Consider the following 222,609-nt stretch of genomic DNA (forward strand, 5'->3'; position numbering starts at 1 on the left):
CTCCGAGCGCAAGCTTGGCGACGAGCGGCAACGGCTGCTGCTGCGCGAACTCAACCACCGCGTCAAGAACACGCTGGCGACCGTCCAGGCACTGGCGACGCAGACTGTGCGCCATGCCCGCCAGCCCAGCGAGTTCCTCGAAGCCTTTGGTGCCCGGCTTCAGGCCCTGGGCATCGCCCACAATTTGTTGTCCGACCGCGAGTGGCGCGGCATCGGCATCCGTGAACTCGTCCAGATCGAGGTCAGGCCTTTCGACACCGCCGACCAGCCGCGCATGACGATCTCCGGCGACGATTTGTTGCTGTCGCCAGACCAGGCTGTCGGGCTTGGCCTGATCCTGCATGAACTGGCAAGCAATGCGCTGCAATATGGCTCGCTGTCGGTGGCGTCAGGCAAGGTTGATCTCGGCTGGAGGACGAAAGGCAGAAAGGGGACCCGACGCCTCGTGCTGACCTGGCGCGAAAGCGGCGGCCCGCAAGTCGCCCCGCCGGAGCGACACGGCTTCGGCTCGATCCTCATCCGACGCAGCCTTGCCAAGGTCATTTCAAGCGAAGTGACCCATGAGTTCCGGCCGGAAGGCGTGTTTGCCGAAATATCGATGCCGCTGGAAGATCTGCCTAGTGACAAGCCATGATGCCGAACCAAAAGGCCGCGACGCAAAGTTGAAGCCGGTTTTCGGAAGAGATCATGGTCAAAGAGAGAACCGACCTTACTTCCGCTCGTCTTCTTCCGGATCGTCTGGTTTCACGTTTTCGCGGTAGATGGCGTAGGCAGCCAGCGCCACGGCAGGACCCAGAATGACGCCGAGACCGCCCTTGCCCTTGAGCAGCGCCGGCAGCACGGCAAGCGCCGCGGTGATGCCGATCGCTTTCATGTCGGCATTGCGCTGTTGTGCGCGGCGCCGGGCACGTGAGCCTGCGGATATCTGGAAAATCAGCAGGATCAGCCCGGCCAGCAACATGAAACCGGCGCCAAAGCCCAGCGCGGCGGCAAGCGATCCGTAGCGACTTGCCGTCCAGATATAGGCTGCCCCGACCAGAAAGCCGAGGCCGCAGAGCGCCACGGATATGGCGAGCCCATAGACGATTGCCGCCGTGCGCGCCCGGCGTATGGCGGCGGCGGTTTCGCCCGATGCCAGACCTGCAATCAGGGATGCGAGCATTCCCATCTGGAATGCGACTAGCGACGCGCGAGGAGCGCGAAGAGGAAGCCGACGCCGGCGGCGATCGCCAGTGACGTCACCGGCTTTTCGCGCACGCTCGCCATCAACTGCGCTTCGATATCCTTGGCATTGCCGCGCAGGCTGTCAAAGGCTGCTTCGCCCTGCGCACGCAATTGCTCGACCCCTTCCGTAGCCGCACGGCGCGCGGTGCCGTAGCCATGCTCTCCGGTCTTGGCCAACTGCTTGGTGAGCTTGTCGATATCGGCCTTCAATTGCCTGATATCGGCTTCGAGATCTGAATTCGACGGGCCTTCGGTTGCGGTCTTTCCTGCGGCAGTTGCCATTGCTTAACTCCTTGTGATTGCTTGATTTCAAACGCGCCGCATGTCTCAAGGTTCCGGCATTAGGGACAAAGTAGCCGAAAACGCGTGCGTGTGCACCCGATCCGCTGGCGCTGACAAAAAGGCACTTCGTCAGATCAGCGGCCGGCGCGCCTCGCCCAGCCCTTCCCAGCCGGCGAGTTGCTTGAGCCCTTCATTATCGGTGACCTCGCAACCGCCGTCGCGCCAGACAATCAGCTTGCGGTCCATCAGCTTGCGGATCGTCTTGTTGGTGTGGACCAGCGACAGGCCGAGCGTGTCGGCGATGTGCTGTTGGGTAATCGGTATCTGAACGGATTGCTTGCCATTCAGCCCAACGACCTTTGCCCGGCTGCCGATGAAGGCGATAAGATAGGCTGCGCGCTCGATGGCGCTGCGCCGCCCGAGGCTGAGCAGATTCTCGTCCAGCATGCGCTCTTCGCGCGACGCGATCCAGGTGATGTCGTAGGCGAGCCCAGGATGATTGCGGTAGAGCTCGTGGAGAGACTCGCGTTCGAAAACGCACAGCAGCATCGGCGACAAGGCCTCGACGGAATGCTGCATTTCGCCCATCACGCTGCCCTGCAGGCCGATCAGATCGCCGGGCATCAGATAGTTGAGGATCTGGCGGCGGCCGTCCTGCAACAGCTTGTAGCGGAACGCCCAGCCGGAGAGCACGGTGTAGAGATGGGCGCTGTGGCTTCCCTCCACCAGGACCGTGGCGCCCTTGTCGACGGCGAGTTCGCCCTTCTTGAATTTGCTGATGAAGGCCAGTTCCTGTTTTTCGAAGTCGCGGAAGACCGGTAACGGCCGCAACGGGCAGTTCTCGCAAGGATACTGGCGACTTGAGAAAGCACGACCGCTCTGGCCCGACATTTCGACCCCTCTTCGAAAGCCCGCACAAGGCTGCGTCCCAACGCGTCGCGCGGATCGAGGTTCCGCACGGGCACATGTCTTTTTTAAATGACAGCTTGCCAAATAGCGATCATGACTCCATCCGTTACAAGGAGCCCTTGCCTGTGTCCCCTTTGCTTGATGGATTGCGGATTCTGGTCCTGGAGGATGAGTTTCTCATCGCCATGGATGTCGAGCAGCTTTGCCGCGATCATGGTGCGGGCGAGGTGGTGATCGCCCGCGATCTGGCCGAGATCGACGATCGACAAATCGCCACGCACTTCGACGCCGCCATTGTCGACCTTATGCTGGGTGGCGCCTCGACACTCGATTTCGCGTCGGGCCTACGCGCGGCGGGCGTGCCGTTCGTGTTTGCCTCGGGCTATTCGGATCCCGATGAAATCAAGACATCGTTTCCGGGCGTCAGGCTGGTCGGCAAGCCCTATTCGGGTGAGGACCTCATGCAAGCGGTGGCGGCGGCCTGCGGGCGGGGTTCTCCCGGCTGAGACGCGATCCAACTTCTGCGGATCGCACCTTGCGATCGCAGCTCAGTTGGCCGGCGAGCCCGTGACCTGAGTCGAAATCGCATCCGGACCATACTCGTCTTCGCCGGATATCTTCAGGATCTCCTGCAAGCGCGTGCGGGCCCGGCTGACCCGGCTCTTGATCGTCCCGACCGCGCAACCGCAGATTTCGGCCGCCTCCTCGTAGGAGAAGCCCGACGCACCGATGAGGATGATGGCTTCGCGCTGATCTTCCGGCAATTGCTCGAGGGCGCCGCGAAAATCCTTCAGGTCGAGCTGGCCATGCTGGGCCGGATGAACGGCAAGCCTGGCCGTCATGATACCGTCGCTGTCTTGCACCTCGCGCCCGCGCTTGCGCATCTGCGAATAGAATTCATTGCGCAGGATGGTGAACAGCCACGCCTTGAGATTGGTGCCGGGCTGGAAGCTCTCATGCTTGTCCCAGGCCTTGACCAGTGTTTCCTGGACGAGATCGTCCGCCTTGTCGGCATTTTGCGTCAGCGACACGGCAAAGGCGCGCAAGCTCGGGATTGCCCCAAGCAGATCGGTCTTGAAGCCTTGGGAGACCGCTGCCATGCTTCAGTCCTTCTTCTGTGCGGGTTCGGCCTGCTCCAGTTGACTGAGCAACTGTGCAAAGCGATCCGGCACATCGTCAGAGACCAGCTCATCGTAATATTGTTTGAGTTTGCGTCCGATTTCGGAATTCGGCCCGAGTGCGTCACTGGACCCGTTCCGGCGCCTGCCCGCGACGCCAGCCAGAATATCTTTCGTCATATCCTTCATTTTGCCCTTGTATTCCCAGCGCCCAAGCCGCTCATCACACTACTCAACACAACGCAAGCGGCCCCCTCGTCTGGTTGCCCGTCCGAACTTCAAACGCCGTCCCGGCGCGTTAGTTCCATCAAGGTCGGAACTTTTTCTCAAGACCGGCGTTGTTTGACCGGGGCTTGCAATCAGCTTGACCTGCACTCTATGCAACCACGTCATTCTGAGGGAGACGTCTTACCATGAGCTTATCAGCCACCATCGCACCACATCTGCCGTTCCTGCGCCGCTTCTCCCGGGCCGTTTCCGGATCGCAGGAAAGTGGCGACGCGCTGGTCGCCGCGATGCTGGAAGCCATCATCGCCGATATCGATATCTTTCCCGAGGCCTCGAGCGACCGCATCGCGCTTTACAAGGTGTTCGCCAAGCTGTTTACGTCGGTCGCTATCCGCGTCCCGCAGGAGCAGGCGCAGTCGCCATGGGAACAGCGCGCCGCCGCCAATCTGAACGCGATTGCGCCGCGTCCCCGCCAGGCCTTCCTGCTGGTCGCCGTCGAAGGTTTCAGTGAAGACGAGGCGGCCGAGATCCTCGATGCCGGCGACCAGGAGTTTTCAGAGCTGCTTGCCCAGGCAAGCAACGAAATATCCCGCCAGGTGGCAACGGACGTGCTGATCATCGAGGATGAACCGCTGATCGCTATGGACATAGAGGAAATGGTCGAGAGCCTCGGTCACCGCGTCGTCGGAACGGCGCGCACGCATGCCGAGGCGGTGACGATGTTCGGCAAGACGCGGCCCAAGATGGTGCTTGCCGACATCCAGCTTGCCGACGGCAGCTCGGGCATCGAGGCCGTGAACGAGATCCTGTCGTCGACGTCGGTGCCGGTCATCTTCATCACCGCCTTCCCCGAGCGTCTTTTGACCGGCGAACGCCCCGAGCCGGCATTCCTGGTCACCAAGCCGTTCAACCCCGACATGGTTAAGGCTCTTATCAGCCAGGCGCTGTTCTTCGATCGCCAGGCGAAAGCCGCCGCCTAGGGGCAGCGGCAGGCACGACGCGATATCAAAAGGCCGTCTGATGCGATGCATCAGGCGGCCTTTGACATGCCGGGACCCCGTCATCAGCGAATTCCCGGCGCCACCCTTGTCTGGAACGATTGGCAAGCATCGTCTTTTTCGGCAAATGGTGGAACAAACCGCATCTACCCACGTTTTCATCACACCATTCGAAGGAGATGGATCATGCTTTACTGGGCGCTCGTATTTCTCGTCGTGGCAATCATAGCCGGCGCGCTTGGTTTCGGCGGCATCGCCGGCACGTCTGCCGGCATAGCGCAGATATTGTTTTTCATCTTTCTCGCTTTCCTGGTCATTTCGCTTCTTGCCGGCCTGTTCAAACGGGCGTGAGGACCGAACGATCATCCGAGCGAACACTGGAAGCCGCACCCCTCAAACGGTTTCCAGCCACCGCCGGGCGGCATCCTTCAACGGATACCGCTCGGCGGACCGCTTTTGGAGGCGGGTTTTCGGGAAGCCCTCTGGAACCCATTCCGCGGTGAGCCGTTCAGCCTGAGTTGGGTGGACAGATTGGCGATGCGTTCCAGGGCCGGAGATAGGAAAGACGACGTGCCAAGCGATGAAGTCATCGCCCTGCATCCCGCCGAAAGTGGCATGCAACTTGGCCGGGCTCTTCTCCACGCGCTGCACAATGCCGGCATTTCCGTTCTCTATCAGGATCGCGAGCTGAAAACGGTATGGGCGCGCAATATGCGTGCGCCGTGGGTTTCCGACACCGCGGACGGCAACGGCATCCTGCCCGCGGCGCAGATCGACCGCATCGGCGCGGCAAAGCGTGACGTCATCGCATCCGGCAATCCGCAACGCCTTGAAATCAGCGTCCCCGCCGAGGACGGCTTTCGCTGGTTTCAGGTCTGGGTCGACGCCGACCATGGCGATGGTGGAACGGTGCAAGGTGTCGTCACCACCATGGTCGAAACGACCGATCAGAAGCGCCGCGAGCAGACCCTGACGACGCTGTTGCGCGAAGTCAGTCATCGCTCGAAGAACCTCCTGGCGATCATTCAAAGCATAGCCACCCAGACCGGGCGCTATTCCGATGGCATCGCTGATTTCCTGACGCGCTTTCGCGGCCGGCTGCAGTCGCTGGCCTCGTCCCAGGATCTGGTGACCTCCTCAAATTGGCGCGGCGCCGCACTTCGCGAGCTGGTGTCGGGCCAGGTCAGTCGCAACGGGGTGAATCCGTCGCACGGCCTGCGCTTCCGCGGCGCAAATCCCTATCTCAATCCCAACGCCGCGCTGCACATCGGCCTTGCCATGCATGAACTCGCCGTCAACTCGGTCAGCTATGGCGCTCTCTCACGTCCAGATGGCTTCGTTGACGTTACGGCCGATCTCAATGCTGCTGCCGGCGGCCTGGCGCTGTCGCTGACATGGTCCGAAGCGATACCGGCGAGCGACGTCGAGCACAGTGAGAAGCGCTTCGGCAGTGTCGCGCTCGAGCGGGTCGTGCCCGCCTCCCTGAACGGAACGGCGACGCTGGAGCTGATGCCCGGTCGCCTTGAATACCGCCTTGTCGTTCCGCACGGCAATTTCGAGACCGAGTGAGCGGCCGCGCCTCTCGTCTGATCATCCATCCTTAACCGGCTATTCACCATAAAAGCGGATTCTGTTTTTCCCAGGTACCGCTGGAACCTGCTGGACCGTCGAACATTGCCGCGTTGAAGTTGGTCTCCGGACGTCCGCCGACTGCGTCTGCTGTCGCGGTCGGCGCCGGAATTGCCCGTTGCGCCGCGTTATTTCGCTGGTCGCCCTGCGGCCGAGGAACTTTGGCGGCTATGGACCGTTAGTGTGGCGAGAGGACATGTCGCCATGGAACACATTGCTGCATTGTTGCTGGTCATCGGTTGCTCGAACACGATGGCCGACTGCCATGAATTGCAGGTACCGGTAAGCGTTTTCGAAACCGCCGACCAATGCGTCGCCGAACGGCCATTCGCGCTGGGCGACGTGCAGGGGCAGGCTCAGCACATCGTCGCCAAGTGCCTTGCCGTCGATCCGGCGCTGGAAGACGACTACGACCAGATCGTCTGGAACGTTCGCCCGGACGGCACGCTCGACGCTTCCCTGGCAATCTCCAACGTCGTCATGGCATCGAGCGCCCCGCGCCCAGAAAAAGACTATCTTCGCCAACAATAGATTGCAGCAGCAAAGGCGGCCATTTCATGCTAAATGGCTGCTGGAGCTTACCAAAGTGTGGACACAAAGCGAGGAGTGACTCTATGCGGAAGATGATTATTGCCATGATTGCGGTGGCTGCCCTCAGCGGCTGCACCAGCACCGAGAAGGACGTGGTCGGCGGCGGCTTGATTGGCGCCGGCGTCGGCGGCTTGGTCGGTGGCGGCAAGGGCGCGCTGATCGGCGCGGCTGTGGGCGCCGGTTCCGGCCTGCTGGTGCGCAACCTGCGCAACGGCTATTGCCAGTATCGCGATCATCGCGGCCGGATCTACACGGCTCGCTGCAACTAGTTCGGCGATAATCGAAACGTCGATCCGGAGACCGGTCCGCCGGCCTCCGGATTTTCGACGTCTGGACGCACCATTTCTGTTCGCTTGATGAAACGGTTTTCCGTCCGGAATTTTGCGTCAAAACAAGAAGATAGAGCGGCTCTACGTTTCAGTGAAACTGATCTAGCCCGTCAGCGGAATCCTGATCTCCACATTCAACCCATCATCGCGATAATCGCGGTTGATCGTGCCACGCAATTCGCGCGTGACGTTGAGATCGATCAGCTTGGTGCCGAATCCTGTCTTGGCCGGCGCTTCGAGTTTCTTCTGTCCGGTTTCGCGCCAGTTGAGAACCAGCACCCTGTCGCGCCCGCGTCCTTCGAGCGACCAGTCGACCTTGAGCGCCCAATCTCCCTTGAGCGAATTGGCTGAATTGCCGGTTTCGCCATATTTCAATGCATTCGTCGCCAGTTCGTGGAACGTCAGGCCGAGCGCCTGCGTCGTGGTTTCGTCGAGCAGCACCTCCGGCCCCGACAGAAGCTCTTCCGGCAGCTCCTTGCCGAACACCTGACCGAGCTCGATGCGCAGGAGATCGCCAAGGTCTGCCTTCTGCCAGCGCGAGCGCGTCAGCATGTCCTGAGACGCCGCCATCGCCTGCAGCCTGGCCGAGAAGGACGAGGAAAATTCGTTGACGTCAGTGGCCCGCGAAGCCGTCTGGCGCGCGATCGCCAGCACTCGGGTGATCGAATTCTTGATGCGATGCTTCATCTCCTGCAGCATCAGGTCTTTTTCGAGCAGGCTCTTTTCCGTCGTCTCATGCAAGCGCGACGCCGCCTCATAGGCCCGCTCCTGATAGCGCGCCACCAGAGCGATGGCGCCCGCCAGCAGCAAGCCGAACAGCCCCAGCATCACCGGAATTGCCCGCGACGACGGCTGCGTGAAGGCGCTTGTCGGTCGAAACAGGACCGTCCATGGTTGGCCGGCCACCATGATCTTGCGGGTGACCAGCAGCCTGTCCCCGAAGGATGACACTGGCGGCGTCTCCGACCGGAACAAGAGATTGTCGCCACTCACAGCGCCGTCATAGATTTCGGTGTTGACCGGCAGCAGCGGCGACCGGCTGAGCGCTATCTGGAACAGGTCCCGTGCCCGAAAAGCCGCGTAGAGGAAGCCGGCCGTGGAGGACCTGGACGCATTGATGACATCGGGAGCGGTTTCGACATTGAGCCGCACGAAGACCAGGAAGCCCGGGAACGTCTGCGCGGCACCCGTGCTCTGGCCGAGCTGCACCAGCGCGCTGGCGTGCTGCTCATCGTCGGACATTGCCTTTTCGATGGCCACGCGTCGCACCGGTTCGCTGAACATGTCGTAGCCGATGGCGGCCTGGTTGGATGGATCCAGCGGCTCGAACATCGCGATGGGCGCGCGCCAGGGTTGCGTGGTGTCCGGATAGATCGGATGGCTGACACCAAGGTCGTGCAGCATGTCGCGTTCGACCGCCGCCTCGTCCCCCGTCTTCACCAGCCTGAGAAAGCCGATACCGCGCAAGCCGGCGAAATTGTTGTCGACATCGAGCGCGTTGAAGAACGCCTTGAACTCGTTCTGCGAGATATCGCCGTTGCGGGCATCGAACAGGGCCTGCGTCGACCGCAGCAGCGACAGATGCAAGTCGATGCGGCTCTCGATCCGGTTGAGCGCATCGTCGGCCGTCGCTTCGAATTTGATGCGGGCGGCTTCCTGCGTCGCGAAATAGGCAAAGCCCGCCATCGTCATGCTGATCAGTGCAACGGCGACGAACGCGACGATTGGAAAAAGCTTCTTCAACGGATGATGCGGTCCATGGGCAATGTCGGACCTTTATGGGCAAGTCGATGTGCCAACACAATGGCAAGGCCAAGCCATCATGACGGCTGGCACATCACATGACCGGCAACCAGCGGCCAGGCACGGTTCGTCCGGCCAGGGTGGTACCGTAGACACTAGTCCAACCGCACCCAATCTGTGGCTTCGAGCACATAGGGAGCGAACAAGAAATCGCGGATCTCGATGATCCGGCTTTCCGACCAGTCGATCAGGACAAAATGCGCAGGTCTTTCCATCCGGCCGGTGCTGTCGAAGACCAGCATAGCCGGCTTCCCTTCGACAGCGCCGAGGGCGAACCGCCATTTCGTCTCTTGCGCATAGCGCGTGAAATAGATGCCGATTTTGTCGCGCCCCTCCAGTTGGATCCGGTTCACCAGATCAAGCTTCACGTCGTCGGCAAGCATGACCCGGATTGCGTCGAAATCGCCGCTCCGGAACAGATGGACATAAGCGGCGATCTTGCGCCGGTCCGAATCGGACATCAGCGGCAGCCTTGTGTCTTCGGGCGCCTGTGCGAAAAGCCGCAGCGCAGCGCGCCCGCGCTGAAGCGCCGATTTTGCGGCTGTCGGAGAGCACCCTGCTATGCTTGCGATCTCGTCGACCGAATGACCCAGAACATCCTTGAGGATCACCGCGCAGCGCTGAAGTTCGGGTAGCCGCAGAAACGTCTGAAAGCTGATCGCGACGATGTCCGCCTCAGGTATGGGCGCCGCTTCGACGTCTTCGGTAAGCGGGACGACCGTGTTCCGGGATTTGGCGCGCAGGAAATCGAGGCTCGCATTGTGGGCGATGCGGAACAGCCAGCCCTCGAGGTTATCCACTCCAGCGCCCTGGGCTCGCGCGTGAAGGGCCTTGACGAGGGTGTCCTGCAATACGTCCTCGCCATTGACCGCCGATCCCGTCATGCGCGCGCAGTAGCGGTGAAGGCGTGGCCGCAGCGCTTTCAGACGATCCTCGAATTCATTCCCGTTCATGTATCGAGACCTACCGCGCCTGCGCGCTCTTTCGTCGTCATTTTACCCGAGACGAACAAGGAAGAGGGTTCAAACTTCCCTGTTGTCGAAAAGGAACATTTGAACGCCCGAGTCATCAGGCGCAAAAAGGCGGCGATCCGCCCCGGCCGCCTGCCCCTCCGGGCTTGCAAACGCCTTTTCGATCGCCGCAAGGTCGTCGAAATACAGCGTTCCGATCCGGTGAACATTGGAGGGTCCTACCGGCGTTGCGATAGGGCCATTGCTGACTTCGTATTTCCTGAGGCCCGGAAGCTTCTTGGCGAGAGGCACGTGGATTTCGAAGTAATGCCGGTCAAACGCCTCGACGTTCTCCGGTGTCGGGTAAATCACAACCATCCGAGCCATTGTGGTTCTCCTTTGTTGCTTGTGTGAGGCATTCTTACTTGTGTGTTTCGCTCAACACCGCCGAGCCCATGATCGAGTCCAGGCTCGCCAGCTCCAATATCTTCGGGAAATAGGCTTTCATACGCGGATCGCTGCGCATCGCCTCGACGGCTGCGGGGGTCTCCCACTCGGAGTAGATGACGACGCCGGCGCCGTCTTGCGCCGCGATCAGCCGGGTCGTCTTCCAGCCGCGGAGCGTGCGGACCACCGTATCGGTGTTCTGCTTCAAGAGCGCGATCAGCGCATCCTGCTTCCCGGGTTCGACCTTAAGCAGATTGATCAAGATGACGGACTCGTCGGACATGGCATGTCTCCTTCTGTTTGGACACACCAAGGACGATCCGACGGGCAGAAACGGATCGAGACGTAGCAAGATTTTTTTGGAAGATCCGCTGGAGTTCTAGGCGGCGATCTTCAGGGCGCCTGGCCCGGGAATGGCGCCAGGCGGGCATTTGCCCAGAATGATCATGCCGAGCACCTCGTCCTGGGTCACATCGGTGGTGCGCGCGGTGCCGACGACCTGGCCGTTCTTCATGACACAGACCCGATCGGCTAGCTCGAACACGTCGTGGATGTCGTGGCTGATCAGGAAGATGCCGATGCCGTCGGACTTGAGCTGCTTGACCAGTTCGCCGACCTGCGCCGTTTCCTGCGGACCAAGTGCCGCCGTCGGCTCGTCCATGATCAGGATGCGCGCATTGAACAGGATCGCGCGCGCGATCGCCACCGACTGCCGCTGACCGCCAGACAGCTTGATCACCGGCTCCTTGAACCGCTGGAAGCGCGGATTGAGCCGGCCCATCACCTTGCGCGCCTCGGCCTCCATGGCAACGTCGTCGAGTGTGCCCCAGGCGGTCATCAGTTCCCGGCCGAGGAACAAATTGGCGGCGGCATCGACATTGTCGGCCAAAGCCAGCGTCTGGTAGATCGTCTCGATGCCGTATTTCTTGGCGTCGCGCGGGTTGGAGATCGATGCCTCCTCGCCGTTGACGAAGATATGGCCCGCGTCGCGCTTGTAGGCGCCGGACAGGATCTTGATCAGCGTCGACTTGCCGGCGCCGTTGTGTCCCAGCAGCGCCACGACCTCACCGGGGAAAAGGTCGATCGAGGCGTCGTCGACGGCGCGGATGCCGCCAAAGGCGATCGAGATGTTGCGCATGTCGATCAGCGCAGTGCTGGTAGGAGCGGTCTTGTCTGCCATGATCCTTGTCCTCCCCTAGACGCGCTTGCGATAGACGGTATCGAGCCAGACCGCGACGACCAGCACGGCGCCGACGACGATGCTCTGCAGCGGCGAGTCGATGCCGAGCAGCACCATGCCGGACTGCAGCGACTGCATCAGCAACGCGCCGAGCATGGCGCCGAGCACCGTTCCCGAGCCGCCGGCAAGCGAGGTGCCGCCGATGACGGCGGCGGCGATCACCAGCAGCTCGTCCAACGTGCCCAGCGCATTGGTCGACGCGTTGAGGCGGGCCGACGAGATCGCCGCGCTGATCGCGGCCAGTACACCCATGATCATGAACACCTTCATGGTCACCCAGCGGGTGTTGATGCCGGCGAGATTGGCGGCCTCTGGATTGCCGCCGATGGCAAAGACATAGCGGCCGAAACGGGTGCGCTTGGTGATGAAGGTCATGACGATACCGACCGCGACAGCCATCAGCACCGGTATGGCGATGCCGTGGGCGATGAACAGCCCGCCTTCGGGAATGGTGATGCCGTTCTGCTGTGCATACTGGCGCACGATGCCGATTGGCCACGGATAGGAATTGGCGATCCAGACGGCCCCAAGGATGGCAGCGCAACTGACCACACCGAGAAAGGTTTCCGCCCACACGGGGCGCAGTGGAAAGTTGAACCGTTTGCGCTGCGACCGGCCGTTGAGCAACGCGAAAGCCACAGCCACGCAAGCGACGATGCCGATGATCCAGCTGGCGGTGGCGCCGACCGAGCCTCGCGGTCCGCCGCCCATCAACTGGAATGTAGCGTCGAGTGGCGCGACCGTGCGCCCGTTGGTGATCAGCCATGCCATGCCGCGCCAGACCAACAGACCGCCCAGCGTCACGATGAAGGCAGGAACTTCGAGATAGGCGATGATGAAGCCCTGGAAGGCGCCGATCACAAGACCGAGCACTACGCCGACGGCCAGTGCGATGATCCAGAGCCAGGGATTTCCAAGCTGGAAGCCGATGACGCGAATGAGGAATTCGGCTTGCGCCACACCCATGATCATACCGATCACGCCTTCGACGGAACCAACCGAAAGGTCGATGTTGCGCATGACGATGACAAGCACCATGCCGGTCGCCATGATCGCGACCGAGGAAGTCTGCACCGACAGGTTCCAGAGATTGCGCGGCGTCAGGAAAAGTCCGCCCGACAGGATATGAATGCCGACCCAGATGACCAGCAACGCACCGACCATGCCAAGCATGCGCGTATCGAGTTCGGTCGCCTTGAGGAAGCGTCCGACGGCGCTCAATTCGGACGCACGCGCCCGGTCTGCGGGCGTATTCGCGGCAGGCGTGTTAGAGGCCGTGTCGGTCATGAAGTCCTCCCACCGGTTTGCCGTCTGGCGCGGATGCCGGAAACACGATGCTATTTGCTTTCCGCGATCATTTGAAGCGGAATGCCCCTTGAGAAACGCCGCGGCCCAGGGGCCGCGGCGCTGAGATCGAACCGGGATCCCGTTCGGTTTTAGTTGCAGGCCGCGACGGTGCCGGCGGCGACGCCTGCACAGACTTCGTCCTTCTTGATCCAGCCGGCGTCGATGACGACGTTGAGATTGTCCTTGGTGATCGCGATCGGGGTCAGGAACAGCGAGTTGGTCTCGTTGCCGCCGGGCGTGGTGAACTTCACGGCGTTCGGGATCTTGTCCAGGGCAGTGCCAGCGGCCAGCTGCGAGGCGATCTCGGCGGCGTTCTTGCCGAGTTCGCGTGCGTCCTTCCACACCGACACGGTCTGTGTGCCGAGTGCGACGCGGTTCAGTGCGGCATGGTCGCCGTCCTGGCCGGACACCGGAACCGATCCTGCCAGCCCTTGCGCCGTCAGCGCGGCGACGACGCCGCCGGCGGTGCCGTCATTGGCTGCCACCACGGCATCGACCTTGTTGTCGTTGGCGGTGAGGAACTGTTCCATGTTCTTCTGGGCATTGGCGGGCAGCCAGCCATCCGTATAGGCTTCGCCGACATTCTTGATCTTGCCGCTGTCGATGGCTGCCTTGAGCACTTCCATGGAGCCGGCGAACAGGAAATCGGCATTCGGATCGGCGCCCGAGCCCTTGATGAAGACGTAGTTGCCTTCCGGCTTGACCTTGAACACTTCGCGGGCCTGCATGCGGCCGACTTCCTTGTTGTCGAAGGTCAGGTAGAACACGTTCTTGTTCTCGATCAGCCGGTCATAGCCGACGACCGGAATGCCTTCGTCCAATGCCTTCTGCACCGCCGGGCCGATGGCCGAGGCATCCTGCGCCAGGATGATCAGCGCGTTGGCGCCCTGCGAAATCAGGCTCTCGACGTCGGTGAGCTGCTTGCCCGGATTGGACTGCGCATCAGCGGAAATGTATTTGTCACCAGCCGCCTCGATGGCCTTCTTCATCGCCGCTTCGTCGGTCTTCCAGCGCTCTTCCTGGAAGTTGGACCACGAAACGCCGATGACCTTGTCCTTCGCCTGCGCGACCGACACCAGCGTCAGCGACATGGCGACACCCGCCAGGATGGCGGCTGTGAATTTTTTCATAATATCCTCCCTGCGCCGCGTATGGCGCGACCAAACTGACCCGTAGGCCGGCACAGAGGCTCTATTTTTTCGAGCCTCGAAAAAATAGTGATCCAACGCCCGAACGCTGTCAACATCGATTCTGATGGATTTTGACGTCTCTTCGAGTTTTTTTCGAGCTCCGGAATAAATAATGACATGATGGTGGGGTTCTGCCAGAATTTGGCTTGGCGCATGTCGCCCCAAAAGTGCGCAGCGGTTTTGGGGCAACGACACGCGCAGAAACAAGTGCCTGAAGCGCGTCGCGCTTTCAGGCTTCGCTGATGGCCTTCGGGAGGCACGAAAGGCTGCAGCGACCGGGAGGATGTGAAAAAGCATGTCGGTCGGAATCCGCCACGACGATCTGCGCCGCCGCAACCGGGCGATGGTGATTGCGGCCGTGCGCCGCGCCGGACAGCCGTCCCGCACCGAGATCGCCGCGACCACGGGCCTCAGCCATTCGACCATATCGGCGATCTCCTCCGACCTCATCGGCGAAGGCATCCTGACTGAGAGCAAGCCGAGCGAGGCCGGCTCGCTCAAACGCGGCCGGCCGCAGGTCGGCCTCGGCCTCAATCCGGAAGCGGCGGCGGTGATGACCGTGGTGCTGTCACTGAACTTCCTCTCGGTCGCCGTCATCGACTATGCCGGCCAGGTGATCGCCGAGGAACAGCGCCGGCTGGACACGCTGACCATGTCGCGCGACGCGCTGGTCGGTGAATGCGTTGCCATCGTACGGCGTCGTCTCGAAGACCCCGACCTCGACGTCCGCAGTGTCGCCCGCATCGCGCTGGCGATCCAGGGCATCACCGACACACGTGCCCGCGCCATGCTGTGGTCGCCGATCACGCCGCACACCGATATCGCCTTCGCCGACATACTCGAGGACGAGTTCGGCATCCCTGCCACCATGGAGAACGACTGCAATATGATGGCGATAGCGTTGCGCTGGCGCGACCCTGATCGCTACCGCGACGACTTCATCGCCATCCTGTTGTCGCACGGCATCGGCATGGGTCTGGTGCTGAAGGGCGAGCTGTTCACCGGCACTCATTCCTCGGGCGGCGAGTTCGGCCATATGATCCATCGGCCACACGGCGCGCTGTGCCGCTGCGGGCGGCGCGGTTGCGTCGAGGCCTATGCCGGCAACTACGCCATCTGGCGCAACGCAAGGCAGATGAGTGAGGACGCGGAACCGGTCGCCGATGTCAGTGATGCCGACATGCGCGCGCTGGCGACCGCGGCCCGCGAGAGGGATGGACCCGAGCGCGAGGCCTATCGCAAGGCCGGCGAGGCACTCGGCTACGGTCTCGGCAGCCTGTTCGCGCTGATCGACCCGGCGCCCGTCGCCATGGTCGGCGTCAGCGCCGCCGCCTTCGACCTGATCGAGCCGGCATTGCGCGAGGCGATTGCCCAGACCGCCGGCGGCCAGCATTCGCAATCGATTTCTTTCGACACCGAACCGAACGAACTTCCACTGATCCGCGAAGGCTGCGCCACGCGGGCATTGACCTTTGTCGACCAGGAGATTTTCGCGCCCGGCACGCAGGCGAGGTCCGGCCTCGGCGGCAAGAACGTCGCGTGAATGGCGCGCCTGGATGTGTTGAGATTCAGGTTAGGCCGAGTCGAGAATGGCGGGTTCCAAGAACCGGAGCGGAGCGGACATTTGGATCCGTGAGTACCGGAAGCGCAGGAAACTGCCGTTCGCAGGCCCGGCATCACCTGAATATCAGCATATCCCTAATCTTCCCGGATTGCGTAACCAGCCCCGCGGATGGTGCGGATGACATCGGGCATGCGGCCATTGTTGACCGCCTTGCGCAGCCGGCCGACATGCACGTCGACCGTGCGTTCGTCGATGTAGATCGTCTCGCCCCAGACATTGTCGAGCAGTTGGCTGCGCGAGAACACACGGCCGGGATGGCGCATCATGAATTCGAGCAGGCGGAATTCGGTCGGTCCGAGCCGGATCTCGCTCTTCTTGCGATAGACCCTGTGCGATTCACGATCGAGCACGATGTCGCCGACCTTGAGCACGCTGGACAGCACTTCCGGCTTGGCGCGGCGCAGCAGCGCCTTGACCCTGGCCATGAACTCCGGCGTCGAGAACGGCTTGACCAGATAATCGTCGGCGCCTGTCGAGAGGCCCCGCACACGATCGCTTTCCTCGCCACGCGCGGTCAGCATGATGATCGGCAGCCGCTCGGTCTCGGGACGCATCCTTAGCCGGCGGCAGAGTTCGATTCCGGACACTGCTGGCACCATCCAGTCCAGCACCAGAAGGTCGGGGACGTTCTCCTGCAGGCGGATCTCGGCCTCGTCGCCGCGCGTCACCACCTCGACCTGGTAACCCTCGGACTCCAGATTGTAACGGAGCAGCACACCTAGCGGCTCCTCGTCCTCCACCACCATGATGCGTGGCGCGATCATCGACTGGTCACCCCTGCCGTCATGCCGCCGGCGCGGACATTGCCGTCTCGTCCTGCTTCGGACGATTGGCGGGCAGCTGCGTGCCGGTCAAAACATAGTACGCATTTTCCGCGATGTTGGTGACGTGATCGCCGATGCGTTCGAGGTTCTTGGCGCAGAACAAAAGATGCGTGCAGGCGGTGATGTTGCGCGGGTCTTCCATCATGTAGGTCAGGAGTTCGCGGAACACGGAGGTGTATTTGACGTCGATGCGCTCGTCGTCGGCGCGCAGCTTCGCCAGCGCCGCCGCGTCGCGCGCCGTATATTCCTCGATGACGCCCTGTACCTGGATCAGCACCAGCTGCGCCATTGCGTCGATGGAGTGCGACAGGTCGCGCGGGGTGACACTGAGGCCGACGGTGCCGACGCGCTTGGCGATGTTCTTGGCAAGGTCGCCAATACGCTCGAGGTCGCCGGCCATGCGGATCGAACCGACGACATGACGCAGATCGTCGGCCATCGGCTGACGCTTGGCGATCAGTGTGATGGCGCGGTCGTCGAGCTCGCGCTGGCGCGCGTCCATGATCGCATCGTCGGAGACGACGCGCTGCGCCAGGGCGTTGTCGGAATTCAGCAGCGCCTTGGTGGCGCCGCCGACCATCGAGCCGGCGAGGTCGCCCATGTCGCGGATCAGCCTGCTGATCTGTCCGAGATCCTCGTCGAAAGAAGCGACTGTGTGTTCGCCCATGATCTTAGTCCTCGTATGCCTGAGCTCAGCCGAAGCGGCCGGTGATGTAGTCCTGCGTGCGCTTCTCGCGGGGCGACGTGAAGATCTTCTCGGTGCGGTCGAACTCGACCAGTTCGCCCAGATACATGAAGGCGGTCTGCTTCGACACGCGCGCCGCCTGCTGCATGTTGTGGGTGACGATGACGATCGTGTAGTCGGCTTGCAACTCGTCGATCAGCTCTTCGATCTTGGCGGTCGACAGCGGGTCAAGCGCCGAGGCCGGCTCGTCGAGCAGGATGACTTCCGGCTTCACCGCCACGGTGCGGGCGATGCAGAGTCGCTGCTGCTGGCCGCCGGAGAGGCTGAGGCCGCTGGCGTTGAGCTTGTCCTTGACCTCGGTCCACAGTGCGGCGCGCTTCAGCGCCTGCTCGACACGGCCATCCATCTCGGACTTGCTGATCTTCTCGTAGAGCCTGACGCCGAAGGCGATGTTCTCATAGATCGACATCGGGAACGGAGTCGGCTTCTGGAACACCATGCCGATCTTGGTCCGCAGCAGGTTGAGGTCCTGCGAGCGGTCGAGAACGTTCTGGCCGTCGAGCAGCACCTGGCCCTCGGCCGTCTGCTTGGGATAGAGCTCGTAGATGCGGTTGAAGACGCGCAGCAGCGTCGACTTCCCGCAGCCCGAAGGTCCGATGAAGGCGGTGACGCTGCGCTCGGGCAGCGACAACGTGATGTCCTTCAGCGCCTTGCTCTGGCCGTAGTAGAAGTTGAGGTTCTTGACCTCGATCTTGGCCTTGCCGGCAATTGCCTCGGCGGCGATCGTCATGTCTGGAGACAACATCTGGCTCATTTGTCCTCTCTGCGTCCGGTCAGGCTGCGAGCAAAGATGCTGAGCGCGAGAACCGTCAATGTGATGATGAGTGCACCGGTCCAGGCCAGTTGCTGCCATTCCTCGTAAGGGCTGAGAGCGAACTGGAAGATGGTCACAGGCAGGCTGGCCATCGGCGCGTTGAGATTGCTCGACCAGAACTGATTGTTGAGCGCCGTAAAGAGCAGTGGCGCCGTCTCGCCGGAGATACGGGCGATCGACAGCAATATGCCGGTAACGATGCCGGAAAGGGCGGCGCGGTAAGCGACCGACTTGATGACCACCCAGCGCGGCGCGCCGATCGCGGTGCCGGCCTCGCGCAACGCGTTCGGCACCAGGTTGAGCATGTCCTCGGTGGTGCGCACGACGACCGGGATGACCAGGATGGCAAGCGCGACGGCGCCGGCGATCGCCGAGAAATGCCCCATCGGCCGGACCATCAGTTCATAGACGAACAGGCCGATGATGATCGAGGGCGCCGACAAAAGGATGTCGTTGATGAAGCGCACCACGGTGGTGAGCTTCGAAAAGCGTCCGTATTCGGCCATGTAGGTGCCGGCCAGCACGCCGATCGGTGTACCGACGACGACGCCGATGATGGTCATCATGATGCTGCCGTAGATGGCGTTGAGCAGGCCACCGGCATCGCCGGGCGGCGGCGTCATTTCGGTGAACACCGCGAGATTGACGCCGGACAGGCCCTTGTACAGCAGCGCGCCGAGGATGAGCGCCAGCCAGGCAAGTCCGATGCCCGCGGCGGCGACGCACAGCGTCATCATCACGGAATTCTTCCTCTTGCGGCTCTGATGAAGCGATGTGGCTGTCGACATCGGTCAGGCTCCCGTGCGGGCGTCAATGCGCATCAGCATGTAGCGTGCGATGGCGAGGATCAGGAAGGTGATGACGAACAGGATCAGGCCGAGCGCCACCAGCGAAGAGGTATAGAGATCGCCGACGGCTTCGGTGAATTCATTGGCGATGGTCGCGGAGATCGTCGTTGCCGGCGCGAACAGCGAGGTGCTGATGCGGTGCGCGTTGCCGATCACGAAGGTCACCGCCATGGTTTCGCCGAGCGCGCGGCCAAGGCCGAGCATGACGCCGCCCATGATGCCGATCCTTGTGTAGGGAATGACCACGCGGCGGGTCACTTCCCAGGTCGTGCAGCCGATGCCGTAGGCGGACTCTTTCAGCACCGGCGGCACCGTGTCGAAGACGTCCTTGGTGATCGAGGTGATGAAAGGCAGCACCATGATGGCAAGGATCAGCGACGACGTCAAAAGGCCGATGCCGTAGGGCGGACCGGCAAACAGGCTGTTGAGGCCGGGAATGCCGTGGAACGCGCTGATGATGAAGGGCTGCACGGTCGTCTGCAGGAAGGGCGCCAGCACGAACAGGCCCCAGATGCCGTAGATGATCGAAGGGATGCCGGCGAGCAGTTCAACCGCCATGCCGATCGGACGCCGCAGCGGGCGCGGACAAAGCTCTGTGAGGAAGATGGCGATGCCGATGCCAAGCGGCACGGCAATCAGGATGGCGATGGCGGAGGTGATGATGGTGCCGTAGATCGGCGCCAGCGCACCGAATTTCTCCGTCACCGGATTCCAGCTTTCGCTGGTCAGGAAGGAGAAGCCAAAGGTCGACAGGGCTTGCCAGGAGCCGGCAAACAGCGAGATCGCAACACCGCCGAGCAAGACCAGCACCAGTATGGCGGCGGCACGGGTCATTCCGTGGAAGATCGCGTCGGTCAGCGCGAAACGTCTGACAGTCGCGTCGCGCGAACCTCGAATGGCTGGCAAGGCTTCCTGGACAGCACTCATGTGAAGCTCGGCTCTTTGAATTGAGGGAAAAGGAGCGCCGCGGCGCGGCGCTCCTTCAAAGGGATGTTATTCGCCGACGTAGACGGGCTTGCCGTCAGCCTGGATGTCGGCCTTCCACGAAGCCTTGATCAGGTCGACGACGCTGTCGGGGATCGAGACGTAGTCGAGACCCTTGGCGGTTTCTTTGCCGTCCTTGTAGGCCCAGGCAAAGAACTTCAGCGCTTCGCCGGTCGCGGCGGCGTCATCGGGGGTCTTGTGGATCAGCACCCAGGTCGAAGCAGCGATCGGCCAGGTGGCATCACCGGGTTCGTTGGTGATGATGACGTTGAAGTTCTTCGCGCCCTTGAAGTCGGCATTCGAAGCAGCCGAGCCGAAGGATTCGAGCGACGGCTCGACGACCTTGCCGGCGGCATTCAACATCTTGGAGTACGACAGGTTGTTCTGCTTGGCGTAGGCATACTCGACGTAGCCGATGCCGCCGTCGGTCTGCTTGACGGTGTTGGCAACGCCTTCGCTGCCCTTAGCGCCGACGCCGGTCGGCCATTCGACCGCGGTGTCCGAACCAACCTTGTCCTTCCAGTCGGGCGACAGCTTGACCAGATAGTCGGTGAAGTTGAAGGTCGTGCCCGAGCCGTCCGAACGGTGGACGACGGCGATCGCCGTCGACGGCAGGGTCAGGGTCGGGTTCAGCGCCTTGATCGCGGCGTCGTCCCAGGTGGTGATGGCGCCAAGGTAGATCTGCGCAATCGTCTTGCCGTCAAGGATGAGTTCGCCCGGCTTGACGCCCGTCAGGTTGACGATCGGCACGATGCCGCCCATCACCATCGGGAACTGCACGAGGCCGTTCTTTTCCAGATCGGCATCGGACATCGGCTTGTCGGTGGCGCCGAAGGTCACGGTCTTGGCGATGACCTGCTTGATGCCGCCGCCCGAACCGATCGACTGGTAGTTGAGGCCGACGCCGGTGTCTTTCTTATAGGTGTCGGCCCACTTGGCGAACACCGGATAGATGAAGGTCGAGCCGGCGCCGGAAAGGTCCGCGGCCATGGCTGCAGAAAGGGTGACGGTAGACGCTGTGGCCATTGCAATCGCAACGACCGCTGAGCGGATGAAATGTCTCATGTGGCCTGCTCCTGTTCGGAAGATGGTCTCTCGGCGCCATCCTCTCGGCGCCCGCTGAGGCCAATAGCCTTCGATTATAACAGTCGCATGACAGTTTCATGTCACCCCGGTAACGCGTCATCGGGGCGGGGAAAATGCCGGCAGGCAGGCGCTTGCGGCGGAAACCGGCTTTGTGCCCGGAATCAGGCACTTGCGCCGTTTCTGACCGAGAGCGACCTGCGGTTTCGCGATCAACGCCTCGGCAAAGAAAATCCGGACGGGAACGCGTTGCTCTCAGCCATTTGTCGTGGCCGGGCCATCGCCGAAAACAGGTCCGTTGGGGTAGGTTGACGCTGTCTCATGCCGGCGGTCGCTGCTCCCGCCCGTAACTGGAAGAGCGGAATTCGAATGTGGCCATTGTCTCGGCTGGGCGCCGCCTTGGATATGGTGCGATCGCGCCATAGTCTTGCCTCAGCGGGGGGTCGCGAATCTCCGCCGAGTCCTCTCGGGCAAGCCGGATGCAACGCCGGCCTTACCCGGCGTTGCGCTGAGCCTGGCGGCTGGCGCCGACCCAGCGCTCGACCTTCTCGAGCAAGGCCCTTGGGCTGATCGGCTTGGGCAGGTAGTCGTCCATGCCGGCCTCCAGGCAGCGTTCGCGATCGCCCTTCAGCGCATGCGCGGTGACGCCCACGATCGGCACACGCGTGCCGGTTTCTTCCTCCAGCCGGCGAATGGCGGCGGTGGCTTCGAGCCCGTTCATCTCCGGCATCGAGACATCCATAAGGATCATGGACGGATTGAGCCGGCCGAAGGCGTCGAGCGCCTTGCGGCCATTGCCGACGATCTCGAAACCATAGCCGGTCTCGCCGAGAATCTGGGTGAACACCATCTGGTTCACCTCATTGTCCTCGGCCACCAGGATATCCAGCCTGTCGCCACCGGCCGTCGCGGGTGGCCGGGGGCGGACCAAGGGCGGCTGCAACAGCGCCCGTTGTTCCGACGCCGGCGGCGGTGGCCGCACAACCTTGCCTGGAGGGATGTCGGCTGCCGGCGGCTGGGTGTCGGCCGTGTTGTGGCGATGCCGCTGGATCGTCGCAACCAGCGTTTCCAGCAGCACCGATGACCGCGCCGGCTTGATCAGCTGCGCATCGATGCCGAGATCGCGATAGCTGGTGTTGGCGAGCGACTGGTCGACCGAGGTCAGCATGATGATCGGCGTGCCGGCAAGGCCGGCGGTGTTGCGCACGATCCGCGCCATTTCGGCGCCGCTCATGCCCGGCATCTGGTAGTCGAGCACGACGCAGTCGACCGGCACGCCATAGGCGGCGGCCGCGATCAGCACCTTGAGACCCTCGGCGCCGCTTTCGGCCGCGCAGGAATCGAACGTCCACGATGTCATCTGTTCCGTGAGGATGGCCCGGTTGACGGCATTGTCGTCGACGATCAACACGCGCGCGCCGGTCACGTCGACAGGCGTGATGCGTTGCCCGTTCTGCTGTCCGGCCCTCGGCAGCGTGACCGTAAACCAGAAGGTCGAGCCCTTGCCTTCGGCGCTCTCGACACCGATGTCGCCGCCCATCAGTTCGACGAGCCGCGAAGTGATGGCAAGACCAAGGCCGGTTCCCTCGTGCCGCCTCGTCGACGAGGTGTCGACCTGGCTGAATTTCTCGAACACGAGTTTCAGCTTTTCCTCGGGGATACCTATGCCGGTATCGGTGACCGAGATCGTCAGTTTCGTCCCGGTCGGAACTCTTTCGCCGGTGACATCGACCAGCACATGGCCTTCATCGGTGAACTTCACCGCGTTGCCGAGCAGGTTGGTGACGATCTGCCTGATGCGGCCGACATCGCCCACGAACAGGCTCTCGAGACGAGGCTCGATGCGCACGATGAGCTCGAGATCCTTCTCCTTGGCGCGTGTCGACACCAGTGTCGCCACATCCTCGATCGCCTCGGCAAGGTTGAAGGGCGCCGGATCGAGCACCAGCTGGCCGGCGTCGATCTTGGAGAAATCCAGGATGTCGTTGATGATGGTGAGCAGCGCATTGCCCGATTTGACGATGATGTCGGTGAACGTCTTCTGTTTCGAGTTGAGGTCCGATTTGGCCAGCAGTTCGGCCATGCCGAGCACGCCGTTCATCGGCGTGCGGATCTCGTGGCTCATATTGGCGAGGAATTCCGACTTGGCGCGGTCGGCGAGCACGGCACGCTGCCGTGCCTCGCGCAGCTCGGCCTCGCGCGTCTTCAATTCGGTGATGTCGGTGGTCGATCCGATCAGGTACAGCGAACCGTCGGAGGCGATCATCGCGCCCTTGCGGGCGAACTGATGCCTGACGCTGCCGTCGGCCAACGTCACCGTCTCTTCGACCTCCTGGGTTTCACCGGTGCGCAGCACCGCAAGGTCGCTGCCGACAAAGGCTTCGCCGTCCGGCCCGAATATCTCGATGTCGGTCTTGCCGATCGCCTCTTCCTTGGCGAAGCCGGTCAGGTCGCACCAGCCCTTGTTGACATAGAACTGCCTGAGATCGGAGCGCTTGGCGTAGATCGACACCGGTACGTTGTCGATCAGGCTGCGGAACACCTCGTTCTCGCGCATGCTTTCTTCCAGCGCGCGCTCGCGCGCCTTGACCTCGGTGATGTCGGTGCTCGAACCGACCAGATGCACCGACCCGTCCAGCGCCACCAGGCGGCTCTTGCGCGTCATCAATTGCCGAACCGTGCCGTCGCGATGGGTGACGGGTTCCTCGACCTCCTTGACGGCGCCGGTCACGGCGACCTCGGTGTCGTCATGGCTGTAGCTATCGCCATCCTGCCCACCGAACAGCTGGCGGTCGGTGCGGCCGATGACCTCCTCCTTGGCGAGACCTGTTATCGCGCACCAGGCCTTGTTGACGAACTCGATGCTCAGGTCCTGCGCCTTGATGAAGGCAGCCACCGGTAGCTCGTCCAGCACGTGGCGGAACAGATCGATCTGGCGCATCGAGTCGCGCAACGCCTTCTCGCGGCTCTTGATCTCGGAGATGTCAACGCGAACGCCGATGAACGTGCCATCGTCGGTCCGCATGTCGTAGACCTGATACCAGCGGCCATCGGGGTTGTGACGTTCGAACGAGGAACTGGACAGGCGGTAGCGGGCAAGGATCGCATCCAGCCAGCGATCGGGGTCGCCGTCGTAGAGCGTGTCGACTTGCGGGTCTCCGCTGTTGCGGAAATATCCGTTCGAATGACCGAGGACGAGCGCTTCGCGAAGTGTACAGCCGGGCTGCCATGCCGGCCTCAAAGCCGGCAGCGTGTCCTGGATCTTGCGGTTGGCGAAAACGAACTTGTCGTCGCGGTCGTAAATGATGACGGCCGCCGGCAGGGATTCCAGCACGCTGGCGAGATGCTTGCGCGCATCTTCGGCCTCGGTCTCGCGGCGCTTCATGTCGGAAATGTCGAACAGGAAGCCGGCGACGTAGTTGCGGCCGCTGGCCATGCCGACGCGGCTCTTCCTGACGATCCGCGAGCGGCTGGCGCCATCGGCCTCGAAATTTTCTTCGACTTCGTAGGCACGCCCGCTGGCAAGCACGTCCCGTTCGCTCTGTTCGAAAAGCGCGACATTGCTGCCTGAGACGAAATCACCGCCGGGCTTGCCAAGCATGGCTTGCGGCGTCTGGCCAAACAAGGCGGCGAACGCCTCGTTGACGAACACAAACCGCAACTGGTCGTCCTTGACGAAGATCGGATCCTTGACGGCGTTGATCACCGCTTCCGCCAGCCGCGCTTTCTCCAGCGCGTCGGCAAGTTCGGCCTCGCGATCCTTCATGTCGGTGACGTCGACATAGGAGATCAGCCGCTTGCCGCCGGCCAGCGGCGCCATCGACGAGATCAGCGTGCGGCCGTCATTGCGCGGGAACTGTCGCGATCCGGCGGTGCCGGCCCTGATTTCCGCCTCGCGATCGGCGATGTGCCGCTGCCATGTCGCCTCGTCGGTACCATACGGGTCGACGTCGCGGCTGGCGTCCATCAGCTCGCGGAAGCTGCAGCCGATCTCGGCGCGCCGGGCGTCGATCTGCCAGAAATCGTAGAAGGCACGGTTGATGACTTCGGCGCGCAAATCGGCATCGAGGACGAGGACACCGATCGGCATCTGGTCGACCATGGCGCGAAGGTTGGCGAAGGTCTCCGCGGTCCTGGCATTGGCGTTCTCGACTTCGGCGTCGCGAAGCTTCAGATCGGTTATGTCGTAGTAGGTCAGCAGGCGCTTGCCGCCGGACAGGGCAGTGACCGAGAACATCATGGTCCTGCCGTCGGCATGGGGGAACTCGCGTGGCGCAACGGAGCCGGCGCGGATCTCCTCGATGCGGGTGGCGAGGTAGCGCTGCCATTGCTGTTCGTCGATATCGCCATAGATGCCGTTGCGGCGGTTGAGTTCCATCAACAGGCTGAACGGGGCGCCGACGGTCACGGCACCGTCCGGGATCCTGGAGAGGTCGCGATAGGCCTTGTTGACGATCAGCGTATCGAGCCTCGCGTCCAGAAGCACGACGCCCATGTGCATGGCGTCCATCGTCCGCTCTAGATCGGCAAGATGCTGGACGGGTTCGCTATCCGCCGCAGGCTTCTGCTCCAGAGCCCCGAAGGCGCCGGCCAGCGCCGTGACGTTGCGGCCAATGCCGCGATAGCCGGCAAATCCTCCCTCGCCATCGAACCTTGGAAAGCCCGACGTCAAGATCCAGCGGCAATCGGAGCGGCCGCCTTTCAGCTCATGCACGAAGTCGCGAAACGGCCGATGCGCCTGCAGATCCGCCAGATGCGCGGCACCGCTGCGGTCGTCGTTCAGGACCTGGTCGAGGAAGTCGAAGCGGAACCGGCCAAGCACATCAGCCGGATCGATGCCGGTGGCTGCCTGGTAGTTTTGCGAGAGCCAGGAGAAGCGCAGTTCGGCGTCGGTCTCCCAGACCCAGTCCGAACCGGCTTCGACCAGCTGGCGAAGCGCGTCGGTCGAATCCCTGCCCGCAGGGGACGGTAATGCAGCGTCGCCATGCGCTGCCGATTTGCGAGGCTCGCGCTTGCCGCGCGCGCCGATTGTGTCGTCCGCTTCCGCCATGCCGTCCCACCCGAAAACCAAGGCCGAACCCTCCCCCGCGGTTCGTCGCCGGAATGTGCCCGACAAGCATTAACGATCCGCTAACCTTAATGGGCGGTTAGATATTTCGGTCGACACGGCCTGCGTTATTCCGCCGGCTTGCCGGCAGGATTGAAGCCGCTATATAAGCTTCAAGGGATATTGCGGATGGTTGGACGGATCTCGCCTTGCTTCATGGGGCTGATGCTGCTTTTCGGGAGCGGCTGCTCGCGCACCTATGATGGCACCGTGGTCATCCCGAGGCCGCTCGATGTCAGGCGTTTCTGGGATCGTCCGCCACCACGTGTCGAATACGAGCAGGTTGAAGACGGCGCCTTTCCGGTGGCGCCGCAGCCGCCACAGCGACTTTCCGAGCGCAGGGTGGTGACCCATGCCCCGCCAAGACGGCACCGGACGAGGGTCTCGACCGCGCCGGCCTCCGCGTCTGAACCGGCGAAGCTGCTGACGTGCAGAAACGTCACCGAGCCCGGCAAGAGAGCTCGCATGGTCTGCGAATAGCGATCGATTGGCAAATGCCTGTCATCAAGCTCTGCGTTCAGAGCGAGGCAGCGCCCTTTTTGGGTTCTCTCGCACCGAGCTTGTCGAGTGCGAGACGTACCTGACGCAAATCGTCCTGCCAGCCATCATCGTCGCCCATCGGGCTCTCCGACGCAGCCCGCTGCAGCCCACGAGCCTCGGATTCGATCTCGCGCAGTTCAGCGATTTTCTGTTCGGTGGTCAGGGAGCCGTCTTCGACGATCTCCAGCACCCTCATTTCCCTGAACGTTGCCATGGCGTTTCTCCTGGCTGATGTCTATCACAACGCCGTGAGCGTCCCTCTGTTCCAACTGTCCTTGTGTTCCAGACCATCCTTTATTTGTGTTTGAGCTTGAAACCTTTGCCTGGGCTTCAGCGTTGAATGGGCCAGGAGAGAGGAGAACGCAGATGTCGATCCACTTCACGGTTTCGGACCTGACAAGGAACCTGTTTCACTCGCTGGGGCTGGATCACGAGCGTGCACCAAGGCCCCTCAATGCCGAGCAAAGCCTGTTGCTGGAATGTTATCTGGCCGGCCAGGTTCCGGAATCGGCCTGGAACGATTATGTCTTCGAGACGCCTGACCTTGCCCGGCATGCCGAGGCGAGGCGCAGTCACCACTGAACCAGCATACGCCAAGAGCTGAGTGCACCGCCGTGGCAAGGCGGTTCCGGCTTCCCTGTCGCCTTACTTGGGAGACGTGAATTGCAACGTGAACACGTTGCCGGCGACGCCTTGGGCCAACTTCGACGAGAAGGTCAGGGGCAGGCAATTCTGCAAGGCCGTCGTCGCCGCGTCGACAAAAAATTTTTTCGCCTTGGCGTCGCCGTTCACATGGATGGCTGTCGGCCTCGGGGGGCCGATCAGCGTGCCGTCCCGCTTGAAGCTGAAGCTCAAGGTAACGCTGGCAATTCCGGCATCCGCCGGCGGCGTCCAGCATGCCTGGATCGCAGCCCCGACATCGCTCATGGTGTTGAGTTCAGCGGCATTTGAAGGATGAACGGCGCCTGCCAGCATCATCCCCGCAACCACAGCCTGCCTCGCAACGCTTTTCATCGCCAGCCCTCGTCTCACTCCTGACCGGCAGTCCATGCCGACTGCCGAAATGGATGGTAAGGCCAATGCCGGCAATGACAATATCTCTGGGCAAAAAGTTGACGCCGAAAATGCGACACCGGAGCAATTCCAGGAAAGGTGTGAAACGAGTTTTCCGTCTGGAATTGCGTTAAAACAAGAAGATAGGACGTCACGTCGACAGTGAGCGAAAGCAAAAAGGCCGGCATTGCGCCGACCTTTCCTTCCACCTCGGCGCCAGTACATCCGTGGTCGCGGGGTGAATTATCGGCAGTAGACAGGGCTTTGGTTAACGAATCCTTAACCTGGGACCCTTTAACCTCAGGCCTTGGCTTGCGATCTCACATAGGCGATGTAGCCGCGCACGTCGCCGGCAGGCTCGGCGTACGCCTTGCCGAGCTTCTTCTCGATCGCCGCCATATACTCCTTGGCCCATTTGGGCAGAGGATAATCGACGACCGCCAGGAACTCGAGCGTCGCCGCCAGGCGGATGTCGGCGATCGACGGGTTCTTGCCGCCGATGAACGGCTTGCCGTCCCTGAAGAAACTGTGGAAGACCTCCAGCGGCTCGGCAATCGCGGCCATCGCGGCCTTCTGGGCTTCGGACTTCTTGTCGGGGTGCGCGTCGCTATGGCCGACCTCGCCGGCATATTGCGGGAAGCCAAGGAACGGATAGGTGGCGCGCGCCACATAGGGGTAGAGCGTACCGACCAGATAGAACATGGCACTATCGATCATAGCCCGCTTGGCCGGCGCCTTGGGATAGAATTTCTCCAGCCCGTGCTTGTTCGCCAGATACTGCATGATGGCGCAGCTTTCCCACAACACGCCCCTGGGAAGGCCTTTGTCCTCGATCATCGGCGTCAAATGCGAGGGGTTTCGCGCCGTGAATTCGGGCGAGCGGGTGTGGCCCCACGCATCGGTCTCGTCGGCGCCCAGCCCGGCCGCGCGCGCGAACACCCGAACGGTCATGTTGTTGACGCTGGGCTTCAGCATGCTCAGCTTCACGGCAGGTTTCTTAGCCGGCTTCGCCTTGGCCTTCGCGGCGGGCTTGGCAGCAGCCTTCACCGCTGGTTTTGCCGCCGCTTTCGCCACCGGTTTTGCGGCCACCTTGGCCGCCGGTTTTTTCGCGCTCTTCGTAGCTGTCTTGGCCATTTGTTCCTCCCTCTGGCTTGTTCAGTATGGGTTCTTCGGTGCCCGGTCGTCCGACAAGGTTGCGCGGGAACGCTCGACGAGCGCCTGGATCGCATCGGCGAGATGCACTTCCGCAATGTTGTAGTCGCCGCGCGCGACACGCAGCCTATGCGCTTCCATCAACACATCGGCATGGGTGAAACCCGCCGGCGGTTCGAAGCGGTAGGAGGCAAGTTCGATCAGCAGGCCGAGCGGATCCTCGAAATAAATCGAATCCATGAAGCCGCGATCCTTGACGCCGCTGTGCTTGATGCCGCGCTCGTCGAGCCGGCCAACCGCCTGCAGGAAGGTAACGCGCGACACCGAAAAGGCGATGTGGTGGACGCAACCTGGATCGGTCGGCGTGCGTCGCTTCTCGGGCGTGCGGGTCTCATCGGTGAAGATGGTGATCAGCCGGCCGTCGCCCGGATCGAAATAGAGGTGGCTCTCTTTTGCCTTGTCGAGGTTGGGTTGCTCGAAAATGAACGGCATGCCGAGCACGCCTTCCCAAAAATCGATCGAGGTCTGGCGCCCGGCGCCGACCAGCGTGATGTGATGCACGCCCTGCGATTGCAGTTTCTGCATTAGCCTTCCTCCCCGCGTGGCATCAACTGCCAGTCTGGATCCCCGGCGTTCTGCGCGCCGCTCGAGCCGTGCCTCAGGATCCAAGCCGCAATGCTAATGCAATCGGCCCCGCTGCGCCAGAAGCGACGAGAGCAGCCAAGGGCGGACGATGGTGGAGACGGCGCGACGGAGAACAGGGAAACGACGCGCGCCAAAGGCGGGGCCAAGCTAGGTCACGTGCTAGGGGGGCCGCGTCTTAAAAAATCACATTATTAATTCGTCAAATCTGTCCTTCAACATCGTCAATTCGAAGAAGTCTAGATTGCCTTGAATATCGGCTACCAGTTCCGCAAGGTCTGCGTCATCCAAAGCTAATATATAGCCTCTTCCATCCTGAGCCGTATCCTTGCAGCGCTGGGAAAACTTAGCCTTGTCGTGAAATTCTCTACACACAATAATTCCAAATTGACCCCTGCTGGGCGAGAACCGACCTGCTATCTGATCAAGTTCAGGATTGGCCAAGTCCTTTCCATAATTTTTGCATTCAAAAAATACGTGAGCCGCGGGGTAATGAGCGGAGAGCCACTTGAAGAAGCCTTGTGACGCCATATTCGTGTAGGTTATATCTATCCTCTTTCTCCCATCGTGAAGTTCAGTCTGCACACGTGGATGGGCCAAAACGGGATACATCATCGCCGAGAGTAGCGCTTCGACGGCAGACTCATATTTGTACGCGCCTTCCTTTCCGGGAAGAACGGAAGTTACATCCCTCAGCAATAAACTCCAATTTGGCAGCGGCGATTCCTCAGCCTCTGATATCTGCCTGTGCGTTAATGGATTGCTTGGAAAAAGATTGTCGTTCTTATAGTCTTGGAGAAGATGTGGGTTCTCTAAAGTTTGTTCAATAACTGTTGGTTTACCAACGCCATATTTCTTTTTTAGGTCTTTCTGGTATACCTTCCTTTTCCCTTTGTTCTTTTTAGATTTTAAAACGTAAACCAGGTTGGAGTTGGCTTTCAGCTCCACCTGCCGCAAGTGCTCCAATATATAATGCCGATAATATTTATCAACATCGTAGTCCATATCTTGTCGAACTATGATTTTGGGCACCAACAGTAGCTTATCACCCTTCGCCATAGGCAATTCGACAAAATCGCTTGCCCATTTGCCTGTTATCGGGTTCCACAGCGGACCCGAGACGACATTTGGGGTCAATGGTATGCCATACTGCTTGCACGCCTCTTGAGTGTAAGCAATCAACGGTCCTCGGATGATATTGGTCACGACATCGGAAACGATATCGACCGAAATCCCTTCAATCATCAGCACGGTATCTTCGAGATCCGTCAACAGTCCAGATCGAGCGGCCTTGCTTTTCGACAGAGCGTCCCAAACGTTTTCTGCCGAGCCCGAGCCCAAAACCCGCCCCCGAGAAGGCCCTTTAGATAGCCCAAGATGCGTTTCATTTGGCTCACGAAGCATCTCCAACAAGCTGACAGCTTCAACATGTTGGCCAGCCCTAATTAGGGATAGGACCTTTGAGAAAAAACTCTGAACCAAAGAAACACATTCGTCTCCCCACTCGGTGGTCAAAAGCCTGATGGCTCTTGGGCTTACGAAAAGCCGGACGTCCGCTTCAATATCAACGTCAACAAAAGACAAAGTTGGCTGGGTTCTGCCGAGCTTAAAATATTTTGATACGCGCATGCTTTAATTCTCGATGGAGTCGCAGAACATTACAATATTCTACGCGCTGTATCCGCAATTATTTTAATCAATGAGAAATCGATCGATGGCAAGGTCAGTCTAAACCGGCTGCGCAGAACGAGCGCGGACGATCCGACACACCCCAACGCCTTGGGGGGCAAGCGACACAGACCCTAGGCCCTTGCAAGCGCCTTTAGAAAGGCTTGGTATTCGGCCACGCTCTTGATTTTCGCATCTACCAACGCAACTATATCAGCGCGGCCTCTTTTCTCGAAGGACGATTTACCAGAAAAGCCGTCATACCCAAATCGGGCCTGAGCGCCATCTGCCAAATTTTTACACCAAATTCGTATATCGTCCTCTAGAGCCAGAAGGTCGCCGGTTGTAAGTCGGTCATTCGTCAGCTGTCCGTGAAATATCTTCTGTCTGTATTTCCAAGCTTCATCCATTCTTCCATCTAGCCGCGCATAGTCGGTGACTAAATTTGCAATTTGAACTGCAACGAGCTCTTGGAATGAGGCTTTGAAGTGCCTAAAATAGATATACGGCCTGCTCTTGGCGAGAGCTTCCATCAATTGTGGGACATCCGCTTGATCAAAGCTTGAGGACTGAAACACCAAGCTGGTTAGCAACCGCCGGATTTGTCGCTCCGCCCTGATCCACGCAAGAGAGAATGCGTCTACTCCTCTTGTTTTCGAGCTAACGTCGTTGCGAATTGTATCGATGACCACAAACGTGTCATCACACTCTTTGGTCACAGCTCCCTCCTGCAGCAAACATCAAGGTCAGGGTATCATAGGAGGTTAAGTCGGTACGATTCCAGTGAAAATTCGGCGATGGTACGGACTTATATTTGATGGGATATTTGTTTCATCGAAACGGTTCGTGACCGTTCGGAAAACATGCAACAATTTCGATAATTTACTTGGTACGCCCAAGGGGAATCGAACCCCTGTTCCCGCCGTGAGAGGGCGGTGTCCTGACCGCTAGACGATGGGCGCGTTCAAGAACCGGCGATATAGGCTGACGGCTGGGAAAAAGCAACTGGGGTTCGCGGGCTTTGTCGTATCGAGGAAAAGCCGGCCGCGAGCCTACCGTTTCGGCTCGATCAGATCCCAGAGATTGCCATGCAGATCGGCGAAAACCGCCACCGTGCCATAGGGCTCGAAGCGCGGCGCCTCAAGGAATTCGACGCCCTTCTCCAGCATCGCCGCATGGTCGCGGGCAAAGTCGTCGGTTTCGAGGAACAGGAAGACACGCCCGCCGGTCTGGTTGCCGATGCTTTTCTCTTGTGCCTCGTCGGAAGCCTCGGCCAGCAACAGCTTCGCGCCGTGCCCGTCAGCCGGCGCCACCGTGACCCAGCGCTTGCCGCCACCGAGATCGACATCCTCGACCAGCAGGAAACCCAGCCGCTCGACATACCAGGCAATCGCCTCGTTATAGTTGGCGACGACCAGGGCGACGGTCGCGACGCGACGATGCTCGGCGAACCCGGTCATCCCTTAAGCCTTGCTCATTGTTGCCGACCGCTCTTTTGTCGCGGCCCGCTCATTTGTTGCGAATTGCAAAACGGCCGATCACACGGCGCTCTGTCATGTCGTAGACGAAGATCGTGCGGCTGCCGTCGCCAAGCTCGGCGTCGATGGAGACGCGGTTGCCGGACAGCGACTGGCTGATCACCTTGGCCCCGACCGGCAGCACGATGTCGCCGCTGACCGGCTCGCCGGCCGGCATCTGGATGTCGCCGGCCAGCGGCGGGTTCGCCGGCGGTGCGTTGCGCGCTTTGTAGACAAGGGCGCCGATAACCACCATAAGGGCAAGGAACAGCAGGCCGAGATTGATCCCGACGAAGCGGACGAGTTTCCTGCGCACCATTTCGACCTCGGGGTCGAGCGGTTTCTCCTGATCTTCCTCGGCAATTGGGCTGGCCATGGCAAATAGTCCGGAACGGTTCTTCAATGAGCGCTCATAGCGAAGAGGCCCCTGAATTGATAGAGGACCAATTCATAGCGGCGGCGCCCACCGTGCTGGTCGCGGGCGCGGATGCGGCCGGTCAGCGCCTTGACCAATGGCTGGCTGCTAGCCTCGGCCCGGACATGTCGCGCAGCCGCGTGCAGATGCTGATCAGGCAGGGCGCGGTTTCGATTGACGGCAAGCCGGTCGACGAGACCAAACGCAAGATGACGCCGGGCGAAAGCGTCTCGGTCGCCATGCCGGAGCCGGAACCAGCGGAGCCACAGGGCGAGAACATCGCGCTCGATGTGCTCTATGAGGACGACGAACTGATCGTCATCAACAAGCCGGCTGGCCTTGTCGTGCATCCCGGCGCCGGCAATTGGACCGGCACGCTGGTCAACGCGCTGATCCATCATTGCGGCGACAGCCTTTCCGGCATCGGCGGCGTGCGCCGTCCGGGCATCGTTCACCGCCTCGACAAGGAGACCAGCGGCGTCATGGTGGTCGCCAAGACCGATCGCGCCCACAAGTCGCTGTCCGAAGCCTTCGCCGATCACGGCCTGACCGGCGATCTCGAACGCGCCTATCTGGCTTTGGTCTGGGGCATACCGCAGCGGCCGACGGGCACGGTCGACGCGCCGCTCGGCCGCGCCGCCGACCGCGTGCGCCGCGCCGTGGTGCCGGAAGGACGCGACGACGCCCGCCACGCCGTCACCCACTTTACCGTGCGGGAGCGCTTCGGCGTCGATCAGCAGGAATTCGCCACGGCCAGCCTGGTCGAATGCCGGCTCGAGACCGGCCGCACCCACCAGATCCGCGTCCACATGGCGCATATCGGCCATCCGGTGATCGGCGACCCCGACTATGGCCAGGCCTTCTGCACCAAAGCCAACCGGCTGCCCGAACCGCTGAAAAGCCAGGTCAAGGCATTTTCCCGGCAAGCTTTGCATGCCTGGCTGCTTGCATTTCGCCACCCGACTACCCATTTAACGATGAGGTTCGAGGCGCCGATACCGAGGGACATGGAGGAACTCGTCGGCGGTTTCCGCAAGCTCTGAATCGGTCACCAACAAGCTTCAAGCTAGCCATCAAAAAACCTGACTGGCATTGTTCACTTCAGCGTGACACACTGTTTCGTGTTGAACAAACGCCTGTCTTTTCTGGTTTTGTTCCTGTATATATCTGATGTCGCGGGCGAGCCTTTTGGTGCTCGCGTCACATGCCCGCCGCGTTTCGGGGGCATCACTCCAATAGAGAGGGGGCGCTATCATGGCCCAGTCACTACCCAGTATTGTTTCCGGCGAAGGCGGCCTCAGCCGCTACCTGGAAGAAATCCGCCGCTTTCCCATGCTGCAGCCGCAGGAAGAGTACATGCTCGCCAAGCGTTATGCCGAGCATGAGGACACCACGGCCGCACACAAGCTCGTCACCAGCCACCTTCGGCTCGTCGCCAAGATCGCCATGGGCTATCGCGGCTACGGCCTGCCGATCGGCGAGGTGATCTCGGAAGGCAATGTCGGCCTGATGCAGGCCGTCAAGAAATTCGAACCGGAGCGCGGCTTCCGCCTCGCGACTTATGCCATGTGGTGGATCAAGGCCTCGATCCAGGAGTACATCCTGCGCTCGTGGAGCCTGGTCAAGATGGGCACGACCGCCAACCAGAAGCGCCTGTTCTTCAACCTGCGCAAGGTGAAGGGCAAGATCCAGGCGCTGGATGACGGCGACCTCAAGCCTGACCAGATCGCCGAGATCGCCACAAGGCTGAACGTTTCCGAAGCCGAAGTGGTGTCGATGAACCGCCGCCTGTCGGGCGACGCCTCGCTCAACGCCCCGATCCGGGCGAGCGAAGGCGAATCCGGCGAATGGCAGGACTGGCTGGTCGACGACCATGAAAGCCAGGAAGAGATGCTGATCGAGCAGGACGAGCTGGAAAACCGGCGCGGCATGCTGTCGGGCGCTCTTGCCGTGCTCAACGAGCGCGAGCGGCGCATCTTCGAGGCTCGTCGCCTCGCCGAGGAGCCGCTGACCCTGGAAGAGCTGTCGGCCGAGTTCGACATCAGCCGCGAGCGCGTGCGCCAGATCGAGGTGCGCGCCTTCGAGAAGGTGCAGGACGCGGTCAAGGCCGCCGCCAAGCGCCAGACCCAGGCGCTGCGCACCATCGAGGCGCAGCCGGCGGCTTAAGGCTAGCTTGGCAACAAAAATACAAAGGCGGCGTCAGGAAACTGACGCCGCCTTTTTTGTAGCGCTGTCTAGAGCAATTCCAGGAAAAGTGTGAAGCGGTTTTCCCGGGAAAAGCGCGTAGCGCTTTCCCTCAGGGAATTGCGTCAAATCAAAGAGATAGAGCGGTTCGGCGTTTCTGTTAAACGGTGAACCGCTCTGGCGCCGTCAGGTCAAAGTGAGTCCAGCGGAAATTTCAGATAACGCCGGCCATTGGCTTCCGGGTCAGGAAGCCGTCCGCCATTCATGTTGACCTGCAGCGCATGCAGGATCAGCCTCGGCATCGGCAGTGTCCTGTCGCGGGTTTCACGCAGGGCGACGAAATCAGCCTCGGTGCGCGCGGCAACAAGATGGATATTGCTGGCCTTCTGCATCGCGACCGTGCTTTCCCATAACGGCTCTCGTCCGCCGGGCTGATAGTCATGGCCGACGAAAACGCGCGTCTCGTCCGGCAACGCCAGGATGTCCTGGATCGAGTGCCACAGCCGCGCTGCACTGCCGCCGGGAAAGTCCGCCCTCGCGGTGCCGCTGTCGGGCACGAACAGCGTATCGTGGACGAAGGCGGCATCGCCGATCACATAGGTGATCGAGGCCAGCGTGTGCCCGGGTGAGAACAGCACCGTGACCGGAAGGGTGCCGATCCGGAAGGTTTCGCCTTCCCCGAAAAGCTTGTCCCATTGCGAACCGTCGGCGGGAAAAGCCGGCCAGTTGTAGATCGCCTTCCACAGTTTCTGGACGTCGACGACCCTCTCGCCGATCGCCGTAGGCGCGCCTGTCTTCTGCTTCAGATAGTGTGCCGCCGAGAAATGGTCGGCATGCGGATGGGTATCGAGGATCCACTCGACGCCGAGCCCCTGCTCGCTGACGAAGTCGAGCAGGGCATCGGCGCTCTTCGTCGCCGTGGCGCCGGACCTCTCGTCGAAGTCGAGGATCGGATCGATGATGGCGCATCGTTTCGTCGCCGGGTCGGCGACGACATATTGGATGGCCCCGGTCGGTTTGTCATAGAAGCCGCTGACCTGCGGCCTGGCCAAAGCTAGGTCCAATTTCAGCTCCCCCAACCCTTGCTGCATGTCGCCCAAAAGTGGCCCCGGCTTTGGGAGAACGACATGCACAAAAACAAAGACCTAAGACGCGTCGTCTGAGTTCATTCAGAAGCGACGCGCTTTGGTCGGCAGGAATGATTTTCTCTGCCGGCACCCAAGGGGAGCATGGTTGCCCCCTCGCTGGACCCAGTCAAGTATCATTTCGCTCGCTGCGGCGAGAAAGCCAAAAACTGTTCCGAAGTGGTCAGGCGGATGGCTGCTTGGTCTTCCTGAGATAGGGCAGGATGGTCTCGTAGGCGCCGAAACGCTTGATTGCATCCTCGTTGGAGACGGCGGCGGTGATGATGACATCCTCGCCCTGCTTCCAGTTCGCCGGCGTCGCCACCTGGTGTTTGGCGGTCAGCTGCATGGAATCGACCGCGCGCAGGATCTCGTCGAAGTTACGGCCCGTGGTCATCGGATAGGTGAGCACCAGCTTGATCTTCTTGTCCGGCCCGATGACATAGACCGAGCGCACCGTGGCGTTGTCGGCGGGCGTGCGGCCCTCCGACGTCTCGCCGGCGCCGCCCGGCAGCATGTCGTAAAGCTTGGCGACCTTGAGGTCCCTGTCGCCGATCAGCGGATACTTCACCGAATGGCCGGTCGCCGTCTTGATGTCGTCCTGCCATTTGCCGTGGCTTTCGACCGGATCGACCGAAATGCCGATGATCTTGACATTGCGCTTCTTGAACTCGCCCTCCAGCCCGGCCATCGTGCCAAGCTCGGTCGTGCAGACCGGGGTGAAATTCTTCGGGTGGCTGAACAGGATCGCCCAGCCGTCACCGATCCATTCATGGAACTTGATCGTCCCTTGCGTGGTCTCGGCGGTGAAGTCCGGCGCGATGTCGTTGATACGAAGGCTCATGGCACATCTCCCCTGAAACAAATCCTGCCAGCAGAGAGGGCTACGGGCGGCAAACCATGCCGCCATTAAGGCGTCCCCACGCTCCGGCATTGCTGCATCTTAGCGCAAAAATCGCGGCCGCGAGATAATATGAAACTCTTGTCGGCGGCAGAACGAGTATTTTTGTGCCGCTGGCGGCAACGCCAGCGCATGCGAGCCATGTGGACAGGAAGGCTCCGTGCGCCTCAGGCCTTGTTGACCGCCAGCGTCTCCGTCAGATCTTCCATGCGCTGCGCCAGTGCACCAAGCGCGTTGGTCAGCACGCTGTCGTTCTTGTCGGCCTTGGTCAGCGCATCGTCGCGCGTCTTGCGCAAGGTCAGCACTTCGCTTTCCATGCCCTTGACGCGCTTCTGCAACTCCGAGAGCTCGTCCATCACCATGATGCCGGCCATGACGGTCAGCCGCTGGTCGCCGATCTCGCCAAATGAGTCCTTCAGATGCAAGACATAGCGGTCGAAGCGTTCCGCAAGATCGATCAGATGCTCTTCCTGGCCTTCGTCGCAGGCCATCCGATACTGCTTGCCATCGATGGAAACCGTGACCTGTGCCATGAGCCTACCTATCCAGCCCTATCTGTCCAACACAGCGCGGATGGTTTCCATGGCGGTCACCAGCCGTCGCGACACTTCCTTGTTGGCGTCTTCCAGCCTTTCGGCGCGCGCTTCGGAATTGTCGAGTTCTTGCGCCAGCCGGGATCTGTCGGCATTCATCCGCTGCACCTCGGCCTCGGCTTCCGAGTAATCGCGTTCATGCTCGAGCTTGGCCGCGACGGCATTTTCCAGCCCCTCGATGGCCTTACCCAGCCTGGAGATGACTTCCTTGAGCGTGGTTTCCCCGGTCATGGCCTTCGTCCTGTGCCCTGCCCATCACCGAATCGTTCGCGTTCAGAACGCGTTATCCGCGAAACATTAGGCACCGGGTGAAGGCAACGTCAACAAAGCTCTCGCGACTGTCCCCTGCTAACGCTAATGTAGGCCCGCCATCGGCATCATAAGACCGGCAAATACGCACCGATTTGTTGACTAAAAGCCCGCGCCTGCTATGTGTCGCGCACCCTTTTCCAGGGCTCTCCCCAGCCCCCAAACCCCCATTTCTGGAGGAACCATGACGTCGCGTGAACAACATGACCGGATGGCCAATGCGATCCGTTTTCTCTCCATGGACGCCGTCGAGAAGGCTCAGTCCGGCCATCCCGGCCTGCCCATGGGCTGCGCCGACATCGCCACGGTGCTGTTCACACGCTTCCTGAAATATGATCCCAAGGCCCCGCACTGGCCCGATCGCGACCGCTTCATCCTCTCGGCCGGTCACGGCTCGATGCTGCTCTATTCGCTGCTGCATCTGACCGGCTATGAAGACATGACCATCGACCAGATCAAGCATTTCCGCCAGTTGGGCTCGAAGACCGCCGGCCACCCTGAATATGGTCACGCCACCGGCATCGAGACGACGACCGGCCCGCTCGGCCAGGGTCTCGCCAATTCGGTCGGCTTCGCGCTCGGCGAGCGCATCATGAACGCCGCCTTCGGCAACGACCTCGTCAATCACTACACCTATGTGCTGGCCGGCGACGGCTGCCTGATGGAAGGCGTCAGCCAGGAGGCCATCGCGCTTGCCGGGCACCTCAAGCTCAATAAGCTGATCGTCTTCTGGGACAACAACAACATCTCGATCGATGGCCCGGTGTCGCTCGCCGACAACACCGACCAGGTCGCCCGCTTCCAGGCGTCCGGCTGGAACGCCAGCCACATCGACGGCACGGATCCGGAAGCGATCGCCTATGCCATCGAAGCCGCCCGCCATTCCGACAAGCCGACGATGATCGCCTGCAAGACGACCATCGGCTTCGGCGCGCCGACCAAGGCCGGCACCAACAAGGCACACGGCTCGCCGCTCGGCGCCGACGAGATTGCCGGCGCACGGAAGTTCTTCAACTGGGATTCGCCGCCCTTCGAGATTCCGGCCGACATCCTCGACGCATGGCGCACCGCCGGCAAGGCCGGCGTCAACGCACGCACCGACTGGGAAGGCCGCCTCGCCAAAGCCGAAGCGAAGCTGAAGGCTGAGTTCGAACGCCGCATCGCCGGCAAGCTGCCGTCCAACTTCGACGCCGTCATTGCCGACTACAAGAAGAAGCTCTCGGTCGACAAGCCGAAGGTCGCCACCCGCAAATCGTCCGAGATGGCGCTGGAAGTCATCAACGGCGCCGTGCCTGAGACCATCGGCGGCTCCGCCGACCTGACCGGCTCCAACAACACCAAGACCAGCCAGACCAAGAACATCACGCCGGACGATTATGGCCAGCGCTACGTCCACTATGGCATTCGCGAGCATGGCATGGCCGCCGCACTCAATGGGCTGACGCTGCATGGCGGCCTGATCGCCTATGGCGGCACCTTCATGTGCTTCTCCGACTATGCCCGTCCGTCGATGCGGCTGGCCTCGCTGATGGGCATCCGTTCGATCTTCGTCATGACCCATGATTCCATCGGCCTGGGCGAAGACGGCCCGACCCACCAGCCGGTCGAGCATCTGGCGGCACTGCGCGCCATTCCCAACCACAATGTCTTCCGTCCGGCCGATGCGGTGGAAACCGCCGAATGCTGGCAGATCGCTCTCGAGTCGGAAAAGACGCCTTCGACTTTGGCGCTGACCCGCCAGAACCTGCCGACGGTGCGCACCGAATTCTCGGCCAAGAACCTGAGTAGCCAGGGCGGCTACGAACTGGCCGCAGCCAGCGGGGAGGCCGCAGTGACGATCTTCGCCAGCGGCTCCGAGGTCGAGATTGCGCTTGCCGCCCGCGAGTTGCTGGAAAAGCATGGTCATCCGACCCGCGTCGTGTCGATGCCTTGCTTCGAATTGTTCGACAAGCAGAGCGACGACTACCGCAAGAAGACGATCGGCAACGCGCCAATCAAGATGGCGATCGAAGCCGGCATCCGCCAGGGCTGGGATCATCTCATCGGCTCCGACGGCATCTTCATCGGCATGACCGGCTTCGGCGCCAGCGGCACCATCGAACAGCTCTATCCGCATTTCGGCATCACCGCCGATGCTGCCGCCAAGGCAGCGGAAGCCCGCTTGCACGGCAAGTAAGGTCTTGCATGTCGCCCAAAAGCGTATCTCGGTTTTGGACAACGACAGGCTGAAGCAAAAAATGCCCCGGCGAAACCGCACAAAGCGATTTCGCCGGACTGGCCCAACCTAATCGATTTAAATCCATGTCGCTGCGGCTGGATTCTTTCCGCTTCCGCCGCTATGAAGCTGCGGACCCATCGTCTGCCCTCCAGCTCCCCGGGAGAGAAAAATGACCGTCAGAGTTGCCATCAACGGATTCGGCCGCATCGGCCGTAACATCCTGCGCGCCATCCATGAATCAGGCCGCAAGGACATCGACGTCGTCGCCGTCAACGATCTCGGCCCGATCGAGACCAATGCCCATCTCCTGCGCTTCGACAGCGTGCATGGCCGCTTCCCGCACGAGGTTTCGGTCTCCGGCGACCAGATCACCGTCGGCAAGGAAAAGTTCAAGGTCACCGCGATCAAGGATCCGACGCAACTGCCGTGGAAGGAACTCGGCGTCGACATCGCGCTCGAATGCACCGGCATCTTCACCGCCCGTGACAAGGCCGCTGCGCACCTGACCGCCGGCGCCAAGCGCGTGCTGGTCTCGGCGCCGGCCGAAGGCGCCGACCTCACCGTCGTCTACGGCATCAACCACGACAAGCTGACCAAGGACCACATCGTCATCTCGAACGCGTCGTGCACCACCAACTGCCTGGCGCCGCTGGCCGCCGTGCTGCACGAGACGGTCGGCATCGAAAAGGGCATGATGACGACGATCCATTCCTATACCGGCGACCAGCCGACGCTGGACACCATGCACAAGGATCTCTACCGCGCCCGCGCCGCCGCCTTGTCGCAGATCCCGACCTCGACCGGTGCCGCCAAGGCGATCGGCCTCGTCCTGCCCGACCTCAAGGGCAAGCTCGACGGCATCTCGATCCGCGTGCCGACCCCGAACGTCTCGGTCGTCGATTTCAAGTTCATCGCCAAGCGGCCGACCACCGTCCAGGAGATCAACGATGCGGTCATCGCTGCGTCCAACGGCAAGCTGAAGGGCATTCTCGGCGTCACCCATCACCCGAACGTCTCGATCGACTTCAACCACGATCCGCGCTCCTCGATCATGGCGCTCGACCAGACCAAGGTCATGGACGGCAACTTCGTTTCGGTGCTGTCCTGGTACGACAATGAATGGGGCTTCTCCAACCGCATGGCCGACACGGCGGTCGCCTTCAGCAAGACCATCGCCTGATCGCAACGCCTTCCTTCGAGACCTGAAACGCCCGGCTTGTCCGGGCGTTTTTCATGCGAGCGCCGTGCGCCTTCTCAAATCGTGCCCTGAGCGCCAAAGCGTTCGAAAATCAGCGGCATAGGGCAAAAAACCACCCCGCCGCCTTGCACTGGTCACGTCTTCGCCCCACTCTGCCGTAAACCAGGAGACAGACGAATTTGAGGGGCTGATTTCAGGATGGAGCATGCGATCTATCTCGTCACGCTGGTCGGCACAGCACTTGTCGTCGCCGCCGCGTTTTCGAGCCTGATCGCCTTCCGCTTCGGCGCCCCGCTTCTGCTTCTCTTTCTCTGCATCGGACTGGCCACCGGCACCGACGGCCTCGGCATCGAGTTCGACAACGCCCGCATCGCCTATTTTGCCGGCTCACTGGCGCTGGCCGTCATCCTGTTCGATTCCGGTTTCGGCACCCCGCTCAACGCCTTGCGGCAGGCGGCGGGACCGGCGCTGTCGCTGGCGACCTTCGGCGTGCTTCTCACCACCGGCCTGTTTGGCGCCGCCGCCCACTACCTGCTCGACCTCACCTGGCTCGAATCTTTCCTGCTCGGCGCCGCCGTCGCCTCCACCGATGCCGCGGCGGTGTTCTTCCTGCTGCGCGCCGGCGAGATCAATCTGCGCGAGCGCGTGCGTTCCACGCTCGAGGTGGAATCCGGCACCAACGACCCGATCGCCATCTTCCTCACCATCACGCTGGTCGAAATCATCGCCGCCCACGCCAACCCCGAGGCCAATGTGCTGGTCACCAGCCTGGTCTTAGGCTTCCTGCTCAACATGGGCCTCGGCGCCGTCGTCGGCGCGCTTGGCGGCCTTGCCATCGTGCGCCTCGTCGACCGGCTCAATCTCGATCACGGCTTGCTGCCGATCTTCGTGCTGACCCTGTCGCTGATGATCTTTGCCGCCGCCGGCGCCATCGGCGGCTCGGGCTTCCTGGCGGTCTATATTGCCGGCCTGATCGCCGGTAATTCCGACATCCGCGCCGTCACCATTCTGAAACGCTTCCAGGACGGTATGTCGTGGCTGGCGCAGATCATCATGTTCCTGATCCTCGGCCTGTTCGCGACGCCGTCGCAATTTCCGGCGATCATGGTGCCGGCGATAGCGCTCGGCCTGTTCCTGATGTTTGTCGCCCGCCCGATCGCTGTCTGGCTCTGCCTGATCCCGTTCCGCTTGCCGCGCCCCGAAGTCGCCTTCGTCTCCTGGGTCGGCCTGCGTGGCGCGGTGTCGATCCTGCTCGCCATCACCCCGCTGCTCGGCGGGTTGGAAAACGGTCGTGTCATCTTCAACACTGCCTTCATCATCGTGCTGGTGTCGCTGGTCATCCAGGGCTGGACGGTCGGGCCGCTGGCGCGCCGTCTCGGCCTGATCGTGCCGGCGCGGCTCGGCCCGCTGGACAAGGTCGAGCTGGAACTGCCGGGCTCGGCCCATCACGAGCTTCTTGCCTATCGCGTGGCACACGGCAGTCCCGTGGCGCGCGGCGAGCGCATTCCGCGCTGGGCGCGGCCCTCGCTGGTGCTGCGCGACGGGCGCTCGATGCGCTTCCAGGACATGGGCAGGCTCGCCGCCGGCGACCAGGTCTATATCTTCGTGCCGGATCGCTATCCGCGCCTGCTCGACAAGCTGTTCGCCAGCCGCGCCGTTGTCGATCCCGAGGATGCGGATTTCTTCGGCGCCTTCGCCGTGGACCCGGCGCGCTCCGCCGCCGAACTGGAGGCCGCCTATGCGCCCGGTCTGACCGAAGCGGAGCAAAAGCTCACCGTCGGCGCGCTGGTCACCGCGCGGCTCGGCGGCCATGCCGAATATGCCGACCGCGTGCTGCTCGGTCCGATCGAGCTGATCGTCCGCGACGTTGACGACAAGGGCAAGATCATGGGCCTCGGCCTTTCCTTCGAGCCGACCGCACCGGTGGCGCGGGTGCCGGTTTTCCTGAGCGCCGGCGAAATCGGCGACCGGCTCTCTGCCTTTATCCGCAACTGGCGCAAACCGACCGAGACGCAATTGGCCGAGGCGCGGGCGGACGAGAAGCCGGCGCCGGAACCGGCAGCGGAGAAGGCTGCGACCGAGAGCTGACACGGCGATCGCTGCGCTGCCCCTCACCCGCTGCCGGCACGGCCCTGGTACCGTCTTCAAAATTTCGTATCGAACCCAGCCTAAGCCTTGCATCATCGTTGGCGCGGGGTATGGTCCCCCGATTTTTTTGCGAAAGGAACCTGCATGGCCGCCTTCAAGACCCTCGACGACATCGGCAACATCAGCGGCAAGCGCGTGCTGGTGCGCGTCGACCTCAACGTGCCTGTCGCCGACGGCAAGGTCACCGACGCCACCCGCATCGAACGCATCGCGCCGACCATCGCCGAACTGTCCGGCAAGGGCGCCAAGGTTATCCTGCTCGCCCATTTCGGTCGGCCCAAGGATGGCCCCTCGCCCGAATTCTCGCTGGAGCCGATCGCCAGGGCGACAGCCGATGTGCTTGGCCGGCCCGTCGGCTTCGCCAGCGATTGCGTCGGCGACACGGCGGGAAGCGCCATCGCCGCCATGGACAAGGGCGACGTGCTGCTGCTCGAAAACACCCGTTTCTACAAGGCCGAGGAGAAGAACGATCCGGCTTTCACCGAAAGGCTCGCCGCCTGCGGCGACATCTTCGTCAACGACGCCTTTTCCGCGGCGCACCGCGCCCACGCCTCGACCGAGGGGCTGGCGCGTCTGTTGCCGGCCTTCGCCGGCCGCACCATGCAGGCTGAGCTCGAGGCGCTGGAGAGGGGTCTCGGAAATCCGGTCCGTCCGGTGGTTGCCATTGTCGGCGGTGCCAAGGTCTCGACCAAGATCGACCTGTTGATGAATCTGGTGAAGAAGGTCGACGCGCTGGTCATCGGTGGGGGCATGGCCAACACGTTCCTTGCCGCGCGCGGCACCGATGTCGGCAAATCGCTGTGCGAGCATGATCTCGCCAGCACTGCCAAGCAGATCATGATCGAAGCGGCCGAGGCCGGCTGCGCCATCATCCTGCCGGTCGACGGCGTCGTCGCGAAGGAATTCAAGGCCGGTGCGGCCTGCGAGACCGTCGCCATCTCGGAGGTGCCGGCCGACGGCATGATCCTCGATGTCGGCGCCAAAACGGTGGCGACCATTGGTGAATGGATCGACCGCGCCGCAACGCTGGTCTGGAATGGCCCGCTCGGCGCTTTCGAGATCGCGCCCTTCGACCATGCGACGGTAGCGGCGGCGAAGCACGCGGCGGCGCGCACCAAGGCCGGCAAGCTGGTCTCGGTCGCCGGCGGCGGCGACACGGTGGCGGCGCTCAACCGTGCCGGCGTCGCCGACGACTTCACCTATGTCTCGACCGCCGGCGGCGCTTTCCTGGAATGGATGGAAGGCAAGCCGCTGCCCGGCGTCGACGTGCTGAAGCACTAATGCATTCTTCAGCCAGGCGGAAACGCCTGGCGCCGCGGAAATGCGGCTGAACCGAACGCCTCGATCAACACAAAGAGAGCGGGCAAGGGCTCTCAAGACTTTCAATCGATTCGAGCTTTCCGATGCCATTCCTTTGGCGGTAGACTTCCGTTAAGCGCGGAAGACAACCGTTTCAGGAGAAGCAGAATGAGCGAACGTCTCGAATACATTGCCGCCGCGATCGTGGCCGATGGCAAGGGCCTGCTGGCCGCCGACGAAAGTTCCGGCACCATCAAGAAGCGCTTCGACGTCATCGGCGTCGAATCGACCGCCGACAGCCGCCGCGACTACCGAGAGATGATGTTCCGCGCCAGGGAGGCAATGACCCGGTATATTTCCGGCGTCATCCTCTACGACGAGACGATCCGCCAGAAGGCCGCCGACGGCACGCCGCTGGTCGATATCATCAAGGCGGCCGGCGCGATCCCCGGCATCAAGGTCGATGCCGGCGCCAAGCCTCTGGCCGGTTTTCCCGGCGACACCGTCACTGAGGGCCTCGACGGCCTGCGCGAGCGCCTTGCCGACTACTACAAGCTCGGTGCCCGCTTCGCCAAATGGCGCGCGGTGATCGACATCGACACCGGCAAGGGCGTGCCCTCGGCCAATTCGATCAGCTCGAACGCCCATGCACTCGCCCGCTATGCAGCACTTTGCCAGGAAGCCGGCATCGTGCCGATCGTGGAGCCGGAAGTGCTGATGGACGGCGCCCACGACATCGACACCTGCTACGCGATTTCGAAGGCGACGCTGATCAAGCTCTATGACGAGCTCCACGCGGCACGCGTCGTGTTGGAGGGCACCATCCTGAAGCCCAACATGGTGCTGGCCGGCAGGAAATCGGGCAAGGTGAGCAGCCCGGAAGAAGTCGCGGAAATGACGATAAAACTGTTCCGCGAGACCGTGCCGGCAGCGGTGCCTGGCATCGCCTTCCTCTCCGGCGGCCAGGAAGACGAGGAAGCGACCGCCAACCTCAACGCCATCAACGCCATCGGGCCGCACCCGTGGAAGCTGACCTTCTCCTATGGCCGCGCCCTGCAGGCCGCGCCACAGAAAGCGTGGAGCGGCAAGGCCTCGAACGTCGCCGCCGGCCAGGCCGCCTTCACCCACCGTGCCCACATGAACCATCTGGCCGCGCTTGGGAAATGGAAGGCGAGCCTGGAACAGGCCGCCTGATCGGGGCTTTTTCCGTCTTCCTTCGAACCCGGGCCGCTGCGCCCGGGTTTTTTGTTTGTGGCTTGCCTGGGCTTGGGACGGCGCGCCTGCATCCCTACTTCCTCTCCGGCGCTGGAGCGTGATCCCGAACCCGGAATCCGGTTTCGCAAGATCATGCTCAAAAACAAACAACCGGCGATGTCGGATTTCGCCCGTCCCGAACGTCCTTGGGATGACAGACAGGGAGAGGTTCATGAACCGCAACAAGGTCGTTTCGCGCGAAGACTGGTTCCAGGCGCACAAGGCGCATCTGGCGCGCGAGAAACAACTCACCAAGCTTCGCGAGCGCATTGCCGCCGAACGGCGTGAACTGCCCTGGCTGAAGATCCGCAAGGACTATGTCTTCGAGACCGGGCAAGGGCCGAAGAAACTGGCGGACTTGTTTGCCGGCAACAGCCAGTTGATCGTCTACCACTTCATGTTCGGGCCGGGGTGCAACCATCATTGCGAGGGTTGCTCGTTCCTTGCCGACCATATCGACGGCGCCAACCAGCACCTGAGACATCACGACGTGTCGCTGGTCGTGATCTCGCGGGCGCCGCTGGCCGAATTGCTGCCCTACAAGCAGCGCATGGGCTGGAAGTTCGACTGGGTGTCGTCCTATGCCTCGGATTTCAACTTCGACATGCAGGTCTCCTTCACCGACAAGCAGATCGCAGCAGGCGACACCACTTACAATTTCGAGACAATTCCCCGGACGTCGAAGGAACTTCCCGGCACCAGCGTTTTCTACCGAGACGAGAACGGCGACATCTTTCTCACCTTCATGTCGCGCGCCCGCGGCGGCGAGGCGCTGATCGGCACGTATGATTATCTCGACCTGACGCCGAAGGGCCGCAACGAGACCGGCCCCTATCATGGCCTGATGGACTGGGTGCGGCTGCATGATGAATATGGCGACCGGTCTGGAGAGCAGGAGACCTGTTGCGATCAACGTGTCGGCGAGCCGGCCGTTCACCTCGAGCGCAACATGCGCTAAAGGGTGCGCATGCAGCGCCCTCTCACCCTTCTCACCTGGCTCGCCTACCCGGTCTATGTCTGGCAAGGCCTCGGGGTGCGCCGCCGCACCACGCGCATGCTGCCGGCGCAGGGTCCGGTCATGCACGATATCCAGGGCAAGGCGCCGCCAATCTCGCTTCTGGTGCTGGGGGATTCCTCGGCCGCTTCGGTTGGCATCGGCAATTCGGAGAACGGGCTTGCCGCGCAACTCGCCGTGCTGATTGCGCAGAACACCGGCCGCGCCGTGCGCTGGCGGGCGGCCGGCTTCAATTCGGCAACGTCGGGCCAGATCCGCGACCATGTCCTGCCCAATCTGTCGGCCGATCCGTGGACGCATATCGTGCTCGCCATCGGCACCAACGACACCAAGAATTTTCACTCGGTGCCGCGCTTCAAGAAGGAGTTCGGCGGCCTGCTCTATGCGCTGCGCGCCAAATGGCCGGAAGCGCGCGTGGTGTGGTCGCCGGTGCTGGAGTTCACGCGGGCACCTGCCATGCCGTCGTTGCTCGGCAAGATCCTGGAGATCCGCGCCACCGAGATGAACCGGATGGGCGAACGCCTTTGCCTGGAACGCGGCGCGGTGCCGGCGCCGCGCCTGCCGATCACAAATCCTGAAGAGGGTTTTGCCTCCGACGGATTTCATGCCTCGGAAGCCGGCTACCGGGCATGGGCTGAGCATCTCACCGGCCTGGTGCTTGCCAGCTGAACTGGAGCCGGGCTTGGTTGGCGCAGGCTTATGTCCAGTGTCCGAGCACGGCTGTTATGGAAATCGCCGCCATCGCCAGCAGCGCCAGCTTCCAGAAGTCGCTGCGCCGTTTCAGCCCCGGCCAGCCGAGCGGCTTGATCAGCTGGATGACCATGATGCCAACAATGACGAGCGCGAGGAGTTTCGACATGCCGCCTTTGACCAGCAACACGGCCGGCTGTCAAAGCACGTCGTCGTTGCCCGAGAAGAATGGGCGCCGCGATCTCGAGCCGGAACGCGGCGCCCGCCTTGACTGAGGAACGATCTACTTCAGCGGCTTGAGGCCGGCCTCGATCGAGGCGCGCTTCGGTTCGAGGAACGGCGGCAAGGCCAGCTTTTCACCCAGCGTCTCCAGCGGCTCGTCGGCGGTGAACCCCGGCCCATCGGTGGCGATCTCGAACAGGATGCCGTTCGGCTCGCGGAAATAGAGCGAACGGAAGTAATAGCGCTCGACCTCGCCGCTCGATGGCAGCCGGAATTCGGCCAGCCGCGCCGTCCATTGATGCAGCGTCTCCTGGTCCGGCGCCCTGAAGGCGACGTGATGCACCGCACCGGCGCCTTGCCTTGCCGGCGCCAGTCCGGGCTGCACCAGGACATGAAGCTCCGCCGCCGGTCCGCCCTCGCCCATTTCGAAGACGTGAACCTGGCCTTCGGGCGAGGCATAGTCGCGGGCCTTGCGCATGTTCATCACTTGCGTCACCACCGCCTCGGTGTTGGTGATGTCGGGAACGCTGATGACGATCGGCCCGAGCCCGCGAATCTGATGCTCAGCCGGCACCGGGCTGTGCGCCCAGAGGTGGCTGTCGCCCTTGCCGCCATCGCTGATGAGGCGCAGACGCTGGCCCTCGGGATCTTCGAAATCCAGGCTGGGGTAGCCGCCGAAGTCGACGATCTCGCTCGTCGCGATGTTTTCGCTGGTCAGGTGCTGCTTCCACCAGGCAAGGCTTTCCTGGCTGCCGACCCTGAGGCTGGTCCGCACGATGCTATGGGTGCCGCGCCGCTCCTGGCCAACTGGCCAGTCGAAGAAGGTAAGATCGGTGCCCGGTGTCGCTTCGCCGTCGGCATAGAAGAGGTGGTAAGCCGAGGTGTCGTCCTGGTTCACCGTCTTCTTGACCAGCCGCAAGCCCAGCACCTTTGTGTAGAAATGAAGATTTCCAGGCGCATTGGCGGTGATTGCCGTCAGATGGTGGATTCCTGTCAGTTGCAGGCTCATGGTCGTCTCCCTGTTTTTGGGGAATAATTTTCTCCCTCCATATCAGAACTTCGGCCACGTCGCTGAAGACCGCGTATCCTGACAGTCCGTCGCTCAGGATTGAACAATGGACCCTCGATCGATATTCGCTCGGTGAACAATCCCGACCGGCAAGCGTGCTGCATGGCCTCGACTCGATGCAGAAAAAACGATGTCTTCTCTCGGGGTACACTGCGATCACAACTATCGTCCGCGCCCTGCCACCCTCCTGACAGACTGCTGTCAGGAGGGGTATGCGATACTGCCTCCAGTTAAAGAGAGGAGACTAGCTATGAACGGTTCCACCCTTCTGCGCGGCGTGCAGCACTATGTCGGCAAGATACGGACGATGCGCAACGAGATCCGCACCCAGCGGTTCATGAACTCGCTGCCGGCGGACATTCGCAAGGATATCGGCTGGCCGGACATGTATGCCGAACGTCGCTACCGCGGCAATTGAGACGAATTTTTCGACACAGCGGTTGGATGTGGGCGCCCCAAGGCCCAGATAATAGGTCCGGCGCGCAAGGGAGGAGCGAGCTCATGCCCAAACAGAAGCAGATCGGCTTTCTTTTCATCGAGGGCTTTGCCGACTGGGAATATGGGCTGCTGGCGGCCTCGGCGGTCGAATGGTTCGGTGCGCGCGCCGTATCGCTGACGCCCGGTGGCAAGCCAGTGACCGGGATCAGCGGTTTTCAGTTGACACCAGATCGCTCTGCTGAAGCTGGGGAGAATGCCGATCTCGACGCCATCGTCGTCATCGGCTCCGACCAGTGGACAGGCAAGGCGCCACCGGATGCGGCAGACCTGCTCACCGCTGTTGCGTCGCGCGGCGGCGTCGTTGGCGGTGTCTGCGCCGGCACGTTGGCGCTGGCCCGAGCCGGCCTGTTCGAGAAGGCCAGGCACACCAGCAATGGCCGCGATTGGATCAACAGTCATGAAGCCGGCTATCCCGGCAACGGCAACTATCAGGACGTGCCGCATGCCGTTGCCGACGGCGCTGTGGTTTCCGCGCCGGGCTCGGCGCCGGGCACATTCGCGCTCGCCTTTCTGAAGACGCTCTATCCGGAAAGAAGCAGCGATCTCGCGCAGATGCGGACGCTGTTCGCCAAGGAGTATGCTGAAGCCTCCTGACAGTATGCTGTCAGGATAGACGTGCAATAGGTGTCGCGAGCAAACTCACTTCGGGAGAAACGCATGGCTTCCATTGCTGCAAAAGCTTCGGCCTGGTTCCAGATTCCCGTCACTGACATGGACAGGACAGGAGCCTTCTACGGGAAGGGCCTCGCGGAATGGTGAAGAGCTGGAACGACAGGCTGAATACGCCCGGTATCAACGGCGTGAAGCCGACGCCGCGCACGATGGCCGATGTCATCGAGGGCCAGCCGATGCTGGTGCCGACTGCACGCCAGGTCGATGATTTCATCCGCTCGATCCCGGAAGGCGTGGAGATGGATGTCCGCGCCCTGCGCACGGCGCTTGCCATCGAGCACGGCGCCGAAGTGACATGCCCGGTCACCATCGGCTATCATCTGCGCACTGTTGCCGAGGCCGCCAACGAGGATCTCGAGCGCGGCATGACACTGAGCGATATTGCGCCGTTCTGGCGCGTGCTCGACTCGAACACGCCGACCACGAGAAAACTGTCCTTCGGCGCGGCATTCGTCGCCGCGCAGCGCAAGCGCGAAGGGCTGAAACCATGATGCATGCCGCCCCAAAACTGTTCTGCGGTTTTGGGCGGCATGCATAGAAACAACGCCGAGGGACCAAACGATGCGCCGCGCCGACAGGCTCTTCCAGATCGTGCAGCATCTGCGCGGTGGCCGTCTGGTCACCGCCCAGAAGCTCGGCACATGGCTCGAGGTTTCCGAGCGAACCATCTACCGCGATATCGCCGACCTGCAGTCGACCGGAGTGCCTATCGACGGCGAGGCCGGGGTTGGCTACATGATGAGGGAGGGTTTCGACCTTCCGCCGCTGATGTTCACGCGTGACGAGATCGTCGCGCTGGTTGCCGGCGCCCGCATGGTGCGCGCCTTTGGCGGCGCCGCCATGGCGCGCGCTGCCGACGAGGCGCTGGTCAAGATCGGTGCGGTGCTGCCGGATGCCGAGAAGGACCGCATCGCCCGCACCGAGATCCACACGCCGATGTGGGTGGTCAGCGACGCCGCCCGCGAAGCGATCGACCTGATCGAGCGCGCGGTCGAAAAGCGCCAGGTTCTGACCATCGACTATAGCGACGAGGCCGGCCGCGGCACCGCACGCGATATCCGTCCGCTCGGCCTGTGGTTCTGGGGCAAGGTGTGGACGCTGGTCGCCTGGTGCGAGATGCGTGACGACTTTCGCGCCTTCCGCATCGATCGCATCGCTTCGGTGGTCATCGCCGGCCGCATCTTCAAGCCGGAGCGAGGCAAGCAGCTTGCCGACTTCTATCGGGCAGTGGAGCGCAGCGAGGATTACGGCATGGCGCCGGACCGTGCGGCGCGGACCTAGAGCAACTCCAGGAAATGGGTGAACGGCGTCAAAGTAAAAAGGGACTGCCGGACCGCACAAAAAAAGCCCGCTCGAAGCGGGCTTTTTGTTGGGTGTCGGAAATATCACTCGTCGTCGTTGTCCGTGTTCTTCGACTTCAGGGCCGAGAGCTTGGCGAAAACGGCGTTGGCGTCGAGCTCGGCGTCCTCGTCCTTCGGCTTCTCCGGAGCCGGCACCAGCCGCTCGGTCAAGGCCGCTGGCAAAAGCGTGTCGCCGACCGGCTGCGCCTGTTCGCGGCCACGCGAAGCGCGGTTGACTTCCATGTCGAGGTCGATCTGCGAGGCGAGACCCAGCGTCACCGGGTCCATCGGCTGCAGATTGGCCGAGTTCCAGTGCTTGCGCTCGCGGATCTGCTCGATCGTCGACTTGGTGGTGCCGACGAGGCGGGAGATCTGCGCATCTTTCAGTTCGGGATGGTTGCGCACCAGCCACAGAATGGCATTCGGCCGGTCCTGGCGCTTAGACAGAGGCGTGTAGCGCGGACCCTTGCGCTTGGATTCCGGCACCCGCACCTTGGGGTCCGAAAGCTTCAGGCGCTGGTTCGGATCCTTTTCGGCGCGCGCAATCTCGTCGCGGGTCAACTGGCCGGTCATGATCGGATCCATGCCCTTGATGCCTTGCGCCGATTCGCCGTCGGCGATCGCCTTGACCTCGAGCGGATGCAGCCCACAGAACTGCGCGATCTGCTCGAAAGAAAGCGCGGTGTTGTCGACCAGCCAGACGGCAGTCGCCTTGGGCATCAGCAGCGTATTGGCCATTCTAAAAATCCTTCTCGTTCGCCCGCGTTCCCGCGCGGGCGGTGGTTTAGAGCCACCAAAATGGGAAATTCGCGGCCTGTATAGCCGCTCCGTCGCCGCTTCGCAATGTTTTTGGATGTCATCGGCCAGAAACCGTGGCCCGCGACCACTGGAACGGCTCCGCGCTCTTGAGCAGCGACAAACTGGCTTTGCCGACGGAGGCCGCGGTCGACCGGCTCTGGTCGTCCGACCCCCAGAACGACAAAACCCGCCGGACTGGGTCCAGCGGGCTCGGAACCGCGACGGGATCCGTCTGATGCGGCTCTGGCTTCTACGGCACCGTCCGCCTGCGCGGACCGTGCTCGGCTTTAGATGGCCTTGCGGGCGATCTTTTCGATGTCGGCGCGGTTGATGCCGAGATCGTTGAGCTGACGTGCGTTGAGACTGTTCAGTTCGCGCACAGTCTCGGTGTACCTACGCCAGTTACGGAAAGCGCGGATCGGGTTCATGGTAGTCCTCCAAATGGGTTGTTCGTTTCGGTGATGCTCAAATAGTCATCATCGATCAGGACTTGAACGGCCGTTTTTGCATAGCAATGATGCAAATGCTGCATTGCACCATTAAGCCTCTGTTCATCTTGTAGGCAGGGAGGCGCACGACCAGGATGTGTCGAGATTCAGGTCAGTCCCGCAGCAGCTGAAACTCGATGCGGCCTAGCCGACGTCGAGCACGATCTTGCCGATGTGCTCGCCCTCCTCCATCCGCTCATGCGCCCGCCAGGCCTCGCTGAGCGGGAAGATCATGTCCATCACGGGAGCGACCTTGCGCGTGCCGAGCAACGGCCACACCTGCGCCTCCAGCGCTGCCGCGATCGCCGCCTTGAATTCGACGGTGCGCGGCCTCAGCGTCGACCCCGTATGGGTCAGCCGCTTGACCATGATCTTCGAGAAGTCGGCGCTCGCCACGGCGCCGCCCTGCACGGCAATCTGCACAATGCGACCCTCAATCGCCGCGGCCTCGTAGTTGCGCGCCACATAGTCACCGCCGACCATGTCGAGGATGACATTGGCGCCTTTGCCAGCGGTCGCCTCCTTGACCGCAGCGACGAAATCCTCCTCGCGATAGTTGATCGCCCGGTCGGCGCCGAGCTTCAGGCAGGCGTCGCACTTCTCCTTGCTGCCGGCGGTGGTGATGACATTAGCGCCGAAAGCCGAGCCAAGCTGGATCGCCGTGGTGCCGATGCCGGACGAGCCGCCATGGACGAGCAGTGTCTCGCCGCTCTTCAGGCCGCCGCGCTCGAACACGTTGTGCCAGACGGTGAAGTAGTTTTCCGGCACCGCTGCGGCTTCGGTGTGGGTAAAGCCGGCCGGCAGCGGCAGCACACTGCCGGCGTGAACCTTGACATATTCGGCATAGCCTCCGCCGGGTGTGAGCGCGCAGACGCGGTCGCCGATGCGCCAGCGCGATATGTCATCGCCAAGGGCGGCCACTTCGCCCGACACCTCGAGGCCGGGCAGGTCGGACGCGCCGGCCGGCGGCGGGTAGGCGCCTTTGCGCTGCTGGATGTCGGGCCGGTTCACGCCGGCGGCGTGCACCTTGATCAGGATCTCGCCGGGGCCCGGCTGCGGCACGTCGCGCGTTTCGGGTTTCAGCACCCGGGGGCCGCCCGGCACCGAGATCGCGATGGCCGTCATTCTTGCCGGAATTTTCTGTCCGCTCGCCATGTGATTTCCCGTCTTTCCTCGCCGTTATCCGACCGGCTGTTTGCATCGACGCCCCTGCCCTATGTATGCTGATTGCCAAATCAGGCAAATGGCCAATGTGGGAGGAGCGACGATGGCGATCTTCGACGACGAACCCAAGAAGAAGGCGCGCCCGCACGAGATCGGGCAGGAGCTGTCGCTACTTTCGGTCGGTGAATTGACCGAGCGGATCGGTATCCTGCGCGATGAGATCACCCGCCTGGAAAACGAGCTCAAGGCCAAGGACAGCACCAAATCGGCCGCCGAAGCACTGTTCCGTCGCGGATAGAGGCTGGCGCAGGGCCCGCCGCCGAAAAGCCCGAATGCGACTGTCTTCAGACCCAGCGTCCCCGCCAACCCGAGCCGGATCAAACAATGTTCGCAACCTACCGACCGATCCTCTCGCTGCTTCGCGGCACCGCCTTCCTGCTCGCGGCGTCTGGATTGCACGGGCTGCTGTTGCCGCTCCGCGGTCAGTTGGAAGGCTTCTCGACCGCATCGCTTGGCCTGATGGGCACGGCCTGGGCCGGCGGCTTCGTCACCGGCTGTTTCTTTGCACCGCGCATCGTGCGCCGTGCCGGGCACGTGCGCGCCTTCGGCGCCTTTGCCGCATCGGGCGCCATCGTGGCGCTGCTCACCGGACTGATCATCGACGAGTATGTCTGGATCCTGCTGCGCGCCTTCACCGGCTTCACCATGGCCGGCGCCTTCATGGTCATTGAAAGCTGGCTGAACGAAAAGGCCACCAACGAGAACCGCGGCACCATCTTCGGCCTCTATATGATGGTCACCTATGCCTCGATCATGGGCGGACAGATGATCGTCGCTGGCGGCGACGTGAAATCGGCCTCCCTGTTCATGATCACCGGCATCCTGTTTTGCCTGTCACTGCTCCCGACCGCGGTTTCGACCGCTTCCCACCCCAAGCCGCTGCAGGATGTCTCGCTCGACCTCAAAGGCCTTTATGTCAATTCGCCGGTGTCGGCTGTCGCTTGCGTCCTGATCGGCATCGCCAACGGCGCCTGGGGCACCCTTGGCGCCGTCTATGGCGCCCGCATCCGCATTCCCACGGCCGAGATCGCCCTGATGATGAGCCTGGTGGTCGTTGCCGGTGCCGCCATGCAGCTTCCTGCAGGGCGCCTCTCGGACAAGACCGACCGGCGTTTCGTGCTGGCAGGTGCTGCCTTCGGCGCGGCCTTGGTTGCGCTTGCCATCTTCGTGTTCGAGCCACGCTCCAGCGTCTTCGTCATCGTCTTCACGGCGGCCTATGGCGGCTTCGCCTATACGCTCTATTCGATCGCGGTGGCGCATGCCAACGACCACGCCCGCGCCGAGGATTTCGTCAAGGTGTCGGGCGGCCTGCTTCTGCTCTACGGCTTCGGCACGATGATCGGACCTCTGCTGGCAGCCGCCTTGATGGGCTGGACGCGCCCGGAAGGCCTGTTCTTGGCGACCGCTTTCGCGCATGTCTGCCTGGCGGCCTATACGTTGCTGCGCATCAGCCGCCGTGCTCCGGTGCCGATCGAAGATCGTGACGCCTTCAAGACGCAACCGGCCGACCGGTCGGTCACGCCGGAAGCATTGCGGCTTGATCCCAGAAGAAAAGCAGAAGCAGACAGTTGAGATTCGAAAGGCTTTGCCTCACTAATAAAGGCATGATGTTTTCCGACGCCTTCATGGCGATTGCCGATCCCAACCGGCGCCATCTTCTGGAAGAACTTCGCCGCGGCCCGAAAACCGTCAACGAGTTGGCTGCGGGTTTGCCTGTATCGCGCCCGGCCGTTTCGCAACATTTGAAAGTGCTGCTCGATGCAGGGCTGGTCAACGCCAAGGCCGAAGGCACCAGGCGCGTCTATACGGTGAGCAATCCCGGCTTCCTCAAACTCAACATCTGGCTCGATCAGTTCTGGGAAGCCTGACGGCTCCGCCGTATCGGCAACGCAGTTCAAGCTTCCTCGCGCAAGAAAGCGCCGAGCGCATCAAGCAGTTCTCCTGTGCCATGCTCGCGTGTGGCCGACGTATCGTGGCCGTCGAGGAAGGCGCCCTGTTCCGTCATCACAAGCCGCGTGCCATCGCCCTCGGCAAGCAGCTCGATCGTGGCCAGTGACACCGAGACACGGGTTTCGCCGAACAACAACTCATAGCTGTAGACGATGCGCTGGTCCGGCACGATGTCTTGATAGACAGCATTGAAAAAATGCATCTGGCCATCGCTCGGACAGCCGGCATTGACCTCCTTGCCGCCGATACGGAAATCCATTTCATGCCTGCTGGGCACCGGATCGTGCGGATCCGCGAACCAGCGCCGTTTGGCCGCCGGATTGCTTAGCGCGAAGTAGACTTTTGCGGGCGACGCTGGGTAGCTGCGCTCGATGACGAAGGTGGAATGGACGACGGAACGTTCGGTCATGGGATTCTCCTCGATGGATGGATTGAATTCAGAGCATGATCCTCATCGATGGATCGTCAGGCACCGGCGGTCTCGGGCACGAATTCGGCAGCCAGATTGTCCAGCGCCGCGCTGAATCCGGCCTCGCTGCCGGCGATCATGTCCTTGTCGCCGAAGGCAGCGATCTGGTCGGTCAGCACCAGCCGCGTGGACGCACCGAGCGGCTGAAGCTCTATCGTGATCAGCGAGGCGGACAGCCGGTCCCACCCTTCGCAGACGAGTTCGGTCGAGACGATGCGCTGCTCAGGCACGATATCGACGTAGCGGTTTTCGACCCGGTAGATCAGACTGCCACGCGGACCGCAGCGGCTGACATCCAGCCCGCCGACGCGGAAATCGGCCTTGTCGTAGACCAGTTCGGCAGTCTTTGAAGGCGCGCCCCAGCGCATGCGGGCCTCCGGGTCGGCAAAGGCCTGGAACACGCGCGCCGGCACAGCGTCGTAGGTGCGCTCCAGCACGATGGTCGAATGAATCACGGAACGTTCCGTCATAATTGCCTCCTTCAGCTTTTGTCCTTGGTCTCAGCCAGAAAATCGCCGAGCCGGTCCAGCCGGCGCTCCCAGACGAGACGCCGTTCATTGATCCAGTGTTCGGCTGCCCTCAGTGCCTTGGGTTCGATCTGGCAGGTGCGCACCCGACCGACCTTCTGCGTGCGCACGAGGCCGCTTGCCTCCAAAAGGTTCAGATGCTGGACGACGGCCGACAGCGACATCGCCAGCGGCTCGGCCAACTGGCTGACCGAAGCCGGGCCGCGCGACAGCCGGTCGACCATCTGCCGCCGCGCCGGATCGGCGAGCGCCTGGAACATCAGATCGAGCTGGGCAGGATCGTGCAGCATTGCGATCAGCCGTTGTTGTAGGGAAAGAACTTGAAGTAGGGCTGCGCCTCCTCGATCACGCGGGCGAAAGCCGCGCGCTGCACCAGGCGGTCATGGTATCGCTTGACGGCCGGGTATTTGTCGCCGAACGGCTCGACCTTGTTGGCGTAGAAGAGTGCGGGAGACGCCGAACAATCGGCCATGCTGAAGGCGTCGCCCACAGCCCAGGTCTTCGTCTGCATCTCCTCTTCGACAATGGCGTAGGAATTGCGCAACTGGGCGCGGGCCTGCTCGACGCCGAACGGATCGGTCTTGTCCTGCGGCCGCAACCGGTCGCCGACGATCTTCTGCATCGGTTCCTGCACATAGAAATCATAGAAGCGATCGGACTGCCGGACCGCCAGCGCCAGGTCGATGTCGGCCGGAACGAGGTCGACCGGCCCCGGATAATGGGCGGCCAGGTACTCGACGACGATGGTCGATTCCAGCACCGTGCCGTCGCGCGCATCGTCGCGCAGGGCCGGCATCTTGCCGGTCGGCGAAATCTTCAGGAAGGCCGCGCGCGACTCGGTGTCGCCGAGATCGACGACAACCGGCGCGAACGGTATGCCGTTCTCATAGAGCGCGATCAGCGGTTTCCAGCAGAAGGAGGCCAGCGGATGGAAATGAAGCGTCAGGGACATTTTTTGCTCGTCTGTTTCGAGATGCGCCGGTGGTCGGTGCCATGCTGCTTGCCAAGCTTAACACTGAAGCATTTACTTAACTATTGCGGCGCGCTTTGCTCGTCAAGGCCCGCGCAGGATGGCTCAATCGGCTTGAGTGTGATCGACGACGGCGGCGACCATCACCGTCCAGTCGTCCGGGTGCAATTCGTGGCCGCCACCTTCGATCCGAAGAATTTTCGCACCGGCGACGGTCTCGGTCAGTGCGTCGCCGTGCTCGACCGGAAAGATCGGATCGGTGGTGCCATGGATGACCAGCAGCGGCGCCGTCATCTCGCGTAGGCGCCCCTTCCATGCGTCGCCGCCCTTGACCATGAAGTGGTTGGTCGCGCTCAGCAAACCGCCGGATCGATCGTAATCCTGTTCGATGAAGGCCCGCATCCCGGCCTCGTCGAACGGATGTACGGTGCTTGCGATCGCCCGCGTATCCTTGACCATGAAATCGACCACCTGGCCACGGTCCGACCAATCGACTTTCGCGCCGTCGGCCGAATGCTTGATATAGGCATCGCTCGTTTGTGGCAGATGCGATGTGTCGATCCCCAGGGGCGAGCTGCTGATCACGGTCAGCGAAGCGACACGGGACGGGTGCTTGAGCGCCACAAGCTGGACGATCATGCCGCCCATCGACATGCCGACGATATGCGCCTTGCCGACGCCGTGGTCGTCGAGAACACGCATCGCGTCGTCGGCCATGTCGTCGAATGTGTAGGGTGGCTCGCCCGGCGGATATTTGGTCGAACGGCCGGTATCGCGATTGTCATAGCGGATGACGAACAGGCCGCCATCGGCCAGTTTCCGACACAGCGCCTCCGGCCACCAGAGCATCGAGGCCATCGATCCCATGATCAGCAACAGCGGCGGGTTTGCCGGATCGCCAAAGGCCTCGGATACGATCTCGGGGCGCTCGATGGTTGTCATGGCTCGGTCTCCTCCTCAGCAATACTGATTGCGTTTTGCAATCGGTTGCACTATAATAAAACTGATATGATAATGCAACCGGTTTTGCGGAGAAAATCTCATGAGCATGGATCGCCGGTCCGGATGCCCGATCAACCTGTCGCTCGAAGTGTTCGGCGACCGCTGGAGCCTGATCATCCTTCGCGACATGATTTTTGGCGGCAGGCGCCACTTTCGCGAACTGCTCAACGGATCGATGGAAGGCATTGCCTCCAACATCCTCGCTGACCGGCTGAAGCGGCTGATGGGACTGGGCATGCTGACCAAGGCCGACGACCCCAGCCACAAGCAGAAGGCGATCTACAGCCTGACCGAGATGGCGATCACCCTGGTGCCGATCCTGGCCCACCTCGGCGCCTGGGGCCGCGTCTGGTTGCCGGTCAGCGCGGAACTCTCGATCCGCGCCGAGCTTCTGGAGAAGGGCGGGCCGCCGATGTGGGACAAGTTCATGGACGAGTTGCGCCACGAGCATCTCGGCATGCCGCTCGATACATCGGCTGGCCCTTCTGTCCGTGCGACCTTGCAGGCCGCCTATGAAGCCGTGGTCGCCAGCAAGGCCCCCGGCGCCAGCCCGGCCGCTTGACCAACATATTTTCCCGTTTGAGGCCCGGCTCTGCTAGAAGGGGCGGAAAATCACAATTCACGGGATTGGATAAGGTCTTGGTTGAGAACTCTCGGGATGCTGCCCGCGCGCGTGCTGACCTGCGTTTCAAGAAGCAGGAAGAGGCGGCAACCGTCCGCCAGAAGCCGATGGCCGAATACGTCGCCGAGAGCGACGCCCGCCAGGCCAAGACCAACAAGCTGCGGGCGCTGCGTCTCGCCAAGGAAGCGGAAGACCTTGCCAACGCACCGGTGGCACCCGCCAAGAAGCCTGCCCGCGCCAAAAAAAAATAGCGCTGCCGGCCGGCACGATCGACTGCCGGTCTGGAAGCTGCAAAATGGCAACGCCATATCCGGATCGTTCCATTCCACCACTTAACGCGAAGCAATTTCAACCGAAACCGGGATTTTGCCGTGCCCGCCGACGGTTGATGATCGGCGCGTTTTCAAACAGGAGACTGCCATGACCGCGCTGCCGCTCGAAAAAGCCAGGCAAATCATCGATGCCGCCTTTGCCAGGGGCGCCGAACTCAAGCTCAAGCCGCTGGGCGTCTCGGTGCTTGATGCCGGCGGACATCTGGTCGCCTTCCAACGCCAGGACGGCGCCTCGTTCCTGCGCCCGCAAATGTCGGCCGGCAAGGCCTATGGCGCGCTCGCCATCGGCATGGGCTCGCGCCGTGTCGAGGCCTTCGCCAAGGAGCGCCCGCATCTCGTCGCCGGCATCTCGGACGTGTCCGGCGGCCGCGTGCTGCCGGTCGTCGGCGGCGTGCTGATCCGCGACAAGGCCGGCGCCATCATCGGCGCCGTCGGCATTTCCGGCGATACGTCGGACAATGACGAAGCGGCCGCCATCGCCGGCATCGAAGCGGCCGGCTTCACTGCCGACCCGGGCTGAGCTTTAATATCACGGCCAAGGCTGCGTTGAGATTCAGGTCAGGCCGAGTCGAAAATGGTGGGTTCCGAGAACCGGAGCGGAGCGTACTTTTGGGTACGTGAGCACCGGAAGCGCAGGAGGCCGCCGTTTGCGGGCCGGCATCACCTGAAGATCAATGCAGCCTTAATTCAGATTGATGTCTCTGCTCGCCGACCGCATCGACACCGCAAACCCCGCCAGCACGTCGAACAGCGCGATGACCATCAGCGTGAAGAAGATGGAATGTGCCGCGCCCTTCACCAGCAGGAACTCGACCAGGAACGCGACGAAGACCAGCGTCGACAACAGATGGTCCATGATCGAGGCGCTGGTCGTGCGCGCCGACTTCACCATTTCGGCGAAAAGAGAGATCAGCCCGATCAGCACTATCAGGTCGCCGAGAGTCATCGCGAACACCCCGCCCGACATCATGCGGAAGGAGAAGATTTCGCTCGCCCACGGATCGTCGCCGCCGCCGAATATTCCGAGCAGGCCGAGATTGTAGAGCACGAATGGCACGATCAAAAGCGGGACGGCACCGAACATCTGGCGTCTCCATATGGGGGCAATCTCTGTAGAATGCGCCACAGGCACGCCGTCAAGAATTTTCGTAAAATGCCACGAACACGGTCGAAGACCGGATGCAACAACGATGTCAGCCCCCGGCGCAACGATCCTGATGAACATCGCCCACGCCAGGCATTTGGCGTTTGGCATAGGGTGAGCGGCCAAGCGACAATGCGGGCTGCCCGGTTATCGGCCCGCCCAACGCAAAAGACCGGCCACCGGGCCGGTCTTTCGAATGCTCAATAGTCGAAAAGCTGGTCTCAGCTTTCCTTGGGCGTCAACACCTGGCGACCGCGATACATGCCGGTCTTCAGGTCGATGTGGTGCGGACGGCGCATTTCGCCGGAATTCTTGTCCTCGACATAGGTCGGGGCCTTGAGGGCGTCGGCCGAGCGGCGCATGCCGCGCTTGGACGGAGAGGTTTTTCGTTTCGGAACGGCCATGGATATGCTCCATTACATGGTCAAAAAGCCCCGCCCGCCCTCGTGAAAGGGCCGTGTCGGGGCCGGAATCTGAGAAAGTCGGGTGCCTATACACGCCCTACGCCGTTTTGGCCAGCACTGCCGCGAATTTTTTTGAGCTGGCTACTGCAGACAGCCGACATACGCGCCGGAGCGGCCGGCCCGCCGCTCGATCAGGTTGGCAAGCCGTCTCAGGCCGGGCCCGGGCTTTGCCGGATTGCGGGCGATCGGATTTGGCAGGGAGACGGCGAGCAGGGCGGCCTGCCGTCGCGACAATTGTTTTGCCGAAACGCCGAAATGGTGCTGTGCGGCGGCTTCGATGCCATAGATGCCCGGCCCCCACTCGGCGATGTTGAGATAGATCTCCATGATGCGCCGTTTCGACATCACCGCGTCGAAATAGACTGCCAGCGGCAATTCGACCACCTTGCGCACCGAGCCCAGCGGTCGTGACCAGAGAAAGAGGTTCTTGACCGTCTGCATGGTGATGGTCGAGGCGCCGCGCGTTGCTTCGCCGGCCAGCGCATCGTCGACGACGCCCCTCAGTTCGCCGAGATCGACGCCGCGATGAAAGCAGAACTGCCCGTCCTCCGACATGATGACCGAATTGGCCAGCACAGGTGCGACGTCGTCGATCGACACCCAGCGGCGGTCATAACCCGAGAATGCCGCCAGGTCCTTCAGCATCAGCGTCGAGACCGGATGCACGAAGGACGGCAGATAGAGGAACGTCAGCACCGTTGGTATGAGCGCCAGTACCGCGGCCACGACGATCCCGCGCCGGACCCAGCGCTTGAGACCGCGGCGGTTCACGCTCCGCGATCTGGTCGCCATGTCCAGCTTTTCGGTTTCATGATCGACGATCGGTTCCGCCAAGCCGCCCAACCCGTACTTCTCCCTGCTCCGGCATAATGGCGCTTGGCTTCTTGCGCAACGTCTGAGTGTCGGCTACCGGTCCCGACCATGACGAATGAGGACGAAATGGCGTTCGAAATGGCGCTCATCCGACGGGCAGCCGCCGTCGAGGTGCTGCTGCGGCGGTTGCTCGACGACCGCGCGCTTTCGGGCGAGATCACGCGACCCGACCGCCTGATCGCGGCGATGCGCCACGGCGTGCTCAACGGCGGCAAGCGCCTGCGCCCTTTCCTGGTCATGGAAAGCGCCGCCCTTTTTTCCGCCGATGGCGAGGCAGCACTGCGCGTCGCGGCCGCTCTTGAATGCGTGCATTGCTATTCGCTGATCCACGATGATCTGCCCGCCATGGACGACGATGACCTACGGCGCGGCCAGCCGACGGTGCACAAGGCCTTCGACGAGGCGACAGCCATCCTGGCCGGCGACGCCCTGCTGACGCTGGCCTTCGACATCATTGCCGATGAGGCGACCATGCTGCCGGCGGAGCGGCGGGCAGCCCTGGTGCTGGCGCTGGCCCGCGCGGCCGGAGCAGGCGGCATGGTCGGCGGCCAGAAGCTTGACCTCGAGGCCGAACAGGCGCCGCCGGACGAGGCCGGCATCATCCGGCTGCAGGCGATGAAGACCGGCGCGCTGATCCGCTTCGCCTGCGAGGCGGGGGCGCTGGTCGCCGGCGCCCCCGCCGAGGACCGCGAGCGGCTGGCCGAATTCGGCTCGGCGATCGGCCTTGCCTTCCAGCTTGCCGACGACCTGCTCGACCTGACCGCCGATGCCAGCCAGATGGGCAAGGCAACCGGCAAGGATGCAGCCGCCGGCAAGGCGACGCTGGTGGCGCTGCACGGCGCGAACTGGGCGCGCAGCCAGCTTCACGGCCTCGTCGACCAGGCGCATGAATTGCTCGCGCCATACGGGGAGCAGGCGGCGCTGCTGAAAGAAGCGGCGACATTCGTGGCGACCCGTAACAACTGACGCTGGGCCAACCAAGACGTCGGCGCGATCGGATTGCGAAATCCGTCGCCACCGCTTCCAGACAATGGTGACCCGCGGCGCACAAGGAGGCGGCACCCTCGCCACTGCTTTCAACTTTGCAAACAACCGCTCGGTTTGCCGATTGCACGGGCCGCCCAGCGGCGATCCCTTAAATGTGATCCAACCGATCCTACCTGCGGAGCTCCGGCCCCCTACAATTTGCAGAGGCGCTTATGCGACGGCTTCATGGTCAGGCAGGTATGGACTTATGGTTACCCTCACGGTCAACGGACAATTGCGCACGGTCGATGTACCGGAAGACATGCCGCTTCTGTGGGTGCTGCGCGACCATCTCAATCTGGTCGGCACCAAATATGGTTGCGGCATCGCCCAATGCGGCGTTTGCACGGTGCATGTGGCCGGCAAGCCTGTGCGTTCCTGCCAACTGACAATTGGCGATGTCGGCACCCGCGCCGTCGTCACCATTGAAGGGATCGGCAACACGCCCAACGGCGCCAAGGTCCAGCAGGCCTGGATGGAAGCCGAAGTGCCGCAATGCGGCTATTGCCAGGCCGGCCAGATCATGTCGGCCACGGCGCTGCTGGACAGCAACCCGCAACCCGACGATTCCGACATTGACGCGGCCATGGCGGGCAATCTCTGCCGCTGCGGGACCTATATCCGCATCCGCCGAGCAATCAAGAACGCCGCTGCCAAGCCGGCCTGACCATGCAGAAAATCATCGGCACTGTCTTTGCTGTCATTGTCATCGCAGCGCTTGGTTTCGCCGGCTGGCTGTTTCTCGGCCGCGATCCGATGTCCTTTGCCGGCGGCTCGACCGTTGCGCTGGCGGATTACCATGGCGCCGATATCACCGGTGTTCCGGCCCAGCTCGCCAGTGCCGATCTGGTCAAGCGCGGCGAATACCTCGCCCATGCCGCAGACTGCCAAGCCTGCCATACCGCGCCGGGCGGCGCGCCCTTCTCGGGAGGTTTCGCCTTCAACATGCCGTTCGGCACGATCTATTCCACCAACATCACCCCGGACAAGCAAACCGGCATCGGCAACTACACCGATGCGCAGTTCCTGGCCGCTGTGCACAAGGGCATTCGCGCCGACGGCGAAAAGCTCTATCCCGCCATGCCCTACAGCTCCTACACCTACATGACCGACGCCGACGCGCTGGCCATCAAGGCGTACCTCTTCTCGCTGGCGCCGGTGCACGCCCCAACAAGGCAAGACCAGCTTTCCTGGCCCTTCAGCCAGCGCAGCCTGCTGGTGCTCTGGGATGTCATGTTCAATCCCGACAATCGTTTCCGCCCCAACGCCGGCCAGAGCCCGCAATGGAACAGAGGCGCCTATCTTGCCGAGGCATTGGGCCATTGCGGCGAATGCCATACACCGCGCAACCTGGCATATGGGCTGGACAATCACGGCAAATTCGCCGGCGCGCTGACCGCGGGCTGGCGCGCCTACAACGTCACCGGCGACAAGGCTTCAGGCATCGGCGACTGGAGCGACCAGGATCTCTATTCCTATCTTTCCACCGGTCATGCCAACGGTCATGGCGGCGCTGCTGGGCCGATGGGTGAGGCCACCGATGACAGCCTGAGCTATCTGTTGCCCGACGACACCCATGCCTTGATGGCGTACCTGCGCAGCATACCCGCCCATGCGAGTGACCTGCCCCGCACGGTCACGACCGCAGCCCCGGCGTCGTACAAGGAGGGCGTGGCGGCGGATGTCAATTCGCGTGGTGAAAAGATCTTCGCCGGCGCCTGCGCCAGCTGCCACGACTGGACCGGCGTGAGCCCGGTCACCGGCTATGCCACCCTGACCGGCGTGCGCGCGGTAAACGACCCCAGTGCCACGAATGTAGCGCAGACGATCATCAATGGCGTCAACCGCAAGACCGCCGAAGGCACGATCTTCATGCCGGCCTTTGGTGAGGGCTATTCGGACGACGACATCGCGGCCGTGGCCAACTATGTCACCGCCCGGTTTGGTGCCGAAGGCGCACATTTGGCAGGCAAGGATGTGGCCGGTCTGCGAAAGCAGGCGTCCCAGCAATCTAAGGAGGCACCCAATGGCTGACATTCAGTCCAACTTTGCCCAGTCCGATGCCTACCTCTCGGCGCTGATACGCGAGGTCCGTTCGGTCCCGCCGACCAGTGCGTCGGTGACAATGGGACGACGCACCTTCTTCAAGTTGGCCGGCGCGGGCGTAGCGGGGCTGGTGCTGGGCTTTCACCTTGGAGACGCAGCGTTCGCGGCGGATGGTGCGAACGTCGATACGGCAAGCACCAAGGACCAGGCGATGAACGCTTTCATCCGTATCGCCCCGGACAACACGATCACAATTTATTCCAAATGCCCGGAGATCGGCCAGGGCATCAAGACCTCCTTCGGCGTCATCATTGCCGATGAACTCGACGCCGATTGGAACCACGTCGTGATGGAGCAGGCGGACATCAATCCCAAGGTCTATGGCAGTCAAGGCGCGGGCGGTTCGACATCCATCCCGCATGCCTGGGACCAGCTGCGTCAGGCCGGTGCCGGCGCCAAGGCGATGCTCATCGCCGCAGCGGCCGGGCAATGGAAGGTGGACCCGTCGCAGATCACCGCCAGGGACTCGATCTTGACCCATGCCGCCAGCGGTCGGTCCGCAACCTATGGGTCACTTGCCGCCGCGGCGTCGAAAATGCCAGTGCCCGATCCCAAGAGCTTGACGCTGAAGGTTCGCGCCGAGTATCGCTTGATAGGCAAGCGCTATCGCGGTGTTGACGATCCCAAGGTCGTCAGTGGCCAGCCGCTGTTCGGCATCGATGTTCAACTCCCCGGCATGGTCTATGCGACCTACACCAAATGTCCGGCGGCGGGCGGCAAGGTCAAATCCTTCAACATCGACGAGATCAAGGCGCAACGCGGCGTGCTCGACGCCTTCGCCGTGGACGGCACGGGCATGGCGGTCGAAGTGATGCCGGGCGTGGCTATCGTCGCCAGGGACACCTGGAGCGCTTTCCAGGCCAAGAACAAGCTTCAGGTGGATTGGGACCTGAGCATGGCCTCGAAAGACTCCACGTCGCAATTCTCAGCCCAGGCCAGGAAGCTGGCGACAAATTTCCCGGAAAAGCCCGACGACAATGTCGGCGACGTGGACAGGGCCTTGGGCAATGCCGCCAAGACCGTGGAGGCCTATTACGAGTATCCTTTCGCCGCCCATGTGCCGCTTGAACCGATGAACACCACGGCGCACTACCATGACGGGGTGATGGAGATGTGGGTGCCTACCCAACAGCCCGATCGTGGCTTGCCGCTGATTGCAAAGGCTGCAGACATTCCGCCGGAGAAAGTCGTGATGCACCAGACCCGCGTCGGCGGCGGCTTCGGACGGCGGCTGGTCAATGACTATGCCTGCGAGGCGGCGGCTATCGCCAAGAAGGTCAGTGCCCCGGTCAAGCTGCAATGGACCCGCGAAGACGATTTCGCCCACGATTTCTACCGGCCCGCCGGCTACCATCAGTTCAAGGGCGCGATCGACAGAGGCGGCAGGCTCGACGCCTGGCAGGAACATTTCATCACCTTCACCGCCGACGGCAAGAAGGAAGCCACGGGCGCCAACCTCACCGACAATCTGAGATATTCGATCAAGGCGCCCAATCTGCGCCGCGCCAAGACAATGTTCCCCTTGAAGATTCCCACCGGAGCGTGGCGCGCGCCGGGCGACAATGCCCAGGTCTTCGCTGCCCAGAGCTTCATGCACGAACTGTCGCTCGCTTCCGGCCGCGATCATGTCGATTTCCTTATCGACGCCGTGAACCGCGACGTGCCTGATCTGGCGCCCAAGGACAAAAGCGTCAACTTCAGCCCCAAGCGGGCCACCGACGTGATCAGGATGTGCTCCGAGAAGGCCGGGTGGGGCAAGAAGTTGGCGAATGGGAGCGGTTTGGGCCTGGCCTGGTGCTATTCCCACGCCGGCCATGTCGCACAGTCGATTGAGATCAGCGTGGACACCGACAAGCGGATCAAGATCGCGCGCATCGTGGTGGTGCTCGACGTCGGCCCCATCATTGACATGGCAGGGTCCGAAGCCCAGGCGCAGGGAGCGTCGACCGACGCACTCTCAACGGCCATGGGTCTCAAGATCAACATCGAAAACGGCCGCGTGCAGGAGCAGAATTACAATGCCTATCCGATCCTGCGCATGCCTTTCGCACCAATGACGATCGATGCCTATTTCATCCAGTCGGACAATCCACCGACCGGCATGGGCGAACCTGCTTTCCCGGCGCTTGCGCCCGCGCTGGGCAACGCCATCTTCGCCGCCACCGGAGAGCGCGTGCGCCGACTGCCATTGCGCGATCTGGGCTACTCGCTGGCGGTCTGAAAGATCAATCGATGTTCAAGCGCTTCCAGCCACCTTGATCTTCATCTCTTCTTCGCCGCGCACCATTTTGGTCACAGCGGCGAAGTCGAGCTTGCCGGAACCGAGGACCGGCACTTTTGCAACGGCGCGGACTTCGGCCGGCACCATCAGGTCCATGGCGCCGTTCGCCTTGGCGAAGGTCAGGAATTCGGCGCGCGTGGCGTTGGCGGCCTCGGTGATCAGGATCAGCTTTTCGCCCTTGCGCGCATCCGGTACAGTGGCGACCGCTGAGAGCGAGCCTTTCCACAATTCGCCAGCCAGCGCCTCGATAGCAGCCAGCGATATCATCTCGCCGCCGATCTTGGCAAAGCGCTTGGCCCGGCCGCGAATGGTGATGAAGCCGACGTCGTCGACGGCGACGACGTCTCCGGTGTCATGCCAGCCGTCTTCGAGTGGTTCGAGCACACCGGGCTTCTCGGCCCTGAGATAGCCGGCCATGACATTGGGCCCACGCACGAAAAGCCGTCCGCCATCGTCGACACCGGGTACCGGATCGAGGCGATATTCCATGCCGGGCATGATTTTGCCGACGGTTCCGGAGCGGTTGTACATCGGCGTGTTGATCGAGATCACAGGTGCTGTTTCGGTGACGCCGTAACCCTCGAGGATGCGCACGCCGAACTTCTCCATATAGGTCATGCGCGTCGCTGCCTTGACCGGCTCCGCGCCAGCAAAGCAATAACGTATCGAGCGGAAGTCATAGGGGTGCGCGGTGCGCGCATAGCCGGCGAGGAACGTGTCGGTGCCGAAGATGATCGTCGCGTTCGAGGCGTAGATCAGTTCCGGCACGATGCGGTAGTGCAGCGGCGAGGGGTAGAAATAGACCGGCACGCCGGAGATCAGCGGCAGCACCGTGCCCGCCGTCATGCCGAACGAATGGAAGATCGGCAACACGTTGAACACCTTGTCGCCCGAATGGAAGTCGATGCGCGAGGCGGCCTGGGCGGCATTGGCCAGGATGTTGCGGTGGGTGAGCACGACGCCCTTCGGCGTGCCTTCCGAACCCGAGGTGAACAGGATCACCGCGGCATCGCCGGGCTTGCGCGGCGCGCGTGGCGTGCTCTTGCGCAGCAAGCCGAGCAGCTTGTCCTTGAGGCCGACGGTCCCGCGCAAATCGTCGAGCCAGACGATGTCGACCGAGCGGCCGATTTCCTCGACCACCGCACCGAGCTTTGCCTGTTCGACAAAGGCGCGAGAGGTGAGCACGGTGCGCACTTCGGCGGCCTTGCAGGCGGACAGGATGTTGGCCGCACCGGCGGTGAAGTTCATCATCGCCGGAACCTTGCCGGCCGACATGACGCCGAGCAGCGTCGCGCAGGAGCCGTTGGCGTTCGGCAGCATGATGCCGAGCGTCTGCTGACCGGCATAGAGGTTCTGGAATTTCTCGCCGAGCACCGCAGCGGCCGTGAGCAGTTTTCCGTAGCTCAGCGAACCGGTGACCGGATCCTGCACGGCGAGCTCTCTCATGCCGCGTTCGTTCGCCGTCTGGATGATCTTTTCCAGCACCGTCTTGTCGATGTCCTGGGTACGGAAGACGAGGTCCGACATCACCTGATAGAGGGCAGCGCCCGCAGCGGCGCGGCGCTTGCGGCCCTTTAGGTCTTGCAGCACTTCCAGCTTTACCGGCTCAAGGATGGTCACCTTGACCTTTGGGAACAGCCGGCGGCGCACATGCTGCGAGGTCAGCCGTGAAAAATAGCTTTTCTCCAGCCCGTCGATGCGCACCGGTACGACCATCGAACCGGTCTTGTCGGCGACCATGGCGGCGCCGTCATAAACCTTCATCAGGCCGCCGGTGACGGTGATGCGGCCTTCCGGGAAGATGACAAGCGGATCGCCGCCCTGAACGATCTTGATCAGCGTGCGGGTCGACATCGGCTTGGATGGGTTGAGCGGCAGGGCGCGGGCGAGTTTCATGAACGGCTTCATCCACCAGGCCTGGGCGATGGTGTGGTCGATGGCGAAGACCGGCTCCTCATCGGTCAGGGTCAAGGCCAGGGGACCGTCGAGGAAGCTGACATGGTTGAGCGCCAGGATAGGTGCCGGGCCGGCGGCCTTGAGGTTTTCCATGCCCTCGACTTCCAGCCGATGGAAGGCACGGAACAGGATGGAGACGAAATCGCGGAAAGCGTTGGTCGGCAGGTATTTCAACATCAGCCAGGCGGCGATGGCGTTGGCCGCAGCAAGGCCGAACAGGATGGCTCCGGTGGAGACGCCGGCTGACTGGATCGCGGCGACGAGTATGCCTCCTACTGTCATGAAGCCTGCGTTGACGATGCTCACGGCGGCGACGACGCGGGCACGACTCGCTTCGGGCGACCATGCCTGTACGGCAGCAAAGGTCGGCACCACGAGGAAGGCGCTGGCAATCGCCATGCCGGCGAGGTCGATCGCAACATGGATCGTGTTTGGCCCGGCGAAGAACAGGGCAAGGGTCTCGGCCCTGGGCGAAGGCTGCATGCTCCAGATGGTCCAGGCCAGGTCCAATCCAAACAGCGCCAGCAGCGCCGTGCCGACCGGTGCAGGCAACAGCACGATGCGTCCCTGCGACATCCACGCGGCAATGGCCGAGCCAATGGCGATCGAAACGGCGAACACCGCGAGATAGGCAGTCACGGCGATCTCGTTGCCGCCGAGCGAATCCTTGATCAAGGTCGGCAGGATCGAAAGAACGATGGCGCCGATCAGCCAGAACCAGGACGTCATCAGCCCGGCGCGCCAGATCCGCTTGTCGCCACGCAATCGGTTGACCTGCCGCCAGGTCGAGCGAAAGACGTTTTTGTCGATGACGAGGTCGGGGGCGGCAGAACCGGTGGACGGGATGTAGCGGCTGACGATCCAGCAACTCACGGCGAGGATCATCATGATCGGCCCGAAGACCGAGACGCCTATGCCATCGGCCGAGACGATGCCGCCGGCGATAGTGCCACCGAGGATGGCGGCGAAGGTCGCCGATTCGATCCATGCGTTGGCGCCGGGCAATTCCCTGCGCTCGAGGTGATCCGGCAAGATGCCGTACTTGATCGGTCCGAACAGCGCCGAGATGATGCCGAACATCAACAACGCCACCATCAGCACCGGTATCGACGACAGCGCGATGCCGACGACCGCGACGCCAGCAGCGGCGATCTCAGTGAATTTCAGCCGACGGGCGATGAGGGCCTTGTCGAAGCGGTCGGCGATCTCGCCGCCAAGGGCTGACAAGAGCAGGAAGGGAGCCATGAAGACGGCACCGGCCAGGGTGACCAGTGATGCCGCCTTGTCCGCCGCCAGCGTGAACAGAATAAGGAACACCAGCGTGTTCTTCAGGAAATTGTCGTTGAAGGCAGACAGGAACTGCGTCCAGAAGAGAGGCGCAAAGCGCCGTGTCATCATCAGATGACTGTTCGTATGATTGTTCGGAGCGATGTCCATGGCGGCGACTTCCATTGGGCAAGGCCGTTGAAGTCCTGGTCCGATCGATCAACGGTCTTACGCGGTTTGAGCGTAGTGGTAGCGGAAACCCGGTTACACTTCGTTACTGCGGTTGACGTCCATCAGCAGTGTCTCGGTCTTGGCGTCCTCCAGCCGGTTGATGAAGCGTCTTGCGCGTCAGGCAGCACCCTGGCGATCAAGGTATGCACGAGGCCGCGATGGCGAAACTAGCTGTGGTGAACGCTTCCCGGGTGCTTGAGTTCTTGGCGCTTAGTTGTTGGTGGCCATCGATATGATCCTTTCGTTTCAGCCTTAAGCCGGGTCGCTGGTGGTCTGTTTCAGGCCGGATACAATCAAGCCGACTTGCCGACAGCGTTTCCGTCAACCGTTCGAGCTTCGCGCCGGCGCATGGTTCGCCCGACGAACGAAATTTTAATGTAAATGAAGCGTAATCCCGGTCATTAAAATGATGCGTATGTGTTGGGGTTGCGCATGCCGGAATATTCGTCCTTCATCCGTTCGGTCCGGGCCCGCTATATTTCAGGGTTGCTGATCTTTGCGCTGGCTTCCGCCGCCATCGTGATCGCGCTCGATCGGGTCAATTCCTTTCGTCATGACATCGATGCGCTAAGCAGCAACCTCGTCGTTTTCACCCGCGACCTGCGCAACGCGACCAGCTTTGCCGAGACGACCGGTACCGCCTGGCGGGCGGAGACGCGCGATGCCCTCACCTCATCGGCGCGCGGTCATTCGGAGCGCCTGACCGGCGAGATCGAAACGCTGACCGCGCAGCTTGCCGCGATCAAGCCGCGCTTGTCGGTGAAGACAATCAACGAGCTCGAAACCGCTTCCGTCAACGGCGACCTGTTCTGGTCGCCACGCGATATGGTGCGCAACTTCAACCTGATGTCGATGGCGCAGAAGGTCGATGAATGGAGCTATCGCGAAATCCGCAACCAGAATGACCTGTTCGCCCAACCCATGCTGGTCCGCGTCCGCACCGCGATGGACGACGAGCGCCATCTGGCCGATGTCTCCAGCGACAGGCTGCTGCTGTGGGCGAGCGGCATCCTGTTCGCCGCCCTTGCCATCGTCGCCTTCTGGATCTTCCGCCCGATGGAAGTGGCCATCCGCCGCGCCTTTGCCGAATCCGCCGAATCCCTGTTCAAGGCCGAGGCCGCCGACCGCGCCAAGTCTGAATTCCTGGCCAATATGAGCCACGAAATCCGCACGCCGATGAACGGCGTGCTCGGCATGGCCGAGCTGCTGGCCAAGACCGACCTGACCGCGCGCCAAAAAACCTTCACCGACGTCATCGTCAAATCCGGCAATGCGTTGCTCACCATCATCAACGACATCCTCGATTTCTCCAAGATCAATGCCGGCCAGCTGACCCTCGATCCGGCTCCCTTCCGTCTCTCCGAGGCGGTCGAGGACGTGGCAACGCTGGTTTCGGCGCGCGTCGCCGAGAAGAACCTCGAACTGATCGTGCGTGTCGACCCGCGGCTGCCGGCCTATGTCGTCGGCGATGCCGGACGGTTCCGGCAGATCGTCACCAACCTGCTCGGCAATGCGGTGAAGTTCACCGAAAAGGGTCACGTGCTGATCGATGTCGGCGGCGAGATCGTCAACGACGTGGTCCAGCTCAAGGTCCGCGTCGAGGACACCGGCATCGGCATACCGGCCGAAAAACTGCAGAACGTTTTCGAGAAATTCGCCCAGGTCGACGGGTCGTCGACCCGCCGCCACGAGGGCACTGGCCTTGGCCTAGCCATCGCCGCGCGCCTCGTCGATCTGATGGCGGGCAAGATCGGCGTCGAGAGCGAGATCGGGCGCGGCTCGGTGTTCTGGTTCGCGGTGCCGCTGCCGGCGCACCATGCCGTGGCGCGCGACGAAATCGTGCCGGTCGACGTCACCGGCGCGCGCGTACTTGTCATCGACGACAATCCGGTCAACCGCGAGATCCTGCTCGAGCAGCTGAGAAGCTGGAGCTTCGACTGTGCCGCCGCCGAAAGCGGCGCCGTGGGCCTGGCCTTCCTCGATCGCGCCTTCCAGCTGGGCGCCGCCGTCGACTGCATCATCCTCGACTACCAGATGCCGGGCATGAACGGCGCCGATGTTGCCAGGGCCATTGCGTCCGACAGCCGGCTGGCTTCCATTCCGGTGGTGCTGCTGACCTCGGTCGACCAGGTCGATTTCGGCAAGATGATCATCGACTTCGGCATCGCCGCGCACCTGACCAAGCCGGCGCGTTCCGCTGTCCTGCTCGGCACCGTCATCTCGGTCATCCAGAGGGCCCGCTCGCAGGTCGGCAAGGCCCAGTTCGTCCGCGAACCGATCGTGCCGGCTCCCCCTGCTGCGCCACCCGCTTTCACCGTTATCCGCGGCCCGGCGATACCCGTTGCCGCGGCACCAGAATCGACGGCTACGCTGAACGGTCCGATCGACATCCTCATTGCCGAGGACAACGACGTGAACCAGTTGGTTTTCGGCCAGATCCTGAACGGCCTTGGCCTCAGCTATCGCATCGCCGGCAACGGCCGGACGGCGGTCGAGATGTACCGGGCGCTGCGCCCCAGGCTGATCCTGATGGACGTCTCGATGCCGGAGATGAACGGCTACGAAGCGACCCGCGCCATCCGTGCGATGGAGACCTCGTCGGGCACTCACATCCCGATCATCGGCGTCACCGCGCACGCGCTGAAGGGCGATCGCGACAAGTGCATTGAGGCCGGCATGGACGACTATCTGCCCAAGCCGGTTTCACCCGACCGCCTCGGCACCAAGATCGGCACCTGGCTCAGCGAGACGGTGGTGGCGAAGACGGCCTAGCCCGCAACCATCGGCATATCAGGCGGCGGCGTCCAGATGATAGCGGCGCATCCAGTCAAGGCTCGTCTCGTCAGCGAGCTTTGCAACACCTGGCTTTATGTCATCGGCGATCGGCGCTTGAACGCCCAAGGCTCCGCAGATGTCTAGCAATGTCGCGGCCGGGTTGGCGGCAAGACGCTCGTAGCCAAGCCGCCGCGGGATTATGCCTTGTTCTACGAACCAGATGTTCCAGGCGGCATCATAGGCCTCGAGCTCCGTGACCTCACGTTTGAGCCGCTCGAAATCATATTGCGGTTCTTTCGCGGGTGCGACCCTTTCGATCTCGGTTCCGTCGGGAGCAATATGCCAGAGACCGGTTTGCTCTGCCTTGACCAGGGAGACAGCCTGCGCAAGCTTGTTCTCACGCGAGAGATGCATGTAGAGAACACGGCCGAATGCTTTCTCGAACCGCGCTCTGTCCGATGGAAGTCTTGGGAAAACCTGGTCGAGGATCGCTGAAAGCTCATCTAGGTTTTCCCGCATCAGACGAAGACCGAAAATGCCTGTCCCACCCCTGCCATTGACGATCGCCGCCTTGAGATAGGCGGCATTGAAGTCGAGCTCGCTCATCGTGTCGCGACCGGGCAGGCCCCACTCTTCGGCCCACTCCGACACATCCTGCCGCCGATAGAATGAGTGAGGATCGCCAGCCGTCTTCGTGGACGCCAGAAGCTTGCACAGCAAAGTGCTTCCGGTCCTCGGGGTGCCGCAGATGATGTATCCGTCAAACATGTCACGGCTCTCGCGGTTCGTCGGTGGCAAGGCTGTCGCCCCTGGCAAGGAATGGTCGCGCTATAGCTGAAATCTTTGCTGGATGCGACGGGCGCACTCCAGCGGAGTAAGCACGCTTGTGTCGACTTCGAGGTCGTAGCGAATGTTCTCGTGCACGCGCCCATATTGCCAGCGCGCCAGGCCCGGCAGCCGATCGGCACGCTGGGCTTCGCGCGCCTCCAGCACCTCCAGCGGCGCCAGGACAGCAACCACATGGAGGTCGAAGGCCGACAGCAGTTCGAGATATTCGGACATTTCGCCGTTGCAAAGCACCTCGTCGACGATGAGGTTGTTGCCTTGCCCAGCCATGGCGGCGATGGCGTGGCGCATGCCGCGCAGGGTCCGCGCTCCCACCGGTCCGGTCCTGATCACGACCGCAGGCTTGCCGTCCTGCCGGATGGTCTCATAGGAAAAGCCATCCGCATGGTCCTGCAAGGCGTCGGGCAGCATCTCGATGAAAGTGTCCATCTGGACATGCAGGAAGGGCGCGGTAGTGATCTGTTGCAACGCCTTTGCGATGGAGCTCTTGCCGGCACTGCCGACGCCATTGAGCAGGATGATGCTGGCTTTCACGTCATCGCCCCCTTTTCGGCCAGAACATCTTGCCCGCCACGGGTCAGACTACCGGTTGCGCACCACCACGCACGCTCCGCCGACGCTTTGCAATTTCTGGCAGATGACATTGGCGGCGGCGCGGTCGTCGACACCGATCCTGACCGCGTAGATGCCGCGCCGGCCGATTGGCGTGCGCACCCGGCTGACCACCGGATCATGGCCGCTGAGCAAGGCCGGGAAGCGGCCCCTCACCCGCAGCCACTGACTGATCGCGGCGCTGCGGCGGAAGTTGCCGGCCACCTGGATGCCCCATGGTTTTATGTTGATCGAGGCCATCGCCACGGTCTGCGACATGATCACCGGCAGCCTGCGGCAAGCGACTGCAAAATCCGCCTTCTGATCGAGCGGCTCGACCTTTCCGGCATAGGCCGGATCGGTGAACTTATCGACCGGCTCGCCCATGATGTCGAATACGTAGCTCTCGGTCTCCATCGGCAGGAAGCCGCCGGAACCGAGCCAGCGCGACACCCGGCTTTCGCCGGCATTGTAGGCGGCAGCCGCCAGGCCGAGATTGCCGTAGGCACCCTTCATCTCGGCGAGATATCTCGCCGAGGCAGGGATCGCCTGGTTGATGTCGAAGGAGTTGGCAAGGCCGCGCATCTTGGCGGTGCCCGGCATGAACTGGGCGATGCCTTCGGCGCCGACCGGACTGACGGCGTTGGGATCGAAGCGGCTTTCCTTCCAGATCAGCCGGGCGAAGAAATCCCTGGGCAAGCCGTTCTGGTCGGCATGGGCCTGGATCAGGGTGCAGACCTTGTCGATGAGCCGCTGTTTGGCGGATTGCGGTGGGTCTGCCTGAACCAGCGTCGACCAGCCCACTCCGCACAGCAAGATCAGCGCCACCCACAGGAAACGCTGCATGGCGCCTACTCGGCCGCAGCCTTGCCGCGACCAAACCGTTGCTCGATATAGTCTGCGACCATTTTCTCGAAATCCGCCGCGATCGATGGCCCGCGCAGCGTCGCTGCCTTCTTGCCGTCGACGAAGACAGGCGCCGTCGGCGTCTCGCCGGTGCCGGGCAGCGAAATGCCGATATCGGCATGCTTGGACTCACCCGGGCCGTTGACGATGCAACCCATCACCGCGACCTTGAGGTTCTCGACGCCGGGATATTTTTCGCGCCACACCGGCATGTTCTTCCTGAGATCCGCCTGGATGTTCTGGGCAAGTTCCTGGAAAACCGTGGAGGTGGTGCGTCCGCAGCCGGGGCAAGCGGCGACGATCGGCACGAACTGCCTGAACCCCATCGTCTGCAGCAGTTCCTGCGACACCTGCACCTCACGTGTACGGTCGCCGTTCGGCTCCGGCGTCAGCGAGATGCGGATGGTGTCGCCGATGCCTTGCTGGAGAAGGATGCCCATGGCGGCGGACGAGGCCACGATACCTTTCGAGCCCATACCGGCCTCGGTCAGGCCAAGATGCAGCGCGTGGTTGGAGCGGGTAGCGAGTTCGGTATAGACGGCGATCAGGTCCTGCACGCCGCTGACCTTGGCCGACAGGATGATTTTTTCACGGCCAAGGCCGATCTCTTCCGCCATTTCGGCCGACAGGATCGCCGACTGCACGATCGCCTCGCGCGTCACTTCCTGCGCCGTCAGCGGAAAGCCCTTGGCCTGGTTATCGTCCATCAGCCGGGTCAAAAGCTCCTGGTCGAGCGAACCCCAGTTGACGCCGATGCGCACCGGCTTGTCATATTTGATCGCCATCTCGACGATGGCAGCGAACTGCCGATCCTTCTTGTCCTTGAAGCCGACATTGCCCGGGTTGATGCGGTATTTGGCCAGCACCTCGGCGCAGGCCGGATGGTCGGCCAAAAGCTTGTGGCCGATATAGTGGAAATCGCCGACCAGCGGAACGTCGACGCCGAGCCGCGCCAGCCTTTCGTGGATGCGCGGCACGGCCGCAGCGCTCTCGTCGCGATCGACGGTGATGCGCACGATCTCGGAGCCGGCGCGGTGCAGCGCCGCAACTTGCGCAACCGTCTGGTCGACATCGGCCGTATCGGTGTTGGTCATCGACTGCACGACAACCGGCGCGCCGCCGCCGACGACCACGCCGCCGACATAGACGCCGACCGAGGTGCGGCGGGGGAAGGGAGAGGAAAAATATCCGGTCATGCCCGGCAGCCTTTTGTCTCTGGAGCGCCATGCGTCCGCTAGGACGCACAAACGCCCCGGGCCGATGCGCTAAAGTCCGGGCATGAGGTGGAGGAGCAAAGATGGCTTGTCAATGGCGACAGGTCGCCACTGGCCGCATTTGGCTCGCCGCCGGGATCAAAAACAATCGGTGATCCGGCGACGGCCGAAGCGACAATTGACCTGAACGGAAGTCCAGCCTGGGCGATCGCCGCGCTGGAAATCAAAATCCACCACACCGGCGACAGCTGCCGCCGGCAAAAAGGCCGTGGATCGTGATCGTCTATATCAGGAGGGCATCAATGCGTGGTCGGTTGTGCTCTCAGTTTTTCAATCTCGTCCTTGAGTGCCAGCTTGCGTCGCTTCAGATTCACGATTTCGAGGTCGTCCACCGACGGATGGTTCATCGCGTCATCGATCTCGCGTTCGATGTCGCCGTGTTTCCGCTGCAACTCATCAAGATGGGAAGCAAGAGACATGATTGGTTCTCCCTTTCATGGTTTTCCTCGATTGCAACCGTCACGGCGCGTCCACCGCAGGTTCGCTTCTGTGACGGCACAATGACACTGTGCCACCATCCGGCCGCGATGTCGAATGATCCGTGGTAGCATTCCACGACAATGTGAAATGTGATATGGGCTGCGCGCCAGCGGCAGAAGTTGCCGGTTCCGCCCAATCAGGCCCAGTTTTTGGGCGCCGCAGACGTGCAGACGGTAGAGAATGTCCGATCAGGAACAGGCCGATATTCGCCTCGAATTTTCCCGGCTGAAGCAGGAACACGCCGATTTCGATGCGGCGATCAACGCAATGATCGCCACGAACTGCGACCCGCTGCAGATCCAGCGCATGAAAAAGAAGAAGCTGTTCCTCAAGGACCGGCTGATGGCGCTGGAAGACAAGATCATCCCCGACATCATTGCGTGAGACGGCGAGCCGGGGTCGATCCCGATCGCTTGCGCCTATCCGGCGATCGAAAGCCTGGCGGCGCGGTCGCGCAGCAGACCGATGAGACTGCCGGTCCGCTCCTCGGACGTGTCGATGGGAACCACCAGGCACATCGTCGCCTCGACCTTGCCAGGTCCTGAAAAGACGGGCGCGGCGAGGCATTTCGTATAGGCATCGACAAGGCCCGAGGTGACGCAATAGCCTGTGGCTTCGGCCTTCGCTATGTCGGCGATGAAGTCGTTGAGAAGCAATCTGCGACCGTCCGGCAGGACGAGATCGTCTTCGGACACCATGTCTTCGATCTGGGCCTGTTGGAAGCCCGCCAGCAGCAGCCGTCCCGAAGCGGTCCAGGGCAGCGGTATCTGCAGGCCGGTGGCGGAGCTGATGCGGAACGGCCTGGTGCCCGGGCTTGAATGGACGATCGTATAGCGGCCACTCTGCAGCATACACAGTTCCGAGGTCTCGCCCGTTTCGCGCGACAGATTGTCGACCTCCTGGCGCCCGCGCCTCAAGAGGTCGTTGCCCCGCACATAATCCATTCCGTAGAGATAGAGCTTCTTGCCGAAATAGACGCGATTGCCGTCGCCGGCCATTTCCAGCAGGCCGGCATCCACCAGCGACCGCACAAGCGTGTAGGTCGTCGAGCGGGGTGCGTTCACCCCCTTGGCAAGATCGCCAATGCCGATCGCGCGCTGCGTCGTGTGCAGAAATTCCAGGATCTCGAGCACCCGGTTGAGGCCTTTTTCGCGGGAGCCCGAAATCTTCTCGTCGGCTGAAACTGCTGGGGCATTGCCGTCTTGCATTGTCGATTCCTGATGCTAGTATCTGTCTTGTACAGGATACATACGTCTCTTGTAAGAGACAATCGCTGTGAAAATCGACGATGCGTGAATTTCCTGTGCATAGGGGAACACAACACGAAAGGAGGTCGCCGTGAACGACACATCCGGAAGACGTGATTTTCTGAAATTTGGAATGGCGGGACTGGCCACGGCTGGCGTGCTTGCAACCGTCGATGCCCAGAAGGCTGCCGCTCAGGCAGCATCCGACAGCCTGCTGCGCACCGTGCTCGACCGCGGCAAGCTGATTGTCGGCACTGGCAGCACCAATGCGCCCTGGCACTTCGAAAACGATGCCGGCGAACTGGTCGGCATGGACATCACCATGGGACGTATCCTTGCCAAGGGCCTTTTCGACGATCCGACCAAGGTCGAGTTCGTCATGCAGGATCCGGCGCAGCGCATTCCGAACGTCACTACCAACAAGGTCGACATCACCATCCAGTTCATGACGATGAGCGCCCAGCGCTCGCAGCTCATCAACTTTTCCCGGCCTTACTATGTCGAAGGCGTCGCGCTGCTGACCCTTCCCACCGCCGAGAACAAGACTTTCGACAAATTGCTTGCCGCTGGTTCGGCGACACGCGTCTCCATCTTGCAGAACGTCGATGCCGAAGCATCGGTGCACATAGCTCTGCCGCAGTCGCAAGTGATGCAGATCGACACCCAGGCCAACGTGTTGCAAGCACTGGAAGCCAAGCGCGTCGACGCTGCCGCGGTCGATCTTTCGACCGTGCGTTGGCTTGCCTCGCGCAATCCGGACAAATACTTCGACGCCGGCAAGAGCTGGTTCTCGATGCTGTACGGTGCGGCACTCCGGCAAGGCGATCTCGACTGGCTGACCTTCGTCAATCAGACTTTCACCATCGCCATGTTCGGTCACGAAACGGCGCTCTACGACGCAGCGTTCAAGGATTACTTCGGACAGGAGCCGCCGGCTCGCCATCCCGGTTTTCCGGTTATCTGATCCATTTGGCGGAAGGGCGGCATTCAGCGCCCTTCCGCCAGCTTCTCCTCGACGGCCCTTCGCACTGAGGCTGACGCATGGGCTATGCCCTGAATTTCAACCTGATCTGGCGGCATTTCGACAAGCTGTGGGGCGGACTGCTGCTCAGCCTCGAACTGGCCATCATCTCGATTGCCATCGGCATCGTCATCGGCCTGGTTCTGGCGGTCTGGTACGTTTCGGCCGGGCGCGTGGTGCGTACAATCATCGCCGCCTACGTCGAATTCATCCGCAATGTGCCGCTGATCCTGCTCGTCTATCTGGTGTTCTACGGCCTGCCGACGGTGGTCGATCTTGCCTACAGCGCCCCGACCTCGTTCATCTTGACGCTGTCGGTGTATAGCGGCGCGTATCTGGTCGAGGTGTTCCGCTCCGGGCTCGAAGCCGTCCCACGTGGGCAGCTTGACGCCGGCAAGGCGATTGGCCTGACGCCATGGCAGCGACTGGTCCATGTGCGCCTGCCGACCATGCTGCGCATCACCTTGCCGGCGCTGTCCAACACCTTCATCTCGCTGTTCAAGGACACTTCGATAGCCTCGGTCATTTCGGTGCCGGAGCTCACCTACGGCGCCCAGTGGATCAATTTCAACACCTTCCGCATCGTCGAGGTCTACCTGGTGACGACGGCGATGTACCTGTTGACCGGCTATGCGCTGCTTTTCGGGTTACGACTCGTCGAGCGCCGATTCCGGGCGGCGCGCTGACATGCTCACCCAGATCGCCTATGCCTTACCGTTCCTCGCCCAGGGCTTCGCCTTGACCTTGTGGGTGTCGCTGCTGGTCGTGGTCCTGTCGCTCATCGCCGGCGTCCTGCTCGGCGTCGGCCTGGTTTATGGTCCCGCGCCGCTGCGCTTGGCGGTGCGCATCTTCAGCGACACGATCCGCGGCATTCCAATCCTGGTGCTGATGTTCTTCGTCTATTACGGCCTGCCCGCGATCGGGCTTCATCTGCCGTCGTTCTGGGCCGCCGTGCTTGCTCTCACTTTGTTCAAAACGGCGCAGGTCATCGAGTATCTCAGGGGTGCGGTCGGCTCGATCCCGAAAGGGCAGTCGGAAGCGGCGATGGCGATCGGGCTGACCTTTCGCCAGCGCTTGGCTTACGTCATCTTCCCGCAGGCGTTCAGGCGCTTTCTGCCACCCTGGATCAACGGCGTCACCGATGCGGTCAAGGGCAGCGCACTGGTGTCGCTGCTCGGCATCACCGACCTGATGCAGGCCATCAACCAGGTCATCGGCCGCACCTACGAGGCCATGCCGCTCTACATCCTCGGTGCGCTCATCTACTTCGCGGTCAACTATGCCCTTTCGCTCGCCAGCCGGCGGCTCGAACGGCGTTTCTCCTTCATCCGGGAATAGCAATGTCCACAAGTTCGAACGACACCCCGGCCCTTCTCGACGTCCGCGACGTTTCCAAATCCTTTGGCGCCGTCCAGGTCCTGCGTTCGGTCAGCCTGGAGGTGGCGCGCGGCGAGGTGGTGACGGTCATCGGCCCCTCGGGCAGCGGCAAGACGACGCTGCTGCGTTGCGTCAACTTCCTGGAAAGCTACGACAGCGGCTCGATCCGCATCGACGGCAAGGAGGTGGGCTTTCGCGACCCGGGAACCCGTGAGCGCCGCAGCGAACGCGATCTCGCCGCGATGCGTGCCGAAACCGGGATGGTGTTCCAGAGCTTCAACCTGTTTCCGCACCTGACGGCGGCCGGCAACATCATGCTCGGGCTGCGCAAGGTGCGTGGAAAAAGCGAAGCCGAGGCGCGCTCGATCGCCGAGCACTGGCTCGGCCGCGTCGGCCTCGCCCACAAGGCCGACAGCCTCCCCGCCGAACTGTCAGGCGGCCAGCAGCAGCGCGTCGGTATTGCGCGCGCCGTGGCTATGGAGCCGAAGATCCTGCTGCTTGACGAGATTACCTCGGCGCTCGATCCCGAACTCGTCGGCGAAGTGCTGGCCGTCGTGCGCAGCCTCGCTGAGGACGGCATGACCATGCTGATGGTGACACATGAGATGGCCTTCGCCCGCGATGCTTCGAGCCGCATCGTCTTCATGGCCGATGGTGGCGTCAGCGCCGTCGGCCCACCGAAGGAGATTCTCGCGGCAGAGACCACCAACGAGCGCCTCCGCACTTTCCTGGCGCGCTTCCGCGCCTCGCATTTCTGACACTGGACAGCGAAAGCTGTTCGCAAGGAGCATTTGATGACGCCCTACATCCGGCTCGCCGAACTCGGCTTGACGCTGCCCGAGCCGCCGACCCCGATCGCCAACTTCGTCACCCATGCCGAAAGCGGGCGGTTGATTTTCCTGTCCGGTCAAGGACCGCTGCGGGCCGACGGCACGCTGTTCACCGGCAAGGTGGGAGACGATGTCACCGTCGAGGAGGCCTATCAGCATGCCCGCCTCACCGGCCTCAATCTCCTCGCCGTCATGCACGCAGCCGCCGGCGACCTCGGTCGCATCGTGCGCATCGTCAAGCTGCTCGGCTTCGTCAACGCGATACCGACCTTCAGTGATCACCCAAAGGTGGTCAACGGTTGTTCCGACCTGTTCGCCGATGTCTTCGACAATATCGGCGGTCATGCCCGCTCGGCGATCGGGGTCGGCTCCTTGCCCGGAAATATCACAGTTGAAATCGAGGCGGTTGTCGAGATCGCCGCCTGACCTTTAGAAATGGAATCCGAGAGATGAACACCTATTCCGCCGACGGCTCCAACACCACCATCCGCGAACGGCTCGGCCTTCGCCCGATCATCAATGTTTCCGGCACTATGACTGCGCTTGGCGCATCGATCATCGTCCCGGAAGCGATCAGCGCCATGGCTGAAATGGCCTCGCAATGGGTGGAGATGGACGATCTGCAGCGCGCCGCAAGCACGGTCGTGGCTCGCCTCACCGGCGGCGAGGCCGGTTTCATCACCGCTTGCTGTGCCAGCGGCATCACCATGGCGATCGCCGGCGCGATGACCGGAACCAACCTGCTCGCCATCGAGCGCCTGCCGGACGACACAGAGGATCTCAAGTCGGAAGTCATCGTCCAGCTCGGTCACATCGTCAATTACGGCGCGCCGATCGACCAGTCGATCCGGCTGGCCGGAGCAAGGACCATTCCCGCCGGGACGGTCAGCGTGACCCAGGACTATCATGTGCGCGACGCGATCCGCGACCGCACGGCGGCGGGCCTCTATGTCGTCGCGCACCACACCGTGCAGTACGGCATGCTGTCGCTGGAGGAATTCTGCGAAATCTGCCACGCCAAGGGCATCCCGGTGATTGTCGACGCGGCTTCCGAATATGATCTGCGCGGCTTCCTGGAGCGCGGCGCCGACATAGTCATCTACAGCGGACACAAATTCCTCAGCGGGCCGACCAGCGGCATCGTCACCGGGCGCAAGGATCTGGTGCGCGCCGCCTATCTGCAGAACCGTGGCGTCGCACGCGCCATGAAGGTCGGCAAGGAAAGCATCGCCGGCACCATGGCGGCACTGGAAGCCTGGGAAAAGCGGGACCATGCCGGCATCCGCCGGCGTGAAGAAGCAGCCCTCAACCTGTGGAAGGACACGTTGCAGGGCCTGCCGGGCATCGTCGCGCAGATAATCCCTGATCCGACCGCCAATCCGCTCGACCGGCTGCAGATCTTCGTGTCGCCCGAGAGCCGGTTCACCGCCGCCGGCCTCGCCTCGGCTCTGGCCGCAGGCCCGCCGCCCATCATTGTGCGCAACCACGAGGTGGAACGCGGCCATTTCTTCCTCGACCCGTGCAATCTGCATCCCGGCGAAGCGGAGATCGTTGCCGAACGGCTGCGAGCCGTATTGACCGCGGCCGACCGGCCCGTCGACGCCATGAAGCCAGCCCGCAAGGATTCGTCCGGCTCTTTGCGCTGGCCGGATTGAGCGCCAAACCGACATACATCCAAAAATGCACCGGCTACGACCGGCTGATCACGCGACTGTGAACAGCCGCATTTGCACCCGGCGGGAATAAACCGTCACTGGAACAAGTCTCCTCGACATACGCCGTTGCAGGCGTTGAGGAGCCTGACATGCCCCATCATTGCGAGGATGACAGCGACCATGGCACCAGCTGTCGTCTCGCGCCGGAGCGCATGATCGTCGTCAGACCCTCCCCCAAGGCGCTTGACACCGGTGACACATATGAATTCACCTTCACCAAAGCAGGCGACTTTGCCTATTTCTGCGGGCTCCACCCGCACATGCAGGGCAAGATCACCGTCGCGCCTTGAGGGCGCATGGCAGAACCTTCCCGGAGTGCCGGATCATGCTGCGGTGTTGAGCGAGAAGGCCCTGGCCGAGCGCTTCGGTGAGGTGGTGCTGCCCCATCTCGGCGATGCGCTTGCGCTCGCCCGCTGGCTGACCGGCAATGCCGCCGATGCCGAGGATGTTGTGCAGGAAGCCTGCGTGAAAGCACATGCCGGCATTGCCGGTTATGCCGGCGGCAATGCCCGCGCCTGGCTGCTGACCATCGTGCGCAACACCGCCTACACCTGGATGTCGCGCAACCGGCCGCGCGCCATGCTGGCCGTCGGCGACCTCGGCGATCTCGACGAGATGGCAGCGGCGCACGGTACCAGGCTGCCGGACGAAGACGGTCCGGAGGCGAGCCTGATCGCCAGGGCCGACACGGCGGCACTGGAAGCGGCGATCGCGGCACTGCCGCAGCCGTTTCGCGAGACGCTGGTGCTGCGCGATATCAACGGCCTCAGCTATCGCGAGATAGCGGCGATGCTCGGCGTGCCGATGGGCACCGTCATGTCGCGGCTGGCCCGTGCCCGCGGCCTGCTTGTGTCTGAACTGGGGAGAGCGCCATGACCAACCATGACGACGGACTGCCCAACGATCCCGAAGGTATCAGGCTGATGATCCATGCCCTCATTGATGGCGAGCTCGACGCGGCCGCGGCGCTGGCGGTGGAGCGGCGCATCGCCGCCGACCCGCAGCTTGCCGCCGAACACGCTCGCATCGTCGCCTTGCATGCGGCGGTGAACCGCTTGCCGCGCCCCGATGTCAGCGATGCCTTTCAGGCCCGCATCGCGGCGATCGGCGTTGCAGCCACGGCACAACAGACGCAAGACGAGCCGGCGGAGCCGCAGCAGGGCGCGCCGCCGGCGCAACCGGGGTTGATTATCCCGACCGGCGGAGGCCAGAGGCGAAACGCCGAGACACGCCCGTCGCAGACGCGGGTCCTGCCTAGGGCACGCCGCTTCGGCTCGTTCGACTGGCGTGCCATGGCAGCGTCGATCATGATCAGCGCCGTGCTGGCAAGCGGCGCGACACAATGGGTGATGGTCAACAGCGCGTCCGACAGCTTTGCCGCGGCGGTCGCCAGCGGCCATCGCCGCAGCCTGCTTGCGGCGAGCCCGATCGACATCGTCTCGTCCGACCGCCACACGGTGAAGCCGTGGCTAGATGCTCGGATCGGCGTGTCGCCGCCGGCGCCGGACCTCGCCCAGGATGGCTACGCATTGATCGGCGGTCGGGTCGAGGTGATCGCCGGCCGGCCGGTACCGGCGCTGGTCTACCGCCACCGCGAGCATCTGATCACGCTGGTCGCCGAACCGCAGCAAGGCGGCGGCACCACAGCACCTGACGATCTCTCGTCAGGCGGCTTCTCGCTGGTGCACTGGAGCGACGGCGCGTTCTCCTACTGGGCGATCTCCGACATGGAGCGCCCCGAACTCGACGACTTCGTCGCCCGCTTCCGCAAGGCGGCGGTGTGAGGAGGTCCAGCCTCGTCACTGATCCCGCCGTCGCCCTGACAGGTTCTCCAACCCACGGCGCCAGTCAAGAAATCGCCGCTTACCGGCGCGCGCTTGTGCGGCTCGGCCGGGCCGGGATTGCGGCCTGACCGTTTTCGCACCAATAACTTTACAAATATCTTTACTTGTGTGAAGTTATGAGTGTTGAAGGGTCGATCATGACAGCCAATCGTTTCGCCACGCGCCTGAATTCCTTTGCCTCACGGCCACAGGCCGAATGGCCTCACCTCACCGGCAAGCCGTCGCTGATGCAGATGGCCGCGCGCGCCGCGAAGGTTGCCGGGTTGACCGACCTCGATTTGAATTTCCCCGACCATGTCAGCGGAGGGCCCGCTGGAATCGCGCGAAACCTGGGCAATCTTGGCCTTTCCATTAATGGCTTCGCCATGCGCTATTACTCCAACCCGGCCTTCAAGCTCGGCGCCTTCACCAATCCGGATCCGGCGGTACGCCGCGAAGCCATCGACCTGACCAAGGCCGGCATCGACGCCGTGCGCGAGGCCGGCGCCAGCCTGATGACGCTGTGGCTCGGACAGGATGGCTTCGATTACGCCTTCCAGGCCGACTATGCGACACTCTGGAAACACGAAATTGACGGAATTCGTGAAGTAGCCGCGCATGACCCCGGCTGCCAGATCAGCCTGGAGTACAAGCCAAACGAGCCGCGCTCCTACAGCCTGATGCCGGATGCGGCGACGACCTTGCTGGCAATCCGCGATGTCGGACTGCCCAATCTCGGCGTCACGCTCGATTTCGCCCATGTGCTCTACGCCGACGAGCAGCCGGCCTTCGCCGCCGCCCTGGTGGCGCGCCACAGCAAGCTGCTCGGCGTGCATCTCAATGACGGCTACGCCAAACGCGACGACGGCCTGATGGTCGGCGCCGTGCATACGCTGCAGACCATCGAACTGCTCCGGCAAATCCGCAGAGACGGCTACGCCGGCGCTATCTATTTCGACACCTTCCCCGACATGACGGGTCTCGATCCGGTGCATGAGTGCGAGGTCAATATTGCCACCGTCAAGCGCATGCTGCGGGTCGTCGACCGGATCGACCAGGACAACCGGCTGTCCGCCGCCATCGAGTGCCAGGACGCGGTGACCTCGCAGGCCATCATCCAGGAAATCATGCTCGGGCCTGACGTATGACGAGGGGGCGTGGATGACCTTGAGCGGGCTGGACCTAAAAGCGGTGGGACCGCGCATCCGCATGATGATGCCGCATCTCACACCGCTGGAGGCGAAGGTGGTGGAAACGGTCTTTGGCCGACGCGGCTTCGACGAGAGCATTCCGCTGAAGCGGATCGCCGAGGAATCCGGCGTGTCGGAAGCGATGGTCGTCAAGATCGCCAAGAAGCTTGGCTTCTCCGGCTATCGCGACTTCCGCACCGCCGTTTATGAATACAGCCGCCTGCCGACCGCAGAGATGCACCAGGAACTGTCGTCGGACGACAGTTCGGCCGAGATCGTGCAGAAGGTGTTCCGCACCTCCATCCAGGCGCTGGAGGAGACGTTGGCCATCCTCGACATCGAGGATTTCGACCGCGCCGCCGATCTGCTCTACCGCGCCGGAAATCGTGACTTCTACGGCGTCGGCGGTTCGGCGCAGATCGCGCGCGACGTCTCGCACAAATTCCTGCGCGTCGGCATCCGCACGAATGTCTTTGATGACTCGCACATGATGCTGATGTCGGCCTCACTGCTCGGCCCCGACGACATCGCCGTCGGGTTCTCGCACTCCGGCAAAACTTCGGCTGTCATCGACGCCATCCAGCTTGCCCGCAGGAACGGCGCACGCACGCTCGCCATCACCAACTACAACAATTCGCCTTTGGCCGAAGTCGCCGACCTCGTGCTGTGCTCGACCGCGCAAGGCTCGCCGCTGATGGGGGAGAACGCGGCGGCGCGCATTGCCCAGCTCAACATCCTCGACGCGTTGTTCGTGGCGGTGGCGCAGCGCGACTACCAGGCGGCGGAACGCAATCTCGGCCGCACCATGTCGGCGGTGGCATCGAAAAGAAAAGATCGGGGCTCATGAGGACAACGCCGCTGGTCACCGTGCTCGGCAGCCTGCACTATGACATCATGGTCGACGCCCCCGACCGCCCTCGCAAGGGCGAGACGGTGACCGGCCATGCCTGGCACCCGAAATGCGGTGGCAAGGGCGGCAACCAGGCGGTTTCGGTGGCAAGGGCCGGTATGCGCGCGGCGATGATCGGCGCCGTCGGCGATGATGATTTCGGCACGGCGCTACTGGCCAATCTCGATCGTGCCGGCGTCGACCGTCGCTTCGTTCGGGTGGCGCCGGGCGCCGGGTCCGGCATGAGCGTGGCGATCTTCGACGAAAGCGGCGACTACGGCGCGGTGATCGTTTCGGGCAGCAATCTCACGCTTGGCGACAGGGACATCGCGGCTGCCTCCGAGGTAGTGGCACAAACGTCCGTGCTGCTTTTGCAGAACGAGATACCGGAAGCCGCCAACATTGCCGCCGCGCGCGAGGTGAAGAGACATGGCGGCCGCGTCCTGCTCAACGCCGCCCCCGCGCGCAAACTCTCCAGCGAACTGATCGCGCTCGTCGACATCCTGGTGGTCAACGCCATCGAGGCGGAATTCCTGACCGGCCTGGCGGTGGTCGAAACACTGGAAGGTGCCGCGCAAGCGGCGCGACTTCTGGTCGAACTCTGCCCAACCGCAATTGTGACCGCGGGCGGCGAGGGCGTCGCTTGTTGCGACCGGAGCGGGGCGACCTTCACGTTGCCGGCCATCCCGGTTAAGGTCGTCAGCACGCATGGCGCGGGCGATGAATTCGTTGGTGCGCTGGCCGCCGCACTTGCCCGTGGAGAGGCCATGCGGGCCGCCGTCACCGCCGCCAACGCCGCTTCGGCCTTGCTGGTTTCGAAACCCGAGGCCGAGCGCGGCAGCATCTGACGTCTGGACTCCGGAGAACCCACTTTCCGTCTTGCCAAACGGCAGCGGCGGCCGCCTATCCTTGCGGCTTCGCCCGAATTCCGCTAAGGCGCGCCTTTGTCGCCGGGGAGCAAGGACTTGGACGATCAACGCGCCGATGTCGCCATCATCATGGGCAGCCAGTCCGACTGGGCAACCATGCGCCATGCGGCTGAAACGCTGGAGGCACTCGGCATCCCGCACAAGCGGTTGATCGTCTCCGCGCATCGCACACCCGACCGTCTCTATGATTTCGCCAAGGGCGCCAAGGCTGCCGGCTACAAGGTGATCATCGCCGGCGCCGGCGGTGCGGCGCACCTGCCAGGCATGACCGCGGCGATGACGCCGCTACCGGTGTTCGGCGTACCGGTCGAATCGAAAGCGCTTTCCGGGCAGGATTCCCTGCTCTCGATCGTCCAGATGCCGGCCGGCATTCCCGTCGGGACGCTGGCCATCGGCAAGGCCGGTGCGACCAACGCTGCACTTCTGGCTGCCGCCGTGCTCGCGCTTTACGATGACAAGCTGGCCACACGGCTGGATGCCTGGCGCGCCGCGCAGACCGCCAAGGTCGCGGTCGAACCGACGGATGCAGCGTGAGCCTGCCCGCCGGATCGACCATCGGCATCATTGGCGGCGGCCAACTCGGCCGCATGCTGGCGATGGCGGCCGCTCGCCTTGGCTACCGCACGGTGGTGCTGGAGCCGCAAGCGGATTGCCCGGCAGCACAGGTGGCCAACCGGCAGATAACGGCTGCCTATGACGACTCGGCCGCACTTGCCGAGCTGGCTGCGGCAAGCTCCGTCATCACCTACGAGTTCGAGAACGTGCCGGTTGCGGCTGCCAGCGCACTGGCCACCAAGGTTCCGGTCTATCCGCCGGCACGCGCGCTTGAAGTCGCGCAGGACAGGGTGAGCGAGAAGACATTCCTCAATGGCATCGGCATTGCCACGGCGGATTTCCGCCCCGTCGACAATGACGACGAGCTGACGGCGGCGCTGAAAGCATTTGGCGGCAGCGGCATATTGAAGACACGCCGCATGGGCTACGACGGCAAGGGCCAGCGCGTCTTCCGCAACATGGAAACCGGCGGTTTCGCCGGCACCTGCGAGGCGATGGGCAATGTACCGCTGATCCTGGAGAGCTTCGTGCCGTTCGAGCGCGAGATTTCGGTGATCGCGGCACGAGGGCTGGACGGCGCCGTCACCGCCTACGATCCGGCCGAAAATGTCCACCGCAAAGGCATACTCCACACTTCGACCTTGCCGGCCGCCATTAAGCCCGAGACAGCCGCCGCGGCACAGGCGGCAGCATCGAAGATATTGTCGGCGCTCGACTATGTCGGCGTCATTGGCGTCGAGTTCTTCGTGCTGCCCGACGGTTCGCTGCTGACCAACGAGATCGCTCCGCGGGTGCACAATTCCGGCCATTGGACGGAAGCCGCCTGCATCGCCTCGCAGTTTGAGCAGCATATCCGCGCCGTCGCCGGCTTGCCGCTGGGAGACCCGAAACGCCATTTTGACTGCGTGATGGAAAACCTGATCGGTGACGATGTGCTGCGCGTCGCCGAATTGCTCGCCGAGCCCGATCTGATGCTGCATCTCTATGGCAAGGCCGAGGCCCGGCCCGGCCGCAAGATGGGCCATTTCACCCGGGTCGGCCTTCGCGCCTGACTTCACGAACGGGCGTTATTGTACGTCACCGCTCTCGTCCTCGTCAGGACTGGCGCAACTCGCGTCACCCTCCTCGCAATTGGCCGCGGCAGCGAGCTGCTTGGTGCGGTCATTGGTCAGCCTGGTCAGGCATTGCGAAACTTCCATCGAATGGATCGAGCCGCCCGCGCTGGCCGCGGTGGAGTGAGCGCATTCGGCGTCGCGGAAGGCGATCCAGGCGCGTTGCGCCGCCTGCAGCAATTTCTTGCTGTCGGCATCGTCCGAGCTGATGAGGTCCTGGTAGGCCTTGTTCAGCCTGGCGTCGGCTGCCTGGTAGTCCACGCCGGCACAGATGTTCATCATCTGCTGGCTGTCGTCGCTGCGGTCGCATTCCTGCGCCCGGGCAGCCGAAGCTCCCGCCAGCAAGACAAGGCAGGCGGACAGGAAAATCCGGCGCATAATCATCCCCAAATCACTTCACGGCGACCGCATCATCCCAGCCGGCTGGAGGCCGCGCAATGCCGCCAACCCGACATGGCGGATATTTGATGATATGGCGAGGTAGAGCACGCTTGCGGTTGACACGGACAAGGCTCCTCGTTTATGAGCCACCCACAGTTCAAAGGCGCGTCTTCTGGCGCGCCTTAAAATTTCGACCCGGACCGGGTCCACACCGACAGGCAAGACCATGAAGATCAAGAATTCGCTCAAGGCGCTGAAGGCGCGTCATCGCGACAACCAGCTGGTTCGCCGCAAGGGCCGCGTCTACATCATCAACAAGACTGCCCCGCGCTACAAGGCACGCCAGGGCTGAGCTTTCGGCCGGAGGCTTCGTGCCTCCGCCAATTGATGCTTGTCGTCGGTCCTCCGACCTTCTCACGCTAAAATCACTTTGATGTTCCGCCGCCCGGGATTAGAGTCGGGCGATGTGGATTCTTTTTGCGTTTCTGGCAATCTTTCTCGTTTCCGGTGCCGTCGCCTTACCGGCTCGGGCGGATGATCAGGCGGCGCCGCCGCCGGCCCCGGATGCCCCGCCGCCGGTGATGACGAAACAGGCCCATCTTGACCAGCTGTTCAGCGACCTGAAGCGGGAGCGCAACGAAAAGGCTGCCGAGCGCATTGCCGGCAGCATCTGGAACGAGTGGTTCCAATCCGGCAGCGCCTCGATCGACCTGATGATGATTTGGTCGCAAAAGGCCATCGAAGGCCAGAAATTCGATGTCGCGCTCGATTTCCTCGATCAGGTGGTGACCTTGCAGCCGACCTATGCGGAAGGCTGGAACCGGCGCGCCACCGTGCATTTCATGATGAAGAACTACGGTAAGTCGATGTCCGACATCGACCACACGCTGCAGCTCGAGCCGCGCCATTTCGGAGCGCTGTCCGGCCTGGCGCAGATCATGGCCCTGACCGGCCACAAGCAATCGGCGCTCGAGGCCTGGCAAAAGGTGCTGGCCATCTATCCGATGATGCGCAGCGCCCAGGACCAGGTCGCCTCACTGTCGGAAGAGCTTGCCGGCGAAGGCATTTGATGCCTCTGATCTCCGAGCCGGGGTATGCTGAGATTCAGGTCAGGCCCGGCCGTTTGCAGGCCAGCCCCACCTGAACATCAGCATGCCCCAGAACTAATTCCGCTCCAGCCCGTATTTTCCCCGCATGAACCTGATCTACGCTGCCCTCGCCTTCCTGATGGCGCTTGTCTTCGGCCTTGTCGGCGTCACCCGCGTCGGCTCTTGGCTTATCGAGCGTCGCAATCCGCCGATCGGCGACTTCGCCAACATCAATGGCGCCCGCATCCACTATGTGCATATTCCGGCGCCTGCGAATGCCTCGCTGCCGGCTATCGTCTTCATCCACGGCGCCAGCGCCAATCTCAGGGATCAGATGCTGCCGCTGCGGCCGCTGCTCGAAGGCCGTGCCGAAATGCTGTTCCTCGACCGGCCGGGTTTCGGCTGGTCGGAGCGTGGCCCGGGCAACAACGAAAGCCCGTCGGCCCAGGCCAACACCATCGCCGCGCTGATGGACCGTCTCGGCATGAAGAAAGCTGTCGTCGTCGGCCATTCCTTTGGCGCCGCCGCGACCACCGCGTTTGGCCGCGAGCATGCCGACAAGACGCTTGGGCTGGTCTTTCTTGCGCCGGCGACCCATCCCTGGCCTGGCGGTGCAACCTCCTGGTACTATGATCTGACGACCATTCCGGTGATCGGCCGGCTGTTCACCGAAACGCTGAGCTATCCCGCGGGAACGCTGCAGATGGCTGATGCCACGACCTGCGTCTTCTCGCCCAACAAGGTGCCGGACAATTACCTCGCCACCGCCTCGATCCCGCTGGTGCTGCGGCCACCGGCCTTTCGTGCCAACGCCACCGACGTCGCCGGGCTCTATCGCTATGCCCTTGGTGCCGCCCCCCACTACGCCGAGATCAAGGCGCCGACCGTGGTCATTTCGGGCGATCGCGACAAGGTCGTCTATGCGCAGATTCACTCGGTCGGCCTCGTCCGCGACATTGCCGGCGCCGAGCTGGTCTGGGTGCACAATCTCGGCCACAAACCGGACTGGATTGCCCCCGACCTGGTCGTCGGCGCCATCGAGAAGGCCGCCGGCAAGGATATCGACCTGCAGGCGATGGCCAGGATCGTGGAGGCGCGCATCGCCGGCGACGCCTACGGCGCCGGCAAATGCGCCGACCTCAAGGTGCCGCAGGCCGAACTCGCGCTGACCTGATCACGCTACGTTCAGGCGAACCTCTCTACCGGCTGCTTTGCACGTCCGACCCGACATAGGCGATACGCAGCATGTTGGTCGAACCGGGGGTCCTCAGCGGTACGCCGGCGGTGATGATGACGCGGTCGCCCGGCTTGCCGAAACCTTCGTCGAAGGCGATGCGGCAGGCGCGGTTGACCATGTCGTCGAGGTCGCTGGCATCGGGCGAGACGACGCAATGCGTGCCCCACAGCAGCGACAGCCGCCGCGCCGTGTTGAGGATCGGCGACAGTGCGATGATCGGCACCTGCGGACGCTCGCGGGCGGCGCGCAGGCCGGTGGTGCCGGACGCCGTGTAGGTGATGATCGCCGACAGTTTCAGCGTCTCGGCGATTTCGCGGGCGGCCAGCGAAATGGCGTCGGCACCGGTCGCTTCCGGCTCGGAGCGCTGCGCGTTGATGATCCCGGCATAGGTCGGATCGGTTTCGACCTTGGTGGCGATACGGTCCATCATCGCCACCGCTTCGACCGGATAGGCGCCTGCGGCGGACTCCGCTGATAGCATGATGGCATCGGCGCCTTCGAAGACGGCGATCGAAACATCCGACACCTCGGCGCGGGTCGGCACGGGAGCGGTGATCATCGATTCCAGCATCTGCGTTGCAACCACCACCGGCTTGCCGGCGCGGCGTGCAGCGCGCGTGATCTGCTTCTGGATGCCGGGCACCGCCTCGAGCGGCATTTCGACACCGAGATCGCCGCGGGCGACCATCAGCGCATCGGACAGTTCGATGATCTCGGCCAGCCGCGCAACGGCCTGCGGCTTTTCGATCTTGGCCATGATCAGTGCCCGGCCGCGCGCGATCTTGCGCGCTTCGGCCAGATCCTCCGGCCGCTGCACGAACGACAGCGCGACCCAGTCGACGCCTGTCGACAGAACGGCATCGAGATCCTTGCGGTCCTTCTCGGTCAGCGCGCCGACCGGCAGATCGGTATCTGGCAGGCTGACGCCTTTCTTGTCGGAAATCGTGGTGCCGGCAATGACCGTGCAGACGATCGACTTGCCGTCGCTTCTCACCGCCTTCAATTCGAGCTTGCCGTCATCGATCAGCAAGCGATGACCAGCTTCTACCGAGCTCAGGATTTCGGGATGCGGCAGGTAGACCCTGGTTGATGTGCCCGGCTCGGGATTGTTGTCGAGCGTGAAGGTCTGGCCGACGGTCAGCACTTCCTTGCCATTGGCGAACTTGCCGACGCGCAGCTTGGGGCCTTGCAGGTCGGCCAGAATACCGATCGGCCGGCCGACCGCTTCCTCGACGGTACGGATGCGTCCGACCAGCGTGCGCATCAGCTCGTGATCGGTATGGCTCATATTGATGCGGAACACATCGGCGCCCGCTTCGAACAATTTCTTCAGCATCTCCTCCGACGAGGAGGCCGGACCGATGGTGGCTAGGATCTTGACCTTGCGGCTACGTCTCATTGACTGTTTGTTCCCGGGGTGGCTGGAGCGCCTCCCGTTGCGGGCTCATCGGTCAGCTGGACCATCCAGCTTGCCTGTTCGCCCGTGTCATATTCCTGGAATCCGGCGCGCTGAAAGCCCCGTGCGACGCAATCGGTTACGCCCGCGATCTTGAACTCTTTTTCAGCCACGCACATGTTGATCGGGCCGTCCCAGCGTCCACCGCGTTCGGCGTCTTCTGCATAAAGATAGTAAAACCTTGATGACAGCGGTCCTTCGATCAGCGTCTTGCAGCTCGATCCCTCGATGTGCCACCAGCCCTCGGTGATCCAGCCGGCCTTGGCGCGATAGCCGATGCCGACGCCGACCAGGTTCTGCGTGGCGTTGCAGACACGGAAATCGGCACGCGCCGGCGAGGCCATGACCATCGCCGACAGGCCCACGGCAAGGATCAGGAGCGGCATGGCAAAGGCGGAGCGCATGCGCTGCCTGCCGGCGGAACCCATCCGAAAACCCCTCAAGAACCACATCTGCATCTCTCTGCGCCCCTTTTCGGAAAAGTCCGGGCGCATGTCAACGCGCCGTTTTGTCCAATTCCAATCGATTTAGAAAGGCTCCGGCGCACAATTCGCCGACTTCTGCCAGATTTCCCGGGAAACCTTGGCCAAACAACGGCATTGCACAAGCGTCGTCTTCGTGGAATGACGATAGCACCCTCCCCGGAAGCCAGCGAACAGACCATTTCCCGCCAATGACCCGATCCACAGTTTTCGCGCCTTTCGACATCGTCGAAGGCGACCGCAAGCGAGGCATTGTGCTTCTGGGCGACCATGCCCGCCGCGACCTGCCGGAGGACTATGGCAGCCTCGGCCTGCCGGCGGCGGAGTTTGACCGTCACATCGCCTATGATATCGGCGTCGAGGCGGTGACGCGCGAATTGGCTGCCTTGCTCGGCGTGCCGGCGGTGCTCGCCAATTTCTCGCGGCTGCTGATCGATCCCAATCGCGGAGAAGACGATCCGACGCTCATTCGCCAGCTCTATGACGGCACGGTCGTGCCCGGGAACTACCCGATTGCTGCCGAGGAGCGCGAAAGGCGGCTCGACGCCTTCTACCGGCCCTATCACGACGCCGTCGGCGCCATGATTGCCTCGGTCGCGCAGGCCTCTGCCCAGACGCCCTTCATCTTCTCGGTGCATTCCTTCACCCCGGCCATGCAAGGGATCCAACGTCCCTGGCATGTCGGCATCCTGTGGGATCGGGATGACCGGGTGGCGCGGCCGCTGATCGACATGCTGGCCGCCGACAAGAGCCTCGTGGTTGGCGACAACGAACCCTATGATGGCGCGTTGCGCGGCGACACCATGTACAAGCACGCCATCATCAACGGCTTCGCCCATGCGCTGATCGAGATCCGCCAGGACCTGATATCGGACCAGACGGGCGCGATCGCCTGGGCGCAGCGCCTGGCACCGATCGTTGACGCAATCGACCGCCGTCCCGATATACATGTGGTCAAGCAATTCGGCTCCCGAACCGGGCCATTGTAGAGCCGCAAGGAGGTTTCGATGACCGAACTCAGCGACGAGCAGAAGCGCGATTTCGAGGCTGCGGCCTTTCGCCGGCTGGTCGAGCATCTGCGCGAGCGCAACGACGTGCAGAACATCGACCTGATGAACCTCGCCGGCTTCTGCCGCAACTGCCTGTCGAACTGGTATCGCGAAGCTGCCGAGGCCGAAGGCGTCGACCTGTCCAAGGACCAGTCGCGCGAGATCGTCTACGGCATGCCCTATGCTGAATGGCAGGCGCTCAACCAGACCGAGGCCTCCGATGCCAAGAAGGCTGAATTCGAGGCGCGACGCCCTCGGGACCATTAGGCGCTCCAAAGCCAAGTTTGGCCCAAGCGCTTTCCCCGAAAGACTGCTTGACTGGGAATTGAATCGATCTAATTTGCCGCGCGAAGCCATTTTCTGACCGGATTCGCCTTATGAACGTGTCAACTGCCATGCTGACTGCCATTCGCGGACGATGGGCCGTTGCGGCCATTTTCCTCGCCAACGGCTTCCTGACCGGCAGTTGGGCGCCGCAGATCCCGGTGTTTCTGACACGGCTGGAGATCACTAAGTTCACGCTCGGCCTGCTGATCCTGCTGTTCGGCGCCGGCGCTGTCACCGCGATGACCTGGTGCGGCCACCTGATCTCGAAACATGGTTCGCGCACCGTGCTGCGCTGGTTCGGTCTTTGCGGCAGCCTTGGGCTGCTGGTTGTGGCGCTGGCCCCCAACGTGCCGCTGGCGGCCATCGCCATGTTCATCTTCGGCGGCTCGATCGGCGGCATGGACGTCGCCATGAATGCTAATGCGGTGGTGGTCGAACGGCGGCTCTCGCGCGCCATCATGTCGTCCTCGCACGGCTTCTGGAGCCTTGGCGGTTTCGCCGGCGGCGGCCTTGGCGGCTTTGCCATCCAGCACTACGGCCACCTCGCTCACGCTGCGGTGGTGACGGCGCTCGCCTTCGCGGTGATCGCGGTGGCGGTTCGCCATCTGGTCGCCGAGGACAGGCCGCAGGCGACCGAGCATCACCAATTCGCGCTGCCGGGAAATCCGCTGGTCTACCTCGTCGGCCTGATGGCGCTGCTGACGATGATCTCCGAAGGCGCGGTGCTCGACTGGGCGGCACTCTATCTCAGGCAGGAACTTGGTGCAGACCTTGCCATTGCCGGTCTTGCGTATGCCGCTTTCTCAGGTGTCATGGCGATCATGCGCTTCTTCGGCGACGGCGTTCGCAACCGCCTCGGCGCGGTGATGACGTTGCGCGCGTCGGCGCTCGTCGCTGCCGCCGGCATGCTGATCGCCGGGCTGTCACCTTCGCCCTGGCTTGCCATCGCGGCCTTCGCCTTATGCGGCTTCGGCATCGCCAACATGGTGCCGATCATCTTTTCGGCCGGCGGCAACCAGGAAGGCATGTCGTCGGGCACCGGCATGAGCGTGGTCACCACCATGGGCTATTCCGGCATTTTGGTGGCACCGTCGGCGATCGGTTTCGTTGCCGAGCATTTCAGCTTCGGCCCGATCTTCGTCGCGATGTCGGGACTGCTGGTTGTCGTGCTGCTGATGGCCGGGCTTGCTCACCGCGCCGAATTTGCTCCCGACGCCACGCCGGCCGAATAGCGTTTGAGTTCGTCGTAAAGGAAATCCGCCACGCGGCGGATGCGCACGCTGGTGCGCACGTCGCGATGCATGGCCAGCCATACCGGCAGCACCGGCAGCGGCAGGCCAGGCAGCACCTTTTCCATCAATGGATCGCGGTCGGCCAGCGGCTCCTGGCCGAGACCAATGCCGTTTCCCGCCCGCACAGCTTCCCACAAGACGATCTGGTTGTCGGCCCTGAAGCGGAAGCTGTTGCGGGTGACAGGGATACCATACTGGGTGAAGCCCCTGATCATCTCGTCGCTGCGGTCGAAACCGACCAGAGCGTGCTCGACAAGGTCGGCAGGCTGCAGCGGGCGACCGCGCCTGTCGAGATAGGATTTGGCCGCGCAGGCGCAGAGCCTGATATCGCAGACCTTGCGCGCCAGCAACTCGTTCTGCCCCGGCTTGACCATGCGGATGGCGATGTCGGCATCGCGGCGCAACAGGTTCTCGACCTGGTTCGAGGCAACGATCTCGACCTCGATGCCGGGCTCCTCGATGCCGAGCCGCGCCGTTATCTCCGGCAGCACATAAGCCGCCACCACCTCGCTGGCGGCGATGCGCACCGTGCCTTCGATCGCCTCGACCGACCCCAGCGCCAGCCGGGAAAAGGCGCTCGCCTGCTCGCTCACCGCCTTGCCGCGCTCGAACAGCGTGCTGCCGGCCTCCGTCAATTCATAGCCGCGTCGCCCACGCCGGAACAGCGTAATGTCAAGCGCCTGCTCAAGCTCGGCGATATGGCGGCCAAGCGTCGGCTGGCTGGCAGAGAGCTTCCGAGCGGCGGCCGACAGGCTGCCGGTCTCCGCTACGGTGACAAAGCTCTTGATCAGGTTCCAGTCGATTTCATTCATTCATTTATGAATATCAGAAGCCAAACTATGGTCAATTTCCATTCGTGTGCGAGGGGACCATATTCGAGCTGCAAACATCGACACGGAGTTGAAAAATGACCAAGATCGCAATTCTCGGTGCCAATGGCCGGCTCGGCCGCGTGGTCGCCAAGGCCTTCATCGATGCCGGTTATGATGTCCGCGCCATCAGCCGCAGCGGCAAGGTGCCGGCCGAACTCAAGGGCGCCACGGCCGTTGCCGGCGACGCGCTCGACCGCGAAGCCCTGATCCGCGCCACGCAAGGCGTCGACATCATCTTCAATGGCCTCAACCCGATCTACACCGACTGGGGCAAGTGCCTGCCGATGGCCGAAAACGTCATGGCCGCCTGCCATGCGAACGGCACCCTGCACCTCTTCCCCGGCACCGTCTACAATTACGGCTCGCCGATGCCGGCGGTGATCACCGAGGACACGCCCTTCCACCCGACGACGGAAAAGGGCCGCATCCGTTGCGCCATGGAAGACCTCTTTCGCCGCGAGGCGAAGGCCGGACGTGTCCGCACCATTCTCTTGCGGGCCGGCGACTTCTTTGGCGGCACCGGCAGCGGATCATGGTTCGACCTCGTCGTCGCAGCCAAGATGAACAAGGGCATCTACACCGCGCCCGGTCCGGTCGATCTGGTGCATGAATGGGCTTACCTACCGGACTTCGCCCTAGGCTTCGTCGCGTTGGCGCGCAATCTCGACAAGCTCGGCTTCTACGAGGCGCTGAACTTTCCAGGCCATGCAATCACCGATCTGGAACTCAAGGCTGCGTCAGAGAAGGCGCTTGGCAGAGCACTCAAGATGACTTCGATGCCTTGGTGGGTGCTGCGTGCCGGCAGCCCGTTCGTAGCCATGTGGCGCGAGATCGTCTCGATGTCCTATCTGCGCTTCGAGCCGCATCGGCTGGTCTCGACGCGGCTGGAACACATCATCGGCGAGACTCCGCACAGGCCGTTGGATCAAGCAGTCGCCGAGGCTCTCGGGGACATCGGCATCGCCACCGTAAATGGCGTTGCGAAAGCGGCCTGATAGGCACGTCGGCGGGTGCAGCCACCCCCCGCCCGTCTGTCCACACCGTCTCGCTACCGAATGGGGCGGCTCAGAGCCGCCCCATCAACAGCAGCACCAGAAGCACCACCAGCACGACACCGACAATGCCCGACGGCCCATAGCCCCAGGAGCGCGAATGTGGCCAGGCCGGTATCGCGCCAATGAGGACAAGGATCAGGACGATGATGAGGATGGTGGTGATCGGCATTAAGAACTCCCCGCGCTGACATTTTGCTCAAGGGACAATGCAAAAGGCCGCCCGGTTGTTCCGGGCGGCCTTTGCGTCGGAGGTTCGCAGGCAGGTCTATTCGGCTGCCTTCGGAAAGGCGATAGCCGGCTCGCTGCCCACATCCGTATCCGGCATGGCGGTCGACGAGACCTTTCCCTTGTCGCGCCGGAATAGCCGACGGAAAAACGCGTAGAAGCGGCTGTTCTTGCTGCGGGTGAAGATCATCAGCATCGACGGCGTCACCACCAGCGTCAGCAGGGTGGCAAAGGACAGGCCGAAGACGATCGCCGACGACAGCGAGATCCACCATTGCGTCGACGGCGCGTTGATCGTCGTCTCATGATGGAAGATTTCGAGACCGAGGCCAAAGGCGATCGGCAGCACGCCGAGGATCGCCGACACCGCCGTCAGCACCACGGGACGGGCCCGTTCGCGGCAGGTCTGCAGCACCGCTTCCATCTTGTCCCAGCCCTCTTCACGCAGCCGGTCATAGGTGTCGATCAGCACGATGTTGTTGTTCACCACCACGCCGGCCAGCGCAATGACACCGATGCCCGACATGACGATGCCGAAGGCCTCTCCCGTCAACAGCAGCCCCAGGAACACGCCGATCGTCGCCATGACCACGCAGGACAGCACCATCAGCACGCTGGTGAATTTGTTGAACTGCATCAGCAGCACGAGGAAGATCAGGAAGATCGCCGCGCCGAAGGCTTTGCCGAGGAAGGCGCTGGCCTCCGCACTGTCCTCGTTGGAACCGGCCAGCTTCCAGCGTATGCCGCTGCCGAGATCCATATCGGCGACAGCCTTGGTCACCTCCTGCTGCACGGCCGCGACCTGGGTGCCGGCGGCGACGTTTGCCTGGACGACCACCGTGCGGGCGCCGTCGATGCGGTTGAGGATACCAACGGTCGGTTCGGGCTTGCGCACGACGAAATTCGAGATCGGCACCGAACCTTGCGAGGTCTGCACCCTCAACTCGTCGAGCGTCGACAGTGTGCGCCGGTCTTCGGGCAGGCGCAGCCGGATGTCGACGGCATCGTCGGCGCCGGCCGGCCGGTATTCCGAGAGCTTCAGGCCGTTGGTCACCAGTTGCACCACGGTTCCCACAGAAGTCGGGCTGATGCCGTACTGCGCCGCCTTGGCGCGGTCGACCTCAAGCGCCCAGTCGACGCCGGGCGGCGGCAGGCCGTCGGAAATGTCGATGACGCCGGGCACCTTGGCAATGCGCGCCGCGACGGCGCGCGCCTTGTCGTCGAGCCCCTTGGGATCGATCGCCGAAAGCCTGATCTGGATCGGCTTGCCGGTTGGCGGACCGGCTTCAGGTACACGAACCTCGACATCGACACCGGGAATGCCGGCCATGACGCCGCGCAAATCGCTCAGGATCTGGTTCGCCGACTTGCGCTCGCGCCAGTCGATGAATTCATACTGGATGACGCCGACCACGTCTTCCGGAACATCCTGCCCGCCGCCTTGCGTCTTGCCGACGCGGGTGTAGACCGATTTGATGCCGGGCCAGCCGAGCAGCCTGTTTTCGGCGGTCTTGGTCGCGGTATCCATTTCGGCCAGCGAAAGGTTGCCGCGGGCGTGCACGTAGAGCAGGCCGTAGTCTGGCTCGACACTGGGGAAGAACTCGACACCGGCGCCATATTTCGAATAGGCAAAGCCGACGCCGAACAGCAGCGCCACGGTCAGCACCAGCACGGTGATCGGGAAGCGCACCGCCTGCTTGACGATGGCCATGTACCAGCCGTCGCGATTGTCATCCGCATGGTGCTCGGGTGCCTTGGCGAAGATCGCCCCCAGCGTCGGCGCGAACACTAGCGCGTATAGCATCGACGCCGACAGCGTGACGATCAGCGTGATCGGCATGTACTTCATGAAGTCGCCGATGATGCCCGGCCAGAACAGCAGCGGCGAGAAGGCGGCGATGCGCGTCATCGTCGCGGCGATGACCGGACCGGCCATGCGCTTGGCAGCAAGCGCGAAAGCTTCCGCCTTCGGCATGCCCTCGCCCATCCGCCGCTCGGCGAATTCGGTGACGATGATGGCATCGTCGACAAGCATGCCGACCGCCAGGATCAGGCTGAACAGCACGATCATGTTGATCGTGTAACCCATCATCGCAAGCAACAGGATGCCGATCAGGAACGATGATGGAATGGCCAGGCCGATCAACAGTGAGGCACGGCCGGACAGCGCGTAGAGGATGACGATGAACACCAGGATGACGGCGATCATCACATGGTTCTGCAGATCGCCGAGCAGCTGGTTGACGAAGACCGACTTGTCCTGCGTGTAGGTGACATTCATGCCTTGCGGCATGGTCTTGACGAAGGCGTCGGAGACCTCCCTGACCTTGGCGAGCGTGTCGATCAAATTGGCGCCGATGCGCTTTTTCACTTCGATGGCGATGGCCGGCTTGCCGTTGAGGCGGGTCACCGTCTCGGCATCCTTGAAAGTGGAGCGGATCGTCGCGATGTCCTTGGCCTGAACCACGGCATTGGGGCCGGCGACCACCGGCAGCGCCGCCACATCCTCAGGCGTCTCGATCAGCGACGGTACCTTGACGGCGTATTTGCCCTCCGAGCCCTCGATGTTGCCGGCGGCGACCAGGCTGTTGGAGTTGCCGACCGCACCGATCAGCTGATCGAGTTGCAGCCCGTAGGAAGACAGCTTCATCGGGTCGATGACGACCTCGACGAGGTCGTCGCGCGCGCCCTGCAGCGAGCCTTCGAGAACGCCGGGCACTTCTTCGATGCGGTCGCGCAGTTCGCGCGCGGCAGCGGTCAGCACACGCTCGGGCAATTCGCCTGACAGGGTGACGACGAGGACGGGGAATTCGGAGATATTGACCTCGGTAACAACAGGCTCTTCAGCCGCCTGCGGCAGGTCGGCCTTGCCATCCTGCACCTTGCTGCGCGTGTCCTGCAGTGCCGTCGCCAGGTTGGTCTGCGGCTGGAACTCGACCAGCACGTAGCCGCCGCCCTGGAAGGCGGCCGAGCGCATTTCCTTGAGGCCCTTCAGGCTCTTCAGCTTGCTTTCCATCGGCCGCAGCAGAAGGCGCTCTGAATCTTCGGGCGAAATGCCCTGATAGATCAGGCTGACATACATCATCGGAATCGGAACGTCTGGTTCCGCTTCCTTTGGCGTTGACTGATAAGCAACCCAGCCTGCGAGCAGAAGGAAGACCAGGACCGAGATGGTCAGGCGGGCATTGTTGATTGCGAGTCTGACGATATCCATGGCTAACGCCTGTTTTCGAATTTCAGGAGCTGCGTCGCAGCCGATTCTCCCCGCCCAGGGCCGGTCCGTCGCGACCCCTTCTATTGCGTCCCGGCGGTCGCCTCGCCCAGCAGCTTCCGGAGGGTCGCCTGGTCGGCCTCGACCGGGTTGACCTCATCGCCTTCCTTCACCAGTTCCTGGCCTGCGACGATGATGCGCGCGTCGGCCGGGATGCCGCCGAGAACGAGGCCGGTCGGTGTGTCGTCGACGAGGTCGATCGGGAAGAACGCCACTTTGTTGTCCTTACCGACGGCACGGATGCCGAGGTCGCCCTTGTCGCCCAGCGTCACCACCGAGCGCGGCAGCACGACCGCGTCGGTCGGTTGAGCGTTGAGCGCGATTTCCGCCGTCATGCCGGCGGGCACGGAGCCGTCGCCATTGGGGATCGCCACCTCGACGCGGAAGGTGCGGGTCGCCGCCGAGGCGTCGCGGCTGATGTAGCGCACGGTGCCTTCGACCGTCTGGCCGCTGACCAGCCGGACATTGGCCTTGTCGCCGAGCTTGAGGTAGCCGAGGTCGCGCTCGCTGATTTCGCCGCGGGCGATCACCGGGTCAAGCTTGAGGATGGTTGCCACCTCGCCGCCCTCCATGATGGAACTGCCGAGTTCCACCGGCACCCGGTCGATAACGCCGTCGAAAGGTGCCCTCACCTCATTGCGCTCGAGTAAGGCCTGTGCCGTTTCCAGCATCGACTGCGCAGAAGTCAGGTTCGAGCGCGCTGTATCGAGCTGCAGCTTCGGCAAATTGCCTGACTTCATCAGTCGCAGAGCTGCGTCCAACTCAGCCTGGCGCTGCACTACCAATTGCTTGGCGTTGTCGACCATGGAGATCTTTTCTTCGGCCGCCAGCATCAGCACCAGATCTCCGGTCTTGACGTGCTGGCCCTGCTTGACCGGCAACTTGTCGATGACACCGGCAACGCGCGTCCCCAGCACGGCCCGCTTGTCGGCTTCGGTCAACCCGGAAACGCGGATGGCGCGCGCATAGGTCTTGCGCGGCGGCGTCACCACAGCGACGGTGCGCAGCGGTGCCTTCGGCTCGGCTTCAGCAGCCTTGGGCTTGTTCGCGTCCGGTGCCTTGCCCTGCTCGACTTCGGCAGCCTTGGCCTTGTTGGCGGCGACGCTGCCGACCGACGAAAACTCGCCTGTCGCCATCCAGGCCGCGAAACCAATGAGCACAACAACGGCTGCAAGCTTGTGAAACCTGATTCTCATCGTCGTTTTTTCCACTGCGGATTCGGCCAGCGTCCTCATAACGCGGGCGCGTCGCCGATATGGGTGCGCGCCAGGCCATCTTCAATTTGCCGTGATCGGCGAAGCGCGCTTCTACATCAAAGTTGCACTGCGATATAGCCTTAAAGTTGCAAGACCATTACGGCACAGGGCAAGGTGAACCCACCGCCAACCAGTTTTCGATCGCTTGAAAGGTTGCTTCGGCCGAACCCGGAGCCGGCTCACGGTTCGACCCCGGCGCCCAGCCCCAGCCGACCAACCTGTCGTCGCGAACATGCAGCGCGATATCGTCCAAACTGCGACCGCCATTGCGCGCCGGATCCTTGATCTGGGCGCAGATTTCGGCGGAGGATTTCCCGAACCAGGCCATCTCGGCCGGCGCCAGGCGCCAGTTCTCGGCTCCGGGCGGTCCATGCAATGCATTGGAATTGCTTGCGAAATGGCAAGTCGTGCAGCGCAGACCAGGATTGCCGAAGCCCGATCCGTCGTCACCGCGCTGGACATTGAAGGCGTGCACGCGCGTGCCGCTATAATGCGCACCCGACCAGCGCGGTCGGCCGTCCGCGACATGACAATCGGCGCAGCGCGGGTGTGAGAACACCGCATAAATCTTGTCCCATTCGGACAGGCCCTTGGTCATGTCGACCGCCTGGCTCGGTGATGTTTGGCTCTCCTGTGCGGTTGCGAACGATGCCACAAAGACGAGCATGGCAGCAGGCGTCAGCATGATGAGGAGCCTCTTCATGCGAAGGCCACCGTTTTCGACAAAGGCAGCGTGCGGATGCGCTTGCCGGTGAGCGCGAAGATGGCATTGGCCAGCGCCGGTGCGGCCGGCGGAGTGCCAACCTCGCCGACGCCACCCATCTTGTGGAAATTTTCCAGGATGGCGACTTCGAAGACCGGGCACTGGAAGATCCGCATGGCGTCGAAATCGTGGAAGTTCGACTGTTCGACCATACCGTCGGCGAAGGTGATCTCCTGTCCCATGGCCGCCGAAAGACCGTAGATGGCGGCGGAAATCAGCTGCGCCTCGATGATGCCCGGATCAAGCGCGGTGCCGACATCGGCCGCGATCCATACCTTCTCGATGCGGATGCCGGCCGGCGTATCCGCCACCTGGATGATCTCGCCGACCCAACTGCCGAAGGACAGCGTGAAGGCCATGCCCTTGGCCTTGCCAGCGGACAGCGCCTCACCCCATTTCGCCATCGCTGCGACTTTCTCCACCACCTTCACCGCTGCGGGATAGGCGGCCATCAGCTTCTTGCGCATCTCGACCGGATCGATTTTGCCGGCAGTGGCAATCTCGTCCATGAAGCTCTCATGGAAGAAGCCGTTGATCGAACTGCCGACCGATCGCCAGGAGCCGACGGGAATGGAGACGGGGGCGGCGACACCACTCACCCGATAGTTCGGGATGGTGTAGGGCTGGTCATAGGCGCCGTCGACGATGCTTTTGTCGGGTCCAAGCGGCGAGATCGAGGGAAACAGCCGGCGCAAGGTGCTGGCTATCATGGATGGCGAGGCGATCTTCATGTCGATGGCGATGGGCATGCCGTCGTCGCCGAGCCGCGCCTGGAACTTGCCGACCGCGGCCGGCCGGTAGGCGTCGTGGCGCATGTCTTCTTCACGCGTCCACGTCACCTTGACCGGACGCCCGTCTGTCGCCTTCGCCATCAGTGCGGCGCACAGCGCGTAGTCCATCTCGACGCGGCGGCCGAAACCGCCGCCCATGAAGGTGGTGTGCACGATGACCTTGTCCTGCTCGATGCCGACCGCGTTGGCGCAAAGCTGCCGCACCAGGGTCGGCGCCTGGTTGCCGCACCAGATGTCGAGGGCACCATCCTTGAACCGCGCCGTGGCGTTCATCGGCTCCATCGTCGCATGCGCCAGATAGGGCACCGCATAGTCTGCCTCGACCATCCTTTCGCGTGGCGCGTCGGCAAAGGCGGTATCGACATCGCCATTGTCACGCATCGCCGAACCCTTGGTGCCGAGCGCCTGTTTGAGCACGTCGGAAATGGCGGCGCTGCTGAGCGGATATTCGGGATCCGCCCATTGGGCGTCGATGGCATCGGCCGCCTTGAAGGCAGCCCAGGTATTTTCCGCGATGATGCCGAAGCCATGGCCGTAATTCGTCTCGAGCGCTACGATCTTGATCACGCCGGGCATTTTCTCGGCTTTGGCGAGATCCGCCTTGACCGGCTTGGCCCAGAAGCGCGGGCTCATCTTGACCGTGCCGTAGAGCATGTCTGGCAGCCTGACATCGATGCCGAAGATCGGTGCCCCGGTGACCTTGGCCAGCATGTCGATGCGCTTCTGCGGCTTTCCCAGCAGTTTCCAGTCGGCCCTGTCCTTGAGCCTGACTTCAGCCGGCGGCGCCATGGCGGCGGCAGCCGCGGCAACCGCGCCATAGGTCAGCGACTTGCCAGATGCCTTATGCAGGATCGACCCATTGGCCGTTTCCAGGTCGGTGGCGGCAACGCCGAGTTTCTGCGCCGCCGCGGCGATCAGCAATTGGCGGGCTGCGGCGCCCGCCTGGCGCATCTTGTCGAAACCGTCGCGCACCGAAGCCGAGCCGCCGGTGGCCTGGATAGCAAGGAGCTTGCCGACCACGCCGAGACCTGAGCGCACCGCCTGCGCGGTCATGCTCTCGTCGAAGAAGGCGAACGGGCCGCCCTCTTCGAGGATCGCGGCGTTGTAATAGGCATAGGAGGCCGGGCCGGGCTCGACCTTGACCTGATCGAGACCGACATCGAGCTCTTCGGCGACCATGACGGCCAGCGTCGTCGAAATGCCTTGCCCCATCTCTGCGCGCGGCGCCACGATGGTGATGGTGATGTCGGCGCCGATCTTCACATAGGGGTTGAACGTCGCCTCACCCTTGCCGAGGTCGGCCTCGAGCGGGTTCGGAAACGGTTTGCGATAATAGTAGTAGCCGACGGCCACGCCGCCCGCCACGGCAGCCGCGCCGATCAGGAACGTGCGGCGAGCAATCTTTCCGACACTGGCCATGGTCAGAGCCCCGCCGTCTTGAGCGCGGCGGCCTTCTTGATGGCCGAGCGGATCCTCGGATAGGTGCCGCAGCGGCAGAGATTGCCGCCCATGGCGTTGTCGATGTCGGCGTCGCTGGGATCGGCGACCTCGTCGAGCAGTGCCACCGCGCTCATGATCTGGCCGGCCTGGCAGTAGCCGCATTGCGCGACCTGTTCCTCCAGCCATGCCTGTTGCACTGGATGGAGCTTGTCCGCCGTGCCGATGCCTTCGATGGTGGTGACGGCGCCGCTGACCTCGCCGACCGGGAGCGAGCAGGAGCGCACCGGCTGACCGTCGACATGCACGGTGCAGGCGCCGCAGGCGGCGATGCCGCAGCCGTACTTCGGTCCGGTCTTGCCAATGAGATCGCGCAACGCCCACAGCAGCGGCATGTCGGGATCGGCGTTGATGTCGAATGACTGCCCATCGACGGTGAGGCGCATGGGGATACCCTTTTGTTGTCGTCCACAGCCCAAAGGCGAAGCGTCCCCTTGGGTCGCTTCGTCTCGATACAGATTGACAAATTACGTTATTTTGTCAATTGAGATTTTTACAGGATAATGTTTACCCATGAATCAGATCGAAGACATCGCCACCGCTGACCCCAAACGCGTCCGTATCCTGGATGGCGCAATGAAGGTGTTTTTGGCTTATGGCTTCTCCCGCACCACCATGGACGACATCGCCCGCGCCGCCGACATGTCGCGGCCGGCGCTCTATCTCCTGTTCAAGAACAAGACCGACATTTTCCGCGCCATCGCCATGATGGTGCTGTCGCGCTCGGTCGAGTCGGCGAAAATGGCTCTGGCCGGCGATGGCGCTTTCACTGAGCGCATGACGCGAGCCATCGACGAGGCGTTCATCTCGATGATGAGCGCGGTCGTTGCCTCGCCGCATGGCGCCGAATTGCTGGACATGAAATCGAGCCTTGGCGATCTGGTCGGCTGCTGGCGCGGCGGTCTTGTCGAACATATCGCCGCCGCGATCGGGAGCGAGGCTGCCAGGAACGGCGCCGATCTCACCGCCAAGGGCCTATCGGCGCAACTGCTTGCCGACATGCTGCTCGACGGGCTGGAGGGCATGAAGTCGCGCATCAGCGATCCCGGCGGGCAGCGGCAGGCCGCCGCCGCCCTGATCAGGGTGATTGACGTGACCCTAAAAGCTGGATGAAGCCAAGAAGCCAGGCTGTGCCGGGTTTCGGGTCAGGCGCGACGGCGCTCTGCCTCCGGGTTCTTGCGCACCGCGAGGAACTCCTTGACCCGCCGGCCAGGTGCGGGACCACGCACCGGCTTGAAGCCGTCATCGAGCTCGCCTGACAGATCGAGCGTCGGGCGCTTGCCGACCGCATCGTAATTCTCCTCCAGCCAGTCGCTGGCGGCGGTGCGGCCGAGATCGCGCATATAGCTCAGGAACGCCCATTCGGCATTGACCTTCGACGACGCCGACAGGTCCTTGAACGCCTCGTCGGCATCGATGCGGTGCATGCGGATGTCGCGGTATTCGCCATGCGGCAGGCGGCCGGCGGCGATCAGCTCCTTGACAAAGGCGATCGAACGGAATTCGCGCAACAGCCCGGCGTTGAAGGTGATCTCGTCGATGCGGTTCTGGATCTCGTTGGCGCTCCTTGGCGTTCCTTCCCGCACCACCGGATTGATCTGCACCAGAAGCACGTCCTCGGTCGCCGCCGTCTTGAAGAACGGATAAAGCGCCGGATTGCCGCCATAGCCGCCATCCCAATAGGGCACGCCCTTGATCTCGACGGCGCGGAACAGTTGCGGCAGGCAAGCCGAGGCCATCACCGTGTCGAGATCAATCTCGCCGTCGGAAAAGACGCGCAACTGCCCGGTTTCGACATTGGTCGCCGAAATGAACAGTTCCATCGACTTGCAAGCGCGAACATTGGCGAAATTAATCTCCTTCTGCACGACGTCACGCAGCGGGTTGAGGCCGAGCGGGTTGGCGACATAGGGCGAAAATACCCGCGACATGGTGTCGAAGAAGACATAGCCCGGCGTGTTCTCGATCGACCAATTGCCCCAGGCAACATCCCACGGCATGCGCTGCACCGGGCTGAACCGGCCCTTTGCCGCCACCGCGCGCCAGAAATCATCGAGCTTTTGCCGTGCTCCCTCGACGCCGCCACGCACGAAGCCGTCGGCTAGCGCCACCGCGTTCATGGCGCCGGCGCTGGTCCCGGACACCGCTGCGATCTCCAGCCTGCCATCCTCCAGCAGCCGGTCGAGCACACCCCAGGAAAAGGCCCCGTGCGAGCCGCCGCCCTGAAGCGCGATGTTGATCTTCTTGGTTTCCTCCGCCTTGCCGTTTTTCGTCATGGCGTTCCTGTCGTTTTGGATGCTGCAGGCCTCATCACGCCCGGGGATCGGGACGGTTCGGTTACAGCGGACCTATGTTGCAGTGCAGCATATAAGTCCTGACCAAGGCAAGAACACGAACACGGTCGCGTGATCACATGAAATTTCGGTCATGAAGAACCGCCTCGCCGCTTCGGAGCGGAGGAGGCGGCATCCATCGAAACAGCCAGACAGCCTCAGGCAACGAGGTCCGGCACCGGCCCGACATAGCGCGACTGCGGCCGGATCAACCGTCCGGTCGTCTGCTGTTCGCGGGCGTGCGCAATCCAGCCGGCGACACGCCCGGCGGCGAAGACGTTGCTGAATGCCTCCTTGGGGAAACCCGCCGCCTCCAGCAGCAGCGCGGTGTAGAACTCGACGTTGGTCTGCAGCGAGCGCGACGGCTTGGCAATCCGCAGCACGTCGAGCGCGGCCTGCTCCACTGTCTCCGCGAAGGCCAGCCGGCGACCGGTTTCGCTCTCGCCGCCGAGTTGCCGCACGACCGCCTTCAGCACGTCGGCACGCGGATCGCGCACGCGGTAGATGCGATGGCCGAAGCCCATGATGCGCTGGCCATGCGCGACCTCGTCGCGCAGCCAGCCGGCGGCATCGCCATGCGCCTCGATCGCATCCAGCATCTCGATCACCGGACCGGGCGCGCCGCCATGCAGCGGCCCCTTGAGCGCGCCGAGCCCGGCCAGCACGGACGATGTCAGGCCGGCCTGCGTCGACGCGACCACGCGGGTGGCGAAGGTCGAGGCATTGAGGCCATGATCGCAGACGGTCACCAGATAGGTGTCGAGCGCCTTCGCCAGCGCCGGCGAGGCACGACCGCTGAGCATCCTCAACATGTCGGCGGCATGATCGGACAGGCTGTCCGGCGCGATGGGCGCCTCACCGCGCCGTAGGCGAAGCAGGGCCGGCGTCAGCACCGCGGGCGCCGCAACCAGCCGTAGCGCGTCCGGCAAAGTCTCGCCGTCCGGCAACAGCGCCATGCCGGCGCGCATGGCGCTGTAGACATCGAGCGGAGCCAACAAGGGCAATGAGGGCAAAAGCCGCTCGAACACTTCTGCGCGTGCCTGGCCCAGCGCTCGCGCCAGTTCGGCATCGCCGGGAAGGTCTTCGAAGAAGCCATCGAGCAGCAGGCTGACCACTTGCGCGTAGCTCCAGCGTCCGGCCAGGTCCCGCAGGGAATGGCCGCGGATGGTCAGATGGCCGCCAAGACCATCCACGTCGGAGAGAACGGTTTCAGCCGCCACAACGTCGTCGAGCCCACTCGCCATAGCCTGCCTCCTTGATCCATTTCCGCATCAGAGATAAGGCTAGGCAATCTGCCGATCAATCTTGATCAATATAATCAATATCAGAGTTCGATATGTCCGAGTGGTTGTCGCGGGAAGAGGCGCTGGAAAGGCTCAAGGTGCGGCCCCAGACGCTCTACGCCTATGTCAGCCGCGGCCGCATCGGCATGCAACCGGACCGCGCCGATCCGCGCCGCAGCCAATATCGTGCCGACGACATAGCGGTACTGGCAACGCGAAGGGCGCGTGGACGCAGCCCGTCGGCCATCGCCGAAAGTGCCATTGCCTGGGGCGAACCGTCGATCGTCACCTCGATCTCGACCGTCTTGCACGGTCATCTTGTCTATCGCGGCCAGGACGCCGTTGCGCTTTCAGCGAGTGCCACGCTGGAAGAAACAGCGGCAGTGCTCTGGGCGCTGCCTGAACCGGTGGCCTTCCGAGCGCCGGCGCCGGATGCGGCCCACCAACCCGGCCGGGCCTCGGCCTTTGCGCAACTTGCCGTCCTTGCCGGCCAGGGGCGGCCTTCACTCGGGCGCAGCGCCACCTCGCTGCATGCCGATGCCACGCACGCGGTCGGCGTGTTGGCCAGCGCCTTGGGAGCATCGCCGGGACCGGACCCAGTTCATCGGCGATTGGCGCGGGACTGGTCGGTGGATGCAGCGGGAGCCGATGCGATCCGCCGCGCGCTCGTCCTGCTCGCCGACCACGAACTCAACGCATCGACCTTCGCCGCCCGTGTCGCGGCCTCGACCGGAGCGCCGATGGCCGCCTGCCTGCTCGCTGGGTTGGCGACATTGTCAGGCCCTCGCCATGGCGGCGCCGGCGAAGCGGTGATGCAACTGGCCGAGGATGCGGGGCGGCACGGGGCCGAAGCAGCGATCCGGCGCTGGCTCAGCCATGACCGGCCTCTGCCGAGCTTCGGCCATCCGCTCTATCCCGACGGCGATCCCCGTGCGGCGGCATTGCTGAGCGTGATCGACATCGATGATCTCTCTCAATCGCTGCGTGATGCGGCTCTTGCCGCGACCGGCACGCGCCCGAACATCGACTTCGCGTTGGCCGTGCTGACACGCGGCCTTGGCTTGCCGCGCGATGCACCGTTCCGCCTGTTCGCACTCGCACGCAGCGTCGGCTGGGCCGCGCACACGATCGAACAGGTGACAAGTGGAAGTGTCATCAGGCCACGCGGCCGCTATGAGGGATTGCTGCCGCGATAGCACTATGCGCCGGCTAGCGGATCTTTCGATCCGAACCGCTCACGACATCGTGTCGAGCTTGCGCTGCATGGCGGCGATCTGATCCTTCAGATCCTGAAGGTCGTCGGGCTTTTCCGGTGTTTCCTTCCTGGCCGGCTCGGCCGGGGTCGCGGCTGGCGCGGAACCTGCCGGCGGGAAGGGCGTGAACAGCCGCATCGCATTCTGGAACATTTCCATGTTGCGGCGCGTCTGCTCCTCCAGCGCCTTGATCGGCGTGGTGATCTTCATCATGTCCAGCGGCGACTTGCCGAGCGCACCCTTCATCTGCTCGCGAAAGCGTTCCTGCTCCTTGGAGAAGGCGAGCATGGACTGTTCGAGGAAGCTTGGCACGATCATCTGCATCTGGTCGCCGTAATAGGCGATCAGCTGGCGCAGGAACGGGATCGGCAGCATGTTCTGCCCATCCTTGTTCTCCAGCTCGAAGATGATCTGGGTCAGCACCGGATGGGTGATGTCGTCACCGGTCTTGGCGTCCTGGACGGTGAACTCCTCGCCCTTCTTGACCATCTCGGCGAGGTCCTCGAGCGTCACATAGGTGCTGGTGCCGGTGTTGTAGAGGCGGCGATTGGCGTATTTCTTGATGATGATCGGATCGTCTTTCGCGGCCATCTGCATCCTCCCCGGGACACCGGCGCCCCCGAGTAAGCCGCCGGTAACGATTGTGCCTTTTTTGAGGATATGCGCAAAAGCCTCACAATTCCAAGCAGTTTGTGCACTGCGGCATCATTAAATGCTGCATAGCAGGCAAAATATGCTGCGCAGCAACGGACAGAGTAGCGCCATCGCAAGGTGCGATGTGCTTGCAGCGCATGGGCGCCATGCCCATTTCCGGTTTGACTTGGGTTCTGGAAAGGGCAAGAAAAGTCCTCAACGACAGAACAACACCCTTGAAGTCTGGAGAAGAAAATGTCCGCTTCCATCGTCATTGCCAGTGCGGCGCGCACGCCGGTCGGCTCCTTCAACGGCGCTTTCGCCACCACCCCGGCACATGAGCTCGGTGCTATCGTCATCAAGGAACTGCTGTCGCGTGCCGGTGTCGAACCAGGCGAGGTCGACGAGGTCATCCTCGGCCAGGTGCTGACCGCCGCTCAGGGTCAAAACCCGGCCCGCCAGGCATCGATCAATGCCGGCTTGCCCAAGGAAACCACGGCCTGGGGCCTCAACCAGGTTTGCGGCTCGGGCCTTCGCGCCATTGCGCTCGGCATGCAGCAGATCGCCACCGGCGATGCCAAGGTGGTCATCGCCGGCGGACAGGAATCGATGTCGCTTTCGGCGCATGCCCAGCACCTGCGCGCCGGCGTCAAGATGGGCGATTTTAAGCTGATCGACACCATGATCAAGGACGGACTGTGGGATGCCTTCAACGGCTACCACATGGGCAACACCGCCGAAAACGTCGCTCGTCAGTTCCAGATCACCCGCGACGATCAGGACCAGTTCGCGCTCGCCTCGCAGAACAAGGCCGAGGCGGCGCAGAAGGCCGGCAAGTTCAAGGACGAGATCGTCGCCGTCACCATCAAGGGCAGGAAGGGCGACACCATTGTCGACCAGGACGAGTACATCCGCCACGGCGCCACGCTCGACGCCATGACCAAGCTGAAGCCGGCTTTCGACAAGGACGGTACGGTGACCGCCGCCAACGCCTCCGGCATCAATGACGGCGCCGCCGGTGCGGTGCTGATGAGCGAAGCTGAAGCGGTGAGGCGCGGCATCAACCCGCTGGCGCGCATCGTGTCCTGGGCAACCGCCGGCGTCGACCCGCAGATCATGGGCACCGGCCCGATACCGGCCTCGCGCAAGGCATTGGAGAAGGCCGGCTGGTCGGTCGGCGATCTCGACCTGATCGAGGCCAACGAGGCCTTTGCCGCCCAGGCTTGCGCCGTCAACAAGGACATGGGCTGGGACCCCTCGATCGTCAACGTCAATGGCGGCGCCATTGCCATCGGCCATCCGATCGGTGCTTCGGGTGCCCGCATCTTCAACACGTTGGTCTTCGAGATGCGCCGGCGCGGCGCCAAAAAAGGCCTCGCCACCCTGTGCATCGGCGGCGGCATGGGCGTCGCCATGTGCGTGGAAGCGCTCTAAGGATATCACCTGAACGGGCGGCGCGAGCCGCCCGGTCGGTATGCAGTGCCTGCCAAGCCCGACAACAGGGCGATATCAAAATAGGGGAAACGCATGACCAAGGTAGCAATCGTCACAGGCGGATCGCGCGGCATCGGAGCGGCGATCTCGATCGCATTGAAGAACGCCGGCTATTCGGTTGCCGCCAACTACGCCGGCAACGACGACGCGGCGGCGAAATTCAAGGCCGAGACCGGCATCCCGGTCTACAAATGGTCGGTCGCCGACTACGATTCCTGCGCCGCCGGCATCAAGCAGGTCGAGGCTGATCTCGGTCCGGTCTCGGTGCTGGTCAACAATGCCGGCATCACCCGCGACGCCATGTTCCACAAGATCACGCGCGAACAGTGGAAAGAGGTCATCGACACCAATTTGTCCGGCGTCTTCAACATGACGCATCCGCTGTGGAGCGGCATGCGGGACCGCAAGTTCGGCCGCGTCATCACCATCTCCTCGATCAACGGCCAGAAGGGCCAGGCCGGACAGGTGAATTATTCCGCCGCCAAGGCCGGCGACATCGGTTTTTCGAAGGCGCTCGCCCAGGAAGGGGCCCGCGCCGGCATCACCGTCAATGTCATCTGCCCCGGCTATATCGCCACCGAAATGGTCAAGGCGATCGACGAGAAGGTGCTCAACGAGCGCATCATCCCGCAGATCCCGATCGGTCGCCTCGGCGAGCCGGAAGAGATCGCGCGCTGCGTCGTCTTCCTCGCATCCGAAGATGCAGGCTTCATCACTGGCTCGACCATCACAGCCAATGGCGGCCAATACTTCGCCTGAAGCAATTCACTTCGCCTGAAGCATCCCAGGAAAAGTGTGAAGCGATTTTCTGTCCAGACGGCAGGAGCGCCGGTGTGAGTGGCGAGATCGACGGGCCGGCAAACCGGTCCGTCTTTTGCCGGCGGCTTTATGCCTTCGGCCTGCCCCACGCCGGCTGCTGACCCAATCCGGCACGCAGAGGTTAACAGCCACCGGCCGCCTTGTGCAAAAGCGGCTCTGCAACCTGTGGATTCTTGGTGGATAAGCTGTTCGCAACACAAGATATTGGGGTGAACAAAACGGGAAGATTATGGCATCGCCGATTCGTAGCCGATTCGTTCCGGCTTTGAGCGGAGTGTTAACGACGACAGCTGGAATCGCCCGTCAAATCCCTAATGGAGCTTAAGAAAGATCAACAATTTCATAATCTTGGATGAGGTTGGCCAAGGCATTCCAGTCGTTCGCCGGCAAAGGTTAACGACAGAGGTCGCCTTGCATGAAACGGGCCAGTTCGTTGATTCAGCATGTGGTGAGACTCATGGTCACAAAATCCATATGTAGCCGTGAACAAAAGCTGAATCTGGTCGAGTCACTGATTCGTGTCCGATTCGTTCCAGACTCGTTCCAACTGTTAACCCGCAGCCAATCTGGAGCCTGACAGGAGACGACTTCGAGCCGCCGGTGGAACATTCCGCTTTCGCTTCGCGCTCGAAATCCTTATGTGTCGCCTGTCATACGCGCCACTTGAGGCACGCTCCCGACAACGAGAGACCAGAAAGCCTTATTTCCAGGTCGATGAACATCCAGTCGAAACATACCGAGCCGCTGATCCTGTCGGGCCGTGACGTGACCGCCGTGCTTGGGCCGACCAACACCGGCAAGACCCATCTCGCCATCGAGCGCATGGTGGCGCACGAGAGCGGCATCATCGGGCTGCCGCTCAGGCTGCTTGCGCGTGAGGTCTATGGCCGCGTCTGCGAAAAGGTCGGCGCCCACAAGGTCGCGCTGATCACCGGCGAGGAGAAGATCCAGCCGCCCGGCGCCAAATATTCGGTCTGCACCGTCGAGGCCATGCCGCGCGAGACCGACGCCGCCTTCGTCGCCATCGACGAGGTGCAGTTGGCCGGCGATCTCGAGCGCGGCCACATCTTCACCGACCGTATCCTGCACCTGCGCGGCCGCCAGGAAACGCTGCTGCTGGGTGCGGCCACCATGCACGGCATCCTCCAGCGCCTCTTGAAGGGCGTCTCCGTGGTGACGCGGCCGAGGCTGTCGCATCTTGCCTATGCCGGTTCGAAGAAGCTGACGCGGCTGCCGCGGCGCACGGCGATCGTCGCCTTCTCCGCCGACGAGGTCTATGCCATCGCCGAGTTGATCCGTCGCCAGCAGGGCGGCGCCGCCGTCGTGCTCGGCGCGCTGTCGCCTCGCACCCGCAACGCCCAGGTGGCGCTGTTCCAGTCGGGCGACGTCGACTATCTGATCGCCACCGACGCCATCGGAATGGGTCTCAACCTTGATCTCGATCATGTCGCCTTCGCCCAGAATCGCAAGTTCGACGGCTATCAGTATCGCAACCTGACGGCGGCCGAGCTTGGCCAGATCGCCGGCCGCGCCGGCCGGTATCTGCGCGACGGCACGTTTGGCGTCACCGGCCAGGTCGATCCGCTGGACGAGGATCTGGTCAAGAAGATCGAAGGCCACGACTTCGACCCGGTGAAGGTGCTGCAGTGGCGCACCGCGCATTTCGACTTCGCCAGCCTCGACGCGCTGAAACGCTCGATCGAGACCAACGCCCCGGTCGAGGGGCTGACGCGGGCACTGCCTGCCGTTGATGCGCAGGCGCTCGAGCACCTGTCGCGCGACGAGGACATCCGCGCACTCGCCACCAATGCCAAACGCGTGGCACTGCTGTGGGAAGCCTGCGCGCTGCCCGACTACCGCAAGATCGCGCCGGCCCAGCATGCCGACCTCATTGCTTCGATCTATACGGACCTTGCCCGGCATGGCCATGTCGATGAAAATTACATGGCCGAGCAGGTGCGCCGCGCCGACACCACAGAAGGCGACATCGACACGCTGTCGCATCGCATTGCCCAGATCCGCACCTGGACATTCGTGTCGAACCGGCCCGGCTGGCTGGCCGATCAGGCACACTGGCAGGAAAAGACGCGCGAAATCGAAGACAGATTGTCGGATGCGCTGCATGAGCGGTTGACGAAACGCTTCGTAGACCGCAGGACTTCCGTCCTCATGCGGCGCCTTAGAGAAAATACCATGCCTGAAGCCGAAATTAGTCCTACCGGAACCGTCCTTGTCGAAGGCCATCATGTCGGCGAGTTGCAAGGGTTCCGCTTCACCGCCGACCAGACCGCCGGCGGCGAAGACGCCAAGGCTGTGCGCACCGCCGCCCAGAAGGCGCTGGCCGCCGAATTCGAAGCGCGCGCCGAACGCTTCGGTGCTAGCGCCAATGGCGACATCGCACTTGGCTCGGATGGCACGCTGCGCTGGATCGGCGCGCCGATCGGCACGTTGGTTGCCGGCGAAGACACGCTCAAGCCGCGCCTCGTGCTGCTGGCCGACGAACAGTTGACCGGCCCGGCGCGCGACAAGGTCGCGGCGCGTGCCGAACGTTTCGTCAATTTCCAGATCGAGTTGCTGCTGAAGCCGCTGGTCGACCTGAAGAACGCCGATCAGATTGCCGGCATCGGCCGCGGTATCGCCTTCCAGCTGGTCGAGAATTTCGGCCTCATCAACCGCCGCGACATTGCCGAGGAGATGAAGTCGCTCGACCAGGAGGGCCGTGCAGCCCTTCGACGGCTCGGCGTGCGCTTCGGCGCCTACCATGTCTTCGTGCCGGCGCTGATCAAGCCGGCGCCAGCCGGACTGGTGACGCTGCTGTGGGCGCTGAAGAACGACGGCAAGGACAAGCCGGGCTTTGGCGACGTGGTCCATGCACTCGCCTCCGGCCGCACCTCGGTGGTCATCGATCCCACTTTCGACAAGACCTTCTACAAGCTTGCCGGCTACCGCAATCTCGGCCGCCGCGCGGTGCGCATCGACATTCTGGAGCGGCTGGCGGATTTGATCCGCCCGGCGACCAACTGGAAGCCTGGTCTCGGCCAACGGCCGGACGGCGCCTATGACGGCCAGTCCTTCATGGTGACGCCGCCGATGATGTCGATCCTCGGCGCCACCGCCGACGACATGGAAGAGATCCTGAAAGGTCTCGGCTACCGTGCCGAGCCGAAGCCGGCCGTCGAGGTCAAGGCGCGGCTCGAGGCGCAGGACAATGCCGCGCGCGAAGCGGCGGCGGCGAAGGCCGCGGCTGAAGAGGCCACACGGGCCGAGCAGGCCAAGGCAGCGGAAGCCACGGCGGTCGACGCGGCTGCGGAGGCGCCGGTCGAAGGTTCGGAGCCGGCTGCCGCTGTCGAGGCCACCGCCGAAATTCCTGTCGAAACCATAGCGGAAGCGGCGGCCGAGCCGGTCGCGGAAGAACAACCCGAAGCGCCGGCCGAAGCCACGGAAGAAGCAGCAACCGAGGCCGTCGCCGACGCGGTCGCCAAACCCGTGCTGGCTGCCGAGCCAGAGACGGAAGCCGAACCTGTCGCGACTGCATCGGCCGAGCCAGTTTCCGAAGCTGCGCCCGCGGCTGAAGTGACGTCGGACGAGCCTGTCGTGGTAGCCGATGCAGCCGCCAGCGAGCCCGCTCCGGAAGCCGAGGCCCCAAAGCCGATCCTGTTGTGGCGTCAGGGCCGTTTCGAACAGCGCCCCCGCCATCCCGGCCGCAACAATCGCTCGCGCAACGGACAGGCGCGCGGCCGAAACGACGCGCCTGCGGATGCTGCCGGTGCGCCGGCCGCAGCCACGCCTGGAGAACGTCCTGCCCACGAGGGGCGGCGCGACGGCACCGGCAAGCCGCGCTTCGACCGCTCGAAGTTCAAGCCCAAGCCGCAGGGCGAGGGCGAGCAGCGTCGTGAAGGCCGCCCACAAGGCGAGCGCCCCGACCGACGCGAAGGTCGGCCCGACTGGAAGGGCGGCAGGCCGGATGGCAAGGGTGGCGGCCCCGATCGAGGCAAGGGCGGCGGAAAGCCGACCTTCCAGCCGAAGCCGCGCGAGGAGCGCCCGGTGCACTTCGATCCGGACTCGCCCTTCGCCAAGCTCGCGGCTTTGCGCGACCAGCTGAAGAAGTAGACTCAGGGCTCGCGTCGATGGTTGCCCCAACGGCTGCCCGAGACCGCCAGCGCATCGACAAATGGCTGTTCTTCTCGCGCGCCGTGAAATCGCGCTCGCTGGCGGCGAAACTTGTGGTCGCCGGCCGGGTTCGCATCAATCGCGACAAAGCAGCGCAGGCCTCCGATCTGGTCAAGCCTGGAGACGTCCTGACCATCACACTTGATCGTCGGATCTTCGTCTGGAAGGTGCTGACCGCCGGCGTGCGGCGTGGTCCGGCCGAGGAGGCACGCACGCTGTACGAGGATATCTCGCCGCCGCCCGCGCCGACGGGCGAAGCCCCTCCCGATGCAATTCCGGCGCTGCGCGAGGCCGGCAGCGGCCGCCCGACGAAGAAGGAACGCCGCCAGACCGACCGCTTGCTTGGTGATGACTGATGGGTCGGCCAAAAAGTGCGCGACGATTTTGGGGCAACGAGACGCACAAAACGAACCCTGAACCCGGCAAACAAGGCACTTCGCGGGACCTGACCGATCCCTACCGGGCCTGCAGTCTGGAATTCCATTTCGGAAACGCTGATGCCACCAGGCATGGCTGCCCTTGCAAGCGGCGGGCAAAGGCGTTACCTCACGGAAAAAGCCCAACAAAATGGGACGTCCCGGAGCCGACCGATGACCTATGTCGTGACCGACAATTGCATCAAATGCAAATATATGGACTGCATCGAGGTCTGTCCGGTCGATTGTTTCTACGAAGGCGAGAACATGCTCGTCATCCACCCCGACGAGTGCATCGACTGCGGCGTCTGCGAGCCGGAATGCCCGGCCGACGCGATCAAGCCCGACACTGAGTCAGGGCTCGACAAATGGTTGCAGATCAACACCGAATACGCCGAGAAATGGCCCAATATCACCGCCAAGAAGGAACCTCCGGCCGACGCCAAATCCTTCGACGGCGAGGCCGGTAAGTTCGAGAAATACTTCTCGGCCGAGCCCGGCGAAGGCGATTGACAACAGGTCCGCAAAGGCTGGTATTACGTTGGGTAAGAGACAGGTCACATAAAGCGCCTTGACAGGCGGCGCTTAACTGTGGCCTTCGCTTATGCAGCAAAACCTTGATTCTTCCGACTTTTTGTGTTACATCAGCCAAACATGCCGGTGACACAACGTCGATTTATGGCGCAGACGCCCCAAATCACTGAAAGGTGAAAATCTCATTCCGGACCAGAGCAATCTGGGCCAGGCGGTCGCACTATTGCGGTTTGCCGGTCCCGGCTTTTCCGGATGGGTTCATCTGTTGTGCGGCTAACGATCGGTTTCCCCGATCGCGCGAGTTCGGGCCGGCAGGACGCCGGTACCACAACAAGGAGTTCAGGGCGCAATGGCAACGATAACCCCGCAGAAGAAGTCCACCGCTGCGCGTCACGGTTTCAAGACCGGCGAGTACATTGTCTATCCGGCGCATGGCGTCGGCCAGATCGTCTCGATCGACGAGCAGGAAGTCGCTGGGCACAAGCTGGAACTGTTCGTCATCGACTTCCAGAAGGACAAGATGCGTCTGAAGGTGCCGGTCGCCAAGGCGACCTCCATTGGCATGCGCAAGCTGTCGGAAGAGGATTATGTCGAGCGCGCACTGAAAGTCGTGCAGGGCCGCGCCCGCGTCAAGCGCACCATGTGGTCGCGCCGCGCCCAGGAGTATGATGCGAAGATCAATTCCGGCGACCTGATCTCGATCTCGGAAGTTGTGCGCGACCTCTACCGCGCCGACAACCAGCCCGAGCAGTCTTATTCCGAACGCCAGCTCTACGAGGCGGCACTCGACCGCATGGCCCGCGAGATCGCGGCGGTCAACCGGATGTCGGAAACCGAAGCCGTGCGCCTGATCGAGGTCAACCTAAACAAGGGCCCTAAGCGGGGCGCCAAGGCCGACAATGAGGAAGCCGAGCAGGAAGAAGCTGCCTGAACTTTTTCAGCTTTGAATCCATGAAAAACCCGGCCTCGCGCCGGGTTTTTTGTTTCTGGGACAATAGGCTGAAGCGAGGACGGCGCCTACGCCTCACCGCCGCCTTCCCTCTCCGCTTCTTGCTTCAGCGTCGCAATGAAACGCCTGGTCCGCTGGTGTTCCGGATTGCCGAACAGCAGGGCCGCCGGGCCTTTCTCGACGATGACGCCGGCATCGAGGAAGACCACCTCCTGCGCGATCTTGGAGGCGAGGCGCAGATCATGCGTCGCCATCACCATGGTCGTCCCTTCGCTGGCGAGCTTGCCGAGCACGTCGACCACCTCTTGCGCCAGTTCCGGGTCGAGCGCCGAGGTCGGCTCGTCGCATAGCAGCACTTTCGGCGACGGGGCGAGCGCGCGGGCGATCGCCACGCGCTGCTGCTGGCCGCCCGACAGCGTTGCCGGCCAGGCGTCGGCCTTGTGTGCCATGCCGACCTTTTCCAGCAAAGCGAGTGCCCGCTCGCGCGCCCGCTCCGTTGGCCATTTCAGCACCGTCACCAGGCCCTCCATGACATTCTCGATCGCGGTGCGATGCGGAAACAGCTGGAAGTTCTGGAACACCATCCCGGTTTGCAGGCGCAAGCGCTGGATATCCCTGGACGGAACCTTGCCGCCGGGGTGGAACTCGAGCGTCTCGTCACCGATCCGCACCGTGCCGGATGTCGGGATCTCCAGCAGGTTGATGCAGCGCAGCAGCGTGCTCTTGCCGCCACCCGAAGGGCCGACCAGCGCCGTGACGCTGCCTTCGGCGATGGTGACCGTCACGCCCTTCAGCACGAGATTGTCGCCGAAGCGCTTTTCGATGTTGGTGAGGCCGATCATGAGCGCGCCTCCAGGAAGCCGCCATAGCGGTTGAGTCGTTCTTCCAGCCGCGTCTGCAAGGCCGACAGCACCGAGCTCATCGCCAAATACAGGATCGCCGCCTCGACATAGAGGATCAGCGGCTCATAGGTGGTGGCGACGATGCGCTGCGCGGCCTGGAACATTTCCGGCACGGTGATGGCGGCGGCCAGCGACGTATCCTTGACCAGCGAGATGAAGGTGTTGGAGAGCGGCGGCACCGCGACCCGTCCGGCCTGCGGCAGTATGGTGCGCCGCATCGCCTGGCTCCAGGTCATGCCGATCGAATAGGCGGCTTCCCACTGGCCCTTCGGCACCGAGCCTATTGCGGCGCGGATGATTTCCGACGTGTAGGCGCCGATGTTGAGCGTGAAGCCTATCAACGCGGCGGTAAAGGCGTCGAGCAGGATGCCGACCGACGGCAGGCCGTAGAAGATCAGGAACAGCTGCACCAGCAGCGGCGTGCCGCGGAAGATCCAGACATAGAAGCGCACAAGCGCGACCAGCGGCTTCGGGCCGAATAGCCGGGCAAGCGCTGCACCGAGGCCGACCGTCAAGCCCAGAACGAAGGACAGCAGTGTCAACGGCACGGTGAAGATCAGGGCCGCCCACAACAGCGAAGGCAGCGACTCCAGCATCAGTTGCAGCCAGTGCGGCACGTAAGACCCTCCAAATGGTCGAGGCGGCTTGATCAGAGCGCGAATGCGCTCGGCATATCATGACAAAAGCGGCGGACCGTCAAAGACGGCTCGCCGCTTGATATCTCATCAGCCGGAGACCGGCCTCACGCATGAATTACTTCGAAACGTCCTGGCCGAAATAGGTGTCGGCGATCTTCTTATAGGTGCCGTCGGCCTTGATGTCGGCCAGCGCCTTGTTGATCGCCGCAACCAGTTCCGGATCGCCCTTGCGCACGATGACGCCGGAATAGTCGGCGTTTTCCTCTTGCGCGGCGATCTTCACATTGGCGTCGGGCTTGTGCTTCTTGAAGTCGAGGAACGACAGGCTGTCATTGATGGTGGCGTCGGCACGGCCGGTCAGAAGCAGCTGGATCGACTGGTCGAAGCCGTCGGTGCCGACGAGTTCGGCGCCATTTGTTTCTGCGAGCTTGCCAAAATTCGAGGTCAGCGACTGCGCCGACTTCTTGCCCTTGAGATCGGCGAAGGTCTTGATGTCGGTGTTGTCGCCGCGCACGATCAGCACCGCCTTGGAGGCGATGTAGGGATCGGAGAAGTCGTATTTGGCCTTGCGCGCGTCGGTGATGCCGACTTCGTTGATGACGGTATCATAGCGATTGGCGTCGAGACCGGCGATCAGCCCGTCCCACTTGCCTTCGAGGAACTCGGCCTTGACGCCGAGCTTGTCGGCGATGGCCTTGGCGATTTCGACGTCGAAGCCCACCAGAGCGCCCGAAGTGTCATGATAGGTGAACGGCGCATAGGTGCCTTCCGTACCGACCTTGATGACGCCTGCCTGCTTGATCTGGTCGAGATTGGCGCCGGCATGGCCCGACGTGACAGCCAGAGCCTGCAGTGTTCCGGCGATGATAAGCGACTTGAGCCATTTCATTTTTCTGTGATCCCGTCCTTGGCCGGCTGTCCGGCATGTTGTGAGGGTTGGAAACTGGCAGATACAAGTCGAAAAAATAAGGAACAGGATTTCAAAAACAACCAACTTCTGAAATCAGATTCTCGAAATAGTGCTTTCTGGCCGCAATCGACAGGGTCACCGATCATCGCCGAGATCCCTCGGACAACAAATCCAGCCGCCAACGGCTACGGAACCATTTTCCTGCATGGCACGTTCTGGATTTCTAGGGCACGACGCTGCGATTTCAACCCGGGCGCCCTGCCAAGTTTGCAAAGTCATCCGCATCGCCTGAGCCAGGGAGCGCCTCATGATGGAAGACACTGCAGGACGGATCATGGTCCGCGCGGCAATGAGGGCTCCCTACCTCGAACGTGAAGAAGAGCACCGGCTCGCATTGCTCTGGAAAAAAGACAACGACCAGAACGCGCTGCACAGCATCACCGTTGCGCATATGCGGCTGGTCATTTCCATGGCCTCCAAATTCCGCCACTACGGTCTGCCGCTCGGCGATCTGATCCAGGAAGGGCATGTCGGCCTGCTTGAAGCGGCCGCCCGCTTCGAGCCTGAACGCGAGGTGCGGTTTTCGACCTACGCGACGTGGTGGATCCGCGCCTCGATGCAGGACTACATCCTGCGCAACTGGTCTATCGTGCGCGGCGGCACCAGCTCGGCGCAGAAGGCTCTTTTCTTCAACCTGCGCCGCTTGCGCGCACGGCTGGCCAACGGCACCGAACCGCTGTCCAACGCAACGCTCTATCGCGAGGTTTCGCAGGCGCTCGGCGTCTCCGAGGCCGACGTCGCGATGATGGATTCGCGGCTGTCGGCGCCCGACTCCTCGCTCAACATGCCGGTTGCCGATGACGCGGGTTCGAACGAGCGCATGGATTTCCTCGTCTCGGACGATCCTCTGCCCGACGAGGTCGTCGGCGACACGATCGATGTCGAGCGCCGCTCCGTGTGGTTGAAAGCGGCGCTCGCCGCCCTCAACGCCCGCGAGCTCCGGATCATCGAGGAACGCCGGTTGAGCGACGAAGGTGCAACGCTGGAAGCGCTCGGCGAGACGCTTGGCATCTCCAAGGAACGCGTCCGCCAGATCGAGGCGCGCGCCATGGAAAAGCTCAAGGTAGCGCTGGTGAAGCAGAATCCGGAATTTCTGGCGACTGCCGCCTGACCCGCGGCAGGCGTCTTACTTGTCGGTGACGATCTTGACCTTGTCGCCGGCCGAGACCGCGGCACCCGGCGACAGCGCGTTCAGCACGCGGAACAGGTCGAGCTTGCGGTCGACACCAACCATCTGGGCGGAAAGCGAGCCCATCGTCTGCCCGGGTTGAACGGTGACGACGCGGATATGCAGCGGCTTCAGCGCCGCCTTTTCCGCGGCACTGAGGATACGGAACGATCCGCTCACCGAACGCGCCACCGCATCCAGCGACGTGCTGGCCGACGGCGCCGCCGTCAGCAGCCGGTAGACCTGACCGCCGGCGCGGATCACGGCGATATCGAACTGCCAGCCTTCGGCACCGGCATGCGCGGTCGCCGCCTCGTTGCCGTTGATCGTTTCCTGCTTGACGGTGCTGTCGTCTAGCCCAGCCACCCAGCCGCTGCGGATATAGTCGGTGAGCGCCCGGTTCTTGTCGATCGAAACACCGTCGAAGCGGATCGCCATGTCACCAGGCCCTGTTGCCGTCACCGCCGCAGCCGAATTGTCGATGATGAAGCCTTGGGGCACCGAGAAGGACACGCCAAGGCCCGGATGCAGGAAGGTTTCGCCGCGCACATAGCCTTCCTCGGGCGTGTCGCCATAGAGCAGGCCGTCTATGCCGGCGAGGAACGAATCGCGGTCGCGCGTGCCGAAGCCGGGCGCGCCGAACTGGCGGGCATGGCGCTGCGCCAGATCGATGCGCTGCGGCGTGTTGGGGTGGGTGGCCAGGAAGTCGAGGCTGGCGTCGGTGGCGCCGCTGATCGAGCGGAAATCGGTATAGGCCGACATCGACTGCAGGAAGCGGCCGGCGGCGAAAGGATCGTAGCCGGCTTCGCCGATCGACTTGATGCCGATGGCGTCGGCCTCCAGCTCCTGGTTGCGCGAGAATTGCGCCAGTCTGAGCTTGCCTCGGATCAGCGCCGCCTTGGCGGTCGGGCTGTCGCCGAGCACATCCAAAACCACCTTGGTCGCCAGGCCTTCCTCGGCTTCCAGCTGCTGGCGCTGCAAGCCATGGTTGGCGGTGACGTGGCCCATCTCATGCGCGATGACCGCGGCAAGCTCGGCCGAATCATTGGCCAGCGCCAGCAGACCGCGCGTGATGTAGAGATAACCGCCCGGCAGCGCGAAGGCATTGACGTTGGGCGAATTCAAAATGGTGATGCGATAGGTCTGCGTCGGATTGGCCGACACGACGGTCAGGTTGCCGACCACCTTGGCGACCATGCGCTCGAGCTTGGGATCGGAGTATTCGCCGCCATAGGTGGCCAGGATGCGAGGATGCTGCGCCTTGGCCAGTTCGGCGAGCTTGCTGTTGGCAGCGACATTGTCGACAGTGATTGGCCTGTCGGAAGGCTGGAAGCCGGATTCCTGAACCTCGGGAGGCGTGAACATCTGGCAGCTCGCCAGCGCCACGGCAAAGCCGGCCAACGCGAGAAAGCGCGCCAGCGGATTCATTCGTAGTTTGTCAACGCCGATCGCCAGAACGGCTTCCTTTCGGGTCCCGGCGCATGACCACGAAAATCGGGGGCGATCTTCGGAAAATGTCATGCGCTATCTCAAACTGCTGCAGCATCCGTCGCGCGTCCCCTCGGGGGCGAGCGGCGGATGCTGCAGGCAAATCACGGCCTGTGCCGGACCAGTAGGGCGGACCTAGCCACACTCCTCCAGCCATGGCAAGCAAGCGCCGCATCGCCTGGAGCCGGTTTGACCGTAAATTATGTCCGCTTCCGGGCAACATCTCGTGATACGGCATCCCCGGCACCCGTGCCGATATAGCGCCGGAACACTTCCGGGCCAGCCCCGGTGAAGAATTCGTCCGCCTTGCCGGTTGCCGCGACAACGCCATTGTCCAGAAACACCACGTGCTCGCCGATTCGGCGGGCATCCTCGGGCTGGTGGGTGACGAACAGCACCGTCATGCCTCGTTCGACATGCACCGCGGCGACCAGATCCAGCATGTCGTCGCGCAGCGCCGGTCCGAGCGAGGCGAAGGGTTCGTCGAGCAGGAGCACTGGCCGGTCGCGCACCAGGACCCGGGCCAGGGCGACGCGCTGGCGCTCACCGCCGGAGAGTTCGCGTGGCAGGCGCTTTTCCTTGCCGGCAAGGCCAGTGCGTTCGAGCGCCTCGGCGATCGCGGCGCGGTCCGTGTCGGTCAGCAGCAAGGATGGCGAGCGGCCAAGCCCGACATTTTGCTCCACCGAAAGATGCGCAAAGAGATTGTTTTCCTGGAACACCATCGACACAGGCCGCGCCGACGGCGGCTCAGCGCTGACATCGGCCCCACCGATCAGCACGCGGCCCGACTGCGGCGTCTCGAAGCCCGCCACTAGGTTGAGCAGCGTCGACTTGCCAGAACCGCTCGGCCCCATGACGGCGGTGATTTTCGCCGCGGCGAAATCGACATCGAAAACGAGCGGCGCCTCGCCATAGCTGAACCACACCTGGTCCAGCCTCACCGGGGCGCCCTTTTCAGTCCTGCTGGCCACCCCGTCAGGCATCCCGGTCCTTCTCCGTTCCCAGCCAGTGCGTCGCCATGATCAACGCGAGGCAGACCAGGCCGAGCAGCAGCGCCAGGCCGGCAGCGTCCTGCGTGCGGTAGCTGCCCATGCGCGCCAACAGAAGGTAAGGCAAGGTCTGCACGGAATCACTGCCGAACAGCGCGATGACGCCGAGATCGCCGAGCGACAGCGCCATGGCGAAAGCAAAGGCGGTGGCGAGCGGCCGCCGCAGCGACGGCCAGTCGACCAGCATCAACCGGTTCCAGCCCGTGATTCCGAGCTGCGCACAGAGCCGTTCGTGACGCTCGCTCGCCGCATCATAGGCGGGACGGACAGCGCGCAGCGCGAACGGCATTGCCATCACCGCGTTGACGGTGACGACCATGACCGGGGCGATGGCAAAGACATCTCCGACATGGCGCAGCAACAGGAACCAGCCGGCGCCGACGACGATCGGCGGCACGACGAGGACAAAACCGGCGCCGGTATCGGCGGCATGCTCGAGCATCGCCTTTGCGCCGGAGCGGCGGTTCAGCGCCAGCGCCCGGCGCGCCATGGTCAGCGCCAGCGACAGCGTCACGGAAAGCAGGGCCGACAGGAAGGCCAGCACCGCACTGGTCAGCGTCGCCTGCCGCACGACGGCCTCGCCGGCCAGCCGGCCGAGATCGGCGCCAAGCCCGGCCATCACAGTGGCCGCCATCGGTCCGACGACAAACAGCAGCGCGAGCACGATGAGCACGACGTTCAGCAAGGTTTCTGTCCCATTGACGGAGAGGTAGCGGCGTGGCGCCACCGGCAGATTGGTGTCGCCGACCACATTGGCGCCAAGCCGCGTCAGCGCCAGCACGACGACAAACGTCAAGGCAATCTGCAGCAATGTCAGCGTGACGGCCCGCGCGGGATCGAAATCGAAGCGCAGCGCCTGGTAGATGCCGACCTCCAGCGTCGTCGCGGCCGGCCCGCCGCCGAGCGTCAGCACGATCGTGAAGGATGTGATGCAGAGCATGAACACAAGCCCGGCGACACCCGGCAACGCCGCACGCAGCGTTGGCCATTCGATCAGCCGGAACGCCGGCCGCGCGCCCATGCCGAGCTGGCTGGCCAACCGCCACTGATCGGCGGGAATGGTCTGCAATGCCTCGAGGAACAGCCGCACGCTGAGCGGCAGGTTGAAGAAGACATGCGCGACGAGGATGCCTGACAGGCCATAGATGCCCGGCCAGTTCCCACCGCCGATCACCGCGAACACGCCGGCGAAATAACCGGCACGGCCATAGAGAGCGAGAATGCCGAGTGCCGCGACGATGGCCGGCAGCGCCAACGGTACGGCGAACAGCTGCAGGATGAAGGCGCGGCCAGGGAAGCGCGGATGCCGCGACAGCGCGCGCGCCACCAACAGCGCCGGCCCGACCGAAAGCAGCGTCGAGAGCGCCGCTTGCAAGAGCGTGAAGCGAACGACGCGCAGCAGATAAGGATCGAAGGCTGCCCAGGCGCCGGAGAAGTCGTGAGCGCCTTCGAAAAGCAGCCCGGCAAACGCGCCGCCGATCAGCAGCGCGATGGCGGCGAGCGCGACGATGCCGGCGGTGATGCGGGGGTCAGCTGGATGGCGCGTGGGCATGTCGCGCTACCCAACGCTGTCATGGGTGTCAATTGATTGAAATGCTTGGCTAAGGTCTAGTTCCCGCCCACCCCCCTCTGTCCTACCGGACATCTCCCGCGCAAGGGGGGCGATTGCTCGTTTCGCCACCCAGGCCAATTTCCAAAATGGCAGGAATGAGCGAGGCGACAGAGCTGCCGATCTCCCTCCTTGCGGGGGAGATGGCCGGCAGGCCAGAGGGGGGTGACTTGGCACAAACATATGGCGAATCTTGAATCCTACTTGCTCATCGCCGCCAGCCATTCATCGACCCAGGTCTTGCGGTTGGCGGCGACCTCCTCCGGGCTGAACAGCAAGGTCTTGGTCGGCTTGACCAGTTTGTCGAAGGCCGGGTTGAGCGGCTTGTCGGTCTTGCCGGCCGGGAACATCCAGTTGGTCTCCGGGATGGCATCCTGGAATTTCGGTCCGGTCATGAAAGCCATGAACTTTTCCGCCAGCGGGTTTTTCGCCCCAGTCGTGGTGATGCCGGCGACCTCGATCTGCAAATATTCGCCCTCTTCGAACGACGCTGCCTGGTAGCGCTCGGTGTTCTCGGCGACCATGTGATAGGCCGGCGACGTCGTGTAGGACAGCACCATCGGCGCCTCGCCCTTGGTGAACAGGCCATAGGCCTCGCTCCAGCCCGGCGTCACGGTCAGCACTTTCGACTTGAGCTTGGCCCAGGCTTCCGGCGCCTTGTCGCCATAGACCGACTTGACCCACAACAGCAGGCCGAGACCCGGGGTCGAGGTGCGCGGATCCTGGATGACGATCTTGTCGTCGGCGCTGCCTTCGACCAGGTCCTTAAGGCTCTTCGGCGGGCTCTTCAGCTTTTCAGTGTCGTAGACGACGGCGAAATAGCCATAGTCGAAGGGAACGAATGTATCGTCGCTCCAGCCGCCCGGCACATTGACGTCGGACACCGCGCCATGCGGCGCAAACAAGCCCGTGGCTTTGGCATCGGCGGTGAGATTGGTGTCGAGGCCGAGCACGATGTCGGCCTTGGTCGATGCCCCTTCCAACCTGACGCGGTTGAGCAGCGCGACGCCGTCGGCGACGGAGACGAACTCGACATCGCAGCCGCACTCGGCTTCGAATTCCTTTTTCACAACCGGACCCGGACCCCAGTCGGCGGTGAAACTCTCATAGGTGTAGACGGTGAGCTTGTCCTTGGCCAAGGCAGGTCCGGACAGGGCCACAACCACAGCTGAGGCAAGGGAGTAGAAAAGCGTGCGCATCGGCGCCTCCTTCGTTCGAATTGAAAGGAATTGAGGCGCCGGACTGTCCGAAACGTCTAATCCCTCCGCCGGTACAAACCGGATCAGGTTCAGCGGGTTGGCGAGTTTGCCTCTCAGCCGGTCCGCGAAGATCGCGTCCGGCACCCCGTTAGAGCGTTTCGAGACATAGGCCGGGCCGATCCCTCACGCAAGTGGCAGTTTGCCGGCCTTCCGTTTCCCGTGCCGGGCTGGTAAGGGCCACACGATATGAGCACATTCACCATCCTGCTTGGCGGCGATCTCATCCGCACGCCACGGCTCGACCACCAGGTCGAAGGCTCCCACGTCATCGCCGCCGACGCCGGCATCGGCCATGCGCGTCTGCTGGGCCTTGTCCCGGAACTGTGGGTGGGTGATTTCGATTCCGTGCCGGCCAACCTGCCGGACGACCTCGCCGCCGTGCCCCGTCGGACCTTTCCGGCGGAGAAGGACCAGACCGATGGCGAACTGGCGGTCGCCGCCGCACTGGAGCGCGGCGCGACCCGCCTGGTGCTCGCCGGCGCTTTCGGCGGCAAGCGCGCCGACCACGCCTTCCTGCATCTGGCACTTGCGCTGCGGCTGGCCGAAGCCGGAACAGAGATAGTTTTGACCAGCGGCGCGCAGGAAGGCTCTCCGCTGCTGCACGGGAAGTCCAGCTTCGACTATGCCGACGGCACGTTGTTTTCTGTCCTCGGCTTTTCCGATCTTTCCGGCCTGACCGTTGCCGGCGCCAAATGGCCGCTCGACCGCGTCAAGGTGGCGTTCGGTTCGTCATTGACCATCTCCAACGAGGTCAAGGGCCGCCTCGAAATCACACTCGGCCAGGGCCGCGCGCTGTTGCTCGCCCACCCTTATCCACTACCTGAAAGCTGACATGGCCCCGCCCCTTCTCAATCTCGACGGGATAAAACTGACCTTCGGTGGCACGCCGCTGCTCGATGGCGCCGCCTTGACCGCCTCGGCCGGCGACAAGATCGCGCTGGTCGGCCGCAACGGGTCTGGCAAGTCGACGCTGCTGAAGATCGCCGCCGGCCTGATCGAGCCGCAGGACGGCGAGGTATTCCGGCAGCCTTCGGCGACAATTCGCTATTTGCCGCAGATGCCCGACATGGAGGGTTTTGCGACGGTGCGCGCCTATGTCGAGGCCGGGCTCGGACCTGCCGACGATCCATACCGCGCCAGCTATCTGATGGAGCATCTCGGCCTGTCGGGCGAGGAGCGGCCAAACGATCTTTCCGGCGGTGAGGCAAGGCGCGCGGCACTCGCCCGCGTCATGGCGCCGGAGCCCGATATTCTGCTGCTTGATGAGCCGACCAACCATCTCGATCTCTCGGTGATCGAATGGCTGGAAGAAGAGCTCGTCCGCACTTCCTCGGCGCTCGTCGTCATCTCGCACGACCGCCGCTTCCTCGAGCGCGTATCGCGCGCCACCGTCTGGCTCGATCGCGGCCAGACCCGCAGGCTGGACAAGGGCTTTGGCCATTTCGAGGAATGGCGCGACCTCGTGCTGGAAGAGGAAGAGCGCGAACAGCACAAGCTCGGCCGTCAGATCGTGCGCGAGGAGCACTGGCTGCGCTACGGCGTGACGGCACGGCGCAAGCGCAACATGCGCCGCCTTGGCGAATTGCAGACCATGCGCCAGCGTTTTCGTGGCCATCGCGGCGCCGAAGGCTCGGCAACCATGGTGGCGAGCGACGCCGCCGAATCCGGCAAGCTGGTGATCGAGGCGAAGAACATCGAGAAGAGCTTCGGCGAACTCACCGTGGTCAAGGGATTCTCGACCCGCATCCAGCGAGGCGACCGCGTCGGCCTCGTCGGGCCGAACGGCGCCGGCAAGACGACGCTGCTGAAGATGCTGACCGGTGAGTTGAAGCCCGACGCCGGTTCGGTGCGGCTCGGCACCAATCTGGAGATCGCTACGCTCGACCAGAAGCGCGAGGCGGTCGACCCACAGGAGACGCTGGCGCAATATCTCACCGACGGACGCGGCGAGAACCTCGTCATCAATGGCGAGCAGCGCCATGTCGTCTCCTACATGAAGGATTTCCTGTTCAAGGCCGAGCAAGCACGCACGCCCGTGCGCGAGCTATCTGGCGGCGAACGGGCGCGGCTCTTGCTAGCGCGCGTACTGGCGCGGCCGGCAAACCTTCTGGTGCTCGATGAGCCGACCAACGATCTCGACATGGAGACGCTGGAACTGCTGCAGGAATTGGTCGCCGGCTTTGCCGGCACTGTCATCCTGGTCAGCCACGACCGCGATTTCCTCGACCGCACCGTGACCAGCATCATTGCACCGGACGGCGGCGGGCGCTGGATCGAATATGCCGGCGGCTATTCGGACATGCTGGCGCAGCGCGGCGGCACGAGGCTAGACGATCGCAAGGCGCGGGCGAAAACCGAAGCCGGCGAAGCCCCGGTCGCGACCAAGAATGAAGCCGCCGCGCCAAAGGGGCCGGCGAAGAAGCTGTCGTTCAAGCAGAAATTCGCGCTGGAAACCCTGCCCAAGAAAATCGAAGCCGTGATGGCGTCGATCTCGAGGCTTGAGAACAACATCGCCGATCCGGCCTATTACGAGCGCGATCCGGCCTCGTTCCAGAAGACCATCGCCGCCCTCGACAAGGAGCGCGCGACGCTGGCCGCATTGGAGGAAGAGTGGCTGCAACTCGAGATGCTGCGCGAGGAGATGGAAGGGTGAGGAGCGTTCGGCCGCAGGCCGATCAATCGACAACGATTTGTCGATTGAAGTGACGAACGCCCGGAGCCATAGCGAAGGGCCGGCGGAAATGCGCATACATTATGCGCATACTGTGGAGGCTGCTATGCGCAAGATTGCCTCGCAATGCGATCCGTAAGCCAGCAAATCTGTCGATCGATTCGAACCTCATGAGGGAAGCCAAGGGCCTTGACGTGAATGTCTCGCGCGCCGCGGAGGCTGGCATCGCGGAAGCTGTGGCGGCCGAAAAAACACGGCTGTGGAAACTTGAGAATCGCCCCACCATGGATGCGTGGAACGACTATGTCGAAAAACACGGCATCCCGCTGGAAGACTCGCGGCAGTTCTGATGCCACGTTTCGATGTCTTCGCGGGGCGCATCGAAGGCAGCTATTTGCTCGACGTTCAATCCGACTTGCTCGCCAATTTCAAAACACGGGTGGTGGTTCCGCTTCTACCGGTCGCAACGGCGTCGCCGCCGATGCGAGAGCTCCATCCCACCTTCGAAATCAACGGACGAAAACTGGTCATGGCCACCCATCTGATCGCAACCGTGGCTGCCAGCGAATTGGGTGATAGTCGACTGAACCTGGCGAAGCAGCATGACGTCATCGTCGCCGCGCTCGACATGCTGCTCCAGGGCTTTTGAGACAGCGGGCGCCGCGCCCGACGCCCTGCTCAGCCCGCCGTCTTCGCCTGCCAGGCCTTGATCGCCTCGTCGAACACCTTCTCGCCAGGGATGCCCTTTTCCATGGTCAGCAGCGCCCGCCGTCCGGTCTTGTAGACGACCGGCACGTCGATCCAGTCCTGCCCGCGAAGCAAGGTCATGTTGGCGTCCTCATCGGCCTTTGAGTCGTTGAGCGCAACGAGGAAGAAACCGTCGGCGATCTTGGCCGGAATGCCGATCAGCGGGCTGCCGGCATCCTGTTCTGAACTCTTCATCGCGACGCGCAGGATGTTGTCGACACCGCCGCCTTCGAAGCCGTCGGGCGTCAGGAAGATCATCTCGATGATATGGCTGGCCGGCAATGTCTGGTCGGTGTTGCGACGGATGGTCATGCGCAACTGGATGTCCTTGCCGGGAATGGTTGCCTCAGCACGGATCGCCGGTTCCGGTGGCAGGTCGCCACCGGGCGATTCCTGCACCAGCGACCAGACGATGCTGCCGGGCTCCGCCGAACCCTGGGCGGTGCTGGTGCGCTCTTCATAGAAGATTGCCTTTTGGCCCACCGGCAACGCGGTTTCTGCAGGCGCGGCCGCCGCGGCTGCCGGTGCGGCTGCCGGCGCCGCAGGCGCGGCGCCTGCCGATGCTGGCGGCGTTGCGCCTGCTGGGGCTGGCGGCGGAGTGGCGGCTGCAGCGGGCGCCGCAGGTGCGGCCTCCGCTGCAGGAGGCGTCGCCGGTGCCGTACCCGGTGGCGGCGTTGTGGCGGGTGCGGCCGCGGGCGGAGTGGCGGCAGCCGGTGCAGAAACCGCTGGCGCGTTCGTCGCCGAGGGCGGCGTGGTCAGTGCGGCGACCGATTCGCCTTCGCCGATGCCGCTCTGTCCGCCGGCCGGGCCGGGGTCGACTTCGCTGCCCTGCGGCGTCAGCCGCTGGGTGAATTTCGGGGCTTCGCTTTCGGTGCCGCCGGCCGCGGGTGCTGGCGGCGCTGCCGCGGCATCTGTTGCCGGCTTGGCCGGCGCCGGCTTCACCGGTTCCGTCTTCACGACCTTGGTGCTGCCGTCGAGCCCCAGCATCTTGCCGAAGGCGTCCTTGTTCAGCCAGATGCCATAGCCACCACCGGCAACGACCAGCAAGGCGACGACGACAGCGATCAAGCCGCCATAGCTGCGCCTGCGTTCGGCGGGCCTCAGGCGCTGGAAAGTGTCCGACACCGGCTCTTCGTTGCTTGAAAAGACATCGACCCCGTCGTCCTCGGCCTCCTCGCTGTCCATCCCCGGAAGGGGCGTTTCTGTGCGAGCAGGCGCTGGCGTCGGCTTTTGCCAGCTTGGCTCGACCTTGGCGGCAGGTGGTGGCGCCGGTCGATAAGGTTCCGGTTTGGCCGCGGGCGGTGCCGGCCAGGTTGGTTCTTCCTTCGTCGGTTGCCGTGCATGGCTCGGCTGGTTCTTGTTGCGGTCGATCGAGGAAAAGATGTGTTCCAGCTCCGCAAGCGGATCAGTGTCCGGCGCGCTCTTGGCGTAGTCCCGCTCGACACTCGCGACAGCGTCTTCCAGGGAGCGCTTCTGCTTGGCTATGACCTCGGCGGACAGCGGCGGCGAAAATTCCGCAAGCCTCTTTTCGAGTGCGGTACGCGCACCGTCATAGATCCGCTTGCGCGTATCGAGTCCCGGCTCGCCGTGCTTGTCGAGCTGCCTTTTCAGAACAGAAACGAAATCTGCCATGCTTCGGTCGACCTGTATTTTGCTCCCGGGCCGGCCCCCGCAAATCGGCCGCGATGCCCGGAAAGGCTGAGAAACTAGTCTTGAAACGGATCGGTCACAAGTATCGTGTCATCCCGTTCCGGGCTGGTGGACAGGAGCGCGACCGGGGCGCCGATCAGCTCCTCGATGTAGCGGACATATTTGACCGCCTGGGCCGGAAGATCGTTCCAGCTGCGTGCGCCGGCGGTGGTGCCCTTCCAGCCCTCCAGGGTCTCGTAGACCGGTTCGACGCGTGCCTGCGCGCCCTGGCTGGCCGGCAGATAGTCGATCATCTCGCCGTCGAGACGGTAGCCGGTGCAGACCTTGATCTCATCCAGCCCATCGAGCACGTCGAGCTTGGTCAGCGCGATGCCCTTGATGCCGTTGACGGCGACGGCCTGGCGCACCAGCACCGCGTCGAACCAGCCGCAGCGGCGCTTGCGGCCGGTGACGACGCCGAATTCATGGCCGCGCGTGCCGAGGAACTCGCCGATCTCGTTCTTCTGCTCGGTCGGGAACGGGCCTTCGCCGACGCGCGTCGTATAGGCCTTGGTGATGCCGAGCACATAGCCGATGGCGCCCGGGCCGACGCCCGAACCGGCCGCTGCCTGCCCGGCGACCGTGTTCGACGAGGTGACGAACGGATAGGTGCCGTGGTCGATATCGAGCAACGTGCCTTGCGCCCCCTCGAACAGGATGCGCTCGCCGGCGCGGCGCTTGTCGTCGAGGATTTTCCACACCCGGTCCATATAGGGCAGGATCTCGGCCGCGACCGAGGTCAGCTCATGCATGATCGCATCATGCGTGACTTCGGCATGGCCAAGCCCGCGACGCAGCGCGTTGTGGTGCGTCAGCAGCCTGTCGACCTTCAAGGGCAGCGTTTCCAAATCCGCCAAATCCATCACCCTGACCGCGCGCCGGCCCACCTTGTCTTCATAGGCCGGGCCGATGCCACGGCGGGTCGTGCCAATCTTCGTTCCGGAATTGGAGGCGGCGTCCTCGCGGAATCCGTCCAGCTCCCGATGCAGCGACAGGATAAGCGCCGTGTTTTCGGCTATTTTCAGGCGATCCGGCGCCACTTCGACGCCTTGCGCCTTGAGCTTCGCCACTTCGGCGACGAAAGCATGCGGGTCGAAAACGACGCCATTGCCGATGATGGACAGCTTGCCCTGGCGCACGACCCCGGACGGAAGCAACGACAATTTGTAGACCTTGCCGTCGACGACCAGCGTGTGGCCGGCATTGTGGCCACCCTGGAAACGCACCACGACATCGGCGCGCTCCGACAGCCAGTCGACGATCTTGCCCTTGCCCTCGTCGCCCCACTGCGAGCCGACGACCACCACATTGGCCATGTTTCTTTTCCCTTGAGACGCCGCCAAGCGGCTTGAATATGGTTCGAAACGACAGGCCTCTATAACGTCAAGACCTCGTGAGCGCGACCTTTCTTTGCCGCCAAAATTGCGCTGAGGCACAACAATTTTCGGCTTTGACATCATTTACTTGGGCAGACGGGGGCAATAGGCCGGCAAACACCGCAGCTCACCTCTGGCGGCCGGAATCCCGCCATGCATCGACGCGCCTACATATTCCTGCTGCTCACCACCTTGCTGTGGGGCGGCAACTCGGTGGCCGGCAAGCTGGCGGTCGATCACGTCTCGCCGATGACACTCGTCTTCCTGCGCTGGGTGCTGGCCGTGGCGATCTTGCTGCCGATCGGCCTTCAGACGATCCGCAAGGACTGGCCGGTGGTGCGCAAGCACTGGCTCGTGTTGGCGGCCCTTGGCGCCAGCGGCTTCACCTTGTTCAACACGATCTTCTACACCGCGCTCAACTACACGACGGCCATCAACGTCTCGATCGAACAGGCGGCGATGCCGATCCTGATCATCGTCGCCAATTTCGTCTTCTTCCGCTTGCGCGTGAACGGGGCGCAGATTGTCGGCGTCGTGCTGACCATCGCCGGCGTGGTCCTGACTGCCTGCCATGGCGACCCGCGTCGGCTGTTGACGCTGGAGCTCAATTTCGGCGACGCCATCATGCTGGTCGCTGTGTTTCTCTACAGCGGCTATTCGGTCGGGCTGCGGCTGAAGCCGGCGATGCACTGGCAGAGCCTGATGCTGGCCCTGTCGGTTGCCGCACTTGTCACCTCGCTGCCCTTCTTCGTGTGGGAGATCGCCGCCGGCAAGGTCATCGTGCCCGACGCGCGCGGCTGGCTGGTCATTGTCTATACCGCGGTCGGCGCCTCGGCCATCTCGCAGATCTTCTACATCAGGGGCAACGAACTGATCGGCGCCAACCGCGCCGGCCTGTTCATCAACCTGGTACCGATCTTCGGCACGCTGCTTTCGGTGCTGATCGTCGGCGAGACATTCCAGCTCTACCAGGCGCTGGCTCTGGTGCTTGTGGTGGGCGGCATCGGGCTTGCCGAATACAGCGGGCGCAAGGCAGCGCTGCGGTCGGCCAGGACACGCTGAACAAACGAAAGGCGCGGACCAGCCGCGCCTTTCGATCTTTCGCAACAGGTCGCGGCGTCACATCGCGTTGACGTCGAAGTGCAGCCGCTTGGCCGAGTCGATCGACTTGTGCGCCTTGACCTGCTCCAGCACGTTTTCCGGGAACGGCGCATCGAGATAGAGCAGCGCGATGGCATCGCCGCCAGGCCGGTTGCGGCCAAGCTGGAAGTTGGCGATGTTGACGCCGTTCTCGCCGCACACCGTGCCGAGCAGGCCGATGATGCCCGGCGCGTCGGCATTGGTCGTATAGAGCATGTGCTGGCCGACCTCGGCGTCGAGATTGATGCCCTTGATCTGGATGAAGCGCGGCTTGCCATCGGAGAAGCAGGTGCCGGCGATCGAGCGTGTCTTGTGCTCGGTCTTGACCGTCAGCTTGATGTAGCCGTCGAACACGCCGGACTTGTCGCGCTTGACCTCGGCAACGATGATGCCGCGCTCCTTCACCATGATCGGCGCCGACACCATGTTGACGTCGGAGACCTGCGGCCGGATCAGCCCGGCAAGGGTGGCGCTGATCAGCGCGCGCGTGTTCATCGTCGCGGTCGAGCCGTCGAACAGGATCTCGACCTCCGTGATCGGGTCCTCGGTGACCTGGCCGACAAAGGCGCCGAGCACTTCGGCGAGCTTGACGAAGGGCTTCAGCCGCGGCGCTTCCTCCGCGGTGATCGACGGCATGTTGATCGCGTTGGAGACGGCGCCCTTGATCAGGTAGTCGGCCATCTGTTCGGCGACCTGCAGCGCGACATTCTCCTGCGCTTCCGCCGTCGAGGCGCCGAGATGCGGCGTTGCCACCACATTCTCCATGCCGAACAACGCGTTCTGCTCGGCCGGCTCAACCTCGAAAACGTCGATGCCGACACCAGCCACCTTGCCGCTCTTCAGCGCCGCGATCAGGTCGGCTTCGACGACCAGCCCGCCACGCGCGCAGTTGATGATGCGCACGCCGTTCTTCATCTTGGCGATCGCGGCGGCGTCGATGATGTTGCGCGTCTTGTCGGTCAGCGGCGTGTGCAGCGTGATGAAGTCGGCGCGGGCGAAAAGCTCATCCAGCTCGACCTTGTCGACGCCAAGCTCTTCGGCCCGCTTGTCCGACAAGAACGGGTCGAAGGCAATGACATGCATCTTGAGGCCGACGCCGCGCGTGGCGACGATCGAGCCGATGTTGCCGCAGCCGATGATGCCCAGCGTCTTGCCGGTGATCTCGACGCCCATGAAGCGGTTCTTTTCCCATTTGCCGGCATGGGTCGAGGCGTTGGCTTCCGGGATCTGGCGCGCCAGCGCGAAAATCATCGCCACCGCATGTTCGGCGGTGGTGATCGAATTGCCGAAGGGCGTGTTCATCACGATGATGCCCTTGCGGCTCGCCGCCGGGATATCGACATTGTCGACGCCGATGCCGGCGCGGCCGATGACCTTGAGATTGGTGGCGGCATTGATCAGCTTTTCGGTGACCTTGGTCGCCGAGCGGATGGCGAGGCCGTCATACTGGCCGATCACTTCGGCGAGCTTTTCCTTGTCCTTGCCGAGGTCGGGCAGATAGTCGACCTCGACGCCGCGATCCTTGAAGATCTGCACGGCGGTGGGAGAAAGTTTGTCTGAGACGAGAACGCGAGGCATGGATTTGATCCTTTGCGATTGGCGACCCTCCACCTTGAGAGGAGGGTCGGCGCGGAAGCGCCGGGATGGGGTCCTTGTGGCCGGATGGCCTGATCTTCTGGATGTTGGATCGTTGAGCCGGGTGGAGGCGACCCCACCCAGCCCTTCGGAGTCAGGCCGCGGCCTTGAGCGAGGCCTTTTGCGCGGCAAAGGCCCAGTCGAGCCAGGACAGCAGCGCTTCGAGATCGGCGGTGTCCACCGTCGCGCCGCACCAGATGCGCAGGCCGGGCGGTGCGTCGCGATAGGCGCCGATGTCATAGGCGACACCTTCCTTGTCGAGCACTGAGACCAGCCCCTTGGCGAAAGCCGCCTGCCCGTCGGCGTCGAGCGCGGACACGTCCGGGTCGGTGAAGGACAGGCAGACCGAAGTGTTCGACCGCGTCGCCGGTTCGACGGCGAGATGACCGAGCCATGAGGACTTGCCGACAAAGCGATCGATGACGGCGGCATTGGCATCGGCTCTGGCGATCAGTGCCTCGAGGCCGCCAATCGACTTCGCCCAGTGAAGCGCGTCGAGATAATCTTCGACGCACAGCATCGACGGCGTGTTGATGGTCTCGCCCTTGAAGATGCCTTCGATAAGCTTGCCGCCCGAGGTCAGGCGGAAGATCTTCGGCAGCGGCCAGGCCGGCTTGTAGGTCTCCAGCCGCTCGACGGCGCGAGGCGACAGGATCAGCATGCCATGCGCGCCCTCGCCGCCCAGCACCTTCTGCCAGGAGAAGGTGACGACATCCAGCTTGTGGAAGTCGAGCCTTTGCGCGAAGGCGGCCGAAGTCGCGTCGCAGATGGTCAGGCCCTTGCGATCCGCGGGAATGAAATCGCCGTTAGGCACCCGCACGCCCGACGTGGTGCCGTTCCATGTGAAGACCACATCGCGATCGAAGTCGATCTTCGCCAGGTCGGGCAATTGGCCGTAGCCGGCCTCGATCTTGCGCACGTCGGCAAGCCTGAGCTGCTTGACCACATCGGTGACCCAGCCGGAGCCGAAGCTCTCCCAGGCGACCATGTCGACGCCGCGCTCGCCGAGCAGCGACCACAGCGCCATCTCGACCGCGCCGGTGTCCGACGCCGGCACGATGCCGATGCGGTAGTCCGCCGGAACCTGGAGAATTTCCCGCGTCAGCTCGATCGCCTGTTCGAGCTTGGCCTTGCCGATCTTGGCGCGGTGCGAACGGCCGAGCGCGGCAGCTTTCAGCGCCTCGACCGACCAGCCGGGGCGTTTTGCGCAGGGACCTGAGGAGAAATTGGGATTTGCCGGACGGAGTCCGGGCTTCGTATGTGCCGTCATCGTGGTCTATCCTTCCAGATAGTGGCCCCTCGTTGGGGAGGGGTGGCCCACGGACGGCGATATGCGTTCAGGCTTCGGGCGTCAAGAGGAAAGTTTTTGTCGTTGGCAGGATACCGGCGATCCGTGATCAGGATGTCGCGACCTCGAACGCAAACGGCGGATCCGAAGATCCGCCGCCGGTGTTTTCATGCCTACCGAGCCTGCTACCAGAGATCGTAGCGTAGCCCGAGCTTGAGCTGGTGATTGCTGATCCCCTTGTGGACCGGGAAGGAGGTCAGGCTTTCGGCAGTCACATATTCGGCGTCGGGGGCGGAAAAATACTGATAGCCCAGATCGACGGAAACGTTCTTCGACACCTGATAGGCAAGGCCCGCATTCAACGTGTAAGCCAGCGAGTACTTGGTCTGGTCGTCCTGCTGGATCAACTCGCTGGTCGGGTCATTGTTGTCGATGAAGCTAGCCGAAAGCTTGCGCGTGCTGCGGACAACGCCGATACCGGCGCCGAGGTAGGGCGTGATCCCGACATAGGTACCAAGGTCGACATAACCGTTGAGCATGCCCGAGAAGGCGTAGTTCTTCAGCGATGCCGATGCCACGGTCGACTCTACCGGCGGCGTCACGATCGCTGAATTGTCATAGCCGACGCTGATCTTGTTGCCGGGCAGGTAGCCGAGATTGAGATCTGCACGCAGATAGTCGTTGAAATGGTAGCCAAAGCCGATGCTGACAAAGATGGGATCTTCCTTGTCGTCGTAGCTCGCCGGCGTGAAGGTGAAATCCTCATTTTCGAAGCTCTTCTGCACCAGATAGGAGACATCGCCGCGCAGATACCAGCCCGAGCCGACCTCGACGGGCACATAGTCCGGCGCCTGGTCGACGTAGATCGGCGGATCATAGTCGGCGGCGAGCGTGGGCGTCAGCGGCATAAGGGCAAGTGCGCCGAGCGCCAGCGCTATACGCGAAGTAACTGTCATGGACCCGACTCCCGAATTTGGCGCCGCCAGCTATTGCAACGGCAGCCATCGTTTCAGGAAGCATTGTTAACCATAGTGGTTAAGTGCCGGTTAAGGCTAACAGAGCGTTAGCAAATTCATTTCCGGCGGAAACTTTCATTGCAGGCGACCCACGAGCAATTCCAGGAAAAGTGTCAAACGGATTGCGTCAAGACAAAGAGATTGAGCGGTTCTGCGTTTCCATGAAACGCAGAACCGCTCAAACGAAAACCGCCCGGTCGATGCCGGGCGGTTCGCGAACTTGCTGGGAATGCTGGCGTTACTTGGTGTAGACCGGCTCGGGTTCGGGCTGATAGGCAACCACCGGCGCCGCGCAACCGTTGTTCCCGCCGAACTGATAGCGCAGGCCACCGCGCACCTCGTGGGTGTTGATGCCGCCGTCGAAGCCGGGGCCGGCGCTGCTTGCGTCCCATTCGAACATGCGACCGCCCTGGATGTGGCTGTAGCGATAACCGGCATCAAGGATGATCTTGTCGGTCAGGCAGTAGGAAGCACCGGCCATCAGAGCGTAGGCGAAGCGCCAGTTGGACGAGCCGGAGTTGAACTCGGTGGTGTTCGGGTCCCTGAGATCATCCCATTTGACATGCGCGCCGCCGATGCCGGCGCCGACATAGGGTGTGATGCCATGGTATGTGCCGAGATCGGCATAGGCGTTTGCCAGCAGGAGCAATGCGCTCATCTTTGACTCTTCGGTCGATGTCGAGACGGCATCCGAAGTGCCGCCGTCGAAGTTCGACTTGAACCAGTAGTCGGCAGTCAAGTCCGTGCGGAAGTAATCATTGACCTTGTAACCAACACCGCCGCCGAGCGAGAAACCGCCCTTGAGATTGGCGAAATCGAAGCTCTTGTTGCCGGGTGTGATCAGGCAATTACAGGGATCGATGGAGTAAGTCATGTAGTCGACGCCGCGCACATCCGACTTGTGATAGTCGATATCGCCGCGAATATACCAGCCGCCAATATCGGCCGGCTGCTCGTAGACCGGCGGCGGAGCCTCTTCGACCACCGGGAGGTCGGCTGCGAAAACCGGCCCGGTCAGCCCCGCGAACAGCGTAGCGAGCAGGGCCTTTCTTGCTGTATTGAACATGCTTGTCACCCCTAGGAAGTTCGGAACGGCGATCGTGTCCGAAATGCGATTGCTTTCAGTCGTGGATAATGAATTGCAAAGGTTAAAAGGCGTTTAACCCTGTTGCTTAACCACGAATCTCTACACTTCGAGGAATCGGGGCGCGACTTTCGAGACCGGGAGCGACTGCTGGCCAACAAAAAGCCCGCCAGAAGGGCGGGCCTTTTTTGCGGGTGGATATGCTGAGGCGCGACGCCTGCGTGGGCGCTTGGCGACGCCCTTCGGGCGCGCTAGGATCAGGCGGCGCTGCGTGTTTCCGAGATGACTTCGACGATGTCGTTGACGACGGCCTCGACCAGTTGCGGGTCGTCGCCCTCGGCCATGACGCGGATCAGCGGCTCGGTGCCGGATGGCCGGATGACCAACCGCCCGGCCTTGCCCAGGCGGTGACGGGCGTCCTCGATGGCTGCCTTGACGGGCGCTTCCTCGAGGGGCTTGCCGCCGGAAATATGGACGTTCTTCAGAAGCTGCGGCACAGGTTCGAATTTCTTCGACAGCTCGCTGACCGGCCGACCCTGCCGTTTGATGCAGGCCAGCACCTGCAGCGCCGAAACCAGGCCGTCGCCGGTGGTCGAGAAATCCGACAGCACGATATGGCCCGACTGTTCGCCGCCGACATTGAGCCCATGCGCGCGCATATGCTCCACGACATAGCGGTCGCCGACCTTGGTGCGGTGCAATTGCAGCTTCATGTCGCCGAGGAAACGCTCGAGCCCGAGATTGGACATGACCGTCGACACGACGCCGCCGCCGGCAAGCCGCCCGCTCTGGTGCCAGGATTCGGCGATCAGTGCCATGATCTGATCGCCATCGACGATCGCCCCGTTCTCATCGACAATGACCACACGGTCGGCATCGCCGTCGAGCGCGATGCCGATGTCGGCGCGCACTTCGTGCACTTTCTTCTGCAGGCCCGCGGGATGGGTCGAACCGCATTCCTTGTTGATGTTGAAGCCGTTGGGTTCGACATTGATGGCGACGACTTCGGCACCCAGCTCCCACAGTGCCTCGGGCGCCACCTTGTAGGCGGCGCCGTTGGCGCAGTCGACGACGATCCTGAGGCCCGAAAGCGACATCGAGCGCGGCAAGGTGCGTTTGGCGAATTCGATGTAGCGGTCATGCACGCCGTCGACGCGCTTGGCGCGGCCAAGCCCGTCGGAATCGGCGAGCGTCAGTTCGATGTCCTTGTCGAGCATGCCCTCGATACGCTCTTCGATCTCGTCGGAGAGCTTGTAGCCGTCGGGGCCGAACAGCTTGATGCCGTTGTCGTAGTAGGGATTGTGCGAGGCGGATATCATGACGCCGATATCGGCGCGCAGCGAACGCACCAGCATGGCGACCGCAGGCGTCGGGATCGGGCCGAGCAGGAACACGTCCATGCCGGCGGCGCACAGGCCGGACACCATCGCATTCTCGATCATGTAACCCGAAAGCCTGGTATCCTTGCCGAGCACGACGCGATGACGATGACTGCCGCGCTGGAACGAGAGGCCGGCGGCCATGCCGACCCGCATCGCGATTTCAGCGGTCATCGGAAATTTGTTGGCGCGCCCGCGAATGCCGTCCGTGCCGAAATAATTCCCTGCCATGCTTACCAGATTCCTCGACAGTTCTTTGCTGGCACGTCATGCCACAATTGGCCAGGGCGCCATGATCACATTGTGTGATTGTATGTTACCAATCCTTAGAAAATCATTGTTGTGCACTGCACACAACATGACTGCAACCCAATTGCTGAGACTGCCACGCTGCAATATACCAGTCATGCGAGCATTTCAGCGCGGATGCACCTGGAAAAATCTTGCTCGCAATCCAGCAACAGGCAACAATTTCATCACCTTGTCGGGAGGAGCCAGCTTTGGGCGGTATATACGCCACTTAGCATCTGGCGCAACCGACCGTTGAGCGTTATTGATTTGCAGGGACATATCATGGGCTGCTGCAACGGAGAAACGCTATGCTCATCCACCGACTTGCCACTTTGACCGGCCTCGCCGTCGCGACCTTGTTCCTGGCTTCGCCAGCCAACGCGCTGACGATGGCCGAGTGCAGCACGAAGTATAACGCCGCCAAGGACGCGGGGACACTCGCCGGGGCGACCTGGAACCAGTTCCGCAAGGCGCAGTGCGGCCCCGATGCCGCCGCGACCACCGATACCAAGCCAGCCGACACCAAGAAGGCAGCTGAAACGAAGCCGGCCAAGGCAGCCAAAACGACCACCGCCGCGGCAACAGACAGCACCGCCAAGGGTCTGACGGCCAAGGAATGCAGCGCCAAGTACCAGGCGGCGAAGGCTGCCGGCACGCTGAACGGCATGAAGTGGAACGACTTCCGCAAGGCCGAATGCGCCGCCGGCGCGTCTGCCGCCGCCGACACCAAGCCGGCAACCACCAAGGCTGCCGCGGCTCCCGCCGACAGCAAGGGTCTGACCATGGCTGAATGCAGCACCAAGTATCAGGCTGCCAAGACGGCCAACACGCTGAAAGGCATGAAGTGGAACGACTTCCGCAAGACCGAATGCGGTGCCGCCGCGTCGGATGACGACACGGTGCCGGCTCCGAGTGAGGCAAACTACACCAAAGAGCCGGCAAAGCCGACGACGGCTGCGCCGAAGGGCGTCACTTTCCCGTCGGCGATCTCGCCGAAATACGCCAGCGAGACCCCCGGAAAGGGCCGCATGCATACCTGTCTCGACCAGTACTATGCCCTCAAGGACGCAAACGCGCTTGGCGGCCTCAAGTGGATCCAGAAGGGCGGCGGCTTCTACAGCCTCTGCAACGCCAAGCTGAAGACCTGAGCGCCGCATAGCCAGACAAACACAAAGGCCCGCGAGGCGTCAGCTTCGCGGGCCTTTTTGTTGCCTTCAAGCAGTCTCAATCGACCTGTTTCGCTGACCGCAGAAGCTCGACCAGGCTGGTGAGATCGGCGTTGGCCTTGCCGGCCGCCACGCCGCGCTTCATCAGGCCTTGCATCGGCAGCATGAGTTCGGTGCCGATGCCCGCCGCCTTGCTGGCGTCGATCAGATTGACATAGGCCTCGGCCTGCATGCCGAGATTGGAGGCGACATTGCTGGTGTGGTCGCCGGCGTCGATCTGCTCGGCCCATTTCGGCAACCCACCTTGCATCGCCTGCAGCCATGACATCAGCAGCGGCATGAATTCGCCGGCTGGAATTCCTGCCGAACCCGTCAGCGCCAGCGCCTGCATCACACCCCCGAACAGGCCATACATGCCCGCCAGCAGCGCGATATCGTGGAGCGGTGCCAGGCCGGCATCCTCGCCGAGATATTTGCTGGTTCCCAGCGCATCGAGTTGTCCCGAGTGCATGTCGAACCCCTGCCTGGAGCCGCTATAGAGGATCAGGGCGTGCCGCCCGCCGATCATCGGCGGCACCGCCATGATGCCGCCATCGACATAATTGGCGCCGTGCGTGAGGGCCCACTGCGACATCGCCCGCGCCTGCTCGGGCGTGCCGTTGGTGAGATTGACCAGTGTGCGGCCAGACAGCGCTTCCCGCGCGGGAGCAAGGGCCTCGTGGACCGTGTCGTAGACCAGAAGGCAGACCACGATCAGCGGGCTCGACCTGACAGCGTCCTCGACGCTGGCAGCCACGACAGCGCCCTTGGCCGCCAAAGCGTGCGCCTTTGCTTGAGAACGGTTCCACACTGTCACCACATGGCCTTTGTCGAGAAAGGCCTCGGTGAGAGCCGTGCCCATGGCGCCAAGGCCGATTACAGTCATATCGCTCATCTTGTGTCTCTCCGTGGTTCGGGTTTGCCAGGTCACGCCGGCAAGGGGCTCAGGTCCTGGCCAAGGCCGCCATCGACGGTCAGCCGCGCCCCTGTGGTGAAGGTTGCGTCGAAAGCCAGGAACAGCACCGCACGCGCCACCTCATCGATGGTGCCGTGACGCTTCATCGGTGTGACCGCGTCGCCGATCGCCATGAAGGCCGCCCGCTCCTCGGCGGAAGCGCTCGCCACGCCCATTGTCGGCGTATCGATGAAGCCGGGGCTGACCACATTCACGCGGATCCGGCGCGGCAGGAGCTCGGCGGCGAGGACCTTGGCGAAAGCGCGAAGTGCTGCCTTCGACCCGGAATAGACGCTCATTCCGCCGTTGCCGGATTCATCTGCGATCGACGAGGTGAAGACGATCGCACCACCATCGTTGATCAGCGGCAGCAGGCGCTGTGCGGTGAAGAAGGCGCCTTTCGTGTTGACGCTGAAGATGCGGTCGTAGCTGTCCTCGGTGACCCGCTCCACCGGTTCGAGATTGGCAACCCCGGCATTGATGTGGAGGAAGTCGATCTGGCCGAGCTTCTGTCCTACTTCCGCCCCGAGCGTGACGATATCGGCCATGTCGCCGATGTCCGACTGCACGACATGGGCGCGCGAAAACAACTTCGTGCGGGCGGCTTCGATGTTGCGGTGATCGCGGCCGGTGACCAGCACGTTGGCGCCGCCTTCGACCAGCGCCTCCGCCACGGCAAGCCCAATGCCGTGCGTTCCGCCGATCACCACGGCCTTCTTGCTTGCGTATCGTGTCATGATCCATCCTTTTCGCCAAAATTCGACCACCGACGGCCTTTGCAGGCCGAAGCAAGGTACCGATATGTTGTTGTGCTGTTTGCCGGTGCCGGCGATCTGTTTTGAAGTTATGGACCGGCTTGGGTTTTCTCAAGTACCGACAAAAATGTAAGCCACCCACCGATTGCTCAGAATTGGATGAAATATGGGAAAGAAACAGCCAGATAGTTGCGGATTGGGACCGGCGCTGGAGGTGATCGGCGGCAAATGGAAAGCTTTGCTGCTCTGGCAGATCCACAAGGCGCCGGCGCGCTTCGGTGAACTGAAGCGGCTGGTGCCTGACATCAGTGAAAAGATGTTGATCCAGCAGCTGCGCGAAATGGAGGCCGACGGCATCGTCCACCGCGAGGTCTTCCCCGAAGTTCCGCCCCGGGTCGAATACTCGATCACCGAATTCGGCATCGAGCTGGACAATGCGCTGATACCGCTCGCCAGATGGGGCAAGCAACATGCCGGCCGGTCCGACGGGCAAGGCCACGGCAAGGCAAGCGCGCTCGCGCCGCACGGCCTGTGACCAACGCCGAACAGCAAAACGCCGCGGATTGAAGCCGCGGCGTTTGTTTCTCTGAAATCAGTGGCCCCTGTCAGCTTGACGGCTGCGGTTCCATGCCACCTTCGGGCTCCGGCCCCTTCTTGCGCCGGCCGCCGGACTTCGGCACCGCCGAGCCACGGCTGGGCGGCGTGTCGTCGCCAAGGTCGCGCGAAGGCTTCTGCCCGGCGATCAACTGCTTGATCTCTTCGCCCGACAGCGTCTCGTATTCGAGCAGCCCTTCCGCCAGCGCGATCCATTCCTTCTTCTTCTTGGTCAGGATGGATTTTGCCGTCGAATAGGCCTCGTCGATCAGGCGGCGCACTTCAGCGTCGATGATCTGCGCGGTCTCTTCCGAGACGTTCTGCGTACGCGCCACCGAATGGCCGAGGAACACTTCCTCCTGGTTGTCGCCATAGGCGACGTGGCCGAGCTTGTCGGAAAAGCCCCAGCGCGTGACCATGGCGCGCGCCAGCTTGGTCGCCTGCTCGATGTCCGAGGAAGCGCCCGAGGTGATGTTTTCCTTGCCGAACTTGAACTCCTCGGCGACACGGCCGCCCATCATGATGGCGAGCCGCGAGATCATGTATTTGTAGCTCATCGAGTAGCGGTCGCCTTCCGGCAACTGCATGACCATGCCGAGCGCCCGGCCACGCGGGATGATGGTGGCCTTGTGCAGCGGATCGGCCGACGGCACGTTGAGCGCCAGGATGGCGTGGCCGGCCTCGTGATAGGCGGTCAGCGCCTTTTCGGCCTGGGTCATCGCCGACGAACGCCGCTCGGCGCCCATCATGATCTTGTCCTTGGCGTCCTCGAACTCGGCCATGGTCACCAGGCGCTTGTTGCGCCGCGCGGCCATCAGCGCCGATTCATTGACGAGGTTCATCAGGTCGGCGCCGGAGAAGCCCGGCGTACCGCGAGCGACGACCTTGAGGTCGACATTGGGTGCCAGAGGCACGTTGCGCACATGCACCTTGAGGATCTTCTCGCGGCCGACGATGTCGGGGTTCGGCACCACCACCTGGCGGTCGAAGCGGCCCGGCCGCAGCAGCGCCGGGTCGAGCACGTCGGGCCGGTTGGTGGCGGCGATCAGGATGATGCTTTCGTTGGACTCGAAGCCGTCCATCTCGACCAGCAGCTGGTTCAGCGTCTGCTCGCGCTCGTCATTGCCGCCGCCGAGACCGGCGCCGCGATGGCGGCCGACGGCATCGATTTCGTCGATGAAGATGATGCAGGGCGCGTTCTTCTTGGCCTGGTCGAACATGTCGCGGACGCGGCTGGCGCCGACGCCGACGAACATCTCGACGAAGTCCGAACCGGAGATGGTGAAGAACGGCACATTGGCTTCGCCGGCAACCGAGCGGGCGAGCAGCGTCTTGCCGGTTCCAGGAGGGCCGACAAGCAGCACGCCGCGCGGAATCTTGCCGCCGAGCCGCTGGAACTTCTGTGGATCGCGCAGGAACTCGACGATCTCTTCCAGATCTTCCTTGGCTTCATCGACGCCGGCAACGTCCTGGAAGGTGACGCGGCCATGCGCCTCGGTCAAAAGCTTGGCCTTCGACTTGCCGAAGCCCATGGCTCGTCCGGAGCCGGACTGCATCTGGCGCATGAAGAATATCCAGACGCCGAGGATGAGGATCATCGGCAGCCACGAGATCAGATAGCCGAACAGCGAATTGGAACCGTCGCTCTCAGGCCGCGCATTGATGGTGACGTTCTTGTCCTGCAGCCGCGAGACCAGCGACGGATCGCCGGGCGAATACGTCTGGAAGCCGCTGGCATTGTCGGTGTAGGTGCCGGTGATGCGAGCGCCCGCAATGGTCACCGTCTTGACCCGGCCGGCCGCGACGTCCTGCAGGAACTGCGAATAAGGCACATCGCTGGAAGCCCCTCGCGTCTGCGGCGTCTGGAACAGATTGAACAGGGCGATGAGCAAGACCGCTATGATCGCCCAGAGCGCGAGGTTGCGATAGTTCGGATTCATCAATTGTCCCGTTGGCGTCCGCGCGTCGGACACACGTCATGAGAGGAAACTTGCGCCTAACATAGGGAGAGCGCCTCCCCTTGCCAAGCAGAACAGCAGGTCTGGGTTAAGCTTTCGCCCAACATCGTCAGGCACTGTGGCCACTGAAAGGCAAGGCGGGAAGCGGGGCCGCGCCAATCAGCCTGGCGACGGCCCGCGCCGGTGCCAGGTCGAAGGACGGCAGGAAGCGGGCAAAGGGGGCAACGGCCGGCCGTACCTCGACCACAGCAGGGGCCCGGATGCTCCCCGGCAAACCCAAGCATTCACCGGCTCGCCATAGCGCCGGCTCGGCGGCGAGCGCGGCGCGCATCAGGCTTGGCGGGGATTGCCCCTCGCCGATCGGCGGCCGCTTTGCTGCTGCGCCGAACGGGGCGATCAACAATGCGCCGCTGCTGTCGTTCAATGTGATGCGCCGGCGGCCATCCCAGAGGGTGCCCTCGGTGACTGCGGCGGCGGGCGGCAGGCCGCGCGCCTCGCGGCGCAGGAAAATGCCGGCGCGCCGGGAATCGACCACCGTCCGCGACAATGTGGCGCAAAGAAATCCGGCCTTCAGCCGGCCAAACAGCGCCTCGCTGCGGGCCTGGTCCGGCAGAAAGGCAATCCCGCCGGTCGTGGCCAGCAGAAGGCGCAGTGCGTAGACGGCCGCATGCTCCTCCCCGGCGGTCAGCAAGCCAGGATCAAGACGAATGAGCCCCGCCGCCGGCTGGGTCGCGAAACGGCGGATCAGGTCCGCGGCAGCCAGGCCAAGCTGCCAGCGCGCGTTGCCCTCATGCGCGGCCAGCGCCAGCGCATCGTCGATGCGCCGCATGCCGTTCTCGTCGGCTAGCGTCGCGCGCAGGCGCGGTCGCTCGAACGCCTCGTCGACATTGGTCGGGTCGTCGGCCCAGTCGACATGTTGACGTCGCAGGACGTTGCGCAAGGCCGCGCGGCGCGTGCCGAGAAGCGGCCGCACGATCCAGCTGCGCCAGTCATACAAGGTGGCCGGCGCCATGCCGGCAAGCCCGCGACCTCCCGTGTCGGCATGGCCCCGGCCCTCATCACGGACCTGCCGCATCAACACCGTTTCCGCCTGGTCGTCGGCGGTATGGCCGGTCAGGATCAGGCCGATGCCTTGCGCCAGTGCCGCCTCGGCCAGCAGCCGGTAACGCGCTTCCCGGGCCGCGGCGGGCAGACCGGTCGATGGCTTGGGGCCGGACCATGTCAGGATGCGATGCGCAATGGCGTGCTTGGCGCACAGCCTCGCCATCCCCTGCGCTTCCGCTGCCGAACCGGGCCGCAAATCGTGGTCGATCGTCACTGCCAGCAGCTTCGTTGCCGGCGCAGTGCGATCGAGATGGTGTTTGAGAAGGAGGAGCAGGGCGGTCGAGTCGCTGCCGCCGGACACGGCCGCCACGGCGCCGCTGGTAAAATCGATATGCGAAAAAAGGCTCTTCGAGAGGTCAGGCTCGATATCGAGCATCAATGCATGTCGCCCAAAGATGGTCCCGGTTTCGGGGCAACGACATGCACGGAAAGGATCAGCACGCCGCCAGCGCCTTTTCCTGCTTGACGCGTTCCTTGAGCGCGCCGGAGATGTCGGGGTAGCGCTTGCCGATCTCGCTGAAGGTGGCGCAGGCCACGTCATGCTGCTTCAGGCCGACCAGCGAAACGCCGAGCTTCAGCAACATGTCGGGAGCTTTCTTGGCCTTGGGATAGTCCTTGCTGGCGGAAAGGAAAGTCTCGGCCGCGTCGCGATATTTCTGCTGGCCGAGCAAGGACTCGCCAAGCCAGTAATGCGCATCCGCCGCCTTCGCATCCTTGGGGAAGCGGGAGATATGATCGCGAAAACCCTGCTCGGCGGTGCTGTAGTCGCCCGAGAGGATGAACTGATAGGAGTTGCGGTAGAGTTCCTCGGGGTCGTTGGTGGCGGGCAATGCCGCCACCACCGTGCCGTCGGACTTGCCGGCCTTGGCCGGAGCGCCGCTGGCTGGCGCGGTGTCCTGCACCGGCGCGGTCGCCTGGGTGCTGCCGCCGGCATCGATGACATTGCCGTTCTTGTCGACGGTGATGGTGCCGAAAGTCTTTTCCGGCGCTCCCGTTCCGGGAATCACCTTGCCGGGGTCGCCAGTGGGCGATTCGACGATGACCTCCTGGCCGGCGGCGGGCGCGGTGCCCGCATCGGCCGGCGCCTGCGTTGCCGGAGCCGCTGCCACATCGGTGTTGCTATCCGTCGTGGTGGTGGCGTCCGATTTCTTCTGTGCCGGCGGCTGCCCGCCTTGCGTGCCGCCTTCAAGCTGCTGGAAGCGGAACTCGTTGTCTTCCTGCTGCTTGCGGATCTGCTCCTGCATCTGCAGGACCTGGAAATTGAGTTCCTCGATCTTGCCGTTCATCTGCCGCAGTTGCTCTTCCAGCCCGGTCACGGCGGTACCGTCGGACTGCACCAGCTGGACCTGATCCGGTTTCTTCTTCTGGCCGAAAATGCCGGGCAATTCGATGCTGGGCAGATGGAAGGAAAAGCCGCTGTCGGTCGATTGCCCTGTGCCCGCCAGGGCGGTGACGCCTGATAGGAGCAACAGCGCAAGGGTGCCGCTTAGAACCGATCTCAAATGCATGTGCCTCTCGCCGTGATTTCGTTAGCTTGTTCGCGCCTTCCAATCAGAGTGGGACCAGCCAAGCGCCCTCGGCTCATAGCAGGAGCCGAGACTTCGGCCAAATTTTGTTTCGGGCATCCGGATATGAAAAAGGCGGCCCTGGGGCCGCCTTTCGCATAGGTGTGTGGCATTTCTGCCGCTAGACCGTCGCGCCTCCTTGACGCTCCGGTCGGCAGCACGAAGGCTCAGGAACCCGCGCCGCTGAGCGTGGTGACCGCGCGGCGGTTCTGCGACCAGCAGGAGATGTCGTCGCACACCGCGACCGGACGCTCCTTGCCGTAGGAAATCGTCTTCAACCGGCTCGCCGAAACGCCCTTGGCGACGAGGAAGTCGCGGGTGGCGGCGGCGCGGCGGGCGCCGAGCGCCAGATTGTACTCGCGCGTGCCGCGTTCGTCGGCATGGCCTTCGATGACGATGGCATACTGCTTGTACTGGTTCAGCCACTGCGCCTGGCGCGAAAGCGTCGTCTGCGCATCGGCACGGATCGAGGTCGAGTCCGTATCGAAGAAGATGCGGTCGCCGATGTTGACGGTAAAGTCCTTCGCCGAGCCGGGCGTTGCCGCGCCGGCGCCGTTGAGGCCAAGGTCGGCGGCATTGTTAGGCGTCTTCTTCGAGGCGCAACCGGCGATGGCGAGCATCGCCACCAACGCGATCATGACCGGGTTTCTGGTAAGTGCTGCGATACGGCCCATGCCGCCTCTCCTTCGCATTTCGAGTGATTTCGTTGATCACCCAGTAACCACGTTTGGGTTAACCGGCATTCAAGAAACACGGTTAAAAATTGGTTTAGGCTGCCCGTCCGCAGCTGTCTCGTCCCGAGGGGAACAGAGCGCCACAATGCGTGCGGACCGTAGGCGGAAATGCGGCCAAAACGCGACCTTGGCGTGAAAAAAGCCCCGAAATGGGGCTTTTGAGGTATTGTTGCCAAGTTGCAACGAAGCGAGCGGATGCTCGACCGAAAACCCAGCCTGGTCTATTCGAGCAAGGGCGACCAGGCCGGATCCGAAGCAAAATTCGTCGTCGGGATCGACTGTTCGTTGCGGCCGGTGAGGTCGACGGAGACCAGCTTCGGTCCACCGGCGGAATCCCGGAAGAACATCAGCACGCGACCGTTCGGCGCCCAGGTCGGCCCTTCCTGCTGGAAACCGGACGACAGGATTCGCTCGCCCGAGCCATCGGTCTTCATGACGCCGATCTGGAATTCGCCGCCTGTCTGTTTGGTGAAGGCGATGAGGTCGCCGCGCGGCGACCACACCGGCGTCGAATAGACGCCGTCGCCGAAGGAGATGCGGTTCTGGCCCGAGCCATCGGCGCCCATCACATAGATCTGCGCGCGCCCGCCCCGATCGGAGGTGAACACCACCTGGCTGCCGTCGGGCGAATAGGACGGCGAGGTGTCGATGGCGGTCGAATTGGTCAACCGCGTCGTCGAACGGCTCCGCAAGTCCATGGCGAAGATGTTGGAATTGCCGTCGTCGCGCAGCAGGCTCATGATCACCTTCTGGCCGTCGGGCGAAAAGCGCGGCGCAAAGGTCATGCCGGGAAAATTGCCGACCAGTTCGCGCTGGCCGGTCTCGATCTGCAGCAGGTAGACCCGCGGCTGACCGCTTTCATAGGACATGTAGGTGATTTCCTGGCGGTTCGGCGAGAAGCGCGGCGTCAGCACGATCGACTTGCCGTCGGAGAGATAGCGGACGTTGGCGCCGTCCTGATCCATGATGGCGAGGCGCTTCTTGCGCGCATTCTTGGCGCCGGATTCGTCGATGAAGACGACGCGGGTGTCGAAATAACCCTTCTCGCCGGTCAGGCGTTCGTAGATCGCGTCGGCGATGATGTGGGCGACGCGCCTCGTATTGGCATCGTTGGCGAAGAACTGCTCGCCGGACATCTGCTGGCCGGCAAAGGTGTCCCACAGCCGGTACTGGGCGCGAATGCGGCCGTCAGCCTCCTTGCCGACGCTGCCGGTGACCAGCGCCTGCGCATTGATCACTTTCCAGTCGTCGAAGCGCGGTGCTGCATCCGGATTGGAGATCTTCTCGATAAAGGCACTCTTGTCGATCGGCGCGAACAGTCCCGAGCGCTTCAGATCGGCGGTGACGATTTCGGAGATCTGGGCGCCAAGCGCGTCGCCGCCCTGGAAGTCGGTGATGGCGATCGGCAGCGGTTCGACATTGCCCTTGTTGACGTTGAGCTCGACGAGCGCCAGGGCCGGCAACGTGCCGGCAGCAGTCATGCCCATCGCCATAGCTGCGATCATCAGGAGCGGCTTGAGGATTGATTTCATGTCTTCTCGCTTCTCGTACTGATTTTCGGATACTCGGGCCTACAGGCCCAGCATCTCCCTTGGATCGAAGGTGACGCGGACGTCGGCCCAGATGTCCTGCTTGCCCGCGGGGACCTGCAGGCCGGTGACATCGCATTTCTGCACGGCGCGAACGGCACTTTCGTCGAACTGGCGGTTTCCGCTCGACTTTTCGACATTCGGGCGGCCATCCAGCTTGCCGGAGGCGTCCAGGTTGAAGCGGACGACGACGACGAAGTTTTCCGAACCTTCAAGGCCAACCGGAAGGGTCCAGCAGCCGCCGAGCTGGCTCTCAAGGGCGCCCATTTCCGATTTCGACAGCTTCTGGCCCTGATCCTTGTCGCCGCCGAGCGAGGCCTGCTGGGTCGAGCGCTTGGCGCCGCCGCCGGACGGCTTCTGCTTGTCGAGGAGAGCCGAGATTTCGTCGGCGTTGAATTGCTTGTCTTCGGACTTCGGCTTCGACGAGGCTTCCTTGACCGGCTTGTCGGCATCCTTGCGCTCCGGCGCCTTGGCGCTTTCGGCCTGCGCCGGCTGCGGCTTCGGCCGCGCTTCCGGCGCGGGCGCCGAGTTCGGCAGCTGCGTCTCTTCGGTGGGCGGATCCTTGGCTATGGCTTCGGCGACTGCGTCAGGCTTGACCTCGGGCGTCGGATCGATGGCAGCGGTCTTGTCCTGCGGCGGCGGGGTCGGCGCCGGCTTGGCCGGTGTCGGCTTGGGGTCCGCCTGCTTGACAGGCTCGGGCTTCACCTCTTCCTTGGGCGTCGGCGCCGGCGCCACTTCCGTTGCCGGAATGGGCTTCGGCTTTTCCTGCGGCTTGGGCACGTCCTCGGGCTTCGGCTTTTCGACCGGGGTCGGCGCCGGCGGCGGAGCCGAAGTCATGTCCACCGGCTTCGGCTTGGCCTCCGGCGTTACCGGCTTGTCGGTGTCGACGCTGTTCTCGCCGACCTTCTGCGATACCGGCACGATGTCCGGGCGCTGGGTCGGCACAGGGGCCGGCTTTTCATGCATCACGGCCTTCTTGTCGCCCTGCAACGTCTGCGCAATAGCTTCCATCGGCACGATGTCGACCGCGACCGACTCGACATCGGCGGACGGGAGTGCAGCCGGCGCCGACAGCGTGAACAGACCGAAGGCCAGCACCGCCGTATGCAAGATCACCGATGTGGTGAGGCCGGTCTTCATCTCGCGTCTATTGATCCTGTTCCTGCAGTGAAACCAGGCCGATATTCTTGTAGCCAGCGGCCGAAATGCGGGCCATCACCTTCATCGCCGTGCCATAGTCGGTGGTCTTGTCGCCACGGATGAAGATGCGCTCTTCATAGCCGGTCTTCGAGATCGCCTGCAGCTTGGCCACCAGTTCCTCGATCGGGATCTCGGTTTCCTGCAGATAGATCTGGCCGGCGGCGTTGATCGAGACGGTGATCGGCTGCGTGTCGGCGTTCATCGCCTTGGCCTGCGTGTCCGGCAGGTCGATCGGCACGCCGACCGTCAGCATCGGTGCCGCGACCATGAAGATGATCAGCAGCACCAGCATCACGTCGACCATCGGTGTGACGTTGATCTCAGACATCAGTGCATGGTGACGGCCGCGCCGCCTGTGGCCGCGCCCACCGCGTCCTCCCATGCCAACGGACATACCCATCAGTTACTCCTCAGGCCTTGGGGGCCACTTTTTCATCGATTTGGCGCGAGAGTATGGCGGAGAACTCGTCGGAGAACCCTTCCATGCGCACCGCTATCTTGCTCGCGTCGGACGACAGTTTGTTGTAGGCGATGACGGCGGGGATGGCGGCGAGCAGGCCGATGGCCGTCGCCAGCAGCGCTTCGGCAATGCCGGGCGCGACCACCGCGAGACTGGTGTTCTTGGAGCCGGCGATCGCCTGGAACGAGGTCATGATGCCGATGACCGTGCCGAACAGGCCGATGAAGGGTGCCGCTGAGCCGGTGGTGGCGAGGAAGCCGAGGCGCCCCTCCAGCTTTTCCATCTCGCGGGTCAGCGCCAGGTCCATCGCCTTGTCGATGCGGGTCTGCAGGCCGAGCGGGGACTTGGCGCCCTTCTCGAAGCTTTTCTTCCACTCGCGCATCGCCGCCACGAAAATGGCGCCCATGCCGGTGGTCTTGCGGTCGGCGAGCGTGCGGTAAAGTTCCTCCAGTGACTGCCCGGACCAGAACACCTGCTCGAAGCGGTTGAGTGACAGCCGCATGCGGGCATAGGCAACCAACTTGTCGACGATGATTGCCCAGGTCCAGACCGAAGCGCAGAGCAAACCGATCATGACCAGCTTGACCACCCAGCTGGCCTGCATGAACAGCGCCCAAATCGACAATTGCGCGCCCGGTTCGGCGAGTGCGATATTTTCCATCGTTATCGTCCTTAAGATTTTCCGGGCGAAGCTGGCGGCTGGCCCCTGGCATCCCTTGTGGTCGGTTCGCACGCAGCTACCGGAACAACCCCAAACCGTGCCGTTGGTGGCCTTTTCAGGGCAAATATTGGTGAAAGGAAGGCGCTCGATAGCGCCAAACTTCACCAATCTCTTCATGAACCGTTATGGTTAAGGATGGGTTAGTCCATAAGGCGCGGCGCATTGCCGCGTCCCGCCATCGCAATGCCGTCGCTTCGATGCCTGGACCAGGGTGTGCTGAGATTCAGGTCAGACCGAGTCAGACCGAGCCGAAAACGGTGGTTTCCGAGAACCGGAGCGGAGCGTACTTGAAGTACGTGAGCACCGGAAGCGTAGGAAACCGCCGTTTGCAGGCCGGCATCACCTGAATATCAGCGTACCCGTGGCATGAATGCCGCCACCCATTCCCGGGGAAAGCGCCTTGGCCTGCCATTCTCGCCGATGATCGCCGCTTCGACCTTGGCCTCGACCAGCACCTCGTCGCCGCGTTTGAGCTGCTGCGCCATGAAGATGCGCGCACCGGAAATGTCCTCGGTGCGGGTCTCGATCGTCAGGATGTCGTCGATGCGGGCGGGGCCGCGAAAATTGATCTCCATGCGACGCACCACCCAGACGATCTTCTCGCCATGCTTGCCGTCGGCGAGTTCGGTGTGATGCACGCCGGTCAGCCTGAGATAGTCGGAGCGGCCGCGTTCGAAGAATTCGAGATAGCGCGCATGGTAGACGACGCCGGAGAAATCGGTGTCGGCGTAATAGACGCGCGCCATCAGCCGGTGGCCGAACTCCGTCAACGCGCCGGAAAGCCCTGCCAGCAACGCCGCCGATTCACCATGATCGTCCATTGCGCTTCCTTTTTCAGTCCCGACCGGGCACGTGTTTTCCGCGCGACATAGCATCGGATGGCACTGTTGACGGCGATGATCAAGACCTTGATGGCGGCGCTGTTCATGCTGGTGGCTCTGTCGCTGCCTGGCCAAGCGGCCACCTTCTCGATGAAGCGCGGCCTCAATCTCGACCAGTGGACGACGTGGCCGGGCGAGGACCGGTGGGGCGATGCCAAGGCGATCCTGCCCTATCCGGAATGGCGCAAATTCCTTCGGGATGACGACCTCGAGGCGCTCAAGGATGCGGGCTTCGATTTCCTGCGCATGCCGGTCGATCCGTCACCTTTCCTGTCCGGCCAGACCGTGGCCTTGCGCGACGACCTCTATGCCAGCGTGCTGGACTCTGTGCGCATGATCAACCGCGCCGGCTTGAAGGTGATCGTCGACATGCACCTGATCCCGGCCGGCGGCAGCCGCAAGATCGGCATGAGCCAAGTGATGGATGACCCGCGGACCTTCGACGCTTATGTCGACATGGTGCGCGAGATGGCCCGCACGCTGGCCAGCGAAGATCCCGAAAAGGTCGCCTTCGAGCCGATGAACGAGCCGATCGTCGACTGCGACAGCGACGGCACCAGCCTCTGGCCGGAGCGCCAGCAGAAGCTGTTCGCGGCAGCGCGCTCCTCGGCGACGAAACTGACCCTGGTGCTGACCGGCGCCTGTTATTCGGCCGCGACTTCACTCGAGAAGATCGATCCCAAGACGATCCCTGACGACAATGTCATCTGGACCTTCCACTCCTACGATCCGTTCCTGCTCACCCATCAGGGCGCGACCTGGGCCGGCGACTTCATCCCCTATGTGACAGGCCTGCCCTATCCGCTGACCGCGGTGCCGCAGGCACAGCTCGAGGTGACGCTCGACACCATCCGCGCGCGGATCAAGGCCGAGGCGCCGTGGACACGGCAGAGCGGCCTGCTTGCCTATCTCGACGAACAGGTCGCCGGTATGGACAGCCCCGACAAGCTGCTCGGCCTGATGGATGCGCCATTCAGACAAGTCGAGGCGTGGGCGAAGGCCAACGGCGTCCAGCCGCAGAACGTCACGCTGGGCGAGTTCGGCATGATCCGCCAGGAATATGGCAACGCCTTTGTGATGCCGGCCGCGTACCGCGCCGCCTATGTCAGGGACATGATCGCACGAGCCGAAGCGCACGGCTTCTCATGGTCGGTGTGGAGCTATGGCGGCGCCTTCGGCATCGTGGATGCCTTCAACGGCGACAGAGCCGAGCCTGAGGTGATGGATGTGATCCGCGCCCTGCATTGACCGCTCAGCCAAGGTCGATCGACAGGATTTCAGGGCGCATCCCGAAACGCACCGGCACAATGCTGAAGCCAAGCCCGCCCGAGACGATCAGATTGCGGTCGTTCTCGACGACATGGCCATAGGCATAGCGATTGCCGAACCGCGACGGCACGACCGGCGAGTAGCCGAACAGCCGTACCTGTCCGCCATGGGTGTGGCCCGACAGGGTCAGCGACACCCGCGACGGTACGGTGGGAAAAATATCGGGCTCATGCGCGAGCAGGATGACCGGCGAGACATCGCTGACCTTGGCCAGCGTGCCGTCAAGATCGTCAAGCCCCTTGAAGCCGGCGCGAGCCCTGGTCGGCAGCAGGGCCAGCTGATCGGCGAGCCCGGCGATCCAGACACCATGCCCGTCCTTGTCCAGGCGCATGACATCGTTCTCCAGGACCGGAATGCCGACTTTCTCCAAGGCTTTACGTGCAATGGTCGGGCCGGCGCCGGCCCGCTGCGCGAAGCCATCGCCCCACCAGTCGTGATTGCCAAGGATCGACAGCACGCCGAGCGGCGCCTTGAGACCCGACAGCGCCGATGCCCATTGCGACGGCGTAACCGGCCCCGTCACCAGGGGCATGCCGGCGATGTAGTCGCCAAGTAGGACGATCAGGTCCGCTTGCTGCGCATTCGCGTCTTCGACAAGCGAAGCGATCCGCTCCGGTGTCATCCACGGTCGGCAGGCATGGATGTCGGCGAGCGCGACGATGCGCAGTTTCAATCCCGCCGGCCAATGCGGCGGCGTCAACGCATAGCGCTTCACATGCGTCAGCAGCATCGGCTCGATGCCGACCGCATAGGCGCTGAGCGCGGCGACCGACAGAAACGACCCGCCGACGAAGCGCAGGAACCCGCGCCTGGTTATCATGCTCGGCTCCGGGACAAAATCGCGGCGACAGTCGCCAAGGCCGCGTTAAAGTCCACGATTGCGCCGGCAAACCGGCGAAGCTGAGGAGACTTTGCGCAAGGACGGTCACGGATCCTTGATCGCCGATCCCAGTCCAATCGCCCGGACCGCTACTCTTCCTGGAACAGGTTGATCTGCTGCTGCGCCAGATCCTTCGGCGCATCCAGCCCGAGATGCCGCCAGGCGTTGGCCGTCAGCATCCGGCCGCGAGGCGTGCGCTGGATAAAACCCTGCTGGATCAGATAGGGCTCGATGATGTCCTCGATGGCGTCGCGCGGCTCGGACAGGCCGGCTGCGATCGTCTCGATGCCGACCGGGCCACCGCCGAAATTGCGGGCGATCATCGACAGATACCGGCGGTCGAGGGCGTCGAGGCCGAGCGCGTCGACCTCCAGCCGGGTGAGCGCCTCATCGGCAATCTGGCGATCGACATGGCCATCGCCGGCGACCGAGGCGAAATCGCGCACCCGGCGCAGCAGCCGTCCGGCAATGCGGGGCGTACCGCGTGCGCGCCGCGCGATCTCCAGCGCGCCATCGTCGCCGAGCGGCATTTGCAGGATGCGGGCGCCACGCCGGACGATCTGTTCCAGTTCATCGACCGTATAGAAATTGAGCCGCACCGGAATGCCGAAACGGTCGCGCAGCGGGTTGGTCAGCAGGCCAAGCCGCGTGGTGGCGGCGACCAGCGTAAAGCGAGCAAGGTCGATCTTGACCGAGCGCGCCGCCGGTCCCTCGCCGATGATCAGGTCGAGCTGGAAATCCTCCATTGCCGGATAGAGGATTTCCTCCACCGCCGGGCTCAGCCGGTGGATCTCGTCGATGAACAGCACGTCGCCTTCTTCGAGATTGGTGAGCAGGGCCGCGAGATCGCCGGCCTTGGCGATGACCGGGCCGGAGGTCGAGCGGAAATTGACGCCGAGCTCGCGCGCCATGATCTGCGCCAGCGTCGTCTTGCCGAGACCCGGGGGCCCGACGAACAGCACATGGTCGAGCGCTTCGTTGCGGCCCTTGGCGGCCTCGATGAACACTTTGAGATTGGCCCGCACCGCCGCCTGGCCGACGAAATCGTCAAGCGTCTGCGGCCGCAAGGTCTGCTCGGCATCCTCGCCGCGTTTTTCGGGCGTAATGAGACGGGGTGACAGGCTCATGGCACCTTCCTTGCACGCGGCAAGGACCTGAACAAGCGACGCCTCACCGCGCCAGTTCCTTCAGGCCGAAACGGATCAGCTTCGGTGCATCGGCATCCTCGCCCGCTGTCTTGAGCGCCGCCGCCACCGCATTGGCGGCTGTGTCGCGCGAATAGCCGAGATTGACCAGCGCCGAGACGGCGTCGGTGATCGGCGCCGGAGCAACGCCTTCGCCGAGTTCCTGCTTCAAGCCGATGGTGCCCGAGGCGGTGCCCGCATAGGCCGGCGCCTTGTTCTTCAACTCGGTAACGATGCGCTCGGCCACCTTCTTGCCGACGCCAGGCGCACGAGAGACCATGGCGATGTCGCGCAGCGCAATGGCGTTGGCGAGATCGGCCGGCGCCAGTGTCGACAGGATGGCCAGCGCCACCTTGGCGCCGACGCCTGGCACATTGTTCATCAGCAGCCTGAACCATTCGCGCTCCAGTTGCGACTGGAAGCCGTAGAGCCGCAGCATGTCCTCGCGCACATAGGTCTCGATGAACAGCACCACCGCTTCGCCCGGCGCCGGCAGCGCGGCCAGCGTGCGCGCCGAGCAATAGGCGACATAGCCGACACCATGGATGTCGACGAGGCAATGATCCTCGTCGATCTCGTCGAGCGTGCCCTTGAGTTTGCCGATCATGCCAGATCTTTCATGGAAGATGGGGCCTCATGGGTGCGTTTCAGGAGAGATGATGTCGAGATCCGGGAAAAAACTGCGGTAGCGAGCAGCGTCGCGGGTCAGCAGACGATGTCCGGCAACAGTCGCATGGGCTCCAATGAAAAAGTCTGGCAACGTCCGCTCACGAACCCCATCCGCACGGCGATAGCGGGAATGCGTGACGCCCGCAAGGAATGCCGCATCCCAGGGCAGGAACTCGCGATCCATCTCGAGCATGTCCACTGCTTTTCGAAGCGCTGTCTCTGTCGCTATGAGCGGCGCGAGCTCAGACCAGATGATCGTATTGATCACCAAGGCCCCATCGCGGCGGCATGACGCAATCGCCGATGCCGACCATTTTTTCAGCGGTCCGGCCGGTCCCCAGACGTCGATCAGGACATTTGTGTCAATCAACGTCGAGATCTTCACGCGGCCCCCTCAGCCAGTCCATGTACTCGTCGGTCGTCATGCCTCCCAGATCCAGGGTCCCCTCCATCCGGTCAAGCACATCACTGAACCTGCGGGATGCCTCTTCCTCGGACAGGTTTTCGTTGACGGCGACAAGACGAGCGCCCTCGTCGGTGGCCACGAACTCCACCTCGGAGCCCGGGCCGATCCCCAGATGGTCTCTTATCTGTTTGGGGATTGTGACTTGCCCCTTGGTGGTCACGCGCATGGTAATACCTCAGAAGTATTACCTATCGCAGGCACGGGAACAAGTCAAGAACACTGCTACCCGGCGAGCGCCATCCGATAGGCGACGCTTTGGCGGTGATGCGCATGGCAGATGGCGATGGCGAGAGCGTCGGCGGCGTGTTCGGTATCGAAGGTGGCCTTTGGCAAAAGCACCTTCACCATCATGTGGATCTGTTTCTTGTCGCCATGGCCGACACCGATCACCGCCTTCTTGACGGCGTTGGGCGCATATTCGGCGACGACGAGACCAGCGCGCGCCGGCACCAGCATGGCGATGCCACGCGCCTGGCCGAGCTTCAGTGTCGCCACCGCGTCCTTGTTGACGAAGGTCTGTTCGACCGCTGCCTCGTGCGGCATGGCGGTGTGCAGGATTTCGGCGAGCCCGTCATGCAATTGGCAGAGCCGCATCGCCAGTGCCGCCTTGTCGTCGGAGCGCACGGTGCCTGAGGCAACGAAGCGCAGCGAATTGCCGAGGCTCTCGACGATGCCCCAACCGGTGCGCCTGAGCCCCGGATCGATACCGATGATGCGAATCGCTTCCCCCATGCTGTCAGTCTACCTCCGACGGACAGCGATGCCAGCGAAATGTGAACAAACCGGAAACGAATGGCCGCCCAGGTTTAGCCGCGAGCGAAAGCCGTGTTCAGCAGGCTGATCTGGTCGGAAACCGGATTGGGGCGGCGGGCCGCCGGTTGCATGTCGACCACGGCGTCGGAGCCGTAGATCTCCTCGTCCATGCGGCGCACCAGCGCCTGCAGGCGCAGCGAGCGGGTGACGAGGTCGAGGAAATCCTCGGGCAGTTCGGCCCAGCCCGCGGCTTCGTCATGGGCGGAAGCGGTGTCAAGGCGCACCTTGGACTTCTCAGACGCAACCTGGTCGCGGGTCATCTCACCGGAATTCGCGGCGCGCTGCAAAAGCAGCCACGAGGCAACCTGCATCAGCCTTGTGGTCAGCCGCATCGATTCGGCCGCATAGAGCGTGGCCCCCAGCCTGGACAATTTCTTTGCCTCGGCCCGGCCCTTGCCGTCGAGATACTCCGCCGCCTGTTCGACCAGGCCCATACCTTCCTGGTAAAGCGGCTTGAAGGATTGCGTGAAAACCCGGCGCTCCGCCAGCTTGACGGTTTTCGCACTGCCCGTCGAAGGCTCGTTCATTGCTACGCCCCTGCACCTACAGCCGGCTGATTCGGCTTACTGCCGATACACCCGGCAGCCTATATGACTGAAGCTTCAAAATGCGCTTCGTCACCCGCGATGGCAAGCACATGTTTAACAGAAGGTTAACGGCGAGCCGACATCGGACGCCCCGGAATCCAGACAAAAAAAGAGCCGCGGATAAGGCGGCTCTCAGGAGTTTAACAGGGAGGCGTCAAACAAAGTGGCTCCAACCACTCGGTAAGAATCCAGATCACTGGATGGACATAGTAAACACCTGTAAAGCTTAATGAAGCCTTAACGGCGCGCGTGTTTTTTGATCCAACGCCGCTGTCCTGTGCCGTACAGCACAGCCCGAACCTCACCTCCAGAGTCCGTTTTCGCTCTGGCGAGTCACATGGCGGTGGTTTCGAGAACCGGAGCGGAGCGGACATTTGGTCCGTGAGCACCGGAGGCGCAGAAAACCCCATCAGATGGCCGCCAGAGTAGAGTTTCCGGACAGGCCCTCGGCTCAGGCTTTCTTCCAGACGGCCGGCAAGGCGATGAAGGCAAACAGCAGCATGGCCGCGTAGAAGCCCATCGAAGAAATCCCGACCAGCGGTTCGATCGCGGCATTGCCGGCAAGCAGGAAATAGAGACCGATCAACAGGCCGATGCCGCTGATTGCCGTCAGCCAGAAATGGATGGTGGCGAGCATCTTTTGTCCGACTGCCGGAAATAGATGGTAGAAGAAGGCGAAGACCGCCGACATCAGCCATCCGGCCACCATCGTGTGGGCGTGGGTCGGCATCTGGCTATGGTCCTGGCTGATCGCCATGTGCAGGCCGAGTGCCATCCCGCACAGCGAATAGATGATGGCCAGCGTGAAGAAATTCCGTGCTACCCCTTGCATAATGTCCCCTCGAATGCCTCTTCCCGTGTGCGGGAATGGGTTGATTGTCAGGCGAATCTTGTCGCCACCGGGCTCCCGGCATTGGCGCACTAGCATCGGCACTGTTTCCAGACGATGTCGCGCCAACCCCTCCCGACACTTCTCCCAATAGCAGAAAACCAGGCAGCGCATTCGCCATCTCAGTGGCTGCGTGTGCTGGCGGCAGGCGGAAACAGAACCGGCCTTTTCGCGACATCGTTCCGAAACGGGCGCGGCGCTAAACGCTCGCTCCTCTGACGGCCGGCGCAAATCGCCCCCTGCCGCATCCCCTCCAGAACACTCCAGGAGCAACCATGGACTGGTACTCGATCGTAAAATTCCTCCATGTCGTCACGGCCATTTTATGGGTCGGAGGCGGCTTCGTGTTGTTCCTCCTCGGCGTGCTTGCCGAGCGCGCCGGCAACATTGAGGACAAGTTGCAGGCGATGCGCGCCAGCGGGCAGTTGGGTGGCCGTTTCTTCGCGCCGATGTCGATGCTGACCCTGATCTTCGGCCTCATCATGTGCAGTTTCTGGGTTGGCTTCTCGGATCTATGGATCATCATCGGTCTGGTCGGCTACGCGACGACCTTTTCGATCGGCATGTTCATCTTCAAGCCAACGGGCGAGCGCATGGGAGTGATGATCGCCAAGGATGGTATCACGCCTGCTGTTCTGGCCATCGGCCAGCGCATGATGAGCGCCGCACGCTTCGACTACGCAGTGATGCTGGTAGTCATCGCCGACATGGTGCTCAAGCCGACTGTGCATGACATCGGCATTCTTGCTGGCATGGTGCTGGTCGTCGTGGTCGGCGCCACACTGGCCCTTGGCGTGGACCGTCGCCTCGTGCCGAGCGCCGCCTGACACCCCCGAGATGATGCGGGCGGCTGCACGACCGCCCCCTCTACATCAGGCCGGCGATGCCGTCCCACAGCAGCTTTAGCGCCACCACCGCCACGGTAGCGTAGGTGAAGGGATAGAAGGTTTCCGGGCGCATGCGCCGCACCAGCCAGGCGCCGGCGACGGTCGAGAGCGGCGCCAGCGGCATCAGCACCGCCGACGCCGTCAGATTGGCGGTGTCGAACTGGCCGAGCGCGAAATAGGGAATGAGCTTCAGCGCATTGGTTGCGGCAAAGAAGATCGCCGCGGTGCCCGACAGAATCTTGGGGTCGAGCCGGATCGGCAAGGCATAGACCTGGAACGGCGGGCCGCCGACATGGGCGACGAAGCTGGTGAAGCCTGCGACCGTTCCCCAGATGGCGGCAGCCATGCGATTCGGAGCGACCGCGTGGTCGGCGCCATGGCGAAACTGCAGATAGAGCCAGCGCAGGACGAAGATGATGGCGACGGCGCCGACGATCAGCCGTACCGCCTCCTCGGTGACCAGTGCTGCCGTCAGCCAGCCGAGTCCGATGCCGACGACCGCGCCCGGCATCATGTCGACCAGCATCTTGCGGTCGTAGACACCCCACCATGTCCACACCGACACGATGTCCATCAGGCACAGGATCGGCAGGAGGATCGCCGCCGCCTGCACCGGCGACATGGTCAGCGCCATCAAGGGTACGCCGACGAAACCAACGGCGCCGCCGAAGCCGCCCTTGGACAGGCCGACCAGAATGACCGCCGGAATGGCGGCCGCGTAGAACCACGGTTCGAGAAGCAGGCCTGACATGGGGAGGGGCTGGGCTGGAGGGAAAGCGTATCGACGCCTGAATAGCCCAGATTCCCCAGCGGAGCGACAGCAAATATACCGCACCGACCGCCGGCGTTTCACCCGGCGTCGATCAGGAAACCTGCAAGATCTTTGCCCTGTCACGCGGGGCGGTTGCGTCGAGAGGTGGCGGCCGCCGCCGGATCGGCTGCGCCTTGATGATGGCGGTGCTCGTCTCAGCCTTGTCGGCGATGCGGTCGAGAATTCCGTCGAGATCGCCGATCGAGCGCACGAACAGCCGGGCGACGAAGCAGTCATCGCCCGTCACCTTGTCGCATTCGCCAAATTCGGGGATCTCCTCGATCAGCTTCTGGACGATGTGCAGCTTGCCCGGCAAAGGCCGGATGCGCACGATGGCCTGCAACGTATAGCCTAGCGCCAGCGGATCGATCTCGACGGTGAACGCCCGGATGACGCCGCGTTCCTCGAGCCGTCGAAGCCGTTCCGAGACGCTCGGCGATGACAGCCCAACTTGGGCAGCCAATTCCTTCAGCGAGGTCCGCGCGTCCTTGATAAGAATTTCGAGGAGGCGCCGGTCGAGGTCGTCAAGCATTTTACATTTCCCGCAAATTTGGAGGCGATGCCTAATATAATTAGGTCAATCGTCTATACTACCTTCCTCATCAGATGGAAAGCTTCGTTGCCGCATGAGATTATACCGGCTCAACGGGTTCGGAGGTTTGTCGTGAACGATACAGTGCGCGGTACGGTCGAAATGTCCGCCGCAATGGCGATCCTGGGGACGATCGGATGGTTCGTCGTCATGTCCGGCCAGCCGATCATGGACGTGGTGTTCTGGCGTTGCGCGTTCGGCGCCCTGACGCTCCTTGTCATCTGCGCAGGGCTGGGGTTGCTGCGCAACGGCTTGTCGCTGCGCATCATCGGCTTCGCCGCGCTCGGCGGCGTCGCCATCGTCGTCAACTGGCTGCTGCTCTTTAGTGCTTTCTCCCGCGCGTCGATCTCGATCGCCACCGCGGTCTACAACACGCAGCCCTTCATGCTGGTCGGCTTCGGCGCGCTGTTCTTCGCCGAGCGGCTAACCCTGACCAAGCTGATCTGGCTGGCCATCGCCTTCGCCGGCATGGTGCTGATCGTGCAGGCCGCCCCCGATGCCGGCGATGTCGGCACGGATTACTTTACCGGCATCGTCATGGCGTTGGGCGCGGCTTTCTTCTGGGCCGTCGCCGCCATCGTCACCAAGAAGCTCAAGGGCACGCCCCCGCACCTGATCGCGCTGATCCAGGTCTGCGTCGGCGTCGTCATGCTGGCGCCCTTCGCCAATCTTTCCCAGCTTCCCGCCGATGCGTGGAGTTGGGCCATGCTGGCGACGCTCGGCATCGTCCACACTGGCCTGATGTACATCCTGATGTACGGCGCCATCCAGAAGCTGCCGACGCATCTGCAGGGGTCGCTGTCCTTCATATACCCGGTGGTGGCGATCCTGGTCGATGTCGTGGCCTTCGGCCATCGGCTGCATCTGAGCCAGATTGTCGGCGCCACCGCCATCCTGATCGCCGCCGCCGGCATGAATCTCGGCTGGACGCTGTGGAAGTCGAAGGCGCCCGTCGCGAGCCCGCACCCGATCAAGTGAGGCAGGCCCGCCGGCGGCCCGGCGGGTCACAATCGCGATCCCGGCTGCCCGCCTGTTCAAAGCGGGCACTTTGCTCTATGCCGCAATCCAACCATCTTCGCCCGGCATAGGCGAAACGCGGGATCGAAGAACCATGAATGACGCAACGCCCCCCAACCGCTGTCGCATCGTGCTGATCGCGCCGCCCGGCGTGCCGGCGGCCCGTATCGCCGCGGCATTCGAAGGCGGCGACGTCGCCTCGCTGATCCTGCCGGAGAACGGCATGGACGAGGCCTCCTTCCAGGCTTTCGCCGAACAGATCGTGCCGGCCGCGCAGGCCGCGGGCGTCGCTGTCGTCATCGCCGGCGATACCCGCATAGCCGGTCGCGTGCAGGCCGACGGTATCCATGTCGAGGTCCCCAAGGCCGAACTCGCCGAGACGATCGAACATTTCCAGGCAAAGATGATGGTCGGTGCCGGCGGCGCCAAGACACGTGACGACGCGCTCGAGCTTGGCGAGACACGGCCCGACTACATCTTCTTCGGCCGCTTCGGCTACGACAACAAGCCCGAACCGCACCCGCGCAACCTGTCGCTCGGCAAATGGTGGGCCGACATGATCCAGATCCCTTGCATCGTCATGGCCGGATCCGACATCGCCTCGGTGGAAGCGGTGGGCGCCACCGGCGCCGAATTCGTGGCACTGTCGAGCGCCGTGTTCGCCGACGGCACCGACCCCAGGACAGCGGTCGCCAGCGCCAACGCGCTGCTCGACGAGACCGCGCCGCGCTTCGAGGACTGACGTGCCTTCGGCGACGCTTCCCATCCAGGCTCTGCTTGCGGTGCTCATGGTCCAGGCAGCGGCCGCGGAGAACATCCCGCTGCCACAGCCCAAGCCGGAAGCCGGCGTGCATACGGACAAGCCGATCGACAAGCCGCTGCCGCAACCCGCCACCACGGCCGAGCCGGCGCCGCTGCCCTCGGCCGATGCCATCAACCCCGATCGCTTCGGCGCAAAGCCTGCCGACGCCGCCTATGGCGCTTTCCAACGTGGTCTCTACAAGACGGCCTACAATCTCGCGTTGATCCGCGCGCAAAACGGCGACCCTGCGGCGCAGACGCTGGTCGCCGAGATCCTGTCGCGCGGGCTGGGAGTACCGCTCAATGCCGCGGAAGCGGCGAAATGGTACGCGCTTGCTGCCGAGCAGGGCGTGCCGGAATCGCAGTTCCAGTACGCGCTGATGCTGCTCGATGGCCGCTACGTCAAGAAGGACGAGAAAGGGGCCTATGCGCTGATGCAGGCAGCCGCCGAAGCCGGCAACCAGCTGGCGCAGTTCAATTTCGCGCAGATGCTGGTCCAGCAGGACCCCGGCGACGCCGGCCTCGCCAGAGCGGTCTCCTACTATGAGCGTGCCGCCGCCACCGGCCTCGCCGACGCGCAATATGCAATGTCGCAGATCTATGCCAATGGCGTCGGCGGCAAGCCGCGCGACGACGCGCAGGCAAGGCGCCTGCTGGCGCAGGCTGCGCGTCAGAATTACGACACCGCGCAGATCGATCTCGCAGCCTGGATGATCGAGGGACGCGGTGGCGGCCGCGACCTGAAATCCGCCTTCGGCTGGATGAAGCGAGCGGCGGAGGGCGGCAATGTCGCCGCGCAGAACCGCCTTGCCAAGCTCTATATGCAAGGCATCGGCACCGATCCGGATCTTGTCCTCGCCGCGGCCTGGTACATCGTCGCCCGCCGCGCCGGTCTCATCGACCCGCAGATGGACGACTTCCTGCAGGGGTTGGGCGACGACCAGACCAAGCAGGCGCTGCAGAAGGCGAACCGCCTGCCCTGATCGGGAATCCAGGACCCGGCCGTGCCGATGGAGAGGGTGCGCCGGGGTCACGGGCTCGGCTTCATGCCCATGCATCTACCCCGTCAGCATCTGCCGAAGGGCGTGATGCTCGTCGCCGATGCAGTCGATGCGATTATCAACCAGAATGCCTGCCCCCTGCCTTCTACGGCACAGCAACTCCAGACCCTCGGCCTGGGTGTTTCATCCCTGCCGCTTGGCCCCAGCCTGCCCGCTCCCTTGCCTCTTCTGGCGATTTGTGGTCTTGGGAGCCCGAAATCGCTTTCCCAGCGAACATCTCATTCCCGGATCAGATCACTATGGCCAAGATCAATGGCAACGAAATCCGTCCCGGCTACGTCATCGAGCATGACGGCGGCCTGTGGGTGGCGGTCAGGACCAACACCGTCAAGCCAGGCAAGGGCGGCGCCTACAACCAGGTCGAACTGAAGAACCTCATCAACGGAACCAAGCTCAACGAGCGCTTCCGCTCGGCCGAGACCGTCGAGCAGATCCGGCTCGATCTCAAGGATTTTTCCTTCCTCTACGCGCAGGAAGACGCGCTGGTGTTCATGGACACCCAGAGCTACGAGCAGCTCGAATTGGCGAAGGACTTCGTCGGCGATCGCGCCGCCTTCCTACAGGACGGCATGATGGTCACGGTCCAGCTTTATGAAGAAAGGCCGATCGGCATTTCTCTGCCCGACTATGTGACGCTGACCATCACCGAGGCCGATCCCGTGGTAAAGGGCCAGACGGCCGCGTCCTCCTACAAGCCCGCGGTACTTGAGAACGGCATCCGTGTGCTGGTACCGCCCTTCATCGGCGCCGGCGAACGCATCATCGTCGACACCAACGAAATCACTTACGTGCGCCGCGCAGACTGATGCATGTCGCCCCAAAGTGGCCCCGGTTTTGGGTCACCGACATGCATCAAGACAGCGCTTGAAGCGCAGCAGCAGGAAGAAGCACGATGGCACGCTCAGCCCTTCTCAACGTTATGGTCCAGGCCGCAATGAAAGCCGGCCGATCGCTGTCGCGCGACTTCGGCGAGGTGCAGAACCTGCAGGTCTCGATGAAAGGCCCTGGCGACTATGTGAGCCAGGCCGACCGCAAGGCCGAGGAGATCGTCTTTGCCGAACTGTCGAAGGCACGGCCGGGCTACGCTTTCCTGATGGAGGAGCGCGGCGTGGTCGAAGGCGACGACAGCCAGCACCGCTGGATCGTCGACCCGCTCGACGGCACCACCAACTTCCTGCACGGCATCCCGCTCTTTGCCGTTTCGATCGCCCTGGAACGCCAGGGACAGATCGTTGCCGGCGTCATCTACAATCCGGCAATGGACGAGCTCTACACCGCCGAACGCGGCGGCGGCGCCTTCATGAACGACCGCCGGCTGCGCGTCGCCGGCCGCATCAAGCTGGTCGACACGGTGATCGGTTGCGGCGTGCCGCATCTCGGCCGCGGCCACCACGGCAATTTCCTCGTCGAACTGCGCAACGTCATGGCTGAGGTCTCCGGCGTGCGCCGCTTGGGGGCCGTCTCGCTCGATCTCGCCTATGTCGCCGCCGGCCGCATGGACGGGTTTTGGGAAACCGGCCTGTCGGCTTGGGACGTCGCCGCCGGCCTGCTGCTGATCCGCGAGGCGGGTGGCTTCGTTTCGGATATGGACGGTGGTCAGGACATGCTCGACAACGGCTCGGTGGTCGCCGGCAACGAGGTCATCCAGCGCGCTTTGCTGAAGGCCGTGAAGAAGCCGCTCTCGGCACGCTGACTGACACGCCGCGCTGATGCGCCGCAGTCGCAAAACCGCAATGGAAGCTTGAAATACTGCCCGGCAAGCGCCCAGATCATAGTGCGCGGCGCAGGAACCCGGCAGTGAACGACATCAAGCCCCACCACGACATCCCGTTCATCGGACGCTGGCACTATTCGCGCGCCGAGATGATCGCCGACGGCATCGTCCATGCGGTCGGCATCGTGCTGGCGATCTCGGCGGGTTCGGCGCTGCTGGCGCTGGCGGCGTTTCGCGTCGGGCCGGGCGAATACATCGCCGCTGCCTTCTATGTAGTTTCGCTGCTCACCGTGCTGTCTGTGTCGCTGACCTACAATCTGTGGCCGGTGTCGTCGCCGGCGAAATGGATCTTGCGGCGCTTCGACCACGCCGCGATCTATCTCCTTATCGCCGCGACCTACACGCCTTTCCTGGCTCAGCTCGAAGGCTCGCCGCTGGCGCGCTGGATGATCGTCCTCGTCTGGGCCGCGGCAGCGCTGGGCATCGCCATCAAGGTGTTTTTTCCCGGCCGTTTCGACCGGCTGGCGATCGTCTTCTATCTCGCCATCGGCTGGAGCGGCATCGTCCTGGTAAAGCCGCTTGTCCAGACCCTGCCGACGACGTCGATCGCGCTGATCGTCGCCGGCGGCATCGTCTATTCCTGCGGCGTCATCTTCTTTGCCTGGAAGGGATTGCGCTTCCACAATGCATTGTGGCACGGCTTCGTCGTCACCGGCGCCGGCCTGCATCTGGCCGCCATGGTCGACTGTCTGGTCATCAATCGCCTCTGACACAGACTATCGACGCGGCAATATTGCCAAGCGCCATTCAATTTGGTCACAATTCCGTTTAGAGTCGCGGTCTACGTGATCGGCGGCGGCATCGGAAACGGGGCACGGATGGCTTTTCTCAGATCCTTCGGCATGGGCAGACGCTCTGATGTCCTGATCTACGATCCCCATAAACTGTCGAGCCCGCAGGTCTTTCTGCTGACCATGATGATCTTCCTGGTCATCGTCGCCTTCATCGCCGCCATCCTGACCCGCCAGATCTCGACCGCCTTTGGCAGCAATCCCGGCCTCAACGGCCTGATCGTCGGCGTGCTGGTGGTCGGTATCCTCTTGGCCTTCGCTCAGGTCGGACGGCTGTTTCGCGAAGTGCGCTGGGTGAATTCGTTCCGTGCCGGCTCGGAAACCACCGAACCGGTGCTGCTGGCGCCGATGAAGGCGATGATCGGCCGCTCCTCGGCGACGGCCTTCTCGACCAGTTCAATGCGCACAATGCTCGATTCCATCGCCACGCGCCTCGACGAAAGCCGTGACACCTCGCGCTATCTCGTCGGCCTGCTGGTGTTCCTCGGCCTGCTCGGCACCTTCTGGGGTCTGTTGAACACCATCGCCTCGATCCGTGAGACCATCGAATCGCTCGATCCGGGTACGGGCGATGCCGCCGCGGTGCTCGATTCGCTGAAGCAAGGCCTCTCGGCGCCGCTGGCCGGCATGGGCACGGCCTTCTCGTCCTCGCTGTTCGGCCTGTCCGGCTCGCTGGTGCTCGGCTTCCTCGACCTGCAGGCCGGCCGCGCCCAGACGCGCTTCTACACCGAACTGGAAAACTGGCTGTCCTCGGTCACCGATCTGTCGTCCGACATCGTCGTCTCCGACCAGGCCAAGACCGAATCCTCGGACGAGATCCGGGTCTTGTCGGAAAGGCTGCGCAGCATGCAGGAGAATGGCGGCGGCTCCAATCCGCGCGTCGCCACCGCCATGGCCAATCTCGCCGACGGCATTTCCGGCCTGGTCAAGAACATGCGCTCGGAGCAGCAGATCATGCGCGACTGGGTCGAGGCCCAGTCCGACGAGCAGAAGGCGATGCGCAACACGCTGGAAAAGATTGCCGACGCCCTGAAGAAGCCCGGGGTGCATTGACGTGGCGCTGGCGCGTGGACGGCGCACCGATCGCCGCATCGATTACTGGCCGGGCTTCGTCGACGCGCTGTCGACGCTGCTTCTGGCGATCATGTTCCTGCTCACCGTCTTCGTGCTGGCGCAGTTCCTGCTGGGCCGCGAAATCTCCGGCAAGGACACGGCGCTCTCGCGACTCAATTCGCAGATCAACGAGTTGACCCAGCTTCTGGCGCTGGAGCGCTCGACGGCACAGGACAAGGAAGATTCGCTCGCCAATCTGCAGGCATCGCTGTCGGCGGCGGAAGCGGAAAAGAGCCGGCTCGAACAATTGCTGGCGCAAGGTGCCGGCGCCGGAGACGCCGCCAACCAGCGTGCCGTAGCACTTTCGGGCGAACTCGACAGCCAGCGGCAGATCAGTCAGCAGGCGCTGAGCCAGGTCGAGATCCTCAACCAGCAGATTGCAGCACTGCGCAAGCAGATCGGTGCGCTCGAGGATGCGCTCAACGTCTCCGAAACCCGCGACCGCGATTCCAACACCAAGATTGCCGATCTCGGCCGCCGCCTGAACGTCGCACTGGCGCAGCGCGTGCAGGAATTGAACCGCTACCGCTCCGACTTCTTCGGCCGCTTGCGCGAGATCCTCGCCGACCGCGAGAACATCCGCATCGTCGGCGACCGCTTTGTCTTCCAGTCCGAAGTGCTGTTCCCGACCGGCTCCGAAGTGATCAACGATGCCGGCAAGGTGGAGATGAAGAAACTCGCCGACGCCATCATCGAATTGCAGAAGGAAATCCCGCCCGAGATCAACTGGGTGCTGCGCGTCGACGGCCATACCGACAACAAGCCGCTCTCCGGCACCGGGCGCTACCGCGACAACTGGGAGCTGTCGACGGCGCGTTCGACCTCGGTGGTGAAGTTCCTGATCGAGAACGGCGTGCCGGCCAACCGCCTGGTCGCCGCCGGCTTCGGCGAGTTCCAGCCGCTCGACCCCGCCGACACCGAAGAGGCGCGCAACAAGAACCGGCGTATTGAACTGAAGCTCACCGAACGTTGATCCATCATCACGCGGCATCACGCGAATTTGTTCGCCGGCTCAACTCTAGGGCGTAGAGCAAGGCCGGCAAGGCCTGAAAAGATTATCTTTTTTTAATTACACATCGTCGAATTGCGGTCCTAGCTTCCCCACCTGGGCCGAGAACCGCCGGCGATGAACCCCATCGCGACGCGACGGAACCGGACGGCCCGCAGCCGGAGGGCAGGCGAGACAATCGCCGCCTTCCTCTTCAGGAGGAGAACGCGACGATGCGCTCTTTTTTTCCCAGCACCTCGCTTAGAACTGCAACACTCACGGCGGTCCTCATCGCCGTTCCGCTTGCCGGCGCCTATGCCGCGGGCCATCACAGAGGCGCTCTGGACGCCGGCGATCCGACCGACTTTACGGGGCCGCGCGTCGAAGGCCTCATCCAACAGGTTCAAGGCGTCCGCCAGGGCATAGTCGATGCAAGGCAGGCCAACAACATCACGCCCGCCGTCGCCGAACGCCTGGAAATGCGGACGGTCCGCATCAGTCAGGCGGCCGAGAAGATAGCGGCATCGGATCACGGCAGGATACCGGCCGCGCAATACCATGAGCTGCTGCGCCGTCTCGACAATGTCGACCAGCGTCTGAGGGTCGGCATTGGCAGCGATTTCCTGATGGGCGATGGCTCCGACGGCGGAAACTATCCGAACGGCTGAAAGCTTGAACGCCAAGCTCTAGCACTTCGATCTCGCGCATGATTCCTTTCGAGATCCTGCGCCAGGAAAGGACCACCTGGCGCCCTCGGGGCCCCCTCTCCCGCGGGCGTCCTTTTTCCCTCGGCCCAGGTTGCTACCAGCCCAGGTTCCTGCCAGCCCAGTTTCCTACCAACCAAGCCAGACGGCAATCAGGGCGACCACCGCCGGCAAGGTCTGAATGAACAGGATCTTGCGGCCAACCGTTGCCGCGCCATAGAGGCCGGCAATGGCCACGCACAACAGGAAGAAAACCTTGACCTGAAAACCGGCTGTCCCAAGGTAAAGCCCCCAGATCAGGCCGGCGGCGAGGAAACCGTTGTAAAGACCCTGATTGGCGGCGAGCACCTTCGAGGCGCTGGCGAATTCCGGCTTCAGATTGAACGCCTTGTGCCCGCGCGGCGTGTCCCACAGCACCATTTCGAGATAGACGATGTAGACATGGATCAAGGCCACCAGTCCGACCAGGATGTTGCCGATCATGTTGTTCCCCCTTCATGCGTCGCCGGCAGCATTTCACGCGTGACCTCACCTGTGCAAGATGCATCCGCCGCACAGTGCCGCAGGCTTGCAAACGCTTTTGCGTTGGTATCTTTTCGCGCCGTCCTCAATCACGGAAGCCGCCATGTCCTTTCAGAAACTCGATGATCTCGGTCACAAGCTTGAAGCGCTCGAGCATGCGCTGGCCATCCTCGGCGCCGACGAGGCCACCCACATGGCTGTCGGCGGCGGCGAGAAGCGCGCCGAGGCAATGTCGGCGCTGGCCGGCATGTACCACACCAGGGCAACGGCGCCGGAAATTGCCGACTGGCTCGCCGCGGCCGAACAGGAAGCGTTGAGTGAGGAGCAACGGGCCGCGGTCGCCGAATTGCGGCGGCAGTACACCAACCTGACCTGCCTGCCGGTCGAGTTCGTCGAACGTCAGACCACCGCGCGCATGCGTTGCGAGCAGCTATGGCGCGACCTGCGCGCCAAGAACGACTGGGCGGGCTTCCTGCCGGCGCTGGAGGGCGTGGTGGCGCTGGTGCGCGAAGAGGCGGCGCTGCGTGCCGACGTGCTCGGTCTTGCCCCTTATGACGCGCTCATGGAGCAATACGACCCCGGCAACCGCGCCGCCGACATCACGCCTGTCTTCACCGACCTCAAGGCTTTCCTGAAAGGCTTCGTGCCGGAGGCGCTGGCGATACAGGAAGCGCGGTTGCGCAAGCGCCCGCTGAAGCCGCTTTCGGGCACCTATGCGATCGACCGGCAACGCGAGCTCGGCCTTGCCATGATGACGGCGGTCGGCTTCGACTTGACGCACGGGTCGCTGTCGGTGTCGCACCATCCCTTCTGCGGCGGCGTGCCGAGCGACGTGCGCATCACCACCCGCTACAAGACCTCGGACTTCCTGTCGGCATTGATGGGCGTGCTGCATGAGACCGGCCATGCGCTGTATGAACAGAACCTGCCGAAGGCATGGGCGCACTGGCCGCTCGGCAAGGCACGCGGCATGGCCGTGCATGAAAGCCAGAGCCTGTTCGTCGAAAAGCAGCTCGGCCGCAACCCGGCCTTCTGGCGCTGGGCGCTGCCGGTGGTCGAAAAGCATCTCGGCGAAGCCTGGTCGCTCGACGACATCCTGCCGCATGTGCACCACGTCGAGCGCGGCCTGATCCGTGTCGATGCCGACGAGGTGACCTACCCGCTGCATGTCATCCTGCGCTACGAGCTGGAGCAGGAGCTCGTCTCGGGCAGGCTGGAGGTGGCAGAACTGCCAGAAGCCTGGGATGCCAAGATGCGCGACTATCTCGGTCTCTCCACCATCGACAATCCGGCCGACGGGCCGATGCAGGACGTGCACTGGCCGGGTGCCGCCTTCGGCTACTTCCCGTCCTACACGCTGGGCGCGATGATGGCGGCACAGCAATGGGCGGCGCTGACGCGTGAGCATCCTGCCGCCGATGACGATCTCGCCAAAGGCAATTTCGCGTCAATCAACGCCTGGCGTCGCGAAAAAATCTGGTCGCAGGGGTCTCGCTGGTCGACGCCGGACCTGCTCGAACGCGCCACCGGCGAAAAGCTCGACGCCAGCTATTTCGTCAACCATCTGAAGCAGCGATACGGAGCCGCGTAAGGGCTGTCGGCACATCAGGGGGTTCCGACTACTCCGCCGCGCCCCTGAAGGCGCTGGCGCCGGTTTCGAACTGCAGCTTGGCCAGCCGCGCGTAGATGCCGCCCTTGGCGACGAGGCTCTGATGCGTGCCTTCCTCGACGATGCGGCCGCCATCCATGACCAGGATCCTGTCGGCCTTCAGCACCGTCGCCAGCCGGTGGGCGATGACGATGGTGGTGCGGCCCTGCATCAGCCGTTCCAGCGCCATCTGCACCAGCGTCTCGCTTTCGGCGTCGAGCGCCGAGGTCGCCTCGTCGAGCAGCAGGATCGGCGCGTCGCGCAGGATGGCGCGAGCGATCGCGACCCGTTGGCGCTGGCCGCCGGACAGTGTCACCCCGCGCTCGCCGACCTGGCTGTCATAGCCTTTCTCGAGCTTGAGGATAAATTCGTCGGCGAGCGCATCCTTCGCCGCCGTCTCGATCTGGGCCTCGCTGGCGCCCGGCCGGCCAAAGCCGATATTGTCGCGCGCGCTTGCCGCGAAGATGGTGACATCCTGCGGCACGATGGCGATGCGCTCACGGACCGAGACCGGATCGGCTTCGCGCACATCGACGCCATCGATCAGGATCTTGCCGGTTTCAGGATCGTAGAAGCGCAGGATCAGCGAAAAGACCGTGCTCTTGCCGGCCCCTGATGGACCGACGATCGCCACCGTCTCGCCGGGCATGACCTGAAAGCTCAAGCCGTGCACGGCAGCGCGGTCGGGCCTTGCCGGATAGGAGAAGGAGACGTCATCGAAGGCGATCGCACCCTTGGCAACTGCAGGCAGCGGCTTCGGATCGGCCGGCGCGTGGATTGCCGGCTTCTCGGCCAGGATCTCGGTCAGCCGTTCGGCAGCACCGGCCGCCTGTGCCAGCTCGCCCCAGACCTCGGACAGCGCGCCGAGCGCACCGGCGGCAAACACCGAATAGAGCAGGAACTGGCCGAGCGTGCCTGGCGACAGATTGCCGTCGAGCACGTCGCGCGAGCCGAACCACAGCACCGCCACGACGGACGAGAAGATGGTGAAAATGGCAAAGAAGGTGAGGAAGGAGCGCGCGAAGATCGAGGCGCGCGCCGCCTCGAAAGCGGCTTCCACCGCGCCGGAGAAATGCCCGGTGACGAGCTTTTCATTGGTGAAGGCCTGCAACGTGCGCACCGCGCCGATCTGTTCGCTGGCATAGGCGGTGGCATCGGCAAGCGTATCCTGCGCCTGCCGCGACTTGCGCCGCACCGAGCGGCCGAAGGCGACCAGCGGCAGCACGATGACCGGAATGGCGGCAATAACCAAACCGGACAGTTTCGGGCTGGTGACGACCATCATCCCCAAAGCGCCAAGGCCGAGGATGACGTTGCGCAGCGCCACCGAGGCCGTCGCCCCGACCGCCGACTTGACCTGCGTGGTGTCGGCGGCGAGCCGCGACACGATCTCGCCCGACTGGGCGGTGTCGAAAAAGGACGGCGACAGCGTCGTCACATGGGTAAAGACATCGCGCCTGATATCGGCGACGACGCGCTCGCCGAGCGTGATGACGAAATAATAGCGGCTGGCCGAGGCGGCCGCCAGCACGGCGGCCATCGCCACCAGGGCTGCGAAATATTCGGCGATGAAGATGGTGTTGGCCGACGAGAAACCATGATCGATCATGCGCCGCACGGCCAGCGGCAGCGCCAGCGTCGTTGCCGCGGCGATGACCAGCGAAATGAGCGCGCCGACGACCAGCGTGCGATAATGCGTGATGTACGGGAACAGGCGCCTGAGCGGCTTGAGCGAGCGCCGGCGCTCGTCTGCGCTGCTGGTTTGCGCCATTCCTGCGTTTCCTCTAGCCGCCTCTGGCTATGCGCCTCAATATATGCGCTTGCCGCGGCCTTGTGATTCAATTCCGGCTGATGTATAGGCTCGCCGACCGTTTTAGAAGCCGTGGCTCCTCAATAGCTGCGGCTTCGAGTTTTAAAAAGGGGCGCATCGACGCAGGCTTATGCCCGTCGGCAGCGCCGGCAAGCCAGGAACCGAACCATGAAGACCGACATCCATCCCGATTACCACACCATCAAGGTCGTCATGACCGACGGCACCGAATACATGACCCGTTCGACCTGGGGCAAGGAAGGCGATACGATGAACCTCGATATCGACCCGACGACCCACCCGGCCTGGACCGGCGGCCAGCAGACCCTGCTCGACCGCGGCGGTCGCCTGTCGAAGTTCAAGAAGCGTTTCGAAGGTTTCGGCCTCTAAGCCCGACGACCTTTTTCGCAGATCGAAAAACCCGCCCTTGTGGCGGGTTTTTTTGTTGACCGCATTCGACCTTCCATCGCGTCCTACTCGGCCAACAGTTCCCGCAGCGCCATCCGCTTGTAAGCAACCACCAGTCTGTCGCCCTCTTGCCTGTCGACCGAGATCGCCAGCCGGACGGCGGCCTCGCCCATCTGCCAGACCAGGAACGCCGTGGTTTCCAGCGCCGTCGGATCGACTGCCGGCCGCAGCCGCTTCAGCACCGCGGTGAGGAATTCGGCGTTGGCCCGGCTGTCGGCGAGTTCGAGTTGGCGCAGCGCCTTGTCGGCCTGCGTGCCCGACCAGATGTCGCGCATCACCGGCTCGGCCAGGAACAGCCCGTAGTAGATATCGACCAGCTCCGAAAACGCTTGGCGCAGGCCTTCGGCGTCGCCGACATCGGCGAGTGCCGCCGAGATGCACGCCTGGCTTTCGGCGGTGTAGCGCTCGGCCAGCGCCCAGACGATCGCCCGCTTGTCCGGAAAGAACTGGTAGAGCGAGCCGATCGACACCCCTGCCCGTTCCGCCACTTCGCCCATGCGCATGGCGTCGCTGCCTTGCTCGGCAATCAGCGCCGAGGCGGCGGCGAGCATGCGTTCGACCCGCTCGCGGCTGCGCTGCTGGCTCGGCGCCCGGCGCGGCGAAGCAATCTGCTCCTGTGACGAAACCGGCGCGGCCGTGTCTTCCATGGTTATCTCCAATGCCAACAAAATCGCTTGACTCGCAAAATACGAGGGTTTATCACGTTTTGCAAATGTGAGGATTACTCATGTTTTGAAACAGAGGAAAACAGCTATGAACAACACGACAACAAAACCCATCCTGATCCTCGGCGGCACCGGCAAGACCGGCCGCCGCCTTGCCGAGCGGTTGACGGCGCAAGGCGTGCCGGTGCGCATCGGATCGCGCTCGGGCACCCCGCGCTTCGACTGGGAGGTCCCCGCGACCTGGGGCCCGGCAATGCAAGGCGTCAGCGCCGTCTACATCAGCTACTATCCCGATCTGGCCGTGCCGGGTGCCGCCGAGGTGATCGGCGCCTTCGCCAGGCTTGCCGTACAAAACGGCATCACCCGGCTGGTGCTGCTGTCCGGGCGTGGCGAGGTGGAAGCCCAGCGTTCCGAAGAGATGCTGAAGGCCTCTGGCGCCGACTGGACGATCCTACGCTGCGCCTGGTTCTCGCAGAACTTCAGCGAAGGCTTCCTTGTCGAGTCCTTGGCTGAGGGCGAAGTGGCTTTGCCGGTCGGCAATGTCGGCGAGCCGTTCGTCGATGCCGATGACATCGCCGACGTCGCCTTTGCCGTGCTGACTGAGGCAGGGCATGCCGGCCAGCTCTATGAACTGACCGGGCCGCGGCTGCTGAGCTTCGCCGACGCCGTCGCCGAGATTGGCAAGGCCGCCGGGCGCGATATCCGCTTTGTCAGGATTTCGCATGAAGAATTCACCGCCGCCGTGGCCGCGCACGACCTGCCGCCCGAATTCGCCTGGCTGCTCAACGAGCTGTTCACCGAAGTGCTTGACGGCCGCAACGAGACGCTGGCCGACGGCGTCCAGCGCGTGCTTGGCCGTGCACCGAAAGACTTCTCCGTCTACGCAACCGAAACCGCCGCTAGCCGAATCTGGAGCAACTGACATGATCACGAAACTTCTTCCCACCCTTACCATCATTGCCGCAATCGGCTCGGGGGTCGTCGGCGGCGTGTTTTTCGCCTTTTCCAATTTCGTCATGGCGGCGCTTGCTCGACTGCCCGTCCCCAGCGGCATCGCGGCGATGAATTCGATCAACGTCACGGTGATCACCCCGACCTTCATGACGGCGCTTTTCGGTACTGGCCTGCTCTGTCTGGTGCTTATCGCCGCCGCCATCATGGGCTGGAGCCAGTCCGGCTCGTACTGGTTGCTTGCCGGCGCGGTGATCTACCTGATCGGCAATCCGATCGTGACCATGATCTTCAACGTGCCGCTCAACGATGCGCTCGCCGCCGTCGACCCGGCCAGCAGCAACGGCGCCGCTGTGTGGGCGAACCATCTGAGCCAATGGGTGATGTGGAACCATGTCCGCACCATCACCGCCATCATGGCGATGGCCTGCTTCATTCTCTCGTTGCTCTAAGCAACTCCAGGAAAAGTGCGTAACCGTCCGGATTTGCGTCGAGACAAAGAGAGAAGCGTTCTGCGAAATGCAAAAGATCCTGCTCAGGCGGGGTCTTCTTGCGTATGACCCTTGCGGTCGGAATGGCCGAGATCGCGATCTGGGTCGATGACATCACGGACCAGTTGCTTGAGCTTGGCCGCTTCCGGAAAGCCGCCGTCGCGCTTGCGGTCCCAGACCAGCGTATCATTGCAGGAAATGGTGAAGATGCCGCCGGTGCCGGGCACCAGCGTCACTTCGCCCAGATCGGTGCCGAAGGTCGACAACAGCTCCTGCGCCATCCAGCCGGCACGCAGCAGCCACTGGCACTTCGTGCAATAGGTGATGCGGATGGCGGGAAGCTGAGCTTCGCTCATGTCTCTGGCTGAGCTCCGCTCATGCCGCGCTGAGCTTGGCCATGGTCTCGTCGTCGACTTCGAAGTTGGCGTAGACGCTTTGAACGTCATCGTCATCCTCGAGCGTGGCGACCAGCTTCATCAGCGACTGTGCCCGATCCTCGTCGACCGGAACGCTGTTCTGCGGCTTCCAGATCGGCTTCACCGATTCAGCTTCACCGAGCGAGGCTTCCAGCGCCTTCGACACTTCGCCGAGATTCTCGAAAGCGCAGTAGATCGTGTGGCCTTCCTCATCGGATTCCACGTCGTCGGCGCCGGCTTCAATCGCCGCGTCCATCACCTTATCAGCGCTGCCAGCCGATGCCGGATAATAGATCTCGCCGGCACGATCCCACATGAACGACACCGAACCGGTTTCGCCCATCGCCCCGCCGGCCTTGGTGAAGGCGGCGCGCACGTTCGAGGCCGAACGGTTGCGGTTGTCGGTCAGCGCTTCGACGATGACCGCGACGCCGCCGGGTCCATAGCCCTCATAGCGCACGGCTTCGTAGTTTTCGGCATCCCCCATCGAGGCCTTGTTGATGGCGCGCTGGATGTTGTCCTTCGGCATCGACACCGCCTTGGCGTTCTGTACGGCCAGGCGCAGGCGCGGGTTCATCGATGGATCGGGCGTCCCGCTCTTGGCGGCAACGGTGATTTCGCGCGCCAGCTTGGAAAACATTTTCGACCGCACCGCATCCTGGCGGCCCTTGCGGTGCATGATGTTCTTGAACTGTGAATGGCCAGCCATGGCACCCCTGTCGTCTTCTCGGCTAGAGCATCCCGAAGCGAGGTGATCTCACCTCGTCTTCTGCAAAATGCTCGAATTCAAAATTTCAGAGCGTCCCAGGTGCAACTCGTGGAAGCACGGCGTTCTCTGTCGGAATGGCCGGCTTATAGATAAATCGGCTCAATTCGTCCAGCCGCGAGGCCGCTGCAATCGCTCACGCCTCCAGGTCGGACTTCAGCCGGTCGATGATGCTGATCGCAGGGCTGGCATACTGGATGATCCAGCGATCCTACGCGACAGCGACAAATTCCAAGGTCTCGTGGCGCGGCTATGCTCTTGCCAACCTCAATGCCCCTCGCCGGACTTCGCTTTTCTCCGTCGCCGCGCCAGCATGTTGAGCCCTTCGACCAGGGCCGAAAAACCCATCGCCGCGTAGATGTAACCCTTGGGCACATGGTAGCCCATGCCGTCGGCGATCAGCGTCATGCCGATCATCAGCAGGAAGCCCAGCGCCAACATGACGATGCTCGGGTTCTTGGCGATGAAATTTGCCAGCGGTCCGGCCGCCAGCATCATCACGCTGACCGCGACGATCACGGCAATGTACATGATGGCGATTTCGTCGGTCATGCCGACGGCGGTGATGATCGAATCTATGGAGAAGACGAGGTCGAGCAGCAGGATCTGGAAGATCGCGCCGGCGAGGCTGATCTGCAGGGTCTCACCCAGCATCGTGTCCCGGTGATCGTCGGGATCGACCGTGTGATGGATCTCCTTGGTCGCCTTCCAAACAAGGAACAGGCCGCCGGCAATCAGGATCAGGTCGCGCCAGGAAAACCCGTGACCGAAGGCGGTGAACACCGGCGTCGTCAGCTGGACGATGATCGAAATCGTGGCCAGCAGCACCAGCCGCATGATCAGCGCCGCCGAGATGCCGAGCCGGCGGGCGCGCGCCCTTTGCGCTTCCGGCAGCTTGTTGGTCAGGATCGAGATGAAGATCAGATTGTCGATGCCGAGCACGATCTCCAGCACCACCAGCGTCAGCAGCGCGACCCAGGCCGTTGGATCGGAGACAAAGTGAAAATGCGGCGCCAGGAATTCGATGAGCTGCATGGAGGTCGTCCCCTCTACGATCTAGAGCAGTGTCGCCGGCAATTAGGTACTGCTTGCGTCCATATCAATGTCGCGACCAGAAGGACGGTGCGGTTTCCTCCAGCCGCGGGCCGCGACGAAACGGCGCGATCCTCTCGGTAAGCCCCGTGCGGTCGGAAATATCGACGCCGACGCCGCACAATGTCGCCGGTCCGGTTGCTGCCTCGAAACGCCCTTTCGGCACTTTCGACAGGAACCGGTTGAGCGGTTCCTCCTTGTCCATGCCGAGCGAGGAATCGTAGTCGCCACACATGCCGGCGTCGGAAATGTAACCCGTGCCGCCATTGAGGATCTGGTGATCGCCGGTCGGCTGGTGCGTGTGGGTGCCGACGACGAGACTGGCGCGGCCATCGACGAAATGCGCAAAGCACATCTTTTCCGAAGTCGCCTCGGCATGGAAGTCGATGATCACGGCATCCGCCTGCTCGCCGAGCGGACAGGCGGCCAGTTCGCGCTCACCGGCCTGGAACGGATCGTCGAGTTCGGGGTGCATGAACACCCGGCCCATGATGTTGGCGACCAGCACGCGCGCACCGCTCCTGGCGATGTAGACGCCGGAGCCGCGTCCGGGCGTGCCCTTGGGGAAATTGGAGGGGCGCAGAAAGCGCTCTTCGCGCGGCGCGAAGGCCAGCGCGTCGCGCTGGTCCCAGACATGGTTGCCGGTGGTGACAACATCGGCGCCCGCCGCGATCGTTTCGCGAAAGATCTCTTCGGTGATGCCAAAGCCGCCGGCGGCATTCTCGCCGTTGACGATGACGAAATCGAGTTTGAAATCGGAGATCAGTCCCGGCAGTTGTTCCCACACTGCCGTGCGTCCCGTTTTTCCAACCATGTCGCCGAGGAAGAGAAGTCTCATATGATCCCGCACCGAATGTCAGCGAAGCAAAAGCTGCATGACGTCTGTGAAAAGATCATGCGTCCATTGCGCTTGTCTACAATTTTGGCGCGAAGCGGCGCAACCCACTCTCCGTGAGTATTTCCGGGATGACGACGTCGTGGTCCTCATCTGGCACCAGCCCCACCTCCTGGCAGTCGAAGGCGATGCCGATCAATCTGGGCGGCAGCCCCTTGTCGACCAGCTTGGCGATGGCGCGGTCGTAGTAGCCGGCACCATAGCCGATGCGATGGCCGCGCGCGTCGAAAGCGGCGAGCGGCACCAGCATCACCGTGGGGTCGAGCACCTCGGCCTCCTCATGCGGGCCGACAGTGCCGAAACCCATCTCGACCATCGGCGCGCCGCGCACCAATTCGCGAAAGACGATGGTGGTCTTGTCGAGGATCGCCGGCAGGCAAAGCCTGGCTCCCTTCTCGCGCAAGGCGAACATCAGCGGCCGGACGTCGACTTCCGAGCGCATCGGCCAGAAGCCGGAGACGATCTGACCCGGCTCGACAGCGAGGTGATCGCGCGCCGTCTCGGCCATTTCGAGGGCGATCTCCACTCGCCAGAATTCATCGAGCGCGTCGCGGCGCCCGAGTGCCTCGAGCCGAAGCTGCTTTTTCAGGTGTTTTGAGGATGTCATGTGCAGACGATAGAAAAGGTCAGATTTCGGTGGAGCTTTAGGAGCGACGTTTTCTACCGCATCATCCACCGAAAGACATGGATGCGTTGCGAAAAGTGACGATCCACACAACCGGTGGAGAGAGCGATCCCGGGAACCTACAAAGTAGGTGGGCGCCGTGTGAGAAAACCCACGGGTCTTCCCAGGGACAGCTCCCTAAGGATCGTTAAGGCCCCGGGGAAAATGTTCTCCTGCCGGGAAGCACAGACCGTCCCGACCAATATAGGCTGCTGGTCGGCTAAGCGCCAGAGAGATGACATTCTTTCCGTGGCGGATCCGCGCCCCTCGCTGCCGCCGACAAGCCACCCTTGCACAGGCGGAGCCGCGTCCTTACGGTCGTCATGACCAACCAAGAGCAATTCCAGGAAAAGTGTGGACGGTTTCCGTCCGGAATTGCGTCAAAACAAAGAGATAGAGCGGTTCGACGTTTCCGTGAAACGGCGAACCACTCTAAGGAGCAACAATGCGTTTCGAAGGCACGGCGGCCTATGTCGCCGACAAGGATCTGATGGTGGCGGTCAACGCCGCGATCGCGCTGGAACGGCCCCTGCTGGTCAAGGGCGAGCCCGGCACCGGCAAGACCGAACTCGCCAGGCAAGTTGCGGCAGCCCTTGGCCTCGACCTGATAGAATGGCACGTCAAGTCGACCACCAGGGCGCAGCAGGGCCTGTACGAATACGATGCCGTGTCGCGGCTGCGCGACAGCCAGCTCGGCGACGAGCGCTTCAACGACATCAGGAACTACATCAAGCGCGGTAAGCTTTGGGAGGCGTTCTCGGCCGGCAAGAAGGTCGTGCTTCTGATCGACGAGATCGACAAGGCCGATATCGAGTTCCCCAACGATTTGCTGCAGGAACTCGATCGGATGGAGTTCTTCGTCTACGAGACCGGCGAGACCATTCGCGCCGCGGTCAGGCCGATCGTCATCATCACCTCCAACAACGAGAAGGAACTGCCGGACGCCTTCCTGCGCCGCTGCTTCTTCCACTACATCCGCTTTCCCGACGTCGAGACGCTGCACAAAATCGTCGACGTGCACTATCCCGGCATCAAGCAGAACCTTGTGCGCGCGGCGCTGACCCAGTTCTACGAGATCCGCGATGTGCCCGGCCTGAAGAAGAAGCCGTCGACCTCGGAAGCGCTCGACTGGATCCGCCTGCTGGTCGCCGACGACATCGCACCGGAAGACCTGCGCGCCGACCCGAAGAACGCATTGCCCAAGCTGCACGGCGCGCTTCTGAAGAACGAACAGGACGTGCATCTGTTCGAGCGGCTGGCCTTCATGGCGAGGCGGCAGGGCTAAGACTGTCCGTGCAGGTGTCCGCTACGAGCGAACCTCGCCAACAGTCTGAGCGGAACGCTGCCCCCTTTCCTCCTGCGGCGCGGCAGTCTTCACACCGAAGATGATGAAGCTGATGACGGCAAGGGCTAGAACGCCGATCCCGCTATAGAGCATGACCCAGCCAAAACCGTTGACCAGGGCTGCATGCGCGATGGCGCCGGATGGGTCGAGGGCCGTGAGCTTGGGCGAGTGCTGTGTCAGGCCGTCGAGGTTTCCGGTGGCGATCTTTTCCGCCAGCGTGCGCAATTCGCCGGGGTCGAAGGCCGTGCCAAATGCGTTCCGCAGATAAGAAACGATCCCCTGCGTCAACAGCAGGCCCAGCACCGCGATGTTGATGGCGAGCGTGATCAGGCGTGCGCTGATATCGATTCCCGAGGCCATGCCGGCACGATCCGGCGATACCGATCCGGTCGTGGTGTTGGTGGTCGGTGAATTGGTCAGGCCGATGCCAACGCCGGCGATCAGCGTACCGGGCAGCATCGTCACCCAATTGGCTCCCTCGAGCCCGGAGCCTATCCTCATCGAGATAAAACCGATCCCCAATGTCAACAGCCCGAGCGGGATCGCAATGCGGGCCTGATAGCGCGCGCGCAGGCGCTCGGCGGTCGAGGACATCAGCATCAGGGGAAGCGTGTAGACGAGCAGCAACAGGCCGGTCGTGGTGCTGTCATAGCCCAGAACGCCAGAAAAATAGATCGGCAGATAGATGATGAACGGCCAGTAGCTGAAATTCATGCCGATGCCGCCCATGATCGCGCCTGAAAATTGGCGGATGCGGAAGACGGAGAAGTCGAACATCGGATAGGGATTGACCCTTTCGGCAACAAGAAACCCGATGAAGGCCGCTATCGCCGCGACGATCACGCCGACACGGGCGCCGGACCCGAGATCGGCGCCTTGCGTGATCAGATAGGAAAAGCCGAACACCGCCAGCGAAAGCGTCAGGATGCCGGCCCGATCGAGCTTCTGGGCGTTGTGATCGCGTGATTCCGTGACACCGGCGACGATGAAGACCAGGGCGAGGATCGCGAGCGGCACATGGATGAGGAACACCCATTGCCAGCTCGAGAATGCGACGATCAATCCACCAATGGCGGGACCGAAACCCAACCCGATGCCCGAGACGACGCTCCAGGCAACGAAGGCCTTGCCACGTTCACCACCATCCTGAAATTGGTGCGACAGCACGGCCACGCTGCAGGTGAACATCGCTCCTCCGGCGAGCCCCTGCAAAAAACGCGCAATGATCAGGATTGGCGCGCTCGGTGCGAGGCCGCACAGCAGGGAGGCAAAGCCGAATGCGATGGTGGTGGTCACCATCACCCGTTTGCGGCCAAACCGGTCCGCCAGTGTCCCCGTCGCCATCAGCACCGTGGTGCAGGCGATGGTGTAGGCATTCATGATCCACTGCAGATCCTTGAAATCGGCGGCGAGCACGCTTTCCAGTTTCGGCAGGATCACCGGTACGCTCGAGATTTCGAGGCCAAACAGCAGCGAGGCAAGACAAGCGCCCGCAAGCGCAACGGTGTTTCGGTCGATTTGAAGCATAACAATCCCTTTCCATCGGAGCATTCGCAGGTGAGCCAAGGGCGGATGCTTCCAAACTGCGATGGAGGTGACATAGACGACGCTTGACCATGAAAAAAGACTATGCATCTCTATTTCAGAGATGACAAAAAGGAATGATCGAGATGGCAAGCCTTGATGTCGACGCCGTGCGGACCTTCGTCATGGTGGCCGATCTGCAGAGCTTCACCCGTGCGGCTGCCGCGCTGGGTAGCACCCAGGCGACGATCAGCGTCAAACTGCGCCGGCTCGAAGAAAAGCTCGGCGCGCGTCTGATCGAACGAACCCCGCGCCGCGTGCGGCTGTCGGCAAGGGGAGCGGTTTTTCTCCCGGCAGCCCGCGAATTCCTTGCCGCCCATGAACGCGCCATGGCGGAGTTTTCAGAGGCGCCGTGTCGCCTTGCTCTCGGCTTTGTCGACCACGTCGCGGGGCCCGAGCTTTCCATATTGATAGCCCAGCTTCATGCCCATGATCCGTCGCTTGCCCTCAACATCAGGATCGATACCAGCTCTTTGCTGCAGGAGGCTTTCGATAGGGGCGAACTCGATGCGGTGATCGTGCACCAGGAAGACGACAGTCGCCGGGGCGAAGCCTTGTCGCGCACCCATTATGGCTGGTTCGCGGCCCCTGCCTTCGAATGGCGGCCCGGGACGCCCTTGCGCCTCGCTCTTCTAAGCACCGTATGCAACTGCCCGGACCGTCTGAGAGCGGTCGAGGCGCTGGATAGAGCAGGCATTGCCTGGAGCGAGGCTTTCGTCGGCGGCGGCGGCGCGGCTGTCAACATCGCGGTATCGGCCGGCTTCGTCGTTTGCGCCCTCGCCCAACGTGTCGCTCCCCCTGGCTTGATCGAGGTGGGTCGTAAGCTCGGCCTGCCGCCCATTCCCTCTTCCGATATCGTCTTGCATTCGCGCGCCTTGGCGCCGCGGGCGCGAGAGGCGCTGCACATGCTCGCCACCGCTTTTCGCGAGTATGATTTGCCGGCGGGATAGGCAAGGATGTTCCCGATCGCGATTCTGTTGGTATGGATCGGGTTCCAGATTTCACGGGGATCGAAATGACCGAGATCACTATCCGGCCGCTTGCGCAGTCCGACCATGCCGACTGGCGGCGCCTGTGGACCGACTATCTGACCTTCTACGAGACCAAGCTGCCGGAAGAGGTCTACGCCGTTACCTGGAAGCGGTTGTTCACGGCAGGCGAGTTCGAACCGAAGGGTTTCATCGCCACGCTCGACGGCAAGGCTGTCGGCCTCACCCACTATCTCTACCACCGCTCCTGCTGGGCGGAGCAGAACAACTGCTATCTGCAGGACCTGTTCGCCGATCCGGACGTGCGCGGCAAGGGCATTGGTGCTGAGCTGATCAAGGCGGTGAAGCTGGAAGCCGCAAAAATCGGCGTCAAGAATGTCTACTGGATGACGCACGAGACCAACGCCACCGCGCGCAAGCTCTACGACTATGTGGCGCGCCGGACCGGCTTCATCGAGTATGATCTGCTGTAGATAGACGATGTTCATCCCTTTCTTCCTCGAACTGAAGGCAGCGCGTGTTCCCGTCTCGCTACGGGAATATCTGTCGCTGCTGGAGGGGCTGGAAGCCGGGTTGGTCGACTACGACGTCGAGGGTTTCTACTATCTGGCCCGCACCGCGCTGGTGAAGGACGAACGCCACATCGACCGCTTCGACCAGGTGTTTGCCCATGTCTTCAAGGGCGTTGAGGCGCTGGGTGGGCCGGACGCTGTCGATGTCGCCAATATTCCCGAAGAATGGCTGCGCCGGCTCGCAGAGAAGCACCTGACCGACGAAGAGAAAAAACTGGTCGAGGCGCTCGGCGGTTTCGAAAAGCTGATGGAGACCTTGAAGCAGCGGCTGGAGGAGCAGAAAGGCCGCCACCAGGGCGGCTCGAAATGGATCGGCACCGGCGGCACCTCGCCCTTCGGCGCCTATGGCTACAATCCCGAAGGCGTGCGCATCGGCCAGCACGACAGCCGCAACCGCCGCGCCGTCAAAGTCTGGGACAAACGCGAGTTCAGGAATTTCGATGATGCCGTCGAACTCGGCACCCGCAACATCAAGATCGCGCTGAAGCGCCTGCGCCGCTGGGTGCGCGAGGGTGCCGAGGAAGAGTTCGACCTGCCGGGCACCATTCACGCCACCGCTGAACACGGCTATCTCGACGTACAAACGCGGCCCGAACGGCGCAACGCGGTAAAGCTCTTGATGTTCTTCGATGTCGGCGGCTCGATGGACGACCACATCAAGAGCGTCGAAGAGCTGTTTTCGGCCGCCCGCGCCGAATTCCGGCAGCTCGAATATTTCTATTTTCACAACTGCCTCTATGAGGGTGTGTGGAAGGACAATCGCCGCAGGCATGCCGAGACGATCCCGACCTTCGACCTGATCCATAAATATGGGCCGGACTACAAGGTGATCGTCGTCGGTGACGCCTCGATGAGCCCTTACGAGATCGCCCTACCCGGCGGCTCGGTCGAACACTGGAACCCGGAGGCCGGGACCGTCTGGCTCGGCCGCCTGCTGCAGCAATGGCCCAAACGCGGTATGGCTGAACCCCGAGAACGAGAAGAACTGGGGCTATACCCATTCGATTGCCATGATCCGCGACATCTTCGGCGGCCGCATGTTCCCGCTGACGCTGGCCGGGCTCGAAGGCGCGACCAGGCAGCTTTCAAGGAAGCATTGAACAGACAGGAAAAACGATGACCTGCTTTCTCTGCCTGCAATGCGGCGTCCAGTTCGCGGCAACGGAGGCACCGCCGAACCGCTGCCCGATCTGCGAGGACGAGCGGCAATATGTGCGCTGGGAAGGCCAGGCCTGGATCACACCGGAAGAGCTCGCTGACGGACACCGGGTCGTGGTCAAGGACGACGCCGGCGTTCTCGCCTTCGGCATCGAGCCGCGCTTCGCCATCGGCCAGCGCGCGTTGCTGGCGCAGACGCCGCACGGCAATGTGCTGTGGGACTGCATCTCGATGGTCAGCGACGAGGCGGTGGCCGAGATCAACCGCCGCGGCGGCCTGACAGCGATAGCCATCTCGCACTGCCACTATTATTCGGTGATGGTCGAGTGGAGCGAGGCTTTTGGCGGTGTGCCGATCTTTCTCCACGCCGATGACCGCCAATGGATCATGCGGCCGCACAAGGCGATCGTCAGTTGGGAGGGCGAGACGTTGCCTATCAACCCTTCGCTGACACTTGTCCGCTGCGGTGGCCACTTTGCCGGCGGCCAGGTGCTCCATTGGGAACGCGATGGCGGCAACGCCCTGCTGTCCGGCGACATATTGCAGGTAACGCCGACGCGCCGCCATGTCAGCTTCATGTACAGCTATCCCAACTATATCCCGCTCAACGCAGCCGCCGTGCGCCGCATCGCGAAGGCATTGGAGCCGTTCCAGTTCAACCACATCTACGGCGCATGGTGGAACCAGAATGTGATTGGGGACGCAAAAGCGGCATTCGATATATCGGTCGCGCGCTATCTTGCAGCCATCGCGTGAAGGCACGATCGAAAATGCGGGCAAACCTCGTAACAAATGCCTATCTTGGTGCGAATATGAGGTTGCAATCAACAACGAGCCGGCAAGGCTGAGGAGATCAAATGGACACCCACACCTACCCCGTCACCCGCACCGACGCCGAATGGCGCGCTCGGCTGACGCCGGAGCAATATGCCGTCATGCGCGGCCATGGCACCGAGCGGCCGGGAAGCTGCGCTTTGCTCTACGAGAAGCGCGCCGGCACGTTTTCCTGCGTCGGCTGCGACCAGCCGCTGTTCGAGTCCAAGCTAAAGTTCGAGAGCGGCACCGGCTGGCCGAGCTTCAACGACCCGGTGCCGGGCTCGGTCGAGAACACCGTCGACCGCAGCTATGGCATGGTCCGCACCGAATGCCATTGCGCCCGCTGCGGCAGCCATCTCGGCCATGTCTTCGAGGACGGCCCGCCACCGACCGGCCTGCGCTATTGCATCAACGGCGTGGCGCTGAAATTCGAGCCAACGGCCTAACCCGATCGTCGGATGAATTGAAAGGGCGGCTGCGGCCGCCCTTTTTCATTACGCGATAGGTGCCCCGTATCCGCACTGTCAGACCACGACCGACAGGATCAGCCACAATGTGGCGCCGAGCGTCATCAGCGAGGCCTTGGCGCCGGTGGCCTTTTCCGTGGTTCGCCATACGGCAAAGGTCAGGAAGATGTTGTAGGGCACCGGCGCGAAATGCACCGCCAGAACCAGCGCGAGCGGCAGCTTCAGTCCGAGCAGGATGAGCGCGGCCACCGAAGATACGACATTGATCGCCGTGCCGACAAGGACGAGGTCGCGCCAGAACAGCCGATCGAGCGGCACCAGGCCTTGCCAGCGTGCGCGGAAGAAGCCCCGGCTGGCCGTGCCCCGGCTGGCCGTGTCGTTCTCGTCTTCGGGGAGCTTTGAAACATTCATCGGCGCAACCCTCGCTTCGGCGTCGGCAGGAACGTCAAACGCAACAAACTGTCAACACCAGGCGACGATGGACATCGTGACCTGACCAGAGGTCATCACACGGTCGCGAAACCTTTCTACGCCGCTTCTTTTCGATATACTTTTGCCAAGCGGCGACGTCCCGACGGAATTTGCCGCTCAATCATCCAGTCGCCTGCCAGGGAGGTCTTGAGATGAGCGACAATTTCTACAATGTGCTGTTTCTCTGCAACGCCAATTCGGCACGATCCATCATGGGGGAAGCCATCCTCAACCGGATCGGCGCCGGCAGGTTCAGGGCCTTTTCCGCCGGCTCTCAGCCGAAGGGCACGGTCAATCCCTACGCACTTCAACTGCTCGAAACCCTCAGCTTCGACACCGGCTTCGCCCGCTCGAAAAGCTGGGACGAATTCGCCGCGCCGGACGCACCGGAAATGAACTTCGTCTTCACCGTCTGCGACAGCACCGCGAACGAAGCCTGTCCCATATGGCCCGGCCATCCAATGACGGCACTTTGGGCGATACCGGACCCGGCCAAGGCCCACGGCACCGACGCCGAGGTGCACCTCGCCTTCGCCGATGCCTTTCGCATGCTCAGCAATCGCATTTCGCTGTTCGTCAATCTGCCGGTGGGCACGCTCGACCATATGACCCTGCAGCACCATCTGGATGAGATCGGCCGCGATACGGCGAAGGCGAGCTGATCGCAAAACGCTCGTCGCATCGCCGGCCGGGCAGGCGCGAATTTCACGCTCAGGCTTGGTCGCCGTCCACCAGAACCTCTGTGACCGCGCGCTCGATGCGCGAGGCCTCCGTCACCAACCAGTCCGCCATCGCCGGCCAGTTGTCCTCGGCAAAGCGATTCACCCGCCACATCGAATTGATGCCGAGCCCCTGGCAAGTCTGTTCGGGCCTGAGCTTCAACTTGCCTTCGATCGCCGGCTGGAACGGCTTCAACCGCGCCCACGCTCCCGTGGCACCGAACTTCTCGTTGCGCCCAAAGAAGACGCCGACATGGTTCTGCGCCGGCGCGACATACATGGAAAGGACCAATGCGAAGTCGGGCAGCCCGCGCTGCCAGAACCAGGGTCCGCGCCTCGCCAACAGAGCCTTTTCCTCCGGATGCCGTTCCTCGAACAGCGTCCAGAAACCGCGCTGGCGGAATTCAGAGGCGCGGCGGGCGCCGAAGTCGAATTCGCTCATGGTTCGAACCGTATCTCCGGCAACCGCATGGGGCGCCGGGCCGGTTAGTCTTACACCATGCCGAGCGCGGCCTTGTACAGGTCGAGGATGGTTTCCTCCTCCTGCCGCTCTGCCTGGTCCTTCTTGCGCAGCCGGATGATCGTGCGCATCGCCTTGGTGTCGAAGCCGGTGCCCTTGGCTTCGGCGAACACTTCCTTGATGTCGTCGGAGATGGTCTTCTTCTCTTCCTCGAGCCGCTCGATGCGCTCGATGAAGGCACGCAGCTGGCCGGCGGCAACAGTCTGGCTGGTCTCGGTGATATCGTCGGCCATGTTTTCTCCACATCGTTTCTGCGCCGCGACTCGGGGGACTACGGCGGCAAATTTGAGCCGGTTCGATGCCCGACCGGCGGCGGCGGGTCAAGCTGTTATCGAACAAGCCACAGGGGCATGATCCCGAAAAGTGGGTACCGGTTTTCCCTGGAGTTCATGCCCCAACACAGAGATGGAGCCCAAACTCGATTCCATCGGGATGGAACACGCTCCAGGCTGCCGACAGACGCCGACAGCCTGCCCGTTCTTTGCCATCTCTCAATTGAAGGCGATCAACAGATCCTTGGCATCGATCTGGTCTCCGGCCTTGACCAGCACCTCGGCGACCGTGCCGTCGCGCTCGGCGTGCAACGCCGTCTCCATCTTCATCGCCTCGATGGAAAGCAGCACGTCACCGGCCTTCACGGCCTGGCCCGCGGCAACCGAAAGCGCCGAGACGACGCCAGGCATCGGCGCGCCGACATGCGCCTCGTTGCCCGGCTCGGCCTTGCGGCGGGCCTTGGCGGCGGACGCGCCATGCGCCCTGTCGGGCACCTTGACGCGGCGCGGCTGGCCGTTGAGCTCGAAGAACACGGTGACCATGCCCTTGTCGTCGACATCGCCGATGGCCAGACAGCGCACCACCAGCGTCTTGCCCTTCTCGATGTCGACGAAGATCTCGTCCTCGGGCTTCATGCCGTAGAAATAGGTCGGCGTCGGCAGGACGCTGACCGGGCCGTAGGTCTCCTGCGCGCCGGCGAAGTCGGAAAACACCTTCGGATACATCAGCCAAGAGGCGAATTCGAACTCCGAGAGCTTGCGCTCGAGCTTCTCCTCGATCTCCTTGCGGCTGGCCTTGAGATCGGCCGGCTTGAGCAGCGAGCCCGGCCGCACCGTGATCGGCTTGTCGCCCTTCAGCGCCTTCTTCTGCAGCGCTGCCGGCCAACCGCCGGGCGACTGGCCGAGATCGCCGCGCAGCATCGAGACGACCGAATCCGGAAAGGCGATATCCCTGGCCGGGTTTTCGACATCGGCGACGGTCAGGTCCTGGCTGACCATCATCAATGCCATGTCGCCGACGACCTTGGACGACGGCGTCACCTTGACGATGTCGCCGAACATCAGGTTGACGTCGTGATAGGTCTGCGCCACCTCGTGCCAGCGTGTCTCGAGCCCGAGCGAGCGCGCTTGTTCCTTGAGATTGGTGAATTGTCCGCCCGGCATTTCATGCAGGTAGACTTCCGAGGCCGGTCCCTTGAGGTCGCTTTCGAAGGCGGCGTACTGGTTGCGCACCGCCTCCCAGTAGAACGAGATCTTGCGGATCCATTGCGGATCGAGGCCCGGGTCGCGCTCGGTGCCCTTCAGCGCCTCGACGATCGAGCCAAGGCAAGGCTGCGATGTGTTCCCGGAGAAGGCATCCATCGCCGCGTCGATGGCGTCGACGCCGCTCTCCACCGCAGCCAGCACCGTCGCTGCGGAGAGGCCCGACGTGTCGTGGGTGTGGAAATGGATCGGCAGGTCGGTCGCCTCGCGCAGCGCCTTGAACAGCACGCCTGCGGCGGAAGGCTTCAACAGGCCGGCCATGTCCTTGACGGCGATGATGTGGGCGCCCGCGGCCTGCAATTCGCCCGCAAGGCCGACATAGTATTTGAGATCGTATTTGGCTCGCGCCGGGTCGAGTATGTCGCCGGTGTAGCACATCGCCGCTTCGATCAGCTTGCCTTCGGCGCCGACCGCGTCCATGGCGACGCGCATGTTCTCGACCCAGTTCAGGCAGTCGAACACCCGGAACAGGTCGATGCCGCCGCTGGCCGCCTGCTTGACGAAATGCTGCACGACATTGTCGGGATAATTGGTGTAGCCGACACCATTGGCGCCGCGCAGCAGCATCTGCAGCAACAGATTGGGCGCTGCCTCGCGCACCAGCGACAGCCGCTCCCATGGATCCTCGGTGAGGAAGCGCATGGCGACGTCGAAGGTGGCGCCGCCCCAGCATTCGAGCGACAGAAGCTGCGGCAGGGCGCGCGCATAGGTGCCGGCGATGCCGGCAATGTCATGCGTGCGCACACGCGTGGCCAGCAGCGACTGATGGCCGTCGCGCATCGTCGTGTCGGTGACCAGCACCTCCTTTTGGTCGCGCATCCAGGCGGCGAATTTCTCCGGTCCGAGCACGTCGAGCTTCTGTTTGCTGCCGCCCGGCACATTGCCGTTGAGGTAAGGCACGATGGGTGCGGCCGCGTCGGCCTTCGGCTGCGGCCGCCCGCGCGCCTCGGGATGGCCGTTGACCGACACGTCGGCGAGATAGTTGATGAGTTTGGTGGCACGGTCCTGGCGCTTCACCTGCTGGAACAGTTCCGGCGTCGTGTCGATGAACTTGGTCGTGTAGGAATTATCGGCGAAGCTCGGGTGGTTGATGATCGCTTCGAGGAAGGTGAGGTTGGTGGCGACGCCGCGGATGCGGAACTCGCGCAAGGCCCGGTTCATGCGGGCGATGGTCTCGGCCGGCGTCGGCGCCCAGGCCGTCACCTTCTCCAGCAGCGGATCGTAGAAGCGGGTGATGACCGCGCCGGAATAGGCGGTGCCGCCGTCGAGGCGGATGCCGAAGCCGGTGGCGCCACGATAGGCGGTGATGCGGCCGTAGTCGGGAATGAAATTGTGCTCGGGGTCTTCGGTGGTTATGCGGCACTGCAAGGCATGGCCGTTCAGCCGGATGTCCTTCTGCGCCGGCACGCCCGATTCCGGCGTGCCTATGGCGAAGCCGTCGAGGATGTGGATCTGCGCCTTGACGATGTCGATGCCGGTCACCTGTTCGGTGACGGTGTGCTCGACCTGGATGCGCGGATTGACCTCGATGAAATAGAACTTGGCGGTATCGGCATCCTGCAGGAACTCGACCGTGCCGGCACCGATATAGCTGGTCTCGCGCGCAATCTTCAGCGCGTAACCGCAAAGCTCCTCGCGTTGCGACATCTCGAGATAGGGCGCTGGCGCCCGCTCGACGACCTTCTGGTTGCGGCGCTGGATCGAGCAGTCGCGCTCGAACAGGTGCACGGCATTGCCATGCGTGTCGCCCAGCACCTGCACCTCGACATGGCGGGCGCGCTCGATCAGCTTTTCGAGATAGACCTCGTCCTTGCCGAAGGCGGCTTTCGCCTCGCGCTTGCCTTCCATGACCTCGCGGGCAAGATCGGCCTCGGAACGGATGGCGCGCATGCCGCGCCCGCCGCCGCCCCACGATGCCTTCAGCATCACCGGATAGCCAATCTCCTTGGCCAGTTTCTTGACCGCCTCAATGTCGTCCGGCAACGGATCGGTGGCGGGGATCACCGGCACGCCGACCTCGATCGCAAGATTGCGCGCGGCAACCTTGTTGCCGAGCCGGCGCATCGTGTCCGGCTTCGGGCCGATGAAGGTGATGCCGGCGACCGCGCAGGCTTCGGCGAATTCGGGACTTTCCGACAAAAGCCCGTAGCCGGGATGGATGGCATCGGCGCCCGAAAGCCTGGCGACGCGGATCACCTCCTCGATCGACAGGTAGCTTTCGATCGGTCCCATGTCGCGGGTCAGGTGCGGTCCGCGCCCGACCTGGTAGCTCTCGTCGGCCTTGAAGCGATGCAGCGAGTACTTGTCCTCCTCGGCCCAGATCGCCACGGTTTTGAGACCAAGTTCGTTGGCCGCGCGAAAGACGCGAATGGCGATTTCGGATCGGTTGGCGACGAGGATCTTCGTAATGGCCAAGGACGAACTCCGGACATTGTCGGGGACGAAACTGGCGTCATGATTAGCGCGAAAATGCTGCAGTGCAAACAAAATTGACGCTGAATTAAATCGATTGAAACGGAATCTTTGCGCCAAAGTCGGTCGCATTCGGTCGAACGCGCAAGAAAGCCCCGGTGCTGCCATTCAAGGCTTGATCTTTTTCCGGCTAAAGGCCGGCTTTATCGGCTTGCCGGATCGTCCGGAAGGGAGCGGGGGCTCAAACGAAAAATGCCCGGCGCAAAGCGCCGGGCATTCTGTAGAGATCGAGGCCGACAGGCTTACATCTTCTGGATGTAGGTGTACTTGCCGTCGTCGCCCTTCTTCCATTCGTACATGACGTAGCCGGGCAGCGTCGGGTCGCCCTTGGCGTCATAGGACAAGTCGCCGAGCACGGTCTTGAACGGGCCATTCGCATGCAGCGCCTTGGCAACTTCCTGCGGGTCGTTCGACTTGGCGGCTGCTGCCGCTTCCGAAAGCGCCTGCACGGCAGCGTATGCGTAGAGCGTGTAGGCTTCCGGCTCGAAGCCCTGCGCACGGAACTTCTCGACGAGTTCCTTGTTCGCGGGGATCAGGCGCGGATCCGGGCCGAAGGTGTTGAGCGTGCCCGCAACCGCGTCGCCCGCGATCGAAGCCAGCTCGTTCGACACGATGCCGTCACCGGAAACCAGCGTCGCCTTGAGGCCCTGGTCGGCCGCCTGGCGGATGATCAGGCCGGCTTCGGTGTGCAGACCGCCCCAATAGATGATGGAGACGCCGGCTTCCTTCATCTTGGCGATTAGTGCCGAGAAGTCCTTGTCGCCGACGTTGATGCCTTCATACATGACTTCCGTCACGCCCTTGGCGTTCATCGCCTTCTTGGTTTCGTCGGCAAGGCCCTGACCGTAGGTGGTCTTGTCGTGCACGACGGCGATCTTGGCGTCCTTGAAGTTCGCGGCGAGATAAGCGCCGGCGATGCTACCCTGCTGGTCATCGCGTCCGCAGGTGCGGAACACGTTCCACAGGCCGCGCTCGGTGAACTGCGGGTTGGTTGCAGCCGGAGTGATCTCGACGATGTTGTTTTCCGCATAGACTTCGGATGCCGGGATCGAGACGCCCGAGTTGAAGTGGCCGACCACGAACTTGACGCCGTCGCCGACGAACTTGTTGGCGACCGAGATGCCCTGCTTCGGATCGGAGACGTCGTCGCCAACCTCGAGCTTGATCTGCTCGCCATTGATGCCGCCCTTGGCATTGATGTCGGCGACAGCCGCTTCCGCACCCTTCTGAAGCTGTGCGCCGAAGGCTGCGTTCGGACCGGTGATCGGACCGGCAACGCCGATCAGTACATCAGCCCACGCGCTGCCGCCGAACGCGACGAGCGCGGTCAGGGCGACGGCGGACAAAAGTGATTTTTTCATTTAAACGCTCCCATTTACGGAGTGGGCGTGGATGAAGCTTTCATGCGATGCCCACCCTTATCGCAGAAAGCATAGTTTGCCGATTTTCAGGCACTTGTCACGCCGATTCATCCCCGAAGCGGCGTTAATGATGAACCTCAGCCTTTCGGCTTCCAGCTCAAGATTGAAGCTCTTTCGTAGAGCCAATTATACTGCGTCACCATCTGGTTTGTTCGTGTGTATTGATAGCCGACGAAGCCAAGGATCATCAGCACGATGGTGTCGACGATATAGTAGTGCAGCGAGAACATCGTGCCGCCGAACAGCGCGTGATGGATGAAGCGGATGCCGATGCCGAGGCCCAGCATATAGACGAACAGATGGATGAAGCTGCGCCATGTCTGGGCGCTGGCCTTGCCCGTCATCCAGGCCGCCCAGCCGCCGAGCAGGCAGGTGACGAAGAAGAACTGCCAGATCGACGGCTCCTCATAAAGAATGCCCTGCATGGTGAAGTCTCCCTAGCATGATCCCGAAAAGTTGCAGACTTTTCGGACAAGGATCATGCGACAAACAAACAACTTGGAGCGGAATATCGGATGCACACGTTCCGCTCCAAACTCAGTGGTGTCCGCCTTCGAGATAGGCAGCGCGCACTTCCGGATTGGCGAGCAGTTCCTTGCCGGTGCCGCTCATCGTCACATTGCCGTTGACCATGACGTAGCCGCGCGTGGCGAGCTTGAGCGCGCCGAAGGCATTCTGCTCGACCAGGAACACGGTCAGCCCCTGGGTGCGGTTCAGTTCGCGGATGGCGTCGAAGATCTGCTTGACGATCAGCGGCGCCAGGCCCAGCGACGGTTCGTCGAGCAACAACAGCTTCGGCCGCGCCATCAGCGCACGTCCGATCGACAGCATCTGCTGCTCGCCGCCCGACAGCGTGCCGCCGCGCTGGGCGATGCGCTCCTTGAGCCGCGGGAACAACGTGAACACCTTCTCGACGTCCTCGTCATAGTGCTTGAGGTTGTCGAGGCTGGCGCCCATTTGCAGGTTTTCCATCACCGTCATGCGCGGGAAGATGCGCCGGCCTTCGGGCGATTGGGCGATGCGCATGCGCGCGATCTCGTGCGTCGGCATCTGGGTGATGTCGGTGCCGGCAAAGGTGATGGTGCCGGCGCGCGCACGAGGCGCGCCGAAGATGGTCATCATCAGCGTCGACTTGCCAGCGCCGTTGGCGCCGATCAGCGCCACGATCTCACCCTGGTTGACGGTGACATCGACACCGTTCAGCGCCCGGATGTTGCCGTAGTAGGTCTGCACGCCCTTGATATCGAGCAGCGTTGTCCCGGCCATCACTTGCCCCCTCCGCGCTTGCCCGCCACAGGCTTGGCGGCGGCAGTCTTTCCGGAAGCCGCGTTTGCGGTCTTCCCGGAAGCATGGCTGGTCGCCACCTTGCCCGCGTCGACGCGGCGCGAGAATTCCGTGTCCTTGCCCTGGCCGAGCAGCTTGGCCTGCTTGACCCATTCCTCACGCGCGATGCGACCATCGAAGGCAAGATAGGCCTCGGCGGCCTCGACGTCGGCCTTCTTCCAGGCGCCGATCTGGTCGAAGTGGAAGATACCGTGCTCGTTGAGCTTCTTCTCGTTGACCGTGCCGATGCCCTTGATGCGGGTCAGATTGTCGGCCTTGCCGCCGCGCGGTGCCGCCAGCCGGTTGGAGATTTCCCCAACCTTCGCCGCAGGAGCCTTCGCCGCTGGCGTCTTGGCTGCCGGCTTTGCCGGTGCGGGCGCCGCGGTCGACTTCACTGCCGCCCCAGTTGCCGCCTTTGATGCTGATTTCGGAGCAGGCTTTGCCTTCGGAGCAGGCTTCGCCGCCGGTACGGCGGCCAGCGAGGCCCCCTTGTTTGCCGCTGCGAGCGATCTTGCGTCGACCTGCGCCGCCTTGGAGGCGCCTTTCGACACGGTGACCCGCTCGCCCTCGCTATGGCCGACCGTGTCGGTCACCGGCCCGGCGAGATACGAGGACGATGTCCCCGGACCGTGCGCGGCATCAGGCCCCGTATCGAGCTGTTCGATGACGTCTTCGTCGCCGACTTCGGTGAGGACCGCCTCGACTTCCTCGTCGTCGACGCCGAGATAGGCGGCGATGACGCGCGGATCGGTACGCACCGATTGCGGATTGCCGTCCGAGATCTTGCGGCCATACTCCAGCACCACGACGTGGTCGGATATCTGCATGACCACCGACATGTCATGCTCGATCAAAAGGATCGAGGTGCCTGACGTGTTCTTGATGTCGATCAGCAGTTCGTTAAGCGACGCCGATTCCTTCGGATTGAGGCCGGCCGCCGGCTCGTCCAGGCACAGAAGCTCTGGACCGGTGCACATGGCGCGGGCGATCTCGAGGCGCCGCTGCGCGCCGTATGGCAGGTCACCGGCCGGATCGTCGGCACGGTCGACGAGATCGGCCTTCTCCAGCCAGTGCCTGGCCAGTTCGACCGATTCGGCCGAGGCCTTGCGATAGCCGCTGAAGCCGAACAGGCCAAGCACCGTATAGCCCGAGGCCTTCATCAGCTTGTTGTGCTGGGCAACCAAAAGGTTCTCCAGCAGCGTCATGCCCGAGAACAGGCGGATGTTCTGGAAGGTGCGCGCCACCTTGGCGCGCGCCGGGATCTCGTGGTTGGGCAGACGTTCGAGCAAATAGCTCGAGCCGTCGTTACGGTTGAGCGTGATCATGCCTTCCGACGGCTTGTAGAAGCCGGTGATGCAGTTGAACACCGTGGTCTTGCCGGCACCGTTGGGTCCGATCAGCGCGGTGATCTCGCCACGCTTGGCGGTGAAGGACAGGTCGCCGATGGCGACCAGGCCGCCGAACTTCATCGACAGGTGCTCGACCTGCAGGATGGCCTCGTTCATGGGTGTGCTCGCATTCATCAGCCGTGGCCCTCCTTGGTGAAGGAACTGGAGACAGCCCTTCGCTCCTTGAGGAAGGCGGTCGGTTCGCGACTGCCGACGAAGCCGCGCGGCTTCCACAGCATGACGATGACCATAGCCATGCCGAAAAGAAGCATGCGGTAGAGTTCGGGGGTGAAGTCCGGCCCGAATATCTGCTTGAGGAAGTCGAGTTCGCGCAGCGCCTCGGTGCCGCCGATCATCACCATTGCGGCAACCGCTATGCCGACAAGCGAGCCCATGCCGCCGAGCACGACGATGGCCAGGATGATGGCCGATTCCAGGAAAACGAAGGATTCCGGGCTGACGAAGCCTTGCCGCGCGGCGAAGAACGAGCCGGCGAAGCCGCCGAACATGGCCCCGGTGGCAAAGGCCGTAAGCTTGGTCGTCGTCGTGTTGATGCCCAGGGACCGGCAGGCGATCTCGTCCTCGCGCAGCGCTTCCCACGCACGGCCGACCGGTAGGCGGCGCAGCCTGATGGTGACGAAGGCGGTGAGCAGGCACAGGCCCAGGATCAGATAATAAAGGAAGATCTTATAGTAGGCACCTGACTGAGCGATGTGCAGCACCTTGGCTATGTAGTTCGAATCCGACACGTTGAACGACATCAGGCCGAAGAAGCTGACCTTGGGAATGCCGGAAATGCCGGCCGACCCGTTGGTGACCTCGCGCCAGTTGATTAGCACCAGGCGGATGATCTCGCCGAAGGCCAGCGTCACGATAGCCAGATAGTCGCCACGCAGGCGCAGCACCGGGAAGCCGAGCAGCACGCCCCAGAGGGCGGCCATGGCGCCAGCGGCTGGCAGCAGGATCCAGAATGACAGGCCGTATTCGGTGGCGAGCAGCGCATACGCATAGGCGCCAAGTGCATAAAAGGCGACGTAGCCGAGGTCGAGCAGGCCGGCGAGGCCAACAACGATGTTCAGGCCCCAGGCCAGCATCACGTAGATCAGGATCTGGATGCCGAAATTGTCGACCCATTTCAGCGAGCCCTGCAGCCCTCCGACAATCGACCAGGCGTTCAGCGACAAAACCGTGACCACGAGGATCGGGTACAGCACAAGCGCGGCAATGCCGAGCTTGGTGAAGTTGGCGTGGATGAAGGCCCTGAAATAGTAGATCACGCTGGCCAGCACATAGATGATAGCCAGGGCGCGCAGGAATTGCAGATAGCCGGCCGGTTCTGCTCCAACCCATCCGGCGAGCGAGTTGTTAAAAACGAACAGCAGCACCGCCGCGATGACGGCCGCGATGAACCACGGCACCTGGAAGAAGCGCGACGCCACGCTGCCCGGCAACAGGCCGGTGGCAACGTCGGCGATCTTCTGGTTGGCCATGAAGGGCTGGCCATAGGCGACATAGAGGAAGCGTCCGACAGCCGTGGCGACCACCACGCCGGCAAGCAAGCCCCAGCGCGTGGTGACGACCAGTTCATTAGAGATGTTCTGGCCGGTCTTCAGGCCAATGAACAGCACGAACAGGCCGAGCGAAATGGCGCCGGCATAGAAGCCTTCCTTAAGGCCGCGTTGGACAGGGCTGGCGACGACGTCGCTTTCCGGAGATACGGTAACCGCCATGATCTCAGACCTTTTCGACTTCTGGCCGGCCCAGAATGCCGGAAGGCAGGAAGATCAGCACGATCGCCAGGATCGAGAACGCGGCGACGTCCTTGTAGTCGATCGAGAAATACGCCGACCACATGCTTTCGATGAAGCCGATCATCAGCCCGCCGAGCACCGCGCCCGGCAGCGAACCGATGCCGCCCAGCACCGCCGCCGTGAACGCTTTGACACCCGGCGTGAAGCCGTCCGAGAAGGCGATGACGCCGTAATACATCAGGAACAAGGTGCCAGCGACTGCGGCGAGCGCCGCACCCATGATGAAGGTGATCGAGATCGTGCGGTCGACGTCGATGCCGAGCAGTGCGGCCATCTTGCGGTCCTGCTCGCACGCTCTTTGCGCTCGACCCAGCGATGTCCTGTTGACAAGGTACCAGAACAGCGCCAGGAGCGCCGCCGTGACGAGCACGATGATGATCTGCTTCAGCGACACGCTGATGCCGTTGATGTTGTAGACCTGGCTGACCATCGGCGGGATCGGCTTGTTGCGCGGTCCTTGCGTCACCTGGACGAAGTTCGACAGCGCGATCGACATGCCGATCGCGGTGATCAGCGGCGCCAGCCGGAACGAACCGCGCAGCGGCCGGTAGGCCACCTTCTCGATCGTCCAGTTGTAGAGGCTGGTGAGCAGCATCGCCACGATCATCATGACCAGCAGCGCGATGACGACGGGCACCGAATAGAACAGTGCACCGAGGACGAGGAAGACGATCAGCGCCGTGAAGGCGCCCACCATGAAGATGTCGCCATGGGCGAAGTTGATCATGCCGATGATGCCGTAGACCATCGTGTAGCCGATCGCGATCAGCCCATAGATCGATCCCAGCGTCAGCCCGTTGATAAGCTGCTGGACAAAGTACTGCATGTGTACGTGGCTCCCCTGGAATGTCGCCCATGCAGACGCATTCCTTTTCGTATTTCCCCTAGTCGTAAAGTTTCGAGCCCGGATTGCAACGTCATTTTTCAACCGTCATGCGTGTTTTGCCGGCACGCCGTTCGATTGCCCGTTTTTCCCATCCGGCCCCTTGGACTATCGCGGACCCTACCATTGGCATAACGCAATGTCTTTGACGATTCGACCACATCATGCGCCCCATTTCGAAGAAACCACCGTCAAAACTAGGTGATGAGAGGAATCGTTGCGTTCCTGACACGATCCGTTTTTCGTTCCGTTGCTTTCCCCTGGGTTAGGATTCCCCTTAGCTGACCACAAAACTATGCGCGAACCGGATCGTGGTCGTCGATGAAGCTTGTGTTCATCCGGTCATCGGCGACCGGCCGCCGATCGAGGCAACGATGGCTCCTCGGGACTCAGTAGGCGGATCCGCCATTCTCGCTCAGGACATGCCGCTCGGTGCCATCAAGCGGAGGATTGAAGACGCTGACCAGGATCATGTCGCCGGCGGCATCGGCACGCAGATAATGATCGTCATGTTCATCGAGCACATAGATCGTGCCTGGCTCGATACGATGCACTCCACCGGACATGTCTTCGACCTCGCCGGCACCGGCGATGCAGTAGCAGGCCTCGAAATGCCGTCGATAGTGGAGGCGCGATTCGCTGCCTGCACGCACAACGGTACGGCAGACGGTGAACCCCATGCCGTCCCTTTGTGTCAGCAGGCGGTGGCTGGTGCCATTGCCCCAATCCACGAAGAAGTCAGATTTTTCTACATCAGCCAATTGTCTGGTGAACATGATCGTTTTCCCTGCATATCGTCAAAAGCCTGGAATCTTCGTTGCATCTGAGCTTGCTCCGAAGTCCGATTGCAGAAATGCCGCAAGACATGCGCGCCTTCAAATGATTGCTTCTCACCCGATATGTTAGTAAATTTTACATATGGACTACATCCCGCTGAACGCCGTCCGTGCTTTCGAGGCCGCTGCGCGCCATCTCAGTTTCTCCGCTGCCGCAGTGGAGCTGCACGTCACTCACCCGGCCATCAGTCACCAGATAAGGCGACTGGAGGAGTGGTTGGGCGTGACGCTCTTCCACCGGGAGGCGCGCAAAGTACGGCTGACGGATGCCGGGGTTATCCTGCAGGCCTCGGCAAGCGGGGCACTTGCCGAACTCGGCGCTACATGCCGGCGTATCAGGCGCAATGCGGCCGTGGCGACCGTATCGGTAGGCTGCATACCTTCCATTGCCAGCCGTTGGCTCGTGCCCCGCCTGCCGGACTTCACCGCCAGCCATCCCGATATCGGCATGCGGGTGGCTTATGCCCGGGCAGAGGAAAGGCTCGGCGATGGTGAGAACGACGTGCTGATCACGCTTGGGGCTGATTCCACTCCTGGCGTCACCAGCCTCAAGCTGTTTTCACGCCTGAACCGACCGGTGTGCAGCCCCTACTATTTCGCCGGCAAGGACCATCTGCGAACAGCCGAGGGAATAGCGGGCGCGGACCTGCTGCATGACGAGACACGTCACGGCTGGCGCGAGTGGTTCTCCGAGGCCGGACTGCCCAATGTCGACATTGGCAATGGACCCGTCTTCGCCGACTTCAACATTCTGGCGACGGCGGTGATCGCCGGCCACGGCGTAGCGCTTTGTCCCGTGGACGTCTTTCGGGACGAACTGAAGCGGGGCGATCTGATTGTTCTGTCACAGCTCGCTACCAACCGCGACAAGGGCTACTTCCTGACGATGTCGGTGGATGCCTCGCCCGCCGCGTTTACCTTCGCCGATTGGTTTCGCCGGGAGGTCTCGGTCGATACCGAGGCGGATCGGCCTTAGGTCCTTGCATGTCGTTCGCCTAAGCCGGCGCCCCCTTTTGGCGACATGCAAATCCTGTCGATATCACTTGACGACGAAGCCATGCGCGAACGGATCGCGGTCGTCGATGAAGATGGTGTTCAAGCCGGTCATCCGCGCCCAGCCGCCGATCGAGGGAATGATGGCCGGTTTGCCGGCAACAGTGACGTCCTTTTCGACCTTGCCCTTGAACAGCGAGCCGATGATCGATTCATGGACGAAGCTGTCGCCGGCCTTGAGTTTGCCCTTGGCATGAAGCTGCGCCATGCGCGCCGAGGTGCCGGTGCCGCACGGTGAGCGATCGATCGCCTTGTCGCCATAGAAGACGGCATTGCGGGCGTCCGCGCCCTCCACGGTCGGCTTGCCGGTCCACAGCATGTGCGACAGCCGGTCGATGCCCGGGTTCTCCGGATGCACGAAGGAATATTTTTCGTTGAGCCGCTGCCGCACCACCGGACTCCAGGCGATGAAGTCGCCGGCCGAATAGTCTGCCATGTCGCGATAGTTCTTCTGTGGCTCGACGATGGCGTAGAAATTGCCGCCATAGGCGACATCGACGGTGATTTCGCCGAGCTGCGGACACTCGACCGTCAAGCCCTCGGCATGGAGGAAGGACGGCACGTTGGTGATGCGCACCTCCTCGACATAGTCGCCGACCTGTTTGTACTCGGCGATGACCAGGCCGGCCGGCGTGTCGAGCCTCAGCACGCCAGGCGTCTTCGGCTTGATCAACCCGTGCTCGATCGCCATCGTCACCGTGCCGATGGTGCCATGGCCGCACATCGGCAGGCAGCCCGAGGTTTCGATGAACAGGATGGCGATGTCGCAATCCTGGCGCGTCGGCGGATAGAGGATCGAGCCGGACATCACGTCATGGCCGCGCGGTTCGAACATCAGCCCGGTGCGGATCCAGTCGTACTCGGCGAGGAAGTGCGCGCGCCGCTCCATCATCGTCGACCCCTGCAGCAGCGGGCCGCCGCCGGCGACCAGCCGCACCGGATTGCCGCAGGTGTGGCCGTCTATGCAGAAGAAGGATTTCTTGGCCATGACGCTCCTCGAAAAATCAAAACCCGAAAAAATCAGAATCGTTGTGGACTGAAGGGGTCCAGATCGATCGGCGGAGTCTGCCCCAGGACGAGATCGCGGATCAACCGTCCGGTGGCTGCAGCCTGGGTCAGGCCGAGATGGCCATGGCCGAAGGCATAGACCACCGGCCGGTTTCCCGACACGCGACCTATGACGGGCACCGAATCCGGCAGCGAGGGACGGAACCCCATCCATTCGCGCCCGCCGGCCGGATCGAGCCCAGGCAGGAATTTCTGCGCCTTCTGCAGCAGCGCCTTCGATCGCGCATAGTTGGGCGGCCGCTCGATGCCGCCGAGTTCGACCGCGCCGCCGACGCGCAGGCCGGTTTCGAGCGGCGTGATGACGAAGCCGTGGCCGGAGAAGATCAGCTGCCGCTTCACGTCGAAGGCAGCCTTCGGCAGCGTGGTGTTGTAGCCGCGCTCGGTCTCCAGCGGAATGCGATCGCCGAATTGCCTCGCCAGCAGGTGCGACCAGGCGCCGGCGGCGACGACAAGGTGTCGGGCTCGCCTGGTCGTTCCGTCGGCCAGCGTCAATGTGGCGCCATCCTCATCCGCCCCGACGCGCTCGATCCGGGCCATTTCAAAGCGCGCGCCCCTGGACTGCGCGTAAGCCCATACCGCCTTGCCGAGCAGTTTTGGATCGGCGACCGTCTTCCATCCCGGCACGAACGTGCCCTTGACGAAGCGTGGCGAAAGCCCGGACTGCAGCCGTGCCAACTCCTCGCCCTCGACATGGCGAAAACCGATGCCGAAACGCTCGCGCGCCGTCCAGCCGGGCAGCGAGGCGCGGAACTCGGCCTCGCTCTCGTAGAGTTCGAGCGAGCCGTCCTCGCGAAGCATGCCGCGCGTGCCGGAGCGATCGAGCAAACCCATCCATTCGGCTTCGGCAAGCTTCATCATGCCCGCCTGGGCGGCGAGGCTCGCTTCATATTTTGCCGGCGCGCCGGCACGCCAAAAGCGGAACAGCCAGGGCAGAAGCTTTGGCAGATAGGCGGGTGGAATGCTGAGCGGGCCGAGTGGGTCGGCCAGCCATTTCGGCAGCTGCCGGATCATGCCTTTGTGCGCCATCGGCAGCACGTCGGAGAAGGCGAAGGCGGCGGCGTTGCCGGAACTCGTTTCCTCGCAAATGCCGGTGCGATCGAAGATCGTGACCTTGCGCCCCGCCTCGGCAAGACAGGCGGCGGCGCAGATGCCGATGATGCCGCCACCTATGATGGCGATGTCTTCCCCCTCTCCCCGTTCACGGGGAGAGGGTGCCCGAAGGGCGGATGAGGGGCGGCGCCCCTCTTCTGTCGACTTCGAACTTCCGTGCACGTAAACGCTGCCTCTCTTCTGGCTGCCGCCATCTTCTCCTCATGAAGGGAAGAAGAAAGCTTTAGAACTGCGGCAGTGTCGGCCGAACCGCCAGCGCGTCCTTGACGATCTTTTCGACTGCCTTGCGGCGTTCGCCCGACAGCGGCTGGCGCGGCATGCGCACGCGGTCATTGGTTTGGATGGCGAACACTTCGGCAAGCTTGATGTTCTGCACCAGATAGGTCGAGACGTCGAGATCGAGCAGCGGCCGGAACCAGCGGTAGATGGCGAGCGCCTCTTCGCGGCGGCCCTGCTTCATCAGCTGGTAGATGGCGACAGTCTCGCGCGGAAACGCGGTGACCAGCCCGGCGACCCAGCCGATGGCGCCGACCGACAGTGCCTCGAAAGCGAGATTGTCGACGCCGGTGAACAGGTCGTAGCGAGTGCCCAAGCGATTGATGATCTCGGTCGAGCGGCGGATGTCGTCGGAGGATTCCTTGATGGCGACGAAACGCTTGTCCGATGCCAGCTCCTCCATCTGGTCGACGGTGACGTCGACACGGTAAGCGAGCCGGTTGGAGTAGATCATGACCGGCAGGTCGCCAGCCTCCGCGACGGCGCGCAGCGCCGCGACCGTCTCTTCCGTATTGGTGTGATAGATCGGGCTCGGCACCACCATCAGGCCGTTGGCGCCTTCCTTGGCGGCGCGGCGCGCAATGCTGGCCGCCTCACGGGTGCCGGCCTCATTGACTGTCAGCAGCACCGGCTTCTTGCCGGCGACCTTCTGCGCGGTCTTCAGCACCTCGATCTTCTCGTCAGGCGACAGCATCGGCCCTTCGCCGAGCGATCCGCAGACGATGATGCCGTCGCAGCCGGCCTCCATCTGCAGGCCAAAGCAGCGCTCCATCTCGGCATGGTCGAGGCGGTCGTCGGCAGTGAATTTGGTCGTGACGGCGGGGAAAACTCCGGTCCACATGGTCATGTCTCCATCTGATATATCAGCCGTATATCTGCTAGAAAATCATCTGTCAATGCGGAATCTCTTATGATATATCCTGGATATATCAGGAGATCGCCTTTGATATCCATGGACTCAAGCACTGCATTCGAGCCGGCGGCGGCCAAGGCCTACCGTGTGCTCGAGCACCTGATCGTCACGCTCGAACTGGCGCCGGCGAGCTTCGTCACCGAGGGCGCCTTGATCGAAAGGCTGGCGCTTGGCCGCACGCCGGTGCGCGAGGCAATCCAGCGGCTGGCCTGGGAAGGGCTGCTCGACGTGCGGCCGCGCGCCGGCATCGCAATCGCTCCGCTGCATCCCGGCGACTGGCTGCGCGTGCTCGATGCACGCCGCGGCGTCGAGGTGGTGCTGGCCCGGTCGGCCGCCCGCTTCGTCACCCGCGAAGCCGCCGACATGTTTCACGAAGCAGCCCTTGCCATGCAGAAGGCGGTGATCTCGGGCAACGTGCTTGCCTTCATCCAGGCCGACAAGGCGCTCGACGAAGCGCTGGCGCTGGCCGCCGACAATCCTTTCGCCGCCCGCCTGGCGGCTCCCTTGCAAACCCACAGCCGCCGTTTCTGGTTCCGCTACAAGGCCGACACCGGGCTTGCTGAATCGGCCGAGCATCATGTCGCGCTGATCCGCTCGATCCTCGACGGCGACGAGGAGGCCGCAGCCAAGGATGCCAAGCGGCTGATAACCCTGCTGCGCGGTCACGCCGAGGTGGCCGCTACCCGCCGCTGATCGGGCGGTTCAGATCCCTTGCGCCGTTGCGGTGACGGAGACGGTATTCTCCCATCCGTCACCGGTCGCGAAGATGCAGCTTCGGCCCTGCACGTCGGTCACCAGCATGGTCCATGTCCCACTTGCCGAGACATAGATCTCGACAATGGCAGCTTGCCCGACCACACCGTAGCCGATCTGCTTCTGCTGGAAGGCCTGCGCCAATCCCGCGACAAGGTCGCTGTGGCCGCCGCAGATGAATTGCGCCTGTGCCGACAGCGTCGACAACGCCAGCGCGGCGCCGATCACGGCCATCCTGATCCATCGAAACGAAAATTTGTGTGCCATCTGGCACCTCCTTCGCCTTCACGATCCGGCAAAGGGAGGCACATGGGCAGCCTCGTTATGCCGGAGCGATCCAGGCCGGGTCCGACGTCTTCATCACGTCACTCCTTCTGGTTTCCGGTCTGTCGTCAGGGAATTCTTATCGCATTCCCTGGATTCGATATGGTGAAGTCCCGATCCGAAAACAAGCAGCATCTCAACCCTGGCGGCGAGCCGTACGGCTTCGATCCGCGTCAGGTTTCCGCGGGGTCGCGAAGCGCCGCCCATTTCAGCAGGGCGTCGAGAGCCGGACATAGCGCCTGCCCCCAGTCGGTCAGGCGGTACTCGACTTTCGGCGGCACCTGATGATGCACGATGCGGCGCACGATCCCGTCGGCTTCCATCTGCCTCAGTTGTTGAATCAGCATCTTCTGCGAGATCGCCGGGATCGCCCGTTCGAGATCGGAAAAGCGCAGCACCTTGCCGCCGAACAGGTGAAACAGGATCACCAGCTTCCAGCGGCCTTCAAGGATGCGCAGCACATTTTCCACGCCGCTCGCCGCCGACACCGGCGTCAGCGCCTCAACCTTGCTTTCGGGTCCAGACTTCCTTTCTGACATGACCTTACTTTCGGGTAAGTACCTTACTTTTTCGTCGGTTCTTGCCATTTTTTCAGCATATCTCATTTTAGGAGCCGGACAAGGCCGCGGACCTTCGCGTCTACGGCAGGACCTGGAACCGGAGATGAAACCATGATCGCGAAACTTCCGCAGCCGCTGACAGACTATTTTGCCGCTAAGAACAGGCACGACATCGACGCGATGCTCGTGCCCTTCTCGTCGGACGCCACGGTCAAGGACGAAGGTGAAACCCATCGGGGTTCGGCCGCCATCCGCGACTGGATGGAAGCAACGACGAGAAAATACCGGGTGACCGTTGAGGTCGTCGACGCGACGGTCAATGGCGATACATGGCGGATCGCCGGCATCGTGTCAGGCAATTTCCCCGGAAGCCCGGCGACGCTGCACTACAACTTCACACTGGCCGACGGCCGGATAACGCGGCTGGAGATCGGTGCATGACCATCCTGGGAAATTCCCGGTTCAACGATCAGGAATTTGCCAAGTTGCGGAGCTGGTGAGATTCCTTGTTCCGGACCAGTGCCATTCTGACCGTATGATCCAACGCAAAAAAGGGCGCGACCAAGCCGCGCCCTTTCCTGTGAAATAGCTGTCGGATTTCAGTTCATCGTCGGGATGACGAACTCGGCCCCGTCCTTGATGCCGGACGGCCAGCGCGAGGTGACCGTCTTGGTCTTGGTGTAGAAGCGGAACGCGTCCGGGCCATGCTGGTTGAGGTCGCCGAAGGAGGACGCCTTCCAGCCGCCGAAGGTGTAGTAGGCGATCGGCACCGGGATCGGCACGTTGACGCCGACCATGCCGACCTGGACCCGCGAGGCGAAGTCGCGCGCCGCATCACCGTCACGGGTGAAGATGGCGACGCCATTGCCCATCTCGTGGTCGTTGGCGAGCTTGATCGCGCTCTCATAGGTCGGCGCCCGCACCACCGAGAGCACCGGTCCAAAGATCTCTTCCTTGTAGATGCGCATGTCCGCGGTGACGTTGTCGAACAGGCAGCCGCCCATGTAGTAGCCATCCTCGTAGCCCTGCATCGAGAAGCCGCGGCCGTCGACGACCAGCTTGGCGCCTTCCTTGACGCCGGTATCGACGTAGCCCTTGACGCGCTCCAGCGCCTGCGCTGTCACCAGCGGGCCGAAATCGGCCGAAGAGTCGGTCGAAGGTCCGACCTTCAGGCTTTCGACACGCGGAACGAGCTTTTCCATCAGCCGGTTGGCGGTGTCGTTGCCGACCGGGACAGCCACCGAGATCGCCATGCAGCGCTCGCCGGCCGAGCCGTAGCCGGCGCCGATCAGCGCGTCGACGGTCTGGTCCATGTCGGCATCGGGCATGATGATCATGTGGTTCTTGGCGCCACCGAAGCACTGCACGCGCTTGCCCGCGGCGGTGCCGCGCGAATAGATGTAGTGGGCGATCGGCGTCGAGCCGACAAAGCCGATGGCCTTGATGTCGGGATCGTCGAGGATGGCATCGACCACATCCTTGTCGCCATTGACGACGTTGAGGATGCCCGCCGGCAGGCCGGCTTCGATGAACAGTTCGGCGATGCGCATCGGCACGCCCGGGTCGCGCTCCGACGGCTTCAGGATGAAGGCATTGCCGCAGGCGATGGCCGGCGCGATCTTCCACAGCGGGATCATCGCCGGGAAGTTGAACGGCGTGATGCCGGCGACGACGCCGAGCGGCTGGCGCATCGAATAGACGTCGATGCCGGGGCCGGCGCCGTCAGTGAATTCGCCCTTCATCATATGCGGTGCGCCGATGCAGACCTCGACCACTTCGAGGCCGCGCTGGATGTCGCCCTTGGCGTCGGCGATCGTCTTGCCATGCTCGCGCGCCAGGATATCGGCCAGTTCGTCATAGTCGCGGGCGACGAGTTCGAGGAACTTCATCAGCACGCGCACGCGGCGCTGCGGGTTGGTTGCCGCCCATTTTGGCTGTGCCGCCTTGGCATTCTCGACCGCCGCGCGCAGTTCAGCCTGCGAAGCCAGCGCCACCGTGCCACGCACGGAACCGTCCATCGGCTGCATGACATCTTGCTTGCGGCCGCTGGTCCCGGCGACATGCTTGCCGCCGATGAAATGACCGTAGTCGATCATGATTTCTCTCCCTGGGTTTGTGATGGCGCATTGTCCGCCTTTGCCCGGCGGATGGCAACGCGAGCCAGAACGCAACCGTTGTGCATGAAATAGACAACGGAGGCCGACTGTGCATTAATTGCCGCAAATATCCGGCACTTCGATCGTTCCAAGGATTGAAAGATTGCATTCCTTCGCGCCCCCCTCTGTCCTGCCGGACATCTCCCCCTCAAGGGGGGAGATTGCGCTGTCATCTCTGCTTTCGCAAATCGTCAAGGCTGTCAGAGGTTCGCCCGCACAGTTGCCGATCTCCCCCCTTGAGGGGGAGATGTCCGGCAGGACAGAGGGGGGCGCGAAGGAACGCGACATTGATCGTTGCCATGTGGACCACCCCCATGAACTGGGATGACGTCCGCATCTTCCTTGCCGTGGCGCGGGCCGGCCAGATCCTCGGCGCGGCCAGGCGGCTGGAGCTCAATCATGCCACCGTCTCGCGCCGCATCGCCGCACTCGAGGATGCGCTGCGGACGAAGCTGTTTCGCCGGCTGACCACCGGCAGCGAACTGACGCCGGCCGGCGAGCGCTTTCTCGACATTGCCGAGCGCATGGAAGGCGACATGATCGCCGCGCGTTCGACCGTCGCCGGCGAGGGCGACGACGTCTCCGGCACGGTCCGCATCGGCGCGCCGGACGGGTTTGGCGTCGCTTTCCTGGCCAAGCGTCTTGGCGCACTGACGGGCCTGCACCGCGAACTGACGATCCAGCTTGTGCCGGTGCCGCGCTCCTTCTCCCTGTCGCGACGCGAGGCGGACATCGCCATCACCGTCGAGCGGCCGACGGAGGGGCGGCTGGTGGCGGGAAAGCTAGTCGACTATTCGCTCGGCCTGTTTGCCTCGCGCGCCTATGCCGAGGCGCATGGCTTGCCCAAGACAGCCGCCGAGCTTGATCAGCACACGCTCATAGGCTACGTGCCGGACCTGATCGTCAGCCCGTCGCTCGACTATGCGGCCGAGTTCAGCCCGGACTGGCGCACCAGCTTCGCCATCTCCTCGGCGCTCGGCCAGGCCGAAGCGGTGCGCTCGGGCGCCGGCATCGGCATCCTGCACACCTTCGTCGCCCGCTCGATGCCGGAACTGGTGTCCGTCGACGTGGTCGCACCCATCCGCCGGGCCTATTGGCTGGTCTATCACGAATCGGTCCGGCCGCTGCGCCGCGTCCAGATCGTCGCCAGCTTCATCACCAAGGCGGTGGAGCAGGAGAGAAGCCTGTTCGTCTAGACACGCCGCCTTTTCCTTGCCACAAAACCGGCCAGTGTGGCATCAGGCGCGCAGGCGCCGCCACGGGCAGACCGCCAGGTGGGAAATCTTTCAGAAAGCTGGCGCGGATAGACATGCGAGCCGTTCTTGCCATCCTGCCGCTGGTCTTCCTTTCCGCATGCGCCAATCCATGGACCAAAGTGCCGGAGGCCGACCTGCCCAAGCCGATCCGCTACGCCATGGCCCGCCCTTCGCCTTTCGTCTTCGGCAATTATTGCGGCCCCGGCACCCGCACCGGCGATCTGTCGGCGCGGCCGGTCGATCGCCTCGACGCAGCCTGCCGGATCCATGATGCCTGCTACATCGCTCGCCACAATCATTGCGATTGCGATGGTGCCCTCGTCGCCTCGGCGAAAACGATACGCGACGACAAGACAGCACCCCGCAAGATGCGCGGCGAGGCGGAGCTGCTGATCGCCACTTTCGCCATCCCCGTCTGCAAGGTGTTCCCGCAGGGCTTCATGCCGCCGCGCGACCCGGCACAACTGAGCGTCCTGAAGGCCGGGGCGACCGGGTGAATCGCCGCGCAGCCATTATCGTGGCCCTGTCCGGGCTGACGTTCGTTGTCCTTGCCGGCTGTGCCGGCTCGCCCGGCCGCAATGCCTGTGACCTGCTGCAGGGCCAAGAGGCCTGCGCTCGCCCCTCGCTGTCGGCCAGGACTCCGGGGCCCCAGGTTGCCGCCGCTCAGTTTTTTGGCGACGCCGGCACAAGCGACTATGAAAAGCGATTCCTGGCGCTGCTCGCCGACCACCAGCTCGGCGCCATGGACCGGGCCAACGGCACCGGCCCTTTCGGCCATGACCGCCATGACATCCGCACCAGCGATTTCCAGGCGACCTACCGGACGCTGCAGCACCTGGCCGGTCCGGTTGCCGAAACGCATCTGCCGCCGGCCGGTGGTGGCAGCGGCGATGGCCATTTCGACGGGCGCTGGCGGGTGTCGCGGCAGACGCTCTACATCGACGCCGCGGCACGGCCTTCGGCGCCCAAGACATTCGATTTTTCCGGCCTGCAGGCGCGCAGCGTCGAGATCGTGCTGCGCCAGGCGGGCAAGCAACCGGCCGAGATCGACGGCTCATGCGATGGCGCGTTGGCGCTGCGCGACGGTGCCGGTTCGCGAACCATTGCCGCGGGCATGGCATTCCGCTTTCGCCTGTCTGGCGAGGACGACACGGTCAGCCTGTTCCCAAGTGACAGCCTGAACCGCTGCACCGCAAGAATCCGCTCCAGCCTTGTCCCGGCCGGCGCGCCCCTCACCATCCGGCGCGAAGAGACCGCCGACCCGGCGCTCGCCGCTTTCGACAGCCGCTACGAGCGTTGCCCGACGCCTGACCCCACGGGCCTCGACCCGCTCAGCCGCGCCTTCTACGCCAGCCGCTGGCTGTCGCAGACCTGCGCCTTGCCGATCGGAGAGCCGCGCCTGCTGCGCAAGTCGCGCGACGGCTTCAACGCCAAGGTCGAGGCGCTGATGGGAACGCCGCTGCCCGACAGCGCCATCGACAGGGGCGACCCGGAGCTGCCGCTCGACTTCTCGAAGGCGCCAAGGCTGAAGCTGATCTATCTGTCCTCGCTCGAATTCAAGGCGGATTTTTCCGGCCGCATCATCGAACGGCTGATCCGCCACCATGCCGCGCTCGGCACCAAGGTGCGCATCATGGTCACAGACGTGCTGGAGCGCGACAAGGACGACGCGCTGCTGCACCGGCTGGCGGCCGAGTTCCCCAATGTCGAGTTGCAGGAGTACCGCTGGCGGGCCGATCGGGGCGCACCGATCGACGAGCAGATCTCACAATTTCACAAGACCCACCACATCAAGATGCTGGCGACGCTGGCTGAGGATCCCGGGCGCTCGCGCGTCATCATCGGCGGCCGCAACATCCATGACGGCTTCCTGTTCCACCAGCCGATCGATCTGTCGCGCTATCCGGATCTGGAGCAATATGGCAGGACCGACGGCTTTTCGTTGAACTACTATTCGAACTGGAGCGACTTCGACATCGAGTTCACCGACCGGACCACGGTCGAGGCGCTCGCCGCGCATCTCTCGACAGTGTGGCTTCGCGACGCCGACACCAACATCGCGCGGCCTTTCTCCATTCCGGTTCGGTCCGACGGCCACCGCCCGTCAGGCACCGCGCGGCACTTCATCTCCGTGCCCTACGCGGATGGCCATGCGCTGGAGGATTATTTCGTCGAGCTGGTCGACGCCGCCCAGCACCATATCCAGATCATCAATCCCTATCTCAACCTGACGCCGAAGCTTAACCACGCGTTCGACCGGGCGCTCGCCCGCGGCGTCAAGATCGACATTGTCGGCCGTATCGATCTCAAAGGCGACATTGGCGGCAGGTTCCTCACCGCGCTCAACAAGCTGTTCGTCGAGAAGTATGGCGACCGCATCGACATTCGCGAGTTCAAGGCGCCCGATGTCGTGCTGCATTCCAAGATCATGATGATCGATGAGAGGTTGGTCGCCATCTCCTCGGTCAATCTCAACAACCGCAGCTTCTTCCACGACTCGGAGAATGGCATGATGGTGCTGGACCCGGCCTTCTACACCAGGATGAAGGCGATCTATGACGACTATCTCGCCCACTCCAACCCGGTTCCCACCAACGTAACGATCCCGTGGGCCTATCGGCTGCTGTTCGACGAAGACTGGGTCAGGCAGGCGTTTTGACGAATTTGGGCGACGTCGCGGCGCCCTATCGCAGATAGCGTTCCTGCGCGAGATCTCGGACATCGATGTCCGGCACCCGGCTGGAGATGATATCGGACAGCACCTTGGCCGAGCCGCAGGCCATGGTCCAGCCGAGCGTGCCGTGGCCGGTGTTGAGATAGAGATTGGAAAGCTCGGTGCGGCCGATCAGCGGCGGACCATCCGGCGTCATCGGCCGCAGCCCACACCAGAACGTCGCGTCCCGCATCGCGCCGGCGCCCGGAAAGAGATCGCCGACCGAGTGTTCCAGCGTGCGCCGTCGTGATTCGTGCAGCCTGAGGTCGAAGCCGGAAATCTCGGCCGTGCCGCCGACCCGGATGCGGTTCCCCAGCCGGGTGATCGCCACCTTGTAGGTCTCGTCCATCACCGTCGACACCGGCGCCACGGCGGCATCCTGGATCGGCACGGTGATCGAATAGCCCTTGACCGGATAGACCGGGATTGGCCGCTTCACCCGACGCATGAAATCCGCCGAATAGCTGCCCATAGCCATGACATAAGCGTCGGCGGTCAGCCAGCCCTTGCTGGTGCTGAGATTGGCGATACGGTTGCGGCTGCGGATAACGCGCCAAACCGTCAGACCATATTCGAATTTGACCCCGCGAGCCACGCACAGCTCGGCCAGGCGGTCGGTGAACATCTTGCAGTCGCCGGTCTCGTCGCGCGGCAGCCTGAGGCCGCCGACGAACTTTTCGCGCACTCCGGCCAGGCCTGGCTCCGCCGCGATGCAGCCGTCCTGGTCGAGGATCTCATAGGGCACGCCATATTTCTTCAGCACCTCGACATCGCCACCGGTGCCGTCGAGCTGCTTCTGCGTGCGAAATAGCTGCAGCGTGCCCTGGGCACGCTCGTCATAAGCGATGCCGGTCGCCTCGCGCAGCGCCTTCAGCGTGTCGCGGCTGTATTCGGCCAGCGGCACCATGCGCGCCTTGTTGATCGCATAGCGCTCGGCCGTGCAATTGCGCAGCATCTTGACCAGCCATGTCCACATATGCGGATCGAAGGCCGGCCGCACGACCAGCGGGCCATGCTTCATCAGCAGCCACTTGATCGCCTTCAACGGAATGCCGGGCCCGGCCCAGGGCGAGGCATAGCCGGGCGAAATCTCGCCGGCATTGGCGAAGCTGGTTTCCAGCGCCGGGCCTTTCTGGCGATCGACCACCGTCACCTCGTGGCCGGCCTCGGCGAGATAGTACGCCGTGGTCACCCCGATGACGCCACCGCCCAGCACCATGATTTTCATCGTTCACTCCTTGCCGTGCCGCGTCCTTCCGGACGCCCATAGACGCGGCCGCATTTTCGATTTGCGCATGATCCTTTCCGAAAATCGATTCCGATTTTCGAGACCATGCACTGTTGCCCGTTCACGCCGCCGAGGGACCGGGGTCGTCGTCCTCTGTCTGCCGCATTCCAGCCGTCTCGCCAAGAGGCCGCCTGTCGGCCGCGGCGCTGTAGACCAGGGTGAGCCCATATGGTCGCCTCACCTCGGTTGGGGATTTTTCCTTGACTGCGCGCCGCGCAGCCTCGGGCTGGTAGAGCACCGCCTTGATCAGGATCGACTCGTTCCTGCCGTCGGGCTGTTCGATCATGGCCGTCTGGCCTTGGGCCATGCCAAGCATGCAAAGCCCGCGCCTCGTGGCGATCGACAGACTGGAGCCGACCGGTCCGCGCACTTCGTTTTGCACCAGGGTCCGCGTCTCGGCAGCGCCGGCATCGATGCGAAACACCACTCTGCTGTTCAGCGTCACGATATCGGGTTCGACCACATCGATCGAGACGAGATCGGCGTTTGCAAGCTTGTGTTCAAGCATATCCACCATCGGGTCCGCGAATGCCCGTCGACGCTCCAGCATGACTTCGAGGACGGCAAAGTCCTTGGTCGTCAAGCAACAGTTCGTGCCTGTCATCATCATCTCCACGATCAGGGCCGCTGCGGGCCGGAGGCGGGCGTGTCGACGGCTTCGACGGTCACCGACAGTTCCCGGCCGCCACGGCTGCTCCAGCACACCGCCTGCCCGACGGTTGCGCCGATGAGCGCCGTCCCCATCGGCGTCAGCACCGAAATCCTGTTTTCAGTGATATCGGCATCGCCGGGGTAGACCAGCGTGATGCGCTGGGTGTCCCCGTTTTCGCCACGGATTGTCACTGTCGAGCCCATTTGCACCACGCCGGCAGGCATCGCCGCCGCTTCCGTGACGACGGCCCGGTCCATTTCCGAAAGCAGCTCTTCGGCAGTCTCAGGCGTGCGGTCGAGCGACGCTCTCGCCAGGCCTGTCAGCCTGTCATGGTCGGCATCGCTGACCGTGAGCTGGTTCTGTGGGTGCAGTCCTGTTGCATGTTGCATGGCAAACCTCTTGGATTGGCGCATCGAATAGATGCGCGCTTGCCGCCGTACTGACGGCAGCTTGATGAAAGCCGGCAGCCGCGAGGGCTGTCAGGCTTGATGGCGGTGTTGGATGTATGGATGCCCCGGTTCGGACGGACGCCAAGAAGGCGGCCGCGCCGGGGCTACGATCCCGCGATCGGGCAGACCCTGAACAAGGTTCTGATATGGGCGAGGTTGCTCATGCACCGACCCTTGCCGACAGGCGCATGCTTGTCAAGCGTGGCCAAACCGCTCAACCGTCGACGTAACGCCGATGAAAGCGGTGGCCGAGGCTGGTCAGGATTTCGTAGCCGATGGTGCCGGCATGGCCGGCCGCGTCGTCGACGCTTTGCGAGGAGCCGAGCAGTTCGACGAGATCGCCCTCGCCCAGCCTGCCGGGTGGCAAAGCGGAAATGTCGAGAATGATCGAATCCATCGACACCCGCCCAAGGAAGGGCAGCCGCACGCCCTCGAACCAGGCCGCGGACGCCGCGCGGCGATGCCAGCCATCGGCATAGCCAAGCGAAATCGTCGCGGCCGTGAGCGGAGCCGTGGTGCGGAAGGTGTGGCCATAGCCGACCCCAACGCCGGCCTCCAGCATGCGTGTCTGCACCACTTTGGCCTGCAGCCGCACCACTGGCAGCATCGGGTTT

Annotated in this window: 228 protein-coding genes, 1 tRNA gene, 1 other RNA gene, 1 pseudogene and 1 riboswitch (2 of these 232 cut by a window edge); of the genes and pseudogenes, 100 read left to right on the forward strand and 131 right to left on the reverse strand. The window is 63.0% G+C overall.

Annotated elements, in window-relative coordinates:
* Nucleotides 1–634, forward strand: the 3' end of a protein-coding gene (locus AC1DZP_RS01570) for a sensor histidine kinase (protein WP_477299919.1). Its footprint begins 908 nt before the window's first position; the window shows 634 of its 1,542 coding nt (coding positions 909–1,542); its start codon lies beyond the left edge, outside the window; its stop codon occupies nt 632–634.
* Between the two features lie 75 nt (nt 635–709).
* Here AC1DZP_RS01570 and AC1DZP_RS01575 read toward each other — a convergent pair whose 3' ends face one another.
* The 3 genes from AC1DZP_RS01575 to AC1DZP_RS01585 form a co-directional block, all read right to left on the reverse strand.
* Nucleotides 710–1,168 carry a hypothetical protein gene (locus AC1DZP_RS01575; protein ID WP_477227760.1) on the reverse strand — a complete coding sequence of 153 codons (459 nt, stop codon included), beginning with the start codon at nt 1,166–1,168 and terminating at the stop codon, nt 710–712.
* Nucleotides 1,169–1,179: 11 nt separating this feature from the next.
* Nucleotides 1,180–1,506, reverse strand: a complete 327-nt coding sequence (locus AC1DZP_RS01580) for an ElaB/YgaM/YqjD family protein (protein ID WP_095089295.1) — start codon at nt 1,504–1,506, stop codon at nt 1,180–1,182.
* A gap of 129 nt (nt 1,507–1,635) precedes the next feature.
* A complete protein-coding gene (locus tag AC1DZP_RS01585; RefSeq protein ID WP_095089297.1) occupies nt 1,636–2,397 on the reverse strand; it encodes a Crp/Fnr family transcriptional regulator in 762 nt (253 codons plus the stop codon).
* Between AC1DZP_RS01585 and AC1DZP_RS01590 the strand changes: the two genes are divergently transcribed.
* Complete coding sequence (locus tag AC1DZP_RS01590) at nt 2,367–2,921, forward strand: response regulator (RefSeq protein WP_477227759.1); 555 nt, start codon at nt 2,367–2,369, stop codon at nt 2,919–2,921. The two genes, AC1DZP_RS01585 and AC1DZP_RS01590, sit on opposite strands and share 31 nt — an antisense overlap.
* 42 nt (nt 2,922–2,963) lie before the next feature.
* Here AC1DZP_RS01590 and AC1DZP_RS01595 read toward each other — a convergent pair whose 3' ends face one another.
* Together AC1DZP_RS01595 and AC1DZP_RS01600 are read right to left on the reverse strand one after the other, a co-directional pair.
* Nucleotides 2,964–3,515, reverse strand: a complete 552-nt coding sequence (locus AC1DZP_RS01595) for a sigma-70 family RNA polymerase sigma factor (RefSeq protein ID WP_095089299.1) — start codon at nt 3,513–3,515, stop codon at nt 2,964–2,966.
* Between the two features lie 3 nt (nt 3,516–3,518).
* Entirely contained in the window at nt 3,519–3,722 is a 204-nt protein-coding gene (locus AC1DZP_RS01600) for a NepR family anti-sigma factor (RefSeq protein WP_095089301.1), read from the reverse strand.
* 224 nt (nt 3,723–3,946) lie between these two features.
* Between AC1DZP_RS01600 and AC1DZP_RS01605 the strand changes: the two genes are divergently transcribed.
* From AC1DZP_RS01605 to AC1DZP_RS01625, 5 genes are all read left to right on the forward strand, one after another.
* Entirely contained in the window at nt 3,947–4,741 is a 795-nt protein-coding gene (locus tag AC1DZP_RS01605) for a response regulator (protein WP_457154515.1), read from the forward strand.
* 204 nt (nt 4,742–4,945) lie between these two features.
* On the forward strand, nt 4,946–5,110 hold the full coding sequence (locus AC1DZP_RS01610; RefSeq protein ID WP_027031438.1) for a DUF1328 domain-containing protein: 165 nt from the start codon (nt 4,946–4,948) through the stop codon (nt 5,108–5,110).
* A 186-nt stretch (nt 5,111–5,296) separates the two neighbouring features.
* Nucleotides 5,297–6,328 (forward strand): sensor histidine kinase, encoded by a 1,032-nt coding sequence (locus tag AC1DZP_RS01615; RefSeq protein ID WP_477299920.1) that lies wholly within the window; start codon nt 5,297–5,299, stop codon nt 6,326–6,328.
* 264 nt (nt 6,329–6,592) lie between these two features.
* Nucleotides 6,593–6,919 carry a hypothetical protein gene (locus AC1DZP_RS01620; protein WP_457151622.1) on the forward strand — a complete coding sequence of 109 codons (327 nt, stop codon included), beginning with the start codon at nt 6,593–6,595 and terminating at the stop codon, nt 6,917–6,919.
* Nucleotides 6,920–7,002: 83 nt separating this feature from the next.
* Complete coding sequence (locus tag AC1DZP_RS01625; protein ID WP_457151623.1) at nt 7,003–7,248, forward strand: YMGG-like glycine zipper-containing protein; 246 nt, start codon at nt 7,003–7,005, stop codon at nt 7,246–7,248.
* Nucleotides 7,249–7,410: 162 nt separating this feature from the next.
* On the opposite strand, the gene AC1DZP_RS01630 is transcribed toward AC1DZP_RS01625, so the two are convergent.
* The 7 genes from AC1DZP_RS01630 to xylF form a co-directional block, all read right to left on the reverse strand.
* Nucleotides 7,411–9,051 carry a CHASE domain-containing protein gene (locus tag AC1DZP_RS01630; RefSeq protein WP_477299921.1) on the reverse strand — a complete coding sequence of 547 codons (1,641 nt, stop codon included), beginning with the start codon at nt 9,049–9,051 and terminating at the stop codon, nt 7,411–7,413.
* A 155-nt stretch (nt 9,052–9,206) separates the two neighbouring features.
* A complete protein-coding gene (locus AC1DZP_RS01635; RefSeq protein ID WP_477227755.1) occupies nt 9,207–10,064 on the reverse strand; it encodes a sigma-70 family RNA polymerase sigma factor in 858 nt (285 codons plus the stop codon).
* Between the two features lie 69 nt (nt 10,065–10,133).
* A complete protein-coding gene (locus AC1DZP_RS01640; RefSeq protein WP_457151626.1) occupies nt 10,134–10,448 on the reverse strand; it encodes an EthD family reductase in 315 nt (104 codons plus the stop codon).
* Between the two features lie 34 nt (nt 10,449–10,482).
* Complete coding sequence (locus AC1DZP_RS01645; RefSeq protein ID WP_477227754.1) at nt 10,483–10,791, reverse strand: putative quinol monooxygenase; 309 nt, start codon at nt 10,789–10,791, stop codon at nt 10,483–10,485.
* Between the two features lie 96 nt (nt 10,792–10,887).
* On the reverse strand, nt 10,888–11,688 hold the full coding sequence (locus AC1DZP_RS01650; RefSeq protein WP_457151628.1) for an ATP-binding cassette domain-containing protein: 801 nt from the start codon (nt 11,686–11,688) through the stop codon (nt 10,888–10,890).
* Nucleotides 11,689–11,703: 15 nt separating this feature from the next.
* A complete protein-coding gene (locus AC1DZP_RS01655; RefSeq protein ID WP_477227753.1) occupies nt 11,704–13,035 on the reverse strand; it encodes a sugar ABC transporter permease in 1,332 nt (443 codons plus the stop codon).
* Nucleotides 13,036–13,184: 149 nt separating this feature from the next.
* On the reverse strand, nt 13,185–14,225 hold the full coding sequence (xylF, locus tag AC1DZP_RS01660; protein ID WP_477299922.1) for a D-xylose ABC transporter substrate-binding protein: 1,041 nt from the start codon (nt 14,223–14,225) through the stop codon (nt 13,185–13,187).
* A gap of 355 nt (nt 14,226–14,580) precedes the next feature.
* On the opposite strand from xylF, the gene AC1DZP_RS01665 reads away from it, so the two are divergent.
* The gene (locus AC1DZP_RS01665; RefSeq protein ID WP_477227751.1) at nt 14,581–15,828 is read left to right on the forward strand and encodes an ROK family protein; all 1,248 of its coding nucleotides are present in this window, start codon (nt 14,581–14,583) and stop codon (nt 15,826–15,828) included.
* 155 nt (nt 15,829–15,983) lie between these two features.
* Here AC1DZP_RS01665 and phoB read toward each other — a convergent pair whose 3' ends face one another.
* The 7 genes from phoB to AC1DZP_RS01700 form a co-directional block, all read right to left on the reverse strand.
* Nucleotides 15,984–16,673, reverse strand: coding sequence for a phosphate regulon transcriptional regulator PhoB (gene phoB, locus AC1DZP_RS01670; protein WP_010911896.1), 690 nt, complete (start codon nt 16,671–16,673; stop codon nt 15,984–15,986).
* A 19-nt stretch (nt 16,674–16,692) separates the two neighbouring features.
* Entirely contained in the window at nt 16,693–17,400 is a 708-nt protein-coding gene (phoU, locus tag AC1DZP_RS01675; protein WP_095089319.1) for a phosphate signaling complex protein PhoU, read from the reverse strand.
* A 25-nt stretch (nt 17,401–17,425) separates the two neighbouring features.
* Nucleotides 17,426–18,232 (reverse strand): phosphate ABC transporter ATP-binding protein PstB, encoded by an 807-nt coding sequence (pstB, locus tag AC1DZP_RS01680; protein ID WP_095089320.1) that lies wholly within the window; start codon nt 18,230–18,232, stop codon nt 17,426–17,428.
* Complete coding sequence (gene pstA / locus AC1DZP_RS01685) at nt 18,229–19,080, reverse strand: phosphate ABC transporter permease PstA (protein WP_095089321.1); 852 nt, start codon at nt 19,078–19,080, stop codon at nt 18,229–18,231. Before pstA ends, pstB begins: the two co-directional genes overlap by 4 nt.
* A 3-nt stretch (nt 19,081–19,083) precedes the next feature.
* Complete coding sequence (gene pstC / locus AC1DZP_RS01690) at nt 19,084–20,067, reverse strand: phosphate ABC transporter permease subunit PstC (RefSeq protein ID WP_184875813.1); 984 nt, start codon at nt 20,065–20,067, stop codon at nt 19,084–19,086.
* Nucleotides 20,068–20,133: 66 nt separating this feature from the next.
* The gene (gene pstS, locus AC1DZP_RS01695) at nt 20,134–21,189 is read right to left on the reverse strand and encodes a phosphate ABC transporter substrate-binding protein PstS (protein WP_477299923.1); all 1,056 of its coding nucleotides are present in this window, start codon (nt 21,187–21,189) and stop codon (nt 20,134–20,136) included.
* A 511-nt stretch (nt 21,190–21,700) separates the two neighbouring features.
* On the reverse strand, nt 21,701–26,257 hold the full coding sequence (locus AC1DZP_RS01700) for a PAS domain-containing protein (protein WP_477299924.1): 4,557 nt from the start codon (nt 26,255–26,257) through the stop codon (nt 21,701–21,703).
* 186 nt (nt 26,258–26,443) lie between these two features.
* Between AC1DZP_RS01700 and AC1DZP_RS01705 the strand changes: the two genes are divergently transcribed.
* Nucleotides 26,444–26,794 (forward strand): hypothetical protein, encoded by a 351-nt coding sequence (locus AC1DZP_RS01705; protein ID WP_477227747.1) that lies wholly within the window; start codon nt 26,444–26,446, stop codon nt 26,792–26,794.
* A gap of 37 nt (nt 26,795–26,831) precedes the next feature.
* Here the strand turns inward: AC1DZP_RS01705 and AC1DZP_RS01710 are convergent, their stop codons facing one another.
* The gene (locus tag AC1DZP_RS01710; RefSeq protein WP_095089328.1) at nt 26,832–27,068 is read right to left on the reverse strand and encodes a hypothetical protein; all 237 of its coding nucleotides are present in this window, start codon (nt 27,066–27,068) and stop codon (nt 26,832–26,834) included.
* A 152-nt stretch (nt 27,069–27,220) separates the two neighbouring features.
* Here AC1DZP_RS01710 and AC1DZP_RS01715 point away from each other — a divergent pair, with 152 nt between their 5' ends.
* Nucleotides 27,221–27,436: a hypothetical protein gene (locus AC1DZP_RS01715; protein ID WP_477285082.1), complete on the forward strand. Its 216-nt coding sequence runs from the start codon at nt 27,221–27,223 to the stop codon at nt 27,434–27,436.
* A gap of 63 nt (nt 27,437–27,499) precedes the next feature.
* Here AC1DZP_RS01715 and AC1DZP_RS01720 read toward each other — a convergent pair whose 3' ends face one another.
* From AC1DZP_RS01720 to AC1DZP_RS01755, 8 genes are all read right to left on the reverse strand, one after another.
* Nucleotides 27,500–27,868 (reverse strand): hypothetical protein, encoded by a 369-nt coding sequence (locus AC1DZP_RS01720; RefSeq protein ID WP_477299925.1) that lies wholly within the window; start codon nt 27,866–27,868, stop codon nt 27,500–27,502.
* A gap of 339 nt (nt 27,869–28,207) precedes the next feature.
* Nucleotides 28,208–29,041, reverse strand: coding sequence for a glutathione S-transferase family protein (locus AC1DZP_RS01725; protein ID WP_477299926.1), 834 nt, complete (start codon nt 29,039–29,041; stop codon nt 28,208–28,210).
* A gap of 21 nt (nt 29,042–29,062) precedes the next feature.
* Nucleotides 29,063–29,644 (reverse strand): VOC family protein, encoded by a 582-nt coding sequence (locus AC1DZP_RS01730; RefSeq protein ID WP_477299927.1) that lies wholly within the window; start codon nt 29,642–29,644, stop codon nt 29,063–29,065.
* A gap of 243 nt (nt 29,645–29,887) precedes the next feature.
* Nucleotides 29,888–31,330, reverse strand: a complete 1,443-nt coding sequence (locus tag AC1DZP_RS01735) for a hypothetical protein (RefSeq protein WP_477299928.1) — start codon at nt 31,328–31,330, stop codon at nt 29,888–29,890.
* 173 nt (nt 31,331–31,503) lie between these two features.
* Nucleotides 31,504–32,088: a hypothetical protein gene (locus AC1DZP_RS01740; protein WP_477299929.1), complete on the reverse strand. Its 585-nt coding sequence runs from the start codon at nt 32,086–32,088 to the stop codon at nt 31,504–31,506.
* Nucleotides 32,089–32,256: 168 nt separating this feature from the next.
* Nucleotides 32,257–32,331 (reverse strand) — tRNA-Glu (locus AC1DZP_RS01745).
* Between the two features lie 90 nt (nt 32,332–32,421).
* A complete protein-coding gene (locus tag AC1DZP_RS01750; RefSeq protein ID WP_477299930.1) occupies nt 32,422–32,829 on the reverse strand; it encodes a VOC family protein in 408 nt (135 codons plus the stop codon).
* 49 nt (nt 32,830–32,878) lie between these two features.
* Entirely contained in the window at nt 32,879–33,262 is a 384-nt protein-coding gene (locus AC1DZP_RS01755; RefSeq protein ID WP_477299931.1) for a fimbrial protein, read from the reverse strand.
* A 26-nt stretch (nt 33,263–33,288) separates the two neighbouring features.
* Here AC1DZP_RS01755 and AC1DZP_RS01760 point away from each other — a divergent pair, with 26 nt between their 5' ends.
* Nucleotides 33,289–34,344 carry an RluA family pseudouridine synthase gene (locus AC1DZP_RS01760; protein ID WP_477299932.1) on the forward strand — a complete coding sequence of 352 codons (1,056 nt, stop codon included), beginning with the start codon at nt 33,289–33,291 and terminating at the stop codon, nt 34,342–34,344.
* Between the two features lie 211 nt (nt 34,345–34,555).
* Entirely contained in the window at nt 34,556–35,467 is a 912-nt protein-coding gene (gene rpoH / locus AC1DZP_RS01765) for an RNA polymerase sigma factor RpoH (protein ID WP_095089340.1), read from the forward strand.
* Between the two features lie 209 nt (nt 35,468–35,676).
* Here rpoH and AC1DZP_RS01770 read toward each other — a convergent pair whose 3' ends face one another.
* From AC1DZP_RS01770 to AC1DZP_RS01785, 4 genes are all read right to left on the reverse strand, one after another.
* Nucleotides 35,677–36,549, reverse strand: a complete 873-nt coding sequence (locus tag AC1DZP_RS01770) for an MBL fold metallo-hydrolase (protein WP_477299933.1) — start codon at nt 36,547–36,549, stop codon at nt 35,677–35,679.
* A gap of 244 nt (nt 36,550–36,793) precedes the next feature.
* Nucleotides 36,794–37,453: a peroxiredoxin gene (locus AC1DZP_RS01775; protein ID WP_184875785.1), complete on the reverse strand. Its 660-nt coding sequence runs from the start codon at nt 37,451–37,453 to the stop codon at nt 36,794–36,796.
* 224 nt (nt 37,454–37,677) lie between these two features.
* Nucleotides 37,678–38,043 (reverse strand): cell division protein ZapA, encoded by a 366-nt coding sequence (locus AC1DZP_RS01780; protein WP_095089345.1) that lies wholly within the window; start codon nt 38,041–38,043, stop codon nt 37,678–37,680.
* Nucleotides 38,044–38,061: 18 nt separating this feature from the next.
* On the reverse strand, nt 38,062–38,334 hold the full coding sequence (locus AC1DZP_RS01785; protein WP_095089347.1) for a DUF4164 domain-containing protein: 273 nt from the start codon (nt 38,332–38,334) through the stop codon (nt 38,062–38,064).
* Nucleotides 38,335–38,596: 262 nt separating this feature from the next.
* On the opposite strand from AC1DZP_RS01785, the gene tkt reads away from it, so the two are divergent.
* From tkt to AC1DZP_RS01820, 7 genes are all read left to right on the forward strand, one after another.
* Nucleotides 38,597–40,588 (forward strand): transketolase, encoded by a 1,992-nt coding sequence (gene tkt / locus AC1DZP_RS01790; RefSeq protein WP_477299934.1) that lies wholly within the window; start codon nt 38,597–38,599, stop codon nt 40,586–40,588.
* A gap of 211 nt (nt 40,589–40,799) precedes the next feature.
* Nucleotides 40,800–41,810 carry a type I glyceraldehyde-3-phosphate dehydrogenase gene (gap, locus tag AC1DZP_RS01795; RefSeq protein ID WP_477299935.1) on the forward strand — a complete coding sequence of 337 codons (1,011 nt, stop codon included), beginning with the start codon at nt 40,800–40,802 and terminating at the stop codon, nt 41,808–41,810.
* A gap of 216 nt (nt 41,811–42,026) precedes the next feature.
* The gene (locus tag AC1DZP_RS01800) at nt 42,027–43,916 is read left to right on the forward strand and encodes a potassium/proton antiporter (protein WP_477299936.1); all 1,890 of its coding nucleotides are present in this window, start codon (nt 42,027–42,029) and stop codon (nt 43,914–43,916) included.
* A gap of 144 nt (nt 43,917–44,060) precedes the next feature.
* A complete protein-coding gene (locus AC1DZP_RS01805) occupies nt 44,061–45,257 on the forward strand; it encodes a phosphoglycerate kinase (RefSeq protein ID WP_477299937.1) in 1,197 nt (398 codons plus the stop codon).
* 186 nt (nt 45,258–45,443) lie between these two features.
* Nucleotides 45,444–46,469, forward strand: a complete 1,026-nt coding sequence (locus AC1DZP_RS01810) for a class I fructose-bisphosphate aldolase (protein ID WP_477299938.1) — start codon at nt 45,444–45,446, stop codon at nt 46,467–46,469.
* Nucleotides 46,470–46,701: 232 nt separating this feature from the next.
* Complete coding sequence (locus AC1DZP_RS01815) at nt 46,702–47,487, forward strand: DUF899 domain-containing protein (RefSeq protein WP_477299939.1); 786 nt, start codon at nt 46,702–46,704, stop codon at nt 47,485–47,487.
* Nucleotides 47,488–47,496: 9 nt separating this feature from the next.
* A complete protein-coding gene (locus AC1DZP_RS01820) occupies nt 47,497–48,213 on the forward strand; it encodes an SGNH/GDSL hydrolase family protein (protein ID WP_477299940.1) in 717 nt (238 codons plus the stop codon).
* A 28-nt stretch (nt 48,214–48,241) separates the two neighbouring features.
* Here the strand turns inward: AC1DZP_RS01820 and AC1DZP_RS01825 are convergent, their stop codons facing one another.
* Together AC1DZP_RS01825 and AC1DZP_RS01830 are read right to left on the reverse strand one after the other, a co-directional pair.
* The gene (locus AC1DZP_RS01825; protein ID WP_082525434.1) at nt 48,242–48,403 is read right to left on the reverse strand and encodes a hypothetical protein; all 162 of its coding nucleotides are present in this window, start codon (nt 48,401–48,403) and stop codon (nt 48,242–48,244) included.
* A 114-nt stretch (nt 48,404–48,517) separates the two neighbouring features.
* Nucleotides 48,518–49,465 carry a ring-cleaving dioxygenase gene (locus AC1DZP_RS01830; RefSeq protein ID WP_477299941.1) on the reverse strand — a complete coding sequence of 316 codons (948 nt, stop codon included), beginning with the start codon at nt 49,463–49,465 and terminating at the stop codon, nt 48,518–48,520.
* A 310-nt stretch (nt 49,466–49,775) separates the two neighbouring features.
* On the opposite strand from AC1DZP_RS01830, the gene AC1DZP_RS01835 reads away from it, so the two are divergent.
* The 4 genes from AC1DZP_RS01835 to AC1DZP_RS01850 all read left to right on the forward strand — a co-directional run bounded on the left by AC1DZP_RS01835 (nt 49,776) and on the right by AC1DZP_RS01850 (nt 51,976).
* Entirely contained in the window at nt 49,776–49,943 is a 168-nt protein-coding gene (locus AC1DZP_RS01835; protein ID WP_457150466.1) for a hypothetical protein, read from the forward strand.
* A gap of 83 nt (nt 49,944–50,026) precedes the next feature.
* Entirely contained in the window at nt 50,027–50,617 is a 591-nt protein-coding gene (locus tag AC1DZP_RS01840; RefSeq protein WP_477299942.1) for a DJ-1/PfpI family protein, read from the forward strand.
* Nucleotides 50,618–50,775: 158 nt separating this feature from the next.
* Complete coding sequence (locus AC1DZP_RS01845) at nt 50,776–51,186, forward strand: hypothetical protein (protein ID WP_457150464.1); 411 nt, start codon at nt 50,776–50,778, stop codon at nt 51,184–51,186.
* Nucleotides 51,187–51,256: 70 nt separating this feature from the next.
* A complete protein-coding gene (locus tag AC1DZP_RS01850) occupies nt 51,257–51,976 on the forward strand; it encodes a helix-turn-helix transcriptional regulator (RefSeq protein WP_091578656.1) in 720 nt (239 codons plus the stop codon).
* A 104-nt stretch (nt 51,977–52,080) separates the two neighbouring features.
* Here AC1DZP_RS01850 and AC1DZP_RS01855 read toward each other — a convergent pair whose 3' ends face one another.
* The 3 genes from AC1DZP_RS01855 to AC1DZP_RS01865 all read right to left on the reverse strand — a co-directional run bounded on the left by AC1DZP_RS01855 (nt 52,081) and on the right by AC1DZP_RS01865 (nt 54,476).
* Nucleotides 52,081–52,773: a DUF1013 domain-containing protein gene (locus AC1DZP_RS01855; RefSeq protein WP_095089368.1), complete on the reverse strand. Its 693-nt coding sequence runs from the start codon at nt 52,771–52,773 to the stop codon at nt 52,081–52,083.
* A gap of 347 nt (nt 52,774–53,120) precedes the next feature.
* Nucleotides 53,121–53,261, reverse strand: a complete 141-nt coding sequence (locus AC1DZP_RS01860; RefSeq protein ID WP_095089369.1) for a DUF1127 domain-containing protein — start codon at nt 53,259–53,261, stop codon at nt 53,121–53,123.
* Nucleotides 53,262–53,465: 204 nt separating this feature from the next.
* The gene (locus AC1DZP_RS01865; RefSeq protein ID WP_477299943.1) at nt 53,466–54,476 is read right to left on the reverse strand and encodes an NAD(P)H-quinone oxidoreductase; all 1,011 of its coding nucleotides are present in this window, start codon (nt 54,474–54,476) and stop codon (nt 53,466–53,468) included.
* A gap of 112 nt (nt 54,477–54,588) precedes the next feature.
* On the opposite strand from AC1DZP_RS01865, the gene AC1DZP_RS01870 reads away from it, so the two are divergent.
* The 3 genes from AC1DZP_RS01870 to AC1DZP_RS01880 all read left to right on the forward strand — a co-directional run bounded on the left by AC1DZP_RS01870 (nt 54,589) and on the right by AC1DZP_RS01880 (nt 56,413).
* Nucleotides 54,589–54,783, forward strand: a complete 195-nt coding sequence (locus AC1DZP_RS01870; protein ID WP_477299944.1) for a DUF1192 domain-containing protein — start codon at nt 54,589–54,591, stop codon at nt 54,781–54,783.
* A gap of 86 nt (nt 54,784–54,869) precedes the next feature.
* On the forward strand, nt 54,870–56,117 hold the full coding sequence (locus AC1DZP_RS01875; protein WP_477299945.1) for an MFS transporter: 1,248 nt from the start codon (nt 54,870–54,872) through the stop codon (nt 56,115–56,117).
* 32 nt (nt 56,118–56,149) lie between these two features.
* Complete coding sequence (locus tag AC1DZP_RS01880) at nt 56,150–56,413, forward strand: ArsR/SmtB family transcription factor (protein WP_095089373.1); 264 nt, start codon at nt 56,150–56,152, stop codon at nt 56,411–56,413.
* A gap of 26 nt (nt 56,414–56,439) precedes the next feature.
* Here AC1DZP_RS01880 and AC1DZP_RS01885 read toward each other — a convergent pair whose 3' ends face one another.
* From AC1DZP_RS01885 to AC1DZP_RS01905, 5 genes are all read right to left on the reverse strand, one after another.
* The gene (locus tag AC1DZP_RS01885) at nt 56,440–56,904 is read right to left on the reverse strand and encodes an SRPBCC family protein (RefSeq protein WP_095089374.1); all 465 of its coding nucleotides are present in this window, start codon (nt 56,902–56,904) and stop codon (nt 56,440–56,442) included.
* Between the two features lie 56 nt (nt 56,905–56,960).
* Nucleotides 56,961–57,434 carry an SRPBCC family protein gene (locus tag AC1DZP_RS01890; RefSeq protein ID WP_477299946.1) on the reverse strand — a complete coding sequence of 158 codons (474 nt, stop codon included), beginning with the start codon at nt 57,432–57,434 and terminating at the stop codon, nt 56,961–56,963.
* 11 nt (nt 57,435–57,445) lie between these two features.
* Nucleotides 57,446–57,781, reverse strand: a complete 336-nt coding sequence (locus AC1DZP_RS01895; protein ID WP_095089377.1) for an ArsR/SmtB family transcription factor — start codon at nt 57,779–57,781, stop codon at nt 57,446–57,448.
* 5 nt (nt 57,782–57,786) lie between these two features.
* A complete protein-coding gene (locus AC1DZP_RS01900) occupies nt 57,787–58,443 on the reverse strand; it encodes a glutathione S-transferase family protein (RefSeq protein ID WP_477299947.1) in 657 nt (218 codons plus the stop codon).
* Nucleotides 58,444–58,566: 123 nt separating this feature from the next.
* Nucleotides 58,567–59,403 carry an alpha/beta fold hydrolase gene (locus tag AC1DZP_RS01905; RefSeq protein WP_477299948.1) on the reverse strand — a complete coding sequence of 279 codons (837 nt, stop codon included), beginning with the start codon at nt 59,401–59,403 and terminating at the stop codon, nt 58,567–58,569.
* A gap of 100 nt (nt 59,404–59,503) precedes the next feature.
* Here AC1DZP_RS01905 and AC1DZP_RS01910 point away from each other — a divergent pair, with 100 nt between their 5' ends.
* From AC1DZP_RS01910 to AC1DZP_RS01920, 3 genes are all read left to right on the forward strand, one after another.
* Entirely contained in the window at nt 59,504–60,025 is a 522-nt protein-coding gene (locus AC1DZP_RS01910) for a winged helix-turn-helix transcriptional regulator (RefSeq protein ID WP_457150458.1), read from the forward strand.
* A 77-nt stretch (nt 60,026–60,102) separates the two neighbouring features.
* Entirely contained in the window at nt 60,103–60,336 is a 234-nt protein-coding gene (locus AC1DZP_RS01915) for a hypothetical protein (RefSeq protein WP_477299949.1), read from the forward strand.
* Between the two features lie 169 nt (nt 60,337–60,505).
* Complete coding sequence (locus AC1DZP_RS01920) at nt 60,506–60,937, forward strand: GlcG/HbpS family heme-binding protein (RefSeq protein WP_457150456.1); 432 nt, start codon at nt 60,506–60,508, stop codon at nt 60,935–60,937.
* Between the two features lie 162 nt (nt 60,938–61,099).
* Here the strand turns inward: AC1DZP_RS01920 and AC1DZP_RS01925 are convergent, their stop codons facing one another.
* The 3 genes from AC1DZP_RS01925 to AC1DZP_RS01935 form a co-directional block, all read right to left on the reverse strand.
* Nucleotides 61,100–61,501 (reverse strand): hypothetical protein, encoded by a 402-nt coding sequence (locus AC1DZP_RS01925; protein ID WP_477299950.1) that lies wholly within the window; start codon nt 61,499–61,501, stop codon nt 61,100–61,102.
* A 281-nt stretch (nt 61,502–61,782) separates the two neighbouring features.
* Entirely contained in the window at nt 61,783–61,965 is a 183-nt protein-coding gene (rpmF, locus tag AC1DZP_RS01930; RefSeq protein WP_008834724.1) for a 50S ribosomal protein L32, read from the reverse strand.
* Between the two features lie 141 nt (nt 61,966–62,106).
* Entirely contained in the window at nt 62,107–62,868 is a 762-nt protein-coding gene (locus AC1DZP_RS01935) for a biosynthetic peptidoglycan transglycosylase (RefSeq protein ID WP_477227731.1), read from the reverse strand.
* Between the two features lie 78 nt (nt 62,869–62,946).
* On the opposite strand from AC1DZP_RS01935, the gene AC1DZP_RS01940 reads away from it, so the two are divergent.
* The 4 genes from AC1DZP_RS01940 (at nt 62,947) to AC1DZP_RS01955 (ending at nt 68,251) form a co-directional block, all read left to right on the forward strand.
* The gene (locus AC1DZP_RS01940) at nt 62,947–63,864 is read left to right on the forward strand and encodes a polyprenyl synthetase family protein (RefSeq protein ID WP_477299951.1); all 918 of its coding nucleotides are present in this window, start codon (nt 62,947–62,949) and stop codon (nt 63,862–63,864) included.
* A 268-nt stretch (nt 63,865–64,132) separates the two neighbouring features.
* Complete coding sequence (locus tag AC1DZP_RS01945; protein WP_457150452.1) at nt 64,133–64,591, forward strand: (2Fe-2S)-binding protein; 459 nt, start codon at nt 64,133–64,135, stop codon at nt 64,589–64,591.
* A gap of 2 nt (nt 64,592–64,593) precedes the next feature.
* Nucleotides 64,594–65,958 (forward strand): c-type cytochrome, encoded by a 1,365-nt coding sequence (locus AC1DZP_RS01950; RefSeq protein WP_477299952.1) that lies wholly within the window; start codon nt 64,594–64,596, stop codon nt 65,956–65,958.
* Complete coding sequence (locus AC1DZP_RS01955) at nt 65,951–68,251, forward strand: xanthine dehydrogenase family protein molybdopterin-binding subunit (protein ID WP_477299953.1); 2,301 nt, start codon at nt 65,951–65,953, stop codon at nt 68,249–68,251. Before AC1DZP_RS01950 ends, AC1DZP_RS01955 begins: the two co-directional genes overlap by 8 nt.
* Before the next feature lie 15 nt (nt 68,252–68,266).
* Here AC1DZP_RS01955 and AC1DZP_RS01960 read toward each other — a convergent pair whose 3' ends face one another.
* On the reverse strand, nt 68,267–71,704 hold the full coding sequence (locus tag AC1DZP_RS01960) for an acyl-[ACP]--phospholipid O-acyltransferase (protein WP_477299954.1): 3,438 nt from the start codon (nt 71,702–71,704) through the stop codon (nt 68,267–68,269).
* Nucleotides 71,705–72,196: 492 nt separating this feature from the next.
* Here AC1DZP_RS01960 and AC1DZP_RS01965 point away from each other — a divergent pair, with 492 nt between their 5' ends.
* Nucleotides 72,197–74,536: a response regulator gene (locus AC1DZP_RS01965; RefSeq protein ID WP_477299955.1), complete on the forward strand. Its 2,340-nt coding sequence runs from the start codon at nt 72,197–72,199 to the stop codon at nt 74,534–74,536.
* An 18-nt stretch (nt 74,537–74,554) separates the two neighbouring features.
* Here AC1DZP_RS01965 and AC1DZP_RS01970 read toward each other — a convergent pair whose 3' ends face one another.
* The 5 genes from AC1DZP_RS01970 to AC1DZP_RS01990 form a co-directional block, all read right to left on the reverse strand.
* A complete protein-coding gene (locus AC1DZP_RS01970; protein ID WP_477299956.1) occupies nt 74,555–75,307 on the reverse strand; it encodes a Stf0 family sulfotransferase in 753 nt (250 codons plus the stop codon).
* A 60-nt stretch (nt 75,308–75,367) separates the two neighbouring features.
* Nucleotides 75,368–75,919: a chloramphenicol phosphotransferase CPT family protein gene (locus AC1DZP_RS01975; RefSeq protein ID WP_477299957.1), complete on the reverse strand. Its 552-nt coding sequence runs from the start codon at nt 75,917–75,919 to the stop codon at nt 75,368–75,370.
* A gap of 48 nt (nt 75,920–75,967) precedes the next feature.
* On the reverse strand, nt 75,968–76,822 hold the full coding sequence (locus tag AC1DZP_RS01980; protein ID WP_477299958.1) for a transglycosylase SLT domain-containing protein: 855 nt from the start codon (nt 76,820–76,822) through the stop codon (nt 75,968–75,970).
* Nucleotides 76,823–76,827: 5 nt separating this feature from the next.
* Nucleotides 76,828–78,078 (reverse strand): flavodoxin-dependent (E)-4-hydroxy-3-methylbut-2-enyl-diphosphate synthase, encoded by a 1,251-nt coding sequence (gene ispG, locus AC1DZP_RS01985; RefSeq protein WP_477299959.1) that lies wholly within the window; start codon nt 78,076–78,078, stop codon nt 76,828–76,830.
* Nucleotides 78,079–78,395: 317 nt separating this feature from the next.
* Nucleotides 78,396–78,575 carry a YdcH family protein gene (locus tag AC1DZP_RS01990; RefSeq protein ID WP_027023510.1) on the reverse strand — a complete coding sequence of 60 codons (180 nt, stop codon included), beginning with the start codon at nt 78,573–78,575 and terminating at the stop codon, nt 78,396–78,398.
* Nucleotides 78,576–78,816: 241 nt separating this feature from the next.
* On the opposite strand from AC1DZP_RS01990, the gene AC1DZP_RS01995 reads away from it, so the two are divergent.
* The gene (locus AC1DZP_RS01995) at nt 78,817–79,020 is read left to right on the forward strand and encodes a YdcH family protein (protein WP_095089397.1); all 204 of its coding nucleotides are present in this window, start codon (nt 78,817–78,819) and stop codon (nt 79,018–79,020) included.
* A gap of 35 nt (nt 79,021–79,055) precedes the next feature.
* Here AC1DZP_RS01995 and AC1DZP_RS02000 read toward each other — a convergent pair whose 3' ends face one another.
* Complete coding sequence (locus AC1DZP_RS02000) at nt 79,056–79,844, reverse strand: IclR family transcriptional regulator (RefSeq protein ID WP_095089399.1); 789 nt, start codon at nt 79,842–79,844, stop codon at nt 79,056–79,058.
* 130 nt (nt 79,845–79,974) lie between these two features.
* Between AC1DZP_RS02000 and AC1DZP_RS02005 the strand changes: the two genes are divergently transcribed.
* The 14 genes from AC1DZP_RS02005 to AC1DZP_RS02070 all read left to right on the forward strand — a co-directional run bounded on the left by AC1DZP_RS02005 (nt 79,975) and on the right by AC1DZP_RS02070 (nt 91,264).
* Entirely contained in the window at nt 79,975–80,847 is an 873-nt protein-coding gene (locus tag AC1DZP_RS02005) for a transporter substrate-binding domain-containing protein (RefSeq protein WP_095089400.1), read from the forward strand.
* A 77-nt stretch (nt 80,848–80,924) separates the two neighbouring features.
* Nucleotides 80,925–81,590, forward strand: coding sequence for an amino acid ABC transporter permease (locus tag AC1DZP_RS02010; protein ID WP_095089401.1), 666 nt, complete (start codon nt 80,925–80,927; stop codon nt 81,588–81,590).
* A 1-nt stretch (nt 81,591) separates the two neighbouring features.
* Nucleotides 81,592–82,242, forward strand: coding sequence for an amino acid ABC transporter permease (locus tag AC1DZP_RS02015; RefSeq protein WP_457152375.1), 651 nt, complete (start codon nt 81,592–81,594; stop codon nt 82,240–82,242).
* Between the two features lie 2 nt (nt 82,243–82,244).
* Complete coding sequence (locus AC1DZP_RS02020) at nt 82,245–83,039, forward strand: amino acid ABC transporter ATP-binding protein (protein WP_477299960.1); 795 nt, start codon at nt 82,245–82,247, stop codon at nt 83,037–83,039.
* A 36-nt stretch (nt 83,040–83,075) separates the two neighbouring features.
* On the forward strand, nt 83,076–83,537 hold the full coding sequence (locus AC1DZP_RS02025; RefSeq protein WP_095089405.1) for a RidA family protein: 462 nt from the start codon (nt 83,076–83,078) through the stop codon (nt 83,535–83,537).
* Nucleotides 83,538–83,560: 23 nt separating this feature from the next.
* On the forward strand, nt 83,561–84,766 hold the full coding sequence (locus tag AC1DZP_RS02030) for an aminotransferase class V-fold PLP-dependent enzyme (protein ID WP_477299961.1): 1,206 nt from the start codon (nt 83,561–83,563) through the stop codon (nt 84,764–84,766).
* A gap of 149 nt (nt 84,767–84,915) precedes the next feature.
* Nucleotides 84,916–85,116 (forward strand): plastocyanin/azurin family copper-binding protein, encoded by a 201-nt coding sequence (locus AC1DZP_RS02035; RefSeq protein WP_477299962.1) that lies wholly within the window; start codon nt 84,916–84,918, stop codon nt 85,114–85,116.
* Nucleotides 85,117–85,162: 46 nt separating this feature from the next.
* Entirely contained in the window at nt 85,163–85,702 is a 540-nt protein-coding gene (locus AC1DZP_RS02040) for a sigma-70 family RNA polymerase sigma factor (protein ID WP_095089628.1), read from the forward strand.
* Complete coding sequence (locus AC1DZP_RS02045) at nt 85,699–86,610, forward strand: anti-sigma factor family protein (RefSeq protein WP_477299963.1); 912 nt, start codon at nt 85,699–85,701, stop codon at nt 86,608–86,610. The genes AC1DZP_RS02040 and AC1DZP_RS02045 overlap by 4 nt, the downstream gene beginning before the upstream one ends.
* 197 nt (nt 86,611–86,807) lie before the next feature.
* Nucleotides 86,808–87,797, forward strand: coding sequence for a sugar phosphate isomerase/epimerase family protein (locus AC1DZP_RS02050; RefSeq protein WP_477299964.1), 990 nt, complete (start codon nt 86,808–86,810; stop codon nt 87,795–87,797).
* A gap of 13 nt (nt 87,798–87,810) precedes the next feature.
* Nucleotides 87,811–88,686, forward strand: coding sequence for a MurR/RpiR family transcriptional regulator (locus tag AC1DZP_RS02055; protein WP_477299965.1), 876 nt, complete (start codon nt 87,811–87,813; stop codon nt 88,684–88,686).
* Complete coding sequence (locus AC1DZP_RS02060) at nt 88,683–89,576, forward strand: ribokinase (protein WP_477299966.1); 894 nt, start codon at nt 88,683–88,685, stop codon at nt 89,574–89,576. The genes AC1DZP_RS02055 and AC1DZP_RS02060 overlap by 4 nt, the downstream gene beginning before the upstream one ends.
* 117 nt (nt 89,577–89,693) lie before the next feature.
* Complete coding sequence (gene purE, locus AC1DZP_RS02065) at nt 89,694–90,191, forward strand: 5-(carboxyamino)imidazole ribonucleotide mutase (RefSeq protein ID WP_477299967.1); 498 nt, start codon at nt 89,694–89,696, stop codon at nt 90,189–90,191.
* Nucleotides 90,188–91,264 carry a 5-(carboxyamino)imidazole ribonucleotide synthase gene (locus tag AC1DZP_RS02070; RefSeq protein ID WP_477299968.1) on the forward strand — a complete coding sequence of 359 codons (1,077 nt, stop codon included), beginning with the start codon at nt 90,188–90,190 and terminating at the stop codon, nt 91,262–91,264. The genes purE and AC1DZP_RS02070 overlap by 4 nt, the downstream gene beginning before the upstream one ends.
* A gap of 15 nt (nt 91,265–91,279) precedes the next feature.
* On the opposite strand, the gene AC1DZP_RS02075 is transcribed toward AC1DZP_RS02070, so the two are convergent.
* A complete protein-coding gene (locus tag AC1DZP_RS02075) occupies nt 91,280–91,702 on the reverse strand; it encodes a lysozyme inhibitor LprI family protein (RefSeq protein ID WP_457152385.1) in 423 nt (140 codons plus the stop codon).
* Nucleotides 91,703–91,931: 229 nt separating this feature from the next.
* Between AC1DZP_RS02075 and ykgO the strand changes: the two genes are divergently transcribed.
* The 3 genes from ykgO (at nt 91,932) to AC1DZP_RS02090 (ending at nt 93,967) form a co-directional block, all read left to right on the forward strand.
* Nucleotides 91,932–92,057, forward strand: coding sequence for a type B 50S ribosomal protein L36 (ykgO, locus tag AC1DZP_RS02080; RefSeq protein ID WP_006327841.1), 126 nt, complete (start codon nt 91,932–91,934; stop codon nt 92,055–92,057).
* Between the two features lie 112 nt (nt 92,058–92,169).
* Entirely contained in the window at nt 92,170–92,775 is a 606-nt protein-coding gene (locus AC1DZP_RS02085; protein ID WP_477299969.1) for a tetratricopeptide repeat protein, read from the forward strand.
* Between the two features lie 124 nt (nt 92,776–92,899).
* Nucleotides 92,900–93,967 (forward strand): alpha/beta fold hydrolase, encoded by a 1,068-nt coding sequence (locus AC1DZP_RS02090; RefSeq protein WP_477299970.1) that lies wholly within the window; start codon nt 92,900–92,902, stop codon nt 93,965–93,967.
* A gap of 25 nt (nt 93,968–93,992) precedes the next feature.
* Here the strand turns inward: AC1DZP_RS02090 and pyk are convergent, their stop codons facing one another.
* Together pyk and AC1DZP_RS02100 are read right to left on the reverse strand one after the other, a co-directional pair.
* A complete protein-coding gene (gene pyk / locus AC1DZP_RS02095; protein ID WP_477299971.1) occupies nt 93,993–95,429 on the reverse strand; it encodes a pyruvate kinase in 1,437 nt (478 codons plus the stop codon).
* Nucleotides 95,426–95,872 (reverse strand): DUF1036 domain-containing protein, encoded by a 447-nt coding sequence (locus tag AC1DZP_RS02100; protein WP_477300185.1) that lies wholly within the window; start codon nt 95,870–95,872, stop codon nt 95,426–95,428. The genes pyk and AC1DZP_RS02100 overlap by 4 nt, the downstream gene beginning before the upstream one ends.
* Before the next feature lie 287 nt (nt 95,873–96,159).
* Between AC1DZP_RS02100 and AC1DZP_RS02105 the strand changes: the two genes are divergently transcribed.
* The 3 genes from AC1DZP_RS02105 (at nt 96,160) to AC1DZP_RS02115 (ending at nt 98,576) form a co-directional block, all read left to right on the forward strand.
* Nucleotides 96,160–96,957 (forward strand): N-formylglutamate amidohydrolase, encoded by a 798-nt coding sequence (locus AC1DZP_RS02105; RefSeq protein WP_477299972.1) that lies wholly within the window; start codon nt 96,160–96,162, stop codon nt 96,955–96,957.
* Between the two features lie 18 nt (nt 96,958–96,975).
* Nucleotides 96,976–97,284, forward strand: coding sequence for a DUF1244 domain-containing protein (locus tag AC1DZP_RS02110; RefSeq protein WP_477299973.1), 309 nt, complete (start codon nt 96,976–96,978; stop codon nt 97,282–97,284).
* A 110-nt stretch (nt 97,285–97,394) separates the two neighbouring features.
* The gene (locus AC1DZP_RS02115; RefSeq protein WP_477299974.1) at nt 97,395–98,576 is read left to right on the forward strand and encodes an MFS transporter; all 1,182 of its coding nucleotides are present in this window, start codon (nt 97,395–97,397) and stop codon (nt 98,574–98,576) included.
* Here AC1DZP_RS02115 and AC1DZP_RS02120 read toward each other — a convergent pair.
* Nucleotides 98,534–99,448: a LysR family transcriptional regulator gene (locus AC1DZP_RS02120; RefSeq protein WP_477299975.1), complete on the reverse strand. Its 915-nt coding sequence runs from the start codon at nt 99,446–99,448 to the stop codon at nt 98,534–98,536. The two genes, AC1DZP_RS02115 and AC1DZP_RS02120, sit on opposite strands and share 43 nt — an antisense overlap.
* Before the next feature lie 95 nt (nt 99,449–99,543).
* Here AC1DZP_RS02120 and AC1DZP_RS02125 point away from each other — a divergent pair, with 95 nt between their 5' ends.
* Nucleotides 99,544–100,503 (forward strand): SDR family oxidoreductase, encoded by a 960-nt coding sequence (locus AC1DZP_RS02125; protein ID WP_477299976.1) that lies wholly within the window; start codon nt 99,544–99,546, stop codon nt 100,501–100,503.
* 70 nt (nt 100,504–100,573) lie between these two features.
* Here the strand turns inward: AC1DZP_RS02125 and AC1DZP_RS02130 are convergent, their stop codons facing one another.
* The 6 genes from AC1DZP_RS02130 to AC1DZP_RS02155 form a co-directional block, all read right to left on the reverse strand.
* Nucleotides 100,574–100,732: a DUF3309 family protein gene (locus AC1DZP_RS02130; RefSeq protein WP_095089435.1), complete on the reverse strand. Its 159-nt coding sequence runs from the start codon at nt 100,730–100,732 to the stop codon at nt 100,574–100,576.
* 96 nt (nt 100,733–100,828) lie between these two features.
* Nucleotides 100,829–104,002 (reverse strand): efflux RND transporter permease subunit, encoded by a 3,174-nt coding sequence (locus AC1DZP_RS02135; protein WP_477299977.1) that lies wholly within the window; start codon nt 104,000–104,002, stop codon nt 100,829–100,831.
* An 80-nt stretch (nt 104,003–104,082) separates the two neighbouring features.
* Complete coding sequence (locus AC1DZP_RS02140; protein ID WP_477299978.1) at nt 104,083–105,255, reverse strand: efflux RND transporter periplasmic adaptor subunit; 1,173 nt, start codon at nt 105,253–105,255, stop codon at nt 104,083–104,085.
* Nucleotides 105,256–105,412: 157 nt separating this feature from the next.
* Nucleotides 105,413–106,018: a hypothetical protein gene (locus tag AC1DZP_RS02145; RefSeq protein ID WP_477299979.1), complete on the reverse strand. Its 606-nt coding sequence runs from the start codon at nt 106,016–106,018 to the stop codon at nt 105,413–105,415.
* Nucleotides 106,015–108,288, reverse strand: a complete 2,274-nt coding sequence (locus tag AC1DZP_RS02150) for a xanthine dehydrogenase family protein molybdopterin-binding subunit (RefSeq protein WP_477299980.1) — start codon at nt 108,286–108,288, stop codon at nt 106,015–106,017. Before AC1DZP_RS02150 ends, AC1DZP_RS02145 begins: the two co-directional genes overlap by 4 nt.
* 2 nt (nt 108,289–108,290) lie before the next feature.
* Nucleotides 108,291–108,752 (reverse strand): (2Fe-2S)-binding protein, encoded by a 462-nt coding sequence (locus AC1DZP_RS02155; RefSeq protein ID WP_477299981.1) that lies wholly within the window; start codon nt 108,750–108,752, stop codon nt 108,291–108,293.
* Between the two features lie 127 nt (nt 108,753–108,879).
* Here AC1DZP_RS02155 and AC1DZP_RS02160 point away from each other — a divergent pair, with 127 nt between their 5' ends.
* The gene (locus AC1DZP_RS02160; RefSeq protein ID WP_477299982.1) at nt 108,880–109,479 is read left to right on the forward strand and encodes a TetR/AcrR family transcriptional regulator; all 600 of its coding nucleotides are present in this window, start codon (nt 108,880–108,882) and stop codon (nt 109,477–109,479) included.
* Nucleotides 109,480–109,511: 32 nt separating this feature from the next.
* On the opposite strand, the gene AC1DZP_RS02165 is transcribed toward AC1DZP_RS02160, so the two are convergent.
* Both AC1DZP_RS02165 and AC1DZP_RS02170 read right to left on the reverse strand, forming a co-directional pair.
* Nucleotides 109,512–110,642 (reverse strand): patatin-like phospholipase family protein, encoded by a 1,131-nt coding sequence (locus AC1DZP_RS02165; protein WP_095089447.1) that lies wholly within the window; start codon nt 110,640–110,642, stop codon nt 109,512–109,514.
* Nucleotides 110,643–110,857: 215 nt separating this feature from the next.
* On the reverse strand, nt 110,858–111,943 hold the full coding sequence (locus AC1DZP_RS02170) for a citrate synthase/methylcitrate synthase (protein WP_477299983.1): 1,086 nt from the start codon (nt 111,941–111,943) through the stop codon (nt 110,858–110,860).
* 92 nt (nt 111,944–112,035) lie between these two features.
* Here AC1DZP_RS02170 and AC1DZP_RS02175 point away from each other — a divergent pair, with 92 nt between their 5' ends.
* Nucleotides 112,036–113,178 carry a citrate/2-methylcitrate synthase gene (locus AC1DZP_RS02175; RefSeq protein WP_477299984.1) on the forward strand — a complete coding sequence of 381 codons (1,143 nt, stop codon included), beginning with the start codon at nt 112,036–112,038 and terminating at the stop codon, nt 113,176–113,178.
* A gap of 39 nt (nt 113,179–113,217) precedes the next feature.
* On the opposite strand, the gene phaR is transcribed toward AC1DZP_RS02175, so the two are convergent.
* The gene (gene phaR, locus AC1DZP_RS02180; protein ID WP_477299985.1) at nt 113,218–113,826 is read right to left on the reverse strand and encodes a polyhydroxyalkanoate synthesis repressor PhaR; all 609 of its coding nucleotides are present in this window, start codon (nt 113,824–113,826) and stop codon (nt 113,218–113,220) included.
* Nucleotides 113,827–114,123: 297 nt separating this feature from the next.
* Between phaR and AC1DZP_RS02185 the strand changes: the two genes are divergently transcribed.
* From AC1DZP_RS02185 to AC1DZP_RS02210, 6 genes are all read left to right on the forward strand, one after another.
* Complete coding sequence (locus tag AC1DZP_RS02185; protein ID WP_477299986.1) at nt 114,124–115,302, forward strand: acetyl-CoA C-acetyltransferase; 1,179 nt, start codon at nt 114,124–114,126, stop codon at nt 115,300–115,302.
* A gap of 93 nt (nt 115,303–115,395) precedes the next feature.
* On the forward strand, nt 115,396–116,121 hold the full coding sequence (gene phbB, locus AC1DZP_RS02190; protein ID WP_095089455.1) for an acetoacetyl-CoA reductase: 726 nt from the start codon (nt 115,396–115,398) through the stop codon (nt 116,119–116,121).
* 774 nt (nt 116,122–116,895) lie between these two features.
* Nucleotides 116,896–120,291, forward strand: coding sequence for a helicase-related protein (locus AC1DZP_RS02195; RefSeq protein WP_477299987.1), 3,396 nt, complete (start codon nt 116,896–116,898; stop codon nt 120,289–120,291).
* Between the two features lie 17 nt (nt 120,292–120,308).
* Nucleotides 120,309–120,707: an RNA-binding S4 domain-containing protein gene (locus AC1DZP_RS02200; protein ID WP_095089461.1), complete on the forward strand. Its 399-nt coding sequence runs from the start codon at nt 120,309–120,311 to the stop codon at nt 120,705–120,707.
* 234 nt (nt 120,708–120,941) lie between these two features.
* On the forward strand, nt 120,942–121,280 hold the full coding sequence (fdxA, locus tag AC1DZP_RS02205; protein ID WP_095089463.1) for a ferredoxin FdxA: 339 nt from the start codon (nt 120,942–120,944) through the stop codon (nt 121,278–121,280).
* Between the two features lie 370 nt (nt 121,281–121,650).
* Nucleotides 121,651–122,232: a CarD family transcriptional regulator gene (locus AC1DZP_RS02210; protein WP_006327799.1), complete on the forward strand. Its 582-nt coding sequence runs from the start codon at nt 121,651–121,653 to the stop codon at nt 122,230–122,232.
* An 86-nt stretch (nt 122,233–122,318) separates the two neighbouring features.
* On the opposite strand, the gene AC1DZP_RS02215 is transcribed toward AC1DZP_RS02210, so the two are convergent.
* The 3 genes from AC1DZP_RS02215 to AC1DZP_RS02225 form a co-directional block, all read right to left on the reverse strand.
* A complete protein-coding gene (locus AC1DZP_RS02215) occupies nt 122,319–123,092 on the reverse strand; it encodes an amino acid ABC transporter ATP-binding protein (RefSeq protein WP_477299988.1) in 774 nt (257 codons plus the stop codon).
* Nucleotides 123,089–123,769, reverse strand: coding sequence for an amino acid ABC transporter permease (locus tag AC1DZP_RS02220; protein WP_095089467.1), 681 nt, complete (start codon nt 123,767–123,769; stop codon nt 123,089–123,091). Before AC1DZP_RS02220 ends, AC1DZP_RS02215 begins: the two co-directional genes overlap by 4 nt.
* Before the next feature lie 136 nt (nt 123,770–123,905).
* Nucleotides 123,906–124,679, reverse strand: a complete 774-nt coding sequence (locus AC1DZP_RS02225; protein ID WP_477227703.1) for an amino acid ABC transporter substrate-binding protein — start codon at nt 124,677–124,679, stop codon at nt 123,906–123,908.
* A gap of 328 nt (nt 124,680–125,007) precedes the next feature.
* On the opposite strand from AC1DZP_RS02225, the gene AC1DZP_RS02230 reads away from it, so the two are divergent.
* On the forward strand, nt 125,008–125,871 hold the full coding sequence (locus tag AC1DZP_RS02230) for an RNA polymerase factor sigma-32 (protein WP_477299989.1): 864 nt from the start codon (nt 125,008–125,010) through the stop codon (nt 125,869–125,871).
* A gap of 15 nt (nt 125,872–125,886) precedes the next feature.
* On the opposite strand, the gene AC1DZP_RS02235 is transcribed toward AC1DZP_RS02230, so the two are convergent.
* The 4 genes from AC1DZP_RS02235 to thiB form a co-directional block, all read right to left on the reverse strand.
* Nucleotides 125,887–127,356, reverse strand: coding sequence for a M48 family metalloprotease (locus AC1DZP_RS02235; protein ID WP_477299990.1), 1,470 nt, complete (start codon nt 127,354–127,356; stop codon nt 125,887–125,889).
* Between the two features lie 260 nt (nt 127,357–127,616).
* Nucleotides 127,617–128,399, reverse strand: coding sequence for a thiamine ABC transporter ATP-binding protein (gene thiQ / locus AC1DZP_RS02240; RefSeq protein ID WP_477299991.1), 783 nt, complete (start codon nt 128,397–128,399; stop codon nt 127,617–127,619).
* Nucleotides 128,392–130,017: a thiamine/thiamine pyrophosphate ABC transporter permease gene (thiP, locus tag AC1DZP_RS02245; protein WP_477299992.1), complete on the reverse strand. Its 1,626-nt coding sequence runs from the start codon at nt 130,015–130,017 to the stop codon at nt 128,392–128,394. Before thiP ends, thiQ begins: the two co-directional genes overlap by 8 nt.
* A 257-nt stretch (nt 130,018–130,274) precedes the next feature.
* Nucleotides 130,275–131,273, reverse strand: a complete 999-nt coding sequence (gene thiB, locus AC1DZP_RS02250) for a thiamine ABC transporter substrate binding subunit (RefSeq protein WP_477299993.1) — start codon at nt 131,271–131,273, stop codon at nt 130,275–130,277.
* Between the two features lie 43 nt (nt 131,274–131,316).
* Nucleotides 131,317–131,431, reverse strand: a riboswitch (TPP riboswitch).
* Nucleotides 131,432–131,519: 88 nt separating this feature from the next.
* Here thiB and AC1DZP_RS02255 point away from each other — a divergent pair.
* From AC1DZP_RS02255 to AC1DZP_RS02270, 4 genes are all read left to right on the forward strand, one after another.
* Complete coding sequence (locus AC1DZP_RS02255) at nt 131,520–132,164, forward strand: thiamine diphosphokinase (protein WP_477299994.1); 645 nt, start codon at nt 131,520–131,522, stop codon at nt 132,162–132,164.
* A 1-nt stretch (nt 132,165) separates the two neighbouring features.
* Nucleotides 132,166–133,986 (forward strand): ABC-F family ATP-binding cassette domain-containing protein, encoded by a 1,821-nt coding sequence (locus tag AC1DZP_RS02260; RefSeq protein WP_477299995.1) that lies wholly within the window; start codon nt 132,166–132,168, stop codon nt 133,984–133,986.
* 188 nt (nt 133,987–134,174) lie between these two features.
* The gene (locus tag AC1DZP_RS02265; protein ID WP_477299996.1) at nt 134,175–134,354 is read left to right on the forward strand and encodes a type II toxin-antitoxin system CcdA family antitoxin; all 180 of its coding nucleotides are present in this window, start codon (nt 134,175–134,177) and stop codon (nt 134,352–134,354) included.
* Nucleotides 134,354–134,653 (forward strand): CcdB family protein, encoded by a 300-nt coding sequence (locus AC1DZP_RS02270; protein ID WP_477299997.1) that lies wholly within the window; start codon nt 134,354–134,356, stop codon nt 134,651–134,653. Before AC1DZP_RS02265 ends, AC1DZP_RS02270 begins: the two co-directional genes overlap by 1 nt.
* A 29-nt stretch (nt 134,654–134,682) precedes the next feature.
* Here AC1DZP_RS02270 and AC1DZP_RS02275 read toward each other — a convergent pair whose 3' ends face one another.
* Together AC1DZP_RS02275 and AC1DZP_RS02280 are read right to left on the reverse strand one after the other, a co-directional pair.
* Nucleotides 134,683–136,383, reverse strand: a complete 1,701-nt coding sequence (locus AC1DZP_RS02275) for a hypothetical protein (RefSeq protein ID WP_477299998.1) — start codon at nt 136,381–136,383, stop codon at nt 134,683–134,685.
* Nucleotides 136,384–136,457: 74 nt separating this feature from the next.
* On the reverse strand, nt 136,458–137,756 hold the full coding sequence (locus tag AC1DZP_RS02280) for an adenylosuccinate synthase (protein ID WP_095089490.1): 1,299 nt from the start codon (nt 137,754–137,756) through the stop codon (nt 136,458–136,460).
* Nucleotides 137,757–137,969: 213 nt separating this feature from the next.
* Between AC1DZP_RS02280 and AC1DZP_RS02285 the strand changes: the two genes are divergently transcribed.
* Entirely contained in the window at nt 137,970–138,878 is a 909-nt protein-coding gene (locus tag AC1DZP_RS02285; protein ID WP_477299999.1) for a DMT family transporter, read from the forward strand.
* 57 nt (nt 138,879–138,935) lie between these two features.
* Here AC1DZP_RS02285 and serA read toward each other — a convergent pair whose 3' ends face one another.
* From serA to glmM, 5 genes are all read right to left on the reverse strand, one after another.
* Complete coding sequence (gene serA / locus AC1DZP_RS02290; RefSeq protein WP_095089638.1) at nt 138,936–140,534, reverse strand: phosphoglycerate dehydrogenase; 1,599 nt, start codon at nt 140,532–140,534, stop codon at nt 138,936–138,938.
* A 151-nt stretch (nt 140,535–140,685) separates the two neighbouring features.
* A complete protein-coding gene (locus AC1DZP_RS02295) occupies nt 140,686–141,861 on the reverse strand; it encodes a phosphoserine transaminase (protein ID WP_477300000.1) in 1,176 nt (391 codons plus the stop codon).
* 203 nt (nt 141,862–142,064) lie between these two features.
* Entirely contained in the window at nt 142,065–142,835 is a 771-nt protein-coding gene (locus AC1DZP_RS02300) for an outer membrane protein (protein ID WP_477300001.1), read from the reverse strand.
* A gap of 298 nt (nt 142,836–143,133) precedes the next feature.
* A complete protein-coding gene (locus tag AC1DZP_RS02305; protein WP_457152489.1) occupies nt 143,134–143,961 on the reverse strand; it encodes an outer membrane protein in 828 nt (275 codons plus the stop codon).
* A 275-nt stretch (nt 143,962–144,236) separates the two neighbouring features.
* The gene (gene glmM, locus AC1DZP_RS02310; protein ID WP_184872352.1) at nt 144,237–145,589 is read right to left on the reverse strand and encodes a phosphoglucosamine mutase; all 1,353 of its coding nucleotides are present in this window, start codon (nt 145,587–145,589) and stop codon (nt 144,237–144,239) included.
* Nucleotides 145,590–145,957: 368 nt separating this feature from the next.
* On the opposite strand from glmM, the gene AC1DZP_RS02315 reads away from it, so the two are divergent.
* Nucleotides 145,958–146,797 carry a hypothetical protein gene (locus tag AC1DZP_RS02315; protein ID WP_477300002.1) on the forward strand — a complete coding sequence of 280 codons (840 nt, stop codon included), beginning with the start codon at nt 145,958–145,960 and terminating at the stop codon, nt 146,795–146,797.
* 76 nt (nt 146,798–146,873) lie between these two features.
* Here the strand turns inward: AC1DZP_RS02315 and AC1DZP_RS02320 are convergent, their stop codons facing one another.
* Nucleotides 146,874–147,785, reverse strand: a complete 912-nt coding sequence (locus AC1DZP_RS02320; RefSeq protein WP_477300003.1) for an NAD(P)-dependent oxidoreductase — start codon at nt 147,783–147,785, stop codon at nt 146,874–146,876.
* Nucleotides 147,782–148,546 (reverse strand): SDR family oxidoreductase, encoded by a 765-nt coding sequence (locus tag AC1DZP_RS02325; RefSeq protein ID WP_477300004.1) that lies wholly within the window; start codon nt 148,544–148,546, stop codon nt 147,782–147,784. The genes AC1DZP_RS02320 and AC1DZP_RS02325 overlap by 4 nt, the downstream gene beginning before the upstream one ends.
* A gap of 184 nt (nt 148,547–148,730) precedes the next feature.
* Between AC1DZP_RS02325 and AC1DZP_RS02330 the strand changes: the two genes are divergently transcribed.
* Nucleotides 148,731–149,099, forward strand: a complete 369-nt coding sequence (locus AC1DZP_RS02330; protein WP_477300005.1) for a winged helix-turn-helix transcriptional regulator — start codon at nt 148,731–148,733, stop codon at nt 149,097–149,099.
* Between the two features lie 70 nt (nt 149,100–149,169).
* Here the strand turns inward: AC1DZP_RS02330 and ftsH are convergent, their stop codons facing one another.
* The 9 genes from ftsH to ybgC all read right to left on the reverse strand — a co-directional run bounded on the left by ftsH (nt 149,170) and on the right by ybgC (nt 159,310).
* On the reverse strand, nt 149,170–151,098 hold the full coding sequence (gene ftsH, locus AC1DZP_RS02335) for an ATP-dependent zinc metalloprotease FtsH (RefSeq protein ID WP_095089505.1): 1,929 nt from the start codon (nt 151,096–151,098) through the stop codon (nt 149,170–149,172).
* A 127-nt stretch (nt 151,099–151,225) separates the two neighbouring features.
* Nucleotides 151,226–152,596: a tRNA lysidine(34) synthetase TilS gene (tilS, locus tag AC1DZP_RS02340; RefSeq protein ID WP_477300186.1), complete on the reverse strand. Its 1,371-nt coding sequence runs from the start codon at nt 152,594–152,596 to the stop codon at nt 151,226–151,228.
* 58 nt (nt 152,597–152,654) lie between these two features.
* Nucleotides 152,655–153,728: a tol-pal system protein YbgF gene (gene ybgF / locus AC1DZP_RS02345; RefSeq protein WP_477300006.1), complete on the reverse strand. Its 1,074-nt coding sequence runs from the start codon at nt 153,726–153,728 to the stop codon at nt 152,655–152,657.
* Nucleotides 153,729–153,952: 224 nt separating this feature from the next.
* Complete coding sequence (gene pal / locus AC1DZP_RS02350) at nt 153,953–154,459, reverse strand: peptidoglycan-associated lipoprotein Pal (RefSeq protein WP_095089511.1); 507 nt, start codon at nt 154,457–154,459, stop codon at nt 153,953–153,955.
* A 281-nt stretch (nt 154,460–154,740) separates the two neighbouring features.
* On the reverse strand, nt 154,741–156,024 hold the full coding sequence (gene tolB / locus AC1DZP_RS02355) for a Tol-Pal system beta propeller repeat protein TolB (RefSeq protein ID WP_245331229.1): 1,284 nt from the start codon (nt 156,022–156,024) through the stop codon (nt 154,741–154,743).
* A gap of 66 nt (nt 156,025–156,090) precedes the next feature.
* Entirely contained in the window at nt 156,091–157,248 is a 1,158-nt protein-coding gene (locus tag AC1DZP_RS02360; protein ID WP_477300007.1) for an energy transducer TonB family protein, read from the reverse strand.
* Nucleotides 157,249–157,255: 7 nt separating this feature from the next.
* Nucleotides 157,256–157,708: a protein TolR gene (tolR, locus tag AC1DZP_RS02365; RefSeq protein ID WP_457150860.1), complete on the reverse strand. Its 453-nt coding sequence runs from the start codon at nt 157,706–157,708 to the stop codon at nt 157,256–157,258.
* 10 nt (nt 157,709–157,718) lie between these two features.
* Complete coding sequence (tolQ, locus tag AC1DZP_RS02370; protein ID WP_095089519.1) at nt 157,719–158,429, reverse strand: protein TolQ; 711 nt, start codon at nt 158,427–158,429, stop codon at nt 157,719–157,721.
* Nucleotides 158,430–158,839: 410 nt separating this feature from the next.
* Complete coding sequence (ybgC, locus tag AC1DZP_RS02375) at nt 158,840–159,310, reverse strand: tol-pal system-associated acyl-CoA thioesterase (RefSeq protein WP_477300008.1); 471 nt, start codon at nt 159,308–159,310, stop codon at nt 158,840–158,842.
* A gap of 57 nt (nt 159,311–159,367) precedes the next feature.
* Here ybgC and AC1DZP_RS02380 point away from each other — a divergent pair, with 57 nt between their 5' ends.
* Complete coding sequence (locus tag AC1DZP_RS02380) at nt 159,368–160,618, forward strand: glycoside hydrolase family 5 protein (RefSeq protein ID WP_477300009.1); 1,251 nt, start codon at nt 159,368–159,370, stop codon at nt 160,616–160,618.
* Between the two features lie 4 nt (nt 160,619–160,622).
* On the opposite strand, the gene AC1DZP_RS02385 is transcribed toward AC1DZP_RS02380, so the two are convergent.
* From AC1DZP_RS02385 to AC1DZP_RS02420, 8 genes are all read right to left on the reverse strand, one after another.
* Nucleotides 160,623–161,519, reverse strand: coding sequence for a metallophosphoesterase (locus tag AC1DZP_RS02385; protein ID WP_477300010.1), 897 nt, complete (start codon nt 161,517–161,519; stop codon nt 160,623–160,625).
* A gap of 149 nt (nt 161,520–161,668) precedes the next feature.
* Nucleotides 161,669–162,706, reverse strand: coding sequence for a Holliday junction branch migration DNA helicase RuvB (gene ruvB, locus AC1DZP_RS02390; protein ID WP_477227687.1), 1,038 nt, complete (start codon nt 162,704–162,706; stop codon nt 161,669–161,671).
* Between the two features lie 43 nt (nt 162,707–162,749).
* Nucleotides 162,750–163,370, reverse strand: coding sequence for a Holliday junction branch migration protein RuvA (gene ruvA, locus AC1DZP_RS02395; RefSeq protein WP_095089529.1), 621 nt, complete (start codon nt 163,368–163,370; stop codon nt 162,750–162,752).
* A 27-nt stretch (nt 163,371–163,397) separates the two neighbouring features.
* Nucleotides 163,398–163,817, reverse strand: a complete 420-nt coding sequence (locus AC1DZP_RS02400) for a type II toxin-antitoxin system VapC family toxin (protein WP_477300011.1) — start codon at nt 163,815–163,817, stop codon at nt 163,398–163,400.
* Complete coding sequence (locus AC1DZP_RS02405; RefSeq protein WP_095089533.1) at nt 163,795–164,064, reverse strand: AbrB/MazE/SpoVT family DNA-binding domain-containing protein; 270 nt, start codon at nt 164,062–164,064, stop codon at nt 163,795–163,797. Before AC1DZP_RS02405 ends, AC1DZP_RS02400 begins: the two co-directional genes overlap by 23 nt.
* Before the next feature lie 56 nt (nt 164,065–164,120).
* Complete coding sequence (gene ruvC / locus AC1DZP_RS02410; RefSeq protein WP_477300012.1) at nt 164,121–164,630, reverse strand: crossover junction endodeoxyribonuclease RuvC; 510 nt, start codon at nt 164,628–164,630, stop codon at nt 164,121–164,123.
* Between the two features lie 74 nt (nt 164,631–164,704).
* Nucleotides 164,705–165,238 (reverse strand): protease adaptor protein RcdA, encoded by a 534-nt coding sequence (gene rcdA, locus AC1DZP_RS02415; protein ID WP_095089536.1) that lies wholly within the window; start codon nt 165,236–165,238, stop codon nt 164,705–164,707.
* 511 nt (nt 165,239–165,749) lie between these two features.
* Nucleotides 165,750–166,130 carry a hypothetical protein gene (locus AC1DZP_RS02420; protein ID WP_457150855.1) on the reverse strand — a complete coding sequence of 127 codons (381 nt, stop codon included), beginning with the start codon at nt 166,128–166,130 and terminating at the stop codon, nt 165,750–165,752.
* Nucleotides 166,131–166,462: 332 nt separating this feature from the next.
* On the opposite strand from AC1DZP_RS02420, the gene AC1DZP_RS02425 reads away from it, so the two are divergent.
* Complete coding sequence (locus AC1DZP_RS02425; RefSeq protein WP_477300013.1) at nt 166,463–167,014, forward strand: DUF2269 family protein; 552 nt, start codon at nt 166,463–166,465, stop codon at nt 167,012–167,014.
* A gap of 40 nt (nt 167,015–167,054) precedes the next feature.
* On the opposite strand, the gene AC1DZP_RS02430 is transcribed toward AC1DZP_RS02425, so the two are convergent.
* Nucleotides 167,055–167,825: a sulfite exporter TauE/SafE family protein gene (locus AC1DZP_RS02430; RefSeq protein WP_477300014.1), complete on the reverse strand. Its 771-nt coding sequence runs from the start codon at nt 167,823–167,825 to the stop codon at nt 167,055–167,057.
* A 112-nt stretch (nt 167,826–167,937) separates the two neighbouring features.
* The gene (locus tag AC1DZP_RS02435; protein WP_477300015.1) at nt 167,938–168,417 is read right to left on the reverse strand and encodes an Lrp/AsnC family transcriptional regulator; all 480 of its coding nucleotides are present in this window, start codon (nt 168,415–168,417) and stop codon (nt 167,938–167,940) included.
* Nucleotides 168,418–168,549: 132 nt separating this feature from the next.
* On the opposite strand from AC1DZP_RS02435, the gene AC1DZP_RS02440 reads away from it, so the two are divergent.
* The 9 genes from AC1DZP_RS02440 (at nt 168,550) to AC1DZP_RS02480 (ending at nt 176,690) form a co-directional block, all read left to right on the forward strand.
* A complete protein-coding gene (locus tag AC1DZP_RS02440; protein WP_477300016.1) occupies nt 168,550–169,455 on the forward strand; it encodes a DMT family transporter in 906 nt (301 codons plus the stop codon).
* Nucleotides 169,456–169,588: 133 nt separating this feature from the next.
* Complete coding sequence (locus AC1DZP_RS02445) at nt 169,589–170,236, forward strand: thiamine phosphate synthase (protein ID WP_477300017.1); 648 nt, start codon at nt 169,589–169,591, stop codon at nt 170,234–170,236.
* Nucleotides 170,237–170,282: 46 nt separating this feature from the next.
* A complete protein-coding gene (locus AC1DZP_RS02450; RefSeq protein WP_477300187.1) occupies nt 170,283–171,278 on the forward strand; it encodes a tetratricopeptide repeat protein in 996 nt (331 codons plus the stop codon).
* 317 nt (nt 171,279–171,595) lie between these two features.
* Entirely contained in the window at nt 171,596–172,162 is a 567-nt protein-coding gene (efp, locus tag AC1DZP_RS02455; protein WP_095084240.1) for an elongation factor P, read from the forward strand.
* 86 nt (nt 172,163–172,248) lie between these two features.
* On the forward strand, nt 172,249–173,049 hold the full coding sequence (locus AC1DZP_RS02460) for an inositol monophosphatase family protein (RefSeq protein WP_477300018.1): 801 nt from the start codon (nt 172,249–172,251) through the stop codon (nt 173,047–173,049).
* Between the two features lie 104 nt (nt 173,050–173,153).
* Nucleotides 173,154–173,840 (forward strand): PAQR family membrane homeostasis protein TrhA, encoded by a 687-nt coding sequence (trhA, locus tag AC1DZP_RS02465; RefSeq protein WP_095084238.1) that lies wholly within the window; start codon nt 173,154–173,156, stop codon nt 173,838–173,840.
* 108 nt (nt 173,841–173,948) lie between these two features.
* Nucleotides 173,949–174,974 (forward strand): MotA/TolQ/ExbB proton channel family protein, encoded by a 1,026-nt coding sequence (locus AC1DZP_RS02470; RefSeq protein ID WP_095084237.1) that lies wholly within the window; start codon nt 173,949–173,951, stop codon nt 174,972–174,974.
* Between the two features lies 1 nt (nt 174,975).
* Nucleotides 174,976–176,007 carry a peptidoglycan -binding protein gene (locus tag AC1DZP_RS02475; RefSeq protein ID WP_095084236.1) on the forward strand — a complete coding sequence of 344 codons (1,032 nt, stop codon included), beginning with the start codon at nt 174,976–174,978 and terminating at the stop codon, nt 176,005–176,007.
* 248 nt (nt 176,008–176,255) lie between these two features.
* On the forward strand, nt 176,256–176,690 hold the full coding sequence (locus tag AC1DZP_RS02480) for a hypothetical protein (protein WP_477284851.1): 435 nt from the start codon (nt 176,256–176,258) through the stop codon (nt 176,688–176,690).
* Between the two features lie 165 nt (nt 176,691–176,855).
* Here the strand turns inward: AC1DZP_RS02480 and AC1DZP_RS02485 are convergent, their stop codons facing one another.
* Entirely contained in the window at nt 176,856–177,209 is a 354-nt protein-coding gene (locus AC1DZP_RS02485; protein ID WP_477300019.1) for a DUF1304 domain-containing protein, read from the reverse strand.
* Nucleotides 177,210–177,351: 142 nt separating this feature from the next.
* Here AC1DZP_RS02485 and AC1DZP_RS02490 point away from each other — a divergent pair, with 142 nt between their 5' ends.
* Nucleotides 177,352–178,839, forward strand: coding sequence for a carboxypeptidase M32 (locus tag AC1DZP_RS02490; RefSeq protein ID WP_477300020.1), 1,488 nt, complete (start codon nt 177,352–177,354; stop codon nt 178,837–178,839).
* Between the two features lie 28 nt (nt 178,840–178,867).
* Here AC1DZP_RS02490 and AC1DZP_RS02495 read toward each other — a convergent pair whose 3' ends face one another.
* The gene (locus tag AC1DZP_RS02495) at nt 178,868–180,667 is read right to left on the reverse strand and encodes an ABC transporter transmembrane domain-containing protein (protein ID WP_477300021.1); all 1,800 of its coding nucleotides are present in this window, start codon (nt 180,665–180,667) and stop codon (nt 178,868–178,870) included.
* A 207-nt stretch (nt 180,668–180,874) separates the two neighbouring features.
* On the opposite strand from AC1DZP_RS02495, the gene rpmE reads away from it, so the two are divergent.
* The gene (gene rpmE / locus AC1DZP_RS02500) at nt 180,875–181,096 is read left to right on the forward strand and encodes a 50S ribosomal protein L31 (protein WP_006327661.1); all 222 of its coding nucleotides are present in this window, start codon (nt 180,875–180,877) and stop codon (nt 181,094–181,096) included.
* An 83-nt stretch (nt 181,097–181,179) separates the two neighbouring features.
* Here the strand turns inward: rpmE and AC1DZP_RS02505 are convergent, their stop codons facing one another.
* Complete coding sequence (locus AC1DZP_RS02505; protein ID WP_457154516.1) at nt 181,180–181,821, reverse strand: TetR family transcriptional regulator; 642 nt, start codon at nt 181,819–181,821, stop codon at nt 181,180–181,182.
* Between the two features lie 106 nt (nt 181,822–181,927).
* Between AC1DZP_RS02505 and AC1DZP_RS02510 the strand changes: the two genes are divergently transcribed.
* Both AC1DZP_RS02510 and AC1DZP_RS02515 read left to right on the forward strand, forming a co-directional pair.
* On the forward strand, nt 181,928–182,761 hold the full coding sequence (locus AC1DZP_RS02510; protein ID WP_457154517.1) for a Rossmann-fold NAD(P)-binding domain-containing protein: 834 nt from the start codon (nt 181,928–181,930) through the stop codon (nt 182,759–182,761).
* Between the two features lies 1 nt (nt 182,762).
* Nucleotides 182,763–183,242 carry an anthrone oxygenase family protein gene (locus AC1DZP_RS02515; protein ID WP_457154518.1) on the forward strand — a complete coding sequence of 160 codons (480 nt, stop codon included), beginning with the start codon at nt 182,763–182,765 and terminating at the stop codon, nt 183,240–183,242.
* An 83-nt stretch (nt 183,243–183,325) separates the two neighbouring features.
* Here the strand turns inward: AC1DZP_RS02515 and AC1DZP_RS02520 are convergent, their stop codons facing one another.
* The 6 genes from AC1DZP_RS02520 to ssrS form a co-directional block, all read right to left on the reverse strand.
* Nucleotides 183,326–183,637, reverse strand: a complete 312-nt coding sequence (locus tag AC1DZP_RS02520) for an Rdx family protein (RefSeq protein ID WP_477300022.1) — start codon at nt 183,635–183,637, stop codon at nt 183,326–183,328.
* A 19-nt stretch (nt 183,638–183,656) separates the two neighbouring features.
* Nucleotides 183,657–184,406: a YebC/PmpR family DNA-binding transcriptional regulator gene (locus AC1DZP_RS02525; RefSeq protein WP_184872386.1), complete on the reverse strand. Its 750-nt coding sequence runs from the start codon at nt 184,404–184,406 to the stop codon at nt 183,657–183,659.
* A gap of 324 nt (nt 184,407–184,730) precedes the next feature.
* Entirely contained in the window at nt 184,731–185,498 is a 768-nt protein-coding gene (locus AC1DZP_RS02530) for a TerC family protein (protein ID WP_457155215.1), read from the reverse strand.
* Between the two features lie 64 nt (nt 185,499–185,562).
* Nucleotides 185,563–186,393, reverse strand: coding sequence for a TIGR00282 family metallophosphoesterase (locus tag AC1DZP_RS02535; RefSeq protein WP_477227671.1), 831 nt, complete (start codon nt 186,391–186,393; stop codon nt 185,563–185,565).
* Between the two features lie 76 nt (nt 186,394–186,469).
* Nucleotides 186,470–187,057, reverse strand: a complete 588-nt coding sequence (locus tag AC1DZP_RS02540; RefSeq protein WP_477227670.1) for a 5-formyltetrahydrofolate cyclo-ligase — start codon at nt 187,055–187,057, stop codon at nt 186,470–186,472.
* 96 nt (nt 187,058–187,153) lie between these two features.
* Nucleotides 187,154–187,309: non-coding RNA, 6S RNA (gene ssrS / locus AC1DZP_RS02545), on the reverse strand.
* A 250-nt stretch (nt 187,310–187,559) separates the two neighbouring features.
* Here ssrS and AC1DZP_RS02550 point away from each other — a divergent pair.
* Nucleotides 187,560–188,399: an AAA family ATPase gene (locus AC1DZP_RS02550; RefSeq protein ID WP_477227669.1), complete on the forward strand. Its 840-nt coding sequence runs from the start codon at nt 187,560–187,562 to the stop codon at nt 188,397–188,399.
* A 21-nt stretch (nt 188,400–188,420) separates the two neighbouring features.
* Here the strand turns inward: AC1DZP_RS02550 and AC1DZP_RS02555 are convergent, their stop codons facing one another.
* Complete coding sequence (locus AC1DZP_RS02555) at nt 188,421–189,986, reverse strand: MFS transporter (protein ID WP_477300023.1); 1,566 nt, start codon at nt 189,984–189,986, stop codon at nt 188,421–188,423.
* Between the two features lie 143 nt (nt 189,987–190,129).
* Between AC1DZP_RS02555 and AC1DZP_RS02560 the strand changes: the two genes are divergently transcribed.
* From AC1DZP_RS02560 to msrB, 5 genes and pseudogenes are all read left to right on the forward strand, one after another.
* Complete coding sequence (locus AC1DZP_RS02560) at nt 190,130–190,993, forward strand: LysR family transcriptional regulator (protein ID WP_095084433.1); 864 nt, start codon at nt 190,130–190,132, stop codon at nt 190,991–190,993.
* 65 nt (nt 190,994–191,058) lie between these two features.
* Complete coding sequence (locus AC1DZP_RS02565; protein WP_477300024.1) at nt 191,059–191,505, forward strand: N-acetyltransferase family protein; 447 nt, start codon at nt 191,059–191,061, stop codon at nt 191,503–191,505.
* 7 nt (nt 191,506–191,512) lie between these two features.
* A pseudogene (locus AC1DZP_RS02570) lies at nt 191,513–192,704 on the forward strand (vWA domain-containing protein).
* A 16-nt stretch (nt 192,705–192,720) separates the two neighbouring features.
* Entirely contained in the window at nt 192,721–193,518 is a 798-nt protein-coding gene (locus AC1DZP_RS02575; protein ID WP_477300025.1) for an MBL fold metallo-hydrolase, read from the forward strand.
* Nucleotides 193,519–193,619: 101 nt separating this feature from the next.
* Nucleotides 193,620–194,024 carry a peptide-methionine (R)-S-oxide reductase MsrB gene (gene msrB, locus AC1DZP_RS02580; protein ID WP_023688927.1) on the forward strand — a complete coding sequence of 135 codons (405 nt, stop codon included), beginning with the start codon at nt 193,620–193,622 and terminating at the stop codon, nt 194,022–194,024.
* 78 nt (nt 194,025–194,102) lie between these two features.
* On the opposite strand, the gene AC1DZP_RS02585 is transcribed toward msrB, so the two are convergent.
* Complete coding sequence (locus AC1DZP_RS02585; RefSeq protein WP_477300026.1) at nt 194,103–194,456, reverse strand: hypothetical protein; 354 nt, start codon at nt 194,454–194,456, stop codon at nt 194,103–194,105.
* Between the two features lie 212 nt (nt 194,457–194,668).
* Between AC1DZP_RS02585 and AC1DZP_RS02590 the strand changes: the two genes are divergently transcribed.
* A complete protein-coding gene (locus AC1DZP_RS02590; protein ID WP_477300027.1) occupies nt 194,669–195,178 on the forward strand; it encodes an arsenate reductase ArsC in 510 nt (169 codons plus the stop codon).
* Between the two features lie 49 nt (nt 195,179–195,227).
* Here the strand turns inward: AC1DZP_RS02590 and AC1DZP_RS02595 are convergent, their stop codons facing one another.
* From AC1DZP_RS02595 to AC1DZP_RS02640, 10 genes are all read right to left on the reverse strand, one after another.
* On the reverse strand, nt 195,228–195,677 hold the full coding sequence (locus AC1DZP_RS02595; protein ID WP_477300028.1) for a hypothetical protein: 450 nt from the start codon (nt 195,675–195,677) through the stop codon (nt 195,228–195,230).
* A gap of 50 nt (nt 195,678–195,727) precedes the next feature.
* Nucleotides 195,728–195,988 (reverse strand): DUF2312 domain-containing protein, encoded by a 261-nt coding sequence (locus AC1DZP_RS02600; protein ID WP_027027312.1) that lies wholly within the window; start codon nt 195,986–195,988, stop codon nt 195,728–195,730.
* Between the two features lie 258 nt (nt 195,989–196,246).
* Nucleotides 196,247–199,705, reverse strand: a complete 3,459-nt coding sequence (gene pyc / locus AC1DZP_RS02605) for a pyruvate carboxylase (RefSeq protein ID WP_477300029.1) — start codon at nt 199,703–199,705, stop codon at nt 196,247–196,249.
* 299 nt (nt 199,706–200,004) lie between these two features.
* Entirely contained in the window at nt 200,005–201,123 is a 1,119-nt protein-coding gene (locus AC1DZP_RS02610) for a branched-chain amino acid ABC transporter substrate-binding protein (protein ID WP_095084216.1), read from the reverse strand.
* Nucleotides 201,124–201,260: 137 nt separating this feature from the next.
* On the reverse strand, nt 201,261–201,608 hold the full coding sequence (locus AC1DZP_RS02615; protein ID WP_095084215.1) for a DUF6867 family protein: 348 nt from the start codon (nt 201,606–201,608) through the stop codon (nt 201,261–201,263).
* Between the two features lie 112 nt (nt 201,609–201,720).
* Entirely contained in the window at nt 201,721–202,449 is a 729-nt protein-coding gene (locus AC1DZP_RS02620) for an ABC transporter ATP-binding protein (RefSeq protein WP_184872396.1), read from the reverse strand.
* The gene (locus tag AC1DZP_RS02625; protein ID WP_477300030.1) at nt 202,449–204,029 is read right to left on the reverse strand and encodes an ATP-binding cassette domain-containing protein; all 1,581 of its coding nucleotides are present in this window, start codon (nt 204,027–204,029) and stop codon (nt 202,449–202,451) included. Before AC1DZP_RS02625 ends, AC1DZP_RS02620 begins: the two co-directional genes overlap by 1 nt.
* On the reverse strand, nt 204,029–205,624 hold the full coding sequence (livM, locus tag AC1DZP_RS02630; protein ID WP_457154768.1) for a high-affinity branched-chain amino acid ABC transporter permease LivM: 1,596 nt from the start codon (nt 205,622–205,624) through the stop codon (nt 204,029–204,031). The genes AC1DZP_RS02625 and livM overlap by 1 nt, the downstream gene beginning before the upstream one ends.
* Before the next feature lie 4 nt (nt 205,625–205,628).
* The gene (locus AC1DZP_RS02635) at nt 205,629–206,531 is read right to left on the reverse strand and encodes a branched-chain amino acid ABC transporter permease (RefSeq protein ID WP_095084211.1); all 903 of its coding nucleotides are present in this window, start codon (nt 206,529–206,531) and stop codon (nt 205,629–205,631) included.
* A 446-nt stretch (nt 206,532–206,977) separates the two neighbouring features.
* Nucleotides 206,978–207,364, reverse strand: a complete 387-nt coding sequence (locus AC1DZP_RS02640; RefSeq protein ID WP_477300031.1) for an ectoine synthase — start codon at nt 207,362–207,364, stop codon at nt 206,978–206,980.
* Between the two features lie 142 nt (nt 207,365–207,506).
* Between AC1DZP_RS02640 and AC1DZP_RS02645 the strand changes: the two genes are divergently transcribed.
* A complete protein-coding gene (locus AC1DZP_RS02645) occupies nt 207,507–208,400 on the forward strand; it encodes a LysR substrate-binding domain-containing protein (protein WP_477300032.1) in 894 nt (297 codons plus the stop codon).
* A 63-nt stretch (nt 208,401–208,463) separates the two neighbouring features.
* Here AC1DZP_RS02645 and AC1DZP_RS02650 read toward each other — a convergent pair whose 3' ends face one another.
* From AC1DZP_RS02650 to AC1DZP_RS02660, 3 genes are all read right to left on the reverse strand, one after another.
* Entirely contained in the window at nt 208,464–209,465 is a 1,002-nt protein-coding gene (locus AC1DZP_RS02650; RefSeq protein WP_477300033.1) for a 4-hydroxyproline epimerase, read from the reverse strand.
* 32 nt (nt 209,466–209,497) lie between these two features.
* On the reverse strand, nt 209,498–210,817 hold the full coding sequence (locus AC1DZP_RS02655; protein WP_477300034.1) for an NAD(P)/FAD-dependent oxidoreductase: 1,320 nt from the start codon (nt 210,815–210,817) through the stop codon (nt 209,498–209,500).
* Nucleotides 210,818–210,878: 61 nt separating this feature from the next.
* The gene (locus AC1DZP_RS02660; protein ID WP_477300035.1) at nt 210,879–211,772 is read right to left on the reverse strand and encodes a dihydrodipicolinate synthase family protein; all 894 of its coding nucleotides are present in this window, start codon (nt 211,770–211,772) and stop codon (nt 210,879–210,881) included.
* 111 nt (nt 211,773–211,883) lie between these two features.
* On the opposite strand from AC1DZP_RS02660, the gene AC1DZP_RS02665 reads away from it, so the two are divergent.
* Nucleotides 211,884–212,537 carry a GntR family transcriptional regulator gene (locus tag AC1DZP_RS02665; RefSeq protein ID WP_457153500.1) on the forward strand — a complete coding sequence of 218 codons (654 nt, stop codon included), beginning with the start codon at nt 211,884–211,886 and terminating at the stop codon, nt 212,535–212,537.
* Nucleotides 212,538–212,546: 9 nt separating this feature from the next.
* Here AC1DZP_RS02665 and AC1DZP_RS02670 read toward each other — a convergent pair whose 3' ends face one another.
* Both AC1DZP_RS02670 and AC1DZP_RS02675 read right to left on the reverse strand, forming a co-directional pair.
* Nucleotides 212,547–212,864, reverse strand: coding sequence for a hypothetical protein (locus AC1DZP_RS02670; RefSeq protein WP_477300036.1), 318 nt, complete (start codon nt 212,862–212,864; stop codon nt 212,547–212,549).
* 230 nt (nt 212,865–213,094) lie between these two features.
* Nucleotides 213,095–213,460, reverse strand: coding sequence for a winged helix-turn-helix transcriptional regulator (locus tag AC1DZP_RS02675; protein ID WP_477227659.1), 366 nt, complete (start codon nt 213,458–213,460; stop codon nt 213,095–213,097).
* A gap of 132 nt (nt 213,461–213,592) precedes the next feature.
* On the opposite strand from AC1DZP_RS02675, the gene AC1DZP_RS02680 reads away from it, so the two are divergent.
* A complete protein-coding gene (locus AC1DZP_RS02680; protein ID WP_477300037.1) occupies nt 213,593–213,922 on the forward strand; it encodes a nuclear transport factor 2 family protein in 330 nt (109 codons plus the stop codon).
* Between the two features lie 158 nt (nt 213,923–214,080).
* On the opposite strand, the gene AC1DZP_RS02685 is transcribed toward AC1DZP_RS02680, so the two are convergent.
* A complete protein-coding gene (locus tag AC1DZP_RS02685; protein ID WP_457153499.1) occupies nt 214,081–215,577 on the reverse strand; it encodes a CoA-acylating methylmalonate-semialdehyde dehydrogenase in 1,497 nt (498 codons plus the stop codon).
* A gap of 374 nt (nt 215,578–215,951) precedes the next feature.
* Between AC1DZP_RS02685 and AC1DZP_RS02690 the strand changes: the two genes are divergently transcribed.
* The 3 genes from AC1DZP_RS02690 (at nt 215,952) to AC1DZP_RS02700 (ending at nt 219,552) form a co-directional block, all read left to right on the forward strand.
* Entirely contained in the window at nt 215,952–216,833 is an 882-nt protein-coding gene (locus AC1DZP_RS02690) for a LysR family transcriptional regulator (RefSeq protein WP_457151031.1), read from the forward strand.
* A gap of 113 nt (nt 216,834–216,946) precedes the next feature.
* Entirely contained in the window at nt 216,947–217,390 is a 444-nt protein-coding gene (locus AC1DZP_RS02695; protein ID WP_477227658.1) for a hypothetical protein, read from the forward strand.
* Nucleotides 217,387–219,552, forward strand: a complete 2,166-nt coding sequence (locus AC1DZP_RS02700) for a phospholipase D-like domain-containing protein (RefSeq protein WP_477300038.1) — start codon at nt 217,387–217,389, stop codon at nt 219,550–219,552. Before AC1DZP_RS02695 ends, AC1DZP_RS02700 begins: the two co-directional genes overlap by 4 nt.
* Before the next feature lie 25 nt (nt 219,553–219,577).
* Here AC1DZP_RS02700 and AC1DZP_RS02705 read toward each other — a convergent pair whose 3' ends face one another.
* The 4 genes from AC1DZP_RS02705 to alr form a co-directional block, all read right to left on the reverse strand.
* Nucleotides 219,578–220,834 carry a D-amino acid dehydrogenase gene (locus tag AC1DZP_RS02705; RefSeq protein ID WP_477227656.1) on the reverse strand — a complete coding sequence of 419 codons (1,257 nt, stop codon included), beginning with the start codon at nt 220,832–220,834 and terminating at the stop codon, nt 219,578–219,580.
* Nucleotides 220,835–220,955: 121 nt separating this feature from the next.
* Complete coding sequence (locus AC1DZP_RS02710; protein ID WP_477300039.1) at nt 220,956–221,477, reverse strand: GreA/GreB family elongation factor; 522 nt, start codon at nt 221,475–221,477, stop codon at nt 220,956–220,958.
* Between the two features lie 35 nt (nt 221,478–221,512).
* The gene (gene rnk, locus AC1DZP_RS02715; protein WP_477227655.1) at nt 221,513–221,935 is read right to left on the reverse strand and encodes a nucleoside diphosphate kinase regulator; all 423 of its coding nucleotides are present in this window, start codon (nt 221,933–221,935) and stop codon (nt 221,513–221,515) included.
* Nucleotides 221,936–222,209: 274 nt separating this feature from the next.
* Nucleotides 222,210–222,609: the end of an alanine racemase gene (gene alr / locus AC1DZP_RS02720; protein ID WP_477300040.1), read on the reverse strand. Its footprint extends 740 nt past the window's final position; 400 of the gene's 1,140 nt are visible here — the last part of the coding sequence; its start codon lies beyond the right edge, outside the window; its stop codon occupies nt 222,210–222,212.

The organism is Mesorhizobium sp. P2_F8, assembly GCF_056403655.1.

Bases quoted from the DNA above. Each gene is read 5' to 3' on its own strand.
- AC1DZP_RS01575 (WP_477227760.1), bottom strand. From the start codon at position 1,168: ATGGGAATGCTCGCATCCCTGATTGCAGGTCTGGCATCGGGCGAAACC.
- AC1DZP_RS01580 (WP_095089295.1), bottom strand. From the start codon at position 1,506: ATGGCAACTGCCGCAGGAAAGACCGCAACCGAAGGCCCGTCGAATTCA.
- AC1DZP_RS01585 (WP_095089297.1), bottom strand. From the start codon at position 2,397: ATGTCGGGCCAGAGCGGTCGTGCTTTCTCAAGTCGCCAGTATCCTTGC.
- AC1DZP_RS01595 (WP_095089299.1), bottom strand. From the start codon at position 3,515: ATGGCAGCGGTCTCCCAAGGCTTCAAGACCGATCTGCTTGGGGCAATC.
- AC1DZP_RS01600 (WP_095089301.1), bottom strand. From the start codon at position 3,722: ATGAAGGATATGACGAAAGATATTCTGGCTGGCGTCGCGGGCAGGCGC.
- AC1DZP_RS01605 (WP_457154515.1), top strand. From the start codon at position 3,947: ATGAGCTTATCAGCCACCATCGCACCACATCTGCCGTTCCTGCGCCGC.
- AC1DZP_RS01610 (WP_027031438.1), top strand. From the start codon at position 4,946: ATGCTTTACTGGGCGCTCGTATTTCTCGTCGTGGCAATCATAGCCGGC.
- AC1DZP_RS01615 (WP_477299920.1), top strand. From the start codon at position 5,297: ATGCGTTCCAGGGCCGGAGATAGGAAAGACGACGTGCCAAGCGATGAA.
- AC1DZP_RS01620 (WP_457151622.1), top strand. From the start codon at position 6,593: ATGGAACACATTGCTGCATTGTTGCTGGTCATCGGTTGCTCGAACACG.
- AC1DZP_RS01625 (WP_457151623.1), top strand. From the start codon at position 7,003: ATGCGGAAGATGATTATTGCCATGATTGCGGTGGCTGCCCTCAGCGGC.
- AC1DZP_RS01635 (WP_477227755.1), bottom strand. From the start codon at position 10,064: ATGAACGGGAATGAATTCGAGGATCGTCTGAAAGCGCTGCGGCCACGC.
- AC1DZP_RS01640 (WP_457151626.1), bottom strand. From the start codon at position 10,448: ATGGCTCGGATGGTTGTGATTTACCCGACACCGGAGAACGTCGAGGCG.
- AC1DZP_RS01645 (WP_477227754.1), bottom strand. From the start codon at position 10,791: ATGTCCGACGAGTCCGTCATCTTGATCAATCTGCTTAAGGTCGAACCC.
- AC1DZP_RS01650 (WP_457151628.1), bottom strand. From the start codon at position 11,688: ATGGCAGACAAGACCGCTCCTACCAGCACTGCGCTGATCGACATGCGC.
- AC1DZP_RS01655 (WP_477227753.1), bottom strand. From the start codon at position 13,035: ATGACCGACACGGCCTCTAACACGCCTGCCGCGAATACGCCCGCAGAC.
- xylF (WP_477299922.1), bottom strand. From the start codon at position 14,225: ATGAAAAAATTCACAGCCGCCATCCTGGCGGGTGTCGCCATGTCGCTG.
- AC1DZP_RS01665 (WP_477227751.1), top strand. From the start codon at position 14,581: ATGTCGGTCGGAATCCGCCACGACGATCTGCGCCGCCGCAACCGGGCG.
- phoB (WP_010911896.1), bottom strand. From the start codon at position 16,673: ATGATCGCGCCACGCATCATGGTGGTGGAGGACGAGGAGCCGCTAGGT.
- phoU (WP_095089319.1), bottom strand. From the start codon at position 17,400: ATGGGCGAACACACAGTCGCTTCTTTCGACGAGGATCTCGGACAGATC.
- pstB (WP_095089320.1), bottom strand. From the start codon at position 18,232: ATGAGCCAGATGTTGTCTCCAGACATGACGATCGCCGCCGAGGCAATT.
- pstA (WP_095089321.1), bottom strand. From the start codon at position 19,080: ATGTCGACAGCCACATCGCTTCATCAGAGCCGCAAGAGGAAGAATTCC.
- pstC (WP_184875813.1), bottom strand. From the start codon at position 20,067: ATGAGTGCTGTCCAGGAAGCCTTGCCAGCCATTCGAGGTTCGCGCGAC.
- pstS (WP_477299923.1), bottom strand. From the start codon at position 21,189: ATGAGACATTTCATCCGCTCAGCGGTCGTTGCGATTGCAATGGCCACA.
- AC1DZP_RS01700 (WP_477299924.1), bottom strand. From the start codon at position 26,257: ATGGCGGAAGCGGACGACACAATCGGCGCGCGCGGCAAGCGCGAGCCT.
- AC1DZP_RS01705 (WP_477227747.1), top strand. From the start codon at position 26,444: ATGGTTGGACGGATCTCGCCTTGCTTCATGGGGCTGATGCTGCTTTTC.
- AC1DZP_RS01710 (WP_095089328.1), bottom strand. From the start codon at position 27,068: ATGGCAACGTTCAGGGAAATGAGGGTGCTGGAGATCGTCGAAGACGGC.
- AC1DZP_RS01715 (WP_477285082.1), top strand. From the start codon at position 27,221: ATGTCGATCCACTTCACGGTTTCGGACCTGACAAGGAACCTGTTTCAC.
- AC1DZP_RS01720 (WP_477299925.1), bottom strand. From the start codon at position 27,868: ATGAAAAGCGTTGCGAGGCAGGCTGTGGTTGCGGGGATGATGCTGGCA.
- AC1DZP_RS01725 (WP_477299926.1), bottom strand. From the start codon at position 29,041: ATGGCCAAGACAGCTACGAAGAGCGCGAAAAAACCGGCGGCCAAGGTG.
- AC1DZP_RS01730 (WP_477299927.1), bottom strand. From the start codon at position 29,644: ATGCAGAAACTGCAATCGCAGGGCGTGCATCACATCACGCTGGTCGGC.
- AC1DZP_RS01735 (WP_477299928.1), bottom strand. From the start codon at position 31,330: ATGCGCGTATCAAAATATTTTAAGCTCGGCAGAACCCAGCCAACTTTG.
- AC1DZP_RS01750 (WP_477299930.1), bottom strand. From the start codon at position 32,829: ATGACCGGGTTCGCCGAGCATCGTCGCGTCGCGACCGTCGCCCTGGTC.
- AC1DZP_RS01755 (WP_477299931.1), bottom strand. From the start codon at position 33,262: ATGGCCAGCCCAATTGCCGAGGAAGATCAGGAGAAACCGCTCGACCCC.
- AC1DZP_RS01760 (WP_477299932.1), top strand. From the start codon at position 33,289: ATGAGCGCTCATAGCGAAGAGGCCCCTGAATTGATAGAGGACCAATTC.
- rpoH (WP_095089340.1), top strand. From the start codon at position 34,556: ATGGCCCAGTCACTACCCAGTATTGTTTCCGGCGAAGGCGGCCTCAGC.
- AC1DZP_RS01775 (WP_184875785.1), bottom strand. From the start codon at position 37,453: ATGAGCCTTCGTATCAACGACATCGCGCCGGACTTCACCGCCGAGACC.
- AC1DZP_RS01780 (WP_095089345.1), bottom strand. From the start codon at position 38,043: ATGGCACAGGTCACGGTTTCCATCGATGGCAAGCAGTATCGGATGGCC.
- AC1DZP_RS01785 (WP_095089347.1), bottom strand. From the start codon at position 38,334: ATGACCGGGGAAACCACGCTCAAGGAAGTCATCTCCAGGCTGGGTAAG.
- tkt (WP_477299934.1), top strand. From the start codon at position 38,597: ATGACGTCGCGTGAACAACATGACCGGATGGCCAATGCGATCCGTTTT.
- gap (WP_477299935.1), top strand. From the start codon at position 40,800: ATGACCGTCAGAGTTGCCATCAACGGATTCGGCCGCATCGGCCGTAAC.
- AC1DZP_RS01800 (WP_477299936.1), top strand. From the start codon at position 42,027: ATGGAGCATGCGATCTATCTCGTCACGCTGGTCGGCACAGCACTTGTC.
- AC1DZP_RS01805 (WP_477299937.1), top strand. From the start codon at position 44,061: ATGGCCGCCTTCAAGACCCTCGACGACATCGGCAACATCAGCGGCAAG.
- AC1DZP_RS01810 (WP_477299938.1), top strand. From the start codon at position 45,444: ATGAGCGAACGTCTCGAATACATTGCCGCCGCGATCGTGGCCGATGGC.
- AC1DZP_RS01815 (WP_477299939.1), top strand. From the start codon at position 46,702: ATGAACCGCAACAAGGTCGTTTCGCGCGAAGACTGGTTCCAGGCGCAC.
- AC1DZP_RS01820 (WP_477299940.1), top strand. From the start codon at position 47,497: ATGCAGCGCCCTCTCACCCTTCTCACCTGGCTCGCCTACCCGGTCTAT.
- AC1DZP_RS01825 (WP_082525434.1), bottom strand. From the start codon at position 48,403: ATGTCGAAACTCCTCGCGCTCGTCATTGTTGGCATCATGGTCATCCAG.
- AC1DZP_RS01830 (WP_477299941.1), bottom strand. From the start codon at position 49,465: ATGAGCCTGCAACTGACAGGAATCCACCATCTGACGGCAATCACCGCC.
- AC1DZP_RS01835 (WP_457150466.1), top strand. From the start codon at position 49,776: ATGAACGGTTCCACCCTTCTGCGCGGCGTGCAGCACTATGTCGGCAAG.
- AC1DZP_RS01840 (WP_477299942.1), top strand. From the start codon at position 50,027: ATGCCCAAACAGAAGCAGATCGGCTTTCTTTTCATCGAGGGCTTTGCC.
- AC1DZP_RS01845 (WP_457150464.1), top strand. From the start codon at position 50,776: ATGGTGAAGAGCTGGAACGACAGGCTGAATACGCCCGGTATCAACGGC.
- AC1DZP_RS01850 (WP_091578656.1), top strand. From the start codon at position 51,257: ATGCGCCGCGCCGACAGGCTCTTCCAGATCGTGCAGCATCTGCGCGGT.
- AC1DZP_RS01855 (WP_095089368.1), bottom strand. From the start codon at position 52,773: ATGGCCAATACGCTGCTGATGCCCAAGGCGACTGCCGTCTGGCTGGTC.
- AC1DZP_RS01860 (WP_095089369.1), bottom strand. From the start codon at position 53,261: ATGAACCCGATCCGCGCTTTCCGTAACTGGCGTAGGTACACCGAGACT.
- AC1DZP_RS01865 (WP_477299943.1), bottom strand. From the start codon at position 54,476: ATGGCGAGCGGACAGAAAATTCCGGCAAGAATGACGGCCATCGCGATC.
- AC1DZP_RS01870 (WP_477299944.1), top strand. From the start codon at position 54,589: ATGGCGATCTTCGACGACGAACCCAAGAAGAAGGCGCGCCCGCACGAG.
- AC1DZP_RS01875 (WP_477299945.1), top strand. From the start codon at position 54,870: ATGTTCGCAACCTACCGACCGATCCTCTCGCTGCTTCGCGGCACCGCC.
- AC1DZP_RS01880 (WP_095089373.1), top strand. From the start codon at position 56,150: ATGATGTTTTCCGACGCCTTCATGGCGATTGCCGATCCCAACCGGCGC.
- AC1DZP_RS01885 (WP_095089374.1), bottom strand. From the start codon at position 56,904: ATGACCGAACGTTCCGTCGTCCATTCCACCTTCGTCATCGAGCGCAGC.
- AC1DZP_RS01890 (WP_477299946.1), bottom strand. From the start codon at position 57,434: ATGACGGAACGTTCCGTGATTCATTCGACCATCGTGCTGGAGCGCACC.
- AC1DZP_RS01895 (WP_095089377.1), bottom strand. From the start codon at position 57,781: ATGCTGCACGATCCTGCCCAGCTCGATCTGATGTTCCAGGCGCTCGCC.
- AC1DZP_RS01900 (WP_477299947.1), bottom strand. From the start codon at position 58,443: ATGTCCCTGACGCTTCATTTCCATCCGCTGGCCTCCTTCTGCTGGAAA.
- AC1DZP_RS01905 (WP_477299948.1), bottom strand. From the start codon at position 59,403: ATGACAACCATCGAGCGCCCCGAGATCGTATCCGAGGCCTTTGGCGAT.
- AC1DZP_RS01910 (WP_457150458.1), top strand. From the start codon at position 59,504: ATGAGCATGGATCGCCGGTCCGGATGCCCGATCAACCTGTCGCTCGAA.
- AC1DZP_RS01920 (WP_457150456.1), top strand. From the start codon at position 60,506: ATGACCGCGCTGCCGCTCGAAAAAGCCAGGCAAATCATCGATGCCGCC.
- AC1DZP_RS01925 (WP_477299950.1), bottom strand. From the start codon at position 61,501: ATGTTCGGTGCCGTCCCGCTTTTGATCGTGCCATTCGTGCTCTACAAT.
- rpmF (WP_008834724.1), bottom strand. From the start codon at position 61,965: ATGGCCGTTCCGAAACGAAAAACCTCTCCGTCCAAGCGCGGCATGCGC.
- AC1DZP_RS01940 (WP_477299951.1), top strand. From the start codon at position 62,947: ATGACGAATGAGGACGAAATGGCGTTCGAAATGGCGCTCATCCGACGG.
- AC1DZP_RS01945 (WP_457150452.1), top strand. From the start codon at position 64,133: ATGGTTACCCTCACGGTCAACGGACAATTGCGCACGGTCGATGTACCG.
- AC1DZP_RS01950 (WP_477299952.1), top strand. From the start codon at position 64,594: ATGCAGAAAATCATCGGCACTGTCTTTGCTGTCATTGTCATCGCAGCG.
- AC1DZP_RS01955 (WP_477299953.1), top strand. From the start codon at position 65,951: ATGGCTGACATTCAGTCCAACTTTGCCCAGTCCGATGCCTACCTCTCG.
- AC1DZP_RS01960 (WP_477299954.1), bottom strand. From the start codon at position 71,704: ATGGACATCGCTCCGAACAATCATACGAACAGTCATCTGATGATGACA.
- AC1DZP_RS01965 (WP_477299955.1), top strand. From the start codon at position 72,197: ATGCCGGAATATTCGTCCTTCATCCGTTCGGTCCGGGCCCGCTATATT.
- AC1DZP_RS01970 (WP_477299956.1), bottom strand. From the start codon at position 75,307: ATGTTTGACGGATACATCATCTGCGGCACCCCGAGGACCGGAAGCACT.
- AC1DZP_RS01980 (WP_477299958.1), bottom strand. From the start codon at position 76,822: ATGCAGCGTTTCCTGTGGGTGGCGCTGATCTTGCTGTGCGGAGTGGGC.
- ispG (WP_477299959.1), bottom strand. From the start codon at position 78,078: ATGACCGGATATTTTTCCTCTCCCTTCCCCCGCCGCACCTCGGTCGGC.
- AC1DZP_RS01990 (WP_027023510.1), bottom strand. From the start codon at position 78,575: ATGTCTCTTGCTTCCCATCTTGATGAGTTGCAGCGGAAACACGGCGAC.
- AC1DZP_RS01995 (WP_095089397.1), top strand. From the start codon at position 78,817: ATGTCCGATCAGGAACAGGCCGATATTCGCCTCGAATTTTCCCGGCTG.
- AC1DZP_RS02000 (WP_095089399.1), bottom strand. From the start codon at position 79,844: ATGCAAGACGGCAATGCCCCAGCAGTTTCAGCCGACGAGAAGATTTCG.
- AC1DZP_RS02010 (WP_095089401.1), top strand. From the start codon at position 80,925: ATGGGCTATGCCCTGAATTTCAACCTGATCTGGCGGCATTTCGACAAG.
- AC1DZP_RS02015 (WP_457152375.1), top strand. From the start codon at position 81,592: ATGCTCACCCAGATCGCCTATGCCTTACCGTTCCTCGCCCAGGGCTTC.
- AC1DZP_RS02020 (WP_477299960.1), top strand. From the start codon at position 82,245: ATGTCCACAAGTTCGAACGACACCCCGGCCCTTCTCGACGTCCGCGAC.
- AC1DZP_RS02025 (WP_095089405.1), top strand. From the start codon at position 83,076: ATGACGCCCTACATCCGGCTCGCCGAACTCGGCTTGACGCTGCCCGAG.
- AC1DZP_RS02030 (WP_477299961.1), top strand. From the start codon at position 83,561: ATGAACACCTATTCCGCCGACGGCTCCAACACCACCATCCGCGAACGG.
- AC1DZP_RS02035 (WP_477299962.1), top strand. From the start codon at position 84,916: ATGCCCCATCATTGCGAGGATGACAGCGACCATGGCACCAGCTGTCGT.
- AC1DZP_RS02045 (WP_477299963.1), top strand. From the start codon at position 85,699: ATGACCAACCATGACGACGGACTGCCCAACGATCCCGAAGGTATCAGG.
- AC1DZP_RS02050 (WP_477299964.1), top strand. From the start codon at position 86,808: ATGACAGCCAATCGTTTCGCCACGCGCCTGAATTCCTTTGCCTCACGG.
- AC1DZP_RS02055 (WP_477299965.1), top strand. From the start codon at position 87,811: ATGACCTTGAGCGGGCTGGACCTAAAAGCGGTGGGACCGCGCATCCGC.
- AC1DZP_RS02060 (WP_477299966.1), top strand. From the start codon at position 88,683: ATGAGGACAACGCCGCTGGTCACCGTGCTCGGCAGCCTGCACTATGAC.
- AC1DZP_RS02075 (WP_457152385.1), bottom strand. From the start codon at position 91,702: ATGCGCCGGATTTTCCTGTCCGCCTGCCTTGTCTTGCTGGCGGGAGCT.
- ykgO (WP_006327841.1), top strand. From the start codon at position 91,932: ATGAAGATCAAGAATTCGCTCAAGGCGCTGAAGGCGCGTCATCGCGAC.
- AC1DZP_RS02085 (WP_477299969.1), top strand. From the start codon at position 92,170: ATGTGGATTCTTTTTGCGTTTCTGGCAATCTTTCTCGTTTCCGGTGCC.
- AC1DZP_RS02090 (WP_477299970.1), top strand. From the start codon at position 92,900: ATGAACCTGATCTACGCTGCCCTCGCCTTCCTGATGGCGCTTGTCTTC.
- pyk (WP_477299971.1), bottom strand. From the start codon at position 95,429: ATGAGACGTAGCCGCAAGGTCAAGATCCTAGCCACCATCGGTCCGGCC.
- AC1DZP_RS02100 (WP_477300185.1), bottom strand. From the start codon at position 95,872: ATGCCGCTCCTGATCCTTGCCGTGGGCCTGTCGGCGATGGTCATGGCC.
- AC1DZP_RS02105 (WP_477299972.1), top strand. From the start codon at position 96,160: ATGACCCGATCCACAGTTTTCGCGCCTTTCGACATCGTCGAAGGCGAC.
- AC1DZP_RS02110 (WP_477299973.1), top strand. From the start codon at position 96,976: ATGACCGAACTCAGCGACGAGCAGAAGCGCGATTTCGAGGCTGCGGCC.
- AC1DZP_RS02115 (WP_477299974.1), top strand. From the start codon at position 97,395: ATGAACGTGTCAACTGCCATGCTGACTGCCATTCGCGGACGATGGGCC.
- AC1DZP_RS02120 (WP_477299975.1), bottom strand. From the start codon at position 99,448: ATGAATGAAATCGACTGGAACCTGATCAAGAGCTTTGTCACCGTAGCG.
- AC1DZP_RS02125 (WP_477299976.1), top strand. From the start codon at position 99,544: ATGACCAAGATCGCAATTCTCGGTGCCAATGGCCGGCTCGGCCGCGTG.
- AC1DZP_RS02130 (WP_095089435.1), bottom strand. From the start codon at position 100,732: ATGCCGATCACCACCATCCTCATCATCGTCCTGATCCTTGTCCTCATT.
- AC1DZP_RS02135 (WP_477299977.1), bottom strand. From the start codon at position 104,002: ATGGATATCGTCAGACTCGCAATCAACAATGCCCGCCTGACCATCTCG.
- AC1DZP_RS02140 (WP_477299978.1), bottom strand. From the start codon at position 105,255: ATGAGAATCAGGTTTCACAAGCTTGCAGCCGTTGTTGTGCTCATTGGT.
- AC1DZP_RS02145 (WP_477299979.1), bottom strand. From the start codon at position 106,018: ATGAAGAGGCTCCTCATCATGCTGACGCCTGCTGCCATGCTCGTCTTT.
- AC1DZP_RS02150 (WP_477299980.1), bottom strand. From the start codon at position 108,288: ATGGCCAGTGTCGGAAAGATTGCTCGCCGCACGTTCCTGATCGGCGCG.
- AC1DZP_RS02155 (WP_477299981.1), bottom strand. From the start codon at position 108,752: ATGCGCCTCACCGTCGATGGGCAGTCATTCGACATCAACGCCGATCCC.
- AC1DZP_RS02160 (WP_477299982.1), top strand. From the start codon at position 108,880: ATGAATCAGATCGAAGACATCGCCACCGCTGACCCCAAACGCGTCCGT.
- AC1DZP_RS02165 (WP_095089447.1), bottom strand. From the start codon at position 110,642: ATGACGAAAAACGGCAAGGCGGAGGAAACCAAGAAGATCAACATCGCG.
- AC1DZP_RS02170 (WP_477299983.1), bottom strand. From the start codon at position 111,943: ATGGCGAGTGGGCTCGACGACGTTGTGGCGGCTGAAACCGTTCTCTCC.
- AC1DZP_RS02175 (WP_477299984.1), top strand. From the start codon at position 112,036: ATGTCCGAGTGGTTGTCGCGGGAAGAGGCGCTGGAAAGGCTCAAGGTG.
- phaR (WP_477299985.1), bottom strand. From the start codon at position 113,826: ATGGCCGCGAAAGACGATCCGATCATCATCAAGAAATACGCCAATCGC.
- AC1DZP_RS02185 (WP_477299986.1), top strand. From the start codon at position 114,124: ATGTCCGCTTCCATCGTCATTGCCAGTGCGGCGCGCACGCCGGTCGGC.
- phbB (WP_095089455.1), top strand. From the start codon at position 115,396: ATGACCAAGGTAGCAATCGTCACAGGCGGATCGCGCGGCATCGGAGCG.
- AC1DZP_RS02195 (WP_477299987.1), top strand. From the start codon at position 116,896: ATGAACATCCAGTCGAAACATACCGAGCCGCTGATCCTGTCGGGCCGT.
- AC1DZP_RS02200 (WP_095089461.1), top strand. From the start codon at position 120,309: ATGGTTGCCCCAACGGCTGCCCGAGACCGCCAGCGCATCGACAAATGG.
- fdxA (WP_095089463.1), top strand. From the start codon at position 120,942: ATGACCTATGTCGTGACCGACAATTGCATCAAATGCAAATATATGGAC.
- AC1DZP_RS02210 (WP_006327799.1), top strand. From the start codon at position 121,651: ATGGCAACGATAACCCCGCAGAAGAAGTCCACCGCTGCGCGTCACGGT.
- AC1DZP_RS02215 (WP_477299988.1), bottom strand. From the start codon at position 123,092: ATGATCGGCCTCACCAACATCGAAAAGCGCTTCGGCGACAATCTCGTG.
- AC1DZP_RS02225 (WP_477227703.1), bottom strand. From the start codon at position 124,679: ATGAAATGGCTCAAGTCGCTTATCATCGCCGGAACACTGCAGGCTCTG.
- AC1DZP_RS02230 (WP_477299989.1), top strand. From the start codon at position 125,008: ATGATGGAAGACACTGCAGGACGGATCATGGTCCGCGCGGCAATGAGG.
- AC1DZP_RS02235 (WP_477299990.1), bottom strand. From the start codon at position 127,356: ATGAATCCGCTGGCGCGCTTTCTCGCGTTGGCCGGCTTTGCCGTGGCG.
- thiQ (WP_477299991.1), bottom strand. From the start codon at position 128,399: ATGCCTGACGGGGTGGCCAGCAGGACTGAAAAGGGCGCCCCGGTGAGG.
- thiP (WP_477299992.1), bottom strand. From the start codon at position 130,017: ATGCCCACGCGCCATCCAGCTGACCCCCGCATCACCGCCGGCATCGTC.
- thiB (WP_477299993.1), bottom strand. From the start codon at position 131,273: ATGCGCACGCTTTTCTACTCCCTTGCCTCAGCTGTGGTTGTGGCCCTG.
- AC1DZP_RS02255 (WP_477299994.1), top strand. From the start codon at position 131,520: ATGAGCACATTCACCATCCTGCTTGGCGGCGATCTCATCCGCACGCCA.
- AC1DZP_RS02260 (WP_477299995.1), top strand. From the start codon at position 132,166: ATGGCCCCGCCCCTTCTCAATCTCGACGGGATAAAACTGACCTTCGGT.
- AC1DZP_RS02265 (WP_477299996.1), top strand. From the start codon at position 134,175: ATGAGGGAAGCCAAGGGCCTTGACGTGAATGTCTCGCGCGCCGCGGAG.
- AC1DZP_RS02270 (WP_477299997.1), top strand. From the start codon at position 134,354: ATGCCACGTTTCGATGTCTTCGCGGGGCGCATCGAAGGCAGCTATTTG.
- AC1DZP_RS02275 (WP_477299998.1), bottom strand. From the start codon at position 136,383: ATGGCAGATTTCGTTTCTGTTCTGAAAAGGCAGCTCGACAAGCACGGC.
- AC1DZP_RS02280 (WP_095089490.1), bottom strand. From the start codon at position 137,756: ATGGCCAATGTGGTGGTCGTCGGCTCGCAGTGGGGCGACGAGGGCAAG.
- AC1DZP_RS02285 (WP_477299999.1), top strand. From the start codon at position 137,970: ATGCATCGACGCGCCTACATATTCCTGCTGCTCACCACCTTGCTGTGG.
- serA (WP_095089638.1), bottom strand. From the start codon at position 140,534: ATGCCTCGCGTTCTCGTCTCAGACAAACTTTCTCCCACCGCCGTGCAG.
- AC1DZP_RS02295 (WP_477300000.1), bottom strand. From the start codon at position 141,861: ATGACGGCACATACGAAGCCCGGACTCCGTCCGGCAAATCCCAATTTC.
- AC1DZP_RS02300 (WP_477300001.1), bottom strand. From the start codon at position 142,835: ATGACAGTTACTTCGCGTATAGCGCTGGCGCTCGGCGCACTTGCCCTT.
- AC1DZP_RS02305 (WP_457152489.1), bottom strand. From the start codon at position 143,961: ATGTTCAATACAGCAAGAAAGGCCCTGCTCGCTACGCTGTTCGCGGGG.
- glmM (WP_184872352.1), bottom strand. From the start codon at position 145,589: ATGGCAGGGAATTATTTCGGCACGGACGGCATTCGCGGGCGCGCCAAC.
- AC1DZP_RS02315 (WP_477300002.1), top strand. From the start codon at position 145,958: ATGCTCATCCACCGACTTGCCACTTTGACCGGCCTCGCCGTCGCGACC.
- AC1DZP_RS02325 (WP_477300004.1), bottom strand. From the start codon at position 148,546: ATGACACGATACGCAAGCAAGAAGGCCGTGGTGATCGGCGGAACGCAC.
- AC1DZP_RS02330 (WP_477300005.1), top strand. From the start codon at position 148,731: ATGGGAAAGAAACAGCCAGATAGTTGCGGATTGGGACCGGCGCTGGAG.
- ftsH (WP_095089505.1), bottom strand. From the start codon at position 151,098: ATGAATCCGAACTATCGCAACCTCGCGCTCTGGGCGATCATAGCGGTC.
- tilS (WP_477300186.1), bottom strand. From the start codon at position 152,596: ATGCTCGATATCGAGCCTGACCTCTCGAAGAGCCTTTTTTCGCATATC.
- ybgF (WP_477300006.1), bottom strand. From the start codon at position 153,728: ATGCATTTGAGATCGGTTCTAAGCGGCACCCTTGCGCTGTTGCTCCTA.
- pal (WP_095089511.1), bottom strand. From the start codon at position 154,459: ATGGGCCGTATCGCAGCACTTACCAGAAACCCGGTCATGATCGCGTTG.
- tolB (WP_245331229.1), bottom strand. From the start codon at position 156,024: ATGATCGCAGCTATGGCGATGGGCATGACTGCTGCCGGCACGTTGCCG.
- AC1DZP_RS02360 (WP_477300007.1), bottom strand. From the start codon at position 157,248: ATGAAGACCGGCCTCACCACATCGGTGATCTTGCATACGGCGGTGCTG.
- tolR (WP_457150860.1), bottom strand. From the start codon at position 157,708: ATGGGTATGTCCGTTGGCATGGGAGGACGCGGTGGGCGCGGCCACAGG.
- tolQ (WP_095089519.1), bottom strand. From the start codon at position 158,429: ATGGAAAATATCGCACTCGCCGAACCGGGCGCGCAATTGTCGATTTGG.
- ybgC (WP_477300008.1), bottom strand. From the start codon at position 159,310: ATGGACGATCATGGTGAATCGGCGGCGTTGCTGGCAGGGCTTTCCGGC.
- AC1DZP_RS02380 (WP_477300009.1), top strand. From the start codon at position 159,368: ATGGCACTGTTGACGGCGATGATCAAGACCTTGATGGCGGCGCTGTTC.
- AC1DZP_RS02385 (WP_477300010.1), bottom strand. From the start codon at position 161,519: ATGATAACCAGGCGCGGGTTCCTGCGCTTCGTCGGCGGGTCGTTTCTG.
- ruvB (WP_477227687.1), bottom strand. From the start codon at position 162,706: ATGAGCCTGTCACCCCGTCTCATTACGCCCGAAAAACGCGGCGAGGAT.
- ruvA (WP_095089529.1), bottom strand. From the start codon at position 163,370: ATGATCGGCAAACTCAAGGGCACGCTCGACGAGATCGACGAGGATCAT.
- AC1DZP_RS02405 (WP_095089533.1), bottom strand. From the start codon at position 164,064: ATGCGCGTGACCACCAAGGGGCAAGTCACAATCCCCAAACAGATAAGA.
- ruvC (WP_477300012.1), bottom strand. From the start codon at position 164,630: ATGGGGGAAGCGATTCGCATCATCGGTATCGATCCGGGGCTCAGGCGC.
- rcdA (WP_095089536.1), bottom strand. From the start codon at position 165,238: ATGAACGAGCCTTCGACGGGCAGTGCGAAAACCGTCAAGCTGGCGGAG.
- AC1DZP_RS02420 (WP_457150855.1), bottom strand. From the start codon at position 166,130: ATGCAAGGGGTAGCACGGAATTTCTTCACGCTGGCCATCATCTATTCG.
- AC1DZP_RS02425 (WP_477300013.1), top strand. From the start codon at position 166,463: ATGGACTGGTACTCGATCGTAAAATTCCTCCATGTCGTCACGGCCATT.
- AC1DZP_RS02430 (WP_477300014.1), bottom strand. From the start codon at position 167,825: ATGTCAGGCCTGCTTCTCGAACCGTGGTTCTACGCGGCCGCCATTCCG.
- AC1DZP_RS02435 (WP_477300015.1), bottom strand. From the start codon at position 168,417: ATGCTTGACGACCTCGACCGGCGCCTCCTCGAAATTCTTATCAAGGAC.
- AC1DZP_RS02445 (WP_477300017.1), top strand. From the start codon at position 169,589: ATGAATGACGCAACGCCCCCCAACCGCTGTCGCATCGTGCTGATCGCG.
- AC1DZP_RS02450 (WP_477300187.1), top strand. From the start codon at position 170,283: ATGGTCCAGGCAGCGGCCGCGGAGAACATCCCGCTGCCACAGCCCAAG.
- efp (WP_095084240.1), top strand. From the start codon at position 171,596: ATGGCCAAGATCAATGGCAACGAAATCCGTCCCGGCTACGTCATCGAG.
- AC1DZP_RS02460 (WP_477300018.1), top strand. From the start codon at position 172,249: ATGGCACGCTCAGCCCTTCTCAACGTTATGGTCCAGGCCGCAATGAAA.
- AC1DZP_RS02470 (WP_095084237.1), top strand. From the start codon at position 173,949: ATGGCTTTTCTCAGATCCTTCGGCATGGGCAGACGCTCTGATGTCCTG.
- AC1DZP_RS02480 (WP_477284851.1), top strand. From the start codon at position 176,256: ATGCGCTCTTTTTTTCCCAGCACCTCGCTTAGAACTGCAACACTCACG.
- AC1DZP_RS02485 (WP_477300019.1), bottom strand. From the start codon at position 177,209: ATGATCGGCAACATCCTGGTCGGACTGGTGGCCTTGATCCATGTCTAC.
- AC1DZP_RS02490 (WP_477300020.1), top strand. From the start codon at position 177,352: ATGTCCTTTCAGAAACTCGATGATCTCGGTCACAAGCTTGAAGCGCTC.
- AC1DZP_RS02495 (WP_477300021.1), bottom strand. From the start codon at position 180,667: ATGGCGCAAACCAGCAGCGCAGACGAGCGCCGGCGCTCGCTCAAGCCG.
- rpmE (WP_006327661.1), top strand. From the start codon at position 180,875: ATGAAGACCGACATCCATCCCGATTACCACACCATCAAGGTCGTCATG.
- AC1DZP_RS02505 (WP_457154516.1), bottom strand. From the start codon at position 181,821: ATGGAAGACACGGCCGCGCCGGTTTCGTCACAGGAGCAGATTGCTTCG.
- AC1DZP_RS02510 (WP_457154517.1), top strand. From the start codon at position 181,928: ATGAACAACACGACAACAAAACCCATCCTGATCCTCGGCGGCACCGGC.
- AC1DZP_RS02515 (WP_457154518.1), top strand. From the start codon at position 182,763: ATGATCACGAAACTTCTTCCCACCCTTACCATCATTGCCGCAATCGGC.
- AC1DZP_RS02520 (WP_477300022.1), bottom strand. From the start codon at position 183,637: ATGAGCGAAGCTCAGCTTCCCGCCATCCGCATCACCTATTGCACGAAG.
- AC1DZP_RS02525 (WP_184872386.1), bottom strand. From the start codon at position 184,406: ATGGCTGGCCATTCACAGTTCAAGAACATCATGCACCGCAAGGGCCGC.
- AC1DZP_RS02530 (WP_457155215.1), bottom strand. From the start codon at position 185,498: ATGCAGCTCATCGAATTCCTGGCGCCGCATTTTCACTTTGTCTCCGAT.
- AC1DZP_RS02535 (WP_477227671.1), bottom strand. From the start codon at position 186,393: ATGAGACTTCTCTTCCTCGGCGACATGGTTGGAAAAACGGGACGCACG.
- AC1DZP_RS02540 (WP_477227670.1), bottom strand. From the start codon at position 187,057: ATGACATCCTCAAAACACCTGAAAAAGCAGCTTCGGCTCGAGGCACTC.
- AC1DZP_RS02550 (WP_477227669.1), top strand. From the start codon at position 187,560: ATGCGTTTCGAAGGCACGGCGGCCTATGTCGCCGACAAGGATCTGATG.
- AC1DZP_RS02555 (WP_477300023.1), bottom strand. From the start codon at position 189,986: ATGCTTCAAATCGACCGAAACACCGTTGCGCTTGCGGGCGCTTGTCTT.
- AC1DZP_RS02560 (WP_095084433.1), top strand. From the start codon at position 190,130: ATGGCAAGCCTTGATGTCGACGCCGTGCGGACCTTCGTCATGGTGGCC.
- AC1DZP_RS02565 (WP_477300024.1), top strand. From the start codon at position 191,059: ATGACCGAGATCACTATCCGGCCGCTTGCGCAGTCCGACCATGCCGAC.
- AC1DZP_RS02575 (WP_477300025.1), top strand. From the start codon at position 192,721: ATGACCTGCTTTCTCTGCCTGCAATGCGGCGTCCAGTTCGCGGCAACG.
- msrB (WP_023688927.1), top strand. From the start codon at position 193,620: ATGGACACCCACACCTACCCCGTCACCCGCACCGACGCCGAATGGCGC.
- AC1DZP_RS02585 (WP_477300026.1), bottom strand. From the start codon at position 194,456: ATGAATGTTTCAAAGCTCCCCGAAGACGAGAACGACACGGCCAGCCGG.
- AC1DZP_RS02590 (WP_477300027.1), top strand. From the start codon at position 194,669: ATGAGCGACAATTTCTACAATGTGCTGTTTCTCTGCAACGCCAATTCG.
- AC1DZP_RS02595 (WP_477300028.1), bottom strand. From the start codon at position 195,677: ATGAGCGAATTCGACTTCGGCGCCCGCCGCGCCTCTGAATTCCGCCAG.
- AC1DZP_RS02600 (WP_027027312.1), bottom strand. From the start codon at position 195,988: ATGGCCGACGATATCACCGAGACCAGCCAGACTGTTGCCGCCGGCCAG.
- AC1DZP_RS02610 (WP_095084216.1), bottom strand. From the start codon at position 201,123: ATGAAAAAATCACTTTTGTCCGCCGTCGCCCTGACCGCGCTCGTCGCG.
- AC1DZP_RS02615 (WP_095084215.1), bottom strand. From the start codon at position 201,608: ATGCAGGGCATTCTTTATGAGGAGCCGTCGATCTGGCAGTTCTTCTTC.
- AC1DZP_RS02620 (WP_184872396.1), bottom strand. From the start codon at position 202,449: ATGGCCGGGACAACGCTGCTCGATATCAAGGGCGTGCAGACCTACTAC.
- AC1DZP_RS02625 (WP_477300030.1), bottom strand. From the start codon at position 204,029: ATGAATGCGAGCACACCCATGAACGAGGCCATCCTGCAGGTCGAGCAC.
- livM (WP_457154768.1), bottom strand. From the start codon at position 205,624: ATGGCGGTTACCGTATCTCCGGAAAGCGACGTCGTCGCCAGCCCTGTC.
- AC1DZP_RS02635 (WP_095084211.1), bottom strand. From the start codon at position 206,531: ATGCAGTACTTTGTCCAGCAGCTTATCAACGGGCTGACGCTGGGATCG.
- AC1DZP_RS02640 (WP_477300031.1), bottom strand. From the start codon at position 207,364: ATGTTCACCAGACAATTGGCTGATGTAGAAAAATCTGACTTCTTCGTG.
- AC1DZP_RS02645 (WP_477300032.1), top strand. From the start codon at position 207,507: ATGGACTACATCCCGCTGAACGCCGTCCGTGCTTTCGAGGCCGCTGCG.
- AC1DZP_RS02650 (WP_477300033.1), bottom strand. From the start codon at position 209,465: ATGGCCAAGAAATCCTTCTTCTGCATAGACGGCCACACCTGCGGCAAT.
- AC1DZP_RS02660 (WP_477300035.1), bottom strand. From the start codon at position 211,772: ATGTGGACCGGAGTTTTCCCCGCCGTCACGACCAAATTCACTGCCGAC.
- AC1DZP_RS02665 (WP_457153500.1), top strand. From the start codon at position 211,884: ATGGACTCAAGCACTGCATTCGAGCCGGCGGCGGCCAAGGCCTACCGT.
- AC1DZP_RS02670 (WP_477300036.1), bottom strand. From the start codon at position 212,864: ATGGCACACAAATTTTCGTTTCGATGGATCAGGATGGCCGTGATCGGC.
- AC1DZP_RS02675 (WP_477227659.1), bottom strand. From the start codon at position 213,460: ATGTCAGAAAGGAAGTCTGGACCCGAAAGCAAGGTTGAGGCGCTGACG.
- AC1DZP_RS02680 (WP_477300037.1), top strand. From the start codon at position 213,593: ATGATCGCGAAACTTCCGCAGCCGCTGACAGACTATTTTGCCGCTAAG.
- AC1DZP_RS02685 (WP_457153499.1), bottom strand. From the start codon at position 215,577: ATGATCGACTACGGTCATTTCATCGGCGGCAAGCATGTCGCCGGGACC.
- AC1DZP_RS02690 (WP_457151031.1), top strand. From the start codon at position 215,952: ATGAACTGGGATGACGTCCGCATCTTCCTTGCCGTGGCGCGGGCCGGC.
- AC1DZP_RS02695 (WP_477227658.1), top strand. From the start codon at position 216,947: ATGCGAGCCGTTCTTGCCATCCTGCCGCTGGTCTTCCTTTCCGCATGC.
- AC1DZP_RS02705 (WP_477227656.1), bottom strand. From the start codon at position 220,834: ATGAAAATCATGGTGCTGGGCGGTGGCGTCATCGGGGTGACCACGGCG.
- rnk (WP_477227655.1), bottom strand. From the start codon at position 221,935: ATGCAACATGCAACAGGACTGCACCCACAGAACCAGCTCACGGTCAGC.